The sequence below is a fragment of the Rhizobium sp. NZLR1 genome, from assembly GCF_017357385.1.
GTDB lineage: Bacteria > Pseudomonadota > Alphaproteobacteria > Rhizobiales > Rhizobiaceae > Rhizobium.
In genome coordinates this window covers 4,203,918-4,429,911 of sequence record NZ_CP071632.1, presented here as the reverse complement: position 1 = coordinate 4,429,911, position 225,994 = coordinate 4,203,918, and the positions used below count along the sequence as shown (strand labels likewise).

Sequence of the window (225,994 nt, the reverse complement as noted above, 5' to 3'; positions counted from 1 at the left end):
GCAAGGGCTTCGATCCCGACAAGCCGGCGAACCTGCTCAAGGTGACGGAGACGGTCTGATGGTCCGCAAGATCTTCATCGGCGCCCGCATCTTCGATGGCGAGCGCTTCCATGACGAGAAAGCACTCATCGTTGCCGACGGCCGCGTCGAGGCGATCGCTGCTGGAAACGATCTGCCGGACGGCGAGACGGTGACGCTTGCCGGCGGGGTTCTGTCGGCCGGCTTCATCGATGCGCAGGTCAATGGCGGCGCCGGGCGGATGCTGAACGACGAGCCTTCCGTCACCTCGATGGAGATCATCGCTGCTGGACACCGGCCCTATGGCACGACATCGCTCTTGCCGACGCTGATCACCGACACGTCCGAGGCATCCATTGCCGCAATCGAGGCCGCCAAGGAGGCGGTGAAGGCGAACCGTGGCGTCGCCGGCTTGCATCTCGAAGGCCCGCATCTGGCGCCTGCGCGCAAGGGTGCGCATCTGGCCGAACTGATGCGGCCGGTCGAGGATCGAGACGTCAAGGCCTTCATCCGGGCACGCGAGGCGATCGGCACGCTGCTCGTCACCATGGCTGCCGAGCAGGTGACGGTTGCCCAGGTGCGTGAGCTTGCCGAAGCCGGCGTCACCGTCAGTATCGGTCATTCCGATTGTTCGAGCGAGGCAGCGGAACAACGTTTCGATGCCGGAGCGCGCGGCGTCACGCACCTCTTCAACGCCATGAGCCAGCTCGGACACCGTACCCCCGGTCTCGTCGGCGCGGCGATCGATCATCCCTCGATCTGGTGCGGCGTCATTGCCGATGGTCACCATGTCGATCCGAAGGCTTTGCGCACGGCGCTGCGTGCCAAACGCGGCGAAGGCAGACTGTTTTTCGTCACCGATGCGATGTCGCTCGTCGGGTCGGAGAAGGATTCGTTCACGCTGAACGGGCGCGCCGTCCGGCGCGAACGGGGCGGGTTCTGCTCGAAGCTGGTACTATCCGACGGCACGCTGGCCGGTTCCGACGTCGACATGATCTCGACGATTCGCTACGGCGTCACCTATCTCGATCTGACGCTGGCCGAGGCTTTGCGCATGGCAACGCTTTATCCCGCCCGCTTTCTCAGACTGGGCGATCGCGGCCATCTCGCACCAGGCGCGCGCGCCGATCTCGTGCATCTCACCGATGCGCTCTCGGTCACCGCCACCTGGCTCAGCGGCGAAGCGGCTTGACTCAAGGAGAAGTGGGATGACTGACATCACGGATGCCTATTTCTCCAACCTGATCGGCCGGCTGGAAGAATTGAAGCAGACGCTTGCCGAGCCGATGGCGCAGGCGGCGGCGGTTATCCTCGATGCTGCCCACGGCGACAAGCGCGTCTATGTCTTCGGCACTGGCCATTCGCATATGCTGGCGGAAGAGGTGCACTATCGTGCCGGCGGGCTCGCCTTCACCGTGCCGGTGCTCGTCGGCTCGGCGATGCTGCATGAGGGTGCGGTCATCAGTTCGGTCTATGAACGCACGCAGGGCCTGGTTCGGCCCATGTTGGAGCGTTACGGCATGCAGCCGGGCGATGTCATCATCATCGCCTCCAATTCGGGCGTCAATGCCGCGCCGATCGAAGCCGCCGACTACGCGCGAGAAATCGGCGCAAAGGTGATTGCCATCACTTCGATCGCCTATTCCTCAGCGATCGCCAATGGCCGCCGGCGGCTCGCCGACGCGGCCGATGTGGTGCTCGACAATGGGCTGCCACCGGGTGACGCCGTTCTCGACCTCGAAGGCACGGGGCTTCGGGTCGGGCCGGTCTCGACGGCGGTCGGGGTGACGGTCATCAATGCGATCTTCGCCGAGGTCGCCTCCGAGCTTTCGAAATCCGGCGATGCGCCGGTTTATCTCAGCGCCAACATGCCGGGTGCAGCCGAGATCAACCAGAAGCTTGTCCAGAAATACCGGCCGCGCAACCCGCATCTCTGATCAGCATTGTTGGCGGCGGACACAAAAAAGGCCGGTCGGAACCGGCCTTTTGTATGGAATGAACCAGGGATCAGTCCTTGGCGCGTTCGACGTAGGAATTGTCTTCCGTCGCGATGACGACGCGAGTGCCGGCATTGATGTGCGGCGGCACCATGGCGCGCACGCCGTTCGACAGGATGGCCGGCTTGTAGGAGGACGATGCCGTCTGGCCCTTGACGACCGGTTCCGTCTCGGTGATCTCAAGCGTGACGTGGCGAGGCAGCTCGAGTGCCAGCGGAAGGCCTTCATAGATCGAGAGGATGCAGGACATGCCTTCCTGCAGATAGACCTTCTGATCGCCCATAGTGTCGACATCAACCACGACCTGATCGTAGTTGCTCGGGTTCATGAAGTGGAAGCCTTCGCCGTCTTGATAGAGGTACTGGAAGGACACGTCCTCGACGAAGGCGCGCTCGACCTGTTCGGTGGTGCGCCAACGCTCAGCAACCTTCACGCCGTCAACGATGCGGCGCATGTCGACCTGGGTGACCGGCGTACCCTTGCCCGGATGAAAGTTCTGAGCGGTGAGAACGACGTAAAGCTTGCCGTCGACGTCGAGAACGTTGCCCTTGCGGACCGAAGAGGCGATGACCTTGACCATAAGACTTCCTTGTAACTCGGCTTTCGGCGTCGTAGAGAACTGCCGAGACGCCTCGAAGACGCAAATATTTTTCTTTGGGGGCGCAACTAACCTAAAATCCGGGAAATAGCCATCCCCATACCGGCTTCTCCGGCGAAGAAAGCTTGGAATGAACTCTTCGGCGAAAGTGTCCCCCTGGTGGAACCCGTCCGTACACGCCGATCGCCGTCCGTTCCTGATCGGGCGCAATGCGATCCAGGCGGCGTTGCGCGGGTTTTTCGCGCGCGAGGATTTCATCGAGGTGGATACGGCGGTGCTGCAGATCTCCCCGGGCAACGAGGCGCATCTGCATGCCTTCGCCACCGAAGCACTGACGACGGACGGGCAAAAGGCGCCATTCTATCTGCACACCTCGCCGGAATTCGCCTGCAAGAAGTTGCTTGCGGCGGGTGAGGAGCGCATCTCGTGTTTTGCCCATGTCTATCGCAATCGCGAGCGCGGGCCGCTGCACCATCCTGAATTCACCATGCTTGAATGGTATCGGGCCGGCGAAAGCTACGAGAGCCTGATGATGGATTGTGTGCGGATCCTGGCGCTCGCGGCCGAAACGGTAAAGACTGAAAAACTTGCCTATCGCGGTGGCGAAAGCGATCCCTTCGCCGGTCCGGAGCGGATTGGCGTTGCCGAAGCATTCGAGCGTCATGCCGGCATCGATCTTCTCGCCTCGGTCGCCGCCGACGGGTCGACCGATCGCGATCATCTGGCGGCAGAGATGAAGCGCGCCGGCATGCGTGTTGCCGATGACGATGGCTGGGCCGATCTGTTCAGCCGGGTGCTGGTCGAAAAGATCGAGCCGCATCTCGGCTTCGGCCGCATCACCATCCTCGACGAATATCCGATCTCGGAGGCTGCACTTGCGCGTCCCTCGCCACGCGATCCCAGGGTTGCCGAGCGGTTCGAACTCTACGCCTGCGGCGTCGAGCTTGCGAACGGCTTCGGCGAGCTCACCAATGCTGCCGAACAGCGCCGGCGGTTCGAGATCGAAATGGCCGAGAAGGCGCGTGTCTACGACGAAACCTATCCGATTGACGAGGACTTCCTTGCCGCAGTTTCGCTGATGCGTGAGGCAAGCGGCATCGCGCTCGGCTTCGACCGGCTGGTGATGCTGGCGACGGGAGCATCGCGCATCGATCAGGTGCTCTGGGCGCCGGTTGCGGAGTACGGAAGATGAATGCCGTCAAACCGCTCAAAAGCGTCGACGATCTGGTGATGGCAGGGCTGGTCGCGCCCGCCGATCGCGCAACGCTCGAGCAGGTTGCGGCGCGTTACGCGATCGCGCTGACACCTGTGATCAGCGAGCTCATCGACCTCACCGATCCTGATGATCCGATCGCACGGCAATTCGTGCCTGACATAGCCGAACTCACGATCGCCCGAGAAGAACGCGCCGATCCGATCGGCGATCATGCCCATAGCCCCGTCGAAGGCATCGTTCACCGCTATCCCGATCGTGTGTTGCTCAAGGCCGTGCATGTCTGCCCGGTTTATTGCCGCTTCTGCTTCCGGCGCGAAATGGTCGGGCCGCAGGGCCTCGGCACGCTCGATGCGGCGGCGATGCAGGCAGCTTTCGACTACATCAGAGGTCACGAGGAGATCTGGGAGGTCATCCTCACCGGTGGCGATCCGCTGGTGCTTTCTCCGCGCCGCCTCCATGATATCATGCAGGCACTTGCCGGGATCGCCCATGTGAAGATCGTGCGATTCCACACCCGCGTTCCTGTTGTCGATCCCGGGAAGATCGATGCGGCGATGATCGCCGCGCTGAAGGCGAGCGGCAAGACGGTCTATGTGGCGCTGCATGCCAACCATGTCAGAGAACTGACGGCGGAAGCGCGTGCTGCCTGCGCCCGCCTCGTCGATGCCGGCATCGCCATGGTCAGCCAGTCGGTGCTGCTCAAGGGCGTCAACGACGATCCCGACGTGCTTGCGGCACTGATGAAGGCCTTCGTCGAAATCCGCGTCAAACCCTATTACCTGCATCATCCTGATCTGGCGCCCGGCACCGGTCATTTCAGAGTGACGATCGAGGAGGGGCAGAGGATCGTCGCCGCGCTGCGAGGGCAGATTTCCGGTCTCTGCCAGCCGGCCTACATCCTCGATATACCGGGTGGTCACGGCAAGGCCGTTGTCAGTGGAAGCGCCATCCGGGCTAGCGGTGACGGGTGTTATTCCGTCTCGGATTATCGCGGCGGCGAACATTCCTATCCGCCCGCGGATTGACGCAAACGGGTGCTTTTCGTGTCATTTCTGTACTCGCTGCGCTCCAAACTGCGGCGTCCGTCGCGCTCGAAACGAGTTTAAACGACTGATATAAAACTATTATTGCCGCTTGCATGGAAATGGTCGCTAAAATTCTAACTGTGAGCGCTAATCATATTTAACCCAATAAATTAGCGGAATTTTCTGTTTTCCGCACTAAAAGAACGCTCATGACAAGGCGATGAACGCCGGTTCGGGATCATGAGAATCTTGGAGTGATGGGATGAATAAGACAATCCGCGACCTCGTAGCCAAATTCGGCAAACTTCCTGCGTCGATCGACCAGGTCGCCGACGATGCCGACCTTTATGCGGCCGGTCTGACATCCTTTGCTTCGGTGCAGCTGATGCTTGGCATCGAAGAGGCGTTCGACATCGAATTTCCCGACAATCTCCTGAATCGCAAATCTTTCGCGAGCATCTCTGCCATCGCCAGGACCGTCGATCTCATCCGGGACAGCCGGAAGGTCGCCTGATGAATTTCCCCGTCAAGATCATGCAGGACGGTCTTGTCGCAAGAGTGGCCCGCGTCGTCGAAATCGCGGCGAAACACGCCGATGCGGTCGACGTCGAAGCCCGCTTTCCGCGCGAAGCCGTGGATGCGATGAAGGCCGAAAGGCTGCTCGGCATCCAGGTGCCGCGCCAATTCGGCGGCGAATCCGCCTCGATCACCGAGATCGCCGAATTGTGCTCGATGCTCGGCCAGGCCTGCGCTGCAAGCGCCATGGTCTTCGCCATGCATCACATCAAGCTGTCGAGCCTTGTTGAACACGGTGCCGACAGCGAATGGCACCGCGACTTCATGCGCCGCATTGCCGCTGATCAGTTGCTGATCGCATCGGCCACCACCGAAGGTGGTATCGGCGGAAACCTTCGCAACAGCATTTGCGCGGTCGAGGTCGATGGTGACACCTGCCGCCTCGAAAAGGATGCGACCGTCATTTCCTACGGTTCACATGCCGACGCCATTCTCATCACCTCGCGTGCCCATGCGCAGGCGGCTTCCTCCGATCAGGTGCTGACGGCCTTCCTCAAGGACCAGTACACGCTCGAGAAAACGCATGTCTGGAATACGCTCGGCATGCGCGGCACCTGCTCCGACGGATTCCTCTTCAAGGGGCAAGCGTCGGCGCATCAGATCCTGCCGAAGCCTTTCGCGGAGATCGCCGCGCAATCCATGCTCGCCTCCTCGCATCTGTTGTGGAGCGGCGTCTGGTACGGCATCGCGGTCGACGCCGTCGTCCGCGCCCAGGCTTTCGTGCGCGCTGCCGCCCGCAAGGCGCCGGATGCGCAGCCGCCGGGCGCGCTGCGCCTGGCCGAGGTTTCGAACCTGCTGCAGATGGTGAAATCCAATGTGGTTGCCGGCCTCAAGGCCTATGAGGATGCCAAGGTCGATGTCGACCGGCTGTCTTCGATGGGATTTGCGGTGGCGATGAACAACGTCAAGATCGCCTCGTCCGAGACGATCCTGGAGATCGTCAACCACGCCATGCTGATCTGCGGCATCATGGGCTACAAGAATGGCACGCCCTTCAGCCTTGGACGCCATCTGCGCGACGCGCACTCCGCACAGCTGATGATTTCGAACGACCGCATCCTCGGCAATACGTCGAGCATGCTTCTTGTCCATAAGCAGGACACTAGCCTACTGGGGTGACAGTCATGGATATGCAGACCTCGTTTCTGGACCGGCTTTTCGAAGCCGGGCTGCTGATCGATACCGGCATCGATGGGCTCTATGGCCGCAGCGGCCAGTTCGAAGAGGTGATCGCTGCCTTCGAGCGCCTAATCGACACGTTCGGCGGCGCCGACGGCGCGGAGGCCATGCGCTTTCCGCCCGGCATGAACCGCGCCTTCTTCGAGACGAGCGGCTACATGAAGAGTTTTCCGCAGCTCGCCGGCACGGTGCACAGCTTCTGCGGCAGCGAACTGGATCATGTCAGTCTGCTGCAATGCATGGAGGTCGGCGAGGACTGGACCAAGGGGCAGGAGGCGACCGACATCGTGTTGACGCCGGCCGCCTGTTATCCACTCTATCCAACGATCGCCAAGCGCGGCAACCTGCCGAAGACGGGCGGCCTCTTCGACCTGCAATCCTATTGCTTCCGCCACGAACCGTCGAAGGATCCGGCCCGCCAGCAGCTGTTTCGCATGCGCGAATATGTCTGCATGGGCACCGAAGAGCACGTTACCGATTTCCGCCAGCGCTGGATGGATCGCGGTGTCGAGATGATGAAGGCCGTCGGCCTCGAGGTGACGATCGATATCGCCAACGATCCGTTCTTCGGCCGCGCCGGCAAGATGCTCGCCAACAACCAGCGCGACCAGAACCTGAAATTCGAACTGCTGATCCCGATCACCTCGACCGCCAATCCGACCGCCTGCATGAGCTTCAACTACCATCAGGATGCCTTCGGGACGAAATGGGGTCTCAATCTTGAAGACGGCAGTGTCGCCCACACCGCCTGCGTCGGCTTCGGACTGGAGCGCATCGCGCTGGCTCTCTTCCATCATCACGGGCTCGATGTGAAGGAATGGCCGGCCAGCGTACGGAAAGCGCTGTGGGGTTGAGCCGGTCGATGACATCGGTATTTTCGGGAATCGACCCGGAGACCTATCGTCAGCACGCGCTGCATTCCGGCGAGCGTACCTGGCCGGAAACCAATTGCTATGTCGATCTCTGGATCGAGGTGCTGGCGACCTCAGGCGTTGCGCCCGAGGCGATGCTCGGTTTCACCCTGACGCAGGATTTCGAGGGCGACCAGTTCACCTTCTTCAAGGTGCCGCTCGAAGATCTCGAAGCGCTCTACGGCATTCGCGCGACCGAGCTTGCCATTTACGACCGCGTCGAACGCCATGTCGAAGTTCAGATCGCGCGGGGCCGTCTCTGCCTGATCGAGATGGATTCCTTCTACATGCCGGATACGCGCGGGACCGCCTACCTGTTGGAGCACGGCAAGACGACGGTGGCCATCAACCGGCTGGATGTTGCCGCCAAGCGTGTCGATTATTTCCACAATGCCGGCTATTTCCGCCTCGAAGGCGAGGATTTCAACGGGCTGTTCCAGCTGCAGCTGACGGAGAATGAGCCGCCGTTCCTGCCCTATGCGGAATTTGCCCGGTTCCCGGAAAAGCCCGCTGATGAAAAGTATCTGCGCGCGACCGCCCGGCGGCTTGCCGGCGTTCATTTCAACAGGCGTCCCAGCGAAAATCCGATCCGTGCATTTGCAAGCGTTTTTCCGCAGCAGGTCGAAGCGGTGGCGGAGCGGCCGTTCGGCTTCTTCCACAAATATGCCTTCAATACGCTTCGCCAGGTGGGCGCCAATTTCGAGCTGGCGGCCGATTATCTGGTCTGGCTTTCTGCTGATGAATTCGCCGCGGCCGCCGAGCATGCCCGGCGCATTTCGGATACGGCGAAATCCGTGCAGTTCCAGCTTGCCCGTGCCATCGCTCGCCGGAAGTTCGAACCGCTGCAGGCAGCCCTTGATCCGGCTGCCGATGCATGGGATTCCATGATGGCGTCGCTTGCGGGGCGAATCTGAGGCCGGAGATCTGACCATGCGGGGGCGTTTGGCAAGCATCGGTGCCGAGGAAAGTCTGATTTCCGAAGGCTGGAACCTGATCCTGACGGAGCCGGGCGCCTGCGCCGTGCCGCACGATATCCCGCTCTCCGCGCGGCTCATCCCAGCGCCCGTTCCCGGAACCGTCGCCGCAGCGCTGGAAAAGGCCGGGCTGTTCGATCGGGAAAATCCCGAACCGTTGAACACCAGGGACGCCTGGTATCTCTGCCGACTCTTCGATGCCGAGCCCGGCGAGGCAATCCTGCGTTTTGCAGGGCTCGCGACGCTTTGCCATGTCTTCCTGAACGGCCAAGAAATCCTGTTTTCCGAGAGCATGTTCACGGCGCACGAGATTCCGGTGACGCTTTCGGGCGGCGACGAACTGGCGCTATGCTTCCGGGCGCTCGGCCCCCGGCTGTCGGAGCCGGGCCCGCGCGCACGCTGGCGGCCGCAGATGATCACGCCGGCGGGGCTGAAGAATTTCCGCACGACGCTGCTCGGTCATATGCCGGGTTGGTGCCCCGATATCCATGCCGTCGGGCCATGGCGGCCGATTTCGATGGTGCGGCGCAATCCCGTCTCGATCGACAATGTCTCCATCCGCGCGGTGTTGGAGGAAAGCGGCGTCGGCCGCCTCAGCGTTTCCCTGCATAGCAATGCCGAGCATCCCGCGATGCTGCTGCACTGCGGCGGGATGGAGCAGCCCTTCGAGAAGATCGGCGACAATCATTACTCGGCTATCCTCAAGCTTTCCGACATCGAGCCCTGGTGGCCGCATACGCATGGCGCTCCGCGCCTCTACGAGCTGACGCTGATTTCCGACGGCGTTGAATATCCGCTGGGCAGGACCGGCTTCCGGCGGATCGACGTTGACCACGGCGAAGACGGCGACGACTTCGCGCTCACCGTCAACGGCGAACGCATCTTCTGCCGCGGCGCGGTCTGGACGACAGCCGATATCGCGCGTCTGCCGGGCGGGCGGGCGGATTATGAGCCGTTCCTGCGGCTTGCCGCTGGCGCCGGCATGAACATGATCCGCATCGGCGGCACCATGGTCTACGAGACGCCCGATTTCTTTACGCTCTGCGACGAGCTCGGCCTGCTGGTGTGGCAGGATTTCATGTTCGCCAATTTCGACTATCCGCGCAACGACAAGGCTTTTCTCGGCCATGTGCATGCCGAGGTCGAGGAATTCCTGCACGGCGTCCAGGCGTCGCCTTCCCTCGCAGTGCTCTGCGGCGGCAGCGAAATCCACCAGCAGGCGGCGATGCTGGGTCTGCCCATGGAATTCTGGAGCGGGCCGGTCACAGATGAGATCATCCCGGCCATCGCTACGCGCATGCGTCCCGACGTGCCCTATGTCCCGAACTCGCCCCATGGTGGAGCGATGCCGTTTTCGCCCAATGCCGGTATTGCCCATTATTACGGCGTCGGCGCCTATATGCTGCCGATTGCCGACGCGCGTCGCGCCAACGTGCGTTTTGCCTCCGAGAGCCTCGCCTTCGCGCATGTGCCGCAGCAAAGGACGCTGCAACGGCATCTCGATGTGCCGGCTGTGCACAGCCCGCTCTGGAAGGCGCGTGTGCCACGCGACCGCAGCGCATCTTGGGATTTCGAGGATGTTCGCGATTTCTATCTGCAGCTTCTCTACGGCTTCGATCCGGCCCAGCTGCGCCGCGAAGATCCGGGGCATTATCTCGATCTCTCCCGCGCCGTCACCGGCGAAGTGATCGAAGAGACCTTTGCCGAATGGCGGCGCAAGGGCTCCTCCTGTAACGGCGCCCTCGTCTGGACGTTGCAGGATCTGCTGCCCGGTCCCGGCTGGGGGGTGATCGATTCCACCGGAGAGCCGAAGCCGGCCTGGTATGCGATGCGCCGTGCATTCCGGCCGGTTCAGGTGGTTTTCACCGACGAGGGAACCAACGGTCTCGACGTGCACATCATCAACGAGACGGATGCCGCTCTCGATGTGGAACTCGAAGTCATCTGCCTGCGGGACGGAAAACAGCAGGTGCTCAGCGGTAGCAGGGCTTTCAAGCTGGCCGCAAGGGACACGGAGCGTATTGCCTGCACCGCGCTGTTCGGCGCCTTTTTCGATACGACCTATGCCTTCCGTTTCGGGCCGCCGTCGCATGATGCGAGTGTTGCGCGCCTGCGTTCGCTGGCAGATGGCGCCATCCTCGCGGAAAGCTTCCACTTCCCGTGCGGACGGGGGAAGGCGTTGCATGATGCCGGCATCGAAGCATCACTCGGCAGGGACGGCGACGACTGGTTCGTCGATCTGAGGACCGACCGGCTGGCGCAATCGGTGCATATCGACGTCGAAGGCCACCGGGCCGACGACGACTGGTTCCACCTCGCCCCCGGTGCGATGCGGCGCGTGACGCTCTCGGCGCTGCCCGGCACCGAAAGCGATATCGCGCCTGCAGGCGAGATTAGAAGTCTGGGAAGTTCGCATCGTGTCGCCCTCTCGGGCTGAATCTCGCGAAAAACGATGCCGATCCATTGAGAAAGACCGCGATTTGAGAACGACATACCGCTTTTTGCGTGCCCATGTGCTGCAGCGGCTGATCCCGCGATCGCGGCTTGCCTTCAATCCGCGCAAGCCGGTGGAAATCGTCGGCTATCTCTCGATGGCTGTCGGCGTCGGCGAATCGGCAAGGCTTTGCGCCGGCGCTCTGTCGGAGGCGGGAAGGGCGATTTCGCTTTCCGACGTCAGCACGCATCCCGACGAAGAGTCCTTCGCCGGATGGACACCGTCGCCTCTCTCGATCGAGGCGCCGGGAAGCCGTATCTGGCATCTCAATCCGCCGATGCTGCCGCGCGCCATTCTGAAGAAGGGCGTTGCGAATTTCACCCGCGCCTTCAATATCGGGTATTTCGCCTGGGAGCTCGAAGTCGTACCGGCCGAGTGGCGCAACGCTATGCACTATATGAATGCCGTCTTCGTGCCGTCGGAATTCACCCGGCGGGCGATTGCGCCGCTCACCAAGGCACCCGTTATCGTCGTTCCGCATCCCGTCACCGCGGCGCCGGCAACGGAAGGCATGCGGGAGAAGTTCGGCATCGAGAAGGACGCCTTTCTCGTCAGCTTCATTTTCAGCGCCGGCTCCTCGATCAACCGGAAAAATCCGCAGGCGGTGATCGAAGCCTTCAGGATATTCGCCGCCGAGGCCCCAAGCGCTTTCCTGTTGATGAAGGCCAGCGGCGATGTGAACAAGGACAAAGGCCTGCGCGCACTGGTCGCTTCGGTCGCGGGTGACGCCCGGATCAGAATCGTCACTGACAGGCTGTCGAACGCCGAGATCAACGGCCTCATCCGCTCTTCCGACGCCTATCTTTCGCTGCATCGTTCCGAGGGGTTCGGGCTGACGGTTGCCGAGGCGATCATGCAGCGCACGCCGGTTATCTCAACCGCCTGGTCGGGCACGGCGGATTTCTGCGATCCGGACAATACATGGCTGGTCGACTCTCCCCTCATTCCGGTCGTCGATACCCATCCGGAATTTGCCGGGCTCGAGGGCGCGGTCTGGGCAGATCCTTCTCCGGAAGCCGCGGCCGCGCGCCTCGGGGATATCTTCCGCGCGCCCGAGCTTGCGAGAGAGAAGGCTGAAAAGGCGCGGGCCTTCCTGCTGCGCTACCTCGCTGAGAACAGCTATGAGAAAGCGCTTCAGAAGCTATCGGCGATGCAGGCAAGCTAAGGTGAGGTCGCCACTCCGCTTTATTTTAACATTTTTGCATTAGAGGTGGCGGGTATCCGGCTTTAGAGCATGTCGCGCAAAGGTATGCAGCGGTTTTGCGATAACGGCATGTGTAAAAACAAAGGCCCAAAGCGCGAGGCGCGAATCTGAAAGATCGCGACGCGTTTTAGGCCGATCCTGGCGGATGGACAGATGTCGAAGGGTATTATCGCAAATTCGATGATGAATGCGGCGGCAGGCATGTTGCTCTTGCTGACGGGCTTCATTTCATCGATCATAACGGCGCGGCTGCTCGGACCGGAAGCCAACGGCATCGTCGCCTTCTCGCTCTGGCTGGTGGTCACGGGCGCCTCGATCGCCGAACTCGGCTCCAGCATCACGCTGTTGAAGACCCTACCGCAACTTTCTGCGGAAGGATACGACGCGCGCCGCCGGCGCGGTTTTGCCGCCATCCTCGTCAGCTTCATGATGTTCTCGACCGTCGTGCTGCTGGCGCTCTACGCTCTGTTTTTCCTGACCTCCGAGGAGATGCACTGGGCCGATACCGCGCCGTCCGTCGCCCTGGTTACCGGCGTGCTGTTCTTCGTCCAGGCGATCGGATCCTTCGTCAAATTTTACCTGATTGGCGAAAAAAAGCTTGGCGCCTTCTTCCGGCTGACGGTCGCAGTCTCGATTGTGCAGCTCGCTGGTGTTGCCGTCGGCGCCGTTTTCTATGGCGTCGAGGGTGTTCTCGTCGGTTATGCGCTCGGCCAGCTCGTGCTGTTTTTCGCTACGCTGCCGATCCTTCTTTCGCGGCGCGACTGGTGCGGGGTTTCGCTGAAATCTCTCGCTTCCTCCTCCGTTATCCTGTCGATCCAGTTCATCATCGATTCCATCTTCCTCAATCGGCTCGAACTGCTCTTCCTGCAGCAGTTCTGGTCGGTGGAGATGGTCGGCTACTACGCCGTCGGACTGTCGATCGCCAATATCGCCCTTCAACTGCCGATCCAGATGACCGGCAGCCTGCTGCCCTATTATTCCGAGCGGCGTCACAACAGCGACGATTCGACCTTGCCGGTCGAGGTCTTCGCAGCCGTTACCCGCAGCATGGCCTATATCGTGTTGCCGATGAGCCTCGGGCTGGCAGCGATCTCCAGCGAGCTGGTGCTTGTGGTGTTCGGCGAGGCGTTCCGCCGCAGCGGCACGGTGGTGGCGCTGCTGGCGCTCGTCGCGCCCGCCTATACCTTCATGCAGATCCTCAGCCTCTATCTGTTGTCGATGGACCGGGCCCGCTCCCGCCTGAACATCAGTGTGATAGGTGGCCTTCTCATGGTAGCGGGTTGTTTACTGATCGTACCTAGGCTTGCAGCCGAGGGTGCCGCACTCGTGCGCATCCTCGTTTTCGTTGCGATGTCGGTGATGATGATCAGACAGACAGGATTCGGATCCCAGCTTTCGGGTCTCTACGCAAGCCTGACGAAGGTGACACTCGCCTCCGTGCTCTGCGCTTGCGCGGCGATTTCCGTGCTGGAATTCCTCCATGGCCCGGTCGGACTGGTCGCTGCAATCGTCGCCGGTACAGTCTGCTATTTCGCGGCGCTCCGCGTGCTGCGCGCCGTGCCGGGCGAGGATGTCGACGTCATGCGCTCCATTCTCGACAAGATGCCGTCGCTGTTGCGCCGGCCTGTGGGGCACGCAATCAATTTCATTGCACCGCGGCTTCCCGGCGATCCCGATCGTGCCAAGGTCGCGCCCGGCGAATTCTCGCTCGATCCGGCTGCGGGTGCCGGACGCAGCGCTGCCCTGCCTGTCGTGTTCGACGGCACGGTCGGGCTGTTCATGCCCGAGAATCCTCTAGTGAAGAAACGTTCGGCGGCCGTGCTCTTTGTCAGCCCGTGGGGTTTCGAGGAGATGTGCAGCCGCAAATTCTTCCGCGTTGCGGCCGAGCATTTTTCCGATATCGGCGTACCGAGCCTGCGCTTCGACTATCGCGGCACCGGCGATGCGCTCGATTTCGGCGCGCTGCCGGCAAGGCTGGAGACCTGGGAAAATTCGATCCGTGCGGCCGCCGTCAAGCTGAAGTCGCTGAGCGGCTGCGACCGCGTCATCCTCATCGCCCAGGGCCTTGGGGCAACACTTTCCCAGCGCATCGGCTCCTCGATCGACGGTGTCGACAGCCTGGTCATGCTGGCCCCGGTGCTGAGCGGCCGGGCCTATCTGCGTGAACTCAACATGTGGTCCAGGATTATCGATGCCGATCTCGGCCTCGGCAAGGAGCACGTCCAGACGGCAAAGGTGCAGATCGCCGGGTTGGTCATGCCCGAGGAGATCGCTGCCGAGCTCGGCAAGCTCAGCATCGCTTCACCGCAGGGGCTTGCAGCCCCGCGCTATCTGATCCTCGAACGTCCTGCGAAGGCCGAGGATACCGGCTTTGCCGATGCGCTGAGGGCGCTTGGCGCCGATGTCGAGCAGAGGGCTTTCGAGGGCTATGACGAGCTCGCCACCAATCCGCTGTTTGCCAAGACGCCGATTGATGTCATCGCGCTGTTGACGACGTGGCTGGAGGCAAGGACGACGGAGACGTCCGCAGCCCATTCATCGGCAGCGATCGAGAACCCGCCGCTTGCAGGTGACGGCTTTACGGAAATGCCGGTGCGTTTCGGAAGCCATGATCACCTGGTCGGCGTCGTCAGCCGGCCGCTGGGCGAGATCAAGGGCAATGCCGTGCTGTTCCTGTCGACGGCCTATGACCGGCATGCCGGCTGGGGACGGACGACGGTTGATATGGCCCGCGAGCTCGCGCGGCAAGGCGTCGTTTCGCTGCGCTTCGATTCCGCTAATGTCGGCGACAGCCCGCCGCGGCCGGATGCACCGGAACAGGTGCTTTACTCCGATACGCAGACCGCGGACGCGGTCGCCTCGCTCGATCTGCTCGAAAGCATCGTCACCGGTCCGGTCATGGTCGCCGGCCGATGCAGTGGCGGTTATCTCGCCTTCCGCGCAGGGGTCGCCGATGAGCGTTTGAAGGCCGTCGTGTCGATCAATCCCTTCGTCTACTACTGGGATCCGAAGATCCCGGTGCGCAAAGAGCATGTCGTCTCCGTTCCCCGCAGCCTGGATGACTACGGCCAGCGCCTGGCGCGGCTCGATACGCTGAAGCGGCTGCTGCGCGGCCAGGTGGATGTGGTTTCGGCGCTGCAGAATGTCGTCATCGCCGCCGGCCGCCGGTTGTCGCCGTGGATCGCGCCGCTGCTCGAGCTGCTTCCCGACCGACGCCATATCGCCCGCGAGGTCAGGCATTCCTTCGCGCTGTTCGGCAAACGCAAGGTGCCGCTGACGCTGATTTACAGCGAAGGCGATGTTGGGCTCGATCATGTCTATTTCCATTTCGGGCCGCGCGGCGCAAGGCTTTCCCGCTATCCGAACGTCCGGCTGCTGATGCTGCCGGATGCCGACCACAACCTGACGCCGCCGCAGTCGCGCAAATTCGTGCTGGACGAGATCATTCGTCTCGCAAGAGCGTGACGGGAATTTCAGCAAGCAGAATCAGATGTTTTCGACGGCGACGATATCCAACGATCTGTAGAGATCGATATAGCGTCCGGCGACGATATCCCAGGAATAGCGGCGCGTAGCGTCGAGAAGCCCAGCGCGAATGGTCTCAGGTTGGCGCGAAAGACCTTCATAGGCCGCTTCGATTGCGGTGGCGGCGGCCCCAGGATCGGTGAAATCGGCAAGCATGATAGCAGGATGCCGGCCGGCAAGTGTCGCGAAGGCATCGTTGGCGTTCAGCACCGGCAGCAGGCCGGCGCTCATCGCCTCCAGCGCCACCAGACCGAAACCTTCATATTCAGAGGCGGAGGCAAAGAGCGAGGCATCCGTGATGATCCGTCGGATGGCGCCGTTGTCGGGTGAGACGTGCAGGGTGGCCAGGCCGGAAAGGTTACGGCTTTCGATCGCGGCTTCGACATCCGCCCGGTTCAGGTCGGATTCGGCGCCGACGATATCGAGATGCCATTCCGCATCACGGGTCGTCAGCATGACCATCGCATCGAGGAGATGGTCCAGCCGCTTGTTCACCGAGAACCGGCCGATGGTGACGATGCGGCGCTTTGCCCGGCGCGAAGCGGTGTCGGCGAACTTGCCGATATCGGCGCCGTTTTCGATCAGCAGGCTGTCGGGCACGATTTCCGAAAACTGCTTGAGGTCGGACGCGCTGCAGCAGACGACCCTGCGATAGGCCAGTGCCGAGGCGCGGGTCAACGTCCGGAACCAGATCTTCTTGATCGCCGCGTATTTTCGCGTGTGGAAGAAGCCGCCATGGGTGGTGACGATCATCGGCTTACGATGCAGCAGCCGGCCCCAGGCGAGCGCGTCGAAGAAAAAGTCGATGGCATGGACATGCACGAGATCGGCATCGGCGAGATGACGGAAAACCTTAGGCGCCAGCGGATAACGGCTGCTGCCGGACCAGGGAATGCGCACCACCTCGATGCCGTCGATGTTTTCGCGCGGCTGCAGTTTGTCCTCAGGCGCGGTGAACAATGAATCGAGCGTGACCACGCGGACGCGATAACCGCGCCGGACAGTCTGGCGGGCGAGATTGGCGACCACGTCTTCCAGGCCGCCGCGGTTGGGCAGGAACTGGCGCACGACATGGACGATCAGCGGCGCCGTTTCCGGCTGCGCCTTCTCGCGCACCCTATCTGCCTCGACGATCGCCATTTTCCACCTATAGCTGCGCACGTTGCCCCGAGTTGAGGCGGGACTCTTATAGCAACGACCAGATCTCTCCGGCGTTAAGCCGCGGTTTAAGCGGCGTCCCGAAAGGCGATTCTTCGCGAAAAAGGTTAACCGCGTCTGATTGATTCAGAGCATCTTTGTTTTTACGCAATTCCGGACGTAAAACCGCAGCACACTTTTGTTGGAATTGCTTCAGAAGGCCTTGAAAGTCAAGGTCGTCAGCGAGCGGACGATGCCGGGAATATTGGCGATGTTGTCGTTGATGAACTTGCCGATATCCTGGCCTTCTTCGATGTAGACCTTCAGCAGCAGGTCGTAGTCGCCGCTGGTGGAATAGAGCTCCGAGACCAGTTCGGTCTGGTAGATGGCATCGGCGACCTCATAGGTCTTGCCGGGGGCGCATTGGAGCTGGACGAAGATCGGCTTCATGGGGATTTCCTGCAAAGGGTTGGTTGGTGGCATAATGGTCGAAAGCGCCATGCCGATGCAAGCCGTTCGTCACGCGGCCGGATCGGCGGCCGCTTCCGAGACGATCCAATCGCGAAAAGCGGCAAGCGGCGCATAGTCGGCCCGCTCGGGCGGAAAGGCGAGATAATAGCGTTCGCGGCTTTCCATTTCACGGTCGACAGCGGCGACGAGATCGCCGCGGCTGATCTCCTCTTGCATCAGAAATGTCGGCAGGAGGGCGATGCCGAGGCCGGCGATCGCCGCTTGGGCGGCGGTGGCGAACTGGTCGAAGAGCATGCCGTGCACGCTTTCGAAGGAAACGCCGTTGCCGGCGAACCATTGCTCCCAGGCATCGGGCCGCGTCGTCAGGTGCAGCAGCGGAACCGAAAGCAGATCCTGTGGTCCGGAGATTGCGTAGCGCTTCAGAAACTCAGGGCTGCAGGCCGGCACCGTGCGCTCCGACATCAGAAAAGCCAGTTCGGCGCCCGGCCAGTGCGGGTGGCCGAAATGGATGGCGGCGTCGATCGAATCGAGGCGGAAATCGAAGGGCGAAAGCCGGGTCACCAGATTGATGGTGACGCCGGGATTGGCGGCGAGGAAACGCCCCAGGCGCGGCGCCAGCCAGCGCGTGCCGAAGGTCGGCAGGATGGCAAGATTGAGCGTGCCGCCATACGGATTTGCGCGCAGGTTCAGCGAGGCGCTGGATATGCGCCGCAGCGCCTCGCGGATTTCACGGGCATAACTGTCACCGGCAAGCGTCAGCCGCATGGTCTGGCGTTCGCGCCGGAAGAGTTCGACGCCAAGCTGCTGCTCCAGCGCGCTCACCTGACGGCTGACGGCGCTCTGGGTCAGATCGAGTTCGCGCGCGGCTGCCGTCACGCTGCCGGTGCGGGCGACCGCCTCAAAGGCGGCGAGATGCGAAATCGATGGCAAAAATCGTCTTGAAGCAAACATGATCATTCCGCTTCAGAATGAGCTATTTCCAAAATGTCGATATTTCTGGGTTTGTTACGCTTGTAAAGAGGTTCATCCTGCAAAAGCGGAATGAGCCTGAGTCCCCGATGCCGAAAGCCTTCGTTTCCACAGACCGTATCCGTTCGCTCTTTACCGAGGCGATGTCGCAGATGTACCGGGCAGAGGTGCCGCAATACGGCACGCTGATCGAACTGGTGGCGGATGTGAATGCCGGCTGCCTCGAAAACGACCCCGAACTGCGGGAGCGACTGGCCCGCGCCGGCGAACTGGAGCGCATCGATGTCGAGCGCCACGGCGCCATCCGGCTCGGCACGGCAGAAGAACTTTTCACCATTCGACGGCTGTTTGCGGTCATGGGAATGCAGGCCGTCGGCTATTACGATCTTTCGGTTGCCGGCGTGCCTGTTCATTCCACCAGCTTCCGGCCGGTCGACGAGGCTGCGCTCAACGTTAATCCATTCCGCGTCTTTACCTCGCTGTTACGGCTGGAGCTGATCGAAGACGAGGGGCTGCGCGGCGAAGCGGCGGCCATTCTGGCGGCACGGCGCATCTATACGCCGCGCGCCATCGCGCTGATCGAGCGTCATGAGCGGGACGGCGGCCTGACCGGGCCGGAAGCAGTGGAATTCGTCGCCGAGGCGCTCGAAACCTTCCGCTGGCACGGTGAGGCGACAATCAGCGCCAAGACTTACAAGCGCCTGCACGATGCGCACCGGTTGATCGCCGACGTCGTCAGCTTCAAGGGGCCGCATATCAACCACCTGACGCCGCGCACGCTGGATATCGACGCAGTCCAGGCCCGCATGCCGGAACGCGGCATCACGCCGAAGGCCGTCATCGAAGGACCACCGCGCCGTCATTGCGATATCCTCTTGCGGCAGACGAGTTTCAAGGCGCTGGAGGAAAGGATCGGCTTTTCCGATGACGACGGTGCGATCCGGGGTACGCATACTGCCCGCTTCGGCGAGATCGAACAGCGCGGTGTGGCGCTGACGGCCAAGGGCCGAGCGCTCTACGACCGGCTGCTCGCCTCGGTTCGCGGCGAGGTCCAGGTCGTCGCCGGCGGCGCCAAGGCCGGCGCCTACGACAGCGAACTTGCCGAGCGTTTCAAGGCGCTGCCGGACAGCTGGGAAGAGCTGCGCAGGCAGGGTCTGGCCTTCTTCCGTTATTCCGCCACACCTGCTGGCATTGCCGCCGCCGTCCGCGGCACGCTGCCCGACGATCCGGAAGCGTTGATCACCAACGGTTACCTCGCCTTCGCCCCGATCGTCTATGAAGACTTCCTGCCGGTCAGCGCAGCCGGCATCTTTCAGTCGAACCTCGGCGCCGACCAGCAGCAGAATTATGCGACCCGCTCGAACCGCGACGCCTTCGAGGCAGCACTTGGCGGGACCGTCCAGGACGAGCTGGCGCTTTATGCCGAACGCCAGACGGCATCGCTGGATGCGGCGATGGAGGCGCTCGGTCTTGCGGGCCTGCAACTGAAGACCGTCGCGTAAAATGGTGGCTTCAACCCTTCATCATATGCGTTAGAGTACCGCGATTTCGCTCCGATCGGACTGAGCCATGCTGAATGATCCGCGCTCCCACGGCCTCTGGGAAAAGACCGCAGCCGAACCACCGGCCACCTCGCCGCTTGCAGGCGCGGTGTCGGCCGATGTCGTCATCGTCGGCGGCGGTTACACCGGCCTGTCGTCTGCTCTGCATCTTGCCGAAGCCGGGTCGAAGGTGGTGCTGCTGGAAGCCAAGGAGATCGGCTTCGGCGGGGCGGGGCGCAATGTCGGCCTGATCAATGCCGGCATGTGGGTGATGCCCGACGATCTGCCCGGCGTGCTCGGCCCGGTGCATGGCGAACGTCTGCTCGAGCTGCTCGGCAATGCGCCAAAGCTGGTCATGGAACTGATCGACAGGCACGGGGTTGCCTGTGAACTCGAACGCAACGGCACGCTGCATTGCGCTGTCGGTGCGGACGGGCTGAAGGAGATCGAAGAACGCGCGGCGCAATGGTCCGCCCGCGGCGCCGCCGTAACGCTGCTCGATGCGGCGGAGACGGCCAGACGCATCGGCAGCGATGCCTATACCGGTTCGCTGCTCGACATGCGCGCCGGAACGCTGCAACCGCTGGCCTATGCGCGCGGTCTTGCCCATGCCGCCGTCAAATCAGGCGTCGTCATTCACACATCCAGTCCGGTCGTTGCAACGGAGCGTCACGGCAGCCGCTGGAAGGTGAAGACCGAAAGCGGCGAAGTCAGCGCCGAATGGATCATCGTCGCGACGGACGCCTACAGCACCGGACCGTGGGAGCAGGTGCGCAGCGAACAGGTGCATCTGCCCTATTTCAATTTCGCCACCGTGCCGCTCGGCCACAATCTGCGTCAGTCGATCCTGGCGGGCCGGGAAGGCGCGTGGGATACCAAGGAAATCCTCTCCTCCTTCCGGATGGATCAGGCTGGACGTCTGGTGTTCGGCAGTGTCGGGGCGTTGCGCAATACCGGGCTCACCGTGCATAAGGGTTGGGCCAAGCGCGCCCTGAAGCGGCTGTTTCCGGTTATCGGCGATGTCGAATTCGAGTGCGAATGGTATGGCCAGATCGGCATGACCGACAATGCGCTGCCGCGCTTTCACAAATTCGCGCCAAATGTCGTCGGCTTTTCGGGTTACAATGGCCGCGGCATTGCGCCCGGCACGGTCTTCGGCCGGACGCTGGCAGAGCATATCCTCGGCCGGCTTGCCGAAGCCGACCTGCCGCTGCCGCTGACGTCGCCGACCGAACCGAGGCTCCGTGCGCTGAAGGAACTATGGTACGAAGCGGGCGCTCAAGTCGCCCATTTCGCCGATGCCCGCTTTTGAGAACCGGTAAACGCTTCCGGGAAGCGAAACTCGCTTCTGAGAATAATAAGATTGGAACCACGACAATGAATATCGCCGTCCTCGATCTCGCCACCGAAACCGCCAAGCTGCTTGCCGAACTCGGCGTCGATGCCGGCCGCTATCACGGCGGCACCCTGTCGGTCAGCTCGCCGGTCACCGGCAAGGAAATCGGCAAACTCAGAGAGCATTCGGTTGCCGAGGCGAATGCGGCGATCGAAGAGGCGCATAAGGCCTTCCTCGAATGGCGTGCCGTACCTGCACCGAAGCGCGGCGAACTGGTCCGCCTGCTCGGCGAGGAACTGCGCGCCGCCAAGGCAGCACTCGGCCGTCTCGTCTCGATCGAAGTCGGCAAGATCACATCCGAAGGCCTCGGCGAAGTGCAGGAGATGATCGATATCTGCGATTTCGCGGTCGGCCTTTCCCGTCAGCTCTACGGCCTGACGATCGCCACCGAGCGCTCCGAACACCGGATGATGGAAAGCTGGCATCCGCTCGGTGTGATCGGTATCATCTCCGCCTTCAACTTCCCTGTTGCTGTCTGGTCGTGGAATGCGGCGCTGGCGATGGTCTGCGGCAATTCCACCGTCTGGAAGCCCTCGGAAAAGACACCTTTGACCGCCCTTGCCGTGCAGGCACTGTTCGAGAAGGCGCTGAAGCGCTTCATCGCCGAGGGCGGCACGGCTCCGGCCAATCTATCGACTTTGATCATCGGCGGCCGTGAAGTCGGCGAAGTGCTGGTCGACCATCCGAAGATCCCACTCGTTTCCGCCACCGGTTCGACGGCCATGGGCCGCGCCGTCGGTCCGCGGCTGTCGCAGCGTTTTGCCCGCGCCATTCTCGAACTCGGCGGCAACAATGCGGCGATCGTCTGCCCAAGCGCCGATCTCGACCTGACGTTGCGCGGCGTTGCCTTCTCCGCCATGGGCACGGCCGGCCAGCGCTGCACGACGCTGCGTCGTCTCTTCGTGCATGACAGCGTCTACGACCAATTGGTGCCGCGCCTGCAGAAGGCCTATGGCTCCGTCACCATCGGCAATCCGCTCGAAACCGGCACGCTGGTGGGACCACTGATCGACGGCAAGGCTTTCGAGAAGATGCAGGCAGCACTTGGCGAAGCGAAATCGGCCGGCGGCAAGGTGACCGGCGGCGACCGCGTCGACAATGGTTCGACTGACGCCTTTTACGTTCGCCCGGCGCTGGTCGAAATGCCTGATCAGACCGGCCCGGTCGAGCACGAGACCTTCGCGCCGATCCTCTATGTGATCAAATATAGCGATTTCGACGCGGTGCTGGCGCTGCACAATGCCGTGCCGCAGGGACTGTCGTCGTCGATCTTCACCAACGACATGCGCGAGGCCGAAACCTTCGTCTCCGCCCGCGGCTCGGATTGCGGCATCGCCAATGTCAATCTCGGGCCATCGGGCGCCGAAATCGGCGGCGCCTTCGGTGGCGAGAAGGAAACCGGCGGTGGCCGCGAATCCGGCTCGGATGCCTGGAAGGCCTATATGCGGCGCTCCACCAACACGATCAATTACGGCAGGACGCTGCCGCTTGCGCAGGGCGTCAAGTTCGACGTCGAATAAGCCGGCTGCAACGGGCGGCATTCCCTAAAGCGCGTCGCATGCAATTGATTCATGCGACGCGCGTTAGCTCTTTGTTTTGAAGTGTGTCGCTATCCGGAACCACTGCACACTTCCGGGCGACATGCAGGGGCGTCGCCTTTTTGGCCAATCGCGATTTATTCCACTATAACATGAAACATTTAGTCAAGATATTGTGATGGCTTTTTCGGGCAAGCCAAACTTGAAATCCTCAGTCAGGAAAAATATACGCCTCTCATCACCCGTGGAGACCTCGGGTGACATCGCCACGGAGGCCATCATGAACATTGCTCTTAGCCGTTTTTCCCTCGCGCTTGCCGCTTCGCTTCTCGCCGCCACCGCGCTCGCCGGTAGCGCCAATGCGCAGGACGAAAGTCTCGTCGTCTACAATGCCCAGCATGAAAGCCTGGGCCGCGAATGGATCGATGCCTTCACCAAGGAGACCGGCATCAAGGTCACCATGCGGCAGGGCGGCGACATGCAGTTCGCCAACCAGATCATTCAGGAAGGCGACGCCTCTCCGGCCGACGTGTTCCTGACCGAGAATTCGCCGGCGATGACGCTGGTCGATGGCGCGGGCCTCTTTGCCCCCATCGAAAAGGACACGCTGGACCAGGTTCCCGATCAATATCGCCCGGCTGACGGCATGTGGACCGGCATTGCCGCCCGCACCACCGTTTTTGCCTATGACAAGACGAAGCTCACCGAAGACAAGCTGCCGAAGTCGATGCTCGACCTTGCTGATCCGGCCTGGAAGGGTCGCTGGGGTGCGTCACCTGCCGGCGCCGATTTCCAGGCCATCGTCGCTGCGCTGCTGCAGCTCAAGGGTGAGCAGGCGACCGCCGACTGGCTGAAGGCTCTCAAGGAAAACGCCACGCCCTACAAGGGCAACAGCGTCGCCATGAAGGCCGTCAATGCAGGCGAAGTCGAGGGTGCGATCATCTATCACTATTATTGGTTCGGCGATCAGGCGAAGACCGGCGAGAACAGCAAGAATGTCGGCCTGCACTACTTCAAGAACCAGGATCCCGGCGCCTTCGTCAGCGTTTCGGGCGGCGGCATCCTGAAGTCAACGCAACACATGAAGGAAGCCCAGGCTTTCCTGAAGTTCCTCACCAGCAAGGCCGGCCAGGCGGTTCTCAAGGATGGTGACTCCTACGAATATGCCGTCGGCAAGGACGCGCCCTCCAACGACAAGCTCGCTCCGCTCGCCGATCTCGACGCGCCGAAAGTCGAAGCTTCGACGCTCGACAGCAAGAAGGTTGTGGAGCTGATGACGGCCGCCGGCCTGATCTGACCTTCTGGCGCAGGCGACTTCCGCCAAAACTATTGCTTTTGGCTCAAGAAAACCTTAGGGCATGACGAAATCCGGCAACCGCTCCTCAAAAGCGGTTGCCTTCCTTTTTCAGCGTGTAAAGGCATAGGCCTTGCTGCAGGACAACAGATTGCTCGCATCCGGTAACGCGGCGCCGGTCGCGCCTGGGGGGCGGATGGGTTTGCCGCGCGCGCCCATGCCGCACGCTTCCGTGGTGCTGCTGGCAACCATCGTCGCGATCTTCAGCCTGGTGCCGCTCGGCTTCATCGGCTGGGTCACCTATGATGTCGGCTGGGAAACGGTAAACGCCCTGGTCTTCCGGCCGCGCGTCGGCGAACTGCTCGTCAACACGGTTCTGCTGGAATCGCTCACCATTCCACTATCGATCGCGCTTGCGGTGACGCTTGCCTGGCTGACCGAGCGGACCGACATTCCTTTCGCGCGGCTCTGCGCCTGGCTTGCGATTGCTCCGCTCGCCGTGCCTGCCTTCGTACACAGCTATGCCTGGGTCAGCCTCGTCCCCGGCATGCACGGCCTGCAGAGCGGTGTCTTCGTCTCGGTGATCGCCTATTATCCCTTTCTCTACCTGCCGGTCGCCGCGGCGTTGCGCCGTCTCGATCCGGCGATCGAGGATGCCGCGGCCTCGCTGGGTCTCAATCCCTGGCGGGTCTTCTTCCGGGCGGTGCTGCCGCAGCTCCGACTCGCCATTTGCGGCGGCTCGCTGCTGATCGGGCTGCATCTGCTTTCGGAGTACGGCCTGTTTGTGATGATCCGGTTCGACACTTTCGCGACGGCGATTGTCGACCAGTTCCAGTCCTCCTACAACAGTCCCGCCTCCAACATGCTCGGCGGCGTGCTCGTCGCCTGCTGTCTTTTTCTGCTCGGCTTCGAGGTGCTGGTGCGCGGCAACGAACGGTATGCACGCGTCGGCTCCGGCTCGCCGCGTCCGACAGATCGCCGCCGGCTCGGCTGGTTCGTGGTGCCGGCCGTTTTTCTGCCTGTCGTCCTGGCGGTGCTGACCCTCGGCGTGCCGCTGGTGACGCTTGGCCGCTGGCTCTATCTCGGCGGCACCGAGATCTGGCGCATCGAAGTCGGCAGCGCTTTCCTGCAGACGATCGTGCTTGCCATTGTCGGCGGCGTGCTGGCGACGATTGCCGCAGCACCGATGGCCTGGCTTTCCGTGCGTGCGCCCGGCCGTTTGCAGCGCGTGCTCGAAGCCTGCCATTACTATGTCGGCTCGCTGCCGGGTGTCGTCGTGGCGCTGGCGCTGGTGACGATCACCGTGCGTCTCGTGCTGCCCCTCTACCAGACCTTTGCAACGCTGCTCGTCGCCTATGTGATGCTTTTCCTGCCCCGCGCCATGGTGGGGCTGCGCGCCAGCATCGCCCAGGCACCGGTGGAGCTGGAGCGCGCCGCGATGGGCCTCGGCCGCACCCCGGGGCAGGCGGTACGGCAGATCACCATGCGGCTTGCCGCACCCGGAGCGGCGGCCAGCGTCGCGCTCGCCGCCCTCGGCATTACCAATGAACTGACGGCGACCCTGATGCTGTCGCCCAACGGCGTCGATACGCTGGCGACGAAATTCTGGTCGCTGACCAGCGAGATCGATTATGTTTCGGCTGCGCCCTATGCCTTCATGATGATCGTGCTGTCGCTGCCGCTCACGCTGATGCTCTATACCCAATCGAAACGGACTGCCGGCCAATGACGCTGCTTACGATCGAAAACATCAGCAAGCGCTACGGGCCTGTGCAGGCGCTGAAGGATATTTCGCTCGATGTCCAGGCGGGCAGCCGCACCGCCGTCGTTGGCCCGTCCGGTTCGGGCAAGACGACACTGCTGCGCATCATTGCCGGCTTCGAGCAGCCCGACGTCGGGAGAGTGACGCTCGATGGCGAGGTGCTTGCCGACGGCCCCGCGACGGTGCCGGCTCACAAGCGCGGCATCGGCATCGTTTCGCAGGACGGCGCGCTGTTTCCGCACTTAAGCGTCGCCGAAAATATCGGCTTCGGCTTCGAGCGGGGTGCGGCCGACCGTGAGAAGCGTATCGTCGAGCTGCTCGATATGGTCGAGCTCGACCGCGGCATGCTGGTGCGGCGCCCGCATCAGCTTTCCGGCGGCCAACAGCAGCGCGTGGCGCTTGCCCGCGCGCTCGGCCGCAAGCCGCGGCTGATGCTGCTCGACGAACCTTTCTCGGCACTCGACACCGGGTTGCGCGAGAACATGCGCAAGGCGGTTGCGCGCGTTCTCAAGGCGGCCGGCATTACCACCATTCTGGTTACGCATGATCAGGAAGAGGCGCTGACCTTTGCCGATCAGGTCGCGGTGCTCAGAGAAGGACGGCTGGTTCAGGCCGGGTCGCCGCAATCATTGTATCTGCATCCCAGGGATCGTGAGACAGCACTGTTCCTCGGCGATGCCGTGCTGCTTCCCGCGATCATTCGGAACGGTCTGGCCGACTGCGCGCTTGGCCGCGTCGCCGTCGAAGGCAGTCGTCAGGGCAAAGCGGAGATCATGCTGCGGCCGGAGCAGATCCGCGTCGTTGCCGATGAAAGCGATCGCAACCATGGCGGACGTGTCGTCGAGGTGGAGTTCGGCGGCGCGGTCTGCACCGTTGCCGTTTCGCTCGACGGTGTTGCCCTGCCGCCGATCCTGATCAAGACCTCGAGCGTCGCGCTGCCGGCGCGAGGCGATCTCGTTCGCCTCGATATCGCCGGCAAGGCGCATGTTTTCGAGAGCTGAGTGAAAGCGTCGCGCGTCCGAGGACGCTCAGAACCCCCATAACTTCTTGTTTTAACGCAATTCCGGACGGAAAACCGCTTCGCACTTTTCCTGTAATTGCTTTAGCCGAACTTGCGCACCACTTCTTGCGGCTCGATGCCTTCAAGCCAGCCGCCGGTAAAGCCGGCGCGCTCGAGCCCGAGCCGGATGGCCGGCGATTGCCTCATCAGCTTCCAGATGAAGTCGGAGCGCTCGTTCTCGACGGTCATGACGAGAAGACCCTGATCAATGCCGACGGTGCGGTCGTCGACCCAGCCTTCCGGCCGCGTGGTCTTGACCGTCGGGTTGAAGCCGCCGGGAAAGCCGCCTTCCAAGAGCAGGTTCGGATAGCTGGTCAAAAGTGCCTTGGTGCCATCCAAAGCCGCCTGCCGGTCATAGGGCAGGCAGGCAAGGGCTGCCCAGGGTGCGATCGTGCCGTCATCCGGGCCGAGCGGGGCTCCGCGGGCGGCATAACCCAGAACCTTCGGCTGGCGGCCGCCGCGCATGCGCCGCGTCGGCGGCGGGCCGTCGCAGGCGGAGAAACCCCAGATATTCTTGTTATAGCCGACGAACTGGCCGGGATTGCGCTCGGCATAATCACGCTGGACGTTGATGACCGCCTGCGTGTTGCGGAAATAATCCCAGTTCCGCTCCGCCATCGGCTTGTCCTGAATGCCGCGGAAATCGATCCAGGCATGAGAGAACAGGTGGATGAACAGCGGCCCGGCATAGAGATAGGACTGTTCGCCGTGCAGCATCCAGGAATAGCTTGACGTAAAGGCGTCGTAGCAAGATTGCGGGATGGGGTGCGTCGGCGATGCGAGCGCCAGTGCGTAAAGGATGATCGCCTCGTCGAAGCCGTGATAGCGCCAACGCAGGAAGCCGGAAGAGGGCTTCCAACCCATGGCAATGGTGTCGCCCTTGTTCAACGCCCAGCGCCAATCGACGCGCTCGTAGATGAAGGTCGCGAGCTCACGGATTTCCGTTTCCGTCTCGTCGTCTTCGCGGATGAAATACTGCGCTGATGTCAGGATGCCGGCGACCAGCAGCGCCGTATCGATGGTCGACAGCTCGCTGTTCCAGGCGCGGTGGCCGGTATCCATATGCAGAAAGTGGTAGAAGAAGCCGCGGTGGCCGGTGGCGTGGCGTTCCTCGCCCTGACGCGCGCCGGCGAAAAACCGCAGCGTATTGACCGTGCGTTCGGCTGCTTCCGCGCGGCTGATCCAGCAACGCTCGACACCGACGGGATAGGAGGAAAGGGCAAAGCCGACGGCTGCGATACTTGCCGGCACGCCGCCGATCGAGGTATCGGCCACCAGGCCATTTTCGGGATTGGAATATTTCAGGAAGTACTTGAATGCCGAATGCTGCAGCCTGTCGACAAGCGCTGCATCAATATCTTCAATCCGTTGCAGCATAGGCTCCTACCCAACTGTTGCATCGCCCCATGCTTGAACATGACGGCCGTCCCCCGGCAAATCAAACCTTTTTGATTCGCAGGGATAAGAGAACACAAATGGGCAGAAGTGGTCGTTAATAATTATCGGTGAAATAATATCTAGTAGAAGTCATATAAGCGGTGCAGCAAAAGCAGCGGTTACGCGCCGGTCCGCAGCCGTTGTTTTCGGCGATATTCGGTTCCTCCGATCTTCCGCGGAACGGGTGACAGTCGCTCAATCGTATAGGCTGGTATGAGGCGTCGTAGTCTCTACTGCGCGCATCTACCCCTTGGCATCGCGCCGCGAGGCAGTGAAGATGAAACACGCCTCTCGCCGATCGGTCGTCTCAAGTCCCCGCCGAACGCGCCGACAGGAAGACCTGCGGCTCGAAGGCAAAATCCTTGTCGAAGGGATAGGTTGGATGCTGCTTGCGCAGCCGTGGCAGGCGCTCGACGAACTGATCGACGACACCGGTCGAGAGCGCCATCAGGCTGGGATTTGCAATCGGCGCCAGCTCGGGAGAGAGATAACCCGATTTGACGACAATGATCCTCGCCTTGTGCGGATCGAGGCCGAGCCGGGTGAAATCGGCTATGTTGTGATAGGGCCGGCGTTTGGCGGACAGTACGAGATCGATGCCATCGATCGAAACCACCGCCTGGCGGTCGGCGGGTTCGGCGGTTCCATGCAGGAACTTGACGATGAAACGAGCATTGACCGGCTTGCTGCCCTCGCTGTCGAGTGAGGCGCCAACGCTGAGGTCCAGTTTGGCGCCCACGCCTGCGGCATAGCAGGTCTCGGTTGCCGCCTTGTCGGTGATGCCGGCGAAGACGACGCCGGCAGCACCCCTACCGATCAACTCGGCCAGCACGTCGGCTCGGTCCCCGACGCCGCCGCCGGTCGGGTTGTCGCCGGATTCGGCGAGCACGACGGGGATTGTCGGGCTTGCAATGGCTCTCGCGACGCATTCCTCCAACGAGCCGGTCTCGCAGCCGAAGACAAAGTCTTCGCGCGCATCCCAATAGGCCTTGGCGAGACGTCTGGCCTCGCGCTCCATTACCGCGCGGTCGGTGCCGGTGATGATGGCGGCGGCCGTGGCGCGCGGTTCGTCGGCCCAGACATAACCAACCATCAGTGATGCATCCCAGACACCATCAATCGCATCGATTTCGGGCAGCATCTCATAGAGGCTTTTCGCCGGCTCATCGACGGTGCTGGTGCGCTCGCCGGGCAGCACGACCGGGACCGGCGCCCAGAGAACAACCGGCCGCACACCTGATTTCAGGCTCTTCACCAGCATGGAGACCGAGCGGCGCATCGTCTCCTCGACATCGATATGCGGCGCAGTGCGATAGGTTGAATAAATATCGAGCGCATCGATGATGCGCTGGGTGACGTTGCCATGCAGGTCGTAGCTTGCCGACACCGTGCAGGCCTCGCCGACGAGCGCGCGGGCCGCACAAATCCAGTCACCTTCGGCATCCTCCATGCCCTCGACATACATGGCGCCATGCATGGCGAGGTAGAGACCGTCGAGCGGCAGCATCGGCTTCAGCCGCTCGAGGAATTCGCCCTTGAAGGCCTCGTAGGTGGCGCGTGAAACCGGGCCGCCAGCAATGGCGCGGGCATGGATCGTCGGTAGGAATTCGGCGTCGTAATCCCTGAGGAAGCCAAAGTAGGGTGATGCCAGCAGTGCGTCCCCGCGCAGCACGCGAAAATCCTTCTCCTCGTTCAGGACGGGATTGTATGTGCTGCATTCGATATGAATGCCACCAACGGCGATGCGCATGGGAAACCTCAGTTGATATTGGGAGCAATCAGGAAGGTAGGGCCGCAATGCCGGCAGCGCCCTGGACCTCGAGGCCGGTGCTGTCGTCAAGAATTTCTCCGGTCATCTGACACCAAGTGAGGGATTGTCGCAAGCGGTGCGGCCCATCTCATTGAGTGCGCCATCTGCTCCTGCCGATGACGATGATCAGAACATCATCTTATGGGTCGAGGCCAAGCAGAGTGGCGTTGCTATGCGGCGAGTCATTGGGTGCACGCAAGATCGCGTCAAACTCAGCAGTTTACGCGCCCCGGCCGCGAGGAGCACACGCCCCTTATTCGCCGATCAGCGAGCTCGCGGATCGGCAAACATTCAGAACAGGCACGCTGCACGGCAAAGGTGCGCTAAGGCTTTGAAAATTTGAGAAACTGGAGCGGGCGAAGGGATTCGAACCCTCGACCCCAACCTTGGCAAGGTTGTTGTTGCCAGACATCAGCGCTTGTCAGCAGTTGTCACTGGATATCAGTGGTTATCTCAAATAACTGACAAATAAAGGTATTTTCGATTTTTATTTTTCGGTTTGCTTTGGTCTGATTGATTCAGATGGCTCTACGGTGGTAGCTATGTGGTAGCTGATAGGTTCTAGCTACCACAGGAGAAGACGTTGCCTAAACTGACGAAGGCCCTCGTTGCCGCACTCGTCCCGCCGGATGCTGGGGACAAAATTGAATGGGATAGTGGCATACCGGGCTTCGGCGTCCGGGTTTGGGCTGGCGGCGCGAAGACGTATATTCTTAAATACAGAAACAGTGACGGTAGGGTCAGATGGTTGACCATCGGCCGCGTGGGCGGCCTCACTCTAGACGAGGCGCGGGACGAGGCGACGAAGGCGCGCGGCGCCGTTGCCAAGGGCGAAGACCCGGCGGCGGAAAAGCAAGCGCATCGGAAAGCGGAAACTGTTGAGCAACTCATCGAGCTTTATGCGGTAGAAGGTCTCTTCGTCCAGCGAGGCATCAGGCAAGGCGAGCCGATGAAGCCCCTCACCGCCGCCTATACGGTGGCGAGGTTACGGCACCACGCTGTACCCCTGCTCGGTAAAATGAAGGCTAAGGCCATCAAGCCCGGCGACATCGAACGCTTCGTCAAAGACGTGACGAACGGCAAAACGGCGCGGGACGAAAAGATCAAAGATGAAACCGGGCGAGAAAAGCGGGTCATCGTCCGTGGTGGCGAAGGCGCCGCCAGAAAGGTTGTCCGCGATCTCTCCGCCGTCTTCAGTTTTGCCAAACGCCGGAGCATCGTTGAAAAGAACCCGATCGAAGATGCTGCCGTTCGCAAGACTGATAACAAGCGGGAGCGCTTTCTATCGTTAGAAGAGATTCAGCGGCTCGGCGCGGCCTTCGAGGACTTGGAAGCCAGCGGCACAAATTCCAAGGCGCTTGATATCTGCCGGTTGTGGGCACTGACGGGCGCCAGGCGTAACGAAATCGCGGGCCTAAAATGGAATGAGGTTGATCTTTCTTCAGGCTTCTTACGTTTTGAGGACACCAAGACAGGGAAGTCACTCCGTCCCCTCGGAACCGCTGCCCGTGCGTTGCTCGCCGCGCGGTACGCCTCTCGTGAAAAGGAGAAGCCGTGGGTGTTCCCTGCGGAACGCGACGGAGATGGCTTCTATGTGGGCACCAAACGCATTTGGCCCATGGTGACGAAGAAAGCTAATCTGCCCGGTGTCACACCACACACATTGCGTCACTCGCTGGGAAGTGTTGCGGCTTCCAGCGGCGAGGCTCTTTTGATCGTTGGCAGTTTGCTAGGCCATGCCAACGCGCGGTCCACGCAAATCTACGCGCACATTGATCGAGATCCCTCGCAGCGGGCGGCCGACAAAGTTGGCGATACCATTGCGGCAGCACTAGCAGGAAGAAAAAAGGCGGAAGTGATTCCCCTCCGAGTCGCTGAATAATTCCCTCACCTCTCACCTAAAGGACGCCCGCCAGTAGCATTCTGGCGGGCTTTTTTGTGGAGTTGTGTCGGCAAATACGAGGAATGCGGCAGGTTTCTTGACGGGGCGCCCTATCAATAAATAGCAACATCTATCAACACCCAGACCTTCGCAGAATCGTGGAATGACGGCGGGCACCTCAACCATCAAATTGCATCAAACTAAATAGGAGCAAATGATGGAAACCACATCTAGGAAAACAACCTCGCGGATGTCGCTACTAGAAATCGCCAAGCTGCACGCCGCGATTTCGGACATGCCCGATGACATCCAATTGGATCCGGCCAAGGCGGCCGAAGCTCTTCAAGTAATGGGCGTCAACATCGGGACGCAGATGTTAGCCACGATCAGGTGCAAGTCTTCGAAAGGCCCTGCGTTCAAGAAAGTGGGCAATGGCCGCATCGTTTATCGCCTCGGCGATCTCCGTCGTTTCGCCGGAATGGATGCGTCCTAAGACGAAAAGAAAAACCCCTCCCGCCGGCAAGCAATGAAGGGGTTTCACACAATGAAAAGTATGCATCATGTATAGCGAAAACAACGATTTGGGTCAAGTCGTTCAAGCCTGCCTTGGCAGGCAGATACATCAGCGCCTAGCTTTTGCCGGTGCTCGCGAGCGCATTCTTGAAGCGCTGGAACCTATTCTTGAAGCCAGGGAGCATCTTGCAAACGGCGAGCCCGTTGCGGCGGCTCACCGTATCGAAGCTGCCACGGACCAAATGGAGGCCGCAGTGGATCAAATCGAAGATGGCGGACGGGAGGAATTAGCCATCATCGACGCGCTTGCTGATTTTCCTCCCGTGTTTCTCATCGACGCATGGCTCCACGGGCAGCGGCAGAATGTTTTGAACAAGCTCGCTGGAAATTTGGGATGGACATCTGCATGGGTTGGCGAGGAGTTCCACGCGACGCAGGATGAGAGCGGCCTAGACCTGCATATCAACGCTACTGACGGCTGGCGATGCACATCCGGTATGTCGGACATGTTCGTCTGCGGCGTCGGCCTCACCGCTCTCCACGCACATTTGAAAGGCCAGGACTTGGCGGCCACCGTTGCACGTCTCGCGCCTTGGTATTTGAAAACTATGAAAGGCGGCAGGGTGTGAGCACTTTGACCTCTGAAGACGATCTCGGCTTTCTTGATGATATCGCCGAACCCGCCGTTGATGCTCCCGGTTCTCGGTTGCGAAGCCCGGAAAGCCTACCTGACCACATTCGGGCCGAATATGAGCGCGTCAACTTACCTGCTCCGCCATTGGCGGCTCCGCCGGAAGTCCGAGGCTCGTTTGAAGATTATGAGTCCTCGCACGAAACCGTCATTAATGACGACGCGTTGGCGCTGGAGCTTGGCCAAAAGCATTGGGATGAAAACGCCAAATTCGTTTCTGCTCTGGGGCAGTGGTATTTTTGGCGGGGATCGCGGTGGGAGGATGCGGATTATCCGGTGACACGGGGCCAAGTGCGCGATTTTCTCCGAATGAAGGCAGATGAAGTTTTCGAGTGGGCGCAACGCCAAGCGCTCGAGTCCAATGAAGATAAGGCGAAGAGCATTTCGGCAGCGGCTGCCAAACTTCGGCGCACGCTCGGCGCTCACTCCACCGTCACCGCCGTAGAGCAGATGGCGAGATCAAATGCGAAGAGCATCGCCTACGCCGATGACTTCGATGGTGACACCCTCCTTCTTGGCACTCCCGGCGGAACCGTAGATTTGAAAACGGGGAAGCTCCGCCCGGCCCGGCGTGAGGACATGATTACGAAGTTCACAGCGGTGTCGCCCGCACCCGCGGGCACTCCGGCCAAAGTGTGGTTCGAATTCCTATGCCGCGTCTTTCCCGGTGAGGACGGGCGTGGTGACCTCGAAACCATTGCCTTCATCCAACGCGCCGCCGGCTACGCTCTTACCGGCGAGACAACAGAGCAAAAGTTGCTTTTTCTTTACGGCACCGGCCGCAACGGCAAAGGCACCATAATGCAGACCCTCACCGGGATTCTCGGCGAGTACTCCCGCACGGTATCGTCATCGCTCTTCATGGCGACCCATGGGCAGGAACACCCAACCGGGCTCGCGCAACTCAAGGGCGCCCGGTTGGTGGCGTCGAATGAGATACCGAAGGGTGCGACGTGGAACGAAGAGGTTATCAAGTCTCTCACGGGTGGCGACACGATTTCGGCGCGCCTGATGCGGCAGGACTTCTTTGAGTTTCAACCGCAGCTTTCCCTCTTCATCAGCGGTAATAACAAGCCGCGATTCAAGGGAGTAGGCGTCTCGATGCGGGAGCGATTTATATTGGTGCCGTTCACTCGAAATTTCACGGACGAGAACGGAAAGCGCGATCCGCACCTTGGTGACAAGCTCAAGGCTGAATGGCCTGCCATTTTGCGCTGGTGCATCGACGGCGCCGGGGAATGGCTGAAGATGGGATTAGCGCCTCCGGAAAGCGTGAAGGCCGCCAGCGCCGATTATCTGGACGAGGAAGACGATATCCTAGCCTTCGTTCGCGACTGCCTGGTGCTAGACAAGGACGCCCGCACCGCCACCGCCGATATCTATCCGGCCTTCCGGAAGTGGCAGGAAGAACAGGGCGTGAAGTCGCCTTGGACGCAGACCGCGATGTCTCGCGCGCTCGGCGAAGAGGGCAACTTAGAACTGAAGCGGACGCGGCCAAGCGGCGGTGGGTCAGTGGTCAATTGCGTCATCGGCTACCGTTTGAAGATCAACCCTGATGCCTATTCCAGTTATAGCGATATCGAATGAGCGGGGGTTTGTTGCACTTGTTGCACTTCCTCCCCTTATCACCCGTAGTAGCTTTTTATGTATACTTTCCCGCGTGCGGGATAAAACACCACTCGCATTAGATGTCTGCATTCAAGACGGGTGATAAGCGAGTGAAGTGCAACAAGTGCAACACGGAAAGGATCAAAGTGGCACATCCGCACATCACCGGCAGCGAATTCGTTGACCGTCAGATTGCCCTTTTCCGAGAAAATCTTGATCCCGATTCCAGATGCTACCTCGATAGCCTGTTGCGTCAGCGTGAGGCGCCCAGAAAGAAACCGGGGCCATCTGAACGGCGCGTGCGTCATCAATCGGTCCGGGATCGAATGGCGGTTGACCTCAAGCGCTCCCGGTATGGCTCGATGACGGCCAGAAATTTTGCCCTGATTATTGAGAGAAAGATCAGCAAATACAAATTGACGTTTGATCCTTCTTTGCCGATGCCAGCCGAGGAGGAAAGCGCATTTCTCCATTTCGTCTGCCAACACTTCGGCGGGAAGTGGTCCGCGAAAAGCATTGCAAATCTACTGGCGCAAAAAGTGTCCCAAAGTCTCGGCACCCCCTAATTTTGGGATGCTGAACCTTTCTTAGTGGTCGTCATGGACACTACCGAAACCCTTCATGACCTAAACGTCGCCGTCCGTCTCCGGGGCGAAGCATACGGCGAGCACGCGGCTGCACGCGCCGCATTGGAAGAAGCGGAACGCTTGCTGCATGCGGCGACCCGCGCGGTTCAATTCGATGCCGGTCTTGATCCGGTCCTTTCCGCAACACTGAACGGTCGGGAGGCTATCGCGCGGGTTCGCGTTGAAGAGGTTCGCGAACGTTTGCGCGAGGCCCAACGTGACCTGCAGCGTGCCCGCCAGCTTTCCGCACCAATTACTTCCAGGGAGTTTGAAATTGAGCATCTCGATTGATCGGCTTCGGCGTCTCGCCGAAGACAGGACCTCTGCGCATGTAGCGATGAGGCGAGCATGGGACGATGTCCTTGCGGCACGCAAGCCCCTCTCGGACGCCAAGATTGCACTCGATAGTCATATCGAAAAGGGCGGTCGACGGCGCGACCTAAACAGCGACAAGCCGTTTGAGGCTGCCGTCAAGATGGCGCAAGAGCGCCTAGCAGTGGCTGAGGCCGCCCACAGCCGGCTGCAAGAGGCGTGGAACTTGAACTGCAGTCTTGCGAGACGCGGCTACGAGTATGCTCGCGACCACACAAACATCCCGGCCGATATCGAGGAGTCCTTCCAGTGAAGATATTGGACAAACTTCGCGCCGCCTCAAAGAAGGCCGTCGATGCCCGCACCGATTTGCAGCTCGCCGTGGAAGAGCTTCGTAACGAGCTGTTCAAACTCAACGGGGAACGCTTCCACATCGAGGAAGCGCCAATCTCTCGCGAGGAGACGGCGGCAAAAATCAAGCTGCACCTTGACCACCTTGAAGGTGAAGCGATGCGACGCTGGGTTCCTTCTACGTTTCGTTCTTCGGCGAGCGGCAAGATGGCGCCGAATGCCGATGGCGTTTTCCATTTGTCCGGCATCGCGGGTAGTGGCGGTGGCGGTGGATTCTTTGCGACGCCCAATACCTTTCAAGGGGTCGGGGGTCTGTGCGTTCTAGGCTTTCGTAATCAGATCGAGGCGGCGCTTCTGGCTCATGCCATTGCAGCAAGTCCCGGCGACGGCCTTTCCGAATCGGAACGTGCGGCAAAACTTCGTAAAATCGACGCAGATATCGATGCGGCCGAACGCGCCGAGGAACATCTCATCCGTGAAGCTGAGAGCGCCGGAATCGTTGTCCATCGTCGCCGTGACGCGCGTCCGGAAATCTACTTGGCGGAAACCGTATGACCGAGAAACCAACCCCATCTGCCCTCCGCGCCGCGCTCCTGCTGGGCGGTCGGGCCAAGATGGCCAAACCGGCGGATGCTGGCATTCGCGGCAAGAGAGCACACGAGCGAGAGCCGGACCGGTCGGCGATGTGGTCAAAGGCGATACGTCCGAGTCAGGCTGCATGTGCCATCGCTTCCCCTTCTGCGACGCCGGTGGTGGCTGTGACCCCGGTGAATGTTGCTCGGCGCGCCGCTCCTGTTGACCGGAACGCGATGTGGGCAAAGGCTATCAAGGATGCGCAGTCCTTGCCGCCTCTCGATTTCGAGCCTGACTGAATTCAGATGGTTGGGCCGTCAACCCCGACCGTGCCGCCGGGCTCCGTCCTCATCGCCTGGCGGCGCACCCCTTTCAGATAGGTGGGTCTATCCAATCCTCAGCCCACCTCGCGCCGCCGGTCCAGTCAACGGGGTCGGTGGCGCACCCCTCAACATCCATGAAACGAGATTGCTGTGAGCAAAAACCGGAAAGCAACAATAAACCCAGTGGCACCGCCTTCGGGGCTGACAAAGCGTGAATTCTTCGCCGCGCAAGTGCTTGGCGGACTGGTTTCTAATGGTCTCCCGCCGAAGATTCTTTTTGAAACACGCCATAACGATCTCGCACTGCAAGCAATTCAATATGCGGACGCTTTGGTCGCGTGGCTGGAGTTAGACGCTCCGGAGATCAGAGAATACGTGCATGCGTTGCAGAGATTGTAGAGAACATCGTCGGGTCCTTCCCCCACTACCGGCACCTGCGGGGAACGTGGCCGCGCAGGCTTTCGCTAGCGACAGACTCTCTCAGGATGGTTATGAACCACGCATAGTGCATAGGCCTCGTGGGGTGGGCGAGTCAGGAAAATCCATACGCTTCAACATGATTCCGTGTCCAGTAGATCCGCCTCGGTCGATGTGCGGTTATTGGTGTTGTCACGGATACAAAAAAGCCCCGCTAAACGGGGCTTGGTGTCGCGTTAGCGAGCGAAATTTGGATCGCCGTGCTTTTCATCACCGCGATACGCCAACGCGCGCTTCTTCTGATCGTCACTGAGGTTAGCAAAGAAACCTGTTGCAGGGCGCGGTTTTCCATACGTAGGCTCCGGTTCCGGAAGAGCCTTCGGTGTGAACCAAACTCGCGAAAATGCGGCTGAAACTTTCTTTACAGCGTTCATCTCATATTCCCTTTTTGCAAAAGGGCGTTCCTCTTGCCGGTCGAACCACTTCAAACCCGTATGTATTCTCATACACATCAATGAGTTTTTCATTAATTGGTTCCAGAACGAGCTCTCGCTTGCCCCGCATCTGACCATAGAGCGCCATCACTTCTAATGCAATTAGAATCCGAAGACCTTTGAGAGGACAGTTGGGATCCGGTGATCCTTCAAGAAACCTGAGTCTCAAAGACTGACCCGATGTAGTGCCGATAGCAAGCCCGCACAATCTCTCACCGACCCAGAAAGCAATTTTTATGCAATCGGGCTCGCGGTACGATTCGTGAATCTGCTGCCAAGGAAAATCTGATGAGCCCCATTGACTTTTCACCGCCTCAAGCGCGCTTCGGCTTAAGTCCGATATGCGAAATTCGATACCAATTACCCCACGTAAGTTGGTGACCGCCTTGTGACAGGAGTCAAATCGGTTTTGATCGTAACGGGCTTTCGCCGCATGGAAATTGTTCAAAGCTGCACCGCCCGCAAAATATCGATGCGAGATATGCTTTAACAATCGCCGCGCGACAACTGCAAATATGACTATTGACCCCTGGCAGTTGTGGAAGACGAGTATATCGCTGATTCGCTTTGCTGAATTGCCACCGGATTCCCTTTTACGAGATTGGTGGCCAAAAGCGGACATGGGACATTGCGGGAGTTAGAAACTCTTGCGATGAGACACACATTATGGGCTTCCACATCGGTCCCGGTTCCGCGTTTTCTCTTGGCCTCGCCGCCTCCTTAAGAAGGCGCGGCGGAGGGCTGCCATCCCTCAAGGCATACACTTATGAGGCGGAGACCGAAAATCTCGTCGCCGCCTTCGCCACCGCTCCGAGCGGGGGTGATAAGAGATCGCGGAACCGCTTCATCAAGCGGCTGAAAAAGCAGATCGATGGTTCAAGCATCTGGTCAAAGGCCAAGATGATTATGGCCCTCGGCGCAGATGAAAACTCTTCACTCCGCTGGTGGAATGACCCTTCGCGGACCGCGACGTGTCGATTCTTCGTTCATCGAATACGATGGTGTGGATCCTTGGAAGACTCCAGGGGTTCCCGCATCCGGCCCCATCAACATGCTTACCGCGGTTCGTTCCACGTTCACGCCGGGGCTCAACACGCTTCCCGCGGCGGGCACCGCAGACGATAAAATTCAGGCATACAACTTCCGCATGACAATGACGAACTCGGCGAAGTGGCGGAAGCCGTTGCCGACCACTCCTCCTCCGGGATACGACGTCGCGGATTACGAGGTGCTTCTGCGTTTCATGGCGGCGAACCCCACCAAGGTCAGCTTCTTTGACTACTTCAAGGCTGACGCCTTCTACACCGCAAATGGTGAAAGCAAGTTTGATGTGAACAACAGGGCGGGGCCGGCGGCGCCTTCAACGGATTTTCTCGGCAGGAATTGGGATTACCCGCTCGCTTCGTATTCCGCGCGCGAAGCGATCTGGAAGGCACACTGGAATTGGATTGTCGGCATGCTGTATCTGATGCAGCACGGCACCGACCCCCGGATCCCGGCGGCCTTGAAAACGAACTGCCTGAGCTGGGGCTTCGTATCGGATCACTATTTCAGCCCGCACGAAAACGATACCGTTGGCATGAACCCGCAGATGTATGTCCGCGAGGCTCTTCGTCTCGATGGTGTAGCGAAGTTGCTTGGCACCGAACTGACGCGTGGCGACGGTGGCGTCCCCTCGATTTCAACCAACACGGTTTCCATGATCTCCTATTTCATGGACTCGCATGCAATCCAATATATCGCCTTAGAAAAGACGGCCGGAGTTTGGATCGTTGCGAGCGAGGGCGGTATGGCTGTCGATCTCGGCGGGTCCGATGGCATGTTCCCGCTGCCGCTCGAAGTTTGCACGCCGAAGCCCGGCGATTGCACCAACGGGTTCGTGTCCTTCGGGCTCTCTGCAAGCCATGTCGCGTTTGGCGCGGGCCGAATGGAATTCACCGCGATGCAGACTGGCCAAAGCCTCGGGCAAATCGCGGCAGAAGCGATCAAGAATAATCGCACCTTCCAGGACCCCGCGAACTATCCGGCGGCCCGAACCGCGCTCTTGGCGAACGCCTTCGCCTTGACGAACGAACCGGTTCCTATCTTGGCGCAGACAACGTAACCCAGCCGTCCGGTTATCACCGCCGGCCTATGCGTCATTCATACGCCGGCGGGCAAAGGCTGGGCATGCAAATCGCTTAACAGAGGTCGTTCACGGAAATCTCAAGAGCGGTGGCAATCTTTTTGATGGTCTCGAAGCTACCGTCGCGCCCACCCTTTTCAATCTGCGAAAGGAACCCCGCGCTTATCCCGGCCTTCTCGGCAAGCTCGCGGGCGGTCATCGAGCGGAACTCACGCCAGACTCGGATCTGACTTTCGCCATTAATGATCCGGTTTGCGAATTCGGCGGGCATCAATTCTTCTTCGCCATCGGCGAGGCGCTGGTTAAATACTCGCACCGCTTCGGCGTCCGCGCGATCCTCAAGCGCTTCAATCAATCGCTGATACTCAGCTTCCGGGATAACCGCGAGGCGGTCACCGGTGGCCGTGGTGATGAATTGGGCTGCTATTGTGATCTGCTTCCTAGCCATTTTCCTTACCTTGGTGAACGAGACTAGTTGATCGCTTTCCGAAAAGGTAGCCCGCAGCTTCGCTAGTGAGGAGCCGCCGCCCTCCTACTTATCGGGCCGGGTGCCTTTGCGCTCGCTTTTCGACACGTAATCCCGCAACGCCGAAACTGTGTATGCGACGTTGCCGCCGATCTTGGCGTAAACCGGGCCACGTTTCGCGCTTCGCCAGCGAGCAAGTGTAGTCTCTGAAACTTTGAGGTAGTTGGCGGCATCAGGCGCTCTGACCAACTCGTCAGGTGACAGGTCGCTAAGGCTTACATGTTGGGTCTCGTCCGCGGCGCTGGCCATCAACCGTGAGCCCCCGGCGTGCCTCCAATAGCCGATGGCCGCTGCTTCCATGGCGTCAGCTACCGGGCTACTTACAAAGATCGCCCGCTCGCGCTCCGCCAGAGATATCGCCGCGAGCGCGGCCTCATGGCTCATGGCGGGGCTCTGCCAGTTCGTTAAAAAGGTATCAGGACCGCTTATCAAAGCCGCATATAGATCGTCCTCGCCTCCATCCAACGGAAAATTATTATCTTCGGCCGCGTCGTACGCTGCCAGGCCATTGCGGTAGGCATTGATCGCGACGAGAAGTGCATCCGCCGGACTTGTCATCGTGGCGGCGGATATGACGGTGAGGACTTCGGCCATGTGCGTTAACCTTTTTTGGGCTTGCTCGGAGTTGGCGGGAGATTCGATCTTCCTATCGATCCGGAATTTGTGTATAACATAAATATGTCAAAGTCAATTAATGTTAAACATAAAATGCGAGGAAGACCCGCGACCGGCAAAACCCCGATTACGGGTGTCCGGCTCGCAGATGAGATCGGCGCAGCACTCGACAAATTTGTTGAGAAGGAAGCTGACGCGCCCACACGTTCGGAGGCTATTCGTCGCATCCTCCGTGAGTGGCTTTCAGCCAACGGATACCTGCTGAAATAACTCGTTTGCGGCACAGGCCCCGGCGGAGGCACGGTTACGATTTAGCCGCGAAACCGCTTATCGGCCACGCCAAGGTGAAGGCTCAAAACCCGAAATCTATGTCGTCTTCGTGTAATTCTCTTTAATTAAAAGCAAATTCAACCGCTTAATGAAACGTTACCTTTAACCGTGAAAATTCCCGGGCAAATACTGGTTGTCAACACATACTTTACACTCTACTTGACACTCGATACAGTGTGCAAATCACCCCTGGGATAGCCGCCACATGGATTCAGAAGACTTTGACCCGCTGCACGGCGAGGCACCAAAAGAGATTCCCTTATCCAACGCGCCTCTTGCATCTGTGCTCTGCCAAGTGAGATTTCCTGAAATTGTTCAAGTCAGGGATATCAATTTCATTGGCGGTTTTCAGGAGAAGGTGCGCGCCTCCTACCCTCTGTTCTCTAGTGATTTGGTCCAGACGTTCAATGTTCTCCCGCATGCTCTTCAATCCAATCAGGATCAGTTGTGGCGGCTTTCGGATGCCGACGCCAATTGGCGAATTTCGCTTGGCGCTAATTTCGTTGCTCTTGAGACCAAGAAATATTCGTCTAGAGCGGATTTTCTGAAGCGATTGACATTCGTATTGGACGCCCTGGAAGAGACGATCCGGCCGACTCACGTCTGGCGGGTCGGGGTGCGGTATGTGGATCGCGTCCCAACTTCAGCCCTCGGGAATATCCGCGATATGCTGCGCCACGAAATGGCTGGTCTCAGCGCTACTGAGCTTCGTAGCTCGTTCAATTACTCGGTATCTGAGGTTGCCTGCAGGGTTGACGAGGGGAACCTTCTTGTAAAATGGGGGATTCTACCGGCTCACGGCAGTCATGAACCCGAAGTCATGCCACAGATCGATGATGAATCGTGGTTCTTGGATATTGACGTTTCCCACGAGCATCACGTTGCTCCTCGTCAGTTTCGCGTCGATGAACTCGTCTTTGATGCGGAACGAAAGGCGGCACGATGCTACAGTTTCTTTAGGTGGGCTGTTACCGAGGAATTCTTGCGGAGATTTGGGGGTGAGATCTGATGATTGCTGAAGTCCCCTATGGCGATCCCGAAATGGTAGTAGAACGGCGCCTAGGAACATCTCCATGCGCTGACCGCCGTAATCCTCCTATTGTTGTGTTCGATGCCGGCGCAAAAGTTTTGATAGTTGGAGGCAATTTTGCCTCTTCCACGGTATCCGGTTGGACTGCAAGTGATTGGTACTCCATCGCTGCACGCATTGGCCGAAACACGACTTCGACGTTTGAGAAGGTTAAGCCGGTCGAACCCGTAAGCGGCGAATTTAAGCCTCAAGACGCTTCGGCCCAGATCGCTGAAATCCGGCGGCTGCTCGGCGTAAGCGTTGATCAATTGAGCCGACTGTTAGGTTGCTCAAGACAGGCATTTTATGACTGGCAGAATGGCCTAAAGGTATCGCTGGTGAACCGGGAGCGAATTTCCAAATTGCTTGCGACGTTGCAGCATATTGATCGGGGATCGGTCGAAGATAATCAGAATCTTCTTTTTGCCAGCGGAAACGGATTTTCGATTTTCGCGCTCCTTGAAGCTGGCGAATACGACCGCGTTCGAACTTTGACAGCCAAAGGACCGGGCCGACCAGACGCGCTGTGGAAGAAAAAAGATCAAACACACTCAAAATTTGCAGATGAGTGGTACGATAGACTTATCGCTTCTGACGACATTGGTGATTCGGCAGAAGGGTTTGTTGGCCGAGAAACTGGAAAGAGGCTTCGGCTCAAGAAATTGTAGAGAGCTGAATGACTTCGACGGTAGGTTCGTCTTCGGAAATAGATAAGTCAGCTTTGGACAAGTGGCGCCAGGGCGACTACACGGTCGACATCAAGCAATTCTTGGTGGTTGACAGTGTTGAAGACGGCGAACTTGTGCCATTCGGGCTGGATGTGCCGGGTTTCGTCGTCATTAGCCAGACCTGCGACATCGTCAATTTTGGACCCGGCAAAGAGAGTGTTGTGGTTTGCCCGCTCCGGGAAGTCACTGACAGCTTTCTGAAGGAAATTCAAAGCGGTCGAACGCCAGTTGCCGCGAAGCTTCAACACCCTCCTAAAGCGACTGTCGTTATCGATCTAAACCGCATGATGACAGTGCCAAAGAGCGTTTTGAAGGCTAAAACGCGAAGTCGGATTTAGTGACGATGCCGAGAGGAACCGTTTTGGCGAGGCGCTGGCTCGTAAGCACGGTCGGTTTGCTTTCCCTGATGATTTCAACGACGAGGTGCTCGGCGCCATCCGAAGCAAAATGCAAAAGTGGCACGATAGGGACTCGGATAACGGAAAGGCGTTGCGTTCAATTGCGAGCATTCGCGCAACCGCCGCACCGGATTGGGATGCGAAGGTAGTTGAGGTTGGCTTCAGAGCGATATTGCACCCAGAGGTTCGGAGGCTGATCTCTAACGAAAAGATAAATGATGTGTTGAAGTCGCTTTTTGACGGTGTGCTATGGCCCGCCAAATACAACAGGGCTAGTCCGCTTTTCATCATGCAAACCTTGGCCGACTTAAGTGCGCAAGATTATGTCGACAGCATGCCTATCGACTGGGACTATCTCTCTAGTTCGTCGAAATAGAAGCCGGTCGGCTTGCCGTGATTCGCAGGTCCATCCCAATATGCCTAACGGGCGAATGGATACGAGGCTCCGGTAGCTATGTGGTCGCTGGCTAACATGCGCACGCCAGACGCTCAACTGAGCGTCTAATAACCGTATGATTTTCTTAGAGAAACTGGAGCGGGCGAAGGGATTCGAACCCTCGACCCCAACCTTGGCAAGGTTGTGCTCTACCCCTGAGCTACACCCGCTCAATCCACATCGGTCCGGGGTAGTTGTTGGACCGTGGGCGCCGCCTCGCGGCGACCGGCGCTATATGGCCTAACGGGTTTTCAAATGCAACAGGGAAATGACGGAGAGGTGAAGAAAAATTCTCCTGCTCGCGCGGGCCGGGCGGAAAGGCCGCAAATGCGGGGCAAAGCGTCGGCCGCAAAGATTGCCAAACGATGTCGACGGACTTAATCAGGACGCCTTGTCTTTTTCCCTTCCTATCCAATGGATTGCCCAATGTCCGAAAATGTCCCGAAGACCAGAGAAGAATTGTTTGCCTTTCTCGATGGGCTCGGCATTGCCCATAAGACGGTTGACCATGCGCCGGTTTTCACCGTGGCGGAATCGGTTGCGCTGCGCGACGAGATCCCCGGCGGCCACACCAAGAACCTGTTCGTCAAGGACAAGAAGGACAGGTATTTTCTGCTGACCGTCGAGGAAAACGCTGCCGTCGATCTCAAGCAGGTGCATAATGCCATCGGCGGGTCCGGCAGGGTCTCCTTCGGCAGGCCCGAGAAGTTGATGGAATATCTCGGCGTCATTCCCGGCGCGGTCACTGCATTCGGCGCGATCAACGATACTGCGGCGAATGTCACCTTCGTGCTCGATACCGATCTGATGCGCGAGGAGATCATCAACTGCCATCCGCTATCCAACGATGCGACGACATCGATTGCGAGCTCCGATCTCATCCGTTTCATGGAAGCGACCGGGCATAAGCCGCTTGTCTTGAAAGTGACGTCCTGACATACGATTTTAGCGCTAAAGCGCGTCGCGGACTTTCAGTTTCGCTTGCGGCGCTTTAGGCCTTTGGTTTTGTGCATGTCTTGATCGCAAAACCGCTACACTTTTGCGCGACATGCTTTAGCAAAGACGCCGGCAAGATCGGCGCGGCGGGAGATACCTATGAGCGGCAGCGACAACCCCTATAACAGTTCCTTCGGAAATCAGATGACGGCGACGACAAGCTTCGGCGCCACCCCAGAACCCGTGGCTGCAGCCGGCAGCTACATCACCGACACCACGACCGCGAATTTCGGCAAGGACGTCATCGAGGAATCGCGCAATCAACCGGTGCTGGTGGATTTCTGGGCGCCCTGGTGCGGGCCGTGCAAGCAGCTGACGCCGGTGTTGGAGAAGGTGGTCAACGAAGCCAAGGGCCGCGTCCGGCTGGTCAAGATGAACATCGACGACCATCCCTCGATCGCCGGCCAGCTCGGCATCCAGTCGATCCCCGCCGTGATCGCCTTCGTTAACGGCCGCCCCGCCGACGGCTTCATGGGTGCAGTGCCGGAAAGCCAGATTCAGCAGTTCATCGACCGTATCGCCGGCCCGGCCGGCGCCGATGAGGCGGCCGAGATCGAAGCCGTGGTTACGGAAGCAGCAGAACTGCTGGCCGCCGGCAACATCAATGAGGCCGCTCAGCTCTACGCCGCGGTGATGCAGGCCGATCCCGAAAATGCCAAGGCGATTGCCGGCATGGCCGAGTGCATGATCGTCGCAAACCAGCATGAGCGGGCGCGCGAAACTCTGACTGATCTGCCGGAAGAGTTGGCGAAGGACGCCGGTATCCAGGCCGTACTGAAAAAGCTCGAACAGATCGAGGAAGCCCGCAAGCTCGGCGATCCTGTTGCGCTCGAACGTGGCCTTGCCGTCAACCCCGACGACCATGAGGCGCGGCTGAAGCTCGCCAAGATCCTCAATGTCGAAGGCCGGCGCGACGAAGCGGCCGAGCACCTGCTGCTGATCATGCGCAAGGACCGCGCCTTTGACGATGACGGCGCCCGTCGCCAGCTGCTGCAGTTCTTCGAGGTCTGGGGCTTCAAGGATCCGGCGACGATTTCGGCTCGGCGCAAGCTTTCGGCGATGCTGTTCTCGTAAAGCGCCGCGGGTCCGACAGGGCGGCAAGGCGCTGTATTGCTTTGTATCCCTGTCTGATCCTGTTGAAAGGCGATTCGGATTTTCGGAGGTAGGCGCTAAGTTTCGAGCAACTGCCCTTGCGTTTTCGGACGGGGGCACCACATTCTCGTGAGGACGGGCATGCCCGTTACAAGAATGCGGGACGGTTTCATGCAAGTCGGGAATGCCAGATACCTGAAGCCGGGCGATCTGCCTGATACAATCGCCGTCTTTCCCCTGACCGGTGCCCTCCTTCTGCCGGCCGGGCAGCTTCCGCTCAACATTTTCGAGCCGCGTTATCTGGCGATGCTGGATGCTGTACTGACGGGAAACCGGCTGATCGGCATGGTGCAGCCGGCGCTCGGCGAACACGAAGACAAGGGCGGCGATCCCAATCTTGCCGCCGTCGGCTGCCTTGGCCGCATCACCTCCTTCGCCGAAACTGGCGACGGCCGCTATATCGTCTCGCTGACCGGCGTCTGCCGCTTTCGGTTGCTTGAGGAGAAAGCAACCAGCGATCCGTTCCGCACCTTCCGTATCGCGCCGTTCATCGCCGATCTCTCGGCCGCGAACGAGGAGGAGGCGGTCGACCGCGCAGCGCTTCTGACTGCCTTCAAGGCCTATCTCGATGCCAACAAGCTGGAAGCGGACTGGGAGAGCGTCGAGCGGGCGAGCAATCTGACGCTTGTCAATTCGCTGGCGATGATGTCGCCGTTCGGACCGGCTGAAAAGCAGGCACTGCTGGAAGCGCCCGATCTGAAGACGCGGGCCGAAACGCTGATCGCCATTACCGAGATCGTGCTGGCGCGGGTCTTCGGTGACTCCGACACGGTTCTGCAGTAGACTTCAGCCATGGATGAAAAACTCAGCCGCGTCGATCCAAAGCTGCTCGATCTGCTGGTCTGCCCGCTCTCCAAGGGCCGGCTTTCCTATGATCGCGAACACAATGAGCTAGTCTCGGAAAAGGCGCGGCTTGCCTATCCGATCCGCGACGGCATTCCGATCATGCTGGTGTCCGAAGCCCGTCGCCTCGACGAATAGGCGTCTTTAAATCACTATCAAATGACTTGGCCTGCCAGCAGCCGCGGATTGTCCTTTGCCGTCGTTCCAGCCGCCTGGCCGATGAAGAAAGATTTGAGGCGCGGCAGCCGGTCGACGATGCCGAGGCCGACGTCGCGGGCGATGCGGATCGGTGTTGCGTCGTTGGAGAACAGCCGGTTCAGCACGTCCGTCGTCACGCCCATACGGAAGGTGTCGAAGCGGCGCCAGGTCTGGTAGCGTTCGAGAATGTTGATCGATCCGATATCGAGGCCGAGCCGATCAGCCTCCACGATCGTTTCGGCAAGTGCCGCTACATCCTTGAAGCCGAGATTGAGGCCCTGGCCTGAGATCGGGTGAATGCCGTGGGCGGCGTCGCCGGCCAGCGCGAAACGCGGTGCGACGAAGGCGCGTGCCAGCGTCAGGCCGAGCGGGAAGGCGCGTTTGTCGCCGATGATTTTCAGCGCCCCAAGCTTGTGGCCGAAGCGGCGTTCGAGCTCTTCCTCGAAGACCAGGTCGTCGGCGGCGACCAGCCGATCGGCATCATGTGTCCGCTCCGTCCAGACGAGCGAGGAGCGATTGTTCTTGAGCGGCAGGATGGCGAAGGGACCGGCCGGCAGGAAATGCTCCTCGGCGCAGCCATCATGCGGCCGCTCATGTTCGACCGTGGCAACGATGCCCGACTGGCCGTAGTTCCAGGTGACGGTCTTGATGCCGGCGAGATCGCGCAGCGTCGAGCGCACGCCGTCGCAGGCAACCAACAGCCGGCTCTCCAGCGCGCTGCCATCCGAAAGCGTGACGGTTATGTGGCTGTCGTGCGTCTTCAGCTCCGTGGCGCCGAGCCCGTGACGGATGTCGATGCCGAGCCGCTCGCAGACGCCCCGCAGCGCTGCGACCATGGCGACATTCGGGATCATGTGGGCGAAAGGCCGGCCTTCCGCCGCTTCGCCGTCGAAGGTGAGAAAAACCGGGCGCACCGGATCAGAGGTCTTGGAGTCGGTAACGATCATTTTGGTGATCGGCTGGGCTTCCGGCTCGATCTCATTCCAGATGCCGAAGACCTCGAGCATCTTCGACGCCGCCGCGATGACGGCGGAAGCGCGCGTGTCGTTTTTCCAGACATGCTCCGGGGCCGCCTCGACGACGACGACATTCAGATGGGGGGCTGCCTGTTTGACCGCGACAGCGGCGGAAAGGCCGACATAACCCCCGCCCACAACCAGCATGTCCAGCATCGCGCCGCTCCCGTACCTTGTGCCTCAGATGTGACCTATATAGATCATCGCAACTTCACTTCCTACCGCCGGGAGACATACAAAATGACGCGCGAGACGACCGGGTCTTCGGCAATGGAGACACTGCTTTCGACGCTCGACCTGGAGCCGATCGAGGTCGATATCTTCCGTGGACGCAGCCCGCAGGCCGGCTGGCAGCGCGTCTTCGGCGGCCAGGTGATCGGCCAGGCGCTGATGGCGGCGCAGCGCACCATCGAGGGCGAGCGTTTCGTCCATTCGCTGCATGCTTATTTCATGCGGCCCGGCGATCCCTCGGTGCCGATCATCTACCAGGCGGAGCGCATCCGCGATGGATCGAGCTTCAATACCAGGCGCGTCGTCGCGATCCAGCACGGCAAGGCGATCTTCACGCTGTCGGCCTCCTTCCAGGTGGAGGAGCCGGGCTTCGATCACCAGATCGTCATGCCTGAGGTGACAATGCCCGAAGCGCTGCTTGGCGAACAGCAGATCAAGGAGCAATATCTCGCGCATGCGCCGGAGGCGATCCGAAAATACTGGCAGCGCGAGCGGCCGATCGAGATCCGTCCCGTCTCGCTGACGCATTATTTTTCCGACAAGAAGCTCGATCCCAAACAAGACGTTTGGGTGCGCGCCACCGGCCCGGTTCCCGACGACCGGCTCTATCAGGCGGCCGTGCTTGCCTATCTCTCGGACATGACCCTGCTCGATACGTCGCTTTATGCACACGGCACCTCCATCTTCGATCAGAGCCTGCAGGTGGCAAGTCTCGATCATTCGATGTGGTTTCACAGGCCCTGCAAGCTCGACGACTGGTTGCTTTATACGCAGGACAGCCCGTCGGCGTCGGGTGCCAGAGGGCTGACCCGGGGTAGCCTGTTTACCCGATCGGGTGAGTTGATTGCCTCTGTCGCACAGGAGGGTTTGATTCGGAAAAAGGCAAATGAATAAAAAATACGCATCTTTTTAAAATTGCGCATTATTTGTGCGATTGATGGCCGATCATTTGCCGATCATTTGCCTGTTTATTGGCGCCCGGTATTATAATCGTTATTTTTCAATAAGTTATTCCATGCCTCGAATCTGGCACGTCCCTTGAATGTATATCGCCGGTCGCTGTTCAGGAACGTCAGCGGCAAGGAGAGTCGGCTCCGCGCCGAGGATAACGAAGGATGGGAAACCAGATGAAAATTGTGATGGCTATTATCAAGCCGTTCAAGCTCGATGAGGTCCGCGAAGCTCTTACGGCGATCGGCATTCAAGGGCTGACCGTGACCGAAGTGAAGGGCTACGGGCGCCAGAAGGGGCATACCGAAATCTATCGCGGCACCGAATATGCGGTCAGCTTCCTGCCGAAGCTCAAGATCGAAATCGCGGTTGCATCGGAACTCGTCGACAGGGCGGTCGAGGCCATCGCGGCATCGGCCAAGACCGGTCAGATCGGCGACGGCAAGATTTTCGTCTATTCGATCGACCATGCCGTGCGCATCCGTACGGGCGAAACCGATTCAGAAGCGCTGTAAGCGGCAGATCAAGGAGCTTTTTCCAATGTCAATTTCGAAGTTTTCTTCCACCTTTGCGCGGATTTGCGCAGCTTCGGCAGCGCTTCTCGCGCCGGCCGTCGCTTTCGCGCAGGAAGCTGCACCGGCTGCGGCTGCAGCACCGGTGCCGGACAAGGGCGATACTGCCTTCATGTTCATTTCCACGATCCTTGTGCTGTTCATGCTGGTGCCCGGCCTAGCACTCTTCTATGGCGGTCTCGTTCGCGCCAAGAACATGCTCTCCGTTTTGATGCAGTGCACGATGATCGGCGCGGTGGTTATGCTGATCTGGGTGATTTACGGCTATTCCTTCGCTTTCGGCGGTTCGGACAGCCCCTATTGGGGCGGCACAGCCAAGATGTTCCTTTCCGGCGTTTCCACGGCAACCACGGCTGCAACCTTCTCCAAGGGCGTCGTCATTCCGGAATTCATCTTCATGTTATTCCAGATGACCTTCGCAGCGATCACACCTGCCCTGATCATCGGGGCTTTCGCCGAGCGCATCAAATTTTCGGCTGCAGTTCTCTTCTGCGCACTTTGGGCGACTTTCGTCTACTTTCCGATCGCGCACATGGTCTGGGATTCGAACGGCATGCTCTTCAAGATGGGCGCGCTTGACTTCGCAGGGGGTACGGTCGTCCACATCAATGCCGGTATCGCTGGTATCATTGGCGCTCTTCTGGTCGGTAAGCGCACCGGCTACGGCAAGGACATGATGGCACCGCATTCGATGACGCTGACCATGGTCGGCGCCTCGATGCTCTGGGTCGGCTGGTTTGGCTTCAACGCGGGCTCCAACCTCGAAGCCTCCGGCGGTGCGATGCTTGCAACGGTCAACACCTTCATCGCGACCGCAGCTGCCATCGTTTCCTGGACGCTCGTCGAAACCCTTGCTCGTGGCAAGGCGTCTATGCTCGGCGGTGCTTCCGGCATGGTTGCGGGTCTCGTTGCCATCACGCCGGCTGCTGGAATCGCCGGTCCGATGGGCGCGATTGTCATGGGCCTAGCCGTTTCGCCGCTTTGCTACTTCTTCGTATCCGTCGTGAAGAACAAGTTCGGCTATGACGACACCGCAGACGTCTTCGGCGTGCACTGCGTGGGCGGCATATTCGGCGCTATCGCAACGGGCGTCTTCGCCAGCGCGTCGCTCGGCGGCGTCGGCTATGTCGAAGGTGTGACGATGGGAAGCCAGGTCGTTGTTCAGCTCATTGCCGTTCTCACTACCATCATATGGTGCGGCGTCGGTTCGGCGATCCTCTACAAGATCGTCGATGTCGTCATCGGGCTGCGCGTCAGCGTCGAAGCCGAGCGCGAAGGTCTCGACCTCGCGACCCACGGCGAAGCCGCCTACCACTCGTAAATCAGCTTTGCGGCGCCTGGCTTAAGGGCGCCGCTCCACGGCCCGTCGCGGCCTATCTAGAGCTTTTCCGGGTTAGACCCGGAAAAGCTGCCATAGACCGCATTTGGCCCGGACCTCTCAAGGTTCGGGCTTTTTTTATTTCCCTGTCGCGAATGCACGTCCAGGCGTGCATGGTTAACATCGCTTTAACCCGGCTCTGATTAGGTGGAGCGGACGCATTTTGGCATGGCGAAGCTTCGGTGATTCGCCTGCCCTCAGGCATTGGACGGGTTAGACACATGGCAAGAAGCACGTCGCCGGCGATGGATGGCCGTCCGGATCGGTTCTCCCTCTCGGCATTCATGCTGCGGCAGATCCAGGCCCTCATCGGCTTTGCGATCTTTCTGCTATTGGCGCTCTGCGTCGCGGCGCTGGCGACATGGAACGTTGCCGATCCGAGCTATTCCTATGCCACTGCCAATCTGCCGACCAATATCCTCGGTTATAGCGGCGCTGCCTTTGCCGATATCGTCATGCAGTTTCTCGGCCTTGCCAGCGTCATTTCGATGCTGCCGATCGTCGCCTGGGCGCTGACGCTGATCTCGGGCCGCCGCTTCAGCCGTATCCCCGCCCGAGCCGGCGCCTGGCTTGCCGGTACGGTGCTTTCCTGCGCCGTGATCGGCTGCTTCCCGCCGCCGCTCACTTGGCCGATCCCGAACGGGATCGGTGGCGTCATCGGCGACATGATCCTGCGTTTTCCCGCACTCTTCGTCGGCGCTTATCCCACCGGCACCTTCGCCATGGTCGTCGGCTGCATCTTTGCCGCGCCGACCGCCTGGATGATGCTATTTGCGTCGGGCCTCGTCGGCCGCAGCGACTCCGAGGAGGAGATCGAGGAAGATTGCGTCGGGACAACAAGCAAGGTCCGCGTCGTCGGAGACGAGGACGAGGACGACGAGTCGCGCTGGGTCGCTCTTAGCGGTGCGATGACCCATGCTTGGTACATGAGCCAAGGGCGGCTGCGCCGGCTCTTCGGCATGGGGCCGCGCAAGCGCCGCCAGGGCGATTTCGAATCACCCTATGATTTCAACGATGACGAGTTCGGCACGCTGAACGAACCCGTCCGCGCTAAGGCGCCCACCGTCCGCGGCGAGCGCATGGAGCCGTCGATGGAGGCACGCGCAGCATCGCCGCGGCGTATCGTCTCTGCACCGTCGCTTTCCGTCGATGACGACGATGATGACGACGATCTGCCCTTCGATGCCGACATGCCGCCGCGCCCGGCCGATATTCTGCCCGATGATGACGACGACGACTGGATGATCCGCGCACCGGCAAAGGCCGCCGGCAAGCCGGAACCGCGCGTCGTGCCTTTGGTCTCGCGTCCGAAGCCCAGCGCCCGCATCGAGCGGGAGGCGCAGGGCTCGTTCATCCGTCCGGAGGGTTTCCAACTGCCCTCGATGCATCTGCTTGCCGAACCGAAGAATGTCGTGCGCGACTCGACGCTATCGGCCGATGCGCTGGAGCAGAACGCCCGCATGCTCGAAGGCGTGCTTGAGGATTTCGGCGTCAAGGGCGAGATCATCCATGTCCGCCCCGGCCCGGTCGTCACGCTCTATGAACTGGAGCCGGCGCCCGGCATCAAGTCGTCGCGCGTCATCGGCCTTGCCGACGATATCGCCCGCTCGATGAGCGCCATTGCCGCCCGCGTCGCCGTCGTGCCCGGCCGCAACGCGATCGGCATCGAATTGCCGAACCAGACGCGCGAGACCGTCTATCTGCGTGAACTTATCGCCTCCAGGGATTTCGAAGGCAGCAAGGCGAAGCTCGCCATGGCGCTCGGCAAGACGATCGGCGGCGAAGCCGTCATCGCCGACCTCGCCAAGATGCCGCATCTGCTCGTCGCCGGCACCACCGGCTCCGGCAAGTCGGTCGCCATCAACACGATGATCCTGTCGCTGCTTTACCGCATGACGCCGGAACAATGCCGGCTGATCATGATCGACCCGAAGATGCTCGAACTTTCGGTCTATGACGGAATCCCGCATCTGCTTTCGCCCGTCGTCACCGATCCCAAGAAGGCCGTCGTCGCGCTCAAATGGACCGTGCGCGAGATGGAAGAGCGCTACAAGAAGATGTCGAAGATCGGTGTTCGCAACATCGACGGCTTCAACACCCGCGTCGAGCAGGCCTTGTCGAAGGGCGAGGCGATCTCGCGCACGGTGCAGACCGGCTTCGACCGTCACACCGGCGAGGCAATGTACGAGACCGAAGAATTCGACCTCAGGCCAATGCCCTATATCGTCGTCATCATCGACGAAATGGCCGACCTGATGATGGTCGCTGGCAAGGATATCGAAGGCGCCGTGCAACGGTTGGCGCAAATGGCGCGCGCGGCCGGCATCCATGTGATCATGGCGACACAGCGCCCATCGGTCGACGTCATTACCGGCACGATCAAGGCGAACTTCCCGACCCGCATCTCCTTCCAGGTCACCTCGAAGATCGACAGCCGCACCATCCTTGGTGAACAGGGCGCCGAACAGCTGCTTGGCATGGGCGACATGCTCTACATGGCGGGCGGCGGACGTATCCAGCGCGTGCATGGTCCGTTCGTCTCGGATGTCGAGGTGGAAGAGATCGTCTCCTACCTGAAGACCCAGGGCTCGCCGCAGTATCTCGATGCGATCACCGCCGACGACGACGAAGATGGTGATTACGGCGGCGGTGGCCCGGCCGGCACGTCCAACCTTTCGGAATCGGAAGATCCTTACGATCAGGCTGTCGCCATCGTGCTGCGTGATGGCAAGGCCTCGACCTCCTACGTCCAGCGCCGGCTCGGCATCGGCTACAATCGGGCCGCCTCGCTGATCGAGCGGATGGAGAAGGAAGGCATCATCGGGCCGGCCAATCATGCCGGCAAACGCGAGATTCTTGTTCCGACCGAAGGCGATATCCTCGACCGCTGAAATAATTGGCATATATTTCCAATAGGGCCGGTTTTGCGGAAACCTGACAGCGTCGAAGCCGTTACCTCTCGCGGGCCGATCGCAACGCCTTGAAGACGCCGTCTTTCGGCAGCATGCAGATCGCATAAAGGAGATTTAGATGAGTAACTCCGACCCCTTCCTCTCCGGCCTGACGGTAACGCGCCGCGATCTTCTCGGCGCCTTTGCCGTTGCTGCGATGGTGAGCGCCGTTCCCTTCGGTGCTTATGCGCAGGCGGCAGCTCCCGCCTCCGGCACCGCGCAGGCGATCGCCGACCACTTCTCCGGTGTCACGACGATGCAGGGCGAATTCGTGCAGTTCGGTCCGCGCGGCGAGCAGACCGGCGGCAAGTTTTTCATCCAGCGGCCCGGCAAACTGCGCTTCAATTATGACGACCCGTCGCCGATGCGCGTGATCGCCGACGGCAAAAACGTCGCCATCGGCAATACCAAGCTGAAAACCTGGGACCTCTATCCGCTCTCGAAGACGCCGCTCAGCCTGCTCCTGGCGCAGCACATCGACCTCTCGGCCGGCATGGTGAAGCGCGTGAAGGAAGAGTCGGATCTGACGACGATTGCGCTCGGCAACAACACGGTATTCGGCAGCTCGACCATCACCATGATGTTCGACCCGAAGACCTACGACCTGCGTCAGTGGACGATCACCGACAACCAGGGCAAGGACACGTCGGTGATGATCTTCAACGTCAAGACAGGCATGCAGTTCGACGATCGCGTGTTCCGCGTGCCCTATGAGACCATTCCGGGCACGCCTCAGTCCCGCGACTGACGCCTTTTTGGTTGACTGTCCCCTGTTTTGCACGCGGGCGGTTCCCTCCCATCCGCCTTTGTTCTAAAGCCCTTTCATGAAAGCATGAAAGGGCTGGGAATATGGGCTTTTCGATCACCACCTGGAACATCAACTCGGTGCGGCTGCGCATGCCGATCGTCGAGCAGCTCGTTCTCAAGCACAGGCCCGACATTCTCTGCCTGCAGGAAACCAAGGTGGCGAACGAGCTCTTTCCGGCCGCACCGCTGCGGGCGATGGGCTACGATCACATCATCATCCACGGCCAGAAAGGCTATCACGGCGTGGCGATCGCCTCGCGCATTCCGCTGACGGAGGATCACCGGCAGGATTATTGCGGGGTCGGCGATGCCAGACACATTTCGGCGATTTTCGAGCGCGGCAATCGCCGTGTCCGGCTGCACAATTTCTACGTTCCGGCCGGCGGCGACGAGCCCGACCGTACCGTCAATCCGAAATTCGGCCACAAGCTCGATTTCATCGAGGAGATGAAGCGGCTGAAAGCCAATGGTGAGAGCAACACCTCCGCTATCCTGGTCGGCGACCTGAACGTCGCGCCGCTGGAGCACGATGTCTGGTCGCACAAGCAGCTCCTGAAGATCGTCAGCCATACGCCTGTCGAGACCGACGGGCTGCTTGAGGTGATGAAGCGCGGCGGTTGGCTCGATCTCATGCGCCAGCATGTGCCGGAGAACGAGAAGCTCTATACCTGGTGGAGCTACCGCGCCAAGGACTGGGAGGCGGCCGATCGCGGCCGCCGTCTCGACCATATCTGGTCGTCATCGGATCTCGGGCCGCATCTCCGGCGCATCGAGATCCTGAAGGAGGCGCGCGGCTGGGACCGGCCCTCGGACCATGTGCCGGTCACGGCGCATTTCGATCTTTAGAGCGGTGTGGTGGTTCAGCTTTTCGTGGAAGCGCAGAACCGCTCCAGCAGGCCTCAGCTGAAGCGGTAGAACTGGCTTGCGGCCTTTGCCGCAAGTTCGGCGAGATTGTCGCGGATGCGGTTCTGGATCAGCAGGGCTGCGTCCGGATATTCCTCGATCAGTCGGTGGAAGAGGGCGCGGGTGATGCGGATGATGCCGGTGTCCTCGCGCGCCACCGCGGTGAACTTGCGCTCCACCAGCGTGACCAGCGCCAGTTCGGAAATCATCGTTCCGGGGCCGGCGACCCCCTCCGTCTTCTGCATGCCGTCGCTGCTTGCAGCGCTCAGCTCCAGGCTGCCGCTGAGGACGACATAGGCACTCTCGGCGGGCGAGCCCTGGCGAAACAGCATCTGGCCGGCCGCGATCATGCGCCGATCGGCGCCGAAGGCGATCAGCCGCAGCTGATCCTCGTTCATATCCCTGAACAAAGGAAGCTGCGCGAGCATGTGGATGTCGTCGGTCAGCGCCATGCGGGCTTTTCGCCTAAGAGCAATTCCATCAAAAGCGCGTAGCGGCTTTGCGTCCGGAATTGCGTGAAAACAGAGAGATAGAGCATTTCCGTGATTCGGAGAAAAATGAAAATGCTCTAGGGTATGATCTTGTAGCCGCCGTTTTCGGTGACCAGGATTTCGGCATTGGAGGGATCGCGCTCGATCTTCTGGCGCAGCCGGTAAACGTGGGTTTCCAGCGTATGCGTCGTCACGCCGGAATTATAGCCCCAGACCTCTTCGAGAAGCACGTCGCGGGTCACGACCTTCTGTTCGGCACGATAGAGATAGCGGATGATCGCCGCCTCCTTTTCCGTCAGCCGGATCTTCTGGCCGTTATCGGTGGTGAGCAGTTTCTGGCTCGGCTTGAAGAGGTAGGGGCCGACGGTGAAGGTGGCGTCCTCGCTCTGCTCGTGCTGGCGCAGTTGCACGCGAATGCGCGCGAGCAGCACGGCGAAACGGAAGGGCTTGGTGACATAGTCGTTGGCGCCGGCTTCGAGGCCAAGGATCGTGTCGGAATCGGTATCGTGGCCGGTCAGCATGATGATTGGCGCCTTGAAGCCGCCCTTGCGCAGCAGTTTCACCGCCTCGCGGCCGTCCATATCGGGCAGGCCGACATCCATGATCAGCAGATCGACCGGTGTCGAGCGGGCGGTCGCAACACCCTTGCCGGCGTTGGCTTCCTGCAGAACCGAAAACTCCTCATACAGCGACAATTGCTCCGTCAGCGTCTGACGAAGGTCGTCGTCGTCATCCACCAGAAGAATGGTGCGTGCGGTCATGCCGTCTTGTCCTCGTGTTATCTTCCCTAGTCCTACGCCAAATTCCTGGTTTGGCAAGGATCGGGCGGCGGGCTGTTGCCGCACAGGTTTTCATATGATTTCAATGGGAGCCCCAGACAATGCAAGACATGCGAGAAAAATGGAAAAAACAAGGCGGAAGCCGGGGATGAAGCCGTCGACGATCGTGGTGCGGCCGGCGCCGGGCCAGAAAAGCCGGGCGATCGTCCGGTTCGGCGCCATCACCGTCCCTGCCGCGATCGGCCGCTCCGGACGAACCGCAATGAAACGAGAGGGCGACGGCGCCACACCGATCGCCTCGATGAGGCTGATATCAGGCTTCCGGCGTGGTGAGCGAAACGGCCGGCTCGCCACTTCTCTTCCCATCCGCCGCATCCGCGCCGACATGCTCTGGTGCGATCAGCCCGACAACGCCAGCTATAATCGCCTCGTCAGGGGGCCGTTCGGCCCGAGCCATGAGGAGATGCGGCGTGGCGACGGGCTCTACGATATCTGTCTGGTGATGGACTGGAACATCTCCTCGCGGGCGCGCAATCGCGGCTCGGCGATCTTCTTCCATCTCATCCGGCCGGGCTACGAGCCGACGGCCGGCTGCGTGGCGGTCAGCCTCAGCGACATGCGCCGGCTTCTGCCGCATCTTCGGAAAGGGACGATTGTCCGGGTCCTCTGATTGTCTTCCGGATACGGCCGCCTATATGTTTTCGGTGACCGAGCGCTCAGGCTGAAATGCGTTCCGGGACGCCTAAAAGTGTGGGCGCAATTCATGCCTCGTCCAATTCTCAAACTCCCGGAGATATATTGTGACCGCTCAACCCATCATTACTTTCCATGACGGACATTCCGTTCCCCAGGTCGGTCTCGGCGTCTGGCAGACGCCGCAGGACATTGCCGCCCCGACGGTGCGTACCGCAATTGCCGCCGGCTATCGCCATATCGATACGGCGTCCGGCTACGACAACGAAGAGGGCGTCGGTGAAGGCATCCGCTCTTCCGGCCTCGACCGCAAGGATATCTTCGTCACCACCAAGCTTAGGAATACCGACCAGGGTTACGACAATGCGCTCAGCGCCTTCGACGGCAGCCTGAAGAAACTCGGCTCCGACTATGTCGATCTCTATCTCATTCACTGGCCGTCGCCGCATCGCGGCCTCTACACCGAGACCTGGAAGGCTTTCGTGCGCATCCGCGAAGAGGGCCGCGCCCGCTCGATCGGCGTGTCGAATTTCTTTCCCGAACATCTGGAGCGCATCATCGGCGAAACCGGTGTCGTTCCGGTCATCAACCAGATCGAACTGCATCCCGACTTCCAGCAGAAGGCGGCGCAGGAGGCGCACAAGAAGCTGAATATCGCCACCGAATCCTGGAGCCCTCTCGGCCAGGGCAAATTCATTTCGAACCCGGTTATCGGTGAGATCGCCGGCAAGCATCGGAAGACGCCGGCCCAGGTCATCATCCGCTGGCATATCGACACCGGCCTCGTCGTCATCCCGAAGTCGGTGACGCCGTCGCGTATCGAGGAGAACTTCCAGGTATTCGATTTCAAGCTTGATGCCGATGACATGGCGGCGATCGCCAGACTCGACCGCGCCAGCGCCCGCATGGGACCGGACCCGATGACGGCAACTTTCTGATCGTCGTTTCGATCACGACCCAACCCATCAAAGGCCGCCTCTGAAGAAAAGATCGCCGCGGCGGCGGCCACATGGCACAGGTCACGCAGCCTTCACGTCAGTAATTGCAACTGGACGATCCGTTGGTCGGGGCAAAGCCGTAGTTGCAGGTATTGCCCAGGTTCGTCGGCCGTCTAATCGAGCCGGTATAATCGTCGAAGGCGCGCGAGGGATACCAATAACCGTTCGAGCTCTTGATATAACCGGGTCGGGCCTTGCTGGAGCCGCGATATCCGTTGACTGACGGTACTCTGTTCTGCGCCACCTGCAGCAGTTGGCTCGACGAGACCTGCGTGAGCGGCGGTAGGGTTGGATGCATCGATACGGCGCCCACGGCGTCGATCGATGCCAGCGATGCAAATACGGTCAGGATGGCATGCGCGAGACTCTTTGCCATTTTCCGCCTCATGACGACACTCCCCAAGGCGCAGTGTTCGCCGAAGCCGTCCGTAGCAGGCTGACGGTCTGTCGCGTGTCGCGCCTGATATCGATGAGGCCACAGGAATTTATCGATGTCGATTGCCCGAAAGGATGAAATGGGAATTGCCGGCGACGCACAAATGGGCTCGCCCGCAAGGGCATAGTCAAATCGCAAACGATCTAAGTTTTCATGCAAAACCTTAAGACGCTGCAGATCTTTGTGCGCTTGGGCGGCGCGCCGTGCTGCAAGCCGCAACAGCCTCGCACCGAAGCGACAGGGTCATGAAAGGCGAAGCCGCCCGATGTGCTCTGCAGGCATCGGGCGGCTTTCATTCTCTCCGTCGGACGGATCAGTTCCAGTCGCGGATATCGACGAAGTGACCGGCGATCGCGGCGGCAGCGGCCATTGCCGGCGAGACGAGATGCGTGCGGCCCTTGAAGCCCTGACGGCCTTCGAAGTTGCGGTTCGAGGTCGAGGCGCAACGCTCGCCCGGCTTCAGGCGGTCGTCATTCATGGCCAGGCACATCGAGCAGCCCGGCTCGCGCCAGTCGAAACCGGCAGCCTTGAAGATCTTGTCGAGGCCTTCGGCCTCCGCCTGTTCCTTGACGAGGCCGGAGCCCGGAACGATCATCGCATCGACGGTGGCGGCAACCGTCTTGCCTTCGACCACCTTGGCGACTTCGCGCAGATCCTCGATGCGGCCGTTGGTGCAGGAACCGATGAAGACGCGATCGAGGGTAATGTCGGTCATCTTCGTGCCAGGCTTCAGACCCATATAGTCGAGGGCGCGCCACTTGGAGGTGCGCTTGGTCTCGTCCTGGATGTCGTCGGGGTTCGGGACGATGCCCTGGACGGAGATAACGTCCTCGGGCGAGGAGCCCCAGGAGACGATCGGCGGCAGGCTGGCGGCATCGAGCACGACGACGCGGTCATAGTGAGCGCCTTCGTCGGTCTCCAATGTCTTCCAGTAGGCGATTGCCTGTTGCAGCGCCTCGCCCTTCGGCGCGCGCGGCTTGCCCTTGATGTATTCGAAGGTCTTTTCGTCAGGGGCGATCAGGCCGGCGCGGGCGCCGCCTTCGATCGTCATGTTGCAGATGGTCATGCGGCCTTCCATCGACAGCGCGCGGATCGCTTCGCCGGCAAATTCGATGACGTGGCCGGTGCCGCCGGCGGTGCCGATTTCGCCGATGATGGCGAGGATGATGTCCTTGGCGGTAACGTGCGGCGGAAGCAGGCCGTCGACCCGCACCAGCATGTTCTTCGCCTTCTTCTGGATCAGCGTCTGGGTCGCCAGCACATGCTCGACTTCGGAGGTGCCGATGCCGTGCGCCAGCGCGCCGAAGGCGCCGTGCGTCGAAGTGTGGCTGTCACCGCAGACGATGGTCATGCCGGGCAGGGTGAAGCCCTGTTCCGGACCGACGATGTGGACGATGCCCTGGCGCTTGTCGCTTGCCGAATAATATTCGACGCCGAATTCGGCGGCGTTGGTGGCCAGCGCTTCCACCTGGATGCGGCTTTCCTCGTTTTTGATGCCGAGATGGCGATCGGGCGAGGTCGGAACGTTATGGTCGACGACGGCGAGCGTCTTTTCCGGGGCGCGAACCTTGCGGCCGGTCATGCGCAGGCCTTCGAACGCCTGCGGCGACGTGACTTCATGGACCAGATGGCGGTCGATGTAGAGAAGACAGGTGCCGTCCGGCTGTTGGTCGACCAGGTGATCGTCCCAGATCTTGTCGTAGAGAGTACGCGGTGCGCTCATGGCGTTAAGTCCGTTTTTTGGATGCTTTGGGAAATCGAGAAAAAAGCGGATCAGGCTCCGCCGGCCGTCATTCGATCAACGAAGTCGGCTGCTGAGCGCACCGGACACGCATGCAAAGAACCGCGCCGGCAGGCGATAGTGGTCCTGCAGCACGAAAATATGCGCACCTGTGCATCTGAACTTGGATTCCATCGCCTGCATATAACGATTTTTCGCGGCGGCTTCAATTTGAATCATCAAAGGGCGTCCGCGGTCCCTTCAGCCGTGTCACGGCTATCGATCGTTCACCGCGACTTCATCCACTTCTCCGTCCGCCGCAGCGCCAGCGACAGGCCGATCGTCAGGATCAGGTAGATATAGGTGACGATCGAATAGGTTTCGAAGAAGCGGAAGGAGCCGGCGGCATAGACCTTGCCCATCTGAGTGATGTCGGCGACGCCGAGCACGGAGACGAGCGAGCTGTCCTTCACCATCGAGACGAAATCGTTGGAGAGCGGCGGGAAGATCACCCGGATCGCCTGCGGGAAGACGACGGAACGGAAGCGCCGGTAGCGGGAAAGGCCGAGTGCCTTGGCAGCCTCGATCTGGCCGAGATCGACCGACTGGAAACCGGCCCGGAAGATCTCGGCGATGAAGGAAGAGTAACCGATCGTCAGCGCGATGATCGCTCGCCACATCAACGAGAGATCGCGCACCAGGATGGGCTCGGCCATGCCTGATGTCACCAGCGGCGAAATCAGGACGTTATAGGAAGCAACCAGAGCCGGTGCACCGACGAAGGCGACGTAGAACAGTAGCACGAGGATCGGGATGCCGCGGATGATCTCAATGTAGAATCGCGCGATCTGGCGCAACACCTGGCTGTCGGCCATGCCGAGCAGGCAGATGCCGAGGCCGAGCACGGTGGCGAGCACGAAGGCGACCAGCGTGACGAAGACGGTGATGCCGACACCGTTGACGACGGTGCGGAAAACCTGAGCGTAGATATCGTTGGCGACGATGACGGCAGCAAGGGCGATGCCGATCACGACAAGCGCGATCAGCCACCAGGGATAGTCGTCCTTGACGTGCCTGTCGGGAGATGGTCGCAAAGCCATCAGCAATTGCTCGGCGTCATTCGCCCATCTTGTAGTCGAGGAACCACTTCTTGTTCAGCGCATCCAGCGTGCCGTCGGCCTTGAGAGCGGCGATGGCGGCATTGACCGGGGCGACGAGATCGGAGCCCTTCGGGAAAATGAAGCCGAAATCCTCGGTGCCGAGCGGCTCGCCGATCAGTTTCAGGGCGCCGCCCGAGGCATCGACATAACCCTTGCCGGCAGTGCCGTCTGTCAACACGACGTCGACGTCGCCGGCCTTCAGGGCCTGGACGGTGGCGCCGAAGGTTTCGAACAGCTTGATGCGCGGGTTCTGTTCGTTGCCGTCGAGCACTTCATAGACAGCGGTATAGAAAGGCGTCGTGCCGGGTTGCGCGCCGACCAGGCCGTCCTTGAATGCGCCGAAGGACTTGGCCTCGGTGAAACGCTTCTCGTCGCCGCGCACCAGCATGAACTGTTGCGAGCGCATATAGGGGTCGGAGAAATCGACCTTCTGCTTGCGGTCTTCCTTGATGGTAATGCCGGTCATGCCGATATTGTACTGGCCGTCGGAAACCGCCTGGATCATCGCGTCCCAGCTGGTGTTCTGATACTCGACCTTGAAATTCAGGCGCTTGGCGATCTCGTTCATCGCATCATATTCCCAGCCGATCGGCTTGCCGGATTTCGGATCCACGAATTGCAGCGGCGGATAGGCGTTCTCGGTAACGACGACGACGCTCTTGCCGCCTAGATCGGGCAGCGCAGCGGCCATTGCGGCGAGCGGCAGAAGACTAAGGGCGGCGAAGCTCGCAAGAACGGTGCGGCGAAACAACATTGATCGGTTCCCTAAAATTGAACGGCAAAAACTGTCATGGAAGATAGGTCCGAGGCAAGGCCGCCTGCTGCACGCCGAAGCAAAAAATAGAAAAGGCGACCCGAAGGCCGCCTTTTCAAGCAAAGAATTTTGCTTCAAGCAAAGACTGCGTCACGCAGATGTTATTCTGCTGCCGGTTCCGCGGCGGCAGCGGCTGCTGCTTCAGCAGCGGCCTTGGCTTCCGCTGCTTCTGCTACTGCCTTCTCGGCGGCGAGCGCCTGGGCTGCTGCAACCTTTTCAGCTTCGATGCGTGCCTTTTCCTCGGCAATGGCGGCGCGCTCGGCGTCGTTAAGCTTGCGGGCGCGGACGCCGGTGTCTTCAACAATACGGGCAGACTTGCCGCGACGGTCGCGCAGGTAATAAAGCTTGGCGCGACGGACCTTACCACGGCGAACGACGTCGACGCTTTCGATCATCGGCGAGTAAACCGGGAATACGCGCTCGACGCCTTCGCCGTACGAGATCTTGCGGACCGTGAAGTTTTCCTGCAGGCCGCCGCCGGAGCGGGCGATGCAGACGCCTTCATAGGCCTGAACGCGGGTACGGGTGCCTTCCGTGACCTTCACGTTGACGCGGAGGGTGTCGCCCGGGGAAAATTCTGGAAGCGTGCGCTTGGCTTCGATCTTGGCGACCTGTTCGGCCTCAAGCTGCTGAATGATGTTCATCGTCTTAACCTTTGGTTCTTCTGAAACAGCCAGAGCGCTCGACACTGATCCTTTGGAACTGGCCTCGGGACTTTGCCCTTTCGGGCGGGAGCGGGTTCGCCATTCTTTGTTTGCTGGCAGACGGGGATAAACCCCATTTCCGCGTGCGCCAATACACCAAAGCCCAGGGCTTGTCATCCCTCGCACGACATTTTTGTGAAAAAGGCCGTGAAATCAGCCGTTTTTGTCACTCTCAGCTTTTTCGAGCAGGTCCGGCCGTCGCTCCCGCGTCAGCCGCACCGCCTCCTGATGCCGCCATTTTTCGATGGCGCCGTGGTTGCCCGAGGTGAGAATGGCGGGGATTTCCCGGCCTTCCCAAGCCTGCGGCCGGGTATAGTGGGGATGTTCCAGAAGGCCGCCTTCGAAGCTTTCGTGCAGGCCGGAAAGATCGTTGCCCATGACACCGGGCAGGATGCGGATGATCGCGTCGAGCACGATCAGCGCCGCCGGCTCGCCGCCTGATAGCACGTAGTCGCCGATCGAGACCTCTTCCAGTCCGCGCGCCTCGATCACTCGCTGGTCGACGCCCTCAAAGCGGCCGCAGACGATGATGACGCCGTTGCCGGCCGCAAGCTCGCGTACGCGCTCCTGCGTCAGCGGCCGGCCGCGCGGGCTCATCAGCAGGCGCGGGCGGGTATCATTTTCCGCGGTGCTGTCGATCGCACGGGCGAGAACGTCGGGTTTCAGCACCATGCCGGCGCCGCCGCCAGCCGGAGTGTCGTCGACGGTGCGGTGCCTGTCGGTGGCGAAGTCGCGGATTTGCACTGCATCCAGCGACCATTGCCCTCGCTCCATCGCCTTGCCGGCGAGCGAGAAGCCCAGATGCCCCGGAAACATTTCCGGATAGAGTGTCAGCACGCTCGCCCGGAAGGCCATGGCGTTACTTCTTCTTTTTCGGCTTGTCCGCGGTGAATTTCGAAAGCTCTTCGGAATCGTCGACCAGCCCTGCCGCCAGTGGATCGATCAGCAGCGTTCCGGCCTCGAGATCGATCTCCAGCACCGAGGCTTCGGAGAAGGGGATTAGCACCGGGCGTTTGCCCGGACCCTTGAGTTCCAGCAGGTCGCCGCCGCCGAAATCGAAGACGCCGGTGACCGTGCCATAGCTGACGCCCTTGTCGTCGCGTGCTTCGAGACCTTCGAGATCGGCATAGTAGAACTCGTCGTCCTCCAGTTCTTCGTCCGGCAGGTTGTCGCGCTCGATATAGAGCTCAAGCCCGTTCAGCGCCTCGGCGGCATTGCGGTCGTTGACGCCGCGGAAACGGACGACGACGATATTCTTCGTCTCGCGGATTTCCAGCACTTCGAAGCTGCGGCCGTCCATGCTGTGCAGGTGGCCGTAGTCGCCAAGTGAGCTCGGATCGGCTGTGTAGGCCTTGGCACGCACCTCTCCCCGGAGGCCTTGCGCGCCACCGATCGTTGCCATCAGAACGGGGTTTTCAAGCTTTGTCATGGGTTCCTTCATGTGAAGCCGAAAGTCAGTTTCTCATAAACGAAGTGCGGACGATTGGAAACGAAAACGGGCGGCATGTCGCCATGCCGCCCGTTCGATAAGGGACTGTCCCGATTATTCCGCGGCGTCGGCAGCAGCAGCGTCGGCGTCAGCAACCTTCTGAGCCTTTTCGGCGGCGCGTTCCTGGGCGCGCTTGCCAGGCTTTGCCTTGACCGGGTTGTTCTTGACTTCGCGCTTGGCAACGCCGGCTTCATCGAGGAAGCGCAGAACGCGATCGGTCGGCTGGGCGCCTTGTTCGATCCAATGCTTGATACGCTCGGCGTTCAGCTGAACGCGCTTCTCATCGTCCTTGGCAAGCATCGGGTTCCAGGAACCGAGGCTTTCGAGGAAGCGGCCGTCACGCGGGCTGCGCGCATCGGCGAGAACGACGTGGTAGTACGGGCGCTTCTTGGAGCCACCGCGGGCGAGACGAATTTTCAGTGCCATGTTCTTTACTCCTTAGGCTTTTCTTGATCGCCTGATTAGGCGGGGTTATCGGGCTGCGGCGCTCTGCTCAGCGTGATCCGCAGCGATCTGCTCATGATGCCGGATGACTTCCTTGATGACGAAGTTCAGGAACTTCTCGGCGAAATCCGGGTCCAGATTGGCAGCCTTCGCCAGCTGGCGAAGGCGTTCGATCTGGTATTCCTCGCGCGCCGGGTCGGCCGGCGGCAGATTGTATTTGGCCTTCAGCACGCCGACCTCTTTGGTGCAGCGGAAGCGTTCGGCCAGCATGTGCACGAGAGCGGCATCGATGTTGTCGATCGACTGACGATAGCTCGCGAGCTGGGCTTTGACGTTTGGATCAATCATGGGGCAAGCGATCCTTTCACTTCTTCTTCGGCAATCCGGGCAATCCCGGGAAACCACCGCCAAGGCCCGGCAGCTTGGCGCCGCCGAGGCCCGACAAACCACCCGGCAGACCGCCGAGACCGGGCATACCCCCACCCGGCTTTCCAAGTCCCGCCGCTTCTGCCTGCTTCTGCAAGGCTTCGAGCTGCCGGGGATCGATATTCGAGAGATCGGGCATACCGCCACCCATACCGCCCATGCCACCGCCAAGCCCCATCTTGCCGGCAAGGCCGCCCATCATCTGCTTCATCATGCCGCCTTTGCCCTTGCCGCCCATCATCTTCATCATGTCCGCCATCTGGCGGTGCATCTTCAGAAGTTTGTTGATGGCGGCGGCATCGGTGCCGGAGCCGGCGGCGATGCGCTTCTTGCGCGAATGCTTGAGCAGGTCGGGATTGGTGCGCTCGGCCTTGGTCATCGACTGGATGATGGCGATCTGACGGCCGAAAAGCCGGTCGTCGAGGCCGGCTGCGGCCATCTTGTCCTTCATGCCCGACATGCCGGGCATCATCCCCATAATGCCGCCCATACCGCCCATCTTCTGCATCTGGCGCAGCTGGTCGGCGAGGTCGTCAAGGTCGAATTTGCCCTTGGCCATCTTGGCGGCCATGGCGGCCGCCTTCTCGGCGTCGATATTCTCGGCCGCGCGCTCGACGAGCGAAACGATGTCGCCCATGCCGAGGATGCGGTCAGCGATGCGGCGGGGATGGAACTCCTCGAGCTCGCTCATCTTCTCGCCGACGCCGATCAGCTTGATCGGCTTGCCGGTGACGGCGCGCATCGAAAGGGCAGCACCGCCGCGACCGTCGCCGTCCATGCGGGTCAGCACCAGGCCGGTGATGCCGACGCGCTCGTCGAAACTGCGGGCGAGGTTGACGGCGTCCTGACCGGTGAGGCTGTCGGCGACCAGCAGGATTTCATGCGGGTTCGAGCGCTTCTTGATGTCGGCCATCTCGGCCATCAAGGGCTCGTCGATATGGGTGCGGCCGGCGGTATCGAGGATGACGACGTCATGGCCGCCGAGCTTGGCCGCCTGGACGGCGCGGGCGGCGATATCGGTCGGCGACTGGCCTGATATGACAGGCAGCGTGTCGATATTGGCCTGGGCGCCGAGCTGGCGAAGTTGCTCCTGGGCTGCCGGACGGCGCGTGTCGAGCGACGCCATCAGCACTTTCTTCTTATCGCGCGTCGACAGGCGGTGGGCGATCTTGGCCGTCGTCGTCGTCTTGCCGGAGCCCTGCAGGCCGACCATCATGACGACGACGGGGGCCGCCGCATGCAGGTCGATGCCGACACCTTCGCCGCCCAGCATCTCGATCAGTTCGTCATGGACGATCTTGACGACCATCTGGCCGGGCTTGATCGACTTCAGGATCTCGGCGCCGACGGCCTTTTCACGCACGCGGTCGGTAAAGGAGCGCACGACGTCGAGAGCGACGTCCGCCTCCAGCAAAGCACGGCGAACCTCGCGCAGCGCTGCGGAAACATCGGCTTCCGAAAGCGCGCCACGGCCTGTCAGTCCATTCAGAATGGATCCAAGACGGTCCTGGAGGTTTTCAAACATCGGCTCTTCCTTGATACGTTTCGGGCGGGGGGTCGGATATGCCCGGAAACGTCGTGCTTTTCCTTGACGAAAACAAGACGCAAAGCCAAAAAGCACCCGAGGGCGCATCGCGCTGTCGGGTGTTGACCTCCGGGATCTCAGGTCCCGGTCGGCGGCTCGGAGTCATGCGGCTCGTCGCGGATTGGGCGGGATAAACAGGAAACGCGCGGGAAAGTCAAGGCAGATGGGGCAACGGCTCGTCGCGATTTTTCAGAAGTCGCGTGATGTCGGCGTACGCGACGGTGCCGTCCTGAAGAAACAACGCAGTCGATCGTCGATTGAACCGATGTATTGGACTTGCGATTCTGCCGGCGAATTCTGCCGGTTTTCAGATTTTACCGCTCAAAATTCCGCTCAGTCGTTCGAATTCGCTGTAGCGGCCAGTTGCAAATTATTCCGCTTGTGATTCTACTTTCTACTTAAGTGCGTCCTGTAAAATGATTCGTGAATATCCTTGATGCCGATGAATCGGCGGAGATATCGAATGTTAAATCCTGATATTGAGAGCTGGGCGCTGGCGCGGGCCCATCATATTGTTTTGAACGAAGGCCTGAACCTTGCAAAGGCGGCACAGGATCTGGATCGCAAGCGGTCCCGCTCGCTGGTCTACGAGCTGAGAAAGGTCATCACCGCAGCTATTGTCGAGGCGCATGCCGCGTCCTTCGATCCAGACGGCGCCGAGCGGTAAAGCCGAACCGGCTTGAAGGGTCGGCGGGCCACAGCGTCTGCCCGGCACTCATCCCACTGGTAATTCTTTCGCATTTCCGCCATATACACCGGAAAGACGGACGGATGATATCATGAGCGCAACGGTCGAATTCGCGAGGATGAACGGGCTTGGCAACAAGATCCTGGTTGTCGACATGCGCGGCCGGCCGGACAAGGTGACGCCTGCGGCGGCGGTTGCGCTCAATGTCGATCCGCAGACCGAGTTCGACCAGATCATGGCGATCCATGATCCGAAGGCCGAGGGCACCGACGCCTTCATCGATATCTTGAATTCCGACGGTTCGAAGGCGCAGGCTTGCGGCAACGGCACGCGCTGCGTCGTGCAGGCGCTGGCCGCCGAGACCGGCCGGAAGGCCTTCACCTTCCAGACGGTCGCCGGCATCCTCAACGCCGTCGAGCACGAGGACGGGACGGTCTCGGTAGATATGGGCCGGCCGGTGTTCGATTGGAACAGGATCCCGCTCGCCGAAGAATTCCACGATACCAGCCGCATCGAACTACAGATCGGACCGATCGACAATCCGGTGCTGCATTCGCCCTCGGTGATGTCGATGGGCAATCCGCATGCGATCTTCTGGGTGGATCGGGACGTGATGTCCCACGATCTCGCCCGCTTCGGACCGCTGCTGGAAAACCATCCGATGTTTCCCGAGCGCGCCAATATCACGCTGGCGCAGGTGACCTCGCCGACATCGATCACGACGCGCACCTGGGAGCGCGGCGCCGGGCTGACGCTCGCCTGCGGCTCGGCGGCCTGTTCCGCCGCTGTCAGCGCCGCACGCACCGGCCGCACCGGCCGCAAGGTGACGGTCAACGTCGCAAGCGCCAAGCCGCCGGCCACGCTTTCGATCGAATGGCGCGAGCGCGACGACCATGTCATCATGACCGGCCCAGCCGAATGGGAATGGTCGGGCAGGGTCGATCCTTCGACCGGTCTCTGGTCACGCGATGGTACCCCAGAGGCGGAGGCACAGTGAGCGGCATCGAGGTCATTACCTTCGGCTGCCGCCTCAACACATATGAATCGGAAGTGATGAAGGCGCAGGCTGAGAAGGCCGGGCTCAACAACGCCGTCCTGGTCAATACTTGTGCGGTCACCGGTGAGGCTGTGCGCCAGGCCCGCCAGGCGATCCGCCGGGTGCGACGCGACAATCCGCATGCCCGCATCATCGTCACCGGCTGCGCCGCACAGACTGAGAAAGAGACCTTCGCCGCGATGGCAGAGGTCGATGCCGTGCTCGGCAACGAGGAGAAGCTTTCGAGCGGCTCCTATCGCAGCCTGCCGGACTTCGGCGTTTCGGCCGAAGAGAAACTCCGTGTCAACGATATCATGAGCGTCAAGGCGACGGCGCCGCAGATGGTCAGGCATATCGACGGCCATGTGCGCGCCTTTATCCAGGTGCAGAATGGCTGCGACCACCGCTGCACCTTCTGCATCATCCCCTATGGCCGCGGCAATTCCCGCTCCGTGCCGATGGGAGCGGTCGTCGACCAGGCCCGCAAGCTCGTCGACAGCGGGTATCGCGAGATCGTGCTGACCGGCGTCGACGCCACAAGTTATGGCGGCGATCTGCCGGGGGCGCCGACGCTCGGATTTCTGGCGAAGACGCTGCTGAAACAGCTTCCGGATATTCGCCGCCTGCGGCTTTCCTCGATCGACAGCATCGAGGCCGATGCCCACCTGATGGATCTCATCGCCGACGAGTCCCGCTTCATGCCGCACCTGCATCTGTCGCTGCAGCATGGCGACGACATGATCCTGAAGCGGATGAAGCGCCGACATTTGCGCGCCGATGCGCTGCGTTTCATCGAGGAGGCGCGCCGCCTTCGCCCCAATATGAGCTTCGGCGCCGACATGATCGCCGGCTTTCCCACCGAAACCGAAGAGATGTTCGAAAATGCCGTGCGGCTGGCCGAAGAGGCCGACATCGCGCATCTGCACGTCTTCCCCTACAGCCCCCGTCCCGGCACGCCGGCAGCCCGCATGCCGCAGCTCGACCGGTCGCAGGTCAAGGAGCGCGCCGCCAGGCTGCGTGCCACTGGACATAGGCTCCATCAAGCCCATCTCGACAGCATGATCGGCAGCCGGCAATGGCTGCTTGTCGAAAACAGCGGCCTGGCGCATACGGAAAACTTCACGCTTGCCGCGGCACCCGGCCTTCGTCCCGGCGAACTTGTGCCGGCCACGATCACCGGCCACAATGGCAAGCATCTCGACATGCAATTGACGGCCGCAGAGGCGGCCTGACTTCTCACGGAATCCCCATGGCGCTCAGTTTTATCAAAAAGGTCTTCACCTTCGGCAAGGACAAGCCGGCGGAGACAGATACGGTAGAGACTGTCGACGTAAAGGCGCTGCAAGCAGAACTTGAGCCGCATTCGCGCGAAGAGCATCTGCCGCTTGCCGATGATCCGGTTCTCGCCGAGGAAATGGATACGGCTGGCGGCCCGGCTGCCGATGTCGGACAGGGCGGGGCGGAGGAGCCTGCCGGCGAGGATGATGCCGAACCCGCTATCCTGCCCCCTGCTGACCAGTTGAGCGACATGGGTGTGGTGCCGCTTTCGCTGCTGGAGGCCGAGGCCACCGCAGAAGCGGAGACGGAAACCCAGCCGACCAACGGCAACGCTGCGGAAGCACCCCCCTCTGTCCCTTCGGGACATCTCCCCCACAAGGGGGGAGATCGTTCGGAGGCTGACGCGCCGGCTTCGGTCGAAGGGACAGCGGAAGTCGCAGAAGCGCTCTCAGAGGAAATTTCTGCTGAGATCAATGTAGAAGAAGACATTTCCGTTCAGCCGATCTCCCCCCTTGTGGGTGAGATGTCCGGCAGGGCAGAGGGGGGTATCACATCCACCGAGCCTTCCGAGACGATCGCCGAACAGCCGAAGCCGGAATCTCCCAGTCTTCCCAAAGGCTTTGCCACCGGGCCGGCAATCGTCGCGCCGGAACCCATTCTCCCGCAGCCGAAACTCAGCTGGTTCCAGCGCCTGCGCAACGGCCTTGCACGCACCTCCTCGCAGCTGACCGGCCAGATCACCGCGCTCTTTACCAAGCGCAAGCTTGATGACGAGACGCTGCAGGATCTGGAAGACCTGCTGATCCAGGCCGATCTTGGCGTCGAGACCGCCATGCGGGTCACCGATACCCTGGCTTCCGAGCGTTATGGCAAGGATGTCACCGGCGAGGACGTCAGCCGGATCATGGCGTCCGAAATCGCCAAGGTTCTGAAGCCGGTCGCCAAGCCGCTGCAACTCGACCTGTCGCACAAGCCGCATGTCATCCTCGTCGTCGGCGTCAACGGCACCGGCAAGACGACGACGATCGGCAAACTCGCGGCGAAGCTCTCCGGCGCCGGGCTGAAGGTGATGCTGGCTGCCGGCGACACCTTTCGCGCCGCGGCAATCGAGCAGCTGAAAATCTGGGCCGACCGGACGAAATCCGAATTCATCGGCACCAAACTCGGCGCCGATGCCGCCGGCCTTGCCTATGACGCCTTCGAACTGGCGAAAGCAAAAAAATGCGACGTGCTGATCGTCGATACCGCCGGCCGGCTGCAGAACAAGGCCGAGCTGATGGCCGAGCTCGAGAAGATCGTCCGCGTGCTTGGCAAGCTCGATCCCGATGCTCCGCACACCGTGCTGCAGACGCTCGACGCCACCACCGGGCAGAATGCGCTCAGCCAGGTCGAGATCTTCCGCAACGTCGCCGGCGTCAATGGGCTGATCATGACCAAGCTCGACGGCACGGCGCGCGGCGGCATTCTCGTTGCCATTTCCGCCAAGCATAAGCTGCCGGTCTATTTCATCGGGATCGGCGAGGGCGTCGAGGATCTGGAACCGTTCGAGGCTGAGGATTTCGCTCATGCCATTGCCGGACTTCCCCAATGATGCCACAGATATGCCGCCGAAAGCGTGCAAGGCACGGCCGGCAATCAGGTTTTCAGGAATAGCAGGTTTGAAGGACGCATGAGCACCGAAAGCGATATTACCCCGACCGCGGCCGACCGGCATCACCCGTTGCTGAAACTGGCACTGGAACTCGGGCCGCTGCTGATCTTCTTCTTCGCCAATCTGCGCGGCCAGTGGCTGGTGGAACGGTTTCCTGCTCTTTCGGAGCTGGGTGGTCCGCTGTTCGTCGCAACCGGGCTTTTCATGGCGGCGACGGCGATTTCGCTGATCGTTTCGAAGATTGTGCTCGGCCATCTGCCGATCATGCCGTTCGTCTCCGGCATCGTGGTGCTGATCTTCGGGGCGCTCGGCATCTACCTGCAGAACGAGACATTCATCAAGATGAAGCCGACCATCGTCAACGCGCTCTTCGGGGTGGCGCTGCTTGGTGGGCTTGCCTTCGGCAGGTCGCTGCTCGGCTACGTCTTCAATGCCGCCTTTCAGCTCGATCCGGAGGGCTGGCGCAAGCTCACCATTCGCTGGGGCATCTTCTTCCTGTTTCTCGCCGTGCTGAACGAGGTCGTCTGGCGCAATTTCTCCGACGGTACCTGGGTCGCCTTCAAGGTCTGGGGCACGATGCCGATCACCATCATCTTCACGCTGGCGCAGATGCCGCTGGTGCTCAAACATAGCATCAACCTGGAAACGGACGGCGAGAAGTGAGCGCGGCAGACGTCGAATATCGGGCCAGACACCAGACCTTCTGGTTTGTCGCCTGCCTTGCTGTGCTGGTCGCCCAGATCGTCGCCGAATATATGATGGGCCGCGTGCCGATCTGCGCCTGCGGCTACGTCAAGTTGTGGGAGGGCGGGGTCAATACCAGCGGCAATTCGCAGCACCTGTCGGATTGGTACACGCCGTCGCATATCATCCACGGCTTCCTGTTCTACGGGCTCGGGCATCTGATCCTGCGCCGCAAACCGCTGGCAGCGAAGCTGCTGCTGGCGCTGTTCATCGAATCCGGCTGGGAACTGCTGGAGAATTCGCCTCTGATCATCGACCGCTACCGTACGGCGACGATCGCGCTCGACTATTACGGCGACAGCATCCTGAATTCGGCGATGGATACCGTCTTCATGTGCGTCGGTTTCTTCTTCGCAGCGCGTGCGCCAGTGGCGCTCACGGTTGCGATCGCCATCTTCTTCGAGATTTTCACCGGCTACATGATCCGCGACAACCTGACCCTCAACGTGGTGATGCTGATCTGGCCGGTGGAGGCGATCAAGGTCTGGCAGGGCGGCGGCGCGTAAGCTCTTACGAAACCGGCTTCCCCAATGCCTTTTCCATCGCTGGAAACAGCCCTTCCTTCAGGCTGATATCGTCGAAGGGGCCGACGCGTTTATAGAGGATCGTGCCGTCGGGGCCGACGAGGTAACTTTCCGGAATGCCGTAGACACCCCAGTCGATCGCTGCCTTGCCGTTCGGATCGATGCCGATCGCCTGATAGGGGTTGCCAAGCTCACCGAGGAAACGCACGGCGTTGTCGCTCTTATCCTTGTAGTTGATGGCGACGATGTTCAGCCGTCGGTCTTTCGCCAGCTCTTTCAAAACAGGATGTTCGTCCCGGCAGGGGATGCACCACGAGGCGAAGACGTTGACGAGGGTCAGCTTGCCGTTGACGGCGGCATCGGTCAGCGCCGGCAGGTTGGCGCCAGCGAGCGGCGGCAGGTTCAGCGCCGGCGCCTTGGTGCCGATCAGGGCGGAGGGGATTTCGGCGATGTTCTTGCCGTGGAAATCCTGGTCGTAGAGCATCTTTGCTGCCGTTGCGGCAATGCCGCCGAAGACGATCAGCGGCAGAAGCGCCAGCGCGTAGCGGCCAAGTCCGCGCGGTTTGGCGGTGGTGGTTTCAGGCGTCTCGCTCATTCGCCGTCCTTTGCGCGCGCCGAGCGGCGGCGAATGCCCGCGGCTTCGAGCGCTGCGAGTTCACGGCGGCGGGCTAGACCGTCGGCCCAGGTCCATAGCGTTACGACGACCGTCAGGAGCGCCGCAAAGCCATAGGAAGCGTAGACGTAGAAGGCATGCGTCACCGGCTATTCCTCCCGGCTCGCAAGGCGGGCGGCAAGACGGCGCTGGGCGGCAATGCGGCGGCGCCAGATCTCGTTGCGCATCGCCATGATATGCAGCGTGAAAAAAAGCAGGGTAAAGGCGATCGCCATGACGAAGAGCGGACGCAGGAATTCCGGATCGATCGCCGGGCCATCGAGGCGCATCACGCTTGCCGATTGATGCAGCGTATTCCACCACTCGACCGAGAACTTGATGATCGGGATGTTGACGAAGCCGACGAGGATGAGCACGGCGCTGACACGTGCGGCTCTCGACGGATCGTCAATGGCGCGGCTGAGCGCAATCAGGCCGAGATACATCAGGAAGAGAACGAAAACCGAGGTCAATCGCGCATCCCAAACCCACCAGGTGCCCCACATCGGCTTGCCCCAGAGCGAGCCGGTGACAAGCGCAAGCAGGGTAAAGGCGGCGCCGAGCGGCGCTGCGGCCTTGGCGGCAACGTCGGCGAGCGGATGGCGCCAGACCAGCGTGCCGATCGCCGAGATGCTCATGACCGTGTAGCACATCATCGCAAGCCAGGCCGCGGGCACATGGATGTACATGATGCGCACGGTTTCGCCCTGCTGGTAATCACCTTCTGTGGAGAAGCTGAGATAGAGGCCGATCGCGAAACAGAGGGCGGTAATGCCGGCCAGCCAGGGAATGACGCGCGCCGCCAGCGCCAAGAACCGGGTCGGGTTGGCGAGGTCGCTGAATTTGCTGATGGCAAGGCTGGTTTGGCTCATGTTCGCTTCCTTACCGTGATCCGACTTTTCCCGCAATCGGATGCCAATCAATCCGCCGTGTTTCGCAGCGCAAGGGCCGCGGCAGCCGGGCCGATGACCGCGAAGAACAGCGTCAGCGCGATGAGGATGAGAAAGGGCGGCAGGAACGGGGCGGGATCCTCGACGGCGGCATAGGTGGCGCTGACACCGAAGATCAGCACCGGGATGGTCAGCGGCAACACGAGGATCGAGACCAGCAGACCGCCGCGGGGCAATGCCACGGCGACGGCGGCGCCGACAGCGCCGATGAAGGTGATGGCGGGCGAGCCGACAAGCAGCGTCAGCGCGGTCGCGCCGATCGCCCTCTCGTCCATGTTCATGAAGAGGCCGAGCAGCGGCGAGGCGATGACCAGCGGCAGGCTGGTGGCGGTCCAGTGGGCGAAGCATTTGACCAGGACGGTCAGGACGAGCGGTGTTTCCTGCATCAGCATCAGGTCGAGCGATCCGTCATCGCGCTCGGCCTGGAACAGGCGGTCTAGGCCAAGAAGGGCGGCGAGCAGCGCGCCGATCCAGACGATGGCGGGGCCAATGCGCGAAAGCAGCTTGAGGTCCGGACCGACCCCGAAGGGGATGACGGCGACAATGGTCAGGAAGAACAGCACGCCAATCAGCGCGCCGCCGCCGGCGCGGATGGAGAGTTTGAGGTCGCGAAGGAAGAGGGCGGTCATGCGGGGCGGCTCTTTGCATGAGTTGTGGTCGGGGCGGCACCCCCCTCTGCACTGCCGGGCATCTCCCCCACAAGGGGGGAGATCGGCACGATGCATGGGCTTCGAGAAATCTTAATCGCGCGCCAAGCGGCCGCGTCCATCTGCAGCGTTTGACTGGGGCAAGAGGCCGCCCCTGGCCGATCTCCCCCCTTGTGGGGGAGATGCCCGGCAGGGCAGAGGGGGGGTGCAACGCCTCGAACCATCATCCCCACACTCCCTGATCCACACCGGCAAAGCCGGTCATCTTCAACTCGTGCGCATTCTTCAGCCCCAGCGGCTGATGCGTCGCCGCCAGCACGATGCCGCCTTTGGCCAGATGCGCTTCGATCAATTCGGCCAGCAGCTGGTCGGCGCGGGCATCCAGTGCGGCTGTCGGTTCATCGAGGATCCATAAGGGGCGATGGGCGACGAGCAGCTTGGCGAAGGCGAATCGACGCTGCTGGCCGGCGGAGAGGTAACCGAAGGGAAGGTGGGTGATCCCCGAAAGGCCGACGGCGTCAGCGGCGTCCTCGACGGAGAGACCGGCAGAGCCTCCTATACCGCCAAAAAAGCTGCGCCAGAAATCGAGGTTTTCTGCAACTGTAAGTTCATTCTTCATCGCATTTCGATGGCCAAGGTAGTGGCTGACCTCGGAAGAACGGCGGTCGTCTCCGCCCTCTCCGTCATGGAAGATGACGGCGCCTTTTTCCGGACTCAGGAGGCCGGCGACAACCCGCAGCAAAGTGGACTTTCCCGATCCATTTCTTCCCGTCAGCACAAGCGCCTCGCCGGCTGCCAAGTGAAAGGAAATGTTAACGAAAATGAGATCCTCACCGCGCCTGGCAGCCAGATTTTCGGCGGTGAGATGCATGCGTCGGCTCTTTCTTCGTTTCGGGTCGCGGCGGGGTCAAAAAATCTCCGATTTTGACCGCGCTCGGGTATGGCAAGTTTTTAGGAAATTATCTATAAGAGCCGCAACCACGCCAGCGGTCGGCGTGAATTTCATCCTTGCGCCGAACTTGGAGCATCTGTTCCACGTGCGGACAGCGGAAATGGCCGTACCCGCATCCTGATGTGCATTAAGTGCATAGGCGTTCGCACGACTGTGTTGGCTATCAGAACGGGGTCTCTCGTGTCTAAATCTCTTGACAGCTTCAATTGTCGTTCCACCCTTTCCGTTGGTGGAAAGGACTATGTCTATTACAGCCTGCCCAAGGCTGAGGCAAACGGTCTGGCCGGCGTCTCGAAGCTTCCCTATTCGATGAAGGTGCTGCTCGAAAACCTGCTGCGCTTCGAAGACGGCCAGTCGGTCACCAAGGAGCATATCCTCGCTGTTGCCGAATGGCTGAATAATAAGGGTGCGGTCGAAAACGAAATCGCCTACCGCCCGGCGCGCGTGCTGATGCAGGACTTCACCGGCGTTCCCGCCGTCGTCGATCTTGCCGCGATGCGCGACGCGATGGTGTCGCTCGGCGGCGATCCCGAGAAGATCAACCCGCTCGTTCCCGTCGATCTCGTCATCGACCACTCGGTCATCGTCGACGAATTCGGCACGCCGCAGGCTTTCGCCAGGAATGTCGAGCTGGAATACCAGCGCAACGGCGAGCGCTACCGCTTTCTGAAATGGGGCCAGCAGGCCTTCAAGAATTTCCGCGTCGTGCCTCCCGGCACCGGCATCTGTCATCAGGTCAATCTCGAATATCTCGGCCAGACCGTCTGGACCAAGGAAGAGGACGGCGAGACGATCGCCTATCCGGATACTTGCGTCGGCACCGACAGCCACACGACGATGATCAACGGTCTCGGCGTGCTCGGCTGGGGTGTGGGTGGTATCGAAGCTGAGGCGGCGATGCTCGGCCAGCCGGTCTCGATGCTGTTGCCCGAAGTCATCGGCTTCAAGCTGATCGGCAAGCTCAAGGAAGGCGTCACGGCGACCGACCTCGTCCTCACCGTCGTGCAGATGCTGCGCAAGAAGGGCGTCGTTTCGAAGTTCGTCGAATTCTTCGGCCCCGGCATGGACAATATGCCGCTCGCCGACCGCGCGACGATCGGCAATATGGGTCCGGAATACGGCGCCACCTGCGGCTTCTTCCCGGTCGATGGCGAGACTATCAACTACCTCACCGTGTCCGGCCGCACGCATGACCGGATCGCTCTCGTCGAGGCCTATTCGAAGGCCCAGGGCATGTGGCGTGATGGCGACGGTTCAGATCTCGTCTTCACCGATACGCTGGAACTCGATCTTGGCGACGTGGTGCCGTCGATGGCCGGCCCGAAGCGTCCGGAAGGCCGCATCTCGCTCGAGAACATCGCGACCGGCTTTGCCGGCTCGATGGATGCCGATTACAAGAAGCCGGGCCAGCTCAACAACCGCTACGCCGTCGAAGGCACGGATTTCGATCTCGGCCATGGCGACGTGGCGATCGCTGCCATCACCTCGTGCACCAACACTTCCAATCCGTCGGTACTGATCGCTGCCGGGCTTCTGGCTCGCAACGCCGTAGCCAAGGGCCTGAAGACGAAGCCCTGGGTGAAGACCTCGCTGGCACCGGGATCGCAAGTCGTCGGCGAATATCTTGCCACGTCAGGCCTGCAAGCCGATCTCGACAAGCTCGGCTTCAACCTCGTCGGCTTCGGCTGCACCACCTGCATCGGCAATTCCGGCCCGCTGCCGGCGCCGATCTCGAAGACGATCAACGACAAGGGCCTGATCGTTTCCGGCGTCCTTTCCGGCAACCGCAACTTCGAAGGCCGCATTTCGCCCGACGTGCAGGCGAACTACCTGGCTTCGCCGCCGCTCGTCGTCGCCTATGCGCTCGCCGGTACGGTGCAGATGGATCTGACCAAGGAGCCGATCGGCGAAGACCAGAACGGCAATCCGGTTTATCTCAAGGATATCTGGCCGACCTCGCACGAGGTGCAGGAGTTCATCCAGAAATACGTGACCCGCGAACTTTACGAAAGCAAGTATGCCGACGTCTTCAAGGGCGACGTCAACTGGCAGGCAGTTCAGGTTCCTCCGGGCCAGACCTATGCCTGGGACGACGATTCGACCTATGTCCAGAACCCGCCCTACTTCGTCGGCATGGGCAAGAAGGGCACCGGCATCGCCGATATCAAGGGCGCCCGCGTCCTTGGCCTGTTCGGCGACAAGATCACCACCGACCACATTTCGCCGGCCGGTTCGATCAAAGCGGCATCCCCTGCAGGTGCCTATCTGCTCGGCCATGAGGTCGCCGTTGCCGACTTCAACCAGTACGGCACACGCCGCGGCAACCATGAAGTGATGATGCGCGGCACCTTCGCCAATATCCGCATCCGCAACCATATGCTCGGCCCGAACGGCAAGGAAGGTGGCTACACCATCCACTACCCGTCGAAGGAAGAGACCTCGATCTACGACGCGGCGATGCAGTACAAGGCCGAAGGCGTGCCGCTCGTCATCTTCGCCGGTGTCGAATATGGCAACGGCTCCTCGCGCGACTGGGCTGCCAAGGGCACCAATTTGCTCGGCGTCAAGGCTGTCGTCGCCCAGTCCTTCGAGCGTATCCATCGCTCGAACCTGGTCGGCATGGGCATCATTCCTTTCGTCTTCGAAGAGGGTACGACCTGGCAGAGCCTCGGCCTGAAGGGCGACGAGCTCGTCACCATCGAGGGCTTGGAAAAGATCAAGCCGCGCGAGAAGAAGATCGCCAAGATCACCTATGGCGACGGCACTGTGAAGGAAGTTCCGCTGCTGTCGCGCGTCGATACGCTCGACGAGGTGGTCTACCTCAACAATGGCGGCATCCTGCAGACGGTTCTGCGCGATCTCGCTGCCTGATTGTTAAGAGCTTCATAATATGATGATGGCCGCCGGAGAGCATTTTCCGGCGGCTTTTCTTTGCGGCGACGGTATTTGAGGGACCTCACGATGATTTGTTTTATGCGGGTTCCGGTTGCGCTGCGTCTCACCCGTTCGTGACTTTTCGTTTGGATCCGGAAGGATTATTCGTACGTTCATATGTCAGGGCCTCCGGTCGAACACGCCGTCGGCGCTGAAAAAGAGGTGCAGGTGAATGTCCCCCCGTTTTCTGATTCCGCTGATCGCCGGCGTTGTTCTCTCAGGCCCGCTTCAGGCCGAAGACGGCACGCCGAAAGGTGTCGTCGAACTGTTTACGGCGCAGGGCTGCTCCTCCTGTCCTCCCGCGGATGCTGCTTTCCGTAAGCTGGTGAGCCAGGGCGATGTCATCGCGCTCGCCTATCATGTCGATTACTGGAACTATCTCGGCTGGGCCGATACGCTGAGCTCGAAGGAAAACACCGAGCGGCAATATGGCTATGCGAGGACAATGGGCCGCAGCAACGTCTACACGCCGCAGGCCATCGTCAACGGGCGCGGTCATCTGGCCGGCGCCGATCTCAACGGTATCAACGGCAAGCTCGATACCTATAGCGGCGAAGGCAACGGGCTGACCGTCCCCATCAGCGCGTCGATGCGCGGCGACGAGCTGGAGATCAAGATCGGCGCGGGACAGGGCAAAGCCAATGTCGTGATGGTGTATTTCGACAAGGAAAAGACCATCGACGTCGAAAAGGGCGAGAACAGCGGAAAGAAGATTTCCTATCTGCACAGCGTCACCAATGTCGAAACCGTCGGCATGTGGGACGGCAAGGCGACCAGTCTGACGCTGCCAGCCAGTGTCCTGCAGCGGCCGCAGCTCGAGGGCTGCGCGATCCTGCTGCAATCGGCGACCGACAACGGCGATCCGGCTGCGATCCTTGGGGCGACCGTGGTGATGGCTGGAAAAAACATCTGAGATTTCATCCGCTTGCGGATGAAGTACCGGGCGGCCCGGCTGAGCGTATTCGGGGCTGGGGTTAAGGTCGATACGCTCCGCCGGGCCCTTTGGCGCGCTGGCGCCAAACCGGGATTCATAATTCTCCTGCAAATGAGGCGCTGTTTTGACTGAAATGCGGCGCTACCGAGAAAGCGACAACGCTATTATGCGCATCGGACGATGCGCCGATTCAAAGTGCTACGGCATCCTTGCGCGTCCAACGCGCGGCGCTGGAGTGCGGCCGAATGTGACGGCCGGCACTCTTGCAATTTGCGGCGGCTCGGGCACACTGTCACTCTCCTGTCACATGCAGAGGCCTCGGAGACTGAATGACAGATCAGCCGGATTTGCGACACGGCGAAAGCCGTTCCGTCGACAATAGTTCCTCAGTCGTCGTCGATCTCAGGGAATACAAGCAAAGCAAAGATCCACTTCCGGTGACCTTTCATCGGCGCGAACTGGATGCGATCCTCTGGATCTACGGCCGTATGGTCGGTGACGGCGAATGGCGCGACTACGCCATCGATCATCTGAAAGACAGGGCGGTATTTTCCGTCTTCAAACGCTCCGGTGAAATGCCGCTCTTCCGCGTCGAGAAAAATCCCAAGCTTGCCGCCAAGCAGGGCGCCTATTCGGTGATCAACGTCCACGGCACCATTCTGAAGCGCGGTCACGAGTTGAACCAGGTGTTGAAGGTGTTCGACAAGGCGCTGAAGCTGGTCGATAAGTAAGCCGAAACACTTTTTCTGCATGTCGTTATCCCGGAACCGCTGCACACTTCCGGGCGACATGCATCAGCCGGCAAACAGCGTGCCGGGATAGATGGACGGATCCGGATCGGTCGTCATACCCTCGCCGAGGACGCGCTGCATGAGCATCGTATCCAGCCAGCGGCCATGCTTGTAGCCGGCCCCCCGCATCAGGCCGACCTCCACGAAGCCCGCCTTGAGATGAAGCGCGATCGAGGCGGGGCTGGCGCCGCCGATGACCGCGATCATCTGACGAAAACCGAGACCGGTGCAGCGGTCGATCAGCTCGGTCATCAATGCTTTGCCGATGCCGCGGCCGCGGGCTTCGGGCGCCAGATAGATCGAATCCTCGACTATCCAGCGATAGGCCGGGCGGACGCGAAAGGCCGAGGCATAGGCGTAGCCGAGCAGGTTTCCGTCAGCATCGGCTGCGGCGATATAGGGATATTGCTGGCCGACGATCGCCGCAAACCGCTGCGCCATCTCAGCCTCGGACGGCGGCGTGATCTCATAGCTCGACGTGCCGTTCAGGACGGATTCGCGATAGATTTCGGCGATGGCGGGGATATCGGCTTCGGAAGCATTGCGCAGGAGGAAGGACATTTCGGCGGCAGGTCCATCGGAGGGCAAGGTCTCTCCTAAACCATTCCGCGAAAGCCGGCGCAACAAAAAAGGCGGCCGAAGCCGCCTTTTCGATCTCAGTCTGTCCTGCTTATTTACGGTTGCCCATGAACTGGAGCAGGAACATGAAGAGGTTGATGAAGTCGAGATAGAGCGTCAGCGCACCCATGATCGCCTTGCGGCCGGCCACGGCGACGTCATCGGCTTCCAGGTACAATTCCTTGATCCGCTGCGTGTCGTAGGCGGTAAGGCCTGCGAAGATCAGGACGCCGATCGCGGAGATCGCGAACTGCAGCGCGGACGACGCCAGGAAGATGTTGACGATTGAAGCGATGATCAGGCCAAAAAGACCCATGATCAGGAACGAGCCCATCGCCGACAGGTTACGCTTCGTGGTGTAGCCGTAAAGCGACAGCGCGCCGAAGGAGGCGGCGGTGACGAAGAAGGTCTGAACGACGCTCTGGCCGGTGTAGACCAGGAAGATCGACGAGAGCGACAGGCCGACAAGTGCGGCATAGACCCAGAAAGTCGTCTGGGCGGCGGCCACGCTCATGCTGTTAATGCGGAAGCTCAGGAAGAAGACGGCCGCAAGAGGCGCAAGGATGACGACCCAGCGCAAAGGCGACTGGAACAGCAGCACGCCGAACTGGGTGAGCTGGCCGTCCTGAACAGCGAAGTTGAATCCGAGATATGCGGCCACGCCGGTGATCGCCAGACCCAGCGCCATCAGGTTGTAAACCTTGAGCATATAAGTGCGCAGGCCTTGATCAATCATCTCGCCGGTCTGCGCGCGGCTTTGATAGTTACGAAGGTCAGCCATAGTTTCCTCTTACAAGCTCCGATGGAAATACGGTGTCGGGTTTTCGACCCGGGCGCCGCTGCGGAGCTCCAGCATGCCTGCAGACAATATGAGGCTTTCGCCGATCGCAAACAAGAGGCTTGCAAAGGCTCGGTCGGTTAAATCGCCGTAAGGTGAAGGGTTTGGGCGTCGCTATCCGGTCAGAGTTCGCGCAGGACGGGCGCCGCCTTCTGTCCGAGGATCCGCCAGGTGCCGATGAGGCCGATGCCGACGGTGAGGACGAGCGCGGTCACCAGCGTCAGCCCCGCCACATCGGGCAGGAAGGTCGAGGGCAGGCGCATGATGCGGGCGACGATGAACCAGGCGGCAACGCCGCCGGCGATCAACGCGAAGATTGCGGTTGCCAGCCCGAGGATCAGATATTCGTAGCTGAAGGCGCGGATCAGCATGGCGCGGGTGGCGCCAAGCGTCTTCAGCACCACCGCGTCGTGGGTGCGCGCCCGGTTTCCGGCGGCAAGCGCGCCGGCCAAGACGAGGATCGAGGCGATGAGAGCAACGGAGGCGGCGGCGCGAATTGCGGTCGCAAGCTCGCCGACCAGCTGGTTGACGATATCGATCGCGTCCTTGACGCGGACGCTGGTGATCGTCGGATAGGTGTTGGTGACGGATTTCAGGATCGCCGCATCTTCGGCCGGTGTCGAGGAGGGATCAGTGAGGGTCGCCAGCCAGGCATGCGGGGCGCCGCGGAAGGTGTTCGGCGAGAAAACCATGACGAAGTTGATCGACAGCGATTCCCATTGGACGCGGCGCAGATTGGCGATTTTCGCGGTAATATTGCGGCCGAGCACGTTGACGGTGATCTTATCGCCGATCTTCAGGCCGAGTTCATGCGCCTCTTCCGACGAGAAGGAGACGAGCGGCTCGCCGCTGTAATCCTTGCCCCACCAGTTACCTTCCGTGAGGGCGGCATTCTCCGGCAGGGTGTCGGCATAGGTGATGCCGCGATCGCCGTTCAGCACCCAGCGGCCGGCGGCCGGCACGTCCAACTTGGTGACATCTTCGCCGTTGAAGGCGACGATCCGGCCGCGCAGCATCGGCACTTCAACGAGCTTGCCCTGCGGCGCCTGCGCCTTGACGAGATCGCGGAAGGCGTCGACCTCGGCGCTCTGGATATCGACGAAAAAGAAGTTCGGCGCGCCTTCGTTCATGCGGCCGGTCAGCTGCCGACGCAGGTTGCCGTCGATCAAGGTCAGCGTCACCAGCAAAGCCAGGCCGAGGCCGAGCGAGAGCACGACCGAGGGCGTCAGCGCGCCGGGGCGATGGATGTTGCCGATTGCCAGCCGCAATGCCGGCGAGTTGACGCGCGGGCTGCGGCGCGCAAGCCAGGCGATCAGCGCGGCGACAAGGCGAAGGGCGACGAAGGCAAAGACGATCGCGCCGACGAAGACGACGGCGATGAAGCGGTCATAGGCGGTGACGATGGCAAGGCCGGCAAGGGCGGCCATGAACAGCGCGGCCAGCAGGATGTAGGGCCAGGAGGGCAGGCGGCGGGCCTCGAAACCCTGCTCGCGGAAGAGTGCCGTCGCAGGCACTTCGCGGGCGTGGCCGAGCGGCAGGATGGCGAAGGCGAGTGTCGTCAGGATGCCGAAGAGCGTGGCAAGCAGCAGGGCGCCGGGATAAAGGGTCGGCGCAGTCGAGACCGGCAGGAACTGCGCCAGGAACTGCGCGGCGAAGATCGGCGACAGGGCGCCGATGACGAGGCCGATCAGGATGCCGCCAAGCGCGATGATGGCGATCTGGAAGAGATAGATCAACACGACGACCTGCGCCGGCGCACCCAGACATTTGAAGGTGGCGATGGTGGTGCGTTTGGAATCGAGAAAGGCGCGCACGGCATTGGCGACACCGACGCCGCCGACGATCAGCGCGGTCAGGCCGACCAGCGTCAGGAACTGCGAGAAACGGGTGATGTTTTCGGTGAGCGAGGGTGCGGCGCGGTCGCTGGTGCGAACAGCCCAGCCGGCGGAGGGGAATTCCTTGGTGGCGCGCGCCTGAATGCCCGACATCGCGCCCTTGTCTTCCAGCCGGATCTTGTAGGCATGTTCGACTAGGCTTCCCGTCTGGATCAGCCCGGAGGCTGCGAGCGCCCGGCGGCTGACGAGCAGGCGCGGCGCAAAGCCAAAACCCTCCGACAATGCATCCGGCTCGGTTTTCACCGTGCCGGTGATGCTGAGCTTGACGGTGCCGAGCAGCAATTCGTCGCCGACCGCAAGCCCGAGCCGATCGAGAAGCAATGGGGCTGCGACCGCACCATAGGTGCCGCCTTGGCCTGAAAGCAGGGCTGCGAGCGGATAGTCCGGCTCGGCCACGAAGCGGCCGTAGAGCGGGTAGGCGTCATCGACGGCCTTGACCTCGACCAGCGCCTGATCGGAACCGTCAGGCTTGCGGGCCATCGAGCGCAGGCCCGTCGAGACCGAAACGGTGCCGAGGCCGTCGAGGAAGCCCATTTCCTCGGGCGTCGCCTCGCGATTGTTGAGCTCGAAACGCACGTCGCCGGCCAGCAGCTCCTGCCCCTGCGAAGCGATCGTGTCGGTGATCGACTGCGACACGGAATTGACCGCGGCGATCGCACCCGTGCCGAGGGCGATACAGGCGAGGAAGATGTAGAAGCCGCGAATGCCGCCGCGCAGCTCGCGGAGCGCCAGGCGAAAAGCGAGCGAGACGCGCGGCGTGATGATCCTCATGCGATCGCCGCCTCGTTGTGGCGGGCGGCGCTGTCGCCTTCGATCCTGCCGGAGCGGACGCGGATCTGGCGCGAGCAGCGGTTTGCGAGCGAGACGTCATGGGTGACGAGCAACAGGGTCATGCCGCGTTCGGCCTGCTTGGAGAACAGCAGGTCGGCGATCTGGCGACCGGTCTCGGTGTCGAGATTGCCTGTGGGTTCATCGGCGATCAGCAGGGCCGGAGAGGGGGCAAGCGCCCTGGCGATCGCCACGCGCTGCTGTTCGCCGCCGGAAAGCTGGCCGGGATAATGGTTCAGCCGTTCACCGAGGCCGACCGATTTCAGCTCGCGATGGGCGATCTCGAAAGCGTTGCCGACATTGGCGAGTTCCAGCGGCACGGCAACGTTTTCCAGCGCCGTCATGTTGGCGATCAGGTGGAAGGACTGGAAGACGATACCGATGTTGCGGCCGCGGAAATCGGCGACCTGATCCTCGCTCAGCGTCTGAAGCGGCGTGTCGTTGATGTTGATTTCGCCGCTGTCGAGTTTCTCCAGCCCGGCAAGCACCATCAGCAGGGTCGATTTGCCGGAACCGGACGGGCCGACGATGCCGACGGATTCGCCGGCAGAGACATCGAGATCGATGCCCTTCAGCACATGCACGGAGGCGGCTGCACTGCCGAGGGTCAGATCGGCGCCCTTCAACTCGATGATGGTTTTTGCCAACAGAAATCGCCCTATATAAATCCATAATCGAATGGCCGCATAACAGCACTTCGCCAATCTAGGGAAGCCAGAATGAGATTTAAAGTTGCCGCGCTTCAATTCACCGTCATTGCCGTCTCGCTGATCTTTGCCGTTGCAGCGGATGCCCGAACGATCAATCTCGTTGGTTTCGGGGACAGTTTGATGGCGGGCTACCAGCTGCCGCCCGGCGACGGCTTTCCGGAAAAGCTGCAGGCGGCCCTGAAGGCGAAGGGGCTCGACGTCGCCGTTGCCAATGCCGGGGTCTCCGGTGACACGACGTCAGGGGGCTTGCTCGCATCGACTGGTCGATACCTGACGGCACCGATGGCGTCATATTGGAGCTTGGCGCCAATGATGCGTTGCGCGGCATCCCGCCTGAAGAAAGCGAGAAGAATCTCGATCAGATGATTGCTCGGCTAAAGGATCGCGGGATTGCTGTTTTGCTTGCCGGCATAATGGCGCCGCCGAACATGGGGGCGGATTATGCGGCGCGGTTCAATCCGATTTACCAGAGGCTTTCGGAAAAACACGGACTTCCGCTCTACGCGTTCTTTCTCGACGGTGTCGCGCTGGATCCAGGGCTTAAACTCGAAGACGGCATGCATCCGAATACGAGAGGTGTCGAGATCATGGTCGGGAAGATGGAGCCGGCCGTCACAAATTTCGTCGAAGCGATTTCTTCTGTGAAGAAATAGGGGCTTGCGCGGTCGTTGATTGCGTGATTCCGTGTGAGCATCTGCAAAAGATTCGGGGAGTGCTCGTTATGCCGAGACTTTTTACCGCCCTCGAAATTCCGCGCAATGCGGCGATGAGCCTTTCATTGCTGCGCGGTGGCCTCCCCGGAGCACGATGGATCGATGTGGAGAATTACCACATCACCCTGCGCTTCATCGGTGATGTCGACGGCCGCACGGCTGATGAAATCGTAGAACGACTCGACCGGATCGACCGGCCGGAATTCCAGTTCCGGCTCGAAGGCATCGGTTCCTTCGGTTCGAAGAAACCGCATTCGGTCTGGGCCGGTGTTTCGCAATCGCCTGAAATGCATGCGCTGCAGGGTGAGATCGAGCGCATCTGCCAGCGTATCGGCCTGCCGCCGGATCCGCGCAAATTCATGCCGCATGTGACGCTGGCGCGGCTTAAATCGTCGCGGCTCGACGATGTCGTGCAATATCTGGCGGGACGCGGCAACTTCCACACCGCAAGTTTCACCGCGCCGCGCTTCGTGCTGCTTTCGTCGCGCGAATCGGTCGGCGGGGGGCCCTACCTCACCGAGGAAGTGTTCCCGCTGCACGAGGCGCGCTCGACGCCCAGCGTTTCGAGCAGGCTGCTGCAGCCGGTCAAGAGCCTGGTATAGACCAGCTCGAAACCTGCCGGGCCGCCATAATAGGGATCGGGAATATCCTCTCCCGTTCCAAGCGCGGTATCGCCGAAAAGACGGATGGTTGCCTCAGGCGGCGCGATCTTTTCGAGCGCCGCCACATTATCGCGGTCCATGGCCAGGATCAGATCGAAATCCCTGAAATCGCTGGAGCGGATTCGGCGGGCGCGTTGCCCGGATATGTCGATCCCGTGGCTTTTCGCCGTGGCGATCGACCGCAGGTCAGGCAGCTCGCCTTCATGCCAGCCGCCGGTTCCGGCGGAATCGATCGTGAAGCGGCCACTCAAATCCGCCTCGGCGGCGACGTGGCTGAAAATTCCCTCCGCCAGAGCATGATGCCGAAAAGTGTAAGCGGTTTTCGGACGACATCATGCTCTAACTCTTTAATGTAGAACAGGATTCAGATTTTAGGCCGACCCGGCCTAAAATCATCCTGTTCTAGCGGAGAACGGCATATATTGCCCATGCAAACGAAGAGGATGCTGATGCGTTTCATCGGTAGACCTGTCGGACACACAGGAGGAGCATGGCATGAAAATGGAAAGACTGGAACGGACGGCGGTCGAGGCGCAACTGGCGGGGCTTGCGGGCTGGGCGCTCAATGATGCGGCCTCTTCGATATCGAAGAGCTTCAAGTTTGCAAATTTTATCGAGGCTTTCGGCTTCATGACGGAGACGGCGATCACGGCCGAGAAGCTCAACCACCATCCTGAATGGTTCAACGTCTATTCCAGGGTGGATGTGACGCTGAACACGCATGATGCCGGCGGACTGACGGAGCTGGATTTCAAGCTCGCCAAGGCGATGGAGAAGGTTGCGTCGCGACGCGGCGTTTGAAAGCGGGGCCGATTGAAAGGGGTCGATTGAAAGAGTGGGCGCCATCACCATATGTTCGCTTGGACGAAAGGAGGCAGGGATGAACGACGTCAAATTCGGGGAAATCCTGTTGCCAGGCGACGAGGACACCCAGAGCCGACGGGAAAAGACCGTACGGCAGAAATTCTGGCCGACTTTCCGGCGGGCTGTGCGGCAAATTCCGTTCTCACGCGATGTCGTCGCCGGTTTCTACTGCGCGCTCGATCCGCAGACGCCGACGAAGGTGCGCGGCGTGCTGCTCGCAGCGCTTGCCTATTTCGTCATGCCGATCGACATAATCCCGGATGTTTTCGCCGTCATCGGCTTTTCCGACGACATCGCCGTGCTCTCGGCGGCCTTCGCCATGGTGCGTGGCCATATCCGCCCGGGCCACTACGAGGCGGCCGACCGCGTTCTGGCCGACCGGACCGAAGAAACGATGAAGACGATCTAAGCCATCTCGCGTTCCAGCACCTTGCGGAGCTTGCCGAAGGCAAGCCGGATTCGCGACTTCACCGTGCCGAGCGGCAGCCCGGTCGCTTCGGCGATTTCCGAGTGCGATTGACCGAGGAAGAAGGCGGCGCGCAGCATATCGCGCTGCTCCTCCGGCAATTGGCCGACGGCGGCGCGTATCCTGGCGTCGCGATCGTCGTTGGCGACGATTTCCTCCGCGCCGATTTCGGCCGGCGGCTGCAGAGCCGGATCGGTTTCATCGAAGATGCGGGTATTGACGCGGCGCTGCATGTCGATGCGGCGATTGCGGGCAATGCGGAAAAGCCAGGTCGAGAGCGAAGATCGCGTGGCATCGTAGAGATCTGCCTTGTGCCAGAGCACGATCATGGTCTCCTGAACCAGTTCCTCGGCCTCGCCTGAGGTCATCTTCTGGCGCATCAGCCAGGCTTTCAGCCGGGGTGCGAAATAGTCGAACAGGATGGAAAAGGCCTGCTGGTCGCGATCTCTGGCGACGGCCTTTGCGAGGGCAGCGAAACGCTGTCTTTCCTCGGCATCCATGTCCCCTCACCAGCCCCCTGCGCAATAAATTCGTATCGGATTTCCAAGTCTTAATGAGGTACAACGGATTTGGGAAAGGTCAAACTCTTGCCTGAATCTTTGTGTCTTAAATTCAGCGGAACGGACGGCCAGTACCATCGGGACACGGTGTTGCAGCCGATACCGTCAAAGGGTCGAAAATTGACACTCGAGCTGAAATGACACAGGCACATACAAATCGCGGCTATTGTTGACCATTTGGTAACCTGAATTAAGTCAAAATAAAGCAGATCGTGATTATGCGGCGCCCGCTATGATCGCTTCGGGCCTTGATCGCAAGAACCGGCAGGAATCCATGTTTGTAAAAAGTATCGTATCCGCTCTCGCACTCACCCTTGTTATGGCCGGAGTTGCGGCAGCGCAACAGGCCGCCGCGCCGAACCGCATCCAGCAGTTCCAGGCATGGGGCGCCTACTCCTACAAGTCGGGCAATAGCACCGTGTGCTATGTGCTGTCCGTTCCGACGGCAAAGCAGCCGGCAAGCGTTGACCACGGCGACAACTTCTTCATCGTCTCGCAGCGTCCGGGCCAGAACATCTCCTACGAACCGCAGGCGATGATGGGCTACACGGTGAAGGAAAATTCGAAGATCAACGTCGTCATCGACAACAAGACCTTCGTGATGTTCACCAAGGACAAGGCCGGCTGGGTCGAGAATGCGGCGCAGGAGCCAGCCCTCGTCGCGGCGATGAAGACCGGTCATTCGATGACGGTGAATGCCGTTTCGCGCAAGGGCACCGGCACCTCCTACAGCTATTCGCTCTCCGGCATCTCGGCTGCGCTGAAGCAGATCGAAAGCTGCAAGTAAGCAGCCTTTCCCACCGCAGAATTTCGAGAGGGGCCGGCCTTGCGCCGGCCCCTCTCGATTCCATCTAAAGCGCAGCGGGATCTTTCAGATTCGCTTTCCACGCTTTAGGTCTTTGGTTTCCACATGTCGTTGTCGCAAAACCGCCGCACAGTTTTGCGCGACACGCTATGTAGTGACGGGCGGGCAAAATGATGCTAAAGCCGGCCCAACAGCGGATAGATCGCGATCAGTCGCCGTTCCGCCATTCAATTTTTGCCGATCTGCCGTCATGCGTCCGCAAGTCTTCCGGTTCACCCTGAAGCATGCGGGCTCGCAGGGGCAGGACATGTTTGAATTCGGGATGAATGCTTATGTCCGTCATGGATGCGATCGTTGTTAGCAAGCCGCAGGCGCACACCTCCGCCAGCCTCGAAAAGCCGTCTCTGATCGGGCTGTCGCGCGAGGAGATGGGGGCGGTACTCCGGGAAACGGGAGTGGCTGAGAAGCAGATCAAGATGCGCGTCGCGCAGCTCTGGAACTGGATCTATGTGCGCGGCGTCTCCGATTTCGACCATATGACGAATGTCGCCAAGGATATGCGGGAGATGCTGAAGCAGCATTTCACTATCGAACGTCCGGAGATCGTCGAGGAACAGGTCTCGAACGACGGCACGCGCAAATGGCTGCTGCGTTTTCCCCCGCGGGGCGCGGGGCGCCCCGTCGAGATCGAAGCCGTCTATATTCCGGAAGAGGGCCGCGGCACGCTCTGTCTTTCCAGCCAGGTCGGCTGCACGCTTACCTGTTCCTTCTGTCATACCGGGACACAGCGGCTGGTGCGGAACCTGACGGCAGAGGAAATTCTGTCACAGCTGCTGCTTGCCCGTGACCGGCTCGGCGACTTCCCGGATCGTCAAGCGCCGCAGGGAACGATCATGCCTGCCGAGGGCCGCAAGGTCAGCAACATCGTGATGATGGGCATGGGTGAGCCGCTCTACAACTTCGACGCCGTCAAACAGGCATTGCTGATCGCCACGGATGGCGACGGCCTGTCGCTGTCCAGGCGCCGAGTGACGCTTTCCACCTCCGGTGTCGTGCCGGAGATCTTCCGCACCGGCGATGAGATCGGCGTCATGCTGGCGATCTCGCTGCATGCGGTGCGCGACGATTTGCGCGACATTCTCGTGCCGATCAACAAGAAGTACCCGCTGAAGGAGCTGATCGAAGCCTGCCGAACCTATCCGGGCCTTTCGAACGCACGGCGGATCACCTTCGAATATGTGATGCTGAAGGATGTCAACGACAGCCTGGAAGATGCCAAGGGGCTGATCAAGCTCTTGAAAGGCGTGCCGGCGAAGATCAACCTCATTCCGTTCAATCCCTGGCCCGGCACCAATTACCAGTGTTCCGACTGGGAACAGATCGAGAAGTTCGCCGATTTCATCAATTCGGCGGGTTACGCCTCGCCGATCCGCACGCCGCGCGGCCGCGACATTCTTGCCGCCTGCGGCCAGCTGAAATCGGACTCCGAACGTATGCGCAAGACCGAGCGCCTGGCCTTCGAGGCGATGATGATTGCCAATCACGGCGCCGACGACTGATCAGCAAGTTTGATCCTTGCTACAATTCTCCGCGATTGATTTCAGGGCGCCCCTTTCCTAAAACTGGCGCCAAAATCAATCAGGAGGATACAAATGCGCTCGATTTTACTCGCTCTTGCCGCCAGTTTGGCCCTTTCCCTGCCCGCAAAGGCTGACAATGTGACCGTTGCCGTGACGGCGATCGTCGAACATCCGGCGCTGGATGCAGCCCGGAAGGGTGTTCTCGATGCGCTGACGGCCGCCGGCTACAAAGAGGGCGAGAACCTGAAATTCGTCTTCGAGTCGGCGCAGGGCAATCCGGCGACGGCAGCCCAGATTGCCCGCCAGTTCGCCGGCGACGAGCCGAATGTCATCGTGCCGATCTCCACGCCATCGGCCCAGGCGGTCGTCTCCTCGACGCGCGATATCCCGGTGGTCTTCACGGCCGTGTCGGATCCGCTCGGCGCCCAGCTCGTCAAGAATATGGACAAGCCCGGCGGCAACGTCACTGGCCTTTCCGACATGTCGCCGGTCGCCGAGCACATCGCGCTGATCAAGGAAATCCTGCCTGATGTGAAAACCATCGGCTATCTCTACAATTCCGGCGAGGCGAACTCCGTTTCGCTGCTGGCGGTGCTGAAGACCGAAGCCGAAAAGGCCGGCCTGAAGGTTGTGGAATCGGCCGCCACCAAGTCGGCAGAGGTTCAGGGTGCGGCACGCGCGCTCGTCGGCCGCGCCGATGTGATCTACATCCCAACCGACAACACCATCATCTCGGCGCTCGAAGGCGCCGTCGCGGTTGCCGAGGAGAGCAAGCTGCCGCTCTTCACCGCCGATACGGATTCGGTTTCGCGCGGGTCGATCGCCGCCCTCGGCTTCAACTATTACGATGTCGGCAAGCAGACGGGCGAAATCGTCGTGCGGGTGCTGAAGGGCGAAAACCCCGGTGATATTGCGGTCAAGACCGCCGCCGGCAGCGATCTCGTCGTCAACAAGGCTGCTGCGGCCAAGATGGGCGTCACCCTGCCGCAGAGCGTGCTTTCCCGCGCCACTAAAGTCATCGAATAAGCAACGCGGCTGCTGCCATCGGTCAAGTTTTACAGCCGCTCTCGTTCCACACGAGAGTGGCTGATGCTATTGGAAGCTTGAATGTTTCGCACGCATGCGAAACGGAAACGGAAGAAAAGGGGCGGAAGCCTTGAGCCAAATCGCATTCTGGGGGGCCGTCGAGCTCGGCCTGGTCTATTCCTTCGTCGCTCTCGGCGTCTATCTCGCTTTCCGTGTTCTGGACTTTCCCGACCTGACGGTCGACGGCTCCTTTCCGCTCGGCGCGGCGGTGACGGCGGTGCTGATCATCGCTGGTGTCAACGCCTGGCTCGCGGCCTTGGTCGCGATGGCGGCCGGCGCGGGTGCGGGCATGGTAACGGCGCTGCTCAACGTGCGCTTCAAGATCCTCAACCTGCTTGCCTCGATCCTGACGATGATTGCGCTGTTTTCCGTCAATCTGCGCGTGATGGGCAAACCCAATGTCGCCCTCATCAATGCCGACACGATGATCAGCCCATTCTTCGGCCATGGTCTTCGCGATTTCTACGTGCGGCCGCTGTTCGTCGGCGTTCTCGTCGTCATCGCGCTCATCGTGGTCTGGCGCTTCCTGGAAAGCGATGCCGGGCTGGCGATGCGGGCGACCGGCGCCAATGCGCGGATGGCGCGGGCGCAGGGCGTCGATACCAGCCGGCAGATCTATCTCGGCATGGCGATCTCGAATGCGCTGGTGGCGCTCGGCGGCGCATTGTTTGCCCAGACGAACGGTTTTGCCGACGTCACTTCGGGCGTCGGCACAATCGTCGTCGGTCTCGCCGCGGTCATCATCGGTGAGACGCTGCTTGGGCGGCGCGGGCTGCTGATCGCGTTGATCGGCTGCGTGCTCGGCTCGATCCTCTATCGCATCGCGATCCAGCTGGCGCTATCCAGCGACGTCATCGGCCTGCAGGCATCCGACCTCAATTTCGTGACGGCGGTATTGGTGACCGTGGCGCTCATCCTGCCCCGTCTTCGCGGAGGTGCCGCATCGTGATCAGCGTCAAGGACATCAAGGTTGTTTTCGGGCGCGGCACGCCGCTGCAGAAGCAGGCGCTGAACGGCGTCAGCCTGACCATAGAACAAGGCTCCTTCGTCACCGTCATCGGCTCCAACGGCGCCGGCAAATCGACTTTGCTCGGCGTGCTCGCCGGCGATGTCCTGCCGAGCGAGGGGCAGGTGCTGATCGGCAAAAACGAGGTGACGCGCAAGTCGACGGCATCACGCGCCGGTCTGGTTGCGCGTGTGTTCCAGGATCCGCTGACGGGAAGCTGTGGCGCTTTGTCGATCGAGGAAAATCTCGCTTTGGCTGCCAGTCGGGGCAAGAAACGTGGGCTTGCACCGGCGCTCGGCGGTAGCAGGCGCGACTATTTCCGGGAGCGGATCGCCGAACTCAATCTCGGGCTCGAAAACCGGCTGAAGGACCGCATGGATCTGCTCTCCGGCGGGCAGCGCCAGGCCGTTTCGCTCGTCATGGCGACGCTTGCAGGCTCGGAAGTGCTGCTGCTCGACGAACACACGGCAGCGCTCGATCCCGGGATGGCGGAGTTCGTGATGAACCTCACACAGAAGATCGTTACCGAGCGCAAGCTGACGACGATGATGGTGACGCATTCGATGCGTCAGGCGCTGGACTACGGCCACCGCACGATCATGCTGCATGGCGGCGAGATCGTTCTCGACGTGGCGGGCGACAACAGAAAGAACCTGCAGGTCGAGGACCTGATCGCGATGTTCCGCAAGATGCGCGGCCAGACGCTCGATGACGATGCTTTGCTGATCGGATAAACCGACAGCGTGCTGATCGGCTAGCGCCGACGGCGTGCTGATCGGCTAAGGCGACGGCGTGATCGGCTAAGGCCGACCGTGAGCGGATCGTTTCGCGACCGCGGATTGGCTGATCATCTGGCTTGGGTGAGCAGGATCTTCGCCGCGAAGATCGAGAAGACGCCGGCGAAAGTGTAGTCCATGCCGCGCAACACCTTCTTGTTGGTTTGCAGCCAGGAGGCCAGCCAGTCGGCAGCAAAGACGACGCTGGCATTGACCGGCATGCCGATCAGGATGAAGCAAAGCCCGAGGAAAAGCAGCTTCTGCGTGACGGCTGGATCGCCGGCGCTGACGAATTGCGGCAGGAAGGTCATGAAGAAGATGATGACCTTGGGGTTCAGAAGATTGACCCAGAAGCCGGAGGAGATGTTGGAAAGCGGCGTGCCCTTCTGCTCCTCGACCTTGGCGACGGTGAGCTTTGAACCGAAACGGATCGCCTGCACCGCCAGCCAGAGCAGATAGGCGGCACCGCCAGTCTTCAGGATCAGGAAGGCGGTCGGCGAGGCGGTAATCAGCGCCGAAATGCCGAAAGCGACCAGCATGGTGTGGACGACGATGCCGAGGCTGGTGCCGACGACAACGAAGAGAGCCGCCTTCTTGCCCTGGGCCAGTGCGCGGCTGATCGACAGCGTCATATCGGGGCCTGGGGTTGCCGCAAGCAACAGCGTCGCGGCGGCAAAGGCGAGCAGGGTCGGCAGGCTGGGCAGGAAATCCATGACACACTCTGAAGCCGGAAAGGATCGGGGGATCTCTTACCCGGCTTTCAGAAAATTACCAATCAAACCTTCTTATGGTGCCGATTACTTCTGGTCGAGGAACGCCTTGAAGCTGTCGGCGTAGTCCTTGTGCCAGCGCGACAGCGGCGGACGGTTCTCGATGATATCGCCGGCCGCCCAGGCCATCCGGCGCTCGTCGAGAGGACGCGCCACGTCATTGTCGGGGCAAAGGATATAGAAATCGCCGCGTTCGAGGCTTTCGACCATAAAATCGACGGTCTGTTCCGGCGTCCAGGCGGCGGCCGGTTTTTCGGCGCGGTCGCCCTTGGTGAGGCCGGTGAAGACGAAGCCGGGGATCAGAAGATGGGCGGAGATCTTTCCGCCTTCGGTGTTGCGAAGCTCGTGCTGCAGCGCTTCGGTAAAGACCTTCACCCCTGATTTGGAGATGTTGTAGGCGGGGTTGCCGGGCGGCGTGGTGATGCCCTGCTTGGAGCCGGTGTTGATGATCAGGCCCGGTTCGCCATGCGACAGCATCTTCGGGCCGAAGGTGCGCGTGCCGTTGATCACGCCCATCAGGTTGACGGCGAAGATATTGTCCCAGTTCGCCTGCGGGCTGAAGATCGAAGTTTCCGGGCCGATGCCGGCATTGTTCATCAGCACGTGCACACGGCCGAAACGCTGGAGTACGGCGCGCTCGAGCGCTTCCAGCGAGTCTCTGCTGGCGACGTCGGTCTCGACCGCCATCACATTCTCCTCGCCGGCAATGGCCTTGAGTTCATTGGCGGCGTCGGCCAGCCGATCGCCGCCGAGATCGGCGATGGCAACGCTCATGCCGCGTCCGGCGAAATATTTCGCCGCGGCAAGACCGATGCCGGAGGCGCCGCCGGTGATGACGGCAACATTGGATGTCTTGAAAATGTCTTGAATATTCGTCACGGGGCAGCCTCTCCTCGAGCATTTGCGGACGCTGGCGAATATGGGCTCCGCTTTGGCGCTGTCAAACGCTATCGGCACCATCAGCGTCGCACTTGGCCTTGCGTCACGCGCCAATCTCGCTAAAAGTGCCGCGACACCGGGTTTTGCCGGCCTTTTATGCAACGGACCTCATCATCATGGCATCATACAAAGACGTGAAGAAAGTCGTTCTCGCCTATTCCGGCGGCCTCGACACCTCGATCATCCTGAAGTGGCTGCAGACGGAACTCGGCGCCGAAGTTGTCACCTTCACCGCCGATCTCGGCCAGGGCGAAGAGCTGGAGCCGGCGCGCAAGAAGGCCGAGATGCTCGGCATCAAGGAGATCTACATTGAGGATGTGCGCGAGGAATTCGTGCGCGATTTCGTCTTCCCGATGTTCCGCGCCAATGCCGTCTATGAGGGCGTTTACCTGCTCGGCACCTCGATCGCCCGTCCGTTGATTTCCAAACATCTGATCGATATCGCCAAGAAGACCGGCGCCGATGCGATCGCCCACGGCGCGACCGGCAAGGGCAACGACCAGGTCCGTTTCGAACTCTCCGCCTATGCCCTGAACCCCGACATCAAGATCATCGCGCCGTGGCGCGACTGGGCGTTCAAGAGTCGCACCGACCTGCTGGCCTTTGCCGAACAGCATCAGATCCCGGTTGCCAAGGACAAGATGGGCGAGGCGCCGTTCTCCGTCGACGCCAACCTTCTGCATTCCTCTTCCGAGGGCAAGGTTCTCGAGGACCCCTCCCAGGAGGCGCCTGAATATGTGCATATGCGCACCATTTCGCCTGAGGCCGCACCCGACAAGGCAACGACCATCAAGGTCGGCTTCGAAAAGGGTGATGCGGTTTCGATCAATGGCGTGCGCATGAGCCCGGCGACGCTCTTGGCTGCGCTCAACAATTATGGCCGCGACAACGGTATCGGCCGTCTCGACCTCGTCGAGAACCGCTTCGTCGGCATGAAGTCGCGCGGCGTCTACGAGACCCCCGGCGGCACGATCCTGCTTACGGCGCATCGCGCCATCGAATCGATCACGCTCGACCGCGGTGCCGCCCATCTCAAGGACGACATCATGCCGCGCTACGCCGAGCTGATCTACTACGGCTTCTGGTTCTCGCCGGAACGCGAGATGCTGCAGGCGCTGATCGACAAGAGCCAGGAGCATGTCGACGGCGAAGTAACGCTGAAGCTCTACAAGGGCAATGTCATGGTCATCGGCCGCGAAAGCGAAAAGTCGCTCTATTCCGACAAGCTCGTCACTTTCGAAGATGACCAGGGCGCCTACGACCAGAAGGATGCGGCCGGCTTCATCAAGCTCAACGCGCTGCGCCTGCGCACGCTCGCCAAGCGCAATCTCGTGAAGTAATCACGGGTTCCCTTCGAACCGAATATCAGCCCGCCGGCATTGCCGCGCGGGCTTTTTCGCGGAATGAGGTAGCAAACCAGCAACTCTTAGAGCGTCTGGATGACCGGATTTGCGCAAGGAGCAGTAGTTGGCCCGGGGTGAAGGAATGACCGTTACGGGGCCGACTGCCGACCGTCCGCTGTTAGCATACCCGACGAGAAAACGGACATTCGGGCACTCCGCGCCAAGGTCTGGGAATGGCCCAAAGCCGTCGCTAATCATTGCTCTGCAGGCAATAATTTTGGATGTAAGCCTGTCGGTTGAGCGCCTGCTGTGTTCACTGAGCCTCCAGCATTTCAGCAGCCTTTGTGTATCCGCCGCCCATTCCGTCGAGGAAATGAAGATGAGAGCCCTTGTTGCCGGAAGGTACCAGGCAAGTCATGAGCGCGTGGGACTGCCGGTGTAGCCCAAACCTGATGTCACCACGATTTCTGGCGCGGACAAGCAGAGCTTCGACCACTCCGATCTGTTCGGCCGTGCAATCCAGCGTCAAACGTAGAACGTCGTCGTATCTGCGATAGTCCGAATTCGCGACGACATCGGCCCATGCTGCGCCGCTGAGATAGTCTTCGACGTCCTGCGTGATGACGATGTCGTTAGGTACCGGGTGGGAATGTCGCTCTCCTGTGTCGAAAACCGCCACGATTTGCTTGGCAAGCTTCGCGAACATCGTGGACCTCGAATGGTCGCAGGGTTCCACGAGGAGGGAAAGTATTTCGCCGCTCCGGCTGTGGATCGGTGCCCATTCGCAAGTCAGGCCGCTCAGGTTCGCGGAGGTGTCCGTGACGTTGTCGGCGATCCCATACTTTCCGGATTTGATCTGCCGATCAGCCCAGTTAAGTCCGCCGCCAGCAAACATCGAATAGATAGCAGTTTCGGATGCTGAGAATCGAGCAGTACGGACATCTTTACCCCCTGCACGGATTTCTCTCACCGAGACCAGGCCAGCCCGGAGATCAAGCTGGAAGACGTCGCGGACGTGTCCAACGGTCTGCCGGAGCGCCGCCGTCGCTGTTTCCAGTCTGTCGGGATGGAAGGCGAACGCGGCACCGTCGCCTCGAAACACGAATGGGAAATCGAAGCTGTTCCAGGCGTTCCCCAATGCCGCGATGGCCGATGCGCCCGCGTAATTAACGTCCTTGTAGCGTCCCGCATTCACCGCAGAAGTGGAGTTCACGACATCCGTAATCCCGACAAGCCATTCGTCAGGCAATGGCTGGTAGATCGTCGTGTCAAGCAACTCGGCAAAATCATGATAGGCGTGACGTTTAGTGCTGAATCTGAACATTGCATTTCCTCCAGACATTTCGACGTCGCTGTTTGTGCGGATGGCTTGACAGCTCGATGATTGTTGGGTCTGCCCGTTAAACCGGACAGACCCAAAAGGTCGCGCTTAGATGAGATTGGTGACGACGTCGATATTGCCGTGCGTTGCCTTCGAATAGGGGCAAATGCCGTGGGCGGCATCGAGCAGCTCGCGAGCAATCACCGGGTCGATGCCGGGGACGCTGACATTGAGGCGGGCACTGAGGAAAAAGTTGCCATCGTCATTGTTCAGATCGATTTCAGCGTCGACTGATATCCCGGCAGGGAGCTTGATCTGTTTTCTGGAGGCCACCAGTTCGATGGCTCCCATGTAGCAGGCGGACCAGGCGGCTCCGAACAGGTTTTCGGCGGCAGGATGCGGCTGCTTCATCTTGATGTCCAGAAAGCCATCGGCGCTGCGAGCACCGCCATCGCGGCCATTGGTGTTGTGTGTCTTACCAGTGAAGAGAACCTTGGAGGTCATGGCGAAATTCCTTTTGGTAGCTGTTGATGATTGAGCGTCTGCACCGCTGTGCTGACCAAAGACCTACCTCGCCGAGTCCGGGATCGCACGTTATGCGTTGCTAGCTGTTAATAGCTGCGATTAACGGCACACGAGCACCGCATAAGCGAAGCCCGTCCACACGGGGGGCTCGCAGGCCAACGGATGCTGCTTCCGATAAGCATCGGGCCGTTATCAAGATCTCACAACACCTAACGTGTGAACTCCACGTCCCCAGCGTACCCCTTGAAGCAGCACAGTCGTGCAGACGTTCAACCTGTTTCCAAGGAGAATGATCATGACCGCTATCAAGACTGACGTTATCGACGAGGATCGCCGTCGCCTTCTGGCTGCTGCAGCGTCCGGCATTGCTGCCCTGGGCATCGCAAGTTTGCTTCCCGCGGGTTCGACTGCCGCAACGGAATCCGATGCCATCCGCCCGTTCCGGGTGAACGTTCCAGAGGCTGATCTCGCCGACCTTCGCTATCGCCTTGCTCACACCCGCCTCCCCGAAAAGGAGACAGTCAGCGATTTCTCCCAGGGTGTACCGCTCAAAACCACCAAGCAGTTGCTCGATCACTGGCAGAACAAATACGACTGGCGCAAGGTCGAAGCCCGGATCAATGCCGTGCCGAATTTCATCACCGAGATCGATGGGCTGGACATCCATTTCATCCATGTTCGTTCCAAGCACGAGAACGCGCTTCCTCTGATCGTGACCCACGGATGGCCGGGCTCGATCATTGAGCAATTGAAGATCATCGGGCCGCTCACCGACCCGACAGCCTACGGTGGCAGTGCCTCGGATGCATTTCACATCGTCATCCCGTCGATGCCAGGATATGGCTTTTCCGGAAAGCCTGATGCGACCGGCTGGGGACCAGAACGGATAGCGACGGCATGGATCACTCTGATGCGGCGTCTGGGCTACAAGCAATTCGTTGCGCAAGGCGGCGATTGGGGCGCAGTCGTGACCGATATGATCGGTGTGCAGGCTCCTCCGGAATTGCTCGGCATCCATACCAACATGCCAGGAGCGATCCCCAACGACATCAACAACGCATCCTTTGTCGGAGCCCCTGCTCCAGCAGGGCTGTCGGACGAAGAAAAAGCCTCCTACGACCAGCTCGTCTCCTTCTACAAGAATGTCTACTACGCATTTCTGATGGGCACGCGTCCCCAGACCCTCACGGGCTTGTCGGACTCACCCATCGCACTCGCGACCTATATGCTCGATCATGACAGGGCGAGCCTGGCGATGATCGCACGATCATTCGACGGCCAGGATGAGGGTGTGAGCCCTGACGATGTCCTCGACAACGTGACGCTGTTTTGGCTGACAAATACCGGCGTATCCGCCGCGCGGCTCTATTGGGAGAACAAGCTCGTATTCTTCGCTCCGAAGGGCGTCAAGGTGCCGGTCGCAGTCAGCGTCTTCCCAGACGAACTCTACCAGACGCCCCGCGCCTGGGCCGAGAAGGCTTATCCAAACCTGGTTCACTACAACAAGCTTCCGAAGGGTGGACACTTTGCAGCATGGGAGCAGCCGAAGCTCTTCACAGACGAGGTCCGTGTCGGCTTTCGCAGCCTGCGGAAGTCCGGCTGATCTTATCAGGCGAGCGCCCCAACCGGCGCTCGCCGCTCAAGGGATATGTCCATGAACAACACCATGCATCTGATCTACACGGCAATCACCGAAACGACAGGCGGGCGTCAGAACGGGATCGCCCGCAGCACCGACGGCGTGCTCGACATCAGGCTTTCAGAACCCGGTTCGGCCCGAATCGGCACCAATCCCGAACAGCTCATGGCTGCCGCCTGGTCGGCGAGCTTCGCAAGCTCCATGGCGAAGGTCGCCAGAGAGACCGGAGTGAACCTTCCCGCCAACGTCAAAATTCATGCCGAAGTCGATCTGTCATCGGACGACGATCAATCAATCCTCGGCGTTCGGCTCGCCATTCAACTTCCCGGTTTGGAAAGAGACGTCGCTTCCTCTTTGATCGAAGAGTCGCGGCGGATATGTCCTTTTTCCAGGGCTACACGGGGCAATGTCGAGGTCGTATTCAGGATCGGGTGAGAGCGCGCTGCGGCAGTATTCGTCCTCAATAGCCTCAGCAGTGCGATTGGAGTATAAGGAGCCAGTGGGGACGGCTGGGGCAAAGCCATGAACATAGGCGGCGACGTTAAAGCGGAGGAGTTATCCTTCGGTCCGTTCCGTTTGAGTGTCGGCCAACGGCTTCTCGCGAAGGACGGGGTTCCGATAAACCTCGGGGCGCGTGCACTGGACTTGCTGGTCGCTCTCACCCTCGCTCCCAATGTCATCGTCAGCAAGCAAGACCTGATATCCCGCGTCTGGCCTGATGTCATCGTCGATGAAGGCAGCCTGCGTTTCCACATGACAGGCCTGAGGAAGGCGCTGGGCGACGGTCACGATGGAGCACGGTACATCACCACTATTGCCGGACGGGGCTATTGTTTCGTCGCGCCAATCTCACGATCCGGTCTCCTTCGACAAGTCTCCGCCGAACTCGATTTCCGTTACGCTATTCTGCCGGGCCGACCGGATCGCATGGTCGGCCGAGAGCAGGATGTTCTCGCGCTGACCGAAAAGCTGATGGCCTCGCGAATGGTCACCATTGTCGGCGTCGGCGGTGTCGGAAAGACGACCGTCGCCACGGCAGTTGCGCATCACCTCGCTCCCACATTCAAGGGAGCAGTCCTGTTTGCCGATTATGGCATGGTGAGCGATCCGGCTCTAGTCGCGGCCGGGATCGCCTCGATGCTTGGTTTGTCCGTCAGCTCCAGCGATGTACGTCCCAGTTTGATTGCCTACCTCCGCGACAAGCAAATCATGTTGATACTCGATACCTGCGAGCATCTGATTGATGCCATTGCTGATCTCGTGGCCGCCATTGTCGAAGCCGCCCCTCAGGTCTTTCTGCTGGCAACAAGTCGCGAGGCGTTAAGGATCGAGGCCGAAAGCGTCTACCGGCTAGATACCCTCGCTTTCCCCCCGGATGACCTGGAACTTACGACCGACACGATACTTGCCTTTCCAGCGACTCGGCTGTTCGTCGAACGGGCTGCGGCGAGCGGTGCCAATCTCAATCTCAGCGACCAGGATGCCCGCGTCGTCGCGAGTATTTGCCGAAAACTCGATGGTATGGCGCTTGCGTTAGAACTCGCCGCCAGACGCGTCGAGAGCTATGGCCTCCTTCAGACCGCCAAGCTGCTCGATCAGCATCTGACATTGGGGTGGGCGGGATCGCGAAACGCACCGCCGCGACAAAGGACCCTACAGGCGACGCTCGACTGGAGCTTTGGACTTCTAACAGACCTGGAGCGCACGGTGCTCCGGCGGCTTGCCGTTTTTGTCGGCGACTTCACCCTCGACGCCGCGCTGGAGGTCATTTCCACAGCGGACATGGCGCCCTCGGCCATATTCGAGGCACTGGACAATCTGGTCGCCAAGTCTCTGCTCGCAACGCGGCCGGCAGGGGCGACGATGCGCTACCGCTTGCTGGATACGACACGTGCCTACGCGCTCCATGCGCAGACGGACGAGGACCGCGCCGGATTGAATGCGCGTCACGCGACCTATTGTCAGCGTTGGCTGGAGCAATTCGGACCGGATTGGCCGACGCTTTCTACGGGGCCTGAGCGATTGCCGTATTTCGTGAGCATCAACAACGTGCGGGCGGCACTGGAATGGGCGTTCGGGGAGCATGGCGATATCGACGTCGGCATCAGGCTTGCGGCTGCTGCTGTACCTGTGTTCCAGGTGATGTCACTTTTCCCGGAGTGCCAGCGATGGTCGGAACGGGCGGTTCTTGCACTGGATGAGGCGTTCAGGGGAGGCGTCGAGGAAATGCACCTACAAGCCGGTCTGGGAATTTCCCGGATGTATCTGCAGGGAGGCCGCGAGACACCGCAGATCGCTCTTGGTCGCGCCCTCCATATTGCCGAGGACCGGGGGAACACGCTCGACCAGTTGCGCATACTAGGTCCGTTGCACATGTTCAGCCTTCGGATAGGAGATTTTAACGCCGCTCTTGATTATGCCCGGCGGTGTTCGGCAATCGCCGCCACTCTTGATGACGCCGCCACTGTCGAACTGGCGCACTTCTTCCTCGGCAATTCGCTGCACTTTACCGGTGATCTTCGCCACGCCCGCACCGAACTCGAAGCGGCTACAAGAAGCGAACATCAGCCACAACGAACACCTGCAAGCTACGTCGGCTTCGAGGGAAAGCATCTCGCTGGCGGAATTCTTGCACGGAACCTTTGGCTACAAGGCTACCCGGAGCAGGCCGACGTCCAAGCGCGACAGGCGATCAGCGATGCCGCTAAGTTGGATCACTCACTGACACTCTGCATCGCACTGCTTGGAGGCATTGCAGTCTTCCTATGGCGGGGCGACGTGCCGAGTGCCGAGGAACACATTGAATGGCTGGTCTCCCGTGCGGGGCTACACAACCTGTCTCCCTACGTGTCGGTGGCTCGGGGCTTCGAAGGCGAACTGGCCATCCGTCGGGGACAGGTGAAGCTGGGGATCGAGACACTCAGACGATGCATCGAGAAGCTTCATGCATCCACCTACGAGGTGTTCACGACGATGCTGGAGCTGTCCCTTGCAAAAGGACTGGCACTGATCGGAGAGCGCGAGGAAGGGATGGCCCGGATCAACAAGACCATCGAACTTGTCGAGAGGAACGGCGACCTTTGCTATATGCCGGAGCTGCTGCGCGTGAAGGCAGGTTTGCTGTCGATCAATTCCGCAACCGACGCCGAGGCTTGCTTGGTCTCGTCTTTGGAAAGAAGTGCCAGCATGGGTGCACATGCCTGGGAGCTGCGGGCAGCAACCGATCTGGCCGCACTGATGGCCAGCGACGGTAGGTTACGCGAGGCTCGGGTACTGCTGACGCCAGTGTGTGAGAGATTTGAAGAGGGTATGGACACGACAGACGTGATGGCCGCAGACACACTACTACAAAACCTGTCATAACCTCGCGAGTAACTGAAGTGGCTGCTTTTGGTGCACAGGGGGACGGAGACCGTGCCCAAGACGATGTCCGCTTTCAGGAAGCTGCGAAGCCGCCCTCTATGGTCGACATGGGCGCGCAAAGCGGCCTTATCCTTCTAAAGCGAAAAAGTTCGCTTAGGGCCGAAAGCCGCTCCGCTTTTCGTGCTAATGCAACCACCCTTGACGAATGCCTGCGATTGCCTAGTCTGCAACATCATCCTCCGGAGCATTTCCATGACGCAGTCTTTGCTCTTCGGCGCCTTTCTGGCGGCGCTCTTCTACGTGCTCATTCCGGGACCCGCCTTCCTGCAGCTGCTCGGCATCGGCGCCGGGCAGGGCCGCAAGGCCGGCGCCTTCTTCATGATGGGGCATCTGGTCGGGGATCTCATATGGTCGTCGCTGGCGCTGATCGCCATCGTCGGCGCAAAGACGATCGGAACCTTCGTCTTCGACCTGCTCGGCCTTGCCTGCGGTTTCTACCTCGCCTGGATCGGCTGGAGCGCTGTCAATGCCAAGCCGAAAGCGGAAGGGCAGGCGCTTGTTGTGGTCGAGCGGCCGTTTCGCCGCGGTCTGATTTTCGGCGTCACCAATCCGAAGGGTTATCCGGTGGCGCTCGCCACCTTCACTGCACTGGTTGCCGGCTCGGCCGGCGCGCTCGATTTCGAGGCGTTGCCGGTGCTGCTCGGCGTGTCGTTCGTCGGTTTCGTGACTGCCGACATCATCCTGATCGGCATCATCGGCGCCGGTACGGTACGGCGCTTCTATCGCGCCCATGAGCGATTGATCGTGCGCTGCTCCGGCGTGCTTTTTATGGGATTTGCCGCCCAGGCGCTCTGGCACGCAACGCCCGGCCTGCTCGGTTGGCGCAAGGCTTAAACGCAATCAGGCATTCAGGAAATTGACGATCGATTTCAGTGTCTGGACCTCGCCAGAATCGCCGATCGACATGGCGATCTGCAGCTGGTTCTTGTAATAATCGAGGAAATTGAAGCTGGTGCCGTCGGTGACGCTGGAGAGATCGACGATGTTGCCGAGTGGATCGATCGCATGCATCGGCAGCGGTTCGGAAATCGCGGCGTAGGTGTTCTGATCGATCAGGCCGCTGTCGAAACTCTGGCGTGCGTAATTGCGCAGTTCCCCAGGGCTGACCGCGGTGAAATCCGGGCCTTCGCCAACTTCGTCTTCGATCTGGAACGAGGCCGGGGCGGGAGCTCTGGTCTCGATTTCAATATCAGAGGTCTTCGAACTTTTTGCGTTATTAGGATTGTTTTTAAAAAGCAAACTCTGAGAAGACCGCACAGAAAAAATTTCCATGGCGCATGTCCCCTTACAAGAAGAACATGAGGAACGTAGCGCTTACGCGTGATTCGCGTCAATCGTTAACGATTGGTTAATTTTCACGTATCAATTGTTGTCCACCAGATTTGATAGGCGAGCCAAAAAGGCCCTTCCGGCAACATACCAATTCTCTGACGGCTCTCCTATATTGACGATCCACTTGCATGCCAAAAAGGAATTCTTCGATGTCTTCTCCCCATGATTTCAATCCGGCGCTGGTAACCTGGGACGGTCTTCACGGCCTGCCGCGTTTCGACGCATTGAATGACGGCGATTTCGCCGCTGCCTTCGAAGCAGCGCTTGCCGCGCATGAAAGGGAGATCGATGAGATCGCCGGAAACGCCGATGCGCCGACATTCGAGAATACGGTCGTGGCGCTGGAGATTGCCGGCGACGCGCTGTCGCGTGTTTCGGCGCTGTTCTGGAACAAGGCAGGCGCGCATACCAATGATGTGATCCAGGCGCTGGAGCGGGAGATCTCGCCGAAGATGTCGCGCCACTATTCGAAGATCGGGATGAATGCAGCGCTTTTTGCTCGCATCGATACGCTCTGGGAGAATCGCGAGACGCTTGGCTTGACGCTCGAGCAGACACGCGTGCTGGAGCGCCACTGGAAGGGCTTCGTCAAGTCGGGCGCCAAGCTTGAAAAGGCCGAGCAGGAGAAACTTGCGGCGATCAATGAAAAGCTTGCCGGCCTCGGGACGCAATTCGGCCAGAACGTTCTCGCCGACGAGAAGGCCTGGGCACTCACGCTTTCTTCCGGAGCCGAGCTCGACGGGCTGCCGGAATTCCTGCGCGACGCAATGGCTGCGGCTGCGCGCGAACGCGGCGAAGAGGGCAAATATGCGGTGACGCTGTCACGCTCGATCATCGAGCCGTTCCTGACCTTTTCGGAGCGCCGCGATCTGCGCGAGCAGGCTTTCAAGGCTTGGGTGGCACGCGGCGAAAATGACGGCGAGACGGACAATCGCGCCGTCATCAAGGAAACGCTGGCGCTACGCCATCAGGTGGCGAGCCTGCTTGGCTACGGCAATTTCGCCGAGCTGAAGCTCGATAACACGATGGCAAAGACGGCAGATGCGGTGAACGACCTGCTAAAGGCCGTCTGGGCGCGGGCGGTAAAACGCGCCGGCGAGGAGGAAGCCGATATCGCCGCGCTGATCGCCGAGGAGGGGCGAAACCACGAAGTGATGCCCTGGGACTGGCGCCACTACGCCGAAAAGATCCGGGCGCGAAAATTCGATTTCTCCGAGGCCGAGCTCAAGCCCTATCTGCAGCTCGAGAAGATCATCGAGGCCTGCTTCGAGGTGGCCGGCCGGCTGTTCAGTATCCGCGCCGTCGAGAAGAAGGACGTGGCCGCCTATCACCCGGATGTCAGGGTGTTTGAAATCAGGGATCGCGAAGATCGGCTGGTCGCCCTGTTCCTCGGCGATTATTTTGCCCGCGGCTCGAAACGTTCCGGCGCCTGGATGAGCTCGTTGCAATCGCAGCACAGACTGGAACTGAAGAACGGCCACCACGGCGAGCAGCCGATCATCTACAACGTCTGCAACTTCGCCAAGCCCGCCGAGGGCAAGCCGGCGCTGCTGTCGCTCGACGATGCGCGCACGCTGTTCCACGAATTCGGCCACGCGCTGCACGGCATGCTTTCGAACGTCACCTACCCCTCGGTCTCCGGCACCGGCGTTTCGCGCGATTTCGTCGAGCTGCCGTCGCAGCTCTACGAGCACTGGCTGACGGTGCCCGATATTTTGAAGCGCTACGCTGTGCATGTCGAAACCGGCGAGCCGATGCCGCAGGCTCTGCTCGACAAGGTGCTTGCCGCCCGCACCTTCAATGCCGGCTTCAACACCGTCGAATTCACCTCGTCGGCGCTGGTCGATATGGCGTTTCACACGCGTGAGGCGGTTGCGGATCCGATGGCGGTGCAGGCGGAGGTGCTGGCCGAGATCGGCATGCCGAAATCGATCGTCATGCGCCATGCCACGCCGCACTTCCAGCACATTTTTTCCGGCGGTTATTCGGCCGGCTATTACTCCTATATGTGGTCGGAGGTGCTCGATGCCGACGCGTTTGCCGCCTTCGAGGAGACGGGAGATCCCTTCAACGGCGAGATGGCGCGCAAACTCAAGGAGAATATCTATTCCGTCGGCGGCTCTATCGATCCGGAGGACGCCTACAAGGCCTTCCGCGGCAAGCTGCCGAGCCCGCATGCGATGCTCGTCAAAAAGGGGCTTTCGACCTTCGAGGAATTGACAGGCAGCGACGCCTAAGACAATTTGACGACACGCTATGATGCGGCAGGGCGACAGCCATGCCGCAGCTTTTGCGCGTTCCCCTCTTTCGCAAACGCAAAAAAAACTGTATGGACGCCCCAAACCAATAGGCCCGTCCTCAAGAGCGTGCGCCGCAGCCTCAGAGATTTCACATATGGCACTTCGCAATATCGCGATCATCGCGCACGTTGACCATGGCAAGACGACCCTGGTGGATGAGCTTCTCAAGCAGTCCGGCTCGTTCCGCGAAAATCAGCGCGTCGCTGAACGCGTGATGGACTCGAACGATCTCGAAAAAGAACGCGGCATCACCATTCTCGCCAAGGCGACCTCGGTCGAGTGGAAGGGTGTCCGCATCAACATCGTCGACACCCCCGGCCACGCCGACTTTGGCGGCGAAGTCGAGCGCATTCTCTCGATGGTGGATGGCGCGATCGTTCTCGTCGATGCCTCCGAAGGTCCGATGCCGCAGACCAAGTTCGTCGTCGGCAAGGCGCTGAAGGTCGGCCTTCGCCCGATCGTCGCGATCAACAAGATCGATCGTCCGGATGGCCGCCACGAAGAAGTCATCAACGAAGTCTTCGACCTTTTCGCCAATCTCGACGCGACCGACGAGCAGCTCGACTTCCCGATCCTTTACGGTTCCGGTCGCGACGGCTGGATGAACGTCAATCCGGAAGGCCCGAAGGACCAGGGTCTCGCACCTCTGCTCGACCTGGTGCTCAAGCATGTGCCGGAGCCGACCGTCCACGAAGGCCCGTTCACGATGATCGGCACGATCCTCGAAGCCAATCCCTTCCTCGGCCGTATCATCACCGGCCGCATCAATTCCGGTTCCATCAAGGCGAACCAGGCGGTGAAGGTTCTTCACGCCGACGGTAAGACGATCGAAACCGGCCGGATTTCCAAGATCCTCGCCTTCCGCGGCATCGAGCGCACGGCGATCGACGAAGCGCATCAAGGCGATATCGTTGCGATCGCCGGCCTTTCCAAGGGCACGGTCGCCGATACGTTCTGCGATCCCTCGATCACCGAGCCGTTGCAGGCGCAGCCGATCGATCCGCCGACGGTCACCATGTCGTTCATCGTCAACGATAGCCCGCTCGCGGGCACCGAGGGCGACAAGGTGACCTCCCGCGTCATCCGCGACCGTCTGCTTAAGGAAGCAGAAGGCAACGTCGCCCTGAAGATCGAAGAAGCCGAAGGCAAGGATTCGTTCTACGTGTCCGGCCGCGGCGAACTTCAGCTCGCCGTTCTCATCGAAACCATGCGTCGCGAAGGCTTCGAGCTTGCCGTGTCGCGTCCGCGCGTCGTGATGCACAAGGATGAAAACGGCCAGCTTCTGGAGCCGATCGAGGAGGTCGTCGTCGACGTCGACGAAGAACATTCCGGTGTCGTCGTGCAGAAGATGTCCGAGCGCAAGGCCGAAATGGTCGAGCTGCGTCCTTCGGGCGGCAACCGTCTTCGCCTGCGTTTCTACGCACCGACCCGTGGCCTGATCGGCTACCAGTCGGAACTGCTAACGGATACGCGCGGCACGGCGATCATGAACCGCCTGTTCCACGACTACCAGCCCTACAAGGGTGTGATCGGTGGCCGCGTCAACGGCGTGCTGCTCGCCAACGCTCCCGGCGAAGCCGTCGCTTATGCGATGTTCAACCTGGAAGACCGCGGCCCGATGATCATCGATCCGGGCGAAAAGGTCTATGCCGGCATGATCATCGGCATTCATACGCGCGATAACGACCTTGAAGTGAATGTCCTGAAGGGCAAGCAGCTCACCAACATCCGCGCCGCCGGCAAGGACGAAGCCGTCAAGCTGACGCCGCCAATCCGCATGACGCTTGATCGCGCTCTTTCCTGGATCCAGGAAGACGAACTGATGGAAGTGACACCGAAGAATATTCGTCTGCGCAAGATGTATCTCGACGCAAACGATCGCAAGCGCTTCGAAAAGTCCAAAGCGGCTCTCTGAGAGCGTAATGCATGTCGCCCGGAAGTGTGAAGCGGTTCCGGGATAACGACATGCATAAATAAAGAGCTTTAAAAACAACGTTTGAAGCCCCGGCCTTCGTGCCGGGGTTTTTTGTTGTGCGCCGCGTTGATTCCGACTTGTGACAATCGTTAAAAAAGCGTTAAATTTTAGCTGTCGTCCACATATCAAGTCTGTGGGCAATCGATCACGATGCGCTGGGTGCATATGGTTAATTGCCCTTGGCGGGACCAGAGTAAACGTTATGAAGACGTTGTCGATCGATGTTCGGCGGGCCGAACCCAACGATGCCCGAGCCATATCGGAAACCCACAGGCTCGCCTGGCAGCACACTTATGCAGGCATTATTCCGCATCGCGCGCTGACGCAGATGATCGAGCGGCGCGGTGAAAACTGGTGGCGCAAGGCAACGCGTGGACCGGCGACGTTGCTGGTTCTCGATGTCGCCGGAACCGTTGCCGGCTACGCGACGCTCGGCCTCAACCGCGCCCGGGCGCTGCCGCAGGAAGGCGAGATTTACGAGCTTTACCTTCGTCCGGAATATCAGGGCATCGGTCTCGGCCGGATGCTGTTCGGCGAGGCGCGCCGGCTGCTGAAGTCGCTCGGCTGCAACGGGCTGGTCGTCTGGTGCCTTGAGGAAAACGAGACCGCCGGCCGCTTCTATCGTCATCACGGCGGTGTCGATTTCTGCGAAGGCATGGAAAATTTCGACCACAGGCAGTTGAAGAAGATCGGCTTCATCTGGAACTGACGGGGTTGGTTGCGACCGCCTGTTTTCCCATTCGAAAGTTTGAGCATTTTGCGCCGGTGCCATCACGCATCGGTGATCTCAAATGTTGCGTTGCCACATGAAACTGATTATCTGGCTGCGATCAATTCAACCTCGCGGGAGTTTCCTATGCGCATCGACGCCATTTCAATCGGTAATAATCCACCTGAGGACGTCAACGTTATCGTCGAGGTTCCGGTCGGTGGCCATCCCATCAAGTATGAGATGGACAAGGAAGCCGGCACGCTGGTCGTCGATCGTTTCCTCTACACGCCGATGACTTATCCGGGCAATTATGGTTTCGTGCCGCATACGCTGTCTGAGGATGGCGACCCGATCGACGTGCTGATCGCCAGCACCCGCCCGCTGGTTCCCGGCTGTGTCATCAATGTGCGTCCGATCGGGGTCCTGAAGATGGAAGATAATTCCGGCAAGGACGAGAAGATCATCGCCGTGCCGTCGCCGAAGCTGACGCTGCGTTATGAGAAGGTGAAGGACTACACCGATCTTCCCGAGATCACGCTGAAGCAGATCGAGCACTTCTTCGAGCACTACAAGGATCTGGAGCCCGGCAAGTGGGTGAAGATCTTCGGTTGGGGCGATTCCAAGGAAGCCGGCGAACTCATCCTCGAAGCCGTCGAGCGCGCCAAGAAGAAGGGCTGATCGCTCAGCGCATAGAGCGTCCTTAGCGCATCCAGCGGATGCGCGGCGTTCTAACTGAAAAGCATTTCTAGTTTTTTTGCCAAATCCTCCGGGTCGCCTTCGATCCGGAGGATTTTTTTGCGCGCGGTGTCGCCGGAGATGAGGCTGACGCTGGTTTGGGGGATGCGCAGCGATCCGGCGACCAGACGGATGAGGGCCTTGTTGGCCTTGCCTTTTTCCGGCACGGCAGTGACGCGCGCCTTCAGATGGGTTTCGCCCTTGCCATCCGCCTCGATGCCATCGATCGCATCACGCCCGCCATTCGGCGTCAGCCGGACGGCGAGGCGCAGATGATCATTGAAAAGACTCCAGGGACGGCTCAAGCGACCAGCGGGTAGACCGTGGTCCAAAGCAAGGTGCGCAGGAAGAAGATGATCAGTAGCAGGATGATCGGCGAAATGTCGATGCCGCCAAGGTTCGGCAAAAAGCGGCGGATCGGCTTCAGCACCGGTTCGGTGACATTATAGAGGAATGTGCCGACCGAATTGACGAACTGATTGCTGGAGTTGATGACGTTGAAGGCATAGAGCCAGGAAAAAACGGCACTGCCAATCAGGATCCAGGTGTAAATATTCAAAGCCAAATCAATGGTTTGAAACAGCGCAAACATCGTCGTCTCCAATTCGTTGTTGACAGACATGTAGACATTGGCGACTAAACGAGCAAGTGCCGTGTGGAAACACGCGGTGAATCATGTTTAACGGGCTGCCTTGCCGCAATTCTGGCGCGCCCGTCTCCTCGGAAAACACCCATGTCGTTTTCGCCTACCGGAGACCGTTTTGCCGCGTTCCGGCATTCGTCCTACACGCGGTTCTTCTTCGCGCGGTTCCTGCTTTCCTTCTCGCAGCAGATCGTCAGCGTCGCCGTCGGCTGGCAGATGTACGACCAGACGGGCAGCGCCATCTATCTCGGCCTGATCGGCCTTGTGCAGTTCCTGCCGTCGCTGCTGCTCATGCTCGTCACCGGTTCGGTGGCCGACCGGTACAATCGCCGGGCGATTGCGGCCCTCTGCTCGCTGGTGAGCGCGCTCTGCACGCTGGCGCTGCTTGTCATGACGGCGATGGGAACCTTCACGCCCCTGCCTGTTTTCGCGGTGCTTTTGATCTTCGGCATCGAACGCGCCTTCATGTCGCCGGCGGTGCAGTCGCTGGCTCCCAATCTCGTGCCGGAGCAGGATCTCTCCAATGCGATCGCCTGGAATTCGTCGTCCTGGCAGCTCGCAGCAATCACCGGGCCGGTGCTCGGCGGTCTGCTCTACGGCGTCAGCGCACCGACCGCCTACACGGTGGCGGTGATCTTTTCGGTCCTCGGTGCGGCTCTTCTCTACATGATCCCGAAACCGGTGCAGAAGACGACGGGCGAGACCAAGAGCTGGGCGATGATCCTTGGCGGCTTCAGTTTCATCCGCGCCGAAAGGGTGGTGCTCGGGGCGATCTCGCTCGATCTCTTTGCCGTGCTGCTCGGCGGCGCAACCGCACTGATGCCGATCTTCGCCCGCGATATCCTGACCCTCGGCCCCTGGGGCCTCGGGCTGCTGCGCGCCGCACCGGGACTTGGCGCCATCGTCATGGCGATCTTCCTTGCCGCCTATCCGCTCAAGCAACGCGCCGGCATCTACATGTTCATCGGCGTTGCCCTGTTCGGCGTCGGAACGATCATTTTCGGGGTCTCGACCAATACCGAAGTCTCGATCGCGGCGCTGGCGCTGATGGGGGCGGCCGACATGGTGTCGGTCTATGTCCGCGAGAGCCTGATTGCGCTCTGGACGCCGGATCAGCTGCGCGGCCGCGTGAATGCAGTCAACATGGTCTTCGTCGGTGCTTCGAACGAACTCGGAGAATTCCGGGCGGGCACGATGGCATCGATCTTCGGCGCTGTGCCGGCGGTCGTTATCGGCGGGATCGGAACTCTGGCGGTGGCGGCGATCTGGGCTTCGAGTTTCCCGAAATTGCGGCGGATCGATACGCTCGACGCGCCCAGCACGTGAGATAGCGCATGCTGCCGTATATGCAGGTCTCTACGCAGGAAGCGTGATCGGGGAGGCGGCCTTTGCCATCTTGCCTTCGAAGACAATATCGAGGAATTCGTTCAGCCAGGCTTTCAGCGGCGCGTCGAACAGCATGCGGCCTTCGAGGTGTTCGCGGCCCTGCTGGGCGTTCGGCAGAATGAAGCGATGCGCGCCATGCACCACCCAGCGGTGCATCATCACCCGGGTCAATTCGGCGTGGAACTGCAGGCCCCAGGCGTTACCGTCGTAGCGGAAGGCCTGGTTCGGATAAGCATCGCCTTCGGCCAGAAGGTGGGCGCCGTGCGGCAGCTCGAAGCCCTCGCGATGGAAATGATAGACCATCTTCGGCCAGTGCATCAGCAGGCGGCCTTTCTCGGTCGGGCGCAGCGGGTACCAGCCGATCTCCGTCGAGCCGTCGGTATTCGGCTGCACCTTGCCACCGAGATGGTGCACCAGCATCTGCGCGCCGAGACAGATGCCGAGGTAAGGGCGTTTTTCCCGCAGCGGAACGTCGATCCAGCCGATTTCCTTCTTGACGAAGTCATCGGGATCATTGGCGCTCATCGGCCCGCCGAAGACGACGGCGCCGGCATGGTCTTCGAGCGTCGCCGGAAGCGGCTCGCCGAGAACCGGGCGACGGATATCGAGGCGGTAGCCCTTTTCGACAAGCAATTGGCCGACACGGCCGGGGCTCGACCGCTCCTGATGCAGGACAATGAGGATCGGGCGCCGGTCGCGGTTGGGGTTTTGCTCAGTCGGTGTCATCTTGCGCAACCCGGACATCTGTGACCCTGGCGGCGGCCTCCTGCCGCTTCTGGATGCGCTCGCGCGAGGAGACGCCGAGCAGATCGGCGATGCGCCAGATCACATGGTCTTCCATTTCGCTGCGTTCGCCGTCGGCATAGACGATGTCCCAGAGAATGCCGATCAGCTCCAGCCGTTGCTCGGTATTGAGATGGCGTTTCAAGTCGGCGGTGAAGCGATAATAGTCGACGGCGGTGCTTTCGGCCTCAAGGCCGGCGGCGATCAGTGCATCGAGCTGCTTGCCGTCGAGTGCATACTGCTCCTTCAACAGCTTGCGCAGCCGCTTCTTCTCGCTGGCTTTGATCTGACCGTCGGCCTCCATGACCTGCATACAGAGTGCCGCCACCGCGATGCGCGGATCATCGGGGGCAAAGCCTTTCTTCGGGTGGTCGGCGGTAAGATTCTGGAAGAATGCCTGAAAGCGTTCGAACATGCGGTTTTCGTTCCATTTCAGAAAAGGCGGAGCCGGGTCTTGGGTTCCTGTTCCACCCTGGGATCGCGAACGCCGGGATCATCCGGCCGGCCGCCAAAGAAAGGTTTTGTCTCGCCCGGTGCGGGCGCTTTTTCGCTGACGGATTCGGCGGGCTTCGGTTTTGCCGGTGCCGGCGTCGGGCGTGCCGCCTCGGCAATCGTCGCGGCGCGTTCCAGTTCGATGATGCGATGGTCGTTGACCGGGCTTTCCGGCCTGACGTCGCGCAGCGGCGGCAGTGTCTTCAAAGCGGTTTCGATCGAGGCGGGCGCCGAGCCGTCCTCGAGCCGACCTTCGACCTGGCCGAACGGCGCCTTCCATTCGAAGGCGTCCAGGCGGCCGGTCACCGGCGATACCGGCAGCCATTTGTCGGATACGAAGCCGTCTGCCACCCAGGCCGGATCGCGCGGTGCCTTGAGCGCCTGGGCCAGCCAATGGCGCACCCGGCCCTGGTCGCCAGTTTCGGCTTCTTCGATGTCGGCCAACAGCAGGAAGGCGGCTTCACGCGGCTGCATGCGCGCTGCCGCTTCCGCCTTGGCGCGAGCCTTGGCGAATTCCTGCGCGTCGAGCGCTGCCTGGGCGACGACGAGAAGGGATTCGACGTTGTTCGGGCGCAGCCCTTCCAGCCGTTCGGCGCGCTTCAGCCGGTCGAGCGTGGAATCACCACTGCGGGCCCTGACATAAGCTTGGCCGATCTCAGGATGCGGTGCCGATTTCCATGCCTGTTCGAGGATCGAGGCGGCCTTGCGCACACCGCCTTCGCGAAACAGCGCCTTGGCGGCAATAAGGGCTGCCGGAATGAAATCGGCGGCGAGCTTCAGTGCCTGCAACGCGTCGTCGCGGGCACCGGTCGGATTGTTTTCGAGCATTTCGCCGGCGCGCGCCGTCAGCAGGACGGCGTGCAGACGGTTGGCTTCGGCCTTTTCGACGACGCGGGCGGCCTTCTGTTGTTCGAGGAGGCCGATGGCATCGTCCCAGCGGCCGGCCTGGCTGCGATACTCGAGAGTCGCCTGTGCGGCCCAGGGCAGATAAGGCGCGTTGTCGGCAGCCTTTTCGGCATATTGGCGGGCGGCCTCGTTGGCCCCGAGACGGCGCGCCTCCAGATAAAGGCCGCGCAGGCCGAGTTCGCGTGTCTCGGGATCGTTGGCCATCGCCTCGAACTTGGCGCGTGCCTCATCATGGCGGCCCTCGATCAGGGCCGCCTGGGCTTCGAGCAGGTTGATCAGCGGCTCCTGGTCGGCGCGGATGAGACCGCGTGAGCGGGCGGCCATCTTGCGGGCAAGTAGCGCATTGCCGGCGCCGGCGGCGATCAGCCCGGTCGACAGCGCCTGATAACCACGGTCGCGCTTGCGGGCGCGGAAATAACGCGTCACCGAATGCGGCGAGGTCCAGACCAGGCGGACGAACCACCAGCCGATCATCACGGCGGCGATCAGAGCGATGATCGCACTGGCAGCGACGATCAGCTTCGTCTGGTAGATCTGGCCCTCCCAGATCAGCGAGAGGTCTCCGGGACGATCGGCGAGCCAGGAGAAGCCATAGGCGAGAAGCAGCACGAAGAGGGCGAAGACGACAAGGCGGATCAGCATGGTCTCATCCCTCCTTGCCGGTGCCGGAAACCGCTTTCGACAGCGCCCCGCCGACCAGTTCCTCGACGCGGATACGCGCGTCGAGAGATTGCTTGAAGGCGGTGGAAGCCTGTTTGCCGGGAGCCGGCAGGTTATTCCATTCGGCAGTAGCGCCCGGCAGGTCGCCGATCTTCACTTTATCCTCCAGGCGGGCGGCGACGGCTTCGACGCTTTCGCCCTCGATATTGCCGACGGGACGGACACTCACCAGCGACTTGGCGCTCGACATCAACCGGTCCGACCAGCTCTCGTTCGGATCCGGCTGGTTGACGGCTTCGACGATCGCGGTGGCGACATCTGGAACCTGACGCACGAGTTCAGCGCGCGAGGGAATGCCGGTCTCGGCAAAGGCGCGCAGGTCAGCGACCGCAGGATCGTCGGGTGCGACACCGGCGAAGGTATCGAGTTCGGCCAGGAACGGCCCACCGCGATCGATCGCGGCCTTGAGGGCGGCAGCTGCGATCGCCCGGGCAACGGCGACATCCTCGCGCGGCGCGTTCAGCTTCTTTTCGGCCTCTTCGAGGCGCTTGGCGATATCGGCGCCGCTCGTCGTCTGCTGCTCGGAAGATTGGGAAAGTGTGGCGCGCAACTGGTCGACCTGACCGGTCAGTTCCGCAATCTTCTGGTTGAGTGACTCGACATTTGCCGAATTGGCCGGTGCGGCGGCTACCGGGGCCTTCGCAGCCGTTTCCAGCGCGGCGACGCGCTGCTCAAGCGCACCGTCATCCGTGCTCGCCGGATTGGCGGCAAGGTTGGCGACGGCCTGTTTCAGTCCGTCGATCTCGCCGGAAAGATCGGCAGTCTGCGGTGAGGTCGTCTGCGGCGCGGAAGAGCCGCCCGGGAGGTAACCGGCATATTGGATGGCGCCGGCGCCAAGCAGCGCCACGAGGCCGCCGACGATGCCGGCGGCAATGAGACCGGAGGTGGCGGCGCTCTTCGGCGCGGGCTGTTCGGCAGGCGTGAAGGAAGGTTCCGGGGCTACCGGTTCCTCCTCCGGCGCATCCATCGCCGGTTTCTCTTCATATTCGGCATGCGACTCAGTGTCGGTTTCGGGCGGCGGGCCGACATCGGCGGTGCTGTCGGCATCGCCGGTTTCATGGTCCACCGGTTTTTCGGTATCGGCTGCGGAGGCGAATTCCTGTGCATCGAGGTCGATCGTGACCGGCTCGTCGGCGCTCTTCGAATGGCGTGGCGGGTTTCCCGATACCATGAGGTCCTCTTTATCCTGCATTGCAACGAAACTAGACAGTGATGCCAGTTAAGGGAAGAGGTTAGATCAAATTTGGGCGGCTAAAGCCTTCAAAGCAGCGACAAAAGGCTTTTCTCATCCGTCATTGGCGAAATCATTACGCTTTTTCTCAGAGCCGCGGGAATCGCTTCCGCCACCGCTTCGCTGAGGCAGATAAGGCGGATTCCGCTCTCTTCCGGCAGGGCCGATCGCAGTTCCGGCACGCGAAAGAAATCCTCGGCCGTCTGCCGGGAATAGAAGAGTATGACCTCCGGCCTCCGGCCTGAGAAAATCGCTCCGATCTCTGCCGGGCCGGGGGCGACCGGCTGCATGCGATAACATTCGGCGACGGAAAAGCGGATGCCGCGTTGGCGCAATCCTGCTTCGAAAGTTTCGGCGCGCGGCAAGCCGGCAAGATAGAGCAGGCGGTCGGCTCCCTGCGCCGCGGCGAGATCGACGAAATCGCCGACGAGATCGGCGAGATCGCGGCCGTTGCCCTTGGATGAAGCGACCGATCGGAAGCCGAGCTTGCGCGCTTCTTCCGCCGTCGTCTCGCCGACGGCGAAAAGCGGGCGGGCAAGATGCGGACGAAGCTGCTCTTCGAGAGCGGCAACGACCCTGATAGCTTCGGCGCTGGTCACTGCGATTGCGCCGCTGGTTCTAGCCAGCGCGGCTGCGGCTGCAGCGCTGTCGTGCAGCGGCCGACGCAGAGGCAGCAGCAGCGGCTCGTGGCCCATATCGCGCAGACGTTGTGCGGTTTTCGTCGCCGAATGCGCGGGGCGGGTGACGAGCACGCGCATGGCCGCGTCAGTGCCAATCGTCGAAAAAGGCGCTGCCGGCCCTTGCTCGAACGTCCTGGCCGGCGCGGGTGCCGAGGGCTGCCGCATCGCGGCGGTGGCCGTCGGTCGTCACCGCATGCTGGCTGCGGCCGTCAGGCGTGATGATAAGGCCGGAAAAGCGGATCAGGTCGCCTTCGCAGACCGCATAACCGCCGATCGGCGTGCGGCACGAGCCGTCGAGAGCGGCGAGAAAGGCACGTTCGCAGGAGACGGCATCGAAGGTCGGCGCGTCGTTGACCGGTGCCAGCAGATCGTCGATCCTGGTATCACCGATGCGGCTTTCGATGCAGATCGCTCCCTGCGCCGGCGCCGGCGGGAAGGTGTCGGGATCGAGGATATCGGTCAGCACCTCGACCTTGCCAAGGCGCTTCAGGCCGGCAAGCGCCAGCAGGGTCGCATCGACCTGACCCTCTTCGAGCTTGCGCAGGCGCGTTTCGACCGAGCCGCGGAAGGTGACGACGTTGATATCCGGCCGCATGCGGCGGATCAGCGCCTGACGGCGCAGCGACGAGGAACCGACGGTGGCGCCATGCGGCAGGTCGATCAGTTTGCGCGCGGTACGGCCGATGACGGCGTCGCGGATATCTTCGCGCGGCAGATAGGTGGAGAGATAAAGCCCCTCGGGAAGCTTCGTCGGCATGTCCTTGGTGGAGTGCACGGCGAAATCCAGCGCGCCGGCAACGAGCTTCTGTTCGAGTTCCTCGGTGAAGAGGCCCTTGCCGCCGATCTCGGCCAGCGAACGGTCGGTGATGCGATCGCCCTTGGTCGTCAGCACGACGATCTCGAACATGTCCTCGGGTAGATGATGCGCCGCCATCAGCCTGTCGCGGGCCTCATGCGCCTGGGCAAGCGCCAGCGGGCTGCCTCGCGTGCCGATCCGGAAAGGTTTTGTTTGCATCCGCTCTATTCCGTTGTTACCGGAGTTCTCGTAAACGGGTTTCCATCCCATCGCAATCAACGAACAGGCTTCATGGTTCCCTTTCTGCGCATCCTTGGCATCGAAACGAGCTGCGACGAGACCGCCGCCGCCGTCGTCGAGCGCGATGCGGAGGGGCGTTCCAACGTGCTGTCGGATATCGTGCTTTCCCAGCTCGACGAGCATAGCGCCTATGGCGGCGTGGTGCCGGAAATCGCCGCGCGCGCCCATGTCGAGGCGCTGGACGAGCTGATCGAGGAGGCGCTGAAGCGCGCCAATGTGTCGCTGGCCGATATCGACGCCATTGCCGCCACGTCGGGGCCGGGGCTGATCGGCGGGCTGCTGGTGGGGTTGATGACCGGCAAGGCGATCGCCAGAGCCGCCGGCAAACCGCTTTATGCGGTCAACCATCTCGAAGGCCATGCGCTGACGGCGCGGCTGACGGACGGGCTCTCCTTTCCCTATCTGATGCTGCTCGTCTCCGGCGGCCATACCCAGCTCATCCTGGTGCGCGGCGTCGGAGAGTATGAGCGCTGGGGCACGACGATCGACGATGCACTCGGCGAAGCCTTCGACAAGACGGCAAAGCTGCTGGGCCTGCCCTATCCCGGCGGCCCGGCGGTGGAACGGATGGCGCGGAACGGCAATGCCGATCGCTTCGCTTTTCCGCGACCACTGGTCGGCGAGGCACGGCTCGATTTCTCCTTCTCCGGGCTGAAGACGGCGGTGCGGCAGGCGGCGCAGGATATCGCGCCGCTCAGCGATCAGGATGTGGCGGATATCTGCGCGTCGTTTCAGAAGGCGATTTCGCGCACGCTGAAGGACCGCATCGGCCGCGGCCTGCAGCGGTTCAAGACGGAATTTGCGGCGGCATTCTCAGCGACTGGCCCAGCGACTGGCGAGAAGCCGGCACTGGTCGTTGCCGGCGGTGTCGCTGCCAATCTCGAACTGCGCGGCACGCTGCAGGCGCTATGCGACAAGAACGGCTTCCGCTTCATCGCGCCGCCGCTGCACCTCTGCACCGACAATGCGGTGATGATTGCCTGGGCAGGACTGGAGCGGATGGCGACCGGAGCCGCGCCGGATGCGCTCGACGTCCAGCCGCGTTCACGCTGGCCGCTCGATTCCCATGCGCAAACGCTGATCGGTTTCGGAAAGAGAGGGGCCAAGGCATGAGCGAAAACATCGCCGTCGTCGGATCTGGGGCTTTCGGCACGGCGCTCGCCACCGTCATCGCCCTTGCCGGCCGTAGCGCGGTGACGCTCGTCGGGCGCAATCCGTCGCTGATGGCCGATCTGAAGGCCGAACGGCTGCATGATGCGGTGCTGCCCGGCATCTCTCTGCCCGATACGCTGAAATTTGCCGCCGAGGCGGAGGCAATCGCCGGCGCCTCCATCGTGCTTTTTGCGATGCCGTCGCAGGCGCAGTCCGATGCGGCGCGGCAATACGGCCCCTATCTTTCCAAGGATGCCGTTGTCGTCACCTGCGCTAAGGGCATCGAGCGGGCGACCGGCAATCTTCTGACCGACATGCTGGAACGGGAACTGCCGGATCATTCCGTCGCCGTGCTCTCCGGCCCGGGTTTTGCCGCCGATATTGCCAAGGGCCTGCCGACGGCGATGGCGATCGCGGCTGATGACATGGAGATCGCGGAGCGGCTTGCACAGGCGATTTCCGGCCGGACCTTTCGGCTCTACGCCTCCAACGACCGCATCGGTGTACAGCTCGGCGGCGCGCTGAAGAATGTGCTGGCGATCGCCTGCGGCATCGTCGAAGGCGGCGGCATCGGCGATTCCGCCCGTGCGGCGCTGATTGCGCGCGGGCTTGCGGAAATGTCGCGCTTCGTCGTCGCCAAGGGCGGGCAGGCCGATACGGTGCGCGGGCTTTCCGGCCTCGGCGATCTGGTACTGACGGCGACGAGCCATCAATCGCGCAACCTGCGCTTCGGCATCGCGCTCGGGCGCGGCGAAAAGGCCGATCCGCTGCAGGGCGCGCTGGTGGAAGGTGCGCTTGCCGCCTCCGTCGCCTCGCGGCTTGCCGCAGAGCTTGCGGTCAGCATGCCGATCACCGACGCCGTTTCCGCCATTATCGACGGCAGGCTCGATATATCAGAGGCGATAGAGCAGCTGATGACGCGCCCGATCACCACCGAATAGGAGACAGACATGCTTTTCGCCCTTCTCTGCAAGGACAAGCCGGGACATTTGAACGTGCGCATGGAGACGCGTCCGACACATGTCGAGTATCTGAACGGCCTGAATGCCGATGGCACATTGAAGATCGCCGGCCCGTTTCTCGATGACGACGGCAAAGCCTGCGGCAGCCTGATCGTCGTCGAAGCTGAATCGAAGGAGGCAGCGCGTGCGCTTGCCGATGCCGATCCTTATGCCAAGGCCGGACTGTTCGAAAGCGTCGACGTCAAGGCCTTCAACTGGGTCTTCAACAAACCGGAGGCTTGAGCATGGCGCACTGGCTCTACAAATCCGAACCCGCCTCCTGGTCGTGGGAGCAACAGAAGGCTGCCGGCGAAAAGGGCACGGAATGGACCGGTGTCCGCAACTATCTGGCGCGCAACAACATGCGGGCGATGCAGATCGCCGACAAAGGGTTTTTCTATCATTCCAATGACGGGCTCGAAGTCGTCGGCATCGTCGAAGTCTCAGCGCTGTCGCAGCCCGATTCCACCGCCAAGGGCGACCCGAAGTGGGATTGCGTCCACATTCGCGCCGTCATGGACATGCCGAAGCCGGTGACGCTGAAGGATGTCAAGGCGAGCGAGAAGCTCGCCAAGATGGCGCTCGTCACCTCGATGCGGCTTTCGGTGCAGCCGGTGACGGAAGAGGAATATCTCGAAGTCTGCCGCATGGGCGGACTGGACAATCCGCCGCGTTGAAGACCGATCCGGAAGCCTTCATCCGCGCCAATACCAGCCCGATGCCGCCGCCGCATGTGCCGGAGATTTCACTCTATCTGGCGAGCGAGGCGCATGATCTGTGGCTGAAGACGGAGGAGGAACTGGAAGCGATCGGCCTGCCGCCGCCCTTCTGGGCTTTTGCCTGGGCGGGCGGCCAAGGACTGGCGCGCTACATTCTCGATCATCCGGAGGTGGTGCGCGGCAAACGGGTGCTGGATTTCGCCAGCGGTTCCGGTCTTGTCGGCATAGCGGCTGCTATGGCCGGTGCCCGGGAGGTCACCGCCAATGATATCGATCCCTGGGCGGAGGCGGCAGTCCGGCTGAATGGCGGGGCTAATGATGTTTCGCTCGGCTTTAGCGGCGCCGATCTGATCGGGCAGGCCGTCGAGGCGGATATCGTGCTTGCCGGCGATGTCTTCTACGACGGCGCTTTTGCCGATGCACTCGTTCCCTGGTTCGCGAAGCTGGCGGACCAGGGAAAGCCGGTGCTGGTCGGCGATCCCGGACGCAGCTACCTGCCTCGGGATCGGCTGGAATTCTGCGCAGCCTATGAGGTGCCTGTGACGCGGGCGCTGGAGGACAGCGAAATCAAGAAGACGACGGTGTGGCGCTTCGTTTCCTAAGTCGGATCGACATTCAGGATTCGATCATTCGCGATCGCCCGGACAAAAAGACGTCAGCCGGCGATCAAAGCGGCTTCATACACCATCGTCGCGGCGGCAAGATCAGCCAACGCCGTTCCGACTGCCTTGTAGAGAGTGATTTCATCGTTGGACGCCCGCGCTGGACTATCCCGACGACACAGCTCGTCAAGTGTCGCACGCACCGCATCCGTAGAAATGACGCCGGCCCTCATCGGCTGAACCAGATCGCCTGCTTCGTGAAGGGCTTCGTGAGTGTCGATATAGACCGATGAGCGCCGAAGCGCCTCGTCATCGGCCTCGCGCATCGCCGGGGTGAAGCCGCCGATCAGATCGACATGGGTGCCCGGCCGTAGCCATTCGCCCCGGATAAGCGGTGCCGTCGCCAGCGTCGCTGCGCTGACGATATCGGCTTGCCGCGCCGCGGTTTCCAGATTCGTAACGGCAGTGGCCTGGAGCCCCTTTTGCCGGAGGCTCTGCACCAGCCGTTCCGCACTGGCGGGATCGATATCCCAGATATCGACATGCGCGATCGGCCGGACGGCGCGGTAGGCATCGGGTATGAGGCTCGCGACGCGACCTGCGCCGATCACCAGCAGACGGCGTGCGTCCTGTCGGGCAAGATAGTCCGCAGCAAGGGCCGATGCCGCTACCGTGCGGCGCGTGGTGATCGTGTTTCCGTCAAGTAGCGCAAGCTGCATCCCGGTCCGGCCATCATAGAGCATGTAAGTCGAGGTCAAACCGGGAATGCCGCGTACCGTGTTGCCGGGAAAGACGGTAACGATCTTGATGCCAAGGTAGCGCTCCGACCGGTGCGTTTCATGCCAGGCCGGCATCAGAAGCAGCGTCGCATCCGGCTCGCCGCTATTGGCTATCGTGTGGTGATGCCGTACCGGCACAACACAGCCTTCGGCAAATGCTTGCCGCAGGGTCGCGACCAGCGCGCCGAATGGTAGGAACTCGCCGGTTGTCTGGGCATCGAGAAGACGGATTTGTGTGTCGGTCATTGAAGCGATCTCTCAGTAAGTTTTGACTGCTGGATAAAGCGAGTTCTGTGTGACTGAACGAGAGCAGCGCCTGAGCCGCGTCGCTGCTCGCGGCGCGCTATCTTTTCAACCGGGATCGGCTCTTTGGACACTCCGTTGCGATCGGAATGCGGAGCAACTCGGCACCGCTCAGCCAAACGCAGCTTTCTTCTCCAGAATTCTGGCGTATTGCGTAAGCGGATAGCACAGGGCGAAGAAGATCAACGCGACGAGACCGTAGACCTTGAAAGGTTCGAAGGTCGCGTTGTTGATGGCGTTCGCGGTTTTCAGCAGTTCTTCGAAGCCGAGGATCGAGGCCAGTGCGGTGCTCTTGATCAACTGGACCAAGAACCCGACAGTCGGCGCGCGCGTGATCCGGAAAGCCTGCGGCAGGATGACAAGGCGAAGTTCGAGGAGACGATGCAAGCCCAGGCTGGCTGCGGCGTCCCATTGCCCGCGCGGCACCGCCTCGACGCCGCTCCGCCAGATTTCCGCAAGATAAGCGCTAGCATAGAACGTCAGGCCGCAGACGGCGGCGGTCCATGACTCGATCCGGAAGCCGACCATCGGCAGGCCGAAAAACATCAAAAAGAGCTGCATGAGGAGCGGCGTTCCCTGAAACAGGGCAATGTAGCCGGACGCGAAGCTGCGCGACCAGCGGGTTTTCGATATCCGTGCAGACAGGATCGCCAATCCAACGATGGCGCCGCCGGCAAAGGCTGCGAGCGAAAGCAGCAGGGTCCAGCGTGTCGCGAAGACAAGATTGCGCAGAATGTCCCAGAAGGTGAACTCAATCATGCCAGACCGGCTCCCAGAAAACGGCGTTTCCCGGCGAAAAGGAGCCGGCGAAGTGCGGCGGACATCGAAAGGTAGATCAACGTCGCCACCAGATAGGTCTCGAAGGAACGGAAAGTGCGCGACTGAAGCAGATCGGCCTCCTGCGCCAGCTCGCGGACTGATATTTGCGAAACCACCGCCGATTCCAGCATCATGATGATGATCTGGCTCGTCAACGCCGGGAAAATGATGGCAATCGCTTGCGGCATGATGATTTTGAAGAACACCAGCCGGGGCCTCAGGCCGAGTGCCTGCGCAGCCTCCTTCTGGCCTCTCGGTATGGCATCGAGCCCGGCCCCGACCACCTCGATCGTGTAGGCCGCCATATTGAGGGTCATGGCAAGAACTGCGGCAGAGATCGGATCGAGGCGAATGCCGAGGCTGGGCAAGCCAAAGAAGATGAAGAACAGCTGCACCAGGAATGGCGTATTACGCATGACTTCCACATACAGGCCGACGACCTTGCGCAACCATGGATAAGGTCCCCGGCGCGCGGCCGCGCCGAGAATGCTGAGAACGATCCCTAGGACCGATGTGGAGGCCGTCAGTGCAAGCGTCGTGCCTGCGCCATAAACCAGAGCTCCCATTCCGTCCCAAAGCCAATTGAAATCGAGGCTGTATCTCATCGTTTGTCCTTTGGAGCCGGATGATCTGGGCCGGGTCGGCCCGAAATCTCGATCCGCCTCTCAATCAAAGAATTGGAGCATGACTCCACCGGAATCGCTTACAGCTTTCGGCATCACGCTCTGGCGAGTGGGAGGCCGTCCTCGTCAGTCCTTCAGGTTTTCAGGGTTGAGCGGCGCTTTCAGCCAGCTCTTCGAGCTTGCGTCGAGAGAACCATCGGAGATCATTGCGGCGACGCTGTCATTGACAGCCTTCTTCAGGCCTTCCTCGCCCTTGCGGAGCGCGATGTGCGAGGGGGAGCTAAGGAGCTGGAACTTCTGCTCCGGCTTCAGCGCGTCCTGTCGTGCCAGAACCTGCGCACCGACATCATTGCCGACGACCATCAACTGGGTCTGGCCGGATATGAAGGCCTGGATGACCGAATTGTAGTTCTCGAAACGCTGGATCGCAGCCGAGCTAGGGGCGGCGGCCGTCAGCGACGTGTCTTCGAGCGTCCCACGATTGACGGCAACGGTCTTGTCGACAAGGTCTTCCTTGCCGCTCACCTTCAGCGCAGCCGGACCGATGACGGCGATATAGTAGGGGGCGTACGGGGCGGCAAAATCGATAACCTCGGCACGCTCCTTCGAATAGCCGACGCTCATCAGCAGGTCGACGCGATCGTCGTTCAGGTAGGCGATCCTGTTCTGGCCAGTAACGCTCACGAGATTGAGTTTCACGCCGAGGCCGTCGGCGATCTTCTGGGCGACGTCGACGTCATAGCCCTTGATGCTCATATCGGCGCTTGCCGAAGAGAAGGGCGGGAAATCGGAGAAGATGCCGATGTTAATCTCGCCTGCGGCTTTGATATCGGCAAGTTCGTCGGCCTGCGCGGCCCCTGCAAGGATGCCGAACACGGCAATTGCCGCGGTGGCGGTGTAGCGCAATTTCATAAGAGCAGTCATGTCGTTCCCCTTTTTGAGACGTGTTGTGCGGCAGGTGATGGATGGCAGCGGGCACGAGGCACGCTGCCGTTGTGGAGTTGATTCTCAGGTCACCTTTGTCCTGACAGCGGGACTGAACATCGCGAGGCACAGGAGTTCGAACAGGACCTGCGCGGCGATCTGCGCGGTGTTGGTGGTGTTGTCGTATTGCGGCGCGATTTCCACGACGTCGCCGCCGATGAGGTTGATGCCTTTGAAGCCACGCAGTAGGCTCAGAACCTCCCTCGGCTGAAGCCCGCCGACTTCTGGCGTGCCAGTTCCCGGAGCGAAGGCCGGATCGAGGCTGTCCACGTCGAAACTGAGATAGGTTGGACCAGCGCCGACAACCTCGAGAGCCTTTGCGACCACAGCCTTGAGGCCCATCTCCGCCACCTCTTCCGCGTGGATGACGGTCATGCCGGAGGCAAAGGAGAACTCCCAGAGATATTCGCCGCCGCCGCGGATGCCGATCTGGATCGTACGCTTCGGATCGAGCACGCCCGCCAGAACCGCCTCGCGGAAGGGCGCGCCGTGGTGGAACTTAGAGCCCTCATAGGGACCAGCGGTGTCGCAATGAGCGTCGATGTGGATCATGCCTACCGGCTGGCTGGCCGCCAGGCCCTTGAGAATGGCGCCGGAGATCGAATGGTCGCCGCCGACCGACAGCGGGATAACCCCGGTTGCCGCGATCATCCGGTAGCAGGCCTCGATGTCGGCATGGCACTCGGCCAGGTCGAACCGGCTGCGCATCGGCACGTCGCCGACATCGGCGACTGTTAGCCCTCCCATTGGCGCGACTCGCAGAACATGCTCGTAGGGGCCCACACGCTCGATCGCCCGGACGGCCCGCGGCCCCAGCCGCGCGCCGGCGCGATTGGTGACGCCGAGATCCATCGGCACGCCGATCAGAGCTATGTCAAGCGCCTCAAGGACCTCGGGCTGCAAGCCGTTCTCGATGAAACGGGCGTCCAGAAAGGTCGCAGGATCGGCGAAGGGCCATTTGCGGCTGTCGCCGTCCTTGAATACGCTCGCCGCCACGGCGCGGAAGTGCGGATCTTCCATCTCACCGCCTGCAGCGCTGCCGAAGCGCTTTCTCAAGTCTTCCAGAAAATCTCGGTCAATGGTCAAGGCAGGCTCCCGCGGTATTGATGCTGCCATCATCATCGGCGCCACCCGCTTCTCTTGGAACCGCGAAAATTCGAGAGGGGATATAACGATTCTTGATAGCTCGGATCCGCCAAGGCTCCGCGATGCGGGTAGTGCGTTCATCGGGATATTCAGAAAACTTTATAACCCGGCGAGAATTTTCCCACTACCGCGGTTGGCAACCTCCAAGCAGTCTCCGATGCGAACGGTCCAGCAGAGGGCCGACAACAAAGGGGACCTACCATGTTGCACGATATGACACGCCGCCGTTTCCTCGGATCCGCCGCTGCCGCGGGGATTGCCGGCACGATGACCGGGTTTGCGAGATCCGCCGCAGCCGGCAGCGGCAATCTCACCGCCGTTGAATGGGGCGGCGATGTCGTCGAAGCCATGAAGCAGATCGCCGCCGACCAGAATGCGGCGACGTTCAACTGGGTTCTTCATCAGGGCGGCGCGGGCGCGATCCTGCCAAAGATCAAGGCCGTCTGGCCGAATGTCGACTACGACTATGTCGCCGGCTGGGAAGGCTCATTCAACAGTATGGTGAAGGAAGATTGGCTCGAGACCATCAATCCTGCCGATGTTCCCAACCTTGCGAATATTCCCGAGAAAATCATCATTCGTGATGGCAAGGGCAATATCAAAGCGGTCCCACGCGCAGTTGGCGGCATGTATTTTGGATCCCGAACCGACACGGCTCCGATCGCTGTGAAGACCATCGATGATCTGCTCAGCCCCGATCTTAAGGGCGCGATCTGCTGGCCGGGCCCGACACAGAGCATGATGCTCCAGATTGTCGCGCTCGCCCTTCACGCTGGCGGCAGTGAAACGAATATGGAACCCGGGTGGAAGCTCATGAAGGAATTGGCGAAATCCGGCAATATCGGCCGCGTCGCCATCACCGATATCGATTTCACAAATTCGCTGACGTCGGGCGAGACCTCCGTCGGCTTCTTTGCTGAGCCCGGCTGGGCGGCCGTGGCGAAGAACTTCCCGGTTACTCGTTTCACCAAGGACACCAACTTCAGGGCCTTCCTCTACCAGAGCGGTTTCGGCGTACTGAAGAATAGATCGAACACCAAGGCAACGCTCGATTTCGTCAACTTCGCAATCAGCCCGGACATGAATTCGCTCTACGCCAAGGTGGCGGGCGAAGCGCCGTTGAACAGCAAGGCGCTCACGCCCGACAATCTCAAGCATCTGTCCTTCACGTCGGACGAGTTTTCGAGCTTCGTCTATGTGCCGGACTACAATGTCGTTCTCGAACAGCAGGATGCCTGGTCCAAACGCTGGGAACAGGACATCGCCCCGTTGCTCTAAGGCACCTCGCGGCAGGTTATCGAAGGCGCGACGCGGGCTTCGATAACCTCCCTTTCTCGTGGCCCGTAAGGGCGAGGAAAAGGCTGTTCCACCATGACCAAAGCAAAGCGGCAACCCGTTGCCATTTCTATTCCTGATCGCCGAGATGCGGCACTGACGCTCGGGCCAGCCCTCCTGGTGTTCGCATTCGGTTTTCTGTCACCGTTAATCAATCTGGCAATCGAAAGCTTGAAGGAGTTTACGCCGGGGCGCGTCGGCTCCGTTGAAAATGCCGCGGCAACGGTCCAAAACTATTACGAGCTTGCAAACCAGGCGTTTGCGAGTGTCCTGATGACGACCTTCTGGATCGGTGGAGTTGCCGCGATCATCGGTCAGCTTGTGGCATTCCCGCTGGCCTACTTTATCGTGCGGCGCATTTCCCCGCGGATGCGCGCGCTCACCCTCGGCTTTTTGATTACGCTTGTTCTATCCAGCGTCCTGATCAAGACATACGCGATCGAACTGACCTTCGGGTCGGTCGGCATCTTCCGACCCCTCCTCCTGACACTTGGCTTTTCGCCCAACAGCCGCGAATATATTAATATCGTCGTTACTGCGGGTCTGGTTCACTCGATTATACCGGTCGCAACGCTCACGCTGATTGGCGCGATGCAATCGATCGATCCGCGTCTGCTCGATGCAGCCCAGTCGCTCGGCGCGCCGGGATGGAAAGCCCATCTGTCGATCACACTTCCCCTGAGTTTCCCGGCTCTGATCTCAAGCACGCTTGTCTCGCTGACTTTCGCGATCAGCGCCTTCGTCATTCCCATGGTGCTCGGGAGGGGCCGGGTGCTTTTCATATCGAACGTCATCTACACCCGGTTCAGCGATATCGCCAACTATCCGAGCGGCGCGGCGATCTCGCTCGTCATGCTTGCCGCAGCCTTGGCGGTCGTCGCTGTCATAACGTTTGCGCAGGCCTGGAAGGTTTCCCGATGAGCAGACAGTCTCTTGCAGCGCGAACCGGAGACCGGATCGCCGTTTCCCTCGCCTACGGTGTCATCGGCCTTGGATTGGCGTTCCTCGCCATCCCGTTGGCGATAACATGCCTCATGGCTTTCGACGCCAGGACCTACCTCGGTCCACTGCCGCCACCTGCCTTGTCGCTTCACTGGTTCGAACGGCTCGTCTCCCAGGCGGATATCCTTACCAGCCTACGCACCAGCCTCATTTTGGCGGTACTCACGACGGTTCTGTCCGTCACGGTCGGAACTGCGGCGGCTGTCGGCCTTGCCCGGGGCAATTTTCCAGGAAAGGCAGCGCTGACTTCGGCCTTTCTCTCGCCACTCATCGTTCCGCCGGTCGTCATTGGATTCGGCCTCCTGCTTTTCCTTTCCAAGGCCGGTATTACAAATGGTATGGCGCGCCTGCTTCTCGGCCACGTGATCGTGACGTTGCCCTATTGCATAAGGACCAGTCTCGCCAGCCTTCTCGGCAGCGACCAACGATTGACGGAAGCCGCAATGGTTCTCGGCGCCACCGAGCGCCAGGCCTTCTGGACCATTACCCTGCCGCTCATGCGGACGGGCGTTGTCACCGGTGCGATCTTCGCCTTCGCAATTTCTATAGATGACGTATCGATCAGTCTCTTTCTGAGCGATCCGTCCGCAACGACCTTGCCTGTTACGCTGGTCAGCAACATGCGCGCGGCTTTCGATCTGACGATCGCTGCGGCGGCCGTGGTCCTGATTGCCGTCACCGCGTTGCTGATCGTTGTGCTGGACCGTGTCGTCGGCTTCGACACTGTCGTCGGCCAGGGTTTGTTTCGTTCATGAGGACAATACGATGATTTCTGCCGTGGAATTTCAAGGGGTCAGCAAGCGCTTCGGCGAAACGGTCGCCCTCGGTAATGTCTCCTTCTCGGTGAACCCAGGTGAAACAATCGCACTGCTTGGACCGAGCGGTTGCGGCAAGACCACCATTCTTCGGCTCATTGCCGGGTTCGAGCGCCCCGACAAAGGCTCGATCTTGATCGACGGCGAGCCGATGGCCGGATTGAAACCCTATGAGCGCAATGTCGGGCTGCTGTTCCAGCACTACGCTCTTTTCCCGCATATGACCGTCGAACAGAACATCGGCTATGGACTTCGCCATCGCAACCACCCGCCGGGGCAAATACCTCGCCGCATTGCCGAGATGCTCGAGCTCGTCCGACTCGTCGGTTTCGGACAGCGGCGGCCGCACCAGTTGAGCGGCGGCCAGCAGCAGCGTGTTGCGCTTGCGCGGGCGCTCGCCACCCATCCAAGCCTTGTTCTTCTGGATGAACCCCTGTCGGCCCTCGACGCCAAACTTCGCCATGAGCTGCGCACCGAATTGAAAGATGTGCTCGCCGCGGTCGGCTCGACCGCGATCGTGGTAACCCACGACCAGGAGGAGGCGATGAGCCTGGGAGAGCGCATATTCGTGATGAACCATGGAGCAATCATGCAATCCGGCAGGCCGGATGATGTGTATTGGCGTCCAGACTCGCGTTTCGTCGCGGATTTCATGGGGCGGACGAATTGGATTCGTGGCTCGATTTCGGCCGCAGGCGGAACGGCTCGCAAGTTTCGTTCCGAATCCGGCTGGGAGTTTCCGGTCGCGTCCGCCGGAAGCCTTTCAGGTGCCGCCGAGATTTGCGTGAGGCCGGAAAACGTCGAGATATCATCCGGTGTTCCGGGTGCCGGGGCGGCCATGCCCGGACGCATTGCCGACGTTGTGACACTCGGTGCCTTCAGGCATATCGTTCTGGACCTCGTCAGTGGCGACCGCATAATCTCGGCTTGCCCGAACCGTCCAGACATAGCCTTCGCGCGAGGGCAGGCGATCAGCGTTTCCATTCTCCCCGAGGCATGCGTTCTCTTCGCGCGATAAACTGTTATTGACGGGGCGCAGCTTGCACTGCGCCCCGGCTAAGGATCGCCAGTTGCCGGAAGAACATGGTTCGTCCAATATCCGCTTATAGGCAGAGAGGCCCTCAGCACTCGAGCGCCCCAAACTATGGAATGCGGCTTCTGATGCTTGATCTTGATTCCTATCTGCTTCGTGCATTTCTGACCGTCGCGGAGATCGGCACCGTCAATGGAGCTGCCGTCAAGCTGAATAGAACGCAGGCGGCCGTAAGCATGCAGATCCGCAAGCTGGAGGAGCTTGTTGGTGTTACGCTGTTTTCGCGTTCGTCAAAAGGCCTCGAGCTCACGAGCCATGGGCAGATCATGCTGGCTTATGCCCGCGAAATGGTCGCCCTCAGCGACGAGGTCGAGAAAAGGCTGACAGGCAGGATGATCGAGGACCGCATTCGCCTCGGCGTCGTTGAGGACTTCGCAGCTGGCCACCTGATCGACATTCTTAGTGACTTCAGAGCCCAGAACCCGAAGGTCGAGATCGACATCATTGTCGAGCCGAATCGCCGCCTCGCCAGCCTGTTTGAAGACAGGAAGCTGGATCTGGTGGTTTGCGACATCACCTGCCTCTCACGAAAACCGAACCTGATCTGGACCGAATATTTGATGTGGACGGTCAGATCCGACTTTGTGGCGGACGCGGAAAAACCGCTTCCCATCATTATGTTCGAGGAGGAGTGTCCCTGGACGCTTCCGACGCTTGCGGCTCTGTCCCAGCGGAACATCAAGTGGAAGACGGCATGCGTCGCATCGACGCTCGTGGCCATGGCGACCGCGGTTCGCGTCGGTATTGGTATCGCGCCAATGATGCTCACGACAAAACCGGAGGGCTGCCGGACACTTGACCGATCGGCGGATCTGCCCGGTCCGGTGCGCATCGAGATCGGTCTGTATGCTCAGTCCGAGACGGCCGAAGGCGCGCGCTACCTTGTGGACTTCATTTCGCGGCATACGGCCATATTGTCCAGCTAGAGCCTTTCCTGGTCAGATTGAAGCATTCTGCCGGAGCAGGTTTTCGTCAGGGCAGAGGCGATTGGCGGGGGGCATACCCCTTGGTACGTCCGAGCCGTTCGCCTCTGATCCAGGCTAGAGATGCCCGGCCCACCAGACGCATCGCTTCAGCCAACAGAATGATTCAATCTGGAAAGGCTCTAGGAGCGTTCAGCTTCCATTATATCGGGTCAATTTAAATCCCTCTACCGGAATGGCGAGCGAAGCCCCACAGTGATCGGAAGGGTCGACGGCCCAATCTCAAGCATTCATGGAAGTCTGCGAATACGATAATGGGGCAAGCCAAAGTTGACGAAACTCTCCTCGCAAATGCCGCCTATCTGCCCGGCCAGGTCGCAAACCTCACGAGGGGAGCGAGCGTGACGGCGCAAACCAACGAAATATTGGAGCGCATCAATGACATGCTGCTACGCGAAGGTACCGACAAGTCAGAGATCATTCTCGCCAACATTTGGCTCAGGGACCTTGCCTCATTCGAGGAAATGAACAGAGCCTGGGATGCTTGGATGCCGGATAGCGGAACGCCACGGCGGGCAACGTTTGAGGACAAGAATCTCCCGCCGATGTGCGCCATCCGTATTGACATAGCCGCGTCGCGAAAGAGTGAGGCCGGGCAAATTTGAGCCGCCCGCGTTCGTCATCATGCTTTAAGGTCGGATGACGCAGACATTGGCCTCATAGGCGCAGGGATCGTCCTGCACTGCAATATCGATAACCTTCGCCTTCGGTGCCAGTTGCTCAGGCCGTGCTGTGGGATAGAAACCATAGCCGTCGCCGCCGACATAGGTTCCGCCATCAGCCTGATAGACATAGGAAGAGCCGGCATAGGTGTCGCCGCCGTCATAACCCAGGGGCTCGGGTGAGACGATGACGAAATTGCTGCGCCCGACGCGATTGGTCGCCGCCGATGAAAACTGCTTCAGGAACGGCATCCTGTCTCTGCCGGCCCGACGGCCATAAGCATGATCGAAACGGATACCGCGATCGCGCCAGTTCACGCGTTCGCCGAGAAACAATCCGCCGTGGAAAGCGTGACGATGGCCGGGAAAGCGATGATCGTTATGCCGGTCGCCGGCCGCGGCCGGGAATGCGGCAAGCGCAGACAGGGCAAGCAGGGTGACTGCGGACAGGTTGCGAAACATGGATGCTGGCCTCCGGAATTCCGATCGTTAACAAATCGTTAACGCCAGATTGCGCCAAAAGCCGAAGCTTGTCCATTCGGGCTGCAGAATCGGCACAAATATTGAGCGGAAAAGACCAGTTTCTTTAGCCTGCAAACTTCCAGGTGACGCGAATCGATTAAATTAAAAGCCGACAGCGATTGTGCTTGTCGTCGGCGTTCCTGGTGATTAAACGTCGCAATTGATGCAACGCACACAGAGAATTTGTCATTCGTGTGGTTGACTGAGCATGCTCCGAAATCCGGGAGCGCAGAAAGCCGCCGCGAGGTTCTGATGGCGAACGTGACAAATAACCGGCCCCTATCGCCGCATCTGCAAATTTACAAACCTATTCCCACCATGGTCATGTCTATCGTCCACCGCATTACCGGTGGCGCGCTCTATGTCGGCACGCTGCTGGTCGCCTGGTGGCTGATCGCAGCGGCCAGCGGCCAGGGTTCCTATGACTGGGCCAACTGGGTGCTCGGCAGCGTTGTCGGTAAGCTCGTGCTGCTCGGCTATACTTGGGCGCTGCTGCACCACATGCTCGGCGGTTTCCGCCACTTCATGTGGGATCTCGGCTACGGCTTCGGGAAAGAATTCTCGACCAAGCTCGCCATCGCCAACATCATCGGGTCGCTCTGTCTGACCGTGCTGGTCTGGGTGATCGGCTTCCTCATTCGCTTCTGAAGGTCCTCTCATGGATATGCGCACCCCCCTCGGCAAGGTTCGCGGGCTCGGCTCCGCCAAGGACGGCACGGACCATTTCTGGCGCCAGCGACTGACGGCCGTCGCCAATGTTCCGCTGATCCTGTTTTTCCTCATCTTCCTGCTCACCTATGCCGGCGCGCCCTATGCTGACGTGGTTCGTGCACTTTCGAACCCTTTCGTCGCGGTCATCATGGGGCTAATGGTGATCTCCGGCGTTATCCATATGAAGCTCGGCATGCAGGTCATCATCGAGGATTACGTGCATGGCGAGTTCGGCAAGATCGCGCTGCTGATGCTGAACACGTTCTTTGCGATCGTGATCGCCGGCCTCTGTCTGTTCGCCATTCTGAAAATCGCATTCGTAGGATAAGCTCGATATGGCACCGACCTCACCCGCCCAGAACGGCAAGGCCTACAAATATATCGATCACTCCTACGACGTGATCGTCGTCGGCGCCGGCGGCGCCGGGCTGCGCGCCACGCTCGGCATGGCCGAGCAGGGGTTCCGCACGGCCTGCATCACCAAGGTATTCCCGACCCGCTCGCATACGGTCGCCGCCCAGGGCGGCATCGCCGCCTCGCTGCGCAACATGACGCCCGATAGCTGGCAGTGGCACCTCTATGACACCGTCAAGGGTTCCGACTGGCTCGGCGACGTCGACGCCATGCAATATCTGACCATGGAAGCGCCGAAGGCGGTCTATGAGCTCGAGCATTACGGCGTGCCGTTCTCGCGCAACGAGGAAGGCAAGATCTATCAGCGCCCGTTCGGCGGCCACATGCAGAATTACGGCGAAGGCCCGCCGGTGCAGCGCACCTGCGCCGTTGCCGACCGTACCGGCCACGCGATCCTGCATACGCTCTACGGTCAGTCGCTGCGCAACAACGCCGAATTCTTCATCGAGTATTTCGCGCTCGACGTGATCATGTCGGAAGACGGCAGCCGCTGCACCGGCGTCGTCGCCTGGTGCCTCGATGACGGCACGATCCATCGTTTCGCCGCCAAGATGGTGGTGCTGGCGACCGGCGGCTACGGCCGCGCCTATTTCTCGGCAACCTCTGCCCATACCTGCACCGGCGACGGCGGTGGCATGGTGGCGCGTGCCGGCCTGCCGCTGCAGGACATGGAATTCGTCCAGTTCCACCCGACCGGCATCTACGGTTCGGGCTGTCTGATCACCGAAGGTGCGCGCGGCGAAGGCGGCTATCTCGTCAACTCCGAGGGCGAGCGCTTCATGGAGCGCTATGCGCCGTCGGCCAAGGACCTCGCCTCGCGCGACGTCGTTTCGCGCTGCATGACGTTGGAAATCCGCGAAGGCCGCGGTGTCGGCAAGAACAAGGACCACATCTTCCTGCATCTCGACCATCTCGATCCGGCCGTGCTGCACGAACGGCTGCCGGGTATTTCCGAGAGCGCCAAGATCTTTGCGGGCGTCGACGTCACGCGCGAGCCGATCCCGGTTCTGCCGACCGTTCACTACAATATGGGCGGCATTCCCACGAACTATTGGGGCGAAGTGTTGAACGCCGACAGTGCCAATCCGGAACGGATCATCCCCGGGCTGATGGCGGTCGGTGAAGCCGGCTGCGCCTCGGTGCACGGCGCCAACCGCCTCGGCTCCAACTCGCTGATCGACCTCGTGGTCTTCGGCCGCGCCGCTGCGATCCGCGCCGGCGAGGTGATTGATCGCGCAGCGCCGATCCCCCATCTCAATGTCGCAGCCTGCGACAAGATCATCGACCGCTTCGACGGCCTGCGTCACGCCAGCGGCGGCACGCCGACGGCGGAACTGCGCGAGAAGATGCAGCGCGCCATGCAGGAAGACGCGGCGGTGTTCCGTACGCAGGAATCGCTGGAATCCGGTTGCCGGCGCATCTCTGCGATCTGGCAGGAAATGCGCGATATCAAGGTCACCGACCGCTCGATGATCTGGAATTCGGATCTGGTCGAGACGCTGGAGCTGCAGAACCTGATGGCCAACGCCATCACGACGATCTACGGCGCCGAGGCCCGCAAGGAGAGCCGCGGTTCGCATGCGCGCGAGGACTATACCGAGGGTGCATTCGCCGGCCGCGACGACGTCAACTGGCGCAAGCACACGCTTGCCTGGGTGAACGAGGCAGGCGCCGTGAAACTCGACTACCGGCCGGTTCACACCGAGCTTATCGCCGAAGGCATCGATCCGCACAAGATCGAGCCGAAGGCTCGCGTGTACTGATCTCAAGAGGAACCGGACATGGTTGAACTCGCTCTCCCCAAGAATTCTCAGATGCGCGAAGGCAAGGTCTGGCCGAAGCCGGCCGGTGCCAAAAACACCCGCGAATTCCGCGTCTACCGCTGGAGCCCGGATGACGGCCAGAACCCGTCGATCGACACTTTCTACATCGATGTCGACGATTGCGGGCCGATGGTGCTCGATGGCCTGCTTTACATCAAGAACAAGATCGATCCGACGCTGACCTTGCGCCGCTCCTGTCGCGAGGGCATCTGCGGATCCTGCGCGATGAATATCGACGGCACCAACACGCTCGCCTGCACCAAGGGCCTCGACGATATCAAGGGCTCGGTGAAGATCTATCCGCTGCCGCATTTGCCCGTCGTCAAGGATCTGGTGCCTGACCTTACCAACTTCTATGCCCAGCATCGTTCGATCGAGCCGTGGCTGAAGACGGTGTCGCCGGCGCCAGCCAAGGAATGGAAGCAGAGCCACGAGGACCGTCAGAAGCTCGACGGTCTCTATGAATGCATCCTCTGTGCCTGCTGCTCGACCTCCTGTCCGAGCTACTGGTGGAACGGCGACCGCTATCTCGGTCCGGCCGTTCTGCTGCAGGCCTATCGCTGGCTGATCGACTCCAGAGACGAGGCGACCGGCGAACGTCTCGACAATCTCGAGGACCCGTTCCGGCTTTATCGCTGCCACACGATCATGAATTGTGCGCAGACCTGCCCAAAGGGTCTCAACCCGGCCAAGGCGATCGCCGAAATCAAGAAGATGATGGTCGAGCGCCGGGTCTGACCAGCATGCATGCCGTTGGCGGATGAGACGCCTTAGATCTCGAAGCCGTCACGAAGATCAGGTCGTGGCTCGCCTTGGTGCGCGCACAGGGTATCCGTATTGGTACCGGTGCGAGCGTTATTCCGAGATATTGCGGGAGTTCGACAGGGATCCGGACAGAGATCAGCGCGCCCAACACCTTGCTGACAAATTCTATGTGCAGGAAGTTTTGCAGCGGGACAGTTGAACTGTATCGTTTTTTGGTTAGTTGTTGTCACGGGCAATTTATGCGGCTCGACTTGATTAACCAAAGCGAATTACGGTAATCGGACTTGTCTCACGCCCGTTTCTCTGCGGCGCTAGCCGAATTCAGGAGTATGATGATGCAGTTGCGATATGCGATGACAGGTCTGGTGGTTACTCTCGCGCTAGCCGGTTGTCAGCGTACGGCATATGATTACAACTCCGGCTCGAATGCCGGGCCGGCGCCGCTGACGGCGCAGCCGATTCCCTCGGTGCAGGGTGGGCAGCTTCCGCCGGTCAACAGTTCGCAGTTTCCAGCTGCGCCGTCGACGACGGCGCCGATGCCGGGCGCGCAGCCCGGCGCAATGGCCGCAAATGCGCTTGATGTCACCAAGGAATCGATGGTCGGAAGCTGGCGCGTCAATGGCAGCTGCGACATGTTCTTGACGCTGACCAATCTCGGCAGCGGTTCGCGCGGCGGTACGCGCGGCTGCGTCGGCGAGTTGACGGCGATGGGCTCCTGGGAGGTTGCCGGCAAGCAGGTGCTGCTCAAGGACCGTTCAGGCAATCAGCTCGGCAGCGTCTACAAGACGGCTGACAACCGCTTCCAGGGACAGACCAGCACGGGCCAGCAGATCAGTCTCAGCCGGTAAAACGAATCGGCGCGGTAGACGAACCGGCGCGGTAAACCACCGGCGGGCCTCCGCCGATGTCTGACAGGCGGATATGCCCTCATGCAGCCAATGCCCGATTATGCGCTCAGCGTCTGCGAACAGCTTAAAGCCCTGACCGCATCGGGCGCGCTGCAGGTCGACTCCGCCCAGATGGACGTGGCAAAGAGCTTGGATCGGGTGCTGGCCGGGCTGAAGCAGCGGCGACCAGCGGCAAAATCGAGCGCACTTGGCTGGATGTTTGCCGCCAAGAAGAAATCCGCCGACGGCATCAAGGGGCTTTACATCCACGGCAGCGTCGGCCGCGGCAAGACCATGCTGATGGACATGTTCTTCTCGATGGCGCCGTGCAGGAAGAAACGCCGGGCGCATTTCCACGAATTCATGGCGGATGTGCACAATCGGATCGCGGCGCACCGGCTGAAGCTGAAGAACGGCGAGACGAAGCAGGCCGATCCGATGCCGCCGGTCGCCGCAGCCCTCTACGCGGAAGCGGAACTGCTCTGCTTCGACGAATTCACCGTCACCGATATCGCCGATGCGATGATCCTGTCGCGGCTATTCTCCGAGCTTTTCGCGCGCGGATGCGTGCTGGTCGCGACGTCGAACGTCGAGCCCGACAACCTCTACACGGATGGTCTCAATCGCGGCCTCTTCCTGCCCTTCGTCGCCCTTCTCAAGCAGCATGTCGATGTCGTCACCCTGGGTTCGCCGACCGACTACCGCATGGAGAAGCTGAGCAGCCAGCCGGTCTATCTGGTGCCGATCAACGATCATAACGACATGGCGATGGATGCGTCCTGGACGCAGGCGCTGCATGGGCGCAAGGCGCAACCGCTGGACATTCCGATGAAAGGCCGACACATCCATGTGCCGCTCGCCGTCGACCGTATGGCGAGGTTCTCCTTCGCCGATCTTTGCGACAAGCCGCTCGGGGCGGTCGACTTCCTGGCGATCGCCGAGCGTTACGATATGGTCTTCGTCGATCACATTCCCTTGCTCGGGCCGGAAAAGCGGAACCAGATCAAACGCTTCATCATTCTGGTCGATACGTTCTACGATCATGCCGTGCGGCTCTACATTTCCGCAGCGGCGATGCCGGAGGAACTTCTGGTGCATCGCCGGGGCACCGAGGGCTTTGAATTCGACCGCACCGCATCGCGCCTGTTCGAGATGCGCAGCGCTGAATATCTCGCACTGCACCATGAAAAGCGCGCCGCCGAGTAACAATCCGGTGACATGATATCTTACGTTTACGTAAGAATTTTAGTATCTAAACGATTGAAATTGCTACATCAAAATTAATGAGTTGCCATTTTTGGGCTTTGGGTCTATGCGATTGCGTCATTGGGCTGTGCCTTGCTGCGCATCGCTCGACGAATTTGATCGCAAAGGAAACAGCGAAATGGCGCGTAACAAGATCGCACTCATTGGTTCTGGCATGATTGGTGGCACGCTGGCACACCTCGCCGGCCTGAAGGAACTGGGCGACATCGTCCTCTTCGACATCGCGGACGGCATTCCCCAGGGCAAGGGTCTCGACATCGCACAGTCCTCTCCGGTCGAAGGCTTCGACGTCAACCTGACGGGCGCCAGCGACTATTCCGCGATCGAAGGCGCCGATGTCTGCATTGTCACCGCCGGTGTCGCCCGCAAGCCGGGCATGAGCCGCGACGATCTTCTCGGCATCAACCTCAAGGTCATGGAGCAGGTAGGCGCCGGCATCAAGAAATATGCGCCGAACGCTTTCGTGATCTGCATCACCAACCCGCTCGACGCCATGGTCTGGGCGCTGCAGAAGTTCTCCGGCCTTCCGGCCAACAAGGTCGTCGGCATGGCCGGCGTTCTCGACTCGTCGCGTTTCCGTCTTTTCCTCGCCAAGGAATTCAACGTGTCCGTCCAGGACGTCACCGCTTTCGTGCTCGGCGGCCACGGCGACACGATGGTGCCGCTTGCCCGCTACTCGACGGTCGGCGGCATTCCGCTCACCGACCTCGTCACCATGGGCTGGGTCACCAAGGAACGCCTCGAAGAGATCATCCAGCGCACCCGTGACGGCGGCGCCGAAATCGTCGGCCTACTGAAGACCGGCTCGGCCTACTATGCGCCGGCCGCCTCGGCGATCGAGATGGCCGAATCCTACCTCAAGGACAAGAAGCGCGTTCTGCCCTGCGCTGCCCAGCTGACCGGCCAGTACGGCGTCAAGGACATGTATGTCGGCGTTCCCACCGTCATCGGCGCCGGTGGCGTCGAGCGCATCATCGAGATCGACCTCAACAAGACCGAGAGGGAAGCCTTCGACAAATCCGTCGGTGCCGTTGCCGGTCTCTGCGAAGCCTGCATCAACATCGCGCCTGCCCTCAAGTAGTCGACGCGCTGAAGTCATCAAACAGGGATAAACCCATGAACATTCATGAATATCAGGCCAAGGCTCTGCTGAAGGGCTATGGCGCGCCGGTTGCCGAGGGTGTGGCTATTCTCAAGGTCGAGGAAGCCGAAGCTGCCGCCAAGGCGCTCCCCGGCCCGCTTTACGTGGTCAAGAGCCAGATCCATGCCGGCGGCCGCGGCAAGGGCAAGTTCAAGGAACTGGGCCCGGAAGCCAAGGGCGGCGTGCGTCTCGCCAAGTCGATCGACGAAGTGATCGCCCATGCCAAGGATATGCTCGGCAACACGCTAGTAACGGCGCAGACTGGCGAAGCCGGCAAGCAGGTCAACCGCCTCTACATCGAAGATGGCGCCGACATCGCCCGCGAACTCTATTGCTCGATCCTTGTCGACCGCTCGGTCGGCCGCGTGGCTTTCGTGGTATCGACCGAAGGCGGCATGGACATCGAAGCCGTCGCCCATGACACGCCGGAGAAAATCCACACGATCGCCATCGATCCGGAAGCCGGCGTGACGGCTGCCGACGTTGCCGCGATCTCCAAGGCGCTCGCGCTCGACGGCGCTGCCGCCGAAGATGCGAAGTCGCTCTTCCCGGCGCTCTACAAGGCCTTCAATGAGAAGGACATGGCGCTGCTCGAAGTCAATCCGCTGATCGTCATGAAGGATGGCCGCCTGCGCGTTCTCGACGCGAAGATGTCCTTCGACGGCAATGCGCTTTTCCGTCACGACGACGTCAAGACGCTGCGTGACGAGACTGAAGAAGACGCCAAGGAAATCGAGGCTTCCAAGTGGGACCTTGCCTATGTGGCGCTCGACGGCAACATCGGCTGCATGGTCAACGGCGCAGGTCTTGCCATGGCGACGATGGATATCATCAAGCTCTACGGCAAGGAGCCGGCTAACTTCTGTGACGTCGGCGGCGGCGCCGGCAAGGAGAAGGTTGCTGCGGCTTTCAAGATCATCACCGCAGACCCCAAGGTCGAAGGCATTCTCGTCAACATCTTCGGCGGCATCATGAAGTGCGATGTCATTGCCGAGGGCGTCATTGCCGCGGTCAAGGAAGTCGGCCTCAAGGTTCCGCTCGTCGTGCGCCTTGAAGGCACCAATGTCGAGCTCGGCAAGAAGATCCTGAACGAGTCGGGTCTCGCGATCACAGCGGCTGACGACTTGGACGATGCAGCCAAGAAGATCGTCGCGGCGATCAACGGCTGAGAGCGATCATGACCTTCCAGTCCACGCCATCTGCTGCTCATATCCGTCTCAATGCCTTTGCCGGCGTATGGGAAGGGGAGGAGCGCGTCGCAGGGTCGGCGTGGACGACTGAAGGTAAGGCCAGTGCTAAACTTTCCGGCGAGGCGCTGTTCGGCGGGTTCTTCCTCGAGCAGCGCTATCGCCAGTCGCGCGATGGGGCTGTTTCGTTCGAGGCCCGAAATGTTTTCGGCTTCGATGCTTCGGACCAGACCTACAAGCTCTACCAGTTCGACAGCGCGGGCTTCGCGCCACCGTCGCCAGCTTCCGGCGAATGGAACGGCAAGGAACTCGTGCTGATGAAGGCTTCGCCGCGCGGCAGACAGCGCACCGCATTCACATTTGAAAATGAAGACTGCTACCGGATGGGCGTCAGCTTTTCGCCTGCAGGCAGCGATACTTGGCAGGAGGTCGTCAGCGGCATCTATCGTCGCTCGTCCCCCACGTCTTCCAACCTCTCCTAGACAAAGGCCTCGCATGTCTATTCTCGTCAATAAAGACACCAAGATCCTCGTTCAGGGTCTGACCGGCAAGACCGGAACGTTCCACACCGAACAGGCGCTCGCCTATTACGGCACGCAGATGGTCGGCGGTATCCACCCGAAGAAGGGCGGCGAAACCTGGACCGGCGCAAAGGGCGAAAACCTGCCGATCTTCGCAACCGTTGCCGAGGGCAAGGAAAAGACCGGCGCCGACGCGTCCGTCATCTATGTTCCGCCGGCCGGTGCCGCCGACGCGATCATCGAGGCGATCGATGCCGAGATCCCGTTCATCACCTGCATTACCGAAGGCATCCCGGTCATGGACATGGTTCGCGTCAAGGCTCGCCTCGACCGCTCCAAGTCGCGCCTGCTCGGCCCGAACTGCCCAGGCATCATGACGCCGGAAGAATGCAAGATTGGCATCATGCCGGGCTCCATCTTCCGCAAGGGCTCGGTCGGTATCGTGTCCCGCTCGGGCACGCTGACCTATGAAGCCGTGTTTCAGACCTCCAACGAAGGCCTCGGCCAGACCACGGCCGTCGGCATCGGCGGCGACCCGGTCAAGGGCACCGAATTCATCGACGTCCTGGAAATGTTCCTGGCCGACCAAGCCACCCAGTCGATTATCATGATCGGCGAAATCGGCGGTTCGGCAGAGGAAGATGCTGCGCAGTTCCTCAAGGATGAAGCCAAGAAGGGCCGCAGCAAGCCCATGGCTGGCTTCATTGCCGGCCGCACGGCGCCGAAGGGCCGCACCATGGGCCATGCCGGCGCTGTGGTTTCCGGCGGCAAGGGCGATGCGGAATCGAAGATCGCGGCGATGGAATCGGCAGGCATCAAGGTGTCGCCGTCTCCGGCCCGCCTCGGCAAGACGCTGGTTGAAGTCCTCAAGGGCTAAACCAACTTATACCCGGGCGGAGGAGCGGCATCTGCGCCTTCCGCCCGGTCTTGACGGCACGAGACATGCAGATGCGCCGCAGACAGGCGGCAATCGGAATGCGGCAGCCGGCGAGCAAGCCGGCAAATTCATCAAAGTCAGGAGGCGGGCGGCAGCGTCCGCATATCACCATGGCACGGCAAGAAGCCAACGAGCAGTTTCAGATCACCTCGTTTCTGGATGGCGCCAACGCTGCCTATATCGAGCAGCTGCATGCGCGCTACGAAGAGGACCCCGCGTCGGTCGACGATCAGTGGCGGACCTTCTTCAAGGCGCTGGAGGAGGATCCCAGCGATGTGAAGAGGGCGGCCAAGGGGGCTTCCTGGCGAAGGAAGAACTGGCCGCTGGCGGCCGGCGGCGATCTGGTGTCGGCTCTCGACGGCGACTGGGGTATCGTCGAGAAGGTTATCGAGACCAAGGTCAAGGCCAAGGCCGAAGCCGAGGGCAAGCCTGCCGACAGCACCGACGTGCTGCAGGCGACGCGCGATTCCGTGCGCGCCATCATGATGATCCGCGCCTACCGCATGCGCGGCCACCTGCATGCCAAGCTCGACCCGCTCGGCATCGCCGCTCCCGTCGACGACTATCGCGAGCTGTCGCCGGAGAATTACGGCTTCACGGCCGCCGATTACGACCGCAGGATCTTCATCGACAACGTGCTCGGCTTGGAATACGCGACCATCCGCGAGATGATCGATATCCTCGAGCGCACCTATTGCTCGACGCTCGGCGTCGAATTCATGCATATCTCCAATCCGGAAGAGAAGGCCTGGATCCAGGAGCGTATCGAAGGGCCGGACAAGGGCGTCGCTTTCTCGCCTGAAGGCAAGAAGGCAATCCTCGCCAAGCTCGCCGAAGCCGAAGGCTACGAACAGTTCCTTGACGTCAAGTTCAAGGGCACCAAGCGTTTCGGCCTCGACGGCGGCGAATCGCTGATCCCGGCGCTCGAGCAGATCCTCAAGCGCGGTGGCCATCTCGGCCTCAAGGAAGCCGTGTTCGGTATGGCCCATCGCGGCCGGCTCAACGTGCTCTCGCAGGTCATGGGAAAGCCACACCGGGCGATCTTCCACGAGTTCAAGGGCGGCTCGGCCGCACCCGACGAAGTCGAAGGCTCGGGCGACGTCAAGTATCATCTCGGGGCCTCCTCAGACCGCGAATTCGACGGCAACAAGGTGCATGTCTCGCTGACAGCCAACCCGTCGCATCTTGAAATCGTCGATCCCGTCGTCATGGGCAAGGTCCGCGCCAAGCAGGACATGAATGCTACCGTCTGGGACGGCGACATCATTCCGCTTTCCGAGCGCGCCAAGGTTCTGCCGCTTCTGATCCATGGCGACGCAGCCTTCGCCGGCCAGGGCGTCATTGCCGAAATCCTCGGCCTTTCCGGCCTGCGCGGCCACCGCGTCGCCGGCACCATGCACGTCATCATCAACAACCAGATCGGCTTCACGACGAACCCCGCCTTCTCGCGTTCGTCGCCCTATCCGTCCGACGTCGCCAAGATGATCGAGGCGCCGATCTTCCACGTCAACGGCGACGATCCGGAAGCGGTGGTCTATGCGGCCAAGATCGCGACCGAATTCCGCATGAAGTTCCACAAGCCGGTCGTGCTCGACCTGTTCTGCTATCGCCGCTACGGCCACAATGAAGGCGACGAACCGTCCTTCACGCAGCCGAAGATGTACAAGGTGATCCGCGGCCACAAGACCGTGCTGCAGATCTATGCGGCGCGCCTAGTCGCCGAGGGCCTGCTCACCGAAGGTGAAGTCGAGAAGATGAAGGCCGACTGGCGCGCCCATCTCGAACAGGAGTTCGAGGCCGGCCAGCACTACAAGCCGAACAAGGCCGACTGGCTTGACGGCGAGTGGTCGGGCCTGCGCGCGGCCGACAATGCCGACGAGCAGCGCCGCGGAAAGACCGCCGTGCCGATGAAGACGCTGAAGGATATCGGCCGCAAGCTCTCGGAGATTCCGGCGGGCTTCACTGCACACCGCACGATCCAGCGCTTCATGGAAAACCGCGCCAATATGATCGCCACCGGCGAAGGTATCGACTGGGCGATGGCTGAAGCGCTCTCCTTCGGGGCGCTCTGCGTCGAAGGTAGCAAGATCCGCCTGTCCGGCCAGGATTGCGAACGCGGCACCTTCTCGCAGCGCCACTCGGTTCTCTACGATCAGGAAACCGAGGAACGCTACATCCCGCTCGCCAATCTCTCGCCAACGCAGGGTCGCTACGAAGTCATCAATTCGATGCTTTCGGAAGAGGCCGTGCTCGGTTTCGAATATGGCTACTCGCTTGCCCGCCCGAATGCGTTGACGCTCTGGGAAGCGCAGTTCGGCGATTTTGCCAACGGTGCGCAGGTGGTCTTCGACCAGTTCATCTCGTCGGGCGAACGCAAATGGCTGCGCATGTCGGGCCTCGTCTGCCTCTTGCCGCATGGCTATGAGGGCCAAGGTCCGGAACACTCCTCGGCCCGCCTCGAGCGTTTCCTGCAGCTTTGCGCGGAGGATAACATGCAGGTCGCCAACGTCACGACGCCGGCGAACTACTTCCACATCCTGCGCCGGCAGCTGAAGCGCGACTTCCGCAAGCCGCTGGTCCTGATGACGCCGAAGTCGCTGCTGCGCCACAAGCGGGCAGTCTCGACGCTTGCCGAAATGGCCGGAGAATCCGCCTTCCATCGCCTGCTCTGGGACGATGCCGAAGTGATCAAGGACGGCCCGATCAAGCTGCAGAAGGACAACAAGATCCGCCGTGTCGTCATGTGCTCCGGCAAGGTCTATTACGATCTTCTCGAAGAGCGTGAAAAGCGCGGCATCGACGACATCTATCTCTTGCGTGTCGAACAGCTCTATCCGTTCCCGGCAAAGGCGCTGATCAACGAGCTGTCGCGCTTCCGCAATGCCGAGATGGTCTGGTGCCAGGAAGAGCCGAAGAACATGGGCGCATGGTCGTTCATCGACCCCTTCCTCGAATGGGTGCTTGCCCATATCGATGCAAAGTATCAGCGCGTCCGTTATACCGGCCGTCCGGCCGCCGCCTCGCCGGCGACGGGCCTGATGTCAAAGCATCTGTCGCAGCTCGCCGCATTCCTCGAGGATGCATTGGGCGGTTAACACAAGGGGGGCGCAGTGGCTTATTTCTTTCTGAGACTGCTGCCGCCGCGCCCCACTTTCCCGCATGACGGGACCGGAGAGGAAATGGCGGCGATGAAACGCCATGTCGAATACTGGCACCGGCACGCCCTTGCGGGATCGGCGATCGTCGTCGGTCCGGTGTTTGAGGGCGAAGGCGCCTTCGGCATGGCGATCGTCGAAGTTGAGGATCAAGCGGCGGCACAGGTTCTTGCCGCCAGCGATCCGATCATCGCTTCCGGTTTCGGTTTCCGTTTCGATATCCTGCCGATGCCCTCGATCATCTTGCGGCCGCCCGCCGTCTGAAACGCATTAAACGAACACACACGAAATCAGGATCTGAACAATGGCCACAGAAATCCGCGTTCCAACTCTCGGTGAATCCGTCAGCGAGGCAACCGTCGGCACCTGGTTCAAGAAGGTCGGCGACGCCATCAAGGCCGACGAGCCGATTCTCGAGCTTGAAACCGACAAGGTGACCATCGAAGTTCCAGCGCCGACCTCCGGCACGCTTTCGGAAATCGTTGTCGCCGCCGGCGAGACCGTCGGCCTCGGCGCGCTGCTCGGCCAGATCGCCGAAGGTGCTGCTGCTGCCGCGCCCGCTGCTGCGGCACCGGCCGCCGCTCCTGTCCTGCCAGCCGCGGCTGCTCCTGCTCAGCCGGCGCCGGTTGCCGCTGCTGCCGCATCGTCGAGCGCTTCCGTCTCCACCATGCCGCCGGCACCGGCGGCTTCGAAGATGCTTGCTGAAAACAACATTTCGGCCGATCAGGTCGATGGCAGCGGCAAGCGCGGCCAGGTGCTGAAGGGCGATGTCATCGCTGCCGTCGCCAAGGGCATTTCGGCTCCGGCGGCAGCACCGGCTGCAACGCCTGCCGCCCCGCGCGGCCCGTCGACGGTCGAGGATGCCTCGCGCGAAGAGCGCGTGAAGATGACGCGCCTGCGCCAGACGATCGCCAAGCGCCTGAAGGATGCGCAGAACACCGCCGCGATGCTGACCACCTACAATGAGGTGGACATGAAGGCGGTCATGGACCTGCGCAACAAGTACAAGGATATTTTCGAGAAGAAGCATGGCGTCAAGCTCGGCTTCATGGGCTTCTTCACCAAGGCGGTGACGCATGCGCTGAAGGAATTGCCGACGGTCAACGCCGAGATCGACGGCACCGACCTCATCTACAAGAACTATTGCCATGTCGGCATGGCCGTCGGCACCGACAAGGGCCTCGTCGTTCCCGTCATCCGTGACGCCGATCAGATGTCGATCGCCGAAATCGAGAAGGAACTCGGCCGTCTTGCCAAGGCAGCCCGTGACGGCTCGCTCTCCATGGCCGACATGCAGGGCGGCACCTTCACCATCACCAATGGCGGCGTCTACGGTTCGCTGATGTCCTCGCCGATCCTCAATGCGCCGCAGTCCGGCATTCTCGGCATGCACAAGATCCAGGAGCGTCCGGTGGCGATCGGCGGCCAGGTGGTTATCCGTCCGATGATGTATCTGGCGCTGTCCTACGATCACCGCATCGTCGACGGCAAGGAAGCGGTCACCTTCCTCGTGCGCGTCAAGGAAAGCCTGGAAGATCCGGAACGTCTGGTTCTCGATCTTTAAGGGAGCTTTCCATGCGAAACCGGATCATGCGAGCGGCGCGTCTTCTTCTCTGCGCTGCCGCCGCGCATGTCCCGGTTTCAGCAACGGCGGCCGGCTTAGATATCAGCAAGGCAAGCAGCAATTTCGAACTGGTGGCGCTCAGCGACGCCGAACTCTCCGGCCGGTCGATCGGCGTGATCCATATGGGCAATGTCGAGCTGACCTCGGGGCGCATCGTTGCGGCCGATCCGCTCGCTCAGCCCGATCGTCCGGCGCTGGCAAGAACGGTTGCGCCGGGCGAATATCCGGTGACACTCTACCAGGCCTTCGGACGCATCGCGGCCGCCAGCATGCGGTTTGCCGCGGGCAAGCCGGATCACTGGGAGCTTGCGGTCCTGCCCGGGCAGGATGTAGCGACACTGAAGGACGGCGAGATCTTCGGTTACCCCGTCGATGCCGGCCTCGGCTGTTACATGGATGCCGAGACGCTTGGTCTGATCGGAGAACGTGAAGCGCAGGTGCAGACGCAAAAGCCTGACGCCGACATCAATTATTACGACGACGTGCTGGCATCCGACCTCGACGCCAACAAGGGCAGTTACGCGCTGCACCGGCCGGTCGCCGGCAAGAAGGGCAATGTCGCGATATTCTGGAGCGGTTGGGGCGACGGCTTCTATCCGGTTTTCTGGGGGCTCGATCGCGATGGCCGGGCGCTGGTGCTGCTGACGGATTTCAGCGTTGTCGAGAATGCCGACGGGCGGAAGGAGTCGAAGCTGCAATGAGCAGGAGGATTGGGATCACGGCGAAACGGAAAGGCATGGCTGCGATCGCAGCCGCCGCGTTTTTCGCCGTTCCGGTATCGACGCTCAGCGCCGCCTGCAAGCAGGAACAGGCCATTTACGTCGATCGCGACGGGGCATACGAGTTGCGCTTTGCCCCGCTGAATTCACAGTCGGCCGCGGCGAGCAACCAGTTCAAGGTCAGTGCTCTCAAGACGCCGGTGGTGATGGAAGGCTATGTCATGCCGTCGGACGATCCTGTGCGCGCCATCGGCATCTTGATGTTCAATTGCCCCGAGGGTGACGCGACCGGTGCCGATCTTAATGCCTGCACCGTCTGGCAAGGCGCCGTCTATGGCATGGATGCCAAGGGCGAGATGGACAATCTGCAGCCGGAAGGTGCCGCGGCGGCCGAAAAGCTCGTGTTCCCCGGTCTCGGTCCCGCCATCCGCCAATCCAGCGCCTGGGGCGAGGGCAAGGCTACCTTGGCGCCCTGGGACGTGCTGACATTCAAGGAGTGCGCGATATGAGTAATGCACCGGTTGTTCTCGTGACCGGCGGAAGCCGGGGCATCGGCGCGGCCGTCTCGCGGCTCGCCGCGCGCCAGGGCTGGCGTGTTGCGGTGAATTACGCTTCCAACCGCAAAGCCGCCGATGCCGTCGTTGCGGCGATTGCCGAAGACGGCGGCGATGCCGTGGCGATTGCGGGCGATGTCGGCAAGGCTGCGGATATCGTCGCGATGTTTGCAGCGGTCGATCGGCATTTCGGCCGGCTCGACGGGCTCGTCAACAATGCCGGCGTCGTCGACTATCCGCAGCGCGTCGACGAGATGGCGGCAGAGCGGATCGAACGCATGATGCGCATCAATGTAACCGGCTCCATGCTCTGCGCCGCAGAGGCCGTGCGCCGCATGTCGAGCCGCTATGGTGGGCGGGGCGGCGCGATCGTCAACGTCTCGTCGATGGCGGCGATCCTCGGTTCGCCAACGCAATATGTCGATTATGCCGCCTCGAAAGGTGCGATCGACACGTTCACCGTCGGGCTTTCGCGCGAGGTCGCCGCCGAGGGCATCCGCGTGAACGCTATCAGGCCCGGCGTCATCGAAACCGATCTCCATGCATCCGGCGGGCTGCCGGACCGGGCCCGTGAAATGGCGCCATCGATCCCGATGCAGCGCAGCGGCACGCCCGAGGAGGTGGCGGATGCGATCCTCTATCTTCTATCCCCTTCGGCTTCCTATATAACCGGCGCGATCCTTAACGTGAGCGGCGGCCGCTAAAAGACAGGGCGAAAACAGCATGCCTTACATCCTCGAATTCCTCGGCCTTATGGCCGTCTTCTCGATCTTCATCGTCGTGCCGGGGGCCGATTTCGCCGTCATTTTGCGCCAGAGCATCGTGCATGGGCGGCGCGCCGCCATCATGACCGGGCTCGGCATGGGCTTCTCGCTGCTCTTTCATATCAGCTACACGATCCTCGGCCTCGGCCTGATCGTCTCGAAATCCCTGATGCTGTTTGGGGTCATCAAATGGGCTGGTGTCGCCTATCTGGTCTATCTCGGCATCAAGTCGTTCCGCGACCCCGGCTTCAAGGTGCAGGAGATCGAGGTGACGGCCGAGGATCGCAAGCCGGTCTCGATGCTGAAATGCCTCGGCATGGGTTTCATCACCAATGCGCTGAACCCGAAGCCGGTGCTGTTCTTCCTGTCGCTGTTTTCGACGCTCGTGCATCACGACACGCCGGCGCTGATCCAGTTCTCGTACGGCATCGGCATGGCGACGGCGCTGATCGCTTGGTTTGCCGGCGTTTCCTATTTCTTCACGGTCAAGGCGATCCGTGACCGCTTCATTGCCAGCGGCAAATGGTTCAACCGCATCACCGGAGCGGCGCTCGTCGGCTTCGGCTTCCGCCTCGCGCTGTCGCGCGCGGCCGACTAAACGAAAAATCCAAAGGGAAAGAAGCAATGTCCTACGATGTGATCATTATCGGCACCGGCCCGGGCGGCTATGTCTGCGCCGTCAAAGCAGCCCAGCTCGGCCTCAAGGTCGCTGTCGTCGAAAAGCGCGCGACCTATGGCGGCACTTGCCTGAACGTCGGCTGCATTCCGTCGAAGGCCCTGCTGCATGCCTCCGAAATCTTCCATCAGGCCGGCCACGGCATGAGCGCTCTCGGGATCGACGTCCCGGCGCCGACGCTCAACCTCGGCAATATGATGGCCCACAAGGACGCCACGGTGAAGTCGAATGTCGACGGCGTCGCCTTCCTCTTCAAGAAAAACAAGATCGATGCCTTCCAGGGCAGCGGCAAGATCGTCTCGGCAGGCAAGGTTGCCGTCATCGCCGACGACGGCAAGGTGCAGGAGATCGAAGGCAAGAACATCGTCATTGCCACCGGCTCCGACATTGCCGGCATTCCCGGCGTGCAGGTCGAGATCGATGAGAAGACCATCATCTCGTCCACCGGCGGCATCGCGCTGGAAAAGGTGCCGGAAACGCTGATCGTCGTCGGCGGCGGCGTCATCGGGCTCGAACTCGGCTCGGTCTGGTCGCGGCTTGGCGCCAAGGTCACCGTCGTCGAATATCTCGACACCATTCTCGGCGGCATGGACGGCGAAGTCTCCAAACAGTTCCAGCGCATGCTCGCCAAGCAGGGCATCGATTTCCATCTCGGCGCCAAGGTGACCGGCGTCGAAAAGGGCGACAAGTGCGCCAAGATCACATTCGAGCCGGCCAAGGGCGGTGACAAGGTGACGCTCGACGCCGACGTCGTGCTAATCGCCACCGGCCGCAAGCCCTATACAGCGGGTCTCGGCCTGGAAGAGGCCGGTGTTACGCTTGACAATCGCGGCCGCGTCGAGATCGACGGTCACTTCAAGACCAATGTCGCCGGCATCTATGCGATCGGCGACGTGGTCAAGGGTCCGATGCTGGCGCACAAGGCGGAAGACGAGGGTGTGGCGCTCGCCGAAATTCTCGCCGGCCAGCATGGGCACGTCAATTACGAGGTGATTCCGAGCGTCGTCTACACGCAGCCGGAGATCGCGTCGGTCGGCAAGACCGAGGAAGAACTGAAGGCCGCGGGCATCGCCTACAAGGTCGGCAAGTTCCCGTTCACGGCCAATGGCCGCGCCCGCGCGATGCTGGCGACAGACGGTTTCGTCAAGATCCTTGCCGACAAGGAAACCGACCGGGTGCTCGGCGGCCATATCGTCGGCTTCGGCGCCGGCGAGATGATCCACGAGATCACCGTGCTGATGGAGTTCGGCGGCTCGTCGGAAGATCTCGGCCGTACCTGCCACGCGCATCCGACCATGTCGGAAGCGGTGAAGGAGGCCGCGCTCGCGACCTTCTTCAAGCCGATCCATATGTAATCCTACATATCGTAACAAAGCATACAGCCGCTTGCCGGAAGGCGGGCGGCTTTTTTAGACTAAACCTTCAGCGCTTTCGACGCGGTGCGCAAAGGCGGCATCGAACCGCCATTCCCTGCTTACAGGTCGATGCCGCTTATTTCGACAACCCTATTCCCTTACGCCCGACAAGATGGGCACGGCAGGTGGAGGGAGGTTCAGTCGAAAAAGCCTGCATCCTCTTCCCTGAGATATCTCCTGGCTCCTTCAGCGTCGATATCGACGCCCAGCCCCGGCGCTTCCAGTAGGTCCACCATGCTGTCCTTCACGATCTGCGGCGGCAAGCCGATGACAAGATCCTCCCACCAGGGGTCGGAAGCGGTCGGATATTCGAACGCGACGTAATTTGCCGGCAACGTGGCGCAGACATTGATCAACGCGCCGAGGCCCAGCAGGCCGTTAGCGGTGCCGTGCGGTGCCATCAGGATCGAATGCATGTAGGCATGCTCGGCGACCCATTTGAGCTCGGCAATGCCGCCAACGTCCGCTGGATCGGGGCCGATGACGCGTACCGCCTGCGTCTCGATCAGTTCTTTGAAATTGTGCCGCAGGTAGATCTGCTCACCAGTGTGGATTGGCGTCGAGGTGGAGGTTGTCAGTTCCCGGTAGGCCTGCGGATTGACCCACGGCACGTAGTCGCCGGTCAGCATGTCCTCGAGCCACATCAAATTGTACTTCTCGACCGCGCGAGCGAACTTAATTGCATCGGGCAGCATCCAGCCCGGGCCGCAGTCGAGCGCCAGGCTGACTTTGTCGCCTAGCACTTCCTTCATCGCGATCACGCAGTCGAGCATGTGATTGAAACCGCGCTCGCTGATCACGCCTTGATCCATGGCGCCGTGATAGCCGGCCTTGTTCTGCGTCACGCCGTAGTGGAAGCCCTCGATGGTGTCCTTCATGTTGGAGTGGAACGAGATTCCTTGCTTGACCATGAAGAAGTTCTGCGGCTGCTCCATCATCCATTTGACGTCAGCGGCGTAATCCTCCGGCCGGTCGCCCGTGCGCTTCTGGCGAACTGAGCCGTTGTAGACGCGCACCTTGTCCCGCACCTTGCCGCCGAGCAGTTTATAGGCGGGCACGCCCGCGGCCTTGCCAGCAATATCCCACAGCGCATGCTCGATAGCGCTCACCGCCGCGCCGTACGGCTTGAAAGAGCCGCGTTGGCGGATCTTCAGCATGACTCTCTCGACGTCGGTCGGATCCTCGCCGACCAGCGCCTCGTGGAAATGCAGCACAAAGGGCTTGAGGTAGGACTTGGTGAATTCGACTTCGCCCAAGCCATAGAGGCCCTCGTCCGTAACGATGCGCACGATCGGGTGTTTGCCAATAACGGCGCAGCGGAGATCGGTGATCTTCATCTTCGTTCCTTTTCGCCTCAGCTCCAGGTGCGATCCCAGGAATACTCATCGTCCCAGTGATCCGTAGGCTGCCAAATGCCGGTGACGCCCGGCTGCAGATGCTGCGAGATCACCTCGTCGACAACGTCGTCAATCCCCAGGCCGGGCTTGTCCGAGACAGTGATGAAGCCATTCTTCACCAGCGGCCGGGGAAGGCCCGTGACGATATCGTCCCACCAGTCGACATCGGCGGAATGGTATTCGAGCGCCATGAAATTTTCGGTCGCGGTCGCGACATGTGCCGCGGCCATTGCGGCGATTGGACTTTCTGCCATATGGATGGCCATGGCGACGCCCTGGTCCTGCGCCATATCACCAATCTTCTTGGTTTCGAGGATGCCCCCGCTGGTGAGCAGGTCCGGGTGGATAACGGAGACGCCGCCGCTGTTGAGCAGAGGCTCGAAGCCCTCCTTGAGGTATATGTCCTCGCCAGTGCAGATCGGCACCGTGGTGGCGTCCTGCAGTTGTCGGTATTGCTCGGTATACTGCCATGGGATCACATCTTCGAGCCAGGCCGGCACGTATTTTTCAATTCGCCGGGCGAGGCGAATGCCGTTCTGCATCGAGATATGGCCGATATGATCGATGGCGAGCGGCACATCCATGCCGATGACCTCACGAACCTCGGCGATGTATTGCTCAAGCAGGTCGAGGCCCTTGTCGGAAAAGTGGAGGCCGGTAAACGGGTGCTGGACGTTATGCAAATCGTACGCAGCGTTGCGGACACGCCGCTCTTCAATGGTCTTCAGCGGCCCGCGATTGGGAGGATCGCGGTATCCTTCCAGTGAGCCGGCAGGAAAGACGACGGCACCGGGCACATCTGCGATCTGCATCAGTCCTAAGTCCATCTTGAGGAAGGTGAAGCCGAGCTCCATGCGCTGCTTGAGGCGCTTACCAGTCTCGGTGCCGCTCGGCACGGTGGCGTCGGTATCGCAGTAGACGCGCACTTTCTCCCGAAAACGACCGCCGAGCATCTGGTAGATGGGGACGCCATAGGCCTTGCCGGCAAGATCCCACAACGCGATTTCAATCGCCGATACGCCACCGCCTTGCCGGCCGTGCCCGCCGAACTGCTTGATCCGGCGAAACAGGCGGTCGATGTCGCAAGGGTTCTCGCCAAGCAACCGGCTCTTCAGCATCAGCGCGTAGGTGGCGCTGGCGCCGTCGCGCACCTCGCCAAGCCCGACGATGCCCTGGTTGGTGTAAATCTTAAGCAGCACTGAGGTGAACGGCGCGCCGACAATTTCGGCTACCCGCATGTCGGTGATGCGAAGATCGGACGGCTTGGAATGCGTGTTCACCCGATTGAGCGCCTCGTCGGCTCCATCTGCCTCTGGCATGATTTATCCTCGTTTTGGTCGGCTGGGCTCATCGCCGTGCACGCTGGGTTGCTAGTCCAGCTCTATCTCGTGGTTTTGAAGGTAGTCGCGGTTCATTTCGACGCCGAGACCGGGCTTGGGCGTAAGCTTGAGGCTACCGTTCGAAACATCGAGTGGTCTGTCGATGAGGTGATCGTATTTACCCAGGTTCCACTCCGACGTTTCGAGTTTGTAGAAGTTGGGAACGGTCATCATCACCTGCGCTCCCGCAACCACATTGATCGGCCCTGCGGCGTCATGCGGCGAGACCGGGATGTAGTAGGCTTCGCATAGGGCAGAAATCTTCTTGAGTTCGGTAATGCCGCCGGTCCATGTGACATCAGGCATGATGTAGTCAGCGAGCTTGTTTTCGAGCACCGGCACGAAATCCCACTTCGTGTGGCCGCGTTCGCCCCACGAGATAGCGGCGCTGACCTTCTCACGGACCTGTCTGAGAGCGTTGAGGCTCTCCGGTGGACAGGGCTCCTCGAACCAGTCGATCTGACCAGCTTCCTCGAGGCTTCGACAAAGGCGAATGGCGGTGGGAACGTCGAACCGGCCGTGCGCATCGATGAGGATGTCGACATCAGAGCCCGCCGTTTCGCGGATCAGAGCAGTGAGTTCGGCGGCTTCGCGCTCATCTTTGCGGGTCATGCTGCCATCGAGGTAGCCGTCCCGCTGTTCGCGAAACTGTCCATCGGCGGTGCGGCCTTGGTGGGGGAAAGGATCGAACTTGAGCGCCGTGTGGCCGGACTCGACGATGTCTCGAATTTCGCGGACCACAGCCTCGTTGCTGGTAAATTTGGCCTGGTTGGGATGGGTGTAGAGCGCAATTTCATCGCGTACCGGTCCACCCAACAGTTCGTAAATCGGCTTACCCAGGACCTTGCCTCGGATATCCCAGAGGGCTATGTCGATGGCGCTCACGCATTCGACTGCGGCACCCCGACTGCCCATGTAGGTGAAGCTGCGGAATATCTTGTGCCACAGATACTCAATACGCGCCGGGTCCTCGCCTGTCACAGCGGCACCGATCTGCCGCAGGATCGTGCAGAGGGCGCGATTAGCGAGCCTTGTCGTGGTGGTGATTTCTCCCCAGCCGCTCACCCCCTCGTCGGTCGTCACTTCGACGAACAGATACTCTCCCCAATAAGAAGCATCGGACTTGATCAGCCACGGCCGAACGCTGGTGATTTTCATCTCAACTGCCTTTATCTGAAGTGGTCGGGATAACGATATTCGAGGCCTCTATCCTGCCCGAGCGGCGTTTCGCGCACGCATGTGTTCGAGGATGTGCCGGCCGGAGCCCTCGACATGGCGTGCGATGAGTTCGCCTGCCTCGTTCGCATTTCCCGCTTTTACATGCGCGATGAGCTCGCGATGCTCGCTAAGGATCGCGGCACGCCGGGCGAGCGTGAAGTTGAAACGCCGGCTCACGGCTCGAAGCACTTCGCGATGCTTCCACCAAAGCTCGGCGGCATGGCGGTTGTAGTGCCTTTGGTACATTACGGTGTGAAAGGCGGTGTCCAGCTCGCTGTGCCTGAACGTGTCGGCGAAGTTGTTCTCTTCGATCAAGCCCTGGATGCGTTCGAGTTCAGCAATGTCCTCGACGGTGGCCATATTCACGAACCATCGCGTCAGTGCCGGCTCGATCAAGACTCCTATTTCGTAGATGTCCCGAACAAAATCCTGATCTATGGGCCGGACGCGCGCCCCGCGGTTGGGAACGAGGGTGACGAAGCCCTCCCCGCGCAATAGTTGCAGAGCCTCTCGCACCGGGTTGGTCGAGGTGCCGTGGCGCCGGGCGAGATCGGTGACGACAAGCCGTTCGTTGGCAGCGAGCCGCCCTTCAATAATGTCGTCCCTGATCAACTGATAAAGCGAGGCGCCCTCGCTGGAGGCCCCGATAGCGTCGATCCCCTCGGGTGGCTGCGCTTTAAAATCGCTTGTTTCGGCCAAAGCTGTCCCCATCAATACATATATTGCTTCGATATCACGCGACGATTATCTAAACAATGTACGATTTCTCCAGTTGACAGGCAATCTTCGATCTGAAAACGTATGATCTGTCCAAAGAGATACATTGGCTGAAAACGACCCGCAGCCAATGAGCAAAGACCGCTCGCCTCGATGCAGAGCGGCATGGGAGAACCTGGAGGATACCTATGTCGAGGATTTCATTCGGTGGTGCCGTCCTGCGCGGCACTGTTTCCACTGCTTTGATGATGTCGTTGATGTCCGCGTCGGCGCTCGGAGCGTCGGTCGACTTGAGCAAGTGGTCGCCGCAATATGTGCGTTCGATTGCTGGCACACAGGATTTTGACACGGCGGCCGATTGCGCCAAGGTCACTCCGCTCGACTATAAGGGGCGACTGACTTTCTGGTATCAGGGCGTGTTCGAGGGCGACCCCGACCTCCTGCGCCAGTATTACAAGGAGTTCTTCGAGACCTTCCGCAAAACCTATCCAAACATCGAGCTTGAGGAACAAGCCCTCACCTATAATGACCTGCTGGACAAGTTCCGGACCGCGCTCCTTGGCAATGCTGCGCCCATGGCGGTCCGCCTGCAAATCCTGGGCGGCACCGAGTTCGCCTCAAAGGGCTATTTGCAGCCGCTCAAACCCGAGGATGTAGGGTATTCGACCGAGGATTTCTGGCCGGGCGCAATGAAGGCTGTAACCTGGGAGGGGGTGACTTACGGCATTCCCACCAACAACGAGACGATGGCGTTCATCTGGAACGCCGACATCTTCAAGCGTGCAGGCCTCGATCCGGATAAGGCTCCGGCAACCTGGGACGACGTCGTCAAGGATTCCAAACAGATCCACGACAAGCTCGGCATTGCCGGTTACGGTCTCGTGGCTCGCAAGAATGCCGGCAATACGCCGTACCGTTTCATGCCGCAGCTATGGGCCTATGGTGGTGGCGTCTTCGACGAAGCTACCGCCAACCCGACCTATAAGGAGGTCGAACTCAACAGTCCGCAGAGCAAGGCGGCATTGCAAGCCTCCTACGATATGTATGTTCGCGACAAGTCGGTTCCGGTTTCGGCGCTCACCAACCAGCAGGCCGACAACCAGCCGCTCTTCCTCGCTGGCCAGCTCGGCATGATGATCTCGCACCCGTCCGACTACAACGTCATGCTCGACCTGCAGAAAAAGGCGACGGATACCGACAAGGACAAGGCGCAGACCGTAATCGACAACATGCGCTACGGCCTGATTCCGACTGGCCCCGACGGCAAGCGTGCCGTCGTGTTTGGCGGCTCCAACATTCACATCCTGAAGCCCGAATATGTCGAGGGCGGCAAGGTAGACGAGGCGGCTGCAAAGGCTATCATCTGCATGTGGACGAGCCCCGAATGGTCGCTGAAGATGGCCTATGCCGGCTCGAACCCGGGAAACCTTAACGGCTTCAAGACCAAATGGATGAAGGAACGTCTTGATAGTATCAAGTTCCTTGATGTCACGACCTCGATGCTGCCATACGGCATCCCGTTCCCGGCGCTGCCACAGTCCCCCGAGATCATGAACATCATCGTCCCGGACATGCTGCAGAATGCCCTGACCGGAGCCATGACCGTCGACCAAGCGGCTGATGACGCAGCCAAGAAGGTAAAAGACCTGATGGACGGCGGACTCTAGTCCAAGCCAGACGATCTGACCGGCTGCGCCTCGATTGCAGCCGGTTTGCTCCGAAGAATAAGGGCGCGGCACTGTGACGATCTTGACTGGCAAGGCCGAGGCTCGACGAAGACCGCAACTCGATAGGTCCGGCGTGCTGCGAAAGATTTGGCAGCATCGCGCTGACTACGCGTACGTGCTTCCTGCGATCGCCGTGATGCTCATCGTCATAGCCTACCCTATCTACTACACGATCGAACTGTCGTTCTTCAACACACCGCCTGGCCTGCAGCTGCGGGACAAGATTTTCATCGGCCTCGACAACTACATCTCCATCCTCACAAGTCCGGTGTTCTGGAAGGTCACCTCGAACACTCTTATCTGGACACTGGGATCCACTTTCATCTCATTTGTCCTGGGGTTTGCCAGCGCCCTGGCGCTCCATCGTGACTTTGTCGGCCGTGGCATCCTGCGCGCCGTCCTGATCATTCCCTGGGTCATCAGCGCGGTCGCCGCGTCCTATATCTGGAAGTGGATCTACCATTCGGACTTTGGGATCATTGGGGCGGTGCTGGTCGGCCTCGGATTGGCCGACCGGCCGCCGAATTTCATCGACAGCGTCAGCACGGTGCTGCCCTCGCTGATCGTCGTCAATATCTGGCGAGAGTTTCCCTTTGCCATGATCATGATGATGGCTGGCCTGCAGACGGTTCCCGACCAGTTGCTACGCGCCGCAAAAGTCGACGGAGCCAATGCATGGCAGCGGTTCTGGCACGTCACCTTCCCGCACTTGAGAAACGTCTCGACTGTGACGATCCTTCTGCTGGCAGTGGCCAACTTCAATTCTTTCATCATCCCCTGGATCATGACCGGCGGCGGGCCGTCGAATGCATCGCATATCTGGATCACCCATATTTATGAACTCGCCTTCGGCCGCCAGCGCTGGGGAGTGGCATCGGCCTATTCGGTGCTGCTGTTCCTGATCCTGATGTCGCTCGGCTACTTCTACGTCCGTGCGCTGAGCGGCAACGAGCAAAAGGACGGGAGTTGATGAGCACGATTGCCGAGACTGCTCATCGAGGCCGGGCGCGTCGCCGTATGCGCATCGATGGATGGCGGTGGGGCGGACGCATCTTCCTTGTGTTCATGCTGCTTTACACCGCATTACCGATGATCTGGATGCTGATCACCTCGATCAAGTCCGGCTTCGCGGCCATGCAATTCCCGCCGCAATGGTGGCCAGACCACCCCACCCTCGCCAGCTACCAAAAGCTGCTCGATCCGCAAAACAGCGTCGGCCAGGACTTCCTGCGCTTCTTTTGGAACAGCCTTTTCGTCTCCACCGCCACGACCATCCTTTCGGTGATCGTGGCAGTTCCTGCGGCCTACGCGTTTTCACGCTTCACCTTCCCGGGCCGGAACTTTCTGTTCTTCGCCGTCTTGCTTCGGAACATGTTCCCGGCAGTGATCTTTCTCGTGCCGCTCTTCATCTTGATGCGCGCGATCGGGCTGGTGAACACGCATGGGTCGCTCGTCCTCACCTACCTCACATTCGGCCTGCCGCTGGCAATCTGGCTCCTCAAGGGCTTCTATGACAATATCCCGGTGCAACTCGAGCAGGCGGCGCGCATCGACGGGGCAACGCGGTTCCAGGCCTTTTTCCTGATCGTGATGCCGCTCTCGGCGCCAGGAATTATCGCCACGGCGATCTATTCCTTCATTGGCGCGTGGAACGAGTACATCTACGCCTACACCTTCCTCTCCAAGAACGATCAGTTGACGCTGCCGGTCGGCATTCAGCGCTTCTTCTCGGAAAATACAACGGACTTTCCGGGTCTGATGGCGGCCAGCTTCATGATGAGCGTGCCCGTCGTGGTCCTGTTCCTTGTCCTGCAACGATACTTCGTACGCGCCCTCACGGAAGGCGCAGTCAAGCACTAGGGGAGTTGCCGGTGGCCCACGTGGTCCTCAAAGATCTGGTCAAGACCTATGGCAGCTTCAAAGCTGTCAACAATGTTTCGCTGACGGTCAACGACGGCGAATTCGTTGCGCTCGTCGGCCCTTCAGGCTGCGGCAAGACCACCACACTCAATCTTGTGGCAGGGCTCATCCCCATCACATCCGGCGACATCGTCATCGGCGACCGGGTGGTCAACGACCTCGACCCCAAGGACCGGGACATCGCAATGGTGTTCCAGAACTACGCGCTCTATCCGCAGAAATCGGTCTACAAAAATCTGGCGTTCCCGTTGCAGATGCGCAAACTGCCAAGGGACGAGATCGACAAGAGGGTCAAGGAAGCAGCGCGCGTGCTCGATATGACGCAGCTGCTCGAGCGCAAGCCACGCGAACTTTCGGGCGGGCAACAGCAGCGCGTGGCGCTGGGCCGTGCCCTCGTTCGCGATCCAGCGGTATTCCTGATGGATGAACCACTCTCCAACCTCGACGCAAAGCTGCGCGTGCAGATGCGGTCGGAGATCAAGCGTTTCCACCAGGACCTCAAAGCAACGATCATCTACGTGACGCACGACCAGCTCGAAGCGGTCACGATGGCCGACAGGATGGCGGTGATGAATGGCGGCTACCTGCAGCAATACGATTCACCGGCGCAGGTCTTTGCCCATCCGGTGAACATGTTCGTCGCCAGCTTCGTCGGCAGCCCGGCGATGAGCCTTGTTCCGCTGGAAGCATCAACGGCAAGCGGCAACACCGTGTTGACCAGCGCGGAGGGCTGGTGCCTCGAACTCTCGCCAAACAACGCCCAGAAGGTCGCCAGGGCAACCACCAAGAAAGTCGTCCTCGGCGCACGTCACTCGACGATCAAGCTGCACAAGAGTGCGATGCCTGGAAGCATCCCGGCAAAGGCCTACACGGTGGAGCCGACCGGGGACGTCACCTTCGTACAGGCGTTGCTGTCCGGCGCCATCGTCAATGTCAGCGTGCCGCCGACCATTGCCGTCGCGCCCGACGAACAGATTTGGCTCGAGTTCGATCAAGAGCGGATGCATTTGTTCGACGGCGAAACAGAAATGGCCCTCAAGGCCAACTGAGACCAAGCCGATGTGTGTGAAACGAGGGCGTTGATGACTACGAAGCTTAAAATCACGGCGATCAAGCCCTATCCAGTATGGGTAGGAACGCGCAACCAGATGCTGGTCAAGGTCGAGACCGACAACGGCATCTTCGGCTGGGGCGAGAGCGGCTTGAGCGGTCGCGAGAAGGCCGTGGCCGGCGCGATCGAGCACTATCGCGAGTTTCTCATCGGCCGCGACCCGATGCAGATTGGTCGGATCTGGCAAGAAGTTTATCGCAGCCAATACTTCGAAGGAGGGCGCGTTCTGCAGGCGGCGATTTCAGCCATCGACATTGCCCTTCACGACATCAAGGGCAAGGCGCTGGGGGTGCCGGCCTACGAATTGCTGGGCGGTAAACAGCGCGACCGCATTCCGACCTTCGCCTCGACCGGTGACGAGGCCGAGGGCGATGTTGCCATCGAGCGAGCCCGCGAACTACGCGCACAAGGGTGGCAGGCGATCCGCTTCTTCCCCATCGGGCAAAACAGCAAGGACGTCTTTGAGCCGCGGGAGTCGATCGGCGCTACCGCAGCTATGCTAAACAAGGCGCGCCAGGCACTGGGCGACGAGGTCGTCCTCGGCATCGATTACCATCATCGGCTGTCGGTGGCAGAAGCGGCGAGCTTCTGTAACAAGCTCGGCCGTGGCGTGCTTGATTTCCTTGAGGAGCCGATACGAGACGAGACACCCGAGGCCTACGAATCCCTGCGCACGATGACCGACATCCCGTTCGCCATCGGCGAGGAATTTGCCAGCAAGTGGCAATTCCTGCCCTACATCGAGCGTGGCATACATCAATTCAACCGGCTCGATGTTTGCAATGTTGGCGGGCTCACCGAAGCGATGAAGGTCGCTGGTTGGAGCGAGGCGCACTATGTGGACCTGATGCCGCACAATCCCCTCGGCCCCGTCTGCACGGCCGCGACCATCCATCTCGCCGCCGCGGTACCGAATTTCGCTTGGCTCGAGACCAGGGCGCCCGAAGCGAAGCTGGGCTTCGATAATTCCGACTTCTTCCCCGTGCAACCACGGCTCGACGGTCCCGACTATCCGGTCAACGATCTGCCGGGGCTCGGCGTCGAGGTCAACGAAGAGGCGGTCAAGGCGGAGAGCTTTCGTTTCTGGGAAGCGCCTCACCTGAAGCGCCGCGACGGTTCTGTCACCAACTGGTAGTTTCATCCACCGGAGCACAAAATGACACATACGCCCGACATTACGCGACCGCCCAAAGAGTTGATCGACGCACTGAAAGAAATCGGTGCCGCGACCGTTGCCGGCACGCTTGGCCACATGGGCTTCCGCAATCCGCACATGGTCGGTCCCGTGGCGCAGAATCACGGGAAGTCGATCGTCGGGCCCGCCCTGACGCTTCAATTCCTGCCGCAGCGGCCGGACCTTTTTAACGAGGGAGAATATGCAGATCCGGAGACGCAGTTGCACCGCCATGTGCTTTATCACGTGCAGGAGGGCGATGTGGTCGTCGTCGACGCGCGCGGCGACATGAGTTCTGGCGTCTTCGGCGATATGATGTCGACCTATTTCAAAGGCAGAGGCGGCGCTGGCATCGTGATCGATGGCTGCATGCGCGATCGGCCCAATGTCGAGAAGCTGGATCTGCCTTTATGGCTGCGCGGCTGGACACCCAACTATCATGTGCAGACCGGCATCTATCCCAACGCCGTCAACGTCCCGATTGCCTGCGGCGGTGTCACGGTAATCCCCGGAGACATCATCGTCGCCGACGATGACGGTGTGGTGATGCTTCCGGTCGCAATGGCCTCGACGGTCATCGAAGAATCGCAAAAGCATCACGATTGGGAGGAGTTCTCGCGAGTGAAGCTTATGGAAGGCGGGTCGTTGCAGCGCTACTATCCGCTGCATGACGATGCCCGCGGAGAGTACGAAGAGTGGCGCAAGACAAACCGCTTGGGAACAACCTAGCCAATGGATTACCCTATAACAGGATGATTTTAGGCCCGGTTGGCCTGGAATCATCCTGTTCTAAATTAAAGAGTTAGAGCATGACGTTGTCCGAAAACCGCGCACACTTTTCGGCATCATGCTCTAGTCTGGTTGTTGAGAATCGCTGAGATCAACATCTGACGAAGGTCGAGAAAATGCAGCAGCCGTCCATCATGGCTTACAGTCTCAGCCAGCGCTTCCTTCATTGGACGGTGGCGCTGCTGATCTTCTTCAATCTGCTGTTTCCCGACGGCATGAATGTCTGGCATCGGCTGATGCGCAGGGGGCAGGTGCCGACGCCGGAGCAGGTTTCGTCGGCGAATATCCATGCTTATGTCGGCATCGCCATCCTGCTGCTTGCGATCGTCCGGCTCGGGCTGCGTGTTACCAAAGGCGTGCCGGCCGAGGCCGCCAAGGAACCGGCGATCTTCCGTCTTGCCGCGCGGCTTGCCCATGCCGGTCTCTATATCCTGATCTTCGCCATGCCGCTTACGGGCATCGCCGCCTACTATTTCGGCATCAATCCCGCCGGTTCGCTCCACGCGGATATCCTGAAGATCATTCTCTGGGCGCTGATCGCGGCGCATGTCGCCGGCGCGCTCGTCCATCATTTCTATTGGAAAACCAATGTGCTGCGCCGCATGACGTTCGGCTGATTGCTGGTTCAGTTCACCGCACTGACCGTGAAGCCCTGCCGGCGCAGCAGTTCGATGACGCCGGCCTTGCCGGGCAGGTGCAGGGCGCCGACCGCCATGAAGACGTTGCCGCCGTCGAGGATCGGGGCGGCGCGCTCGGCCATCACCTTGTTGCGGTCGAGGATGACGCGCTGTTCGAAGGCGGCATAGTCGTCATCTTCGCCTTCCTTCTTCGGCGTCACGGTCTTCAGCATCGGCATGGTCATGCCGATCTCGCCGGAGAGATAGAGGTCGGTCATTGTTTCCACGACATCGCTCATCTTGTCGCCGAGCTCCAGCGTCTCGATCAGCGACTTCAGATGGAATTCGACCGGCAGGTCGGCCATGGCCTGGATCTGTTCGGCAAGGGTTTCCAGCCCCTTCACCTGCTTGCCTTCGGCAACCGCGTCGGTGGCAATCTTCTGGTCGAGGAACTGCACGCCTTTCGCCTTGCGGGCGATCTCGCAGGCCGGCAGGGCAACGGCGCTCGAAATCATCCAAGGCCGCATGCGGGAAACGGCACTGAGCGGAATCCCGCGCTGCTTCAAACCGGCTTCGAGGCGCTTGTAGTCCTCGGGGGAGAGCAGCTTGTCGATCGTCGTGCCGTCGGTGAACATCGTCAGCTCCGGCCTTGCGAGCAGGGCGGCGGTCGCCTTCCTTTCGTCGAGGATCTCGTCGGATTCGATGATGATCGTGTCGGCGGCGTCGTGGGCTGCCTGGGCGCGCTGCGGCAAGACCAGAACACGCGGGTCGGTAACATGCATGCTGCCGAGCAGCCATGACGGCGCAAGCCCCGGCTTCTCGATCTTCCAGAAGATGCCCTTGCCGTTCGGGGTTGCGTCGGCTTCCTTCAGCGCCTCGGCATAGCGGGCGGGGTCGTTCTGCTGCAGCTCGACCATCAGATTGCGGCCGGTGCAGGCCGCCTCTTCGGCCGCAGCCGGTCGCGCAGCCAGAAAGGCCACAAACAGGGCCGCAAGAAGCAGCATGTGAAAGGCGGCAATCAGCCAGAGCAGCAGATTGCCGGGTGCTGCGAGAAAAGTCCGGCGGCCGATCGATGTCGTCATGATGATGTTCCGGTCACATGCCTTGTGGTTTCATGCTCTACGCCCGGCTTGCGCATATTCCTTTAAGAGAATGCGTTAACGAAAGCTTAGAGTCGTTCTTGCTCCGGCAGAATTTTCAATCTGACCAGAAAAGGTTCTAAGCGCGCGGGTGCGCCCGATCATACACCTCGAGCAGCCGCGACGCATCGACGCCGGTATAGACCTGCGTTGTGGAAAGGCTGGCGTGGCCGAGCAGTTCCTGGATGGTGCGCAGATCGCCGCCGCCGGCAAGCAGGTGGGTGGCGAAGGAATGGCGCAACGCATGGGGTGTCGCGGTCTCCGGCAGGCCGAAGGCACTGCGCATCTTCTGCATGGCGCGCTGGATGATCGCCGGCTGCAGCTTGCCGCCGCGGGCGCCGCGAAAAAGGGGCTCGCCGGGTTCGAGGTGATAGGGGCAGAGCGTGCGGTATTTCTCGACGGCGTCGAAAACCACCGACAGCAGCGGCACCAGCCGCGTCTTGTTGCCCTTGCCGGTGATGCGCAGCGCTGTGGCGCCCTTTTGCAGGTCGGAGGGAACGAGACCCAGCGCTTCGGAGATGCGTAGGCCGCAGCCGTAGAGCAGCGTCATGACAGCCGCATCGCGCGCGGCGATCCAGGGTTCGTCATGGAGCTGGGCTTCATTGCTGACGACGGTGATCGCCTGCGTGTCCGACAGCGGCTTGGGCAGCGATTTCGGCTGTTTCGGCGAGCGTATCGCGCTGGCGCCGGCGGCATTGACCAGACCCTTCTTTTCCAAGTGGCGCAGCAGCGAACGAAGGCCGGCGAGATTGCGGCCGAGCGAGCGGGCCCCGGAGCCCTGCTTGCGCCTGGCTGCGAGAAAGGCGCGGAAATCGGCGGGGCGCAATTCCCTTATATCGCCAAGCGTCGCCGGGCCGGCGAGGTGGCCGGTCAGGAAGGTCAGGAACTGGCGTGTGTCGCGCTCATAGGCATCGAGCGTGTGCTCGGAAAGACGGCGCTCGCTGGCGAGGTTTTCGAGCCACGCGGCCCGTTCCGCCATCAGGCGCGAATCGGCGATAACAAGCAGTTCATTCACATCGCTGGCCTTGAATTTGCCTTCAAGTCCGCCAATTTGGAGCAGGAACGGTTATGGAATTGCTAATGCCGGCCAAACCCTTGTCATCCCTAGATCATATTTTACTGCGATAGCTTTATACCCATAGACAGGATCTTTCATGGCACGGCGCGATTCCATGACGGCTTTCGGACAGCTCGCGGAAGCGATCGCTCTCGTTTCACAGGGAAAACCCGGTCATATCGTCGATAGGCTGATTGCCGAACGCGGCCAGAGGATCGTGAAGAATCCGCTCTGGCCGGTTATGCGGCCGTTTCTCTACACGCTGCTGCGCTACAACAAGGCGATCGAATTCGCCAATGCCGTCGCCAAGATGCCGGGCTTCCAGTCGTTCGAATATCTGAGCGACGTGCTGAAACTCGATATCGGCATTACCAATGGCGAACGCATCCCCGATGCCGGTGGCTTCATCCTCGTCAGCAACCATCCCACAGGCATCGCCGATGGTGTCGCCGTGTTCGATCTGCTGAAAGCACGTCGGCCGGATATGATGTTTTTCGCCAATCGCGATGCTATCCGCGTCAATCCGCGGTTTGCCGAGATTATCATCCCCGTCGAATGGCGGGAGGAGTACAAGAGCAAGCTCAAGGCACGCGAAACGCTGCAATTGACCAATCACGCGGTGCGGCAAGGCAAGGCGACGGTGCTCTTCCCGTCAGGCCGCATCGCCTACTGGGCGAACGGCCGGCTGAACGAACGTCCATGGAAAACCTCGGCCGTCGGGCTGGCGCGCAAATACAATCTGCCGATCCTTCCCGTCCATATGACGGCGCGTAATTCCGGCCTGTTCTACTGGCTGGCGAAATGGTCGACGGAGCTTCGCGACATGACGGTGTTCCACGAACTGTTGAACAAACGCGGCGATCGCTTCGATTTCGTCATCGGCAATCTCATTCCGGCCGAACATCTGGACGGCGACCTCAACGACGTGACGAAGGCGCTGGAGAAGCATACGGTGCACGACATGGCAGCCAATGGCGACGCGACTTTCATGCCGGTCGGCCCGCCGGCTGCGGCGATGCCTCGCAAGCTTTCCGTTCCTGCAGTCTAATGCATGTCGTCGGCGAGTGTGCTGCGGTTCCGGGATGACGACATGCATAAAACAAAGGACTTTAAATCCATCGGCTTTGCCATGACGGTCGATATCCGCGTGATCCGCGATCGATTGCCGCGGGAGATCGCAGACCTCGAAAGCGAGGCCCGGCAAGAGGGCCATCTCCATATCAGCCGCGTTATCGCCGAATGGTCGGCTGGAGACCTCAGATTCGAGCGTGACGGCGAAAGGCTGCTCGGCGCCTATGTCGGGGAGGCGCTCGCCGGTATCGGAGGCCTGACCATCGAACCCACCCTATCCGGAGCGTTGCGAATGCGACGTTTTTACATCCGTCCAGAGATACGCCGGCATGGCATCGGCCGGATGCTGGCCCTGGCTCTGCTGGATCATGCGCGGGCCTTCTGCGGTATCGTCACCGTTCATGCGGGAAATGCCGACGCGGCCAAATTTTGGCAGGCGCTTGGATTTCAGCTCTACGAGCGGGACGGCGATACACATTGTCTCGAAATCCTCCCCCACATTCCCTCCGGTCGTCCTCATGATGTTTCGGGCTGATTCTTCACGTTTTAAGCCTCACGCAACGATCTCCTTGAGGCGGATGGCCTGACGCGCCAGCAACCGCTCGACATCGGCAACATCGAGCGCCGAGAGCTTGGCGCCCGGCTTGCGCAGGGTGGCGGATTTGATCACGCCGCGCTTGGCGAGCACATATTTGCGCGAGGCAAGGCCGATGCCCTGCTGTTGTTCGTAGCGGGCGAGCGGCAGATAGGCGTCGAAAATCGCATGGGCACGATCGAGGTTACCGGCCGCATAGGCCCCGACGACGCCAACCATCATCTCAGGATAACAAAAGCCGGTCATCGCGCCATCGGCGCCGCGGCCCATCTCTTCGGGCAGGAAAAGTCCGCCATTGCCGCAAAGGATGGAGATGCGCCGCATGGTGCCCTTGTCGCTGGCGGCGCGAAGCGCGGTGATTTTTGAAAGGCCCGGCCAATCCTCGTGCTTGAGCATGACGCAATTCGGCACCTCATTGACGATGCGCTCGATAACCTTGGGCGCGATCGTCACGTTGGTGGTGAGCGGATAATCCTGCAGCACGAAGGGCGTATCGCCCAGGACTTCACCGACCGATTGGTAGAAGGCGAAAGCCTGGTCGTCGGTCTTGACGGTCCAGGGCGGCGCGACCATGACGCCGGCAGCCCCCTTGCCGATGACGGCTTCGGCAAGTTCGCGCATCGGAGCAAGCCCCGGCGCCGAAACTCCGACGACGACGGGAAGACGTCCGTCGAGGCGCTTCAGCACACGCTCGACCACGGTCCGCGATTCCTCCGCGGTCAGCTTCGGGGCCTCGCCGAGTTGCCCAAGCACCGTCAGGCCGGTGACGCCGGCGCCCTCGTAGAAATCGACCATGCTGTCGATACTGGCGAGATCGAGCGCGCCGTCATCGGTGAACGGGGTTACGGCGATCACATAGACGCCCTTGGCATCTTCGGTCAGTCTGGCCATTGGTGCTCTCCAATTCAACGGCCGAAGAACAGCGCTTCGGCATTTCGAACAAAGATCTTTTCGGCAATGTATGCGGCCAATCGCTCGTCCAGCAAGCTTTCCGTATGGGAACGGGCGATCGCGCGGAATCTTCCTGCGCCGGATTCTGCGCCCGATGTGCGTCCCGTCTTTGCGGTTCCAATTGCATCGATTTGCGGGCATGGTCTCGCCCGATGAGCACAGATTCGTCCGATCTCTTTGGCGCGCTTTTCGAGGCACCGCCCGCGAACCGAACGGTTCCCGTGCTGGTGCCGATGCCGGCGCCAAAACCCTATTCTTATTCGGTGCCTGATGGCATGGCGGTCGAGCCCGGCTCGGTCGTGCAGGTGCCGCTCGGGTCGCGGCAGGTCATCGGCGTCGTCTGGGACGGCGGCGAGGATGGGGTCGATCCGAAGAAGCTCCGGCCGATCAGCCATGTCTTCGACTGCCCGCCGCTTTCCCGGGAGATGCGGGAATTCATCGATTGGGTCGCGACCTATACGCTCTCGCCGCCCGGCCTCGTCGCCCGCATGGCGCTCAGGGCGCCGAATGCCTTCGAGCCGGAGCCGATGGTGGAGGGGTTGAAACTCGTCGGCGGCGAACCGGAGCGGATGACGCCGGCGCGCGCCCGGGTGCTCGACACGGCCTCCGACGGCTTGTCCTGGACCCGCAGCGGCCTTGCGCATGCGGCGGGTGTGTCGACCAGCGTCGTCGACGGGCTAATCACGCTTGGCATATTCGATACGATATTTTTGCCGCCGCCGCCGGTGGTGGCGATGCCCGATCCGGATTTTGCCGCCGCACGCCTCGAAGGGCCGCAGAAGGCGGCAGCCGAAGAGATCGTTTCCGACGTCCGCAAGGGCGAATTCTCGGTGTCGCTGATCGACGGGGTGACCGGCTCCGGCAAGACCGAGGTCTATTTCGAGGCGATTGCCGAAACGCTGAAACGCGGCAAGCAGGTGCTGATCCTGCTGCCGGAGATCGCGCTGACGGCAAGTTTCATGGAGCGTTTCCAGGATCGCTTCGGGGCGAAACCAGCCGAATGGCATTCCGATCTTGCGCCGCGCATGCGCGAAAAGGTCTGGCGCCAGGCGGTGACCGGCGAGGTGCGCGTCGTCGCCGGCGCCCGCTCGGCGCTGTTCCTGCCGTTCGAGGATCTCGGCCTGATCATCGTCGACGAGGAGCACGATCCTGCCTACAAGCAGGAGGACCGCGTCTTCTACAATGCCCGCGATATGGCTGTGGTGCGCGGCCGGATCGGCGATTTTCCCGTCATTCTGGTGTCGGCGACGCCGTCGGTCGAAAGCCAGGTCAATGGGCAGAGCGGGCGCTACAGCACCGTCCACCTGCCGACGCGTTTCGGCGATGCGGCGCTGCCGGACCTGCATCTGGTCGACATGCGCCGGCACGGGCCGGAACGCGGCGGCTTCCTGTCGCCGGTGCTGATCCGGGCGATCGGCAAGACGGTGGAGAAACGCCAACAGGCGCTGCTCTTTCTCAACCGGCGCGGTTATGCGCCGCTGACGCTCTGCCGGGTCTGCGGCCATCGCTTCCAATGTCCGCAATGTTCGAGCTGGCTGGTCGAGCATCGCTTCCGCAAGCAGCTGCAATGCCATCAATGCGGCCATGCCGAGCGCACGCCGGAGGCGTGCCCGGAATGCGGCACGCTCGACCATCTTGTTGCCTGCGGGCCAGGCGTCGAGCGCATTGCCGAGGAGGTGGAACGGCATTTCCCGGAGGCGCGAACGATCGTCCTCTCCTCGGATATCATGGGCGGGGTCAAGCGGCTGCGGCTGGAGCTGGAGGCGATCGCCAAGGGGGAGGCCGATATCGTCATCGGCACCCAGCTCGTCGCCAAGGGGCATAATTTTCCGCTGATGACGCTGGTCGGCATCATCGATGCCGATCTCGGCCTGGCCAATGGCGACCCGCGCGCCGCCGAGCGCACCTTTCAGCTTTTGTCGCAGGTGACGGGCCGGGCCGGGCGCACCGGCCTCAAGAGCCATGGGCTGCTGCAGACCTATCAGCCGCAGCACCCTGTCATGCAGGCGATTGTCTCAGGCGATTCCGACGCCTTCTATGAGCGCGAGATCACCGAACGCGAACGCGCTATATTGCCGCCCTTCGGCAGGCTCGCCTCGATCATCGTTTCGGCCGAGACCCGCCATGATGCCGAAAACCACGCGCGCGGCATGCGCAATGCGGCGCCGCAGGTTTCAGGCATTTCGGTGCTTGGCCCGGCCGAGGCGCCGCTGGCGCTGGTGCGCGGCCGCCATCGCTTCCGCCTACTGGTGCATGGCCGGCGCAACTCGGACATGCAGGGGTTTTTGCGGGCGATGCTGTCGCAATCGCCCAAGGAGCGCGGATCGGTACAGGTGCAGCTCGATATTGATCCGCAAAGTTTCCTATAAATCATAACGCCGCCATTTCCTCCTTTTCCGGCCCATGTCATAAAACACTAATTCTTCCGGGTGATTTGGGGCGATGCATGGAATTCTATTTTCCGACCGAACTCGGCGAGCAGCTAGCGTTCTGCTCAGCCGCTTTCACGGCGCTCGCCGGCTTCATCATGATGTTTGCGCCAGGCCCTACTTTCCGTCTTCTCGGCCTGCAGGCGCAGGACGGGCGGCCGGAAGGATATGGCGAGGGACGCTCGATGGGCGGTTTTTATCTCGGCTTCGGCCTGTCGGCGATCATGCTCGCCCAAAACTGGATCTACATGGCGCTCGGCGCCTCCTTTGCGATGGCGGCCTTTGCCCGGATCATATCGATCCTGTCCGATAAGGGGAGTAATCTCGTCAACTATTTACTCCTGGTTGTGCAAATTGCTTTGGCGGCGCTGCCACTGCTCTATGTTTTCGGCTTCACCCAGACGTGAATCTATCGGCCGGCCGGCGGCTTCCCCGGCCGGCTTTCAGGCCATTGCGCAATTTTGCCAACAGAAATTCATGTGAAAGGCGTATTCGGGCGTTACGCGTGTTGCGAGTCCGAACATCCTATGTTAGACGGACCCCGAATTTCGGAAGAAGCAAGAGGCTTCTCTTGTGATTTCTGGGGGAAATCAAAACGAATTCAAGATCATAGGTTCGGCGTCCGCCGAGAGCCGGATTTTGGGTTGAAATCAGGGAAATTTGTGCCAGTGGCAGACACGTCCCAGCTTACATCTGGTGTTGCCGAGCGCTATGCGTCGTCGCTTTTCGATCTGGCGCTCGAGCAGGGCGCTGTCGACAGCGTCACCGCCGATCTTGACCGTTTCCAGGCGATGCTGGATGAGAGCGCCGACCTAAAGCGTTTCGTCGCAAGCCCGGTTTTCTCTGCCGAGGACCAGCTGAAGGCGATCACCGCCATCAGCGAGAAGGCCGGAATCGGCGGCTTCTTCGCCAATTTCCTGAAGGTCGTGGCGCGCAACCGCCGCCTGTTTGCCCTGCCGGGCATGATCAAGGCCTTCCGTATCATCGCCGCGAACCATCGCGGTGAAATCTCCGCCGAGGTCACCTCGGCACACGCGCTTTCGCAAGCGCAGGAAACCGAATTGAAGGTGGCACTCAAGAGCGTTACCGGCAAAGACGTGACGATTGCCGTCACGGTTGATCCGTCAATTCTTGGTGGTCTGATCGTCAAGGTCGGGTCCCGCCAGATTGATACGTCTCTTCGTACCAAACTCTCCACTCTTAAGCTCGCATTGAAAGAGGTTGGCTGATGGATATCCGCGCCGCGGAAATTTCCGCAATTCTCAAAGACCAGATCAAAAATTTCGGCAAAGAGGCAGAAGTCTCGGAAGTCGGCCAGGTTCTCTCCGTCGGTGACGGTATCGCCCGCGTCTACGGTCTGGACAATGTCCAGGCCGGTGAAATGGTCGAGTTCCCCGGCGGCATCCGCGGCATGGCGCTGAACCTCGAATCCGACAACGTCGGCGTCGTCATCTTCGGCTCCGACCGTGACATCAAAGAAGGCGACACCGTCAAGCGGACTGGCGCCATCGTCGACGTTCCCGTCGGTCCGGAACTGCTCGGCCGCGTCGTCGACGCGCTTGGCAACCCGATCGACGGCAAAGGCCCGATCAATGCGACGCGCCGTTCGCGTGTCGACATCAAGGCACCCGGCATCATTCCGCGCAAGTCGGTTCATGAGCCGATGTCGACCGGCCTCAAGGCTATCGACGCGCTGATCCCGGTCGGCCGCGGCCAGCGCGAGCTGGTTATCGGCGACCGTCAGACCGGCAAGACCGCGATCCTTCTCGACGCCTTCCTCAACCAGAAGGCCATTCACGACAACGGTCCGGAAGGCGAAAAGCTTTACTGCGTCTACGTCGCCATCGGCCAGAAGCGCTCGACCGTCGCTCAGTTCGTCAAGGTGCTCGAAGAGCGCGGCGCGCTGAAGTATTCGATCATCGTCGCGGCGACTGCTTCCGATCCGGCTCCGATGCAGTATCTGGCTCCGTTTGCCGGCTGCGCCATGGGCGAATATTTCCGCGACAACGGCATGCATGCGCTGATCGGTTACGACGACCTGTCCAAGCAGGCCGTTTCCTACCGCCAGATGTCGCTGCTGCTGCGCCGCCCGCCGGGCCGCGAAGCCTATCCGGGCGACGTTTTCTACCTGCACTCGCGCCTGCTCGAGCGCGCTGCGAAGATGAACGACGACCAGGGCGCCGGTTCGCTGACCGCTCTTCCGGTCATCGAAACGCAGGGCAACGACGTGTCGGCCTTCATTCCGACCAACGTGATCTCGATCACCGACGGCCAGATCTTCCTTGAAACCGACCTGTTCTACCAGGGTATCCGCCCGGCGGTGAACGTCGGTCTGTCGGTTTCCCGCGTTGGTTCCGCCGCACAGATCAAGGCGATGAAGCAGGTTGCGGGTTCGATCAAGGGTGAACTCGCCCAGTATCGCGAAATGGCCGCCTTTGCCCAGTTCGGTTCGGACCTCGACGCTGCGACGCAGCGCCTGTTGAACCGCGGTGCACGCCTGACCGAACTCCTGAAGCAGCCGCAGTTCTCGCCGCTGAAGACGGAAGAACAGGTCGCGGTGATTTTTGCCGGCGTCAACGGCTTTCTCGACAAGCTGCCAGTCGCTTCGGTCGGCAAATTCGAGCAGGGCTTCCTCTCTTATCTGCGTTCGGAAGGCTCCGCCATCCTCGACGCGATCCGCACTGAAAAGGCAATCAGCGACGATACCAGGGGCAAGCTCACCGCTGCTCTCGATAGCTTCGCAAAGTCTTTCGCGTAATCAGGCCCTAAGTTAGGACGGATCACGGATGCCTTCACTTAAGGATCTGAAAAACCGGATCGCCTCCGTCAAGGCGACGCAGAAGATCACCAAGGCGATGAAAATGGTCGCCGCGGCGAAGCTTCGGCGTGCGCAGGAGGCGGCCGAGGCCGCCCGGCCCTATTCGCAGCGCATGGGTGCGGTTCTGGCGAACATCGCCAAGGCCGTCACCGATGCGGACGGCGCACCGACGCTGATGACCGGCACCGGCAAGGACCAGGTTCATCTGCTGGTGGTCTGCACGGCCGAACGCGGTCTGTGCGGCGGCTTCAATTCGCAGATCGCGCGCTTTGCCCGCGATCATGTGCGCAGGCTGCTTGCCGAGGGCAAGACGGTCAAGATCTTCACCGTCGGCAAGAAGGGTTACGACATCCTTCGCCGCGAATATGCTTCGTTGATCATCGAGCGCAAGGAATTGCGCGACGTCAAGCGCATCGGGTTCGAGAATGCGGATCAGCTCGGCAAGCGCATCATCGAGATGTACGAAGCTGGCGAATTCGACGTTTGCACGCTGTTCTATTCCGAGTTCAAGTCGGTGATCAGTCAGATCCCGACGGCGCAGCAGCTCATTCCGGCTTCGACCGGTGCGGCGCAGAACGAAGATGCCGAGCATGCCGGCGCCGTCTACGAATATGAGCCGGATCCGGCATCGATCCTCGAAGATCTGATCCCGCGCAACATCTCCGTTCAGATCTTCCGCGCGCTCCTTGAGAATGTCGCAGGCGAGATGGGTGCGAAGATGAGCGCTATGGACAATGCGACGCGTAATGCCGGTGAGATGATCAACAAACTGACGCTGAGCTACAACCGCCAGCGTCAGGCGCAGATCACCAAGGAACTCATTGAAATCATTTCGGGCGCGGAAGCGCTCTGAGGCTAGGAAAAGAGGGTCAGAAAATGGCTGAGGCAGCTACCCCCAAGATCGGCTCTGTCGGCAGAGTCACACAGGTTATCGGCGCCGTCGTCGACGTTGCTTTCGAAGGCGAACTGCCGAAGATCCTGAACGCGCTGGAAACCAGCAACAACGGCGTCCGTCTGGTTCTCGAAGTTGCACAGCACCTTGGCGAAAACGAAGTCCGTACCATCGCGATGGACTCAAGCGAAGGTCTCGTCCGCGGCCAGGTAGTCAGCGATACTGGTGCTCCGATCATGGTTCCGGTCGGCAACGAGACGCTCGGTCGTATCATGAACGTCATCGGTGAACCGGTCGACGAGGCTGGTCCGCTGGTCACCGCGCACAAGCGCGCCATCCACCAGGATGCACCGTCCTATGTCGAGCAGTCGACGGAAGCGCAGATCCTCGTCACCGGCATCAAGGTCGTCGACCTTCTCGCCCCCTATGCACGCGGCGGCAAGATCGGCCTCTTCGGCGGCGCCGGCGTCGGCAAGACCGTGTTGATCATGGAACTGATCAACAACGTCGCCAAGGCGCATGGTGGTTATTCAGTTTTTGCGGGCGTCGGTGAACGCACCCGCGAAGGCAACGACCTTTACCATGAAATGATCGAATCGAACGTCAACAAGCATGGCGGCGGCGAAGGCTCGAAGGCCGCGCTGGTTTACGGCCAGATGAACGAACCGCCGGGCGCTCGCGCCCGCGTCGCTCTGACCGGCCTGACGGTCGCCGAGCACTTCCGCGACCAGGGCCAGGACGTTCTGTTTTTCGTCGACAACATCTTCCGCTTCACCCAGGCAGGTTCCGAAGTGTCGGCTCTGCTCGGCCGCATCCCGTCGGCCGTCGGTTATCAGCCGACGCTTGCCACCGACATGGGCCAGATGCAGGAGCGCATCACTACGACGACAACCGGCTCGATCACTTCGGTCCAGGCCATCTACGTTCCGGCCGACGACTTGACCGACCCGGCGCCGGCAACCTCGTTCGCGCACCTTGACGCAACGACGGTTCTGTCGCGCTCGATCGCCGAAAAGGGCATCTACCCGGCCGTCGATCCGCTCGACTCGACCTCGCGCATGCTCGATCCGCTGGTCGTCGGCGAAGAGCATTACGACGTCGCCCGTAAGGTTCAGTCGACGCTGCAGCGTTACAAGGCGCTGCAGGACATCATCGCCATCCTTGGCATGGATGAACTGTCCGAAGAGGACAAGATCGCTGTTGCTCGCGCCCGCAAGATCGAGCGTTTCCTGTCGCAGCCGTTCTTCGTCGCCGAAGTCTTCACCGGCTCGCCGGGCAAGCTGGTTGCTCTTGAAGACACGATCAAGGGCTTCAAGGGCCTGGTCAACGGTGAATACGATCACCTGCCGGAAGCTGCCTTCTACATGGTCGGCTCGATGGAAGAAGCGATCGAAAAGGCCAAGAAGCTCGCAGCTGTTTGATGAGCGACGCGCTAGACGAGATATTCTGCTGCGACTCCCTGAAAGGGGTCGTGGCGGATCTTCCGGAGCCGGCAGCGCCGACCGTCTATCGCGCCGATAATGGTGTGCTGATGATGGTGGTGGGCCTTGTCCAGAGCGAAGAAGGCCTCGGTTATCTCGACCAAGCGATAATGCACTGCCCGTTTTGCGGGACCCAATTGCAAGATGCGAAAGCCATAGCCGAGAAGGTAAGTCACTGATGGCTGACAATTTCAACTTTGAGCTCGTTTCGCCGGAGCGTCTGCTGCTGTCGGAGATGGTGACTGAGGTCGTCATTCCCGCAACCGAGGGCGAGATGACTGTCATGGCGCACCACGCGCCGACAATGACGACGGTCAAGCCTGGTGTCGTAAGCGTCCGTTCGGCTTCCGGCAAGAAGCAGGATTACGTCGTATTCGGCGGTTTTGCCGATATCCTGCCGACCGGCTGCACATTGCTTGCCGAATCCGCTGTTCCGGTCGAGGAACTTCACAAGGACGAGTTGACCCGTCGCATCGAGGCCGCCCGCGCGGAACTCGAGAATACCGAGCTGCATGAGCACAAGTCGAAGCTCGAGCATTTCATCATGGAGCTGACGCATCTGAGCGGCGTCGTCCAGCAGGATTGATCGCAATCGACTGCAACGATCAAAGGCGGCTACAACAGCCGCCTTTTTTGTTGGTTCATACCTCGGAATGGTCAGGCAATGTCCATCGGCGGCTTCAAAGGAAGACGTAGCCGTCTCAGTAGCCGGTGCCGCCACGCAGCTCGATGACGAGCGTCTTCAAGAGAATCTTCAAGTCGAGCAGCAGGCTGAAATGCCTGACATAGTAGATATCGCAGGCGATGCGGGCGCGCGCTTGCAATGGCCGTGCCGTCGGGCCGCGCCAGCCGCGTGTCTGCGCCAGGCCGGTGATGCCCGGGCGCATGATGTGGCGTTGGTGGTAGTCCGGCACCAGCTCCTCGTAGAGCCTGCCGGCTGCGCGCATATTGACAGCATGGCAGCGCGGACCGACCAGCGACATCTCGCCCAACAGGACGTTGAAAAGCTGCGGCAGCTCGTCGATGTTGGTCCTGCGAAGCACCGCGCCGATAGCTGTCATCCGGCTGTCGCCCTTGACGGTCTGCTGAATGCCGCTCGGATCACAAGCGTCGGCGCGCATCGAGCGGAACTTGAACACCGTGATCTTCCGGCCGTGGAGCCCCCAGCGGATCTGGCGGAAAAATACCGGACCGCCATCGTCGAGTTTGATGAAGACAGCGATTGCCAGAAAAAACGGCGCCAGCACGATGAGGGCGCTGACCGAGGCGACGATATCGAACATCCGCTTCGTGCCCAGCCGCACGATCATCTTTCTTTCGACAAGGGAAAAGCTATCCGGCTGGCGAATGTTGGAGTTGGCGATAACCAGGGTCTTGGTTTTGTCCTGACGCTGAGACGGATCGAAGCGTGAATTCGTCTTCGAAGTAAAAGCATTCATAACGCAAGGTCCACAAGTTTAGATGCGATACTGAACTGAAGAGAGACAAATACATGCTCTCGTATCGTTTGTCATCGGTCTAAATAAGAAATTGCTAACCCGAATGAGACCAAAAATGGGAGTATTTCCTTTTAAAGATAATGCCAGTAGTTGAGCTTGCTGGAGAATTATACTTTAAAAGGAGTAGCCCGATTGGATTGGCGGGATGTCAGGCGATTGCCGACATCGATCGCAGGCTTTTCCAGCATATGATAGCTGAGACTTGCGACCAGAAGGACGAGCGCGGCTGCCAATCCACAAGACTGCAGCCAGCCGGTGACGACAATTTCCGACGAAACGCCGAATGAGCCCGGGTCGAGCCTTTGGATCGATATCAGGATGATTTCCTGCCAGATATAGATGCCGAATGAGATTTTCGCGATGTAGCGGACAGGCGCGTTGTCGAGCAGCCTGCCGAGGCGTTGCGAATGGCATAGCGAAACGAGCGCCGTTGCGATCGCCAGCGGAAAGACCGGGAAGCCATAGGGGATTTCGAGCCAGCCGTAAGCTTCGGCGGAGCCGCCGGGCGATATGACGAGACGGTAACCGGCAACAGCGAGGGCCAGCAGCGCTGCGGCATCGAACCAGGCGGAGGGCCTTCTTGGGAGCATGACTTCGACGCCGGCGGCAAGCGCGCCCAATGCGAAGATGGCGAAGAAGCCGATCGGATTATATCGCGGCATCCACTCCTTTGCCCCGCCTTGGAAGCCGTATTGCCAGCCGCGTCCGATATCGTCGAGCGGAAAGACGGTGAGGATGAGCACATGGGCCAAGAGTACAGCTGTGATGACGCAGAGCCAGGCAAAGCGGGCAAGCAACGGACGCTGCCTCAGGATGGGCAAACGAAATAGCAGGAAAAAGCAGAGAGGCAGGAGCACATAGCTGGTGACCTCGAAGGGAATGGACCAGAGCGGCCCGTCGGCTTCGACGGGAAAGAATGTGCGCCAATGCCACTGGCTCATGAACAGTAGCCCGGAGACATAGCGGAAGGCGAGCTCCGCCGTCAGCGGCAGAGCAAGCAGCGTCAGGCTGAGGGTGAAGCTGACGGTTGCGGCCACCCAGAAGCCCGGAGCGATGCGTGCCGCCCTGCGGATTGTGTAATGGCGGAGGCTGGGCATGGTGCTGCCGTCGTCGATCGCGCGCCAGAAGGGATGGGCAAGAAGAAAGCCGCTAAGCACGAAGAAGATGGCAACGCCGAAATTGCCGAAGCGGAGGATGTTTGCGGTGGGTCCCAGTTCGTCGGGAATTCTGCGCATATCCAGCCGGAGCGCGAGATGGTGGGCGAACACCAGCAGACAGGCTGCCGCGCGCAGAAAGTCCGCTCCGGCCAGTCTCTCCTGTTGGCGCATCTTGTCCCTCGCCTTACAGCGCCGCGCGCCTTTCAGACGCGTGGCACTGTAACACTTTGAATAACTGCATAATTTTTTCTTATATCGATTCCGATTTAAGAAATTATGCAGTGCCCAAGGGCTTTTCCGCGGAAAACCGCGATGGGCAAGGCGGGAATGGCTCAGGCCAGCAGTTCGTTGGTATAATAGGCGGAGAAGTCCGGCTTCTCCTTGAGTACGGCGCCATTCGCGTCGACCAGGATGCCGTTCGCGACCAGGAAGCCGCCGATGGCATCGGCCTTGGCCGGGTCGAGGGTGCCGATTACGCCGGCCTCGGACTTCAGGAAGTGTCCGTCGATCAATGCCTTCTGCGAAGCTTTCACCAGTTCCGTGTTCATCAGCGCGCCGTTGCTTCCTGATATCAGCAGCTCGCAGGCTTCGTCGGGATGATCGACGGAATAGGCATAACCCTTTCGCGTTGCCTGAATGAAAGCGCGGGCATTTTCCTGATTTGCCGAGAGATAGGCGTCGCTGGAGACGATGACCGTCGTCTGTTCGTCGGGAACGCCATAGTCGGCATAGTGGAAGCGGCCGATCTTGCGTTTTTCCAGCTCGGCGGCGATGCCTTCCCAGGTGTAGATCTCCAGTGTGAAATCGATCGAGCCATTGTCCAGCGCCTCGTAGGCGGAAGTGCCGAGCGTGACGGTCTTGACCTCGCCTTTGCCGCCATCGTTGCGGATCATCGCGGAGATCAAAGCGCTCTCCCAGGTTCCGCCGAAGCCGCCGTAGGTCTTGCCGTCGAGATCTCTAGGGCTTTTGATGTCGTCGCGTCCGCCCTTGTAGATAAGGCGCGCTGTTTCGGTCTGGACGACGCCGTAGACCATCTTCACGTCGCCGCCGGCGGCGCGCTGCATGAGGGCCTCGATCTCGCTGCTGATGCCGAAATCGGCGACGCCGTTCGACACCAGCGTTCCGGCGCTGGTGTCGGCATAGGGAAGGATCTCGACGTCGAGGCCGGCGGCGGTATAGAAGCCCCTCGCCTTGGCGACATAGATGCCGATATGGTTGGTGTTGGGTGTCCAATCGAGCGCCATGCGCACCTTTGCGGGCGCTGACTGGCCGAAGGCCGGGCGGCCGGCAAGGCTTGCGGCGATGGCGGCTAAGATCGTCTGGCGACGGGTGAGAAGCAGCATGGTGACCTCCTCAGGTCTCTAGAGCATGATGCCGAAAAGTGTGAGCGGTTTTCTCACGACATCATGCTCTAACTCTATAATGTAGAACAGGATTCAGATTTTAAGCCGACCGGCCTAAAATCATCCTGTTCGAGCGGATGAAGCAGTGTTTGCAGGATTTCGGTTTCGATCGCCTGGGCCGCCGGCGAGCCGAGATCGGCAAGGCTTCTCGGACGGGGCAGGGGAACGTGGAATTCGCGGATGATACGCGCCGGGCGGGCCGAAAGCACGTAGATCCGGTCGGAGAGGAACACGGCCTCGCGGACGTCGTGGGTGATCAGCAGCGCCGTCCAGCGGTGTTCGGTCCACATGCTCTGCAGCCATTCCTGGATCTGTGTGCGCGTCAGCGCGTCGAGCGCGCCGAACGGCTCGTCGAGCAGCAGCATGTCCTGGGTCTGGACGACAGTGCGCAGCAGGGCGGCGCGCTGGCGCATGCCGCCTGATAGTTCGGATGGATAATGGTGTTCAAAACCGGCAAGGCCGAAGCGCTCAAACAGTGGCGCCACAGTGGCGCGGGCAGCGCGGCGGCTCATGCCACGCACTTCGAGGCCAAGTGCCGCATTGTCGATGATCCGGCGCCAGGGCATCAGCGCATCGCGCTGCGGCATGAAGGCGAATGAATGCGGCGCCCGTTCCAGCGGCGCGTCCTTGAAAAGCACGGTGCCGGAATCGGGGCGAAGCGCCTGTGTCAGCAATCGGAGCACCGTCGACTTTCCTGAGCCGGACGGGCCGACGATCGAAACGAACTCGCCGTTTGCCACAGTGAGCGAAATATCGCCCAGCACCTTCATGCCGTCGAAGGACTTCGAGATGTTGCGCAGTTCGACCATCGTATCGCTCATCGCCGCGACTCCTGGGATCGTTGCCAGGGCATGACGAGGCGCTGGATCAATAGCGTCAGCCCGAAGAGGCAGAGTGTGAGCGCGGCGCTGATAACGACGGCGGCAAGCACGAGATCGGGGCGGAAATTGTTCTTGGCGTTGAGGATATAGATGCCGAGGCCGCGGGCGGCGCCGGCATATTCGGCAAAGATCGCGCCGACGACGGCATAGGTGATCGAGATCCTGAGGCCGGCGAAGAAATAGGGCAGCGCGGAGGGAAGCCGCGCCAGGCGGAAAATCCGCCAGCGGCTCGCCTTCATCGAGTTCAGCAATTCGGCGATGTCGCGGTCGGTCGATTGATAGCCCTGCAGCAGGGCGACCAACAGCGGAAAGAAGGTGACTAGCGCCACCAGCAGGATCTTCGGCAACAGGCCGAAACCGAACCAGAGGACGACAAGGGGCGCGATCGCCACCAGCGGCAGCGTCTGGCTGGCGATGAAAATCGGTAGCAATGCCCGGCGCATGAAAGACACGAAATCCATCAGGATCGAAGCGGCGAAGGCGAAGGCAAGCGACAGCGCGAAACCGCCGAGTGTCGCACCCAGCGTCGGCCAGGTGTTTGATATCAGCGCCTCACGGTTCAGCCAGCCCTGGATGACAATGCGCGAAGGCGCCGGCAGGATGGAAGGTTTGATGCCGGAAAGATCGACATAGAGTTCCCATGCCGCCAAAAACGCGCAGCCCGCGAGAAAGGCCGGTATGCCCCGGTAGAGAGCGGCGCGGAGCGCGGCAAGGCGCGAATCCGATGGTTGTGGCGATGTCATCAGCGTTCGATTTCAGGCTTTCGTCGGGCACTGCATAATTCCTTAAATCGGAATCGATTTAAGGGAAAATTATGCAGCAATTTAAAGTGTTACGGCGTCCCTTGCGCGTCTGCTAAGACGCGCGGCGCTGTATTGGCGGAGACCGTGATGTCGAGCGTCACGTGTCCCACCGGGTCGCCGAAGCGATAGAAGGCCTCATGAATGGTCGCGAAGACGGCGCCGGCATCTCCCCCCAGCCGGGTACAGAAATTCTTGGCGTGGTCGAAGGTGCCGGAGCGCTTCAAGAAATCGATGCAGCCATAGATCTCGTCCATATGGCTGCCGGTTCCCATGACGTAGAGCGAGAATTGCGCGGCTGCCGGCTGTCCGGTCTCCGTGGTGGTTTCAACGGCGGCAAGGGCTGATGTAATCCGGTCGGCAAGCGGCTCCGCCCGGCCGGCAGAGGGCTTGACGCCGCAGATGGCGTCGTCGGGCTCACCTGGGCAGCCGCGTGAGACCGCGGCGGACAGCACGCAATGCTCGCCGGTATTGGCGGCGACGACGAAAAGATCGCGCATGGCCGCGAAGAGGACATCAGGCGGGCCGACCAGCAGGGTGGAGATATCATCGGTCTCGATGCGAAGCCGGTCGCGATAGGGGTCGAACGCCTTGACGGCATCGAGAATGATGCCGACGAAATTGCCGGACATCGGATAGAGTGACACTTGTGCGCCTGAGAACATCTGAACCTCGCTCCGCTGGCATTACCCAGATCAGCTTTGAAGGGTCCAGAGGCTTGCGCCTCGCATCTCAGCCCCGGCGATACGGAGCTCCCCTGTTATTTCGGCGGAAACTATCATCGCGGTTTTCTTCCCGCAACCGCAAAATTGCAGACCCGTCCGCGTGGTCGGAATGAACCTGATATGACGGACAACACCCGGACCGAGGTCCTGCCCGGGTGTTCCCAGAGGTTCCGTACCTGCTGGGAACGGAACCGGAGCTTTCTGTCTCAGGCGGCGATATCGGCATAGGGACGATCGATACGGGCGGTGGCGAGCGCCCGTGTCCACCATTCCAGCCTTGCCATCATTCGGCCGAGCAAGCGCAGCGCGTCGTCGGGAGTGTCGAGCCTGCCTTCCGCGTCGAAGCGGTTCCATGGCGCAGCGAAGCTGACCGAATCGCGGATCGTGACGGCGTGGAGTTCGGCAAAGACGAGGCGCAGCTGCTCTACCGCGCGCAGGCCGCCGGAAATACCGCCATAGGAAACGAAGGCGACCGGCTTGCCCTGCCAAGGCTCGAAGAAGAAATCGATGACGAATTTCAGCGAGGCGGTGAAGCTGTGATTGTATTCCGGCGTGACGATGATGAACGCGTCCGCCATGCCGAGCCGCTCGGCGAGCCTGGCGATTTCGGGATGTGCCAATTCGCGGGTGGTCGGCAGCGCAAAATCCAGCGGGTCGATGATGTCGATATCGAATTGCGGGAAGCGGATGAGCTCCTCCGTCAGCCACTTGACCACCCGGTCGCAGATGCGGCCTTCCCTCGTGCTCCCGTAGATGACCGCCAGCCTGGTGGGTGTTTTCATGTGTCGCTCCTTGTTGCGATTGGACTTTACGATTGCAGGAGCAACAGGTATAAAACCTCAACTAATATTGAGGTCAATAGGCGATGGATACGATTCCTGCGACGCCGCTCGGCAGGCTCCTGACAGTCGGTGAAGTGGCGGAGCGCAGCGGCCTCGCCGTCTCGGCGCTGCATTTTTACGAGACCAAAGGGTTGATCTCGAGCATCCGCTCCCGCGGCAACCAGCGGCGCTATGGGCGCGATGTGCTTCGCCGTCTCGGCATCATCAAGGTGGCGCAGCGTGTCGGCATTCCGCTTTCGGAAATCCAGTCAGCGTTCGAGTCCCTGCCGCAGGGACGAACGCCGACCGTTGCCGACTGGCAGACGCTGTCGGCGCGCTGGAAGGATGATCTCGACGCGCGAATCAGGCGGCTCAGCCTGTTGCGCGACCGATTGACCGGCTGCATCGGTTGCGGCTGCCTGTCGATCGAAAGCTGTCCGCTGCGTAATCCCTGCGACCGGCTTGGCAAGGAAGGGCCGGGTGCGCGGCTTCTGGAGGCCGAAAACTAGTCCTGGTTTTCCCCGGAAAGATCGGTGCGCGCCTTTCTTTCGGTCGGTGCGCTCATATGTTAAGGGCGAGTGACGCAACCGGCGGCACTGTCCGCGAGGAGGACGGCTTCGTGTTTCATCCCAGATTGTTCGAAAATCGCAATGTCGTCGTGACCGGCGCCGGCCGCGGCATCGGCCTTGAAGTCGCCCGGCAGTTTCTGGACTGCGGCGCGAAGGTGATTGTCCATACCGGGCGCAAGCCGGGACGGGATCTGCCGGATTTCCTGCTGACCGCTGAATCGGAAAGACGGGCGCTGCTGCTGCACGCCGATTTCTCCGCCATCGGTGGGGCGGCGCAATTTGCCGACGATGTCCTCGCTTTCTTCGACAGGGTGCATGTGCTCGTTAACAATGCCGGCACCATGCTTGGCCGGTTTCCCGCTGCCACGCTGACCGACGCAGAATATGAGGCAGTCATACGGCTCAACCAGACTTCGGTGGTGGCGCTGACGCGGGCATTGCTGCCGGCATTGAAGGCGGCCGAGGGCGCTGCCGTCATCAACACTGTTTCGATTTCGGCGCTGACCGGCGGAAGCCCCGGCTCTTCGATATATTCGGCCTCGAAGGCCTTTGTTGCGACCTATTCCAAGGCGCTCGCCCGCGAGCTTGCCCCGGATGGCATCCGCGTCAACTGCGTCTCGCCGGGAACGATCGAGACGGATTTCCACGAGCGCTATTCCTCCAAAGAAAAGCTGGAGCAGACCCGGAAATCCATCCCCCTGCAGCGACTCGGCACGGCGGAGGATTGCGCTCCCGCCTATCTGTTCCTGGCAGCTCCCTCACTCTCGGGATACATCACCGGCCAGGTGATCGAGATCAATGGCGGACAGCTTATCTGCTGATTTACTTGGACCTTTTTTGGCATTTCATCACTATTGACCAATTCGCTTGTGCGAATATGCTATTGTACTGATCTACCTCACCGCCTCCTTCCGAGATATCGAATGCCGTTGCCTAAACCGGAGCCGGGTATGACCGGCCAGGAGTTGCATAAACTCGCTGGAAAAGCCCATGAAGCGAGCGACCTGCTGAAAGCTTTGGCGCATCACACCCGACTTCTGATCCTCTGCATACTGGCGAAAGAGGAGCGAACGGTCGGTGAACTCGAAAATATTCTCGGCATACAGCAGGCGATGGTCTCGCAGCAACTTGCGCGTTTGAGGCTCGAAGGCCTGGTCAATACGCGCCGTCAGGGCAGGCAGGTTTATTACAGCATCGGCAATGTCAACGTGCTGGGTTTTCTCGAATCGCTGTTCGATCTTTTTCCGGCTGCGGAAAACTGTTAAAGCGCGTCGCATAAAACTTGATTCATGCGACGCGCTTTAATTCTTTGTTTTATGCATGTCGTCGTCCCAAAACCGCTGCACACTTTTGGCGGCATGCATTAGTACCCGCCCTTGCGAAGCACGGCTGCTATGTCGAAGATGAGGCCGGACGCGAAATGTCGCGGGAGACCGGATGATCGACAAGCTGGAATTTTTTATCGCCCTTGCCAATGAAAAGCACTTCGGCCGTGCCGCCGAGGAGTGCGGGATCTCGCAGCCGACGCTCTCGGCGGCTATCCGGCAGCTCGAGGATCAATTGGGCGTCATGCTGGTGCAGCGCGGCTCGCGGTTCCAGGGGCTGACGCCGGAAGGCCAGCGCGTGCTGGAATGGGCCCGGCGCATCGTCGGCGATGCCCGCACCATGCGCGAAGAGATGCGCGCCGCGCGCCGCGGCCTTTCCGGCCACATTCGCCTCGCCGCCATTCCGACCGCGCTTGCCATGCTTTCGCGTATCACCACGCCTTTTCAGGAACGGCACCCCGGCGTGACCTTCTCGATCGTCTCGCGCAATTCGCTGCAGGTGCTGAGCATGCTCGAGAATCTCGAAATTGATGCCGGCATCACCTATCTCGAAAACGAACCGCTCGGCCGTGTTACGACGGTTCCGCTTTATGCCGAGCGCTATAATCTGATCACGGCTGCAGGCAGCCCTTTGTCTGATCGCGACAACGTGACCTGGCGCGAGGTTGGTGATCTTCGGCTTTGTCTATTGACGGCCGACATGCAGAACCGTCGCATCATCAACCGGCACCTGACGGAAGCCGGCGCCACGGTACATCCGACGCTCGAATCCAACTCGATGATCGTGCTGTTCTCGCATGTCAGGACCGGGCGCTGGGCGAGCATCATGCCGCGCAACGTCGCGAAATCCTTTGGATTTCCAGTGGAAATTCGGATGATCCCGATCGTCGAGCCGGAGGCGCATCATCTGGTCGGGCTTGTCGCGCCGTATCGCGAGCCGTTTACGCCGCTCGTGTCGGCCTTGCTGCACGAAGCGCGGGTGCTCGTGCAGGATGAAGAACTCTGATAGAAAAAACCTATCGATCCACGAGATAGCTTTATTGATTGCCGGCGGCTTCCCTGAGATGTTGCTTGCGGAATAGCGTTCGGCTGGGGGAGCGCGCCCATTCCGCAACGCGCTAGAGCAATTCCAGCAAAAGTGTGAAGCGGTTTTGCGTTCGGAATTGCGTAAAAACAAAGAGATAGAGCATTTTCGTGATTCGAAGAAAAACGGAAATGCTCTAGCCGCTGGGAGAGCTACCTTATGACCATTCATATCGCCGAAGGCGATATCACAACGCGCACCCGTTCCATCATCGCCGATCTTCGCTTTCTCGAAGGGCCGCTGCTTCCCATTCTGCATCAGGTTCAGGAAGAATTCGGCTATGTGCCGCCGGAAGCCCTGCCTGTTATTGCAGAGGAATTGAACCTCTCCCGCGCCGAGGTGCATGGCGTGATGACCTTCTATCACGATTATCGCGACCATCCCACTGGGCGGCATGTGCTGAAGCTCTGTCGCGCCGAAGCCTGTCAGTCGATGGGCGGCGATGCGCTGGCCGAACGCCTCAAGACGCTGCTCGGCATCGATTTCCATCAGACGACGCTCGATGGCGCCGTGACGCTGGAGCCGGTCTACTGTCTCGGGCTCTGCGCCTGCGCGCCGGCGGCGATGCTCGATGGCGAGGTCTATGGCCGGATCGACGATCAGTTGGCCGCGGAACTTGTCGCGGAGGCACGCCGATGACGGTCAGGATATATGTTCCGCGCGATGCCGCAGCGCTGGCGCTCGGGGCCGAGATGGTGGCAAAGGCGATTGCCCAGGAGATCGCCGCCCGCGGCCTCGATGCCGAGATCGTGCGCAACGGCTCGCGCGGAATGTTCTGGCTGGAGCCGCTGGTCGAGATCGAGCTTGCCGGCAAGCGGATCGGCTACGGGCCGGTGAAGGCAAAGGATGTGCCTGGCCTGTTCGACGCCGGGATGGCTGATGGTGGCGATCACCCGCTCTGTCTCGGGGAGGTTGAAGACCTCCCGTTCCTCAAAGGACAGACCCGCCTGACCTTTGCCCGCTGCGGCATCACCGATCCGCTTTCGCTCGCCGATTACGAGGCGCATGGCGGTCTTGCCGGTCTTCGCCGCGCCGTTTCGATGTCACCAGCCGAGGTCGTCAAGGAAGTCACCGATTCCGGCCTGCGCGGACGGGGCGGCGCCGGCTTTCCCACAGGCATCAAGTGGAAGACCGTTCTCGATGCCGCCGGCGAACGCAAATATATCGTTTGCAATGCCGATGAGGGCGACAGCGGCACTTTTGCCGACCGGATGATCATGGAGGGTGATCCCTTCGTGCTGATCGAGGGCATGGCGATATCAGGCCTCGCCACCGGAGCGACGAAAGGTTACGTCTACACGCGGTCGGAATATCCGCATGCGATCGCGGTGATGAGCGAGGCTGTCGGCATCGCGCGCCAGGCCGCTATTCTCGGCCTATCGGTGCTCGGCTCCGGCCGTGCCTTCGATATCGAGGTGCGCATCGGGGCCGGCGCCTATGTCTGCGGCGAGGAAACGGCGCTGCTGAACAGCCTCGAAGGCAAGCGCGGCGTCGTGCGCGCCAAGCCGCCGCTGCCGGCGCATCAGGGGCTGTTTAACTGTCCTACCGTCATCAACAACGTGATCTCGCTCGCCTCCGTGCCGGTGATCATGGAAAAGGGTGCCGCATTCTATCGCGATTTCGGCATGGGCCGCTCGCGTGGCACCATTCCGCTGCAGATCGCCGGCAATGTCAGATATGGCGGGCTTTATGAAACGGCCTTCGGTCTTTCGCTCGGAGATATCGTCGACGGGATCGGCGGCGGCACGGCGACGGGGCGACCGGTCAAGGCCGTGCAGGTCGGCGGGCCGCTTGGTGCCTATTTCCCGCGGGCGCTGTTCGACACGCCGTTCGATTACGAAGCCTTTGCCGCCAAGGACGGACTGATCGGCCATGCCGGCCTCGTCGTCTTCGACGACACCGCCGATATGCTGAAGCAGGCGCGTTTCGCCATGGAATTCTGCGCAATCGAAAGCTGCGGCAAGTGCACGCCCTGCCGCATCGGCTCGACACGCGGCGTCGAGACGGCCGACAAGATCGCCCAAGGCATCGAGCCGGAGAAGAACCGGGCGCTGCTTGCCGATCTCTGCAACACGATGAAGTTCGGTTCGCTCTGTGCGCTCGGCGGTTTCACGCCTTATCCCGTCGTGAGTGCGATGACGCATTTCCCGGAGGATTTTTCGCCGGCGCCGATGGTGGAGGCGGCTGAGTGATGACATCTCACGTCGCACCCACACTCTTTCCTGCATCGCGCATTTCCACTTCCGTACAAGAGGCCGACCATGTCGCTCATCCATGAAATCGACTACGGCACCCCGGCTTCGAAATCCGAGGCGATGGTGACGCTCACCATCGATGGGCAGCAGATCAACGTGCCGGAAGGTACCTCCATCATGCGGGCCTCGATGGAGGCCGGCATCAAGGTGCCGAAGCTCTGTGCCACCGATATGGTCGACGCTTTCGGCTCCTGCCGGCTCTGCCTCGTCGAGATCGAGGGACGCAACGGCACACCTGCCTCCTGCACGACCCCGGTGGCGGCAAACATGGTGGTGCATACGCAGACGGGTCGGCTGAAGGACATCCGCCGCGGCGTGATGGAACTCTATATTTCCGACCATCCGCTCGACTGTCTGACCTGCGCTGCCAACGGCGATTGCGAATTGCAGGACATGGCTGGTGCCGTCGGCCTGCGCGATGTGCGCTACGGCTACGAGGGCGACAACCACGTCAAGGCGCGCAGCAATGGCGACATCAATCTGAAATGGATGCCGAAGGACGAGTCCAATCCCTATTTCACCTATGATCCCTCCAAGTGCATCGTCTGTTCGCGCTGCGTGCGCGCCTGCGAGGAAGTGCAGGGCACCTTCGCGCTGACGATTGAGGGACGCGGTTTTGGTTCGCGCGTATCCCCCGGCATGCACGAGAATTTCATGGAATCCGAATGCGTCTCCTGCGGCGCCTGCGTCCAGGCCTGTCCGACGGCGACGCTGACGGAGAAGTCGGTGATAGAGATCGGCCAGCCGGAACATTCGGCCGTCACCACCTGCGCCTATTGCGGCGTCGGCTGCTCGTTCAAGGCGGAAATGCGCGGCGAGGAACTGGTGCGCATGGTGCCGTGGAAAGACGGCCAGGCCAATCGCGGCCATTCCTGCGTCAAGGGCCGCTTCGCTTACGGCTATTCCACCCACAAGGACCGGATCCTCAACCCGATGATCCGCGAAAAGGTCAGCGATCCCTGGCGGGAGGTCAGCTGGGACGAAGCCATCGCGCATGTGGCGTCGGAGTTCCGCCGCATCCAGTATCAATACGGCCGCGAGGCGATCGGCGGTATCACCTCCTCGCGCTGCACCAATGAAGAAACCTACCTGGTGCAGAAGCTGATCCGCGCCGGCTTCGGCAACAATAATGTCGATACCTGCGCCCGCGTCTGCCATTCGCCGACCGGCTACGGTCTCGGCCAGACGTTCGGAACTTCGGCCGGAACGCAGAATTTCGACAGTGTCGAGCATTCTGATGTCGTCGTCATCATCGGCGCCAATCCGACGGAGGGGCATCCGGTGTTCGGCTCGCGATTGAAGAAGCGGTTGCGCCAGGGGGCCAAGCTCATCGTCATCGATCCGCGTCGAACCGATATCGTCCGCTCGCCGCATGTCGAGGCTTCCTACCACCTGCCGCTGAAACCCGGCACCAACGTTGCGGTGATGACGGCGCTGGCGCATGTGATCGTCGCCGAAGGGCTCTTTGACGAGACGTTTATCCGCGAGCGCTGCGACTGGTCGGAATTCGAGGACTGGGCCGCCTTCGTCGCCGAACCGCAACACAGTCCCGAGCAGACCGAGATCTTCACCGGCGTGCCGGCGGCGGATCTGCGTGGCGCGGCAAGGCTCTTTGCCAAGGGCGGCAATGGCGCGATCTACTACGGTCTCGGCGTTACCGAACACAGCCAGGGCTCGACCACGGTCATCGCCATCGCCAACCTGGCGATGGCGACCGGCAATATCGGCCGTCCCGGTGTCGGCGTGAACCCGCTGCGCGGCCAGAACAACGTGCAGGGCTCCTGCGATATGGGCTCTTTCCCGCACGAACTGCCGGGCTACCGGCATATTTCCGACGATGCGACGCGCGATATCTTCGAGAAACTCTGGGGCGTGAAGCTCGACAAAGAGCCGGGCCTGCGCATTCCGAACATGCTGGATGCGGCGGTCGATGGCTCCTTCAAAGGCCTCTACGTTCAGGGCGAGGACATTCTCCAGTCCGATCCGGATACCAAACATGTCGCAGCCGGGCTTGCGGCGATGGAATGCGTTGTCGTGCAGGACCTGTTCCTCAACGAGACCGCCAATTACGCCCATGTCTTCCTGCCGGGCTCGACCTTCCTCGAGAAGGACGGCACCTTCACCAATGCCGAGCGCCGCATCAACCGCGTGCGCAAGGTGATGTCGCCGCGCAACGGTTATGGCGACTGGGAGGTGACGCAGAAGCTTGCCCAGGCGATGGGGCTCGACTGGAATTACACCCATCCGTCGGAGATCATGGACGAGATCGCCGCGACGACGCCAAGCTTTGCGATGGTCTCCTACGACTATCTCGACAAGATCGGCTCGGTGCAGTGGCCCTGCAACGAGAAGACCCCGCTCGGCTCGCCGATCATGCATGTCGACGGCTTCGTGCGCGGCAAGGGCAAGTTCATCCGCACCGAATATGTCGCGACCGACGAGCGCACCGGCCCGCGCTTCCCGCTGCTGCTCACCACTGGCCGCATCCTCAGCCAGTACAATGTCGGGGCGCAGACGCGGCGGACCGAAAATGTCGTCTGGCACGCCGAAGACCGGCTGGAGATCCATCCGCACGATGCCGAGCAGCGCGGCATTCGCGACGGCGACTGGGTAAAGCTCGGCAGCCGCTCCGGCGACACCACGCTGAGATCCCTGATTACCGATCGTGTTGCGCCGGGTGTCGTCTATACGACCTTCCATCATCCCAATACGCAGGCGAACGTCATCACCACCGATTTCTCCGACTGGGCGACGAACTGCCCTGAGTACAAGGTGACGGCGGTGCAGGTGTCGCCCTCCAACGGGCCGAGCGAATGGCAGCTCGAATATGACGAGCAGGCGCGGCAATCGCGCCGTATCGCCGGCAAGCTCGAGGCAGCGGAGTGACGATGTGGGGGTGGTTTGGCAAGGAGGGGCTTGCATCATGACCTTCGCCGTCACCACCCGCGCTCCCGAAACCGCGCGCCGCAATGGCATCCTGCAGACCGGTTCGCGTATCGTGCCGGAAGAGGTGCCGATTGCCTTCTCCTATGGCGGCAGCTCACACGCGGTGATGATGGCGACGCCGGCCGATCTTAAGGATTTTGCCGTCGGGTTCAGTCTGACCGAAGGGATCATTACCGGACCGGCGGAGATCTCCGACATCGAGGTCGTCGAGGGTGAGCAGGGGATCGATGTTCAGGTGAGCCTTGTCGACGATGTCGCTGACCGGCTACGGGCACGCCGCCGCAGCATGGCGGGACCGGTCGGCTGCGGGCTCTGCGGCATCGAATCGATCGAGCAGGCGGTGCGGTCGGTGCCCGATGTCTCGGCATCGTCGCTGTCGCTGTCGCATGCCGATATCGTGCGGGCCGTTTTACTTCTGAACGAAGCCCAGCCGCTGCATCGCGAAACGCGGGCGGTGCATGGCGCCGGCTTTTATCTTCCCGGCCGGGGATTGGTTGCGGTGCGCGAAGATGTCGGCCGGCACAATGCTTTGGACAAGCTCTGCGGCGCCGTTATCGGGTCGGGCGAAAGGGGCGCGGACGGCGCCGTCGTCGTCACCAGCCGGCTTTCCCTGGAGATGGTGCAGAAGGCGGCGATCCTCGGCAGCCCGGTGCTGATCGCCATCTCAGCGCCGACCGCTCTTGCCATCCGCACCGCCGCAGCGGCCGGCATGACGCTCGTCGCGCTAGTGCGCGGCGAGGATTTCGAGATTTTCACCCACCCGCACCGCATCTCGCCCGGAAGCATTGCCGATGTCGCATGATACCAAGACCAAGCTCGTTTACATGGCAAACCAGATCGCCACTTTTTTCAAGAGCCAGCCGGCAAGCGAGGCCGTCGAGGGCGTCGCCACCCATATCAACAAATTCTGGGAGCCGCGCATGCGGCGGCAATTGTTCGAAATCCTGGAAACCCAGGAGAATGGCCTGGATGCACTGGTGCTTCAGGCCGCTCCCTTGATCCGGAAGCCCGAGCCGGACGCAAACCAGGCCCGGTAGTATTGATCGGCTCATGGACGGGGGCAAGCTGCGCGTCGCATCGGCCTCCTGCGACGCTCTTTACCGCGTATGCTGCGTAGTACGATCAAAGTGCCGCCGTGCGGCGGCACCGTATAATGGCGATGTGCCGGAAGACTGACATCAAAACTCTTCCCAGCTCTGTGCGCTTGCAGTAGTAGCGCCGTGCGCCTTTGCGACACGCGAAACCAGATGCAGCGCCGGCGAGCCTGCCTGTCTTGCGTCTAGCCTGCCGGCAGTCTGCTGGGTCGGGGTCCGGGTCTGACCGGGCAGGCGGAACCTTGCCAGCAGGACCCGCAGCATTTCGGCTTCCTTTGCCAGGTTATGGCTGGCGGCGGTGCTTTCCTCGACCATGGCGGCGTTCTGCTGGGTTGCCTGGTCTAGCGTATTGACCGCCTGGTTGATTTCCTTAAGGCCGGTTGCCTGTTCCTTTGAGGCTTCGACGATGGCGACGACGTTGCCGTTGATATCGCCGACCTGTGTGACGATCTGCTCGAGCGCCTTGCCGGTCTGGCCGACGAGGCCGACGCCGTTCTTGACGAGATCGCTCGACGTATTGATCAGCGCCTTGATCTCCTTGGCGGCTTTGGCAGAGCGCTGGGCGAGCTCGCGGACCTCCTGGGCCACCACGGCGAAGCCCTTGCCGGCCTCGCCGGCGCGGGCTGCCTCGACGCCGGCATTCAGCGCCAGGAGGTTGGTCTGGAAGGCGATATCGTCGATGACGCCGATGATGTTGGTGATTTCGCGCGAGGACTGCTCGATCTGGTCCATGGCGGCGACGGCGTTGCGGACCACGACGCCCGACTGCTCGGCGCCCTGCTTGGTCACGGCGACGAGGCGGCCCGCCTCATCGGCGCGGCGGCTGGAATCGTTGACGGTGGTGGTGATCTCCTCCAGCGCGGCTGCGGTCTCTTCGATCGATGCGGCCTGCTGTTCCGTCCGCTTGGAGAAAGAATCCGCCGATCCGCCGATCTCGCTCGAGCCGGCGGCGATCGCACTGGCATTCTCGCCGATCGTCTTCATCGTCTCGGCAAGACCTCTGACCGCGGTATTGAAATCCTGGCGCAATTGCTCCATCGAGGGGACGAAGGGTGTGTCCACCGTCCTCGTCAGATCGCCTTCGGAAAGCTGACGCAGCGCGCCGGCGAGCAGGGATATCGCGCTCATCCGCTGGGTGACGTCGGTTGCGAACTTCACCACCTTGTAGACCTTGCCGTCGGCATCGACGATCGGGTTATAGGCGGCCTGAATCCAGATTTCGCGGCCACCCTTGCCGAAACGGACGAATTCGTTGGCGATGAATTCGCCATTGGCGAGACGTCGCCAGAAGCTGCTGTAATCCTCGGTGCGGGTATATGCCGGGTCGCAGAAGATGCTGTGATGTTTGCCGGTGATTTCGGCCAGGGAATATCCCATGGCCTGACAGAAATTTTCATTGGCGGTCAGGATTTCGCCCTTCGGGGTGAATTCGATCACCGCCTGCGAGCGCGAGATCGCTTCGAGCTTGCCGGAATCTTCGACCGCCTGCTTCTTCGCGGCGGTGATATCGGCGGCAAACTTCACCACCTTGTATGGCTTTCCGCCCTTTGAAACAGGGTTATAGGAAGCCTGGATCCATATCTCCCTGTTGCCCTTGGCGAGCCGCTTATAAGCGCCGGCGTCATATTCGCCGCGTCCAAGCCGCGCCCAGAAGGCGCGATATTCGGGCGTCGCTGTATAGGCCGGCTCGCAAAACATGCTGTGATGCTTGCCGACGATCTCGTTCAGACGGTAACCAAGCGCGTTGCAGAAATTCTCATTCGCCGTGAGAATATTTCCCTTGAGATCGAATTCGATGATCGCCTGCGATTTGGAGATGGCGTCAAGAATGTATTTCGAATCGGAGGTAAGACCAAACATTCCTGTCCCTTTGAGATGCACAGCTTTTGCTGTTTCGGCCGGAGAAGCGAGGGGGCGGACAAGGTATGCGGAGCCGGGACGAACCGGTAGTCGGTTATCACTCCCACTGCGCCGGAGACTTATCATCCGTATGCATCACCATGCTGAGGGAGCGTGGTTAAAATTGCGTATAAAAGATATTGCTAATAATATGATGCGACGCTGACACAGCCAATCTGCTCGGGGCGGCAATAAAAAACCGCCCGAAGTGGGCGGTTTTCAATAGTTGAATAGTTTGAGCGGATTACGCGGCCAGTTCGTCTGTTTCGTTTTCCTTGAACATCTTGGCAAGGTTCAGGAAGCAGATCATGCCGTTTTCCGAAGCGATGATGCCTTCACAATAGGCGCGGTCGAAGGACGCGGTCACCTCAGGTACCGGCTGGACCTGGCTGGACGAGATAGTGAGAATATCCGAGACGCGGTCGACGAGCATGCCGATGACCATGCTGTGAACTTCGGCGACGACAATGGCGCTACGCTCGTTGGCAACGGTGCTCTTCATGCCGAGCTTGTAAGCGAGGTCGATGATCGGGATCACCGAGCCGCGCAGGTTCATGACGCCGATGACATCGGCCGGCGCATGCGGGATCGGCGTCGACGGCGCCCAGCCACGGATTTCGCGGATGGTCGTGGTCTTGACGCAGAATTCCTGATCATGCAGGCGGAAGGCAATGATCTCGAGCGTATCGCCGCTGAAGCTAGTGGAATTGATCGTGGCCATAGAATTCTTCCCAACTGTCGTAAGCCAGGGCAGAAGCAGGCGCGCCACCATTGGCACGGACCAGCTTTGCCTTCACACCACGCGATGACTTTGCTTTGTGCGAAGCATCGTTACGGTTATTGACGACAGTAACGGAAGAGTGTTGCCCAAATCTAAATTGGCAGACCAGATTGCAAAGGTTTTCTGCCTCGGGTGGAAGCCGGCGCCTGCAAATGCGTGACCGGCGCCGAACAACTCGACGATCCGGCTCAGGTGATCGTCTTTTCAATCTGCGAGACCGCCCAATCCACCTGCTCCCTTGATATGATCAAGGGCGGGGCGAGGCGGATCGTATGGTCGTGGGTATCCTTGGCGAGAAGGCCGCGCTCCTTCAGCGCATGGCAATATTGCCGTGCGCCGCCGGCTTCGGGTTCCAGCTCGACGGCCATCATCAGGCCGCGGCCGCGCACGTCCCTGACGATGTTCGAACGGATCGACTTGAGGCCTTCGAGGAAATAGTCGCCCATATCAGCGGCGTTCTCGATCATGCCCTCTTCCGTCAGTACCTTCAGGGCGGTGCGCGCCACCGCGCAGGCGAGCGGATTGCCGCCGAAGGTCGAGCCGTGCTGCCCGGGCTTGAGCACACCCAGAACCTCGGAATTGGAAAGCACGGCCGAGACGGGATAGAAGCCGCCGGACAGCGCCTTGCCGATCAGCGTCACATCGGCCTCGATGCCTTCGTGTTCCTCGGCCAGCAGCTTGCCGGTGCGGCCGAGGCCGGTCTGAATCTCGTCGAGAATGAGGGTGACGTTGTTTGCCGTGCAGAGCTCGCGGATGCGGGTGAAATAGCCGGCCGGCGGGATGACGACGCCGGCTTCCCCCTGGATCGGCTCGATCAGGGCGGCCACCGTATTGCCGTTGATTGCGGCGGCGAAAGCCTCGGCATCGCCGAAGGGAATGATGCGGAAACCGGCGGTGTAGGGGCCGAAGCCGGTGCGGGCGTCGGGGTCCGTGGAGAAGCTGATGATGCTCAGCGTCCGGCCGTGGAAATTATCGGCGCAGACGATGATCTCCGCCTTGCCTTCCGGTACGCCCTTGACCTCGTATCCCCATTTGCGAACCGCCTTGATGGCAGTTTCCACCGCCTCGGCGCCGGAATTCATCGGCAGGATCTTGTGCGAGCCGGTGAGGGCCGCGAGTTCTTCGTAGAGATAGGCGAGCTGATCGTTGCGGAAGGCGCGGGAGGTGAGTGTCAGCCTGCCCGCCTGCTCGACCATGGCGGCGAGGATCTTCGGATGGCAATGGCCCTGGTTGACGGCGGAGTAGGCCGAGAGGCAATCGAGATAACGATTGCCGTCGGTATCCCAGACATGAACACCTTCACCGCGCGTCAGCACCACGTCGAGCGGCTTGTAGTTGTTGGCGCCGAGCCGCTGTTCGGTGGCGATCAGTTTTTCCGAGGTGTTCATGGTTCTTCCCCTTTTTATGCAGCGCGTGTCGGGCGATCGAAGATGCGGCGGCCGAAGAGGCTTGCCGTCAGCTCCACCAGAATGCGGGCGCTCTTGCCGCGATCGTCGAGAAACGGATTGAGTTCAACGAGATCGAGCGACGAAACGAGGCCGCTGTCCGAAAGCATTTCCATCACCAGATGCGCCTCGCGAAAGGTCGCGCCGCCAGGCACTGTCGTGCCGACGCCGGGGGCGATTTCGGGGTCGAGGAAATCGAGGTCGAGGCTGACATGCAGCAGGCCGTTCGCCTTGGCGACGACACTGACGATCTCTCGCATGATGGCGCCGATGCCCTGCTCGTCGATGGCGCGCATATCAAAAACGTTGACGCCATGTTCGTGGATCTCCTCGCGTTCGCGCGCATCGATCGAACGGATGCCGACCTGGAAGACATTCTTCGGGTCAACGAACGGGCGATCCTTCGGCAGGATCTGGGCAAACTCCGCCTCGCCGCAGAAGAAGGCGACGGGCATGCCGTGAATATTACCGGAGGGCGAGGTGGCCGGGGAATTGAAATCGGTGTGGGCATCGAGCCAAAGCACGAAGAGCGGCCGGCCTTTGCTGGCGGCGTAACGGGCCATGCCGGAGACAGTGCCCATGGAAAGGCTATGGTCGCCGCCGAGGATCAGCGGAAAACGGCCGGAGGCGGCCACGTCGTGGACGCTGCTTTCGAGAGCCCGCGTGAAGGCGCCGACGATCCTAAGATTATGGGCTTTCGGATGGTTCGGCAGATCCATCGCCGGCACGATCCTGAGATCGCCGATGTCGGCGACGTCATGGCCAAGCTCGATCAATGTCTGGTCGACGCCGGCAATGCGCAGGGCCGCAGGCCCCATGGCAGCGCCCCTGCGGCCGGAGCCTTCTTCCAGCGGCGCGCCGATGAGGGTGACAGATTGCGATTGGGCATTCATCTAAGGGGCTCCGTGTTGAGGCCTGTTTGAGGCGATAGTGGGTTAAACGGCTGGCGGCAAAAAGATGGAAAAATGTCAGAAATGGAGTATGATTGCGCATATTGATAAACCACTTTTGACAAAGTGATTAGCGTGGATGATCTCGATACTGAGCTTCTGAGTGCACTTCGCCACAATGCCCGGATTTCCGTCTCCTCGCTTGCGGCGATGACCGGCGCATCGCGGGCAACGGTTGCCGCCCGGATCGACCGGCTGGTCGCCGGCGGCACCATCGTCGGCTTCACCATCCGCACCGGTCACGAGACCCGGTCCGCCGGGGTGCGCGCCATCGTCATGATCGAGGTGCTCGGCAAGCTCGCCGACAGGGTGGCCGATCAGTTGAGGGGGGTGCCGCAAGTGCGCGCGCTTCACAGCACCAACGGCAAATGGGATTTCGTCGCCGAACTCGAGGATCGCGACCTTGCCTCATTCGACGAGACGCTGCGCCGCATCCGGCTGATCAATGGCATCAACTCAACCGAGACCAACATCCTTCTCAAGACGAGCAAGACGGGTTTCTAAGCCGGCTCAATATTCCCGTTCGTAGACGATGCCCGCTTCTCCCGCACCATTGCCGCCGGCAGCGCCGCGCAGTTTGACGCCGCGGCCGACATCGAGGTTGATTATCGCCTTGGCGCCGGCCGAGCCGCCCTGCTGCAATTCGAAATAGGTGCGGTCGTTGAGATAGCGGCCGACGCTGACGCTGGTCTGGCCCTTGGAATCGGTGCTGATGTCGAGATCGTCGACGCCGAGCTGGTTGCGCAGGCCTTCGAAAAGCGAGTTGGAGCGGTTGCCAGCCAGCTGGCTGACGGCGTCGGCGAGCTGGGCGATCTGCACCGGCGAGAGCTTTGACATCGACTGGCCAAAGATCAGCTGCGCCAGCACCTCGTCCTGCGGCAGCTGTGGCGAGGAGGAAAAGGTGATCGCGGGGTCGGTGGCAAGGCCAGCCACGTCGACGGTCAGCGTCGTCGAGCCGGAAGCGGAGGTTGCTTCCATATCGAGCGCCGGCGTCAAGTTGCCGGCAAAGGTGATCCGGCTCTTGTCGGTGAAATCCAGGCGGCGGTTGAGAATGGTCAAGCGACCGCGGCGCATGGTGAAGCCGCCGGTCACGATCGGCGCTGCCGCCGTTCCGCGGATCGTCACACCGCCGCCGAGCTCGGCATCGATGCCGCGGCCGCGCACGAAAATATGCGAGGGCGCGTCGATTTCGAGATCGAGGGTGATCGTCGAGGATTTTTCGCCGGGTTTCCGCTCGCCGTCGTCGCGCAGCTGCGCAAGCACCGCCCGCGGCGCATTCTTATGCCGGATATCGATTTCACTGAGCGAGGTCGGCAATTTTTCTGGGATGGTGATCGAGGTCTTGTCCAGACGAAGCTTGCCGCTCAGCGTCGAATTCATCATCGGCCCGCGCAGGGCGATCGTGCCGTTAACCGTGGAGACGACGAGCGTTCCGTCGACATAGACCGCCTTGTCGAGTTTGATCGAAATGTCGGCGGGAAAGCCACCGGCCGGCTGGATGCCGATGGTGCCGCTTGCCGAAATCGTGCCGCCGCCGCCAACGTTGCCGCTGAGGCGCGAGATCACGGCCTGGCTGCCGTTGAAGCTCACGGTTGCCGCCAGATTGTTGACGGCGAGATTGCGCCGGACGTCGACGAGCTTTGCGCCTGATGTCGAGACGGTGCCGTTGATGACGGGTGCGGCCGCCGTTCCGCCAACCTGCAGATTGACGGTGGCGACGCCGTCGGCGACGAGGCCCTGTTGCGCCAGCGGCGCGCCGAGCACGGCGAAAGGAAGATTGCCGTTGAAGCGCATGTCGATGGCGCGATTGCCTGTGATCACAACACTGCCGCCACCCTTCAGCGACATGCCGGCGTCGCCGGCAAGGCTGGTGTCGACCGTCAGCTTGTTTCCGGCAAGTTTGCCGGATGCACCGATGGTGAATGGCGAAAGGCCGGCGCCTTTTGTCTGGCTCGTCGCGGCGTTCTTCCAGTCGACCTTGAAATCGACTGAGGGCGCCGATAGCGCGCCGGTGGCCTTGACCGTCGCCGAGACCGCGCCCTCGGCTGCAAGGCCCGGAACAAAGCCGTTGGCAATGGCAGCCGGAAGATCGGCAGCGTTGGCCGTGACGTCGATCGACTGGATCGTCGTGCCTGCAATGGCGAGATTGCCGGCGGCCTTAAGCGCAATGCCGCCGCTGCCGTTGAGGGCGGCATCGAAATCGAGCCGGTCACCGGCGTATTTTCCCGTTGCCGTCAGCGCCAGGCGGGAAAGGCCGGCAGCCTTGGTGTGGCTGGTCGCGGCATCCTTCCAGTCGAGCTTGAAATCAACGATCGGATTTGCCGGCGTTCCCGACGTGACGGCGCTCGCCGAAAGCGTGCCATCGGCGCCGAGACCTGGAACGAATGCATTGGCGATATTGGCTGGCAGCGCCGGAATATCGGCATTGATCGAAAGATCCCGGATCGCTGTTCCCGCGATCGTGACACCGCCTGTCGCCTTGGCCAACACCCCGTCTTTGCCGGCGAGGTTGGCATCGAAGTCGACCCTGTCATTGGCGTATTTTCCGGATGCCGCGGCACTCAGGCCGGAAAGGCCGCTGCTTCTGGTCTGAGCGGTTGCGGCGTTCTTCCAGTCGAGCCTGAAATCGACGGCGGGTTTGGGCAGCGCGCCGGAGGCGGATGCCGTTCCGGACACCGTTCCCTCAGCGGCGAGACCGGGGACGAAGTCGTTGGCAAGGGCTGCCGGCAGGTTGGCAAGGTCGGCCTTGACGTCGAGGTTGCGGATCGACGTGCCCGACATGGCGACATTGCCGGTGGCTTTCAGCGAGAGGCCATCCTTGCCGCCGAGATCGGCATCGAAATCGAGCTTGTCGTCGGCAAAGTGTCCCGATGCGGTCAGCGCCAGGCCGGAGAGATGAGCGCTCTTCGTCTGCCGGGTTGCGGCATCGGTCCAGTCGAGCTTGAAGTCGGCATTCGGTGCTGCAGGAGTCCCGGCGGCGGATATCGTGCCTGAGATCGTGCCGCCTGCTTCGAGATCCGGAACGAAGGCGTTGGCGAGAGCGGCCGGAACCTTGGCGATCGCGGCGTCGAGCTTGAGGCTGTCGATCGCCGTGCCGGCAAGCGCGACATTGCCTGCGGCCTTCAGCGACAGGCCATTATCGCCGCTAACTGTCGTATCGAAATCCAGCTTGTTTTCGGCGAATTTTCCCGATGCGGTCACGTCGAGGCTGGCAAGGCCGGCGTGTTTCGTGTGGCTGGTCGCGGCGTTTTTCCAATTGAGGTCGAAATCGGCGGCCGGAGCGGAAAGGGATCCGGTGGCCGAGACCGTTCCGGTAATGGCGCCTTCCGCTGCAAGATCGGCGACGAAGCCGTTGGCGATGCCGGCCGGGACATTGGCCAGTGCGGCGTCGACGTTGACGTTACCGATCGTCGTGCCTGTGATGGCGACATTGCCGTTTGCCCTGAGCGAGAGGCTGTCGGCGCCGCTTGCTGCCGCGTTGAAATCCAGCTTGTTGTCGGCGAATTTTCCGGATGCGGTGACGCCAAGGGCCGCAATGCCGGCACGCTTGGTGTGGCTCGTTGCAGCACCTTTCCAATCAAGGTCGAAATTGGCGGTCGGGGCGGCAAGCGAACCTGCGGCCGAGAGCTTTCCCGAGATCATGCCTTCGGCGGCGAGATCGGCGACGAAGCTATTGGCGATCGCTGCCGGGACATTCGCCAGCGCGGCATCGAGCTTGACGTTGCCGATCGTCGTGCCTGTCATGGCGAGATTGCCGGTTGCGTTTACCGACAGCTTGTCGGCGCCTGATATCGCCGCGTCGAAGTCGAGTTTGTTGTCGGCGAATTTTCCTGAAGCCTTCATCGCGAGATCGGCAAGACCGGCGCGTTTCGACTGGCTGGTCGCAGCATCTTTCCAATCGAGATCGAAATTGGCGGTCGGCGCATTGAGGAGGCCGGCGGCCGAGACCTTTCCGGTAATCGTGCCTTCGGCGGCCAGATCGGGAACGAAACCATTGGCGATGCGGGCCGGCAGATTGACGATATCGGCGTCGACGTCCAGGACCGGCGCCTTCGGGTCGGCGAGTGCGACATTGCCGGCGGCCTTCAGCGAAAGGCCGTCATCTCCCGCGACTGCGGTGTCGAAACCGAGTTTGTTGTCGGCGAATTTTCCGCCGGCGGTGATGCCGAGCGGCCCGATCCCGGCCCCCTTGGTCTGGCCGGTCGTCGCATCCTTCCAGTCGAGCTTGAAGTCGGCAACAGGTGCGGCCGGCGTTCCCGTCACTGCAATCGTTCCGGAAATCGTGCCGCCGGCCGAAAGGTTCGGCACGAAACCGTTGGCAAGCGCTGCCGGCAGTTCGTGGATGTCGACATCAAGCTTCAGCGTCTCGCCGGCCGAACCGGTGACGCTCACCGAGCCGGTGCCGGTCTTCAGCGTCAGCCCGTTCAGATTGGCGGTGCCGCCGACGATTGCGACCTGTGTCGGTGCCGCGAGTTCGACCGGGATATTGCGCGGGCTGGCCGAGAAGCGATCGAGGTTTACGCCGATCGTGCCGCCTGCCGCCTCGATATTGCCGGCCGCCAGCACCGGATTGCCGTCATAGGCGGCATTGAGATCGAAATCGGTATGGTTCTGCTGCTTGGTAAAGCCGAGCGAAAGGCCGGCAAGCCTGTTCGACCCGGCATTCACCTCGTCGGCCTTGACCGTGCCGTTTACCGCAAGGGCGCTGAGATCGCTGACCGTGACGTCGATATCCGGCTTGACGATAGCAAGCGTATCGCGGCGGATCGAGGCGCCGGTCGCCAGCAGCTTGAGCGCGATCTTGCCACTGTTGCTCGTGACGCCGAGCGAACCCTTGAGGTCGCCGTCGGCCTTCTGTCCGCCGAGTGCAGCGAGCAGGCCGATATTGGGGAAATCGAAGGTCAGTGCGCCTGTCGGCTCCAGGGAGGGCGAGAATTCGACATTGCCGGTCAGCCGGTTGCCGCCGATATCGGCGGTCAGCGCCGGAAGGATAATGCTGCCGTCCTGCGAACTGATGTCGCCGTTGATGCCGATCGGCTGGCCGTCGATCGTGCCGGTGGCGGCGATCCTGCCCTGCGGCGCCTTGGGATCGGCGACACCCGACAGGTCGATATTGAGATTGCCGAGCGTGCGGTCGGCCATATGCAGGCTGGCGGCCTTGAGATTGGCCGTCACGGAGATTGTGGGAAGCTCACCGCCAACTCTCAACGCATAAGCCGCTCCACCGATGGCGCCGGGGATCAGCTTGCCGACGTCAGGCAGCCGGCCGGAGAGATCGGCATTCAACATCGAGCCGTCGAGCACCACGCTGCCGGCGGCCTCAAGCGTGCCGGACTTGAGCACGAGGTTGGACAACGCGAATTTCGACGGGATGGTGCCGACGACCTGGCTTTCGAGCGAGATCGGTCCGTCGAACCTGGCCGTCACCGCAGCCGGCAGGGCTGTCGGTGCGATGGTGAGCTTGGCGTTGCCGGTCAGCACTTGGTCCGTCAGCCGATAGGAGCCGTTGAGGCTGCCGTTGATATTGGCGCTTTCGACGGTGGTGCCGTTGAAGCCGATGCTGCCGGGCGTTATCTGCAGAGGCGAGGCGATCGTGACCGGGCCCTGGACGGCGCGATTGAGGTTCGGCTCTGCAAAGGTCGCGTCGCCGGCAACGAGGCGCAGCTGGATGCTGCCGGAACGGGCGGCGAGATTGAAGGCGTCGCTTTTTGCCGTCAGCTTGACATTGCCGATATCGGTCTGAGGCAAGGTTGCGGTATCGAGCGAGCCGCTGACATTCAACCGGGCCGCCTGCGCATCGCCGGTCAGGCCCAGGTTGAGGCCCGATATCAGGAAACGCGCTTCGCCTTCGGCGAGCGGCCAGCGGAAATCGACAGGCCCCGACGTGCCGAGCAGATTGGCGTTCAGGCTGTTGTTGCCGGCCGGATCGAGGGTGCCTGAGGCGGCGATGACGACGCTGCCGGTGGCGATATTGCCGGTCTGGATATCGATCTTGCCGTGGTTGTCGAAGGTGGTGGCAAGATCGATATTGGTCTGGCCGGCAAAAAGCGGCCGGAAAGCCGAGGGAAGCAGCGAGCTCAGGTCGCCGCCGCCCTTGAGGTCGAGATGGTGCAGTCCGTCTGCGCTGATCTGATGCCGGCCTTCGATTGCGGCGCGCTGCTGTCCGTCGAGGGCCGCCTGCAATTTGCCTTTCCAGTCGGATATCGGTCCTTGGCCGTCGAGATCGATGTTGACGGCAGGATCATCAGGCAGGCCAAGAAAGCCCGCCAGCAGCCCACCCTTAGGTTCAGACAGCTGCGCCTTCAGCCGCAGCCGGTTTTCGGCTGGCGCATAGGCGATGTCGGCGGCGAGCCGCGCATCCGGGACGTCATGACGGCTGACATTGACGACCGCCTCGCCGCCATCGCCGTTCGCTGAAAGACTGCCTTCGGCAGCAAGCGCAAAAGCGCGCCCGGCAAAGGGTGCGGCCAGTTTGATGTCGGGCAGCGCGACGCGGTCGATGTCGACCTTGATCGGGAGGCTGAAACCGCCGGCATTTTCTGCTCCGGGCCGCGAGGGCAGGGTGCGCACCGGCTCGCGCAGCACGTCGATCGTTTCGATTTCGAAACGTTTGGCATGGAAGGTTCCAGTCAGCAGCGCCAGCGGATTCCAGTCGATCGCGATGCCATGAATTTCCGCAAACACGCCTCTGGTGTCGGAGATCGAGATCTCTGCGGCGCGAAGCCCGCCGGTCAAAAGGCCTTGCGGTTCACGCACGGTAATCGTCATGTCCCGGTTGGAAAGCGTGGAGGCTATCTTTTCGGTGACGATGCGGGCGCCAAAGGCGGTGAAGCCGAAGATCGCAAGTGCCATGACGGCAAGAATCAAGAACGCGCCCACGCCATAGGCGGTGAGCCGTAGGATCCAGTTGACGATTTTTGCCAGCGTTTGCATCGGCGCGGACACTACCCCGTTTTCATGATGGCTCACAAATCGGAATCGGCAATTCTAGAGCATGATGCCGAAAAGTGTGAGCGGTTTTCGGACGACATCATGCTCTAACTCTTTAATGTAGAACAGGATTCAGATTTTGGGCCGACCGGGCCTAAAATCATCCTGTTCTAGAAGGATTGGCCGATGCCGGCGTAGATTCCATAATCTGTGCCATCTTCGTACTTGTTCAACGGCATGGCAAAATCAAGCCGCAGCGGGCCGAAAGGCGTCGCATATCGTATCCCGGCGCCGGCGCCGGCGCGGATATCGGAAAAGCCGGGAAAGGTGCTGTCCGATACTGTGCCGACATCGATGAAAGGCACGATGCCGATCGTATCGGTGATCTTGATGCGGGCCTCCAGCGAACCGGTCACATAGGAGCGGCCGCCGGTCGGATCGCCATTGTCGTTATAGGGCGAGATTTCCTGATAGCTGTATCCGCGCACCGAGCCGCCGCCGCCGGCAAAGAAGCGCTGCGTGGCGGGAATGTTCTCGATGCCGCCGCCGCCGATCAGGACACCGGCGGCGACCTTGCCGGCCAGCACCACGCCGTCCTCGGCGCCGAACGGCAGATAGCCGGAGATCGAGCCCTGGAATGCCGCATAGGGCGTGGCGTTGAAGATCTCGTAACCGGGCTTAGCCGAAAATGTCGCGCGATAGCCCTCGGTCGGGTTGAACTTGTCGTCGCGTGCGTCGCGGTCATATTGCAGCGGCAGGGTGAAGGTCAGATAGTCGTTGGTGCCGAAGGCGTCGTCGTCGCGTTCCCAGCTGACCTCGCCGCTCGCCGAGATCGTGTCCCGGTCGGTCAGCTCGTAAGACAGGCCGAGCGAGGCGGTGACGAGCGTTGCATTATAGGCATCCGGATTTTCGGTCTTGGCAACGATGCCGGCCTTCAGCGTCGCGGCCGGGAAGAAAGCGCCCGGCTTGGTGAAAAGGATACCGGCGGAATAGTCGAGGTTGCCGACATCCGTGGTTTCGCCAAGCCGCGAGACCGAGCCCTCGATCCGCAGCGTTTCGGCTTCGCCGAACAGATTGCGGTGGCCCCAATAGCCCTGAACGCCGAAGCCGTCGGTGGTCGAATATTGGGCGCCGACGCCGAAATAGCGCCGCTTGCCTTCGGAGACCTCGATCGTCATCGGCAAGGTGCCATCCGGCGCCAGCGCATCGGCTTCATGAATGGTGACGCTTGAAAAGACGCCGAGGGCGCGAAGCCGCTCGCCGGCTTTCTTCAGCGTCTCCGGGGAATAGGCTTCGCCCTTGTCGAGCCGGGAATAACGCTGGATGAAACCTGGCTTGACGGTCTTCTCGCCGGTGATGCCGACATCGCCGATCGGGGCGACCGGGCCACCTTCGGCCGCAAGCACGATATCGACGGTATCGCTGTTGTGATCGGCGACGACCTTGCGTTCGGTCAGCTTGGCAAACGGCCGGCCCTCGCTCTTCAACTGCTCGACGATCTTGTCGCCGGCCTTGATGATGGCAAGCGAGCCGGCCTGAGCGCCCGGAGCCAGATCGTAATCGGCGGGATTGTGGTTTGCGGCATCGCCGCCGAACTGCACCTCCCTGACCTTGAAGATCGGGCCGGGCGCAATGTCGACGGTGACCGGGACCGGCGCGGACCGGTCGAATGTCGGGTTGGGCGGCAGGTCGTCGATATTCTTGCCGTCGATGGTGATCGTCACCACGCCGCCATAACGGGCTTTTTCATACAGGGTGGCGATCAGCCGCTCACGGTCGTCGCGGGCCTTGACGACGACGCCGAGATCGCCCGAAACCGGCTGCTTCTGGTCACCGACAAGACGGGAACTGTTTTCCAGCGCTTCTTTCAGGTCGGGATCGGCGGTATCGGCCTTCAGGTCGACATGGTAGCGCACCGGATCGGGCACCTGTTGACCTTCGTCTTCGTCCTTGCCGAAGATGGTGATGCCGAAAAGCTTGAAGGCGTAAGCGTCGCCGATCAGGACCGGTGAGAACGCAGCTGCCGCTGCGACCACCATCATGGTGCCTGTTCGCCGATACGCAGTACCTGTTTTCGGGCTTGTCCCTCTAATCCGCATACGCCGCTTTTGGTTACGTCTACAATGAAGCTTCGTTGCCCAGCCGTGAACAGCTTAGCGACAAAAACGCGCGGGGTGTACCATTTTAAATTGCCCGCGCTCTAATTTAGTACAAAAAATCCCGGAGGTGTGTCCGGGATTTCCTGAATGTGACGGTTTGTAAGGGGTTCTCAGCGCGGGCAGCTATCAATGTAGCGGCGGCCGTAGCGGTCGCGATAGTAGCACTGGCCGGGCTGTTCGGCGACGCTGCCGATCAGCGCGCCGGATACGCCGCCGATAGCGGCGCCGACCGCAGCGCCACGAACATTGCCGGTGACTACACCGCCGATGACGGCGCCTGAGGCAGCGCCGATGCCGGCGCCCTGTTGGGTCGGCGTGCAGCTTGCGATCGACAGTCCGACCAATGCGAGTATGACAGCTTTCTTCATCTTTTTTTCTCCGAGGTTGTTGCCCAACGGGCAAAGGTCGTCCCTTTTATTTTTCTCAGGCTAGACCGAAAACTATGTCGGAAGAAAGGGTTGTCCACCGGCGCGCCGATTTTTTTGCGATACCGGCCGTCGCCGTGCTTGCGGCGATCGGCAAACTCTGCCGGGTCTGCCGGATCAATTTCATTGATCGCCACATGCAGATTTTTTATCTGGAATCATTCAAAAAACTGGGCCATTTGCCGCAGTTGATGGTAAAGCAAAGGGTAAGCATTGACGCGCGGACGTCCGGTCGGCAAGAACGGCCGCGCGATACTGGAGCATAAGATGGATTTCGAAGCGTTTTTCAAAAACGAGCTAGACGGGCTGCATGCCGAGGGCCGCTACCGCGTTTTTGCCGATCTCGAGCGCCACCGCGGTAATTTCCCGCGAGCGACGCGCCATACGGCCGATGGCGAAAAAGAAGTCACGGTCTGGTGCTCCAACGATTATCTCGGCATGGGCCAGAACCCGAAGGTGATCGAGGCGATGAAAAGCGCCATCGACCACTGTGGCGCGGGTGCGGGAGGCACCCGGAATATTTCTGGCACCACCCACTATCACGTCATGCTCGAACGTGAACTTGCCGATCTGCACGCCAAGGAATCGGCACTGATCTTCACCTCGGGCTATGTGTCCAACTGGGCGGCACTCGGCACGCTCGGCGCCAAAATTCCCGGCCTGATCATCTTCTCCGACGCGCTGAACCATGCCTCGATGATCGAGGGCATCCGTCATGCCAAGTGCGACAAGGTGATCTGGAAGCACAATGACGTCGCCGATCTCGAAGCCAGGCTTAAGGCCGCCGATCCGAAGGCGCCGAAGCTGATTGCCTTCGAAAGCGTCTATTCGATGGATGGCGATATCGCCCCGATCAAGGAAATCTGCGACCTCGCCGACAAATACGGCGCGATGACCTATCTCGACGAAGTGCATGCGGTCGGCATGTACGGCCCGCGCGGCGGCGGCATAGCCGAGCGCGAGGGGCTGATGGACCGGCTGACGGTGATCGAGGGCACGCTCGGCAAGGCTTTCGGGGTGATGGGCGGCTATATCGCCGCGTCGGCAGCCCTTTGCGATTTCATCCGCTCGTTTGCCTCGGGCTTCATCTTCACCACGGCGCTGCCGCCGGCGCTTGCCGCCGGTGCGGTCGCCTCGATCCAGCACCTGAAGGTCAGCCAGTTCGAGCGCGCCCGCCATCAGGACCGGGTCCGCAAGCTCAGGGCGCTGCTCGATCAGCGCGGCATTCCGCATGTGCCCAATCCGAGCCATATCGTGCCGGTGCTGGTCGGCGATGCGGCCAAGTGCAAGTGGATCTCCGACCTGTTGCTCGACAATTGCGGCGTCTATGTCCAGCCGATCAACTATCCCACCGTGCCGAAGAAGACCGAGCGGCTACGCATCACCCCGACGCCGCTGCATTCCGACGCCGATATCGCCCATCTGGTCGAGGCGCTGCATTCGCTCTGGTCGCGCTGCGCGCTGGCAAGGCACGTCGCCTGATTTTTCGATGATCGCTCCGTCATAGTTCAGGACCTCCCATTGGAGGTCCTGACTGCGATCGTCCTGTTTCCGCAAGGGCGCCCCTGCAACTTCCCTGCGCCCGCCTGGAATTTCACTCGCGCTGCTTAGGTCTCAAGACCACGATATATCACCATCGGTTCGATCGATGCGCTCGGATCCTCCTTTGCGTTTGCACTTATCCGCGCACGGTCTTTCCCTGATCCGGATCTCCCGGTTTGCGTGAGAAAACCTTTTCTCACTTGACACAGCAGTTGGTAAAAGCTTTTCTCAAGCCACTTCAGAAGGAGGAAACTCTGAACATAGCGGGAGGAAAAAGAGGCAGGATCACCATCCATGAGGTGGCCTCGGCTGCCGGGGTGAGCATTTCGACGGCGTCGAAGGCGCTCAATGACACCGGCCGGATGGGCGCGGAAACGCGCGAGCGGGTGAAGCGGATCGCCGGCGAAATCGGCTATCGGCCGAATGCGCTGGCGAGAGGGCTTCTCAGCAAACGCAGCTTCACTATCGGGCTCTTGACCAACGACACCTACGGCCGTTTCACCCTGCCTGTGATGGCGGGTATTTCGGACGCTCTGGTCGATCATGGGGTTTCGGTTTTCCTCTGCGCCATCGAGGACGATCCGGCGCTCGCCCAGATCCATGTCGATGCGATGCTCGACAAGCAGGTCGATGGCATCATCGCCACGGGAAAGCGGCTGGACAGGCGTCTGCCTGTCGATCTGTCGAACTTGCATGTGCCTGTCGTCTACGCCTTCACCGAGGGGACGCAGAACAGCGTTACCTTCCGTTCGGACGACGAACAGGGCGCGAGACTGGCGGTGGAATGGCTGGCCAAGGTCGGGCGGCGGCGGATTGCGCATATCACCGGGCCGGAAGAGTTCTTTTCGGTGCGCGAGCGGGCCGGCGCCTACCATGCGGTGGCAGGCCACCGCGAGCCGGTGCTCTACGGCGTCTGGTCGGAAAGCTGGGGCCATGAGGCGGTGGAGCAGCTTTGGCAGAGGCCGGGAGAAAAGCCCGACGCACTGTTCTGCGGCAATGACCAGATTGCCCGTGGTGCCGCCGATGCGCTGCGCGAGCGCGGCGTCAAGGTGCCGCAGGATGTCTCGGTGATCGGCTTCGACAATTGGGAGATTGTCGCGGCCCAGACCCGGCCGCCGCTGACGACGGTGGATATGGAGTTGAAGGAGCTCGGGCGGCAGGCCGGATTGACGGTGTTGGCGCTTGCGGAAGGACGGCCGGTCGAGCCGGGCGTGCGGAAATTGCCGTGCCGGCTGATCGTCCGGCAGTCATGCGGGGGTAAGACCTCGAGGGAATGAGCAAAGGCGCAGGGAGATGCGCCATATCGGGAGGAGTGTCATGATCAAGCGTCTTTTGGCGGCGACCAGCATCGCCAGTCTATGTCTGTTTTCGGCTGCGTCGGCGGCTGAAAATGTCGAAATGTGGGTTCGATCCGGCATCGGCGACGCCTTCAAGAAAGTCGTCGAAGCCTATAATTCCGGCCATGAGAACAAGGTCGTGATGACCGAGGTGCCGTTCTCCGAACTGGTGCAGAAATATGCGACGGCGATTGCCGGCGGACAGGCGCCGGACGCGCTGTCGATGGATCTGATCTATAATCCTGCCTTTGCTGCCGCCGGCCAGCTGGAGGACCTGACGGACTGGGCAAAATCGCTGCCCTATTTCAACTCGCTATCGCCGTCGCATGTCCGCCTCGGCACCTATCAGGACAAGATTTACGGCCTGCCGCTTTCGGTGGAGACATCGGTCTTTGCCTGGAACAAGGATCTCTACAAGAAAGCCGGTCTCGACCCGGAAAAGGCGCCGGCCAACTGGGATGAAATCACCGCCAACGCCGAGAAGATCCGGGCGCTCGGTGACGATACCTACGGCTTCTATTTCTCCGGCGGCGGCTGCGGCGGCTGCATGATCTTCACCTTCACGCCGCTCACCTGGGGTGCGGGCGCCGATATCCTGTCGGCCGACAGCAAAAAGGCGACGCTCGATACGCCGCAGATGCGTAAGGCCGTCGATATCTACCGCAACATGATCAAGAAGGACCTGGTGCCGGCGGGTGCCGCCAGCGACACCGGCGCCAATTTCCTGACCTTCACCAATGGCAAGATCGGCCAGCAGACTCTCGGCGCCTTTGCCATCGGCACGCTGGTGACCGAGCATCCCGATATCAATTTCGGCGTGACCCTCATTCCGGGCGTCGATGGCAAGCCGTCGTCCTTTGCCGGCGGCGACAATTTCGTCATCACCAAGGGCACGAAGAAGATCGACGCGGTGAAGGGCTTCCTCGAATATGTCTATTCGGAGGACGGCCAGAAGATCATGGCAAAGTACGGCAGCCTGCCGACACGCGGCGATATCGCCGACAAGGTGCTGCAAGGTCTCGACCCGCGCATGCAGGTCGGCCTCAAAGCGATCAGTGTGGCCAAGACCCCCTATACGCTGCAGTTCAACGACCTGATCAACAGCGCCAACGGGCCGTGGGCGAGCTTCACCAACGCCGCGATCTTCGGCGACGATGTCGACGGCGCGTTTTCGAGCGCCCAGTCGGAAATGCAATCGATCATCGATAGCGGCCAATAACTCTCTCCCGGCCGCGGCCGGGGAGCGGTGGCAGCTTCCCGGCCAAATCCCAACCGACAGATGCGGAGCGTTTCGATGACCGGTTCCGGTCCAGAGATTCTATTGCCTCGGCGCAGGCGACGACGCCAATCGAACTGGCGCGGCCTTGCCTATATCGCGCCGGCCATGGCGCTGGTCATCGTCTTCTTCCTCATGCCGGTGCTGTTCACCGGATGGATGAGCCTTCACAACTGGCCGCTGATGGGGGCATCGCGCTGGATCGGCTTCAACAATTATTACCGCATGGTCAACGACACCCGCTTCATGACGGCGCTCTCTTTCACCGCCTATTATACGCTCATCGTCACCGTCGCCATCTTCGCCGTCGCCTTTCCGCTGGCGATCTTCGTCGAGAAGGAACGGCAGTTCGTCAGCGCCTATCGCACGGTGATCTTCCTGCCGGTTGTCGTCGGCCTCGCCACCGCCTCGCTGCTCTGGGTGTGGCTTGCCAATGTCGATAGCGGCTTCATCGGCCCGGCCTTGAAAGCGCTCGGCCTGGTCGAAAAGAGCCCCAATCTTCTAGCGACCTTCGACACCGCCTTTCTGACGATCGTGGTGATGGTCGTCTGGAAGATCGCAGGTTTCACCATGATCATTCTTCTGACTGGGCTGCAGGCCATTCCGTCCGAGCTGACCGAGGCCGCCCGCATTGATGGCGCCGGCCGCTGGCAGCGTTTCCGGCATCTGACGCTGCCGCTGATGCGCAAGACGATCGCGCTGGCGCTGATCGTCTCCGTCACCGGCTCGATTCTCGCCTTCGACCAGTTCTACATCATGACGTCGGGCGGACCGCAGAACAAGATGATCTCGGTGGTCTACTACATCTTCAATCAGTCCTTCGTGTCGTTCAATCTCGGTTATGGCGCAGCGCTGTCGATCGTGCTGCTCGCCATCCTGATGGCGATCAGCATCGTGCAGCTCTGGCTGCTGCGCGTCGGGGAGGAGCGTCCATGATCACCTCAAGGGAACGCCGGGCGCGCAAAGCCTTCCGCGTGAAGTCGGCCTATCATCTCACCGGCATCGCCATCTCGATCTTCTTTCTCGCCCCCTTCGTGATCACGCTGTTGTCCTCCTTCCGGCATGGCACGGAGGCCAGCCTGCCGCCCTTGCCGCCGTGGCCGACATCCGGTGTCAGCATCGATTCCTACGCGCTGCTCGATACGTTCGGCGCCGGCATCTGGCAGCATATGATCAACTCGCTGTTCGTCTCGGTCGCCACCGTGGTGCTCACCGTCGGCGTCAGCCTGCTCGCCGGCTATGGCTTCTCGCGCTATCGGTTCCCGCTGAAGAATGCGCTCTTCGTGCTGATCATCACCACTTTGATGATCCCGTTCCAGTCGATCCTGACACCGCTCTTCATCATCCTGGCAAAACTCGGCCTCAACAATTCGCTGCTCGGGCTGACGCTGGTCTATGTGACGCTGCAGCTGCCCTTCTCGGTTTTCATGATGCGCAACGCCTTCGATGCGGTGCCGAAGGAGATCGAGGAGGCAGCACGCATCGATGGCGCGCGTGACCTCCGGCTCTTGATCCGCGTTCTGCTGCCGCTGGTGCTTCCAGGTGTGGCGACGGTGGCGATCTTTGCCTTCCTCAATGCCTGGAACGAGTTTCTGGCAGCCCTGGTGCTGCTCTCCAGCAATGAGAAATACACCCTGCCGGTGCTGATGACGGCGGTTCGCGCCGGACGGCTCGGCGCCATCAACTGGGGAGCGGTCCAGGCCGGTGTCGTCGTCATGACGATCCCTTGCCTGATCGTCTTCCTGCTCCTGCAACGCTACTACATGCGCGGGCTGATGGCCGGCGCGGTGAAATAACTGAGGGAAAATCGAGCTCATGACCAAATCAAGCAACGACCGCCAGTTTCGTCCCGTCGCCGTTCCCGATGTGGAGCTCGGCGGCTTCTGGGGCAAATGGCAGGACGCCGTCTGCAATTCCACTGCCGAGACCCTGCTCGACCGCTGCGTCGAGGCCGGCATGCTGACGGCGATCGATGTCTCCCAGCCGAGCCCCGGCGTCGTCATCCCCATCCAGCCCTGGGGCGGGACGACGCAGATGTTCTGGGATTCCGACCTCGGCAAGTCGATCGAGACCATCGCCTATTCGCTCTATCGCCGCCCGAACCCGAAGCTGGAAGCGCGGGCCGACGAAATCATCGACATGTATGAAAGGCTGCAGGACAAGGACGGTTATCTGAACGCCTGGTTCCAGCGTGTCGAGCCCGCCCGCCGCTGGACCAATCTGCGCGACCATCACGAGCTTTATTGCGCCGGCCATCTGATGGAAGCCGCGGTCGCCTATTATCAGGCAACCGGCAAACGCAAGCTGCTCGATATCATGTGCCGCTTTGCCGATTACATGATCACGATATTCGGCCATGGTGAAGGCCAGTTCCCCGGCTATTGCGGCCACGAAGAGGTCGAGCTTGCGCTGGTCAAGCTTGCCCGCGTCACCGGCGAAAAGAAATATCTCGAACTGTCGAAATTCTTCATCGACGAGCGCGGCACCGAGCCGCATTTCTTCACGGCGGAAGCCAGCCGCGACGGCCGCAGCCTGTCCGACTATCATCAGAAAACCTATGAATATGCGCAGGCGCACCAGCCGGTGCGCGAGCAGACCAAGGTCGTCGGCCACGCCGTGCGCGCCATGTACCTCTATTCCGGCATGGCCGATATCGCCACCGAATATAAGGACGACAGCCTGACGGCGGCGCTGGAAACACTGTGGGACGATCTGACCACCAAGCAGATGTACATCACCGGCGGCATCGGCCCGGCCGCCTCCAATGAAGGCTTCACCGATTATTATGACCTGCCCAACGCCACGGCTTACGCCGAAACCTGCGCCTCGGTTGGCCTGGTGTTCTGGGCAAGCCGCATGCTCGGGCGCGGCCCGGATCGTCGTTATGCCGATATCATGGAACAGGCACTTTACAACGGCGCGCTGCCGGGGCTTTCGACCGACGGCAAGACCTTCTTCTATGACAATCCGCTCGAAAGTGCCGGCAAACACCATCGCTGGAAATGGCACCATTGCCCGTGCTGCCCGCCGAATATTGCCAGGCTGGTGACCTCGATCGGCTCGTATATGTATGCCGTCGCCGACGATGAAATTGCCGTGCATCTCTACGGCGAAAGCACCGCACGGCTGAAGCTTGCCAACGGCGCTGAAGGGCAACTTGAGCAGACCACCAACTATCCCTGGGACGGCGCGGTGGCCTTTACCACAAGACTCAAGACGCCGGCAAGGTTCGCGCTGTCGCTGCGCATTCCGGACTGGGCGGAGGGTGCCACTCTCAGCGTCAATGGAGCAGTGCTCGATCTCGACGCCAATATCCGCGACGGATATGCCAGGATCGACCGCCAATGGGCCGACGGCGATCGTATCGATCTCTATCTGCCGCTGGCACTTCGCCCGCAATATGCCAATCCGAAGGTGCGCCAGGATGCCGGCCGCGTCGCCTTGATGCGCGGCCCGCTGGTCTATTGCGTCGAAACGACCGACAATGGCGAAGACCTCAACGCCATCATCCTGCCCCGCGAGCTCCCGGCCGCCGAAACCGTCGTGCTTAGGGATCTCAACGATGCCGTCGCCCTTGATCTCAAGGTCGAGCGCGAGGAGACGCGGAACTGGGGAACACCGCTCTATCGCCAGGCGCCGGCGGAAAGGCAGGTCGCCACCGCGCGTTTCGTGCCCTATCATCTCTGGGACAACCGCGGGCCGGGAGAGATGCTCGTCTGGGTCCAGTCGGACAAGTAGGTCGTTTGGGGATGACGAACGGTATGGCAAACAAGAGCGTCGTGCTCCAGGACGTGCGAAAAAGCTATGGCAATCTGCCGGTGGTCCATGGGATCGACCTGACGATCGAAGAAGGTGAATTCGTCGTCTTCGTCGGCCCGTCGGGCTGCGGAAAATCGACGCTGCTTCGGATGATCGCCGGCCTGGAAGATGTCACCGACGGCGAGGTCGAGATCAAGGGACGCAACGTCACCGATCTCGATCCGTCCGAGCGCGGTATCGCCATGGTCTTCCAGTCCTATGCGCTCTACCCGCATATGAGCGTGCGCGACAATCTGGCTTTCGGGCTGAAGATGGCGCGTACCAATGCGGCCGAGATCGAGACGCGCGTCAAGGCAGCCTCGGCCATCCTGAAGATCGACCATCTTCTCGACCGGCGGCCCGGGCAGCTTTCCGGCGGCCAGCGTCAGCGTGTGGCGATCGGCCGGGCGATCGTGCGCAAGCCCGATGTCTTCCTGTTCGACGAGCCGCTGTCCAATCTCGATGCGGAACTCAGGGTTTCGATGCGCATCGAGATTGCCCGCCTGCACCGCGAGCTCGGCAATACGATGATCTATGTCACGCACGACCAGACCGAGGCGATGACGCTCGCCGACAAGATCGTCGTGCTGCGCGACGGCCGCGTCGAACAGGCCGGAACGCCACGGGAAATCTACGAGAACCCCGCCAATACTTTCGTGGCGGGCTTCATCGGCTCGCCCCGGATGAACCTCTTGAATGCCCGCTGGGGCGAGGGAAGCCTGGTCGAAGTCGCCGGCAAGCAGATCGAAAGCGGCCTGCCGTCGGCAGACAGGCCGGTGGGTGCGGCGGTGACGCTCGGCCTGCGGCCGGAACATCTGACGGTGGCGTCGGACCTGGCGGGCAGTCTGACGGCCAAGGTGGATTTTTCGGAGTATCTCGGCGGAACGCAATATCTCTATTGCCAGCTTGCCGATGGTCAGTCGCTCACCGTCGAGCATCGCTCGCCGATCAGCATTGCGGCGGGCGAGCAGGTCAGCCTGCTGTTCGAGCGGTCGGATTGCCGATTGTTCGATGAGGGTGGCAACCGGCTGCGGTAACAGAGCATGATGCCGAAAAGTGTGCTGCGGTTTTCCCAGGCAAAGCGCGAAGCGCTTTTGCGGCAACGACATGCGTAAAAACAAAGAGCTAAAGCGCAAGGAGCGAATCTGAAAGATCGCGACGCGCTTTAGCCGGCGACCGCGAGGGTCATCAGCTCCGACGCCCGCTGCCGCGCCTGCCTGTCGGCGGCGAAGACATCGTCCATATCGGCTGCCGGCAGCAGGCCGGCCAGGTCGTCCATCACCCTCTCGGTGATCTCGGCCATGGCAAGGAAGGACAGCCGCCCTTCGATGAAGGCTTCGAGCGCCACTTCCTTGGCGCCGTTCAGCACCGCGCCCTGAACGCCGCCGCGCGTCATCGCCAGGCGCGCCAGCCGCAATGCCGGAAACCGCAGCTCATCCGGCGCCTCGAAATCCAGCCTGGCGAGCTTGGCGAAATCCAGCCGCTCGATCGGCAGGTTCGGCCGGCGCGGAAAGGCCAAGGCATAACCGATGGCCGTGCGCATATCGGGGGCGCCGAGCTGGGCCAGCACCGATCCGTCGGTATAACCGACCATCGAATGGATGATCGATTGCGGATGGAAGATGACTTCGATCTGTTCGGGCTTCAGGCTGAAGAGATGCCGGGCTTCGATCATCTCCAGCGCCTTGTTGAACATCGAGGCGCTGTCGATCGAGATCTTCAATCCCATCGACCAGTTCGGGTGGGCGCGTGCGGTTTCCACCGTCACGCCGGCCATCTCCTGGCGCGAGGCGGTGCGGAAGGGGCCGCCGGAGGCCGTCAGAATGACGCGCTCGACGGCGTGGCGCTGGTTTTCTTCCAGCACCTGGAAAATCGCATTGTGCTCGCTGTCGACGGGAAGCAGCCTGCCGCCGCCTTCCCGGATCGTTGCCAGGAAGAGATCGCCGGCCGAGACCAGGCATTCCTTGTTGGCAAGGGCGATATCGGCGCCGCGGCGTGCGGCGGCAAGGGTCGGTGCCAGCCCCGCCGTGCCGACGATGGCCGCCATCACCCAGTCGGCTTCACGGTCTGCGGCTTCCATCAGGCCGGATTTTCCGGCGGCGACGGCAATGCCGCTGCCCGAAAGTGCGCTCTTCAGTGATTCGTAATGCCGGTCGTTTGCCGTCACCGCCATCAGCGCGCCGGATGATTTCGCCTGCCGGGCCAGCAATTCGACATTGCCGTTGCCTGTTAGTACGGAGATTTCGAAATTCTCCCGCCCGCCCAGGTGATCGACGACGTTGAGGGTGTTTTGGCCGATCGAGCCGGTCGAACCGAAGATGCTGAGGCGCCGCGGCGCGGTTTTGCCGGTCATCATATGCAATTTCGCGAAAGTTTCTCTCGTAGGCTGAGGCTCTACTAGGCTTTGGAGGGGGCGGCAAGTGTGCGGTGCAGCAGATTTCATCCCCTAAGGGGTTTACAGAGCGGCGGCTGGGTGTGATCCTTGTAGCGTTGCTGGCGGAATCGAAATTCCGTCGCGCCGTTCACGGCCGCATGGTCAATTCGGGGCGCCGAGGCGTCCCAAGAAGCACAGGCACTGAGGTGCCGCTGGCCTTTCCGGTCAAACATTAAAATCGAGGATGAAACCGGGATAGGCGGCTTGGCCGCAATCCTTCATCGCGTTCGCTGCGAGCGCATTCATACGCGTTGCTGCGTCGGTTTCGGCGCTGCGGCGCCGTGTCAGGTGAAACGTTCAGACTTCATGACGACATTCAAAATAGCGTGCATTGTTTTTGCCATCGTAACCTCGCTCGCCACCGCGGCGAGGGCGGATGATCTGCTGATCTGGTCGCCAGCCAAACTCTCCGACCGGTCCTACAAGGCGACGATGGGTTTTCGTCTGCCGGCGGAATGGGAAACCAGCGCCGGTGCCGATATTGGCCTGGCGTCGACCAAAGGCGGGGCGCCGCTGCCCGATTCCGGACAGGCGATGCTCTGGGGCCGGATCGACAGGACCAGCGTCACGCCGGCAGGCCAATCACAGCGGGGCGCAAGCATCAGTGTCGATACGCTGCGCGGCAGCGGCGCGCTGACGCTCAGCCGCTCACGCAGCTGGATCCTGTCGGACACGCTCGACATGCAATCGAGCCGATCCATCAGCGTCCAATATGACGCGGTCGATATCAAACAAGCCTCGGTGACGGCGTCGCAGGCGCTGAAGCTGATCCATCCCTGGACGGGAACGTCGCTTTCGGCGGGCGCAGGCGTCAGCAATGCCAGCGGCGACTTTTCGAGCACGGTTGCCGTCAACCAGGCGATCCTGCCGAACCTCAATCTCGATGCCTCGGTCAACAATCCGTTTTCGGCGAGCGAGGCCGGCAGCGTCAATCTGCGCTATCGCCTCAACTGGTAGCGGCGCTGCAACCAAATCCGGCCGACGGGCGTTTCCTCCGCAGGTTTGACGCCCGGGATCCGACGCCCTGGCTTTAAGGAGGAACGGATCATGGTTTTCAAGGAGCAGACATTTCACGGTCTCGAGCCCGAGATGGAAGCGGAAATTTCCAATCGCGCATCGGTCGAAGCGGCCGTCGCCAATGCGCTGGCGATTGCCGGCGGCATCGATGCGGCTGATGTCGAAGTGACGATGGAGAACGACCAGATCGTGCTGACCGGCACCGTCGGCACGGTCGGCAAGATCGAACGGGCGACCGCGGTCGCCAAGGCCGTCGAAGGCGTGCATTCGGTGCAGAACCGGATCCTGCTCGGCGGGCCTCCGATCAATGATTGGCATTGACGGGGAGCGCTTTCCCGTCCTCTCTCAATGAGCGCTCAGCCGATCAACCGGCGAAGCGCTCGACGAGGAAGGACGAACCGGCCATACGATCGGTCTTCTGCAGGGCAACCGACCCGTGCGGGTGATAGGCGATGGCAAGCAACACGGCGCTGACGGCGACATAGGCGATTGCCAAAAGACTCATCTTGATACGCATGACACTCACTCCCTTTTGGCGAATAACGCGGCTGATATGGCGAAGTTCCGCATCAAGAGATCAAATAAAAAGCCCGGCTAATCAGCGCAGCCCCTAACCGAAATGTGGAATCCAAGTAGATACTGGTGCCGAATCCCTGTGGCATGGGTGTTTGGGGCGGTTCATCTTGCTGGAAATATCTTCGTGAAGCATTCTGCGCACACACCTGTCCCAAACTGTCGCGTTAATTGGGATTTTTGCGACAAGAAGGCAGCCGCAATATGGAATCGACTATCGAGATTGGGACTATAAAAGATGTTGAGCCATGGGCGCAGCTTCGCGTTGCACTATGGCCGCATCACTCGCTTGACGATCATCGAGCTGAGTTGGACCGGGCGTTTCTTTCAGAAAGTGGAGAAGCCGTCGCGTTCATCGCTCGAAATGCTGCGAATGAAGCTGTCGGGTTTGCTGAAGCCACCTTGCGACATGATTATGTGAATGGATGCAGCAGCTCGCCCGTTCTATTCCTCGAAGGGATTTATGTCCGGCCCGTTGACAGGCGAAAAGGTATCGCACGATTGCTGTGCAATGCTGTTGCCGATTGGGGGAAGCCGCTTGGGTGTGTTGAGTTTGGCTCTGACGCGCCGCTTGAGAATTCAGCCAGCCATGCGCTCCATACCGCTTTAGGATTTGAGGAGACACAGCGCGTCGTGTTCTTCCGAAAGCCACTGTAGGCCGGTGTTGCCCTTCCACGAGGATGGCTTGTCGCGAAACTCACTCGCAAAAGTTGGAGTTTCGCGACAGATATTTGCTACAGAAAGTATTCCACATTTCCGTTAGGGGCTGGGCTGATCAGCCGGGCTTCGTGCTTGGATCGCCTATCGGCAGACCCGGGTTTCCTCGATGACCGTATGGCCGTGACGGCGAATTTTTTCCGTCTTGGTGAAGCAATCGCGGGACACGTGGCGCGGCCTCACGTGCTCCCGATAATATGGCCGTTCCGCATGGCGATAGTAGGGCCGTTCGGCATGGCGATAGTAGGGCCGTGCGTCATCCGTGGTGATGGTGACGCTGGCCGCCTGGGACGGCATGGCGGAAAAAATCGATGCAGCGGCGAGTGTGCAGGCAAGGATAATCTGTTTCATGACAAGTCTCTCTTTCTCAGTTGGTCACGGGAGCAACTCGCCGGAAGCGCTGTCGGTTCAATCACATAGCGTTACCGATTGTGTCGTTGCGAAACCTTTGCGGCCGCGGATCGTTAAAGCATGTCGCGCAAAAGTGTCCGCGGTTTTGCGATAACGACATGCGTAAAACAAAGAACTAAAGCGCGACCAGCGTATCTGAAAGATCGCGACGCGCGTTGGCGCTGAGGAGAGCCGGAGGCATCGAGAATGGGAGCGACTGCAAGGATCATCGCCATCGTCGCCGGGCTTGCCGGCGGCACGGTCTTTTCGCAGGCGCCGGAATTTGCCCAGCAATACCGCCAGCGGATCGGCGGGGCGATCGACGAATTGCGCGTCATCGTCGAGGATTTCAACACCCAGGCAGCAGAGCACCACCTTGATCGCCAGCAGGCGCTGAGCGCCTATGCGCAATCCTCCGACGATTTCCTCCGCGACCGCGGCGTCTCGATGCAGAGCACGATCAAGCAGGACCTCTACAAGCAGATTGCGGCCCACCTGCCCGAGGCCGATCGGGCCAAAGCGGAGGAAGTGCGGGCTTCCCCAGCTGACGTTTCGCAACAGGGACATACTGCAACGCCGAGCAATGTGCCGGATGGCTGGGATAAGGTCGTCGTCGGTAGCTTGGTGCTCGCCACGGAGGATCCGCTCGAGGGGTGGTTTGAAGCCACGGTCGTTGAGCTGAAGCCCGACAATGTTCTGCGCCTGCAGTGGCGGCATTACCTCGATCTACCGCCGTTCAACCGCCGGCTTGAAGACGTGGCGCTGCTGCACCCCAGCGTGAAGCTGTGAGAGGTCTCGATGCGAAGCTCGGCCATGACCTCATCAAACCATCAGCCGGAGGCCGTCGACAGGACGGCCGCCGTTCGAACCCTCAATGACGCCTTCAGGCGCAATCCAACAGCCGGCAGGGCTGTCATCACCCCGGGGGTCAGCGCTCTGCCCCACGACCAACGGCTGGCCCTGCTGATGGCCGTTGTCGGCTTCACGGCCTTTGACGCTGGTAATGATCCATACAACGAGCACGACTTCGGCGCCATTGAACAGGATGGGGTCAGCTATTTCTGGAAGATCGACTACTACGACCAGGATTACGGTATGGGGTCACCAGACCCCGCGAATCCGCACGTCACGCGTCGCGTGCTCACCATCATGCGGGCGGACGAATACTGATGCCCGATCTCGCCAAATTACCGACCGGGCTTGCGTCCGGCAGGCAGCGTACTCGGCGGCGCTTCACCCTCGATCGGGATCGCGAAGAGTTCAGCAACATCAATCGCCAATGCGGATGCGATCCGATCGAGGAGATCGATCGACACGTTGAAATCACCGCGCTCGATTCCGCTGATGGTCGTGCGATCGACACCCGCATCAACGGCAAGGTTTTCCTGCGTCACCTTCTTGTCGGCGCGCACCTTCCTAAGATTCCAAGCCAGTCGATCACGAGTATCCATCGTGGCATGGCGACCATCTTGAAGGCTCGTAATCCATCGGATATATCCAACATATTTCAATTTCGGCGCGAGGTTTGCGCTGCTGGGGACAAACTATGAAAATCGCAATCGGAATTATTGGAATCTTCTTGGGCCTGCTCGTGCTGATGCAGTCATGCGCGGTCACGGCCGGTAGCGGCCTGCTGCAGGACAAAGCGACCGGAGGTGCGGCTGCCATCGGCATGCTGGTCGGCCTGCTGTTCTTCATCGCCGGGGCATTCTCGTTCGCTCTGCCGCTCGTCGGCGCGATCATGTTCGGGCTGGCGGCAGCCTTCGCCTTTTTGGCTTCGACGCAGGGCAGCTTTTCCGACCTGACGATCTGGGGCTTCATCGCTTTGGTGCTGGCCGTGATGACGTTCTTCTCGTGGCACTCCGGCAAGAAAAAGCAGGTTGCATGACCAAGCTCAAAACAATCGCAATTGTGCACTGGTGGATCTTATGGGCGTGCTTCGTCAGTAGCCCGGCCTTCGCCCAAGAGAAGGCATACTATCGGGGAACGTCATGGGCGATCCAAATCGTACACCGGGGCACTGGGAGCGAGTTCGGTGACGGCCCCTACTGCGAAGTGAAAACCACGTCGTTCGAACCCATGTCCGTCGCGCTTCAATTCTACCCATCAAGGGAAGCTGGCAGCTACCGAACGATCATCAAGCTTCGAAAGTCGGGATGGCAACTCCCCATTGGCGCAACTGTTAAGGTCAAGGTCGGCAACCTGATCAAAATCGTTAGTGGCAATCAGGTCATCGAAGGACCGCCTATGGTGTTCAAGGTAGAGACCAAGGACACGATGGCTACGCTTGTCGCCGACTACGACCCGAATTGGCTGGCAGAAATGGGCAACGGGCTGCTGAATGGCGTATTTCTCCGAACGAAGTATGGATCAACCCTATGGTTCAAGTTCGTCGACGGCGATGAACCGCCATGGAATCCGGCATCGTTCGAGAGGTTCGAACAGAAGTTGGCTTTCAGCGAATACCAACAATGCCTGTCCGACCTGAGTCAGATGGCAGCAGATCCCGCGCAAGGCGGCAGCACGCCACTTAGCAGCACGTCACCACTGAAACCGCAAGCTTCGAGCGGTGCCGATTCTGCCTCGCAGGCGCCGCCGATCGCCAACGATCAGGTGGAAGCGGCTGCTCGTTCGGACGTGTGGCGCTTCACTACCGCCGAGGAAGATTGGGGCGAAACCTGCTACGCCGAAGTGCGGAAGGGCGATATCAAGGTTGGGTTCATGGCGTCACCGGGTGAGGAAATCGTTGGTTTTGTCGAAGGTCTCTTCACGGGCGACACCAGAGCGACGTGGCACGTGGATGACAAACGAGCATATGTGTCGGACGGAGGCCAAAGCGACTATTCCGGCTGGCATGAATTCGATCAACTGCCGGCAGACTTGCTTGAGCAAATGTCGCAGGGCAAGGAACTTTCCGTCACCGGTGCAAAGGGTGAGCGCGTTGTTGTCGGCCTCAATGGAGCCACCGAAGCTATTCCCAAATTCAAGGCCTGCTTTGGCACACCCGAGCCAGATTCAACTGCCGCGGAATCGCCAGTTCAGCCTAAGTGAGAACCATCGACATATTGAACGCGCCCGCGTCATGACAATTCGTCTCCAGCGTCGCTATAATATCGATAGCAGTAGTGTTTTGTAGACGAAAAATATCAATGTATAGGCGAAGTCAAGTTCTCCCTACTTCCCGCGCTTTCTTTGTATCTTTCTAGAAAAATTTCTCGCGCTATGAAACGTAGAAAATGGTCGTGACATCTGGTTCATGAATTCAATTCCTTCGCAGGAAAAGGCATGCGCGACCAATCGCACGAGGTTTTAGATAATAATTGATCTTGCAAGGCATGCGGGGCTAACTCTGCATTGCAACTAATTGCTAATATAAAAAAATTGATTGCAACCCTGTTTGTTGCTATTGACAACGCAGGCGAGCAAAATTAACTCATCATTAAGTTGAATTATTTTTTGCGGTATTTATTTGATCGCCGGGGGGTGAAATTTTGTTTTCAACAATCGTTTTAGGTAATTCGATGCTTGCGCTATTTAGTGCTTCCAGTTTGACCGAATGTCAGAATTTCGGGCATTTTGCTGAGTACAGTGTGATTCACGCCGCGCCAATTCTGAAAATATCAGGTTATTTGGCACGCAATGGCAGTTAGCAGGACCCCATGAGCTCCCCAGTATCATCTCCGAATGAGCCAGCTTCGAATTCCGACGCAATGATCGCGATCATATTTATGAAAGAGGGCGATCCGAACTGTCTGTCGTCCATCTCTCTCGCGTTGCGCCAGAGCTGGCCCGACTCGAATTTAGAGATTTCCGACAACACCGATAGTAAGCCGCTTTTCGTCTTTCACGACGGCGTTTTGGGCGGCAGCTTGATGTTCATGGATGTTAAGGCTCCTTTGGCCGAAACCGACCCGGAAATCAGAAACGCATGGTTTTGGCCCTCGGCTTGGGAAGAGGTCAGCCGACACCAGGCCCATATGATTGTTACTATTTTCGGGGGCAACGCAACGCAAAAAGCTATCGGCCTCCAACGGATGCTGCGGCTGATCTTGGCAAGCGTTCCTTCCACGATCGGCGTCGGCTATCCGTCTTCAGGGACATTGTTGCCGACTTCAATGGTGCTGTCGGTGCTTGAGAAGGATACCGAGGTCGCCGT

Annotated in this window: 222 protein-coding genes, 2 tRNA genes, 1 pseudogene and 1 riboswitch (2 of these 226 only partly in view); of the genes and pseudogenes, 143 read left to right on the top strand and 82 right to left on the bottom strand. The window is 60.8% G+C overall.

Annotation, left to right across the window (positions count from 1 at the left end; translation table 11 throughout):
- The 3 genes in view from J3O30_RS21745 to J3O30_RS21735 are tightly spaced (at most 16 nt apart) and all read left to right on the top strand, a layout consistent with a single transcriptional unit that may run on beyond the window.
- Positions 1-59, top strand: partial view of an SIS domain-containing protein gene (locus tag J3O30_RS21745; RefSeq protein ID WP_207582213.1) — the 3' portion only. 973 nt of this gene lie to the left of the window's left edge; only the last 59 of its 1,032 coding nucleotides appear in the window; its start codon lies off the left edge, out of view; it ends in the stop codon at positions 57-59.
- Positions 59-1,210, top strand: a complete 1,152-nt coding sequence (gene nagA / locus J3O30_RS21740) for an N-acetylglucosamine-6-phosphate deacetylase (protein WP_207582212.1) — start codon at positions 59-61, stop codon at positions 1,208-1,210. Before J3O30_RS21745 ends, nagA begins: the two co-directional genes overlap by 1 nt.
- A gap of 16 nt (positions 1,211-1,226) precedes the next feature.
- On the top strand, positions 1,227-1,955 hold the full coding sequence (locus J3O30_RS21735; RefSeq protein ID WP_207582211.1) for an SIS domain-containing protein: 729 nt from the start codon (positions 1,227-1,229) through the stop codon (positions 1,953-1,955).
- A 70-nt stretch (positions 1,956-2,025) separates the two neighbouring features.
- Here J3O30_RS21735 and efp read toward each other — a convergent pair whose 3' ends face one another.
- Positions 2,026-2,595 carry an elongation factor P gene (efp, locus tag J3O30_RS21730; RefSeq protein WP_207582210.1) on the bottom strand — a complete coding sequence of 190 codons (570 nt, stop codon included), beginning with the start codon at positions 2,593-2,595 and terminating at the stop codon, positions 2,026-2,028.
- Between the two features lie 148 nt (positions 2,596-2,743).
- On the opposite strand from efp, the gene epmA reads away from it, so the two are divergent.
- From epmA to J3O30_RS21685, 9 genes are all read left to right on the top strand, one after another.
- The gene (gene epmA, locus J3O30_RS21725) at positions 2,744-3,805 is read left to right on the top strand and encodes an EF-P lysine aminoacylase EpmA (RefSeq protein ID WP_207582209.1); all 1,062 of its coding nucleotides are present in this window, start codon (positions 2,744-2,746) and stop codon (positions 3,803-3,805) included.
- On the top strand, positions 3,802-4,854 hold the full coding sequence (locus J3O30_RS21720) for a lysine-2,3-aminomutase-like protein (protein WP_207582208.1): 1,053 nt from the start codon (positions 3,802-3,804) through the stop codon (positions 4,852-4,854). Before epmA ends, J3O30_RS21720 begins: the two co-directional genes overlap by 4 nt.
- A 262-nt stretch (positions 4,855-5,116) precedes the next feature.
- Positions 5,117-5,368 (top strand): acyl carrier protein, encoded by a 252-nt coding sequence (locus J3O30_RS21715; RefSeq protein WP_012559298.1) that lies wholly within the window; start codon positions 5,117-5,119, stop codon positions 5,366-5,368.
- Positions 5,368-6,549: an acyl-CoA dehydrogenase family protein gene (locus J3O30_RS21710; RefSeq protein WP_207582207.1), complete on the top strand. Its 1,182-nt coding sequence runs from the start codon at positions 5,368-5,370 to the stop codon at positions 6,547-6,549. Before J3O30_RS21715 ends, J3O30_RS21710 begins: the two co-directional genes overlap by 1 nt.
- 5 nt (positions 6,550-6,554) lie before the next feature.
- On the top strand, positions 6,555-7,463 hold the full coding sequence (locus J3O30_RS21705; protein ID WP_207582206.1) for an amino acid--[acyl-carrier-protein] ligase: 909 nt from the start codon (positions 6,555-6,557) through the stop codon (positions 7,461-7,463).
- Positions 7,454-8,434, top strand: a complete 981-nt coding sequence (locus tag J3O30_RS21700; protein ID WP_207584402.1) for a DUF1839 family protein — start codon at positions 7,454-7,456, stop codon at positions 8,432-8,434. Before J3O30_RS21705 ends, J3O30_RS21700 begins: the two co-directional genes overlap by 10 nt.
- A 16-nt stretch (positions 8,435-8,450) precedes the next feature.
- A complete protein-coding gene (locus tag J3O30_RS21695; protein WP_207582205.1) occupies positions 8,451-10,931 on the top strand; it encodes a glycoside hydrolase family 2 protein in 2,481 nt (826 codons plus the stop codon).
- Positions 10,932-10,974: 43 nt separating this feature from the next.
- Complete coding sequence (locus J3O30_RS21690) at positions 10,975-12,153, top strand: glycosyltransferase family 4 protein (protein WP_207582204.1); 1,179 nt, start codon at positions 10,975-10,977, stop codon at positions 12,151-12,153.
- Positions 12,154-12,345: 192 nt separating this feature from the next.
- Positions 12,346-15,657: an alpha/beta fold hydrolase gene (locus J3O30_RS21685; RefSeq protein WP_207582203.1), complete on the top strand. Its 3,312-nt coding sequence runs from the start codon at positions 12,346-12,348 to the stop codon at positions 15,655-15,657.
- 21 nt (positions 15,658-15,678) lie between these two features.
- Here J3O30_RS21685 and J3O30_RS21680 read toward each other — a convergent pair whose 3' ends face one another.
- The 3 genes from J3O30_RS21680 to J3O30_RS21670 form a co-directional block, all read right to left on the bottom strand.
- Entirely contained in the window at positions 15,679-16,857 is a 1,179-nt protein-coding gene (locus tag J3O30_RS21680) for a glycosyltransferase family 4 protein (RefSeq protein WP_207584401.1), read from the bottom strand.
- A 210-nt stretch (positions 16,858-17,067) separates the two neighbouring features.
- Positions 17,068-17,304 carry an Lrp/AsnC ligand binding domain-containing protein gene (locus J3O30_RS21675; RefSeq protein ID WP_003567502.1) on the bottom strand — a complete coding sequence of 79 codons (237 nt, stop codon included), beginning with the start codon at positions 17,302-17,304 and terminating at the stop codon, positions 17,068-17,070.
- A gap of 69 nt (positions 17,305-17,373) precedes the next feature.
- A complete protein-coding gene (locus tag J3O30_RS21670; RefSeq protein WP_207582202.1) occupies positions 17,374-18,282 on the bottom strand; it encodes a LysR family transcriptional regulator in 909 nt (302 codons plus the stop codon).
- Between the two features lie 101 nt (positions 18,283-18,383).
- On the opposite strand from J3O30_RS21670, the gene J3O30_RS21665 reads away from it, so the two are divergent.
- The 6 genes from J3O30_RS21665 to J3O30_RS21640 all read left to right on the top strand — a co-directional run bounded on the left by J3O30_RS21665 (position 18,384) and on the right by J3O30_RS21640 (position 26,826).
- A complete protein-coding gene (locus J3O30_RS21665; RefSeq protein ID WP_207582201.1) occupies positions 18,384-19,796 on the top strand; it encodes a VOC family protein in 1,413 nt (470 codons plus the stop codon).
- Positions 19,797-19,863: 67 nt separating this feature from the next.
- Positions 19,864-21,147, top strand: coding sequence for an FAD-binding oxidoreductase (locus J3O30_RS21660; RefSeq protein WP_207582200.1), 1,284 nt, complete (start codon positions 19,864-19,866; stop codon positions 21,145-21,147).
- A gap of 65 nt (positions 21,148-21,212) precedes the next feature.
- Complete coding sequence (locus tag J3O30_RS21655) at positions 21,213-22,751, top strand: aldehyde dehydrogenase family protein (protein ID WP_207582199.1); 1,539 nt, start codon at positions 21,213-21,215, stop codon at positions 22,749-22,751.
- Between the two features lie 298 nt (positions 22,752-23,049).
- On the top strand, positions 23,050-24,066 hold the full coding sequence (locus tag J3O30_RS21650) for an iron ABC transporter substrate-binding protein (protein ID WP_207582198.1): 1,017 nt from the start codon (positions 23,050-23,052) through the stop codon (positions 24,064-24,066).
- A gap of 130 nt (positions 24,067-24,196) precedes the next feature.
- Positions 24,197-25,792, top strand: a complete 1,596-nt coding sequence (locus J3O30_RS21645) for an iron ABC transporter permease (RefSeq protein ID WP_246762702.1) — start codon at positions 24,197-24,199, stop codon at positions 25,790-25,792.
- Positions 25,789-26,826, top strand: coding sequence for an ABC transporter ATP-binding protein (locus tag J3O30_RS21640; protein WP_207582196.1), 1,038 nt, complete (start codon positions 25,789-25,791; stop codon positions 26,824-26,826). Before J3O30_RS21645 ends, J3O30_RS21640 begins: the two co-directional genes overlap by 4 nt.
- Before the next feature lie 101 nt (positions 26,827-26,927).
- Here the strand turns inward: J3O30_RS21640 and J3O30_RS21635 are convergent, their stop codons facing one another.
- The 3 genes from J3O30_RS21635 to J3O30_RS21625 all read right to left on the bottom strand — a co-directional run bounded on the left by J3O30_RS21635 (position 26,928) and on the right by J3O30_RS21625 (position 30,548).
- Entirely contained in the window at positions 26,928-28,262 is a 1,335-nt protein-coding gene (locus J3O30_RS21635; protein ID WP_207582195.1) for a glucoamylase family protein, read from the bottom strand.
- 367 nt (positions 28,263-28,629) lie between these two features.
- On the bottom strand, positions 28,630-30,072 hold the full coding sequence (locus J3O30_RS21630; protein WP_207582194.1) for a M81 family metallopeptidase: 1,443 nt from the start codon (positions 30,070-30,072) through the stop codon (positions 28,630-28,632).
- Positions 30,073-30,480: 408 nt separating this feature from the next.
- Positions 30,481-30,548: transfer RNA gene (locus tag J3O30_RS21625), tRNA-Ser, on the bottom strand.
- A gap of 167 nt (positions 30,549-30,715) precedes the next feature.
- On the opposite strand from J3O30_RS21625, the gene J3O30_RS21620 reads away from it, so the two are divergent.
- The 10 genes from J3O30_RS21620 (at position 30,716) to J3O30_RS21575 (ending at position 37,410) form a co-directional block, all read left to right on the top strand.
- Entirely contained in the window at positions 30,716-32,014 is a 1,299-nt protein-coding gene (locus tag J3O30_RS21620) for a site-specific integrase (RefSeq protein ID WP_207582193.1), read from the top strand.
- Between the two features lie 217 nt (positions 32,015-32,231).
- Positions 32,232-32,507 carry a hypothetical protein gene (locus J3O30_RS21615; RefSeq protein WP_207582192.1) on the top strand — a complete coding sequence of 92 codons (276 nt, stop codon included), beginning with the start codon at positions 32,232-32,234 and terminating at the stop codon, positions 32,505-32,507.
- A 67-nt stretch (positions 32,508-32,574) separates the two neighbouring features.
- Positions 32,575-33,156 (top strand): hypothetical protein, encoded by a 582-nt coding sequence (locus tag J3O30_RS21610; RefSeq protein ID WP_207582191.1) that lies wholly within the window; start codon positions 32,575-32,577, stop codon positions 33,154-33,156.
- Positions 33,153-34,805, top strand: coding sequence for a phage/plasmid primase, P4 family (locus J3O30_RS21605; protein WP_207582190.1), 1,653 nt, complete (start codon positions 33,153-33,155; stop codon positions 34,803-34,805). The genes J3O30_RS21610 and J3O30_RS21605 overlap by 4 nt, the downstream gene beginning before the upstream one ends.
- Before the next feature lie 167 nt (positions 34,806-34,972).
- Positions 34,973-35,392 carry a hypothetical protein gene (locus tag J3O30_RS21600; RefSeq protein WP_207582189.1) on the top strand — a complete coding sequence of 140 codons (420 nt, stop codon included), beginning with the start codon at positions 34,973-34,975 and terminating at the stop codon, positions 35,390-35,392.
- 33 nt (positions 35,393-35,425) lie between these two features.
- On the top strand, positions 35,426-35,743 hold the full coding sequence (locus J3O30_RS21595) for a hypothetical protein (RefSeq protein ID WP_207582188.1): 318 nt from the start codon (positions 35,426-35,428) through the stop codon (positions 35,741-35,743).
- Positions 35,727-36,077, top strand: a complete 351-nt coding sequence (locus J3O30_RS21590) for a hypothetical protein (RefSeq protein WP_207582187.1) — start codon at positions 35,727-35,729, stop codon at positions 36,075-36,077. Before J3O30_RS21595 ends, J3O30_RS21590 begins: the two co-directional genes overlap by 17 nt.
- Entirely contained in the window at positions 36,074-36,670 is a 597-nt protein-coding gene (locus tag J3O30_RS21585) for a hypothetical protein (RefSeq protein ID WP_207582186.1), read from the top strand. The genes J3O30_RS21590 and J3O30_RS21585 overlap by 4 nt, the downstream gene beginning before the upstream one ends.
- The gene (locus tag J3O30_RS21580) at positions 36,667-36,987 is read left to right on the top strand and encodes a hypothetical protein (RefSeq protein WP_207582185.1); all 321 of its coding nucleotides are present in this window, start codon (positions 36,667-36,669) and stop codon (positions 36,985-36,987) included. Before J3O30_RS21585 ends, J3O30_RS21580 begins: the two co-directional genes overlap by 4 nt.
- A gap of 174 nt (positions 36,988-37,161) precedes the next feature.
- Positions 37,162-37,410: a hypothetical protein gene (locus J3O30_RS21575; protein WP_207582184.1), complete on the top strand. Its 249-nt coding sequence runs from the start codon at positions 37,162-37,164 to the stop codon at positions 37,408-37,410.
- 254 nt (positions 37,411-37,664) lie between these two features.
- On the opposite strand, the gene J3O30_RS21570 is transcribed toward J3O30_RS21575, so the two are convergent.
- Both J3O30_RS21570 and J3O30_RS21565 read right to left on the bottom strand, forming a co-directional pair.
- Positions 37,665-37,862, bottom strand: a complete 198-nt coding sequence (locus J3O30_RS21570; RefSeq protein ID WP_207582183.1) for a hypothetical protein — start codon at positions 37,860-37,862, stop codon at positions 37,665-37,667.
- Between the two features lies 1 nt (position 37,863).
- A complete protein-coding gene (locus J3O30_RS21565) occupies positions 37,864-38,544 on the bottom strand; it encodes a hypothetical protein (RefSeq protein WP_207582182.1) in 681 nt (226 codons plus the stop codon).
- A 327-nt stretch (positions 38,545-38,871) separates the two neighbouring features.
- Between J3O30_RS21565 and J3O30_RS21560 the strand changes: the two genes are divergently transcribed.
- Entirely contained in the window at positions 38,872-40,026 is a 1,155-nt protein-coding gene (locus tag J3O30_RS21560; protein ID WP_207582181.1) for an FAD-dependent oxidoreductase, read from the top strand.
- Positions 40,027-40,102: 76 nt separating this feature from the next.
- Here the strand turns inward: J3O30_RS21560 and J3O30_RS21555 are convergent, their stop codons facing one another.
- Positions 40,103-40,495 carry a helix-turn-helix transcriptional regulator gene (locus tag J3O30_RS21555; protein WP_207582180.1) on the bottom strand — a complete coding sequence of 131 codons (393 nt, stop codon included), beginning with the start codon at positions 40,493-40,495 and terminating at the stop codon, positions 40,103-40,105.
- A gap of 84 nt (positions 40,496-40,579) precedes the next feature.
- The gene (locus J3O30_RS21550) at positions 40,580-41,167 is read right to left on the bottom strand and encodes a helix-turn-helix domain-containing protein (protein ID WP_207582179.1); all 588 of its coding nucleotides are present in this window, start codon (positions 41,165-41,167) and stop codon (positions 40,580-40,582) included.
- Between the two features lie 556 nt (positions 41,168-41,723).
- Here J3O30_RS21550 and J3O30_RS21545 point away from each other — a divergent pair.
- From J3O30_RS21545 to J3O30_RS21535, 3 genes are read left to right on the top strand one after another with little or no spacing between them, the layout of a single operon-like run.
- A complete protein-coding gene (locus tag J3O30_RS21545) occupies positions 41,724-42,527 on the top strand; it encodes a TIGR04255 family protein (protein ID WP_207582178.1) in 804 nt (267 codons plus the stop codon).
- The gene (locus tag J3O30_RS21540) at positions 42,527-43,255 is read left to right on the top strand and encodes a hypothetical protein (RefSeq protein ID WP_207582177.1); all 729 of its coding nucleotides are present in this window, start codon (positions 42,527-42,529) and stop codon (positions 43,253-43,255) included. Before J3O30_RS21545 ends, J3O30_RS21540 begins: the two co-directional genes overlap by 1 nt.
- An 8-nt stretch (positions 43,256-43,263) precedes the next feature.
- A complete protein-coding gene (locus J3O30_RS21535) occupies positions 43,264-43,653 on the top strand; it encodes a hypothetical protein (RefSeq protein ID WP_207582176.1) in 390 nt (129 codons plus the stop codon).
- Between the two features lie 591 nt (positions 43,654-44,244).
- Here the strand turns inward: J3O30_RS21535 and J3O30_RS21530 are convergent.
- Positions 44,245-44,319 (bottom strand) — tRNA-Gly (locus J3O30_RS21530).
- Positions 44,320-44,575: 256 nt separating this feature from the next.
- Between J3O30_RS21530 and J3O30_RS21525 the strand changes: the two genes are divergently transcribed.
- The 4 genes from J3O30_RS21525 (at position 44,576) to J3O30_RS21510 (ending at position 47,278) form a co-directional block, all read left to right on the top strand.
- Positions 44,576-45,085, top strand: a complete 510-nt coding sequence (locus J3O30_RS21525) for a prolyl-tRNA synthetase associated domain-containing protein (protein WP_207582175.1) — start codon at positions 44,576-44,578, stop codon at positions 45,083-45,085.
- A 159-nt stretch (positions 45,086-45,244) separates the two neighbouring features.
- Entirely contained in the window at positions 45,245-46,219 is a 975-nt protein-coding gene (gene trxA, locus J3O30_RS21520) for a thioredoxin (protein WP_207582174.1), read from the top strand.
- 174 nt (positions 46,220-46,393) lie between these two features.
- Positions 46,394-47,080 carry an LON peptidase substrate-binding domain-containing protein gene (locus J3O30_RS21515; RefSeq protein ID WP_207584400.1) on the top strand — a complete coding sequence of 229 codons (687 nt, stop codon included), beginning with the start codon at positions 46,394-46,396 and terminating at the stop codon, positions 47,078-47,080.
- 9 nt (positions 47,081-47,089) lie between these two features.
- Positions 47,090-47,278 carry a Trm112 family protein gene (locus tag J3O30_RS21510; RefSeq protein WP_003589705.1) on the top strand — a complete coding sequence of 63 codons (189 nt, stop codon included), beginning with the start codon at positions 47,090-47,092 and terminating at the stop codon, positions 47,276-47,278.
- A 17-nt stretch (positions 47,279-47,295) separates the two neighbouring features.
- Here the strand turns inward: J3O30_RS21510 and J3O30_RS21505 are convergent, their stop codons facing one another.
- Positions 47,296-48,510 (bottom strand): ubiquinone biosynthesis hydroxylase, encoded by a 1,215-nt coding sequence (locus J3O30_RS21505; protein ID WP_207582173.1) that lies wholly within the window; start codon positions 48,508-48,510, stop codon positions 47,296-47,298.
- Positions 48,511-48,594: 84 nt separating this feature from the next.
- Between J3O30_RS21505 and tesB the strand changes: the two genes are divergently transcribed.
- From tesB to J3O30_RS21475, 6 genes are all read left to right on the top strand, one after another.
- On the top strand, positions 48,595-49,479 hold the full coding sequence (gene tesB / locus J3O30_RS21500) for an acyl-CoA thioesterase II (protein WP_207582172.1): 885 nt from the start codon (positions 48,595-48,597) through the stop codon (positions 49,477-49,479).
- Positions 49,480-49,700: 221 nt separating this feature from the next.
- Positions 49,701-50,051 carry a P-II family nitrogen regulator gene (locus tag J3O30_RS21495; protein ID WP_003543684.1) on the top strand — a complete coding sequence of 117 codons (351 nt, stop codon included), beginning with the start codon at positions 49,701-49,703 and terminating at the stop codon, positions 50,049-50,051.
- A 25-nt stretch (positions 50,052-50,076) separates the two neighbouring features.
- The gene (locus J3O30_RS21490) at positions 50,077-51,429 is read left to right on the top strand and encodes an ammonium transporter (RefSeq protein WP_207582171.1); all 1,353 of its coding nucleotides are present in this window, start codon (positions 50,077-50,079) and stop codon (positions 51,427-51,429) included.
- Between the two features lie 278 nt (positions 51,430-51,707).
- Positions 51,708-54,377, top strand: coding sequence for a DNA translocase FtsK (locus J3O30_RS21485; RefSeq protein WP_207582170.1), 2,670 nt, complete (start codon positions 51,708-51,710; stop codon positions 54,375-54,377).
- Positions 54,378-54,516: 139 nt separating this feature from the next.
- Positions 54,517-55,185, top strand: coding sequence for an outer membrane lipoprotein carrier protein LolA (locus J3O30_RS21480; RefSeq protein WP_207582169.1), 669 nt, complete (start codon positions 54,517-54,519; stop codon positions 55,183-55,185).
- A 101-nt stretch (positions 55,186-55,286) separates the two neighbouring features.
- Positions 55,287-56,090 carry an exodeoxyribonuclease III gene (locus J3O30_RS21475; RefSeq protein ID WP_207582168.1) on the top strand — a complete coding sequence of 268 codons (804 nt, stop codon included), beginning with the start codon at positions 55,287-55,289 and terminating at the stop codon, positions 56,088-56,090.
- A gap of 53 nt (positions 56,091-56,143) precedes the next feature.
- On the opposite strand, the gene J3O30_RS21470 is transcribed toward J3O30_RS21475, so the two are convergent.
- Both J3O30_RS21470 and J3O30_RS21465 read right to left on the bottom strand, forming a co-directional pair.
- Positions 56,144-56,599 (bottom strand): cyclic nucleotide-binding domain-containing protein, encoded by a 456-nt coding sequence (locus tag J3O30_RS21470; RefSeq protein WP_207582167.1) that lies wholly within the window; start codon positions 56,597-56,599, stop codon positions 56,144-56,146.
- Between the two features lie 116 nt (positions 56,600-56,715).
- Positions 56,716-57,399, bottom strand: coding sequence for a response regulator transcription factor (locus J3O30_RS21465; RefSeq protein ID WP_003582964.1), 684 nt, complete (start codon positions 57,397-57,399; stop codon positions 56,716-56,718).
- 166 nt (positions 57,400-57,565) lie between these two features.
- Between J3O30_RS21465 and J3O30_RS21460 the strand changes: the two genes are divergently transcribed.
- Positions 57,566-58,087, top strand: a complete 522-nt coding sequence (locus tag J3O30_RS21460; RefSeq protein ID WP_207582166.1) for a L,D-transpeptidase — start codon at positions 57,566-57,568, stop codon at positions 58,085-58,087.
- A 130-nt stretch (positions 58,088-58,217) separates the two neighbouring features.
- Entirely contained in the window at positions 58,218-59,048 is an 831-nt protein-coding gene (locus tag J3O30_RS21455) for an aldo/keto reductase (protein WP_207582165.1), read from the top strand.
- A gap of 97 nt (positions 59,049-59,145) precedes the next feature.
- Here the strand turns inward: J3O30_RS21455 and J3O30_RS21450 are convergent, their stop codons facing one another.
- The 11 genes from J3O30_RS21450 to ffh all read right to left on the bottom strand — a co-directional run bounded on the left by J3O30_RS21450 (position 59,146) and on the right by ffh (position 67,826).
- The gene (locus J3O30_RS21450; RefSeq protein ID WP_207584399.1) at positions 59,146-59,496 is read right to left on the bottom strand and encodes a cell surface protein; all 351 of its coding nucleotides are present in this window, start codon (positions 59,494-59,496) and stop codon (positions 59,146-59,148) included.
- Positions 59,497-59,857: 361 nt separating this feature from the next.
- The gene (leuC, locus tag J3O30_RS21445; protein ID WP_207582164.1) at positions 59,858-61,267 is read right to left on the bottom strand and encodes a 3-isopropylmalate dehydratase large subunit; all 1,410 of its coding nucleotides are present in this window, start codon (positions 61,265-61,267) and stop codon (positions 59,858-59,860) included.
- 75 nt (positions 61,268-61,342) lie between these two features.
- Positions 61,343-61,504 carry a hypothetical protein gene (locus J3O30_RS21440; RefSeq protein WP_007632413.1) on the bottom strand — a complete coding sequence of 54 codons (162 nt, stop codon included), beginning with the start codon at positions 61,502-61,504 and terminating at the stop codon, positions 61,343-61,345.
- 47 nt (positions 61,505-61,551) lie between these two features.
- Positions 61,552-62,364, bottom strand: coding sequence for an amino acid ABC transporter permease (locus tag J3O30_RS21435; protein ID WP_207582163.1), 813 nt, complete (start codon positions 62,362-62,364; stop codon positions 61,552-61,554).
- Positions 62,365-62,380: 16 nt separating this feature from the next.
- Positions 62,381-63,178 carry a basic amino acid ABC transporter substrate-binding protein gene (locus J3O30_RS21430; protein ID WP_207582162.1) on the bottom strand — a complete coding sequence of 266 codons (798 nt, stop codon included), beginning with the start codon at positions 63,176-63,178 and terminating at the stop codon, positions 62,381-62,383.
- A gap of 161 nt (positions 63,179-63,339) precedes the next feature.
- Positions 63,340-63,882, bottom strand: coding sequence for a 50S ribosomal protein L19 (gene rplS / locus J3O30_RS21425; protein WP_207582161.1), 543 nt, complete (start codon positions 63,880-63,882; stop codon positions 63,340-63,342).
- A 213-nt stretch (positions 63,883-64,095) separates the two neighbouring features.
- Positions 64,096-64,797 (bottom strand): tRNA (guanosine(37)-N1)-methyltransferase TrmD, encoded by a 702-nt coding sequence (gene trmD, locus J3O30_RS21420; RefSeq protein WP_207582160.1) that lies wholly within the window; start codon positions 64,795-64,797, stop codon positions 64,096-64,098.
- Between the two features lie 4 nt (positions 64,798-64,801).
- Positions 64,802-65,371 carry a ribosome maturation factor RimM gene (rimM, locus tag J3O30_RS21415; RefSeq protein ID WP_007632422.1) on the bottom strand — a complete coding sequence of 190 codons (570 nt, stop codon included), beginning with the start codon at positions 65,369-65,371 and terminating at the stop codon, positions 64,802-64,804.
- 114 nt (positions 65,372-65,485) lie between these two features.
- Entirely contained in the window at positions 65,486-65,857 is a 372-nt protein-coding gene (rpsP, locus tag J3O30_RS21410; protein ID WP_207582159.1) for a 30S ribosomal protein S16, read from the bottom strand.
- A 45-nt stretch (positions 65,858-65,902) separates the two neighbouring features.
- Positions 65,903-66,223, bottom strand: coding sequence for a chorismate mutase (locus J3O30_RS21405; RefSeq protein WP_003543666.1), 321 nt, complete (start codon positions 66,221-66,223; stop codon positions 65,903-65,905).
- A 16-nt stretch (positions 66,224-66,239) separates the two neighbouring features.
- Complete coding sequence (gene ffh / locus J3O30_RS21400; RefSeq protein ID WP_207582158.1) at positions 66,240-67,826, bottom strand: signal recognition particle protein; 1,587 nt, start codon at positions 67,824-67,826, stop codon at positions 66,240-66,242.
- Between the two features lie 502 nt (positions 67,827-68,328).
- Between ffh and J3O30_RS21395 the strand changes: the two genes are divergently transcribed.
- The 6 genes from J3O30_RS21395 (at position 68,329) to J3O30_RS21370 (ending at position 73,789) form a co-directional block, all read left to right on the top strand.
- Entirely contained in the window at positions 68,329-68,553 is a 225-nt protein-coding gene (locus J3O30_RS21395) for a hypothetical protein (RefSeq protein ID WP_207584398.1), read from the top strand.
- Between the two features lie 112 nt (positions 68,554-68,665).
- A complete protein-coding gene (dapF, locus tag J3O30_RS21390) occupies positions 68,666-69,571 on the top strand; it encodes a diaminopimelate epimerase (protein ID WP_207582157.1) in 906 nt (301 codons plus the stop codon).
- Positions 69,568-70,842 (top strand): tRNA (N(6)-L-threonylcarbamoyladenosine(37)-C(2))-methylthiotransferase MtaB, encoded by a 1,275-nt coding sequence (gene mtaB / locus J3O30_RS21385; RefSeq protein ID WP_207582156.1) that lies wholly within the window; start codon positions 69,568-69,570, stop codon positions 70,840-70,842. Before dapF ends, mtaB begins: the two co-directional genes overlap by 4 nt.
- A gap of 17 nt (positions 70,843-70,859) precedes the next feature.
- Positions 70,860-72,479: a signal recognition particle-docking protein FtsY gene (gene ftsY, locus J3O30_RS21380; RefSeq protein ID WP_207582155.1), complete on the top strand. Its 1,620-nt coding sequence runs from the start codon at positions 70,860-70,862 to the stop codon at positions 72,477-72,479.
- Positions 72,480-72,557: 78 nt separating this feature from the next.
- Positions 72,558-73,202, top strand: a complete 645-nt coding sequence (locus J3O30_RS21375) for a septation protein A (protein WP_007632438.1) — start codon at positions 72,558-72,560, stop codon at positions 73,200-73,202.
- Entirely contained in the window at positions 73,199-73,789 is a 591-nt protein-coding gene (locus J3O30_RS21370) for a DUF2585 domain-containing protein (RefSeq protein ID WP_207582154.1), read from the top strand. Before J3O30_RS21375 ends, J3O30_RS21370 begins: the two co-directional genes overlap by 4 nt.
- A 4-nt stretch (positions 73,790-73,793) precedes the next feature.
- Here the strand turns inward: J3O30_RS21370 and J3O30_RS21365 are convergent, their stop codons facing one another.
- The 5 genes from J3O30_RS21365 to ccmA all read right to left on the bottom strand — a co-directional run bounded on the left by J3O30_RS21365 (position 73,794) and on the right by ccmA (position 76,927).
- The gene (locus J3O30_RS21365; RefSeq protein WP_207582153.1) at positions 73,794-74,402 is read right to left on the bottom strand and encodes a DsbE family thiol:disulfide interchange protein; all 609 of its coding nucleotides are present in this window, start codon (positions 74,400-74,402) and stop codon (positions 73,794-73,796) included.
- Positions 74,399-74,566 carry a heme exporter protein CcmD gene (ccmD, locus tag J3O30_RS21360; protein ID WP_207582152.1) on the bottom strand — a complete coding sequence of 56 codons (168 nt, stop codon included), beginning with the start codon at positions 74,564-74,566 and terminating at the stop codon, positions 74,399-74,401. The genes J3O30_RS21365 and ccmD overlap by 4 nt, the downstream gene beginning before the upstream one ends.
- Positions 74,567-74,569: 3 nt before the next feature.
- Positions 74,570-75,331 carry a heme ABC transporter permease gene (locus J3O30_RS21355; RefSeq protein ID WP_207582151.1) on the bottom strand — a complete coding sequence of 254 codons (762 nt, stop codon included), beginning with the start codon at positions 75,329-75,331 and terminating at the stop codon, positions 74,570-74,572.
- 47 nt (positions 75,332-75,378) lie between these two features.
- Entirely contained in the window at positions 75,379-76,038 is a 660-nt protein-coding gene (gene ccmB / locus J3O30_RS21350; RefSeq protein WP_207582150.1) for a heme exporter protein CcmB, read from the bottom strand.
- 241 nt (positions 76,039-76,279) lie between these two features.
- Complete coding sequence (gene ccmA, locus J3O30_RS21345; RefSeq protein ID WP_207582149.1) at positions 76,280-76,927, bottom strand: heme ABC exporter ATP-binding protein CcmA; 648 nt, start codon at positions 76,925-76,927, stop codon at positions 76,280-76,282.
- A 261-nt stretch (positions 76,928-77,188) separates the two neighbouring features.
- Between ccmA and acnA the strand changes: the two genes are divergently transcribed.
- The 3 genes from acnA to J3O30_RS21330 all read left to right on the top strand — a co-directional run bounded on the left by acnA (position 77,189) and on the right by J3O30_RS21330 (position 81,607).
- Entirely contained in the window at positions 77,189-79,879 is a 2,691-nt protein-coding gene (gene acnA / locus J3O30_RS21340) for an aconitate hydratase AcnA (RefSeq protein WP_207582148.1), read from the top strand.
- A gap of 235 nt (positions 79,880-80,114) precedes the next feature.
- Positions 80,115-80,855, top strand: a complete 741-nt coding sequence (locus tag J3O30_RS21335) for a thioredoxin family protein (RefSeq protein ID WP_207582147.1) — start codon at positions 80,115-80,117, stop codon at positions 80,853-80,855.
- Positions 80,856-81,205: 350 nt separating this feature from the next.
- Positions 81,206-81,607: a DUF2794 domain-containing protein gene (locus tag J3O30_RS21330; RefSeq protein ID WP_164007576.1), complete on the top strand. Its 402-nt coding sequence runs from the start codon at positions 81,206-81,208 to the stop codon at positions 81,605-81,607.
- Positions 81,608-81,670: 63 nt separating this feature from the next.
- On the opposite strand, the gene J3O30_RS21325 is transcribed toward J3O30_RS21330, so the two are convergent.
- The 4 genes from J3O30_RS21325 to J3O30_RS21310 all read right to left on the bottom strand — a co-directional run bounded on the left by J3O30_RS21325 (position 81,671) and on the right by J3O30_RS21310 (position 86,493).
- Positions 81,671-82,228 (bottom strand): GNAT family N-acetyltransferase, encoded by a 558-nt coding sequence (locus tag J3O30_RS21325; RefSeq protein ID WP_207584397.1) that lies wholly within the window; start codon positions 82,226-82,228, stop codon positions 81,671-81,673.
- Positions 82,229-82,337: 109 nt separating this feature from the next.
- Complete coding sequence (locus J3O30_RS21320; protein ID WP_007632456.1) at positions 82,338-83,066, bottom strand: Bax inhibitor-1/YccA family protein; 729 nt, start codon at positions 83,064-83,066, stop codon at positions 82,338-82,340.
- Positions 83,067-83,245: 179 nt separating this feature from the next.
- Complete coding sequence (locus J3O30_RS21315; protein WP_207582146.1) at positions 83,246-85,789, bottom strand: ABC transporter permease; 2,544 nt, start codon at positions 85,787-85,789, stop codon at positions 83,246-83,248.
- Positions 85,786-86,493: an ABC transporter ATP-binding protein gene (locus J3O30_RS21310; protein WP_207582145.1), complete on the bottom strand. Its 708-nt coding sequence runs from the start codon at positions 86,491-86,493 to the stop codon at positions 85,786-85,788. Before J3O30_RS21310 ends, J3O30_RS21315 begins: the two co-directional genes overlap by 4 nt.
- Positions 86,494-86,565: 72 nt before the next feature.
- Between J3O30_RS21310 and J3O30_RS21305 the strand changes: the two are divergent.
- Both J3O30_RS21305 and thpR read left to right on the top strand, forming a co-directional pair.
- Positions 86,566-87,209 (top strand): annotated as a pseudogene (locus J3O30_RS21305) (arylesterase).
- 68 nt (positions 87,210-87,277) lie between these two features.
- Positions 87,278-87,871, top strand: coding sequence for an RNA 2',3'-cyclic phosphodiesterase (gene thpR, locus J3O30_RS21300; protein WP_207582144.1), 594 nt, complete (start codon positions 87,278-87,280; stop codon positions 87,869-87,871).
- On the opposite strand, the gene J3O30_RS21295 is transcribed toward thpR, so the two are convergent.
- The gene (locus tag J3O30_RS21295; RefSeq protein ID WP_207584396.1) at positions 87,778-88,224 is read right to left on the bottom strand and encodes a low molecular weight protein-tyrosine-phosphatase; all 447 of its coding nucleotides are present in this window, start codon (positions 88,222-88,224) and stop codon (positions 87,778-87,780) included. The two genes, thpR and J3O30_RS21295, sit on opposite strands and share 94 nt — an antisense overlap.
- Positions 88,225-88,426: 202 nt before the next feature.
- Here J3O30_RS21295 and J3O30_RS21290 point away from each other — a divergent pair, with 202 nt between their 5' ends.
- Both J3O30_RS21290 and J3O30_RS21285 read left to right on the top strand, forming a co-directional pair.
- The gene (locus J3O30_RS21290) at positions 88,427-88,732 is read left to right on the top strand and encodes a 4a-hydroxytetrahydrobiopterin dehydratase (RefSeq protein WP_207582143.1); all 306 of its coding nucleotides are present in this window, start codon (positions 88,427-88,429) and stop codon (positions 88,730-88,732) included.
- Positions 88,733-88,811: 79 nt separating this feature from the next.
- Positions 88,812-89,204, top strand: a complete 393-nt coding sequence (locus J3O30_RS21285) for a YkvA family protein (protein ID WP_207582142.1) — start codon at positions 88,812-88,814, stop codon at positions 89,202-89,204.
- Here J3O30_RS21285 and J3O30_RS21280 read toward each other — a convergent pair.
- Positions 89,201-89,761 carry a sigma-70 family RNA polymerase sigma factor gene (locus J3O30_RS21280; protein ID WP_207582141.1) on the bottom strand — a complete coding sequence of 187 codons (561 nt, stop codon included), beginning with the start codon at positions 89,759-89,761 and terminating at the stop codon, positions 89,201-89,203. The two genes, J3O30_RS21285 and J3O30_RS21280, sit on opposite strands and share 4 nt — an antisense overlap.
- Positions 89,762-90,095: 334 nt before the next feature.
- Here J3O30_RS21280 and J3O30_RS21275 point away from each other — a divergent pair, with 334 nt between their 5' ends.
- From J3O30_RS21275 to J3O30_RS21255, 5 genes are all read left to right on the top strand, one after another.
- Positions 90,096-90,608 carry an invasion associated locus B family protein gene (locus J3O30_RS21275; RefSeq protein WP_007632470.1) on the top strand — a complete coding sequence of 171 codons (513 nt, stop codon included), beginning with the start codon at positions 90,096-90,098 and terminating at the stop codon, positions 90,606-90,608.
- 350 nt (positions 90,609-90,958) lie between these two features.
- Complete coding sequence (gene rlmN, locus J3O30_RS21270) at positions 90,959-92,185, top strand: 23S rRNA (adenine(2503)-C(2))-methyltransferase RlmN (RefSeq protein ID WP_207582140.1); 1,227 nt, start codon at positions 90,959-90,961, stop codon at positions 92,183-92,185.
- A gap of 93 nt (positions 92,186-92,278) precedes the next feature.
- The gene (locus J3O30_RS21265) at positions 92,279-93,232 is read left to right on the top strand and encodes an ABC transporter substrate-binding protein (RefSeq protein ID WP_207582139.1); all 954 of its coding nucleotides are present in this window, start codon (positions 92,279-92,281) and stop codon (positions 93,230-93,232) included.
- Positions 93,233-93,362: 130 nt separating this feature from the next.
- The gene (locus J3O30_RS21260; protein ID WP_207582138.1) at positions 93,363-94,241 is read left to right on the top strand and encodes an ABC transporter permease; all 879 of its coding nucleotides are present in this window, start codon (positions 93,363-93,365) and stop codon (positions 94,239-94,241) included.
- A complete protein-coding gene (locus tag J3O30_RS21255; protein ID WP_207582137.1) occupies positions 94,238-95,032 on the top strand; it encodes an ABC transporter ATP-binding protein in 795 nt (264 codons plus the stop codon). Before J3O30_RS21260 ends, J3O30_RS21255 begins: the two co-directional genes overlap by 4 nt.
- Positions 95,033-95,145: 113 nt before the next feature.
- Here the strand turns inward: J3O30_RS21255 and J3O30_RS21250 are convergent, their stop codons facing one another.
- Positions 95,146-95,787 carry a LysE family translocator gene (locus J3O30_RS21250; RefSeq protein WP_207582136.1) on the bottom strand — a complete coding sequence of 214 codons (642 nt, stop codon included), beginning with the start codon at positions 95,785-95,787 and terminating at the stop codon, positions 95,146-95,148.
- A gap of 84 nt (positions 95,788-95,871) precedes the next feature.
- Positions 95,872-96,723 (bottom strand): SDR family NAD(P)-dependent oxidoreductase, encoded by an 852-nt coding sequence (locus J3O30_RS21245; protein WP_207582135.1) that lies wholly within the window; start codon positions 96,721-96,723, stop codon positions 95,872-95,874.
- A 176-nt stretch (positions 96,724-96,899) separates the two neighbouring features.
- On the opposite strand from J3O30_RS21245, the gene J3O30_RS21240 reads away from it, so the two are divergent.
- Positions 96,900-98,123, top strand: a complete 1,224-nt coding sequence (locus J3O30_RS21240) for an argininosuccinate synthase (protein WP_130703467.1) — start codon at positions 96,900-96,902, stop codon at positions 98,121-98,123.
- 316 nt (positions 98,124-98,439) lie between these two features.
- Here J3O30_RS21240 and J3O30_RS21235 read toward each other — a convergent pair whose 3' ends face one another.
- Positions 98,440-99,450: a DUF3095 family protein gene (locus tag J3O30_RS21235; RefSeq protein ID WP_207582134.1), complete on the bottom strand. Its 1,011-nt coding sequence runs from the start codon at positions 99,448-99,450 to the stop codon at positions 98,440-98,442.
- A 105-nt stretch (positions 99,451-99,555) separates the two neighbouring features.
- Positions 99,556-99,951 carry an Ohr family peroxiredoxin gene (locus tag J3O30_RS21230; RefSeq protein WP_012759338.1) on the bottom strand — a complete coding sequence of 132 codons (396 nt, stop codon included), beginning with the start codon at positions 99,949-99,951 and terminating at the stop codon, positions 99,556-99,558.
- A gap of 316 nt (positions 99,952-100,267) precedes the next feature.
- On the opposite strand from J3O30_RS21230, the gene J3O30_RS21225 reads away from it, so the two are divergent.
- The 4 genes from J3O30_RS21225 to J3O30_RS21210 all read left to right on the top strand — a co-directional run bounded on the left by J3O30_RS21225 (position 100,268) and on the right by J3O30_RS21210 (position 105,868).
- On the top strand, positions 100,268-101,575 hold the full coding sequence (locus J3O30_RS21225; protein ID WP_130707887.1) for an epoxide hydrolase family protein: 1,308 nt from the start codon (positions 100,268-100,270) through the stop codon (positions 101,573-101,575).
- A 51-nt stretch (positions 101,576-101,626) separates the two neighbouring features.
- Positions 101,627-102,046: an Ohr family peroxiredoxin gene (locus J3O30_RS21220; protein ID WP_012759336.1), complete on the top strand. Its 420-nt coding sequence runs from the start codon at positions 101,627-101,629 to the stop codon at positions 102,044-102,046.
- An 87-nt stretch (positions 102,047-102,133) separates the two neighbouring features.
- Entirely contained in the window at positions 102,134-104,974 is a 2,841-nt protein-coding gene (locus J3O30_RS21215; protein ID WP_207582133.1) for a winged helix-turn-helix domain-containing protein, read from the top strand.
- 252 nt (positions 104,975-105,226) lie between these two features.
- Positions 105,227-105,868 carry a LysE family translocator gene (locus J3O30_RS21210; RefSeq protein ID WP_024320406.1) on the top strand — a complete coding sequence of 214 codons (642 nt, stop codon included), beginning with the start codon at positions 105,227-105,229 and terminating at the stop codon, positions 105,866-105,868.
- A 6-nt stretch (positions 105,869-105,874) separates the two neighbouring features.
- Here J3O30_RS21210 and J3O30_RS21205 read toward each other — a convergent pair whose 3' ends face one another.
- Positions 105,875-106,306: a hypothetical protein gene (locus J3O30_RS21205; RefSeq protein WP_207582132.1), complete on the bottom strand. Its 432-nt coding sequence runs from the start codon at positions 106,304-106,306 to the stop codon at positions 105,875-105,877.
- Between the two features lie 209 nt (positions 106,307-106,515).
- Between J3O30_RS21205 and J3O30_RS21200 the strand changes: the two genes are divergently transcribed.
- The 4 genes from J3O30_RS21200 to ppa all read left to right on the top strand — a co-directional run bounded on the left by J3O30_RS21200 (position 106,516) and on the right by ppa (position 112,031).
- Complete coding sequence (locus J3O30_RS21200) at positions 106,516-108,603, top strand: M3 family metallopeptidase (RefSeq protein ID WP_207582131.1); 2,088 nt, start codon at positions 106,516-106,518, stop codon at positions 108,601-108,603.
- A gap of 157 nt (positions 108,604-108,760) precedes the next feature.
- Positions 108,761-110,581, top strand: a complete 1,821-nt coding sequence (gene typA, locus J3O30_RS21195) for a translational GTPase TypA (protein WP_207582130.1) — start codon at positions 108,761-108,763, stop codon at positions 110,579-110,581.
- Between the two features lie 262 nt (positions 110,582-110,843).
- On the top strand, positions 110,844-111,350 hold the full coding sequence (locus J3O30_RS21190) for a GNAT family N-acetyltransferase (RefSeq protein ID WP_207582129.1): 507 nt from the start codon (positions 110,844-110,846) through the stop codon (positions 111,348-111,350).
- Between the two features lie 147 nt (positions 111,351-111,497).
- Positions 111,498-112,031 (top strand): inorganic diphosphatase, encoded by a 534-nt coding sequence (gene ppa, locus J3O30_RS21185; RefSeq protein WP_011653868.1) that lies wholly within the window; start codon positions 111,498-111,500, stop codon positions 112,029-112,031.
- 50 nt (positions 112,032-112,081) lie between these two features.
- Here ppa and J3O30_RS21180 read toward each other — a convergent pair whose 3' ends face one another.
- Both J3O30_RS21180 and J3O30_RS21175 read right to left on the bottom strand, forming a co-directional pair.
- Entirely contained in the window at positions 112,082-112,393 is a 312-nt protein-coding gene (locus tag J3O30_RS21180; protein WP_207582128.1) for a DUF167 domain-containing protein, read from the bottom strand.
- Positions 112,390-112,710: a YggT family protein gene (locus tag J3O30_RS21175; protein WP_164007631.1), complete on the bottom strand. Its 321-nt coding sequence runs from the start codon at positions 112,708-112,710 to the stop codon at positions 112,390-112,392. The genes J3O30_RS21180 and J3O30_RS21175 overlap by 4 nt, the downstream gene beginning before the upstream one ends.
- 111 nt (positions 112,711-112,821) lie before the next feature.
- Here J3O30_RS21175 and J3O30_RS21170 point away from each other — a divergent pair, with 111 nt between their 5' ends.
- Positions 112,822-114,057 carry an MFS transporter gene (locus J3O30_RS21170; protein ID WP_207582127.1) on the top strand — a complete coding sequence of 412 codons (1,236 nt, stop codon included), beginning with the start codon at positions 112,822-112,824 and terminating at the stop codon, positions 114,055-114,057.
- Between the two features lie 30 nt (positions 114,058-114,087).
- Here J3O30_RS21170 and J3O30_RS21165 read toward each other — a convergent pair whose 3' ends face one another.
- From J3O30_RS21165 to hemC, 6 genes are all read right to left on the bottom strand, one after another.
- Positions 114,088-114,843 (bottom strand): glutamine amidotransferase, encoded by a 756-nt coding sequence (locus tag J3O30_RS21165; protein WP_246762701.1) that lies wholly within the window; start codon positions 114,841-114,843, stop codon positions 114,088-114,090.
- On the bottom strand, positions 114,830-115,315 hold the full coding sequence (locus J3O30_RS21160) for a TerB family tellurite resistance protein (RefSeq protein WP_207582125.1): 486 nt from the start codon (positions 115,313-115,315) through the stop codon (positions 114,830-114,832). Before J3O30_RS21160 ends, J3O30_RS21165 begins: the two co-directional genes overlap by 14 nt.
- 17 nt (positions 115,316-115,332) lie before the next feature.
- Positions 115,333-116,940, bottom strand: a complete 1,608-nt coding sequence (locus J3O30_RS21155; RefSeq protein ID WP_207582124.1) for a heme biosynthesis protein HemY — start codon at positions 116,938-116,940, stop codon at positions 115,333-115,335.
- A gap of 4 nt (positions 116,941-116,944) precedes the next feature.
- On the bottom strand, positions 116,945-118,210 hold the full coding sequence (locus J3O30_RS21150) for a YbgF trimerization domain-containing protein (RefSeq protein WP_207582123.1): 1,266 nt from the start codon (positions 118,208-118,210) through the stop codon (positions 116,945-116,947).
- A 68-nt stretch (positions 118,211-118,278) separates the two neighbouring features.
- Positions 118,279-119,007 (bottom strand): uroporphyrinogen-III synthase, encoded by a 729-nt coding sequence (locus tag J3O30_RS21145; protein WP_207582122.1) that lies wholly within the window; start codon positions 119,005-119,007, stop codon positions 118,279-118,281.
- Positions 119,008-119,014: 7 nt separating this feature from the next.
- Positions 119,015-119,944, bottom strand: a complete 930-nt coding sequence (gene hemC, locus J3O30_RS21140; RefSeq protein WP_207582121.1) for a hydroxymethylbilane synthase — start codon at positions 119,942-119,944, stop codon at positions 119,015-119,017.
- Positions 119,945-120,016: 72 nt separating this feature from the next.
- Here hemC and tsaD point away from each other — a divergent pair, with 72 nt between their 5' ends.
- Genes tsaD through J3O30_RS21115 form a run of 5 tightly spaced genes read left to right on the top strand, consistent with a single transcriptional unit; the run spans position 120,017 to position 123,499 of the window.
- Positions 120,017-121,138, top strand: a complete 1,122-nt coding sequence (tsaD, locus tag J3O30_RS21135; RefSeq protein WP_207582120.1) for a tRNA (adenosine(37)-N6)-threonylcarbamoyltransferase complex transferase subunit TsaD — start codon at positions 120,017-120,019, stop codon at positions 121,136-121,138.
- On the top strand, positions 121,135-122,118 hold the full coding sequence (locus J3O30_RS21130) for an NAD(P)H-dependent glycerol-3-phosphate dehydrogenase (protein WP_207582119.1): 984 nt from the start codon (positions 121,135-121,137) through the stop codon (positions 122,116-122,118). The genes tsaD and J3O30_RS21130 overlap by 4 nt, the downstream gene beginning before the upstream one ends.
- A gap of 9 nt (positions 122,119-122,127) precedes the next feature.
- The gene (locus J3O30_RS21125; protein WP_207582118.1) at positions 122,128-122,421 is read left to right on the top strand and encodes a YciI-like protein; all 294 of its coding nucleotides are present in this window, start codon (positions 122,128-122,130) and stop codon (positions 122,419-122,421) included.
- A gap of 2 nt (positions 122,422-122,423) precedes the next feature.
- Positions 122,424-122,855: an EVE domain-containing protein gene (locus J3O30_RS21120; RefSeq protein WP_207582117.1), complete on the top strand. Its 432-nt coding sequence runs from the start codon at positions 122,424-122,426 to the stop codon at positions 122,853-122,855.
- A complete protein-coding gene (locus J3O30_RS21115; protein WP_207582116.1) occupies positions 122,852-123,499 on the top strand; it encodes a methyltransferase in 648 nt (215 codons plus the stop codon). The genes J3O30_RS21120 and J3O30_RS21115 overlap by 4 nt, the downstream gene beginning before the upstream one ends.
- A gap of 53 nt (positions 123,500-123,552) precedes the next feature.
- On the opposite strand, the gene J3O30_RS21110 is transcribed toward J3O30_RS21115, so the two are convergent.
- The 5 genes from J3O30_RS21110 to speB all read right to left on the bottom strand — a co-directional run bounded on the left by J3O30_RS21110 (position 123,553) and on the right by speB (position 128,093).
- Entirely contained in the window at positions 123,553-124,524 is a 972-nt protein-coding gene (locus J3O30_RS21110) for an ornithine cyclodeaminase family protein (RefSeq protein WP_207582115.1), read from the bottom strand.
- A 168-nt stretch (positions 124,525-124,692) separates the two neighbouring features.
- A complete protein-coding gene (locus J3O30_RS21105; RefSeq protein WP_207582114.1) occupies positions 124,693-125,340 on the bottom strand; it encodes an amino acid ABC transporter permease in 648 nt (215 codons plus the stop codon).
- Positions 125,337-126,005 (bottom strand): amino acid ABC transporter permease, encoded by a 669-nt coding sequence (locus tag J3O30_RS21100; RefSeq protein ID WP_207582113.1) that lies wholly within the window; start codon positions 126,003-126,005, stop codon positions 125,337-125,339. Before J3O30_RS21100 ends, J3O30_RS21105 begins: the two co-directional genes overlap by 4 nt.
- Before the next feature lie 144 nt (positions 126,006-126,149).
- Positions 126,150-126,947, bottom strand: a complete 798-nt coding sequence (locus tag J3O30_RS21095) for a transporter substrate-binding domain-containing protein (RefSeq protein ID WP_207582112.1) — start codon at positions 126,945-126,947, stop codon at positions 126,150-126,152.
- An 84-nt stretch (positions 126,948-127,031) separates the two neighbouring features.
- Entirely contained in the window at positions 127,032-128,093 is a 1,062-nt protein-coding gene (gene speB / locus J3O30_RS21090) for an agmatinase (protein WP_207582111.1), read from the bottom strand.
- Positions 128,094-128,354: 261 nt separating this feature from the next.
- Between speB and J3O30_RS21085 the strand changes: the two genes are divergently transcribed.
- The 6 genes from J3O30_RS21085 (at position 128,355) to J3O30_RS21060 (ending at position 133,986) form a co-directional block, all read left to right on the top strand.
- The gene (locus J3O30_RS21085; RefSeq protein WP_207582110.1) at positions 128,355-129,431 is read left to right on the top strand and encodes an extracellular solute-binding protein; all 1,077 of its coding nucleotides are present in this window, start codon (positions 128,355-128,357) and stop codon (positions 129,429-129,431) included.
- Positions 129,432-129,524: 93 nt separating this feature from the next.
- Entirely contained in the window at positions 129,525-130,409 is an 885-nt protein-coding gene (locus J3O30_RS21080; RefSeq protein ID WP_207582109.1) for an ABC transporter permease, read from the top strand.
- Positions 130,406-131,245: an ABC transporter permease gene (locus J3O30_RS21075; RefSeq protein ID WP_207582108.1), complete on the top strand. Its 840-nt coding sequence runs from the start codon at positions 130,406-130,408 to the stop codon at positions 131,243-131,245. Before J3O30_RS21080 ends, J3O30_RS21075 begins: the two co-directional genes overlap by 4 nt.
- Positions 131,246-131,255: 10 nt before the next feature.
- A complete protein-coding gene (locus J3O30_RS21070) occupies positions 131,256-132,323 on the top strand; it encodes an ABC transporter ATP-binding protein (protein ID WP_207582107.1) in 1,068 nt (355 codons plus the stop codon).
- Positions 132,324-132,454: 131 nt separating this feature from the next.
- The gene (locus J3O30_RS21065) at positions 132,455-133,324 is read left to right on the top strand and encodes a LysR substrate-binding domain-containing protein (RefSeq protein WP_207582106.1); all 870 of its coding nucleotides are present in this window, start codon (positions 132,455-132,457) and stop codon (positions 133,322-133,324) included.
- A gap of 308 nt (positions 133,325-133,632) precedes the next feature.
- Positions 133,633-133,986, top strand: a complete 354-nt coding sequence (locus J3O30_RS21060; RefSeq protein WP_207584395.1) for a RidA family protein — start codon at positions 133,633-133,635, stop codon at positions 133,984-133,986.
- A 24-nt stretch (positions 133,987-134,010) separates the two neighbouring features.
- Here J3O30_RS21060 and J3O30_RS21055 read toward each other — a convergent pair whose 3' ends face one another.
- A complete protein-coding gene (locus J3O30_RS21055; protein WP_207582105.1) occupies positions 134,011-134,505 on the bottom strand; it encodes a hypothetical protein in 495 nt (164 codons plus the stop codon).
- A 312-nt stretch (positions 134,506-134,817) separates the two neighbouring features.
- Between J3O30_RS21055 and sdhC the strand changes: the two genes are divergently transcribed.
- From sdhC to lpdA, 18 genes are all read left to right on the top strand, one after another.
- On the top strand, positions 134,818-135,213 hold the full coding sequence (gene sdhC, locus J3O30_RS21050) for a succinate dehydrogenase, cytochrome b556 subunit (RefSeq protein ID WP_207582104.1): 396 nt from the start codon (positions 134,818-134,820) through the stop codon (positions 135,211-135,213).
- A gap of 10 nt (positions 135,214-135,223) precedes the next feature.
- Positions 135,224-135,604 (top strand): succinate dehydrogenase, hydrophobic membrane anchor protein, encoded by a 381-nt coding sequence (sdhD, locus tag J3O30_RS21045; protein ID WP_007632532.1) that lies wholly within the window; start codon positions 135,224-135,226, stop codon positions 135,602-135,604.
- Positions 135,605-135,611: 7 nt separating this feature from the next.
- Positions 135,612-137,453 (top strand): succinate dehydrogenase flavoprotein subunit, encoded by a 1,842-nt coding sequence (gene sdhA / locus J3O30_RS21040; protein ID WP_207582103.1) that lies wholly within the window; start codon positions 135,612-135,614, stop codon positions 137,451-137,453.
- Positions 137,454-137,471: 18 nt separating this feature from the next.
- Complete coding sequence (locus tag J3O30_RS21035; protein WP_007632536.1) at positions 137,472-138,251, top strand: succinate dehydrogenase iron-sulfur subunit; 780 nt, start codon at positions 137,472-137,474, stop codon at positions 138,249-138,251.
- 362 nt (positions 138,252-138,613) lie between these two features.
- Complete coding sequence (locus J3O30_RS21030) at positions 138,614-139,126, top strand: protease inhibitor Inh/omp19 family protein (RefSeq protein ID WP_207582102.1); 513 nt, start codon at positions 138,614-138,616, stop codon at positions 139,124-139,126.
- Positions 139,127-139,207: 81 nt separating this feature from the next.
- On the top strand, positions 139,208-140,371 hold the full coding sequence (gene zapE / locus J3O30_RS21025) for a cell division protein ZapE (protein WP_207582101.1): 1,164 nt from the start codon (positions 139,208-139,210) through the stop codon (positions 140,369-140,371).
- Between the two features lie 178 nt (positions 140,372-140,549).
- Positions 140,550-141,512: a malate dehydrogenase gene (mdh, locus tag J3O30_RS21020; RefSeq protein ID WP_207582100.1), complete on the top strand. Its 963-nt coding sequence runs from the start codon at positions 140,550-140,552 to the stop codon at positions 141,510-141,512.
- A 35-nt stretch (positions 141,513-141,547) separates the two neighbouring features.
- Positions 141,548-142,741, top strand: a complete 1,194-nt coding sequence (gene sucC, locus J3O30_RS21015) for an ADP-forming succinate--CoA ligase subunit beta (protein WP_207582099.1) — start codon at positions 141,548-141,550, stop codon at positions 142,739-142,741.
- An 8-nt stretch (positions 142,742-142,749) separates the two neighbouring features.
- Complete coding sequence (locus tag J3O30_RS21010; protein WP_207582098.1) at positions 142,750-143,241, top strand: DUF1579 family protein; 492 nt, start codon at positions 142,750-142,752, stop codon at positions 143,239-143,241.
- Between the two features lie 13 nt (positions 143,242-143,254).
- The gene (gene sucD, locus J3O30_RS21005; protein ID WP_207582097.1) at positions 143,255-144,157 is read left to right on the top strand and encodes a succinate--CoA ligase subunit alpha; all 903 of its coding nucleotides are present in this window, start codon (positions 143,255-143,257) and stop codon (positions 144,155-144,157) included.
- A 170-nt stretch (positions 144,158-144,327) separates the two neighbouring features.
- Complete coding sequence (locus J3O30_RS21000; RefSeq protein ID WP_207582096.1) at positions 144,328-147,312, top strand: 2-oxoglutarate dehydrogenase E1 component; 2,985 nt, start codon at positions 144,328-144,330, stop codon at positions 147,310-147,312.
- A 15-nt stretch (positions 147,313-147,327) separates the two neighbouring features.
- Positions 147,328-147,636 (top strand): YciI family protein, encoded by a 309-nt coding sequence (locus J3O30_RS20995; RefSeq protein ID WP_207582095.1) that lies wholly within the window; start codon positions 147,328-147,330, stop codon positions 147,634-147,636.
- A 40-nt stretch (positions 147,637-147,676) separates the two neighbouring features.
- Positions 147,677-148,936, top strand: coding sequence for a 2-oxoglutarate dehydrogenase complex dihydrolipoyllysine-residue succinyltransferase (gene odhB, locus J3O30_RS20990; RefSeq protein ID WP_207582094.1), 1,260 nt, complete (start codon positions 147,677-147,679; stop codon positions 148,934-148,936).
- Positions 148,937-148,947: 11 nt separating this feature from the next.
- Complete coding sequence (locus J3O30_RS20985) at positions 148,948-149,697, top strand: DUF4241 domain-containing protein (RefSeq protein WP_207582093.1); 750 nt, start codon at positions 148,948-148,950, stop codon at positions 149,695-149,697.
- On the top strand, positions 149,694-150,224 hold the full coding sequence (locus J3O30_RS20980) for a hypothetical protein (protein ID WP_207582092.1): 531 nt from the start codon (positions 149,694-149,696) through the stop codon (positions 150,222-150,224). The genes J3O30_RS20985 and J3O30_RS20980 overlap by 4 nt, the downstream gene beginning before the upstream one ends.
- Positions 150,221-150,973, top strand: a complete 753-nt coding sequence (locus J3O30_RS20975) for an SDR family oxidoreductase (RefSeq protein WP_207582091.1) — start codon at positions 150,221-150,223, stop codon at positions 150,971-150,973. Before J3O30_RS20980 ends, J3O30_RS20975 begins: the two co-directional genes overlap by 4 nt.
- 19 nt (positions 150,974-150,992) lie before the next feature.
- A complete protein-coding gene (locus J3O30_RS20970; protein ID WP_207582090.1) occupies positions 150,993-151,631 on the top strand; it encodes a LysE family transporter in 639 nt (212 codons plus the stop codon).
- Positions 151,632-151,657: 26 nt separating this feature from the next.
- The gene (gene lpdA, locus J3O30_RS20965; protein ID WP_207582089.1) at positions 151,658-153,064 is read left to right on the top strand and encodes a dihydrolipoyl dehydrogenase; all 1,407 of its coding nucleotides are present in this window, start codon (positions 151,658-151,660) and stop codon (positions 153,062-153,064) included.
- Between the two features lie 197 nt (positions 153,065-153,261).
- On the opposite strand, the gene J3O30_RS20960 is transcribed toward lpdA, so the two are convergent.
- Genes J3O30_RS20960 through J3O30_RS20945 form a run of 4 tightly spaced genes read right to left on the bottom strand, consistent with a single transcriptional unit; the run spans position 153,262 to position 157,817 of the window.
- A complete protein-coding gene (locus J3O30_RS20960) occupies positions 153,262-154,461 on the bottom strand; it encodes a mandelate racemase/muconate lactonizing enzyme family protein (protein ID WP_207582088.1) in 1,200 nt (399 codons plus the stop codon).
- 17 nt (positions 154,462-154,478) lie between these two features.
- Positions 154,479-155,840, bottom strand: a complete 1,362-nt coding sequence (locus J3O30_RS20955; RefSeq protein WP_207582087.1) for a mandelate racemase/muconate lactonizing enzyme family protein — start codon at positions 155,838-155,840, stop codon at positions 154,479-154,481.
- Positions 155,841-155,891: 51 nt separating this feature from the next.
- Positions 155,892-157,058 (bottom strand): mandelate racemase/muconate lactonizing enzyme family protein, encoded by a 1,167-nt coding sequence (locus J3O30_RS20950; protein WP_207582086.1) that lies wholly within the window; start codon positions 157,056-157,058, stop codon positions 155,892-155,894.
- Positions 157,059-157,106: 48 nt separating this feature from the next.
- On the bottom strand, positions 157,107-157,817 hold the full coding sequence (locus tag J3O30_RS20945) for a GntR family transcriptional regulator (RefSeq protein WP_207582085.1): 711 nt from the start codon (positions 157,815-157,817) through the stop codon (positions 157,107-157,109).
- Between the two features lie 206 nt (positions 157,818-158,023).
- Between J3O30_RS20945 and J3O30_RS20940 the strand changes: the two genes are divergently transcribed.
- The 7 genes from J3O30_RS20940 (at position 158,024) to J3O30_RS20910 (ending at position 165,173) form a co-directional block, all read left to right on the top strand.
- The gene (locus tag J3O30_RS20940) at positions 158,024-159,502 is read left to right on the top strand and encodes a sugar ABC transporter substrate-binding protein (protein ID WP_207582084.1); all 1,479 of its coding nucleotides are present in this window, start codon (positions 158,024-158,026) and stop codon (positions 159,500-159,502) included.
- Positions 159,503-159,575: 73 nt separating this feature from the next.
- Positions 159,576-160,532: a sugar ABC transporter permease gene (locus tag J3O30_RS20935; RefSeq protein WP_207582083.1), complete on the top strand. Its 957-nt coding sequence runs from the start codon at positions 159,576-159,578 to the stop codon at positions 160,530-160,532.
- Entirely contained in the window at positions 160,532-161,422 is an 891-nt protein-coding gene (locus J3O30_RS20930; protein WP_207582082.1) for a carbohydrate ABC transporter permease, read from the top strand. Before J3O30_RS20935 ends, J3O30_RS20930 begins: the two co-directional genes overlap by 1 nt.
- An 11-nt stretch (positions 161,423-161,433) precedes the next feature.
- On the top strand, positions 161,434-162,531 hold the full coding sequence (locus J3O30_RS20925) for an ABC transporter ATP-binding protein (protein ID WP_207582081.1): 1,098 nt from the start codon (positions 161,434-161,436) through the stop codon (positions 162,529-162,531).
- Between the two features lie 33 nt (positions 162,532-162,564).
- Positions 162,565-163,728, top strand: coding sequence for a mandelate racemase/muconate lactonizing enzyme family protein (locus J3O30_RS20920; protein ID WP_207582080.1), 1,164 nt, complete (start codon positions 162,565-162,567; stop codon positions 163,726-163,728).
- A 21-nt stretch (positions 163,729-163,749) separates the two neighbouring features.
- Positions 163,750-164,496, top strand: coding sequence for a ribonuclease activity regulator RraA (locus J3O30_RS20915; protein WP_207582079.1), 747 nt, complete (start codon positions 163,750-163,752; stop codon positions 164,494-164,496).
- A gap of 176 nt (positions 164,497-164,672) precedes the next feature.
- Entirely contained in the window at positions 164,673-165,173 is a 501-nt protein-coding gene (locus tag J3O30_RS20910) for a cytochrome b/b6 domain-containing protein (protein ID WP_207582078.1), read from the top strand.
- An 8-nt stretch (positions 165,174-165,181) separates the two neighbouring features.
- Here the strand turns inward: J3O30_RS20910 and J3O30_RS20905 are convergent, their stop codons facing one another.
- Together J3O30_RS20905 and J3O30_RS20900 are read right to left on the bottom strand one after the other, a co-directional pair.
- Complete coding sequence (locus J3O30_RS20905) at positions 165,182-166,255, bottom strand: TraB/GumN family protein (RefSeq protein WP_207582077.1); 1,074 nt, start codon at positions 166,253-166,255, stop codon at positions 165,182-165,184.
- Positions 166,256-166,391: 136 nt separating this feature from the next.
- On the bottom strand, positions 166,392-167,327 hold the full coding sequence (locus J3O30_RS20900) for a tyrosine recombinase XerC (protein WP_207582076.1): 936 nt from the start codon (positions 167,325-167,327) through the stop codon (positions 166,392-166,394).
- A 139-nt stretch (positions 167,328-167,466) separates the two neighbouring features.
- Here J3O30_RS20900 and J3O30_RS20895 point away from each other — a divergent pair, with 139 nt between their 5' ends.
- Positions 167,467-168,417 (top strand): GNAT family N-acetyltransferase, encoded by a 951-nt coding sequence (locus tag J3O30_RS20895; RefSeq protein WP_207582075.1) that lies wholly within the window; start codon positions 167,467-167,469, stop codon positions 168,415-168,417.
- 81 nt (positions 168,418-168,498) lie between these two features.
- Positions 168,499-168,975, top strand: a complete 477-nt coding sequence (locus tag J3O30_RS20890) for a GNAT family N-acetyltransferase (RefSeq protein WP_207584394.1) — start codon at positions 168,499-168,501, stop codon at positions 168,973-168,975.
- Positions 168,976-168,993: 18 nt separating this feature from the next.
- Here the strand turns inward: J3O30_RS20890 and J3O30_RS20885 are convergent, their stop codons facing one another.
- Positions 168,994-169,926 (bottom strand): dihydrodipicolinate synthase family protein, encoded by a 933-nt coding sequence (locus tag J3O30_RS20885; protein ID WP_207582074.1) that lies wholly within the window; start codon positions 169,924-169,926, stop codon positions 168,994-168,996.
- A gap of 212 nt (positions 169,927-170,138) precedes the next feature.
- Between J3O30_RS20885 and J3O30_RS20880 the strand changes: the two genes are divergently transcribed.
- The 8 genes from J3O30_RS20880 (at position 170,139) to J3O30_RS20845 (ending at position 178,192) form a co-directional block, all read left to right on the top strand.
- Entirely contained in the window at positions 170,139-172,355 is a 2,217-nt protein-coding gene (locus J3O30_RS20880) for a primosomal protein N' (RefSeq protein ID WP_207582073.1), read from the top strand.
- Positions 172,356-172,432: 77 nt separating this feature from the next.
- Entirely contained in the window at positions 172,433-172,822 is a 390-nt protein-coding gene (locus J3O30_RS20875; protein WP_207582072.1) for a DUF4345 family protein, read from the top strand.
- Positions 172,823-173,077: 255 nt separating this feature from the next.
- Positions 173,078-173,644 carry a F0F1 ATP synthase subunit delta gene (locus J3O30_RS20870; RefSeq protein ID WP_207584393.1) on the top strand — a complete coding sequence of 189 codons (567 nt, stop codon included), beginning with the start codon at positions 173,078-173,080 and terminating at the stop codon, positions 173,642-173,644.
- Positions 173,644-175,173 carry a F0F1 ATP synthase subunit alpha gene (gene atpA / locus J3O30_RS20865; protein ID WP_207582071.1) on the top strand — a complete coding sequence of 510 codons (1,530 nt, stop codon included), beginning with the start codon at positions 173,644-173,646 and terminating at the stop codon, positions 175,171-175,173. Before J3O30_RS20870 ends, atpA begins: the two co-directional genes overlap by 1 nt.
- Before the next feature lie 28 nt (positions 175,174-175,201).
- On the top strand, positions 175,202-176,086 hold the full coding sequence (locus tag J3O30_RS20860; RefSeq protein ID WP_207582070.1) for a F0F1 ATP synthase subunit gamma: 885 nt from the start codon (positions 175,202-175,204) through the stop codon (positions 176,084-176,086).
- A 23-nt stretch (positions 176,087-176,109) separates the two neighbouring features.
- Positions 176,110-177,546, top strand: coding sequence for a F0F1 ATP synthase subunit beta (gene atpD, locus J3O30_RS20855; RefSeq protein ID WP_207582069.1), 1,437 nt, complete (start codon positions 176,110-176,112; stop codon positions 177,544-177,546).
- On the top strand, positions 177,546-177,785 hold the full coding sequence (locus tag J3O30_RS20850) for a hypothetical protein (RefSeq protein ID WP_207582068.1): 240 nt from the start codon (positions 177,546-177,548) through the stop codon (positions 177,783-177,785). The genes atpD and J3O30_RS20850 overlap by 1 nt, the downstream gene beginning before the upstream one ends.
- Positions 177,785-178,192 carry a F0F1 ATP synthase subunit epsilon gene (locus J3O30_RS20845; protein ID WP_207582067.1) on the top strand — a complete coding sequence of 136 codons (408 nt, stop codon included), beginning with the start codon at positions 177,785-177,787 and terminating at the stop codon, positions 178,190-178,192. Before J3O30_RS20850 ends, J3O30_RS20845 begins: the two co-directional genes overlap by 1 nt.
- A 115-nt stretch (positions 178,193-178,307) precedes the next feature.
- On the opposite strand, the gene J3O30_RS20840 is transcribed toward J3O30_RS20845, so the two are convergent.
- The 7 genes from J3O30_RS20840 to J3O30_RS20810 all read right to left on the bottom strand — a co-directional run bounded on the left by J3O30_RS20840 (position 178,308) and on the right by J3O30_RS20810 (position 184,853).
- A complete protein-coding gene (locus J3O30_RS20840) occupies positions 178,308-179,045 on the bottom strand; it encodes a sugar transferase (protein WP_207582066.1) in 738 nt (245 codons plus the stop codon).
- Between the two features lie 167 nt (positions 179,046-179,212).
- Positions 179,213-180,433 (bottom strand): acyltransferase, encoded by a 1,221-nt coding sequence (locus J3O30_RS20835; RefSeq protein ID WP_207582065.1) that lies wholly within the window; start codon positions 180,431-180,433, stop codon positions 179,213-179,215.
- A gap of 161 nt (positions 180,434-180,594) precedes the next feature.
- Complete coding sequence (locus J3O30_RS20830; protein ID WP_207582064.1) at positions 180,595-181,605, bottom strand: ABC transporter substrate-binding protein; 1,011 nt, start codon at positions 181,603-181,605, stop codon at positions 180,595-180,597.
- A 74-nt stretch (positions 181,606-181,679) separates the two neighbouring features.
- Positions 181,680-182,486: an ABC transporter ATP-binding protein gene (locus J3O30_RS20825; RefSeq protein ID WP_207582063.1), complete on the bottom strand. Its 807-nt coding sequence runs from the start codon at positions 182,484-182,486 to the stop codon at positions 181,680-181,682.
- A complete protein-coding gene (locus J3O30_RS20820; protein ID WP_207582062.1) occupies positions 182,483-183,289 on the bottom strand; it encodes an ABC transporter permease in 807 nt (268 codons plus the stop codon). Before J3O30_RS20820 ends, J3O30_RS20825 begins: the two co-directional genes overlap by 4 nt.
- An 89-nt stretch (positions 183,290-183,378) precedes the next feature.
- A complete protein-coding gene (locus J3O30_RS20815; RefSeq protein WP_207582061.1) occupies positions 183,379-184,011 on the bottom strand; it encodes a YkoF family thiamine/hydroxymethylpyrimidine-binding protein in 633 nt (210 codons plus the stop codon).
- A riboswitch (TPP riboswitch) is annotated at positions 184,002-184,115 on the bottom strand. (Overlaps the previous gene by 10 nt.)
- A 162-nt stretch (positions 184,116-184,277) precedes the next feature.
- Entirely contained in the window at positions 184,278-184,853 is a 576-nt protein-coding gene (locus tag J3O30_RS20810) for an NAD(P)H-dependent oxidoreductase (RefSeq protein ID WP_207582060.1), read from the bottom strand.
- An 83-nt stretch (positions 184,854-184,936) separates the two neighbouring features.
- On the opposite strand from J3O30_RS20810, the gene soxR reads away from it, so the two are divergent.
- The 9 genes from soxR to J3O30_RS20765 all read left to right on the top strand — a co-directional run bounded on the left by soxR (position 184,937) and on the right by J3O30_RS20765 (position 194,108).
- The gene (soxR, locus tag J3O30_RS20805) at positions 184,937-185,401 is read left to right on the top strand and encodes a redox-sensitive transcriptional activator SoxR (RefSeq protein ID WP_207582059.1); all 465 of its coding nucleotides are present in this window, start codon (positions 184,937-184,939) and stop codon (positions 185,399-185,401) included.
- 110 nt (positions 185,402-185,511) lie between these two features.
- A complete protein-coding gene (locus tag J3O30_RS20800; RefSeq protein ID WP_207582058.1) occupies positions 185,512-186,282 on the top strand; it encodes an SDR family oxidoreductase in 771 nt (256 codons plus the stop codon).
- A gap of 102 nt (positions 186,283-186,384) precedes the next feature.
- Positions 186,385-186,726, top strand: coding sequence for a metalloregulator ArsR/SmtB family transcription factor (locus J3O30_RS20795; protein ID WP_207582057.1), 342 nt, complete (start codon positions 186,385-186,387; stop codon positions 186,724-186,726).
- Between the two features lie 172 nt (positions 186,727-186,898).
- On the top strand, positions 186,899-187,792 hold the full coding sequence (locus J3O30_RS20790) for a LysR family transcriptional regulator (protein WP_007632598.1): 894 nt from the start codon (positions 186,899-186,901) through the stop codon (positions 187,790-187,792).
- 237 nt (positions 187,793-188,029) lie between these two features.
- Positions 188,030-188,509 carry a formate dehydrogenase subunit gamma gene (locus tag J3O30_RS20785; RefSeq protein WP_207582056.1) on the top strand — a complete coding sequence of 160 codons (480 nt, stop codon included), beginning with the start codon at positions 188,030-188,032 and terminating at the stop codon, positions 188,507-188,509.
- A complete protein-coding gene (locus J3O30_RS20780) occupies positions 188,506-190,062 on the top strand; it encodes an NADH-quinone oxidoreductase subunit NuoF (protein ID WP_207582055.1) in 1,557 nt (518 codons plus the stop codon). Before J3O30_RS20785 ends, J3O30_RS20780 begins: the two co-directional genes overlap by 4 nt.
- A 69-nt stretch (positions 190,063-190,131) precedes the next feature.
- Positions 190,132-193,011 carry a formate dehydrogenase subunit alpha gene (fdhF, locus tag J3O30_RS20775; RefSeq protein ID WP_207582054.1) on the top strand — a complete coding sequence of 960 codons (2,880 nt, stop codon included), beginning with the start codon at positions 190,132-190,134 and terminating at the stop codon, positions 193,009-193,011.
- Positions 193,012-193,048: 37 nt separating this feature from the next.
- Positions 193,049-193,873 (top strand): formate dehydrogenase accessory sulfurtransferase FdhD, encoded by an 825-nt coding sequence (gene fdhD, locus J3O30_RS20770; protein ID WP_207582053.1) that lies wholly within the window; start codon positions 193,049-193,051, stop codon positions 193,871-193,873.
- Positions 193,863-194,108, top strand: a complete 246-nt coding sequence (locus J3O30_RS20765; protein ID WP_207582052.1) for a formate dehydrogenase subunit delta — start codon at positions 193,863-193,865, stop codon at positions 194,106-194,108. The genes fdhD and J3O30_RS20765 overlap by 11 nt, the downstream gene beginning before the upstream one ends.
- A 141-nt stretch (positions 194,109-194,249) precedes the next feature.
- On the opposite strand, the gene J3O30_RS20760 is transcribed toward J3O30_RS20765, so the two are convergent.
- The 4 genes from J3O30_RS20760 to rocF all read right to left on the bottom strand — a co-directional run bounded on the left by J3O30_RS20760 (position 194,250) and on the right by rocF (position 199,183).
- On the bottom strand, positions 194,250-196,025 hold the full coding sequence (locus J3O30_RS20760; RefSeq protein WP_207582051.1) for a PAS domain-containing methyl-accepting chemotaxis protein: 1,776 nt from the start codon (positions 196,023-196,025) through the stop codon (positions 194,250-194,252).
- 283 nt (positions 196,026-196,308) lie between these two features.
- Entirely contained in the window at positions 196,309-196,785 is a 477-nt protein-coding gene (locus J3O30_RS20755; protein WP_007632607.1) for a chemotaxis protein CheW, read from the bottom strand.
- A 248-nt stretch (positions 196,786-197,033) separates the two neighbouring features.
- A complete protein-coding gene (gene rocD, locus J3O30_RS20750) occupies positions 197,034-198,233 on the bottom strand; it encodes an ornithine--oxo-acid transaminase (protein WP_207582050.1) in 1,200 nt (399 codons plus the stop codon).
- A gap of 14 nt (positions 198,234-198,247) precedes the next feature.
- Entirely contained in the window at positions 198,248-199,183 is a 936-nt protein-coding gene (rocF, locus tag J3O30_RS20745; protein ID WP_207582049.1) for an arginase, read from the bottom strand.
- Positions 199,184-199,306: 123 nt separating this feature from the next.
- On the opposite strand from rocF, the gene J3O30_RS20740 reads away from it, so the two are divergent.
- Entirely contained in the window at positions 199,307-199,744 is a 438-nt protein-coding gene (locus J3O30_RS20740; RefSeq protein ID WP_207582048.1) for an Lrp/AsnC family transcriptional regulator, read from the top strand.
- A gap of 6 nt (positions 199,745-199,750) precedes the next feature.
- Here the strand turns inward: J3O30_RS20740 and J3O30_RS20735 are convergent, their stop codons facing one another.
- The 4 genes from J3O30_RS20735 to J3O30_RS20720 form a co-directional block, all read right to left on the bottom strand.
- On the bottom strand, positions 199,751-206,173 hold the full coding sequence (locus J3O30_RS20735; RefSeq protein WP_207584392.1) for a translocation/assembly module TamB domain-containing protein: 6,423 nt from the start codon (positions 206,171-206,173) through the stop codon (positions 199,751-199,753).
- A gap of 167 nt (positions 206,174-206,340) precedes the next feature.
- Entirely contained in the window at positions 206,341-208,269 is a 1,929-nt protein-coding gene (locus tag J3O30_RS20730) for an autotransporter assembly complex family protein (protein WP_207582047.1), read from the bottom strand.
- Between the two features lie 170 nt (positions 208,270-208,439).
- Positions 208,440-208,697: a YMGG-like glycine zipper-containing protein gene (locus J3O30_RS20725; protein ID WP_007632613.1), complete on the bottom strand. Its 258-nt coding sequence runs from the start codon at positions 208,695-208,697 to the stop codon at positions 208,440-208,442.
- Positions 208,694-208,891 carry a hypothetical protein gene (locus J3O30_RS20720; protein WP_207582046.1) on the bottom strand — a complete coding sequence of 66 codons (198 nt, stop codon included), beginning with the start codon at positions 208,889-208,891 and terminating at the stop codon, positions 208,694-208,696. The genes J3O30_RS20725 and J3O30_RS20720 overlap by 4 nt, the downstream gene beginning before the upstream one ends.
- Positions 208,892-209,021: 130 nt before the next feature.
- Between J3O30_RS20720 and hemA the strand changes: the two genes are divergently transcribed.
- From hemA to ugpC, 7 genes are all read left to right on the top strand, one after another.
- Positions 209,022-210,236: a 5-aminolevulinate synthase gene (hemA, locus tag J3O30_RS20715; RefSeq protein ID WP_207584391.1), complete on the top strand. Its 1,215-nt coding sequence runs from the start codon at positions 209,022-209,024 to the stop codon at positions 210,234-210,236.
- Positions 210,237-210,595: 359 nt separating this feature from the next.
- Positions 210,596-211,573 (top strand): LacI family DNA-binding transcriptional regulator, encoded by a 978-nt coding sequence (locus tag J3O30_RS20710; protein ID WP_207584390.1) that lies wholly within the window; start codon positions 210,596-210,598, stop codon positions 211,571-211,573.
- A gap of 40 nt (positions 211,574-211,613) precedes the next feature.
- The gene (locus tag J3O30_RS20705; RefSeq protein WP_207582045.1) at positions 211,614-212,852 is read left to right on the top strand and encodes a sugar ABC transporter substrate-binding protein; all 1,239 of its coding nucleotides are present in this window, start codon (positions 211,614-211,616) and stop codon (positions 212,850-212,852) included.
- 75 nt (positions 212,853-212,927) lie between these two features.
- The gene (locus J3O30_RS20700; protein ID WP_207582044.1) at positions 212,928-213,845 is read left to right on the top strand and encodes a sugar ABC transporter permease; all 918 of its coding nucleotides are present in this window, start codon (positions 212,928-212,930) and stop codon (positions 213,843-213,845) included.
- On the top strand, positions 213,842-214,705 hold the full coding sequence (locus J3O30_RS20695) for a carbohydrate ABC transporter permease (RefSeq protein WP_207582043.1): 864 nt from the start codon (positions 213,842-213,844) through the stop codon (positions 214,703-214,705). Before J3O30_RS20700 ends, J3O30_RS20695 begins: the two co-directional genes overlap by 4 nt.
- A 19-nt stretch (positions 214,706-214,724) precedes the next feature.
- Complete coding sequence (locus J3O30_RS20690; protein WP_207582042.1) at positions 214,725-216,647, top strand: glycoside hydrolase family 127 protein; 1,923 nt, start codon at positions 214,725-214,727, stop codon at positions 216,645-216,647.
- 11 nt (positions 216,648-216,658) lie between these two features.
- A complete protein-coding gene (gene ugpC, locus J3O30_RS20685; protein WP_207582041.1) occupies positions 216,659-217,744 on the top strand; it encodes a sn-glycerol-3-phosphate ABC transporter ATP-binding protein UgpC in 1,086 nt (361 codons plus the stop codon).
- A 128-nt stretch (positions 217,745-217,872) separates the two neighbouring features.
- On the opposite strand, the gene dxr is transcribed toward ugpC, so the two are convergent.
- On the bottom strand, positions 217,873-219,063 hold the full coding sequence (dxr, locus tag J3O30_RS20680; RefSeq protein ID WP_207582040.1) for a 1-deoxy-D-xylulose-5-phosphate reductoisomerase: 1,191 nt from the start codon (positions 219,061-219,063) through the stop codon (positions 217,873-217,875).
- Positions 219,064-219,447: 384 nt separating this feature from the next.
- Here dxr and J3O30_RS20675 point away from each other — a divergent pair, with 384 nt between their 5' ends.
- Positions 219,448-220,098, top strand: coding sequence for a hypothetical protein (locus J3O30_RS20675; protein WP_207582039.1), 651 nt, complete (start codon positions 219,448-219,450; stop codon positions 220,096-220,098).
- A 90-nt stretch (positions 220,099-220,188) separates the two neighbouring features.
- Positions 220,189-220,479 carry a BON domain-containing protein gene (locus tag J3O30_RS20670; protein WP_207582038.1) on the top strand — a complete coding sequence of 97 codons (291 nt, stop codon included), beginning with the start codon at positions 220,189-220,191 and terminating at the stop codon, positions 220,477-220,479.
- Between the two features lie 43 nt (positions 220,480-220,522).
- Here J3O30_RS20670 and J3O30_RS20665 read toward each other — a convergent pair whose 3' ends face one another.
- On the bottom strand, positions 220,523-220,675 hold the full coding sequence (locus J3O30_RS20665) for a hypothetical protein (protein ID WP_207582037.1): 153 nt from the start codon (positions 220,673-220,675) through the stop codon (positions 220,523-220,525).
- Positions 220,676-220,935: 260 nt separating this feature from the next.
- Between J3O30_RS20665 and aac(6') the strand changes: the two genes are divergently transcribed.
- On the top strand, positions 220,936-221,388 hold the full coding sequence (gene aac(6') / locus J3O30_RS20660) for an aminoglycoside 6'-N-acetyltransferase (RefSeq protein ID WP_207582036.1): 453 nt from the start codon (positions 220,936-220,938) through the stop codon (positions 221,386-221,388).
- A 144-nt stretch (positions 221,389-221,532) separates the two neighbouring features.
- On the opposite strand, the gene J3O30_RS20655 is transcribed toward aac(6'), so the two are convergent.
- On the bottom strand, positions 221,533-221,799 hold the full coding sequence (locus J3O30_RS20655) for a hypothetical protein (RefSeq protein ID WP_207582035.1): 267 nt from the start codon (positions 221,797-221,799) through the stop codon (positions 221,533-221,535).
- 246 nt (positions 221,800-222,045) lie between these two features.
- Between J3O30_RS20655 and J3O30_RS33270 the strand changes: the two genes are divergently transcribed.
- Positions 222,046-222,627: a DUF2937 family protein gene (locus J3O30_RS33270; protein WP_246762699.1), complete on the top strand. Its 582-nt coding sequence runs from the start codon at positions 222,046-222,048 to the stop codon at positions 222,625-222,627.
- A 24-nt stretch (positions 222,628-222,651) separates the two neighbouring features.
- On the top strand, positions 222,652-223,008 hold the full coding sequence (locus J3O30_RS20645; RefSeq protein ID WP_246762698.1) for a DUF3768 domain-containing protein: 357 nt from the start codon (positions 222,652-222,654) through the stop codon (positions 223,006-223,008).
- Between the two features lie 17 nt (positions 223,009-223,025).
- Here the strand turns inward: J3O30_RS20645 and J3O30_RS20640 are convergent, their stop codons facing one another.
- Complete coding sequence (locus tag J3O30_RS20640; protein ID WP_207584389.1) at positions 223,026-223,289, bottom strand: helix-turn-helix transcriptional regulator; 264 nt, start codon at positions 223,287-223,289, stop codon at positions 223,026-223,028.
- Positions 223,290-223,384: 95 nt separating this feature from the next.
- Here J3O30_RS20640 and J3O30_RS20635 point away from each other — a divergent pair, with 95 nt between their 5' ends.
- The 3 genes from J3O30_RS20635 to J3O30_RS20625 all read left to right on the top strand — a co-directional run.
- Positions 223,385-223,726 (top strand): hypothetical protein, encoded by a 342-nt coding sequence (locus tag J3O30_RS20635; protein ID WP_207582033.1) that lies wholly within the window; start codon positions 223,385-223,387, stop codon positions 223,724-223,726.
- Complete coding sequence (locus tag J3O30_RS20630; RefSeq protein ID WP_207582032.1) at positions 223,723-224,889, top strand: hypothetical protein; 1,167 nt, start codon at positions 223,723-223,725, stop codon at positions 224,887-224,889. The genes J3O30_RS20635 and J3O30_RS20630 overlap by 4 nt, the downstream gene beginning before the upstream one ends.
- Before the next feature lie 659 nt (positions 224,890-225,548).
- On the top strand, positions 225,549-225,994 hold the 5' portion of the coding sequence (locus J3O30_RS20625) for a DUF4261 domain-containing protein (RefSeq protein WP_207582031.1). 304 nt of this gene lie beyond the right edge of the window; 446 of the gene's 750 nt are visible here — the first part of the coding sequence; it begins with the start codon at positions 225,549-225,551; its stop codon lies beyond the right edge, outside the window.

What these genes read in the sequence shown, in the direction of transcription:
- J3O30_RS20810 (WP_207582060.1), bottom strand. Translation starts at nt 184,853, where the DNA reads ATGAAAACACCCACCAGGCTGGCGGTCATCTACGGGAGCACGAGGGAA.
- J3O30_RS21000 (WP_207582096.1), top strand. Translation starts at nt 144,328, where the DNA reads ATGGCACGGCAAGAAGCCAACGAGCAGTTTCAGATCACCTCGTTTCTG.
- J3O30_RS21290 (WP_207582143.1), top strand. Translation starts at nt 88,427, where the DNA reads ATGAAAATGGAAAGACTGGAACGGACGGCGGTCGAGGCGCAACTGGCG.
- J3O30_RS21125 (WP_207582118.1), top strand. Translation starts at nt 122,128, where the DNA reads ATGCTTTTCGCCCTTCTCTGCAAGGACAAGCCGGGACATTTGAACGTG.
- J3O30_RS20815 (WP_207582061.1), bottom strand. Translation starts at nt 184,011, where the DNA reads ATGTTCTCAGGCGCACAAGTGTCACTCTATCCGATGTCCGGCAATTTC.
- J3O30_RS21250 (WP_207582136.1), bottom strand. Translation starts at nt 95,787, where the DNA reads ATGGATTTCCTGCCCAGCCTGCCGACCCTGCTCGCCTTTGCCGCCGCG.
- hemC (WP_207582121.1), bottom strand. Translation starts at nt 119,944, where the DNA reads ATGCAAACAAAACCTTTCCGGATCGGCACGCGAGGCAGCCCGCTGGCG.
- J3O30_RS21375 (WP_007632438.1), top strand. Translation starts at nt 72,558, where the DNA reads ATGAGCACCGAAAGCGATATTACCCCGACCGCGGCCGACCGGCATCAC.
- J3O30_RS21515 (WP_207584400.1), top strand. Translation starts at nt 46,394, where the DNA reads ATGCGGGACGGTTTCATGCAAGTCGGGAATGCCAGATACCTGAAGCCG.
- J3O30_RS21075 (WP_207582108.1), top strand. Translation starts at nt 130,406, where the DNA reads ATGAGCAGACAGTCTCTTGCAGCGCGAACCGGAGACCGGATCGCCGTT.
- J3O30_RS20675 (WP_207582039.1), top strand. Translation starts at nt 219,448, where the DNA reads ATGACGACATTCAAAATAGCGTGCATTGTTTTTGCCATCGTAACCTCG.
- J3O30_RS21215 (WP_207582133.1), top strand. Translation starts at nt 102,134, where the DNA reads ATGAACATAGGCGGCGACGTTAAAGCGGAGGAGTTATCCTTCGGTCCG.
- J3O30_RS21150 (WP_207582123.1), bottom strand. Translation starts at nt 118,210, where the DNA reads ATGCAGGATAAAGAGGACCTCATGGTATCGGGAAACCCGCCACGCCAT.
- J3O30_RS20830 (WP_207582064.1), bottom strand. Translation starts at nt 181,605, where the DNA reads ATGCTGCTTCTCACCCGTCGCCAGACGATCTTAGCCGCCATCGCCGCA.
- J3O30_RS21330 (WP_164007576.1), top strand. Translation starts at nt 81,206, where the DNA reads ATGACAGATCAGCCGGATTTGCGACACGGCGAAAGCCGTTCCGTCGAC.
- J3O30_RS21545 (WP_207582178.1), top strand. Translation starts at nt 41,724, where the DNA reads ATGGATTCAGAAGACTTTGACCCGCTGCACGGCGAGGCACCAAAAGAG.
- J3O30_RS21030 (WP_207582102.1), top strand. Translation starts at nt 138,614, where the DNA reads ATGCAGTTGCGATATGCGATGACAGGTCTGGTGGTTACTCTCGCGCTA.
- J3O30_RS33270 (WP_246762699.1), top strand. Translation starts at nt 222,046, where the DNA reads ATGGGAGCGACTGCAAGGATCATCGCCATCGTCGCCGGGCTTGCCGGC.
- J3O30_RS21710 (WP_207582207.1), top strand. Translation starts at nt 5,368, where the DNA reads ATGAATTTCCCCGTCAAGATCATGCAGGACGGTCTTGTCGCAAGAGTG.
- J3O30_RS21680 (WP_207584401.1), bottom strand. Translation starts at nt 16,857, where the DNA reads ATGGCGATCGTCGAGGCAGATAGGGTGCGCGAGAAGGCGCAGCCGGAA.
- J3O30_RS21365 (WP_207582153.1), bottom strand. Translation starts at nt 74,402, where the DNA reads ATGAGCGAGACGCCTGAAACCACCACCGCCAAACCGCGCGGACTTGGC.
- J3O30_RS21460 (WP_207582166.1), top strand. Translation starts at nt 57,566, where the DNA reads ATGAAGCCGTCGACGATCGTGGTGCGGCCGGCGCCGGGCCAGAAAAGC.
- efp (WP_207582210.1), bottom strand. Translation starts at nt 2,595, where the DNA reads ATGGTCAAGGTCATCGCCTCTTCGGTCCGCAAGGGCAACGTTCTCGAC.
- J3O30_RS21085 (WP_207582110.1), top strand. Translation starts at nt 128,355, where the DNA reads ATGTTGCACGATATGACACGCCGCCGTTTCCTCGGATCCGCCGCTGCC.
- soxR (WP_207582059.1), top strand. Translation starts at nt 184,937, where the DNA reads ATGGATACGATTCCTGCGACGCCGCTCGGCAGGCTCCTGACAGTCGGT.
- J3O30_RS21120 (WP_207582117.1), top strand. Translation starts at nt 122,424, where the DNA reads ATGGCGCACTGGCTCTACAAATCCGAACCCGCCTCCTGGTCGTGGGAG.
- J3O30_RS21535 (WP_207582176.1), top strand. Translation starts at nt 43,264, where the DNA reads ATGACTTCGACGGTAGGTTCGTCTTCGGAAATAGATAAGTCAGCTTTG.
- rpsP (WP_207582159.1), bottom strand. Translation starts at nt 65,857, where the DNA reads ATGGCACTGAAAATTCGTCTCGCCCGCGGTGGCTCCAAGAAGCGCCCG.
- sucC (WP_207582099.1), top strand. Translation starts at nt 141,548, where the DNA reads ATGAACATTCATGAATATCAGGCCAAGGCTCTGCTGAAGGGCTATGGC.
- J3O30_RS20755 (WP_007632607.1), bottom strand. Translation starts at nt 196,785, where the DNA reads ATGGCCACGATCAATTCCACTAGCTTCAGCGGCGATACGCTCGAGATC.
- J3O30_RS21145 (WP_207582122.1), bottom strand. Translation starts at nt 119,007, where the DNA reads ATGCGCGTGCTCGTCACCCGCCCCGCGCATTCGGCGACGAAAACCGCA.
- J3O30_RS21210 (WP_024320406.1), top strand. Translation starts at nt 105,227, where the DNA reads ATGACGCAGTCTTTGCTCTTCGGCGCCTTTCTGGCGGCGCTCTTCTAC.
- J3O30_RS21080 (WP_207582109.1), top strand. Translation starts at nt 129,525, where the DNA reads ATGACCAAAGCAAAGCGGCAACCCGTTGCCATTTCTATTCCTGATCGC.
- J3O30_RS21230 (WP_012759338.1), bottom strand. Translation starts at nt 99,951, where the DNA reads ATGACCTCCAAGGTTCTCTTCACTGGTAAGACACACAACACCAATGGC.
- J3O30_RS21235 (WP_207582134.1), bottom strand. Translation starts at nt 99,450, where the DNA reads ATGTTCAGATTCAGCACTAAACGTCACGCCTATCATGATTTTGCCGAG.
- J3O30_RS20790 (WP_007632598.1), top strand. Translation starts at nt 186,899, where the DNA reads ATGATCGACAAGCTGGAATTTTTTATCGCCCTTGCCAATGAAAAGCAC.
- J3O30_RS21580 (WP_207582185.1), top strand. Translation starts at nt 36,667, where the DNA reads ATGACCGAGAAACCAACCCCATCTGCCCTCCGCGCCGCGCTCCTGCTG.
- J3O30_RS21670 (WP_207582202.1), bottom strand. Translation starts at nt 18,282, where the DNA reads ATGATCATGTTTGCTTCAAGACGATTTTTGCCATCGATTTCGCATCTC.
- J3O30_RS21565 (WP_207582182.1), bottom strand. Translation starts at nt 38,544, where the DNA reads ATGTCCGCTTTTGGCCACCAATCTCGTAAAAGGGAATCCGGTGGCAAT.
- J3O30_RS21395 (WP_207584398.1), top strand. Translation starts at nt 68,329, where the DNA reads ATGAATCGGCGGAGATATCGAATGTTAAATCCTGATATTGAGAGCTGG.
- J3O30_RS20850 (WP_207582068.1), top strand. Translation starts at nt 177,546, where the DNA reads ATGAGCGACGCGCTAGACGAGATATTCTGCTGCGACTCCCTGAAAGGG.
- J3O30_RS21280 (WP_207582141.1), bottom strand. Translation starts at nt 89,761, where the DNA reads ATGGATGCCGAGGAAAGACAGCGTTTCGCTGCCCTCGCAAAGGCCGTC.
- J3O30_RS21525 (WP_207582175.1), top strand. Translation starts at nt 44,576, where the DNA reads ATGTCCGAAAATGTCCCGAAGACCAGAGAAGAATTGTTTGCCTTTCTC.
- J3O30_RS20760 (WP_207582051.1), bottom strand. Translation starts at nt 196,025, where the DNA reads ATGTTTGGTCTTACCTCCGATTCGAAATACATTCTTGACGCCATCTCC.
- J3O30_RS20885 (WP_207582074.1), bottom strand. Translation starts at nt 169,926, where the DNA reads ATGGCCAGACTGACCGAAGATGCCAAGGGCGTCTATGTGATCGCCGTA.
- dxr (WP_207582040.1), bottom strand. Translation starts at nt 219,063, where the DNA reads ATGATGACCGGCAAAACCGCGCCGCGGCGCCTCAGCATCTTCGGTTCG.
- odhB (WP_207582094.1), top strand. Translation starts at nt 147,677, where the DNA reads ATGGCCACAGAAATCCGCGTTCCAACTCTCGGTGAATCCGTCAGCGAG.
- J3O30_RS20860 (WP_207582070.1), top strand. Translation starts at nt 175,202, where the DNA reads ATGCCTTCACTTAAGGATCTGAAAAACCGGATCGCCTCCGTCAAGGCG.
- J3O30_RS21315 (WP_207582146.1), bottom strand. Translation starts at nt 85,789, where the DNA reads ATGAGGATCATCACGCCGCGCGTCTCGCTCGCTTTTCGCCTGGCGCTC.
- J3O30_RS21610 (WP_207582191.1), top strand. Translation starts at nt 32,575, where the DNA reads ATGTATAGCGAAAACAACGATTTGGGTCAAGTCGTTCAAGCCTGCCTT.
- J3O30_RS21720 (WP_207582208.1), top strand. Translation starts at nt 3,802, where the DNA reads ATGAATGCCGTCAAACCGCTCAAAAGCGTCGACGATCTGGTGATGGCA.
- J3O30_RS20895 (WP_207582075.1), top strand. Translation starts at nt 167,467, where the DNA reads ATGGCACGGCGCGATTCCATGACGGCTTTCGGACAGCTCGCGGAAGCG.
- J3O30_RS21205 (WP_207582132.1), bottom strand. Translation starts at nt 106,306, where the DNA reads ATGGAAATTTTTTCTGTGCGGTCTTCTCAGAGTTTGCTTTTTAAAAAC.
- sdhA (WP_207582103.1), top strand. Translation starts at nt 135,612, where the DNA reads ATGGCACCGACCTCACCCGCCCAGAACGGCAAGGCCTACAAATATATC.
- J3O30_RS20920 (WP_207582080.1), top strand. Translation starts at nt 162,565, where the DNA reads ATGACTACGAAGCTTAAAATCACGGCGATCAAGCCCTATCCAGTATGG.
- J3O30_RS21285 (WP_207582142.1), top strand. Translation starts at nt 88,812, where the DNA reads ATGAACGACGTCAAATTCGGGGAAATCCTGTTGCCAGGCGACGAGGAC.
- J3O30_RS20780 (WP_207582055.1), top strand. Translation starts at nt 188,506, where the DNA reads ATGACGGTCAGGATATATGTTCCGCGCGATGCCGCAGCGCTGGCGCTC.
- atpA (WP_207582071.1), top strand. Translation starts at nt 173,644, where the DNA reads ATGGATATCCGCGCCGCGGAAATTTCCGCAATTCTCAAAGACCAGATC.
- J3O30_RS20825 (WP_207582063.1), bottom strand. Translation starts at nt 182,486, where the DNA reads ATGAGCGATACGATGGTCGAACTGCGCAACATCTCGAAGTCCTTCGAC.
- trmD (WP_207582160.1), bottom strand. Translation starts at nt 64,797, where the DNA reads ATGGCCTTCCGGGCGAGCGTGCTGACACTCTATCCGGAAATGTTTCCG.
- J3O30_RS20970 (WP_207582090.1), top strand. Translation starts at nt 150,993, where the DNA reads ATGCCTTACATCCTCGAATTCCTCGGCCTTATGGCCGTCTTCTCGATC.
- J3O30_RS20880 (WP_207582073.1), top strand. Translation starts at nt 170,139, where the DNA reads ATGAGCACAGATTCGTCCGATCTCTTTGGCGCGCTTTTCGAGGCACCG.
- J3O30_RS20975 (WP_207582091.1), top strand. Translation starts at nt 150,221, where the DNA reads ATGAGTAATGCACCGGTTGTTCTCGTGACCGGCGGAAGCCGGGGCATC.
- J3O30_RS21035 (WP_007632536.1), top strand. Translation starts at nt 137,472, where the DNA reads ATGGTTGAACTCGCTCTCCCCAAGAATTCTCAGATGCGCGAAGGCAAG.
- J3O30_RS21640 (WP_207582196.1), top strand. Translation starts at nt 25,789, where the DNA reads ATGACGCTGCTTACGATCGAAAACATCAGCAAGCGCTACGGGCCTGTG.
- J3O30_RS21660 (WP_207582200.1), top strand. Translation starts at nt 19,864, where the DNA reads ATGCTGAATGATCCGCGCTCCCACGGCCTCTGGGAAAAGACCGCAGCC.
- J3O30_RS21405 (WP_003543666.1), bottom strand. Translation starts at nt 66,223, where the DNA reads ATGATTGATCCAAACGTCAAAGCCCAGCTCGCGAGCTATCGTCAGTCG.
- J3O30_RS20665 (WP_207582037.1), bottom strand. Translation starts at nt 220,675, where the DNA reads ATGCGTATCAAGATGAGTCTTTTGGCAATCGCCTATGTCGCCGTCAGC.
- J3O30_RS21615 (WP_207582192.1), top strand. Translation starts at nt 32,232, where the DNA reads ATGGAAACCACATCTAGGAAAACAACCTCGCGGATGTCGCTACTAGAA.
- J3O30_RS21495 (WP_003543684.1), top strand. Translation starts at nt 49,701, where the DNA reads ATGGGAAACCAGATGAAAATTGTGATGGCTATTATCAAGCCGTTCAAG.
- J3O30_RS21105 (WP_207582114.1), bottom strand. Translation starts at nt 125,340, where the DNA reads ATGATTGAGTTCACCTTCTGGGACATTCTGCGCAATCTTGTCTTCGCG.
- J3O30_RS21560 (WP_207582181.1), top strand. Translation starts at nt 38,872, where the DNA reads ATGACCCTTCGCGGACCGCGACGTGTCGATTCTTCGTTCATCGAATAC.
- J3O30_RS21160 (WP_207582125.1), bottom strand. Translation starts at nt 115,315, where the DNA reads ATGTTCGAACGCTTTCAGGCATTCTTCCAGAATCTTACCGCCGACCAC.
- rimM (WP_007632422.1), bottom strand. Translation starts at nt 65,371, where the DNA reads ATGACAAAGCTTGAAAACCCCGTTCTGATGGCAACGATCGGTGGCGCG.
- J3O30_RS21685 (WP_207582203.1), top strand. Translation starts at nt 12,346, where the DNA reads ATGTCGAAGGGTATTATCGCAAATTCGATGATGAATGCGGCGGCAGGC.
- J3O30_RS20955 (WP_207582087.1), bottom strand. Translation starts at nt 155,840, where the DNA reads ATGCCAGAGGCAGATGGAGCCGACGAGGCGCTCAATCGGGTGAACACG.
- sucD (WP_207582097.1), top strand. Translation starts at nt 143,255, where the DNA reads ATGTCTATTCTCGTCAATAAAGACACCAAGATCCTCGTTCAGGGTCTG.
- J3O30_RS21550 (WP_207582179.1), bottom strand. Translation starts at nt 41,167, where the DNA reads ATGGCCGAAGTCCTCACCGTCATATCCGCCGCCACGATGACAAGTCCG.
- J3O30_RS21055 (WP_207582105.1), bottom strand. Translation starts at nt 134,505, where the DNA reads ATGTTTCGCAACCTGTCCGCAGTCACCCTGCTTGCCCTGTCTGCGCTT.
- rocD (WP_207582050.1), bottom strand. Translation starts at nt 198,233, where the DNA reads ATGAACACCTCGGAAAAACTGATCGCCACCGAACAGCGGCTCGGCGCC.
- J3O30_RS21505 (WP_207582173.1), bottom strand. Translation starts at nt 48,510, where the DNA reads ATGCTGGACATGCTGGTTGTGGGCGGGGGTTATGTCGGCCTTTCCGCC.
- lpdA (WP_207582089.1), top strand. Translation starts at nt 151,658, where the DNA reads ATGTCCTACGATGTGATCATTATCGGCACCGGCCCGGGCGGCTATGTC.
- J3O30_RS20635 (WP_207582033.1), top strand. Translation starts at nt 223,385, where the DNA reads ATGAAAATCGCAATCGGAATTATTGGAATCTTCTTGGGCCTGCTCGTG.
- ugpC (WP_207582041.1), top strand. Translation starts at nt 216,659, where the DNA reads ATGACGAACGGTATGGCAAACAAGAGCGTCGTGCTCCAGGACGTGCGA.
- J3O30_RS20700 (WP_207582044.1), top strand. Translation starts at nt 212,928, where the DNA reads ATGACCGGTTCCGGTCCAGAGATTCTATTGCCTCGGCGCAGGCGACGA.
- J3O30_RS20630 (WP_207582032.1), top strand. Translation starts at nt 223,723, where the DNA reads ATGACCAAGCTCAAAACAATCGCAATTGTGCACTGGTGGATCTTATGG.
- epmA (WP_207582209.1), top strand. Translation starts at nt 2,744, where the DNA reads ATGAACTCTTCGGCGAAAGTGTCCCCCTGGTGGAACCCGTCCGTACAC.
- J3O30_RS21265 (WP_207582139.1), top strand. Translation starts at nt 92,279, where the DNA reads ATGCGCTCGATTTTACTCGCTCTTGCCGCCAGTTTGGCCCTTTCCCTG.
- J3O30_RS21715 (WP_012559298.1), top strand. Translation starts at nt 5,117, where the DNA reads ATGAATAAGACAATCCGCGACCTCGTAGCCAAATTCGGCAAACTTCCT.
- J3O30_RS20795 (WP_207582057.1), top strand. Translation starts at nt 186,385, where the DNA reads ATGCCGTTGCCTAAACCGGAGCCGGGTATGACCGGCCAGGAGTTGCAT.
- J3O30_RS20940 (WP_207582084.1), top strand. Translation starts at nt 158,024, where the DNA reads ATGTCGAGGATTTCATTCGGTGGTGCCGTCCTGCGCGGCACTGTTTCC.
- rlmN (WP_207582140.1), top strand. Translation starts at nt 90,959, where the DNA reads ATGTCCGTCATGGATGCGATCGTTGTTAGCAAGCCGCAGGCGCACACC.
- J3O30_RS21705 (WP_207582206.1), top strand. Translation starts at nt 6,555, where the DNA reads ATGGATATGCAGACCTCGTTTCTGGACCGGCTTTTCGAAGCCGGGCTG.
- rocF (WP_207582049.1), bottom strand. Translation starts at nt 199,183, where the DNA reads ATGAATGCCCAATCGCAATCTGTCACCCTCATCGGCGCGCCGCTGGAA.
- J3O30_RS21555 (WP_207582180.1), bottom strand. Translation starts at nt 40,495, where the DNA reads ATGGCTAGGAAGCAGATCACAATAGCAGCCCAATTCATCACCACGGCC.
- J3O30_RS21735 (WP_207582211.1), top strand. Translation starts at nt 1,227, where the DNA reads ATGACTGACATCACGGATGCCTATTTCTCCAACCTGATCGGCCGGCTG.
- ffh (WP_207582158.1), bottom strand. Translation starts at nt 67,826, where the DNA reads ATGTTTGAAAACCTCCAGGACCGTCTTGGATCCATTCTGAATGGACTG.
- J3O30_RS20840 (WP_207582066.1), bottom strand. Translation starts at nt 179,045, where the DNA reads ATGAATGCTTTTACTTCGAAGACGAATTCACGCTTCGATCCGTCTCAG.
- ccmB (WP_207582150.1), bottom strand. Translation starts at nt 76,038, where the DNA reads ATGACCGCCCTCTTCCTTCGCGACCTCAAACTCTCCATCCGCGCCGGC.
- J3O30_RS20845 (WP_207582067.1), top strand. Translation starts at nt 177,785, where the DNA reads ATGGCTGACAATTTCAACTTTGAGCTCGTTTCGCCGGAGCGTCTGCTG.
- J3O30_RS20910 (WP_207582078.1), top strand. Translation starts at nt 164,673, where the DNA reads ATGCAGCAGCCGTCCATCATGGCTTACAGTCTCAGCCAGCGCTTCCTT.
- J3O30_RS20950 (WP_207582086.1), bottom strand. Translation starts at nt 157,058, where the DNA reads ATGAAAATCACCAGCGTTCGGCCGTGGCTGATCAAGTCCGATGCTTCT.
- J3O30_RS20905 (WP_207582077.1), bottom strand. Translation starts at nt 166,255, where the DNA reads ATGACGACATCGATCGGCCGCCGGACTTTTCTCGCAGCACCCGGCAAT.
- mdh (WP_207582100.1), top strand. Translation starts at nt 140,550, where the DNA reads ATGGCGCGTAACAAGATCGCACTCATTGGTTCTGGCATGATTGGTGGC.
- J3O30_RS20735 (WP_207584392.1), bottom strand. Translation starts at nt 206,173, where the DNA reads ATGCAAACGCTGGCAAAAATCGTCAACTGGATCCTACGGCTCACCGCC.
- tsaD (WP_207582120.1), top strand. Translation starts at nt 120,017, where the DNA reads ATGGTTCCCTTTCTGCGCATCCTTGGCATCGAAACGAGCTGCGACGAG.
- J3O30_RS21435 (WP_207582163.1), bottom strand. Translation starts at nt 62,364, where the DNA reads ATGGCTTTGCGACCATCTCCCGACAGGCACGTCAAGGACGACTATCCC.
- J3O30_RS21130 (WP_207582119.1), top strand. Translation starts at nt 121,135, where the DNA reads ATGAGCGAAAACATCGCCGTCGTCGGATCTGGGGCTTTCGGCACGGCG.
- J3O30_RS21325 (WP_207584397.1), bottom strand. Translation starts at nt 82,228, where the DNA reads ATGTCCTTCCTCCTGCGCAATGCTTCCGAAGCCGATATCCCCGCCATC.
- J3O30_RS21490 (WP_207582171.1), top strand. Translation starts at nt 50,077, where the DNA reads ATGTCAATTTCGAAGTTTTCTTCCACCTTTGCGCGGATTTGCGCAGCT.
- J3O30_RS21335 (WP_207582147.1), top strand. Translation starts at nt 80,115, where the DNA reads ATGTCCCCCCGTTTTCTGATTCCGCTGATCGCCGGCGTTGTTCTCTCA.
- sdhC (WP_207582104.1), top strand. Translation starts at nt 134,818, where the DNA reads ATGGCGAACGTGACAAATAACCGGCCCCTATCGCCGCATCTGCAAATT.
- thpR (WP_207582144.1), top strand. Translation starts at nt 87,278, where the DNA reads ATGCCGAGACTTTTTACCGCCCTCGAAATTCCGCGCAATGCGGCGATG.
- J3O30_RS20960 (WP_207582088.1), bottom strand. Translation starts at nt 154,461, where the DNA reads ATGAAGATCACCGATCTCCGCTGCGCCGTTATTGGCAAACACCCGATC.
- J3O30_RS21010 (WP_207582098.1), top strand. Translation starts at nt 142,750, where the DNA reads ATGACCTTCCAGTCCACGCCATCTGCTGCTCATATCCGTCTCAATGCC.
- J3O30_RS21440 (WP_007632413.1), bottom strand. Translation starts at nt 61,504, where the DNA reads ATGATTCAAATTGAAGCCGCCGCGAAAAATCGTTATATGCAGGCGATG.
- trxA (WP_207582174.1), top strand. Translation starts at nt 45,245, where the DNA reads ATGAGCGGCAGCGACAACCCCTATAACAGTTCCTTCGGAAATCAGATG.
- J3O30_RS21170 (WP_207582127.1), top strand. Translation starts at nt 112,822, where the DNA reads ATGTCGTTTTCGCCTACCGGAGACCGTTTTGCCGCGTTCCGGCATTCG.
- J3O30_RS20730 (WP_207582047.1), bottom strand. Translation starts at nt 208,269, where the DNA reads ATGCGGATTAGAGGGACAAGCCCGAAAACAGGTACTGCGTATCGGCGA.
- J3O30_RS20835 (WP_207582065.1), bottom strand. Translation starts at nt 180,433, where the DNA reads ATGCGCCAACAGGAGAGACTGGCCGGAGCGGACTTTCTGCGCGCGGCA.
- leuC (WP_207582164.1), bottom strand. Translation starts at nt 61,267, where the DNA reads ATGAGCGCACCGCGTACTCTCTACGACAAGATCTGGGACGATCACCTG.
- J3O30_RS20765 (WP_207582052.1), top strand. Translation starts at nt 193,863, where the DNA reads ATGTCGCATGATACCAAGACCAAGCTCGTTTACATGGCAAACCAGATC.
- J3O30_RS20725 (WP_007632613.1), bottom strand. Translation starts at nt 208,697, where the DNA reads ATGAAGAAAGCTGTCATACTCGCATTGGTCGGACTGTCGATCGCAAGC.
- J3O30_RS21200 (WP_207582131.1), top strand. Translation starts at nt 106,516, where the DNA reads ATGTCTTCTCCCCATGATTTCAATCCGGCGCTGGTAACCTGGGACGGT.
- J3O30_RS21430 (WP_207582162.1), bottom strand. Translation starts at nt 63,178, where the DNA reads ATGTTGTTTCGCCGCACCGTTCTTGCGAGCTTCGCCGCCCTTAGTCTT.
- J3O30_RS21675 (WP_003567502.1), bottom strand. Translation starts at nt 17,304, where the DNA reads ATGAAGCCGATCTTCGTCCAGCTCCAATGCGCCCCCGGCAAGACCTAT.
- J3O30_RS20645 (WP_246762698.1), top strand. Translation starts at nt 222,652, where the DNA reads ATGACCTCATCAAACCATCAGCCGGAGGCCGTCGACAGGACGGCCGCC.
- J3O30_RS20875 (WP_207582072.1), top strand. Translation starts at nt 172,433, where the DNA reads ATGGAATTCTATTTTCCGACCGAACTCGGCGAGCAGCTAGCGTTCTGC.
- typA (WP_207582130.1), top strand. Translation starts at nt 108,761, where the DNA reads ATGGCACTTCGCAATATCGCGATCATCGCGCACGTTGACCATGGCAAG.
- J3O30_RS21065 (WP_207582106.1), top strand. Translation starts at nt 132,455, where the DNA reads ATGCGGCTTCTGATGCTTGATCTTGATTCCTATCTGCTTCGTGCATTT.
- J3O30_RS20915 (WP_207582079.1), top strand. Translation starts at nt 163,750, where the DNA reads ATGACACATACGCCCGACATTACGCGACCGCCCAAAGAGTTGATCGAC.
- atpD (WP_207582069.1), top strand. Translation starts at nt 176,110, where the DNA reads ATGGCTGAGGCAGCTACCCCCAAGATCGGCTCTGTCGGCAGAGTCACA.
- J3O30_RS21570 (WP_207582183.1), bottom strand. Translation starts at nt 37,862, where the DNA reads ATGAACGCTGTAAAGAAAGTTTCAGCCGCATTTTCGCGAGTTTGGTTC.
- fdhD (WP_207582053.1), top strand. Translation starts at nt 193,049, where the DNA reads ATGACCTTCGCCGTCACCACCCGCGCTCCCGAAACCGCGCGCCGCAAT.
- ftsY (WP_207582155.1), top strand. Translation starts at nt 70,860, where the DNA reads ATGGCGCTCAGTTTTATCAAAAAGGTCTTCACCTTCGGCAAGGACAAG.
- J3O30_RS21650 (WP_207582198.1), top strand. Translation starts at nt 23,050, where the DNA reads ATGAACATTGCTCTTAGCCGTTTTTCCCTCGCGCTTGCCGCTTCGCTT.
- J3O30_RS20705 (WP_207582045.1), top strand. Translation starts at nt 211,614, where the DNA reads ATGATCAAGCGTCTTTTGGCGGCGACCAGCATCGCCAGTCTATGTCTG.
- nagA (WP_207582212.1), top strand. Translation starts at nt 59, where the DNA reads ATGGTCCGCAAGATCTTCATCGGCGCCCGCATCTTCGATGGCGAGCGC.
- J3O30_RS20820 (WP_207582062.1), bottom strand. Translation starts at nt 183,289, where the DNA reads ATGACATCGCCACAACCATCGGATTCGCGCCTTGCCGCGCTCCGCGCC.
- J3O30_RS21475 (WP_207582168.1), top strand. Translation starts at nt 55,287, where the DNA reads ATGGGCTTTTCGATCACCACCTGGAACATCAACTCGGTGCGGCTGCGC.
- J3O30_RS20890 (WP_207584394.1), top strand. Translation starts at nt 168,499, where the DNA reads ATGACGGTCGATATCCGCGTGATCCGCGATCGATTGCCGCGGGAGATC.
- J3O30_RS21355 (WP_207582151.1), bottom strand. Translation starts at nt 75,331, where the DNA reads ATGAGCCAAACCAGCCTTGCCATCAGCAAATTCAGCGACCTCGCCAAC.
- ppa (WP_011653868.1), top strand. Translation starts at nt 111,498, where the DNA reads ATGCGCATCGACGCCATTTCAATCGGTAATAATCCACCTGAGGACGTC.
- J3O30_RS20695 (WP_207582043.1), top strand. Translation starts at nt 213,842, where the DNA reads ATGATCACCTCAAGGGAACGCCGGGCGCGCAAAGCCTTCCGCGTGAAG.
- J3O30_RS20785 (WP_207582056.1), top strand. Translation starts at nt 188,030, where the DNA reads ATGACCATTCATATCGCCGAAGGCGATATCACAACGCGCACCCGTTCC.
- J3O30_RS20670 (WP_207582038.1), top strand. Translation starts at nt 220,189, where the DNA reads ATGGTTTTCAAGGAGCAGACATTTCACGGTCTCGAGCCCGAGATGGAA.
- J3O30_RS21070 (WP_207582107.1), top strand. Translation starts at nt 131,256, where the DNA reads ATGATTTCTGCCGTGGAATTTCAAGGGGTCAGCAAGCGCTTCGGCGAA.
- sdhD (WP_007632532.1), top strand. Translation starts at nt 135,224, where the DNA reads ATGGATATGCGCACCCCCCTCGGCAAGGTTCGCGGGCTCGGCTCCGCC.
- J3O30_RS21225 (WP_130707887.1), top strand. Translation starts at nt 100,268, where the DNA reads ATGACCGCTATCAAGACTGACGTTATCGACGAGGATCGCCGTCGCCTT.
- J3O30_RS21450 (WP_207584399.1), bottom strand. Translation starts at nt 59,496, where the DNA reads ATGAGGCGGAAAATGGCAAAGAGTCTCGCGCATGCCATCCTGACCGTA.
- J3O30_RS21175 (WP_164007631.1), bottom strand. Translation starts at nt 112,710, where the DNA reads ATGTCTGTCAACAACGAATTGGAGACGACGATGTTTGCGCTGTTTCAA.
- J3O30_RS20980 (WP_207582092.1), top strand. Translation starts at nt 149,694, where the DNA reads ATGAGCAGGAGGATTGGGATCACGGCGAAACGGAAAGGCATGGCTGCG.
- ccmA (WP_207582149.1), bottom strand. Translation starts at nt 76,927, where the DNA reads ATGCATCTCACCGCCGAAAATCTGGCTGCCAGGCGCGGTGAGGATCTC.
- J3O30_RS20985 (WP_207582093.1), top strand. Translation starts at nt 148,948, where the DNA reads ATGCGAAACCGGATCATGCGAGCGGCGCGTCTTCTTCTCTGCGCTGCC.
- J3O30_RS21665 (WP_207582201.1), top strand. Translation starts at nt 18,384, where the DNA reads ATGCCGAAAGCCTTCGTTTCCACAGACCGTATCCGTTCGCTCTTTACC.
- J3O30_RS21470 (WP_207582167.1), bottom strand. Translation starts at nt 56,599, where the DNA reads ATGGCGCTGACCGACGACATCCACATGCTCGCGCAGCTTCCTTTGTTC.
- J3O30_RS20930 (WP_207582082.1), top strand. Translation starts at nt 160,532, where the DNA reads ATGAGCACGATTGCCGAGACTGCTCATCGAGGCCGGGCGCGTCGCCGT.
- J3O30_RS21630 (WP_207582194.1), bottom strand. Translation starts at nt 30,072, where the DNA reads ATGCGCATCGCCGTTGGTGGCATTCATATCGAATGCAGCACATACAAT.
- J3O30_RS21110 (WP_207582115.1), bottom strand. Translation starts at nt 124,524, where the DNA reads ATGACCGACACACAAATCCGTCTTCTCGATGCCCAGACAACCGGCGAG.
- dapF (WP_207582157.1), top strand. Translation starts at nt 68,666, where the DNA reads ATGAGCGCAACGGTCGAATTCGCGAGGATGAACGGGCTTGGCAACAAG.
- J3O30_RS21695 (WP_207582205.1), top strand. Translation starts at nt 8,451, where the DNA reads ATGCGGGGGCGTTTGGCAAGCATCGGTGCCGAGGAAAGTCTGATTTCC.
- rplS (WP_207582161.1), bottom strand. Translation starts at nt 63,882, where the DNA reads ATGAACATCATTCAGCAGCTTGAGGCCGAACAGGTCGCCAAGATCGAA.
- J3O30_RS21275 (WP_007632470.1), top strand. Translation starts at nt 90,096, where the DNA reads ATGTTTGTAAAAAGTATCGTATCCGCTCTCGCACTCACCCTTGTTATG.
- J3O30_RS21095 (WP_207582112.1), bottom strand. Translation starts at nt 126,947, where the DNA reads ATGACTGCTCTTATGAAATTGCGCTACACCGCCACCGCGGCAATTGCC.
- J3O30_RS21510 (WP_003589705.1), top strand. Translation starts at nt 47,090, where the DNA reads ATGGATGAAAAACTCAGCCGCGTCGATCCAAAGCTGCTCGATCTGCTG.
- J3O30_RS20655 (WP_207582035.1), bottom strand. Translation starts at nt 221,799, where the DNA reads ATGAAACAGATTATCCTTGCCTGCACACTCGCCGCTGCATCGATTTTT.
- J3O30_RS21480 (WP_207582169.1), top strand. Translation starts at nt 54,517, where the DNA reads ATGAGTAACTCCGACCCCTTCCTCTCCGGCCTGACGGTAACGCGCCGC.
- J3O30_RS21540 (WP_207582177.1), top strand. Translation starts at nt 42,527, where the DNA reads ATGATTGCTGAAGTCCCCTATGGCGATCCCGAAATGGTAGTAGAACGG.
- J3O30_RS21190 (WP_207582129.1), top strand. Translation starts at nt 110,844, where the DNA reads ATGAAGACGTTGTCGATCGATGTTCGGCGGGCCGAACCCAACGATGCC.
- J3O30_RS21595 (WP_207582188.1), top strand. Translation starts at nt 35,426, where the DNA reads ATGGACACTACCGAAACCCTTCATGACCTAAACGTCGCCGTCCGTCTC.
- hemA (WP_207584391.1), top strand. Translation starts at nt 209,022, where the DNA reads ATGGATTTCGAAGCGTTTTTCAAAAACGAGCTAGACGGGCTGCATGCC.
- J3O30_RS21655 (WP_207582199.1), top strand. Translation starts at nt 21,213, where the DNA reads ATGAATATCGCCGTCCTCGATCTCGCCACCGAAACCGCCAAGCTGCTT.
- J3O30_RS20640 (WP_207584389.1), bottom strand. Translation starts at nt 223,289, where the DNA reads ATGGATACTCGTGATCGACTGGCTTGGAATCTTAGGAAGGTGCGCGCC.
- J3O30_RS21635 (WP_207582195.1), bottom strand. Translation starts at nt 28,262, where the DNA reads ATGCTGCAACGGATTGAAGATATTGATGCAGCGCTTGTCGACAGGCTG.
- tesB (WP_207582172.1), top strand. Translation starts at nt 48,595, where the DNA reads ATGACGCGCGAGACGACCGGGTCTTCGGCAATGGAGACACTGCTTTCG.
- J3O30_RS20690 (WP_207582042.1), top strand. Translation starts at nt 214,725, where the DNA reads ATGACCAAATCAAGCAACGACCGCCAGTTTCGTCCCGTCGCCGTTCCC.
- zapE (WP_207582101.1), top strand. Translation starts at nt 139,208, where the DNA reads ATGCAGCCAATGCCCGATTATGCGCTCAGCGTCTGCGAACAGCTTAAA.
- J3O30_RS21165 (WP_246762701.1), bottom strand. Translation starts at nt 114,843, where the DNA reads ATGACACCGACTGAGCAAAACCCCAACCGCGACCGGCGCCCGATCCTC.
- J3O30_RS21220 (WP_012759336.1), top strand. Translation starts at nt 101,627, where the DNA reads ATGAACAACACCATGCATCTGATCTACACGGCAATCACCGAAACGACA.
- J3O30_RS21485 (WP_207582170.1), top strand. Translation starts at nt 51,708, where the DNA reads ATGGCAAGAAGCACGTCGCCGGCGATGGATGGCCGTCCGGATCGGTTC.
- J3O30_RS21100 (WP_207582113.1), bottom strand. Translation starts at nt 126,005, where the DNA reads ATGAGATACAGCCTCGATTTCAATTGGCTTTGGGACGGAATGGGAGCT.
- fdhF (WP_207582054.1), top strand. Translation starts at nt 190,132, where the DNA reads ATGTCGCTCATCCATGAAATCGACTACGGCACCCCGGCTTCGAAATCC.
- J3O30_RS21465 (WP_003582964.1), bottom strand. Translation starts at nt 57,399, where the DNA reads ATGACCGCACGCACCATTCTTCTGGTGGATGACGACGACGACCTTCGT.
- J3O30_RS21320 (WP_007632456.1), bottom strand. Translation starts at nt 83,066, where the DNA reads ATGGCTGACCTTCGTAACTATCAAAGCCGCGCGCAGACCGGCGAGATG.
- J3O30_RS21240 (WP_130703467.1), top strand. Translation starts at nt 96,900, where the DNA reads ATGGCATCATACAAAGACGTGAAGAAAGTCGTTCTCGCCTATTCCGGC.
- J3O30_RS21155 (WP_207582124.1), bottom strand. Translation starts at nt 116,940, where the DNA reads ATGCTGATCCGCCTTGTCGTCTTCGCCCTCTTCGTGCTGCTTCTCGCC.